We start from the raw sequence: 226,701 nt of genomic DNA, 5'->3' as shown, positions 1-226,701 counted from the left end.
ATTCGAGCTTGCCTTCCTTCAGGCCGCGCTCGCCGATCACGAGGCGATGCGGCACGCCGATCAGCTCCCAGTCGGCGAACATCACGCCCGGACGCTCGCCGCGATCGTCGAGGATCACGTCGATGCCGGCCGCGGCCAGCTCCGCGTACAGCGTGTCGGTCGCTTCGCGCACCGCGTCGCTGCGGTCGTAGCCCATCGGGCACAGCACGACCTCGAACGGTGCGATCGACTCCGGCCAGATGATGCCCTTGTCGTCAAAGTTCTGTTCGATCGCCGCGCCGAGAATGCGCGTGACGCCGACGCCGTAGCAGCCCATCAGCATCGGCTGCGGCTTGCCCGACTCGTCGATGAACGTCGCGCCCATCGCTTCCGAGTACTTGGTGCCGAGCTGGAACACGTGGCCGACCTCGATGCCGCGGCAGATGTCGATCACGCCCTTGCCGTCCGGCGACGGGTCGCCCTTCTGCACGTTGCGGATGTCGGCGACTTCCGGCTCCGGCAGATCGCGGCCCCAGTTCACGCCGGCGATGTGATAGTCGACCTCGTTCGCGCCGACGACGAAATCGCTCATGTTCGCGACCGTGCGATCGGCGATCACCTTCACCGGCTTCTTCGTGCCGACCGGGCCGAGGTAGCCCGGCGGCGTGCCGAACCACTCGACGATTTCCTGCTCGGTCGCGAAGCGGTGGTCCTTCAGGCCCGGCAGCTTCGACGCCTTGATCTCGTTCAGGTCGTGGTCGCCGCGCAGCATCAGCAGCCAGATCGTCGGTTCGGCGCCTTCGTTGTCGGTCGCGAGCACGATCGACTTGATCGTGCGCTCGAGCGGAATCCCCATCAGCTCGGCAACGGCCTCGCACTTCGCCTTGCCCGGCGTCGCGACCTTCGCCATCGGCTCGGCGGCCGCGGCGCGCTTGGGCGTCAGCGGCAACGCTTCGGCCGCCTCGATGTTCGCCGCGAAATCGGAGGTCGGGCAGTAGGCGATCGCGTCCTCGCCGGTGTCGGCGATCACGTGGAACTCGTGCGAGAAGTTGCCGCCGATCGAGCCGCTGTCGGCCGCAACCGGACGGAACTCAAGGCCGAGGCGCGTGAAGATGCGCACGTACGCGTCGTACATCTTGCGATACGATTCGGCGAGGCCGTCGGCATCCTTGTCGAACGAGTACGCGTCCTTCATGATGAACTCGCGGCCGCGCATCACGCCGAAGCGCGGACGGATCTCGTCGCGGAACTTCGTCTGGATCTGGTAGAAGTTCACCGGCATCTGCCGGTAGCTCCTGATCTGGTTGCGCGCGATGTCGGTGATCACTTCCTCGTGCGTCGGCCCGATCACGAACTCGTTGTCCTTGCGGTCCTTGAAGCGCAGCAGCTCGGGACCATACTGCTCCCAGCGGCCCGACTCCTGCCACAGCTCGGCCGGCTGCACGGCCGGCATCAGGAGCTCGATCGCGCCGGCCCGGTTCATTTCCTCGCGCACGATCGCCTCGACCTTGCGGATCGAGCGCAGGCCGATCGGCAGGTAGTTGTAGATGCCGCCGGCGACGCGGCGGATCATGCCGGCGCGCACCATCAGCTTGTGGCTGACGATCTCTGCGTCGGCGGGTGCTTCTTTCAGGGTGCCGATAAAGAAACGGGAAGCTTTCATGCGGACGGTTCCAAAAACGGCGCCCCCAGGCGGGGCGCCCGAAAAAGATTCAAGATGAAAAAGCTGCGCGCGGCGAACGACGATCGCGCAGATGACTTGGCAGACAAATCAGGGACAGCTCAACTGGCGCGCCCGGCGCGGATTCGCTCCGTTACGGTGCGCGGCGCCCGTTATCTGTTTATAATCAAAGCAATTTTAAAGGATTCGAAGGTGGTTGTATGCTGGATCGTGAAGGCTTTCGCCCGAACGTCGGCATCATCCTCTTGAACGCGCGCAACGAGGTGTTTTGGGGCAAGCGGCTCCGCGAGCATTCCTGGCAGTTTCCTCAAGGTGGGATCAAGTACGGCGAGACCCCCATGCAGGCGATGTACCGGGAGCTGCACGAGGAAACCGGCCTGCACCCGGAACATGTCAAGATAATCGGCCGCACCCGCGACTGGTTGCGTTACGAGGTGCCTGACAAGTTCATCAAGCGTGAAGTACGCGGTCATTACCGCGGCCAGAAACAGATCTGGTTCCTGCTGCGGATGGTAGGACGCGATTGCGACATTTGCTTGCGCGCGACCGACCACCCGGAGTTCGATGCGTGGCGCTGGAACGAGTATTGGGTGCCGCTCGATGCGGTGATCGAGTTCAAGCGGGATGTCTATCAGTTGGCGCTGACGGAACTGTCGCGCTTCCTGCGCCGCCCGGCGCAGCGGGCCGACAAGCCGCGAGGTCTGCGTCCGCGCTATCCGCGCGTCGTGGATTCGCAGCCCCGGCAGACGTTGACGATTGTCGACACATCGGTGGTCTGTTCCGAGATCGAAGTGGAAGCGAGCACGCTCGACGAGACGCCTCCTCGCCTGATCCTCGGCGAATGACAAGTCGGACTGCATGACCGGGCGCGACCTTGGTGTCGCGCCCTTTTTTTACGAGGAATGCATATTGAAAGCGATTGCTCTCGCGCTCACGTCGATCGCCGCAGCGGCTGCGCTGGCCGGTTGTGCGCATTCAAACGCGCCGTCCAACAAGGACGACAGCGCGTTCGTGTATCTGCTGGACCGTCAGGGGGAATGGAAGGAAAACAAGGTCGACACGCTCCCCGCGCTGCCAACGCCGAGCGACCTGCTGTCGTTCAACGTGTCGCAGAACACGCCGCTCAAGTTCTTCGTCGACGCGAAGTCGCTGGCGGTCGGCACCGACGGCATCGTGCGGTATACGGTGGTCGTCACGAGCCCGGCCGGCGCGCGCAACGTCAATTACGAGGGCATCCGCTGCGACACGTATGAATGGCGCCAGTATGCGGGCCTCAATTCAGATCACGACGGGTGGGACCGCACGGTCGAGAACGACTGGCGCCGCATCGAGAACGGCGAGCTGAACGCGTATCACGCGGCGCTCTACCAGGACTATTTCTGCGCGAACAAGATGCCGCTGGGTACGACGCAGTCGATCCTCGAGAACATCAAGTATCACCGCACCGCGCTGAACCAGCTGCGCTGATCGCGCCGGCCGGCCGAAGCCGCCATGCAAAAAGCCCGCGTTTTCGCGGGCTTTTGTGTATCGACGATCACCGGACCGGACAGGTCACACGAGCACCAGGTTGTCGCGGTGAATCAGCTCCGGCTCCATCATGTAGCCGAGCACCGCTTCGATCTCGCCGCTCGGCTTGCGCTGGATCAGTTTTGTTTCCGCGCTGCTGTAGTTGGTCAGCCCGCGCGCGACTTCGCGCCCGTCGGGCCCGACGCAGGCGATCACCTCGCCGCGCGCGAACACGCCCTGCACGTCGACGATGCCGATCGGCAGCAGGCTCTTGCCGCCCGCCGTCAGCTTCTCGACCGCGCCGGCGTCGATCACGACGTGCCCGCGCACCTGCAGGTGATCGGCCATCCACTGCTTGCGCGCCGCCATCCGCGCCGTGCGCGCGATCAGCTGCGTGCCGATCGCCTCGCCCGTCGCGAGACGCGCGAGCACGTCCGGCTCGCGCCCGCTCGCGATCACGGTGTTCGCACCGCTGTGGGCCGCGCGCTTGGCCGCGAGAATCTTCGTCAGCATGCCGCCGCGGCCGAGGCTCGACCCCGCGCCGCCCGCCATCGCCTCGAGTTCGGGCGCGCCCGCGTTCGCTTCCGCGACGAGCGTCGCGGCCGGGTCCTTGCGCGGGTCGGCGGTAAACAGGCCGGACTGATCGGTGAGGATGATCAGCGCATCGCCTTCGATCAGGTTCGCGACGAGCGCGCCGAGCGTGTCGTTGTCGCCGAACTTGATTTCGTCGGTGACGACCGTGTCGTTCTCGTTGATGATCGGCACGACGCCGAGCCGCAGCAGCGTGAGCAGCGTCGAGCGTGCGTTCAGGTAGCGTTCGCGGTCCGCGAGGTCGGCGTGCGTCAGCAGGATCTGCGCGGTGCGGATCCCGTGCTCGGAGAAGCGGCTTTCATAGACCTGCGCGAGGCCCATCTGGCCGACCGCGGCAGCGGCCTGCAGCTCGTCGATCTCGCGCGGACGCTTGCTCCAGCCGAGCCGCTGCATCCCTTCCGCGATCGCGCCCGAGCTCACGAGCACCACTTCCTTGCCCTGGTCGCGCAGCGCGGCGATCTGGGCGGCCCAGCGGCCAATTGCGGCATGATCGAGCCCCTTGCCGTCGTTGGTCACGAGGCTGGACCCCACCTTCACCACCAATCGCTTCGAATCCGCGATGATCGAACGCATCGTGCGCTGTCTCCTGTATGTGATGCCTGGCCCGGCCGGGCGCGATTGAATTCCAGCGCCGGGCGGCTCGCGCCCGGCGCTCACCCGCCGCTCAGGCGTCGGCGTCCGATGCCGCCTGCCCGTCGCGCGCAGGCGTGTCGCGGAAGCGCACGTCCGCCGCAAGGTCTTCCGCCTCGGCCGCGCGATGCGCTTCCGAATGCTCCGTGAGGTAGTCGTAGATCGCATAGCACAGCGCCTCGCAGCCCTGGCCGGTCAGCGCCGAGATCTCGAACACCGGGCCGTCCCAGCCGAAGCGCTCGAGGAAATCCGCGACGCGCGTCTCGCGCTCGTCCTCCGGCACCATGTCGAGCTTGTTGAGCACGAGCCAGCGCGGCTTCTCGTACAGCGACTCGTCGTACTTGCGCAGTTCGCCGACGATCGCCGTCGCCTCCGCGACCGGATCGACGCTTTCGTCGAACGGTGCGAGATCGACAAGATGCAGCAGCACGCCGGTGCGCTGCAGGTGGCGCAGGAACTGATGCCCGAGGCCGGCGCCTTCGGCCGCGCCCTCGATCAGCCCGGGAATGTCGGCGATCACGAAGCTCTTGCTCGGCCCGACGCGCACGACGCCGAGATTCGGGGCCAGCGTCGTGAACGGGTAGTCGGCGATCTTCGGCTTCGCGTTCGACACCGACGAGATGAACGTCGACTTGCCCGCGTTCGGCATCCCGAGCAGGCCGACGTCGGCCAGCACCTTCAGCTCGAGGCGCAGCATCCGCCGCTCGCCCGGCTTGCCGTCGGTCTTCTGGCGCGGCGCGCGGTTCGTGCTCGACTTGAAATGCAGGTTGCCGAGGCCGCCCGCGCCGCCCTGCGCGAGCATCACCTTCTGGTCGTGCTCGGTCAGGTCGGCGATCAGCTCGCCCGTGTCCATGTCGTTGATGATCGTGCCGACCGGCATGCGCAGCGTGATGTCGTCGCCGCCCTTGCCGTAGCAGTCCGAGCCGCGGCCGTTCTCGCCGTTGCGCGCCAGGTGCTTCTTCGCGTATCGGTAGTCGATCAGCGTGTTGATGTTGCGGTCGGCAATCGCATAGACACTGCCGCCCCGGCCGCCGTCGCCGCCGTCCGGCCCGCCGAACGGAACGAACTTCTCGCGGCGCATCGACGCGCTGCCATCGCCCCCGTCTCCGGCGATGACTTCGATTCGCGCTTCGTCAATGAACTTCATTCGTTACTCCGCCCAGTATTTTCGCTATTGTGCCGCGCTCAGCCGCGCTTGAACAATCGGCCGTCCGGCCAACTGCCGCGACCGACCGCCTGCGCGGCGACAAAATAAAAAAGGCCCCGCGACAACTGCGGGGCCTTTCGGCTACGAAGCCCGTGGGTGCCTGAACTTAGGCAGCCGCCGGGACGACGATGACCAAATGCTTCTTGTCCGCGCCCTTCGTCGCGAACTTCACGTGGCCGTCGACCAGCGCGAACAGGGTGTGATCCTTGCCCATGCCGACGTTATCGCCAGCGTGCATGCGGGTGCCGCGCTGACGCACGATGATGCCGCCGGCGTTGATCGCCTGGCCGCCGTACACCTTCACGCCGAGACGTTTCGACTCGGAGTCGCGGCCGTTCCGGGAAGAGCCGCCTGCCTTTTTGTGTGCCATCTGATTGCTCCTTTACCGAGGCGCTTACGCGTTGATCGCGTCGATGCGCAGCTCAGTGTAGTTCTGGCGGTGGCCGCCGTGCTTTTGGTAGTGCTTCCGGCGACGCATCTTGAAGATGGTGACCTTGGCATGACGACCGTGCGACACAACGGTGGCCTTGACGGAAGCCCCACTGACCAGCGGCGTACCGAACTTAATCGATTCGCCTTCGCCCACTGCGAGAACCTGGTCGAGCGTGATTTCAGCGTCAATGTCAGCCGGTATCTGTTCTACTTTCAGTTTTTCGCCAACAGCAACTTTGTACTGCTTGCCGCCGGTTTTTATGACCGCGTACATTGAGAACCTCACTCTGGATCCATTTTTCCGCACACCACGCGCGGAAAAGGCGTGATTATACAGAGAGTTAGCATCGCTGTCAAAGCCGATCGTCGATTGCCGCGCCGGCCCCTCGGCCGGATGGCCAAAATCGCGCTCGCGGCGCGCGCGACAGACCGGGATCCGGCGGATTCGACTTATAATCCGCCGCATCACCCAATTCCATGATCATGTCGTCGTCCACCGCCTCCCCCACCCTCAGCGCCGCCCACCTGCTCGCCCCGATCTCGAGCGATATGGAGCAGGTGAATCGCGTCATCCGGCAAAGCCTCGCGTCCGACGTGCTGCTGATCAACCAGATCGCCGAGTACATCATCGGTGCGGGCGGCAAGCGGCTGCGTCCGGCGCTGCTGCTGCTCGTCGCGGGCGCGCTCGGCGAGACGTCTCACCAGCGGCACGTGCTCGCGGCCGTCGTCGAGTTCATCCACACGGCCACGCTGCTGCATGATGACGTCGTCGACGAATCCGAGCTGCGGCGCGGCCGCCAGACGGCCAATGCGCTGTTCGGCAATGCCGCGAGCGTGCTGGTAGGCGACTACCTCTACTCGCGCTCGTTCGAGATGATGGTCGGCGTCGGCAAGATGCGCGTGATGGAGATTCTGTCGGAAGCGACGACGATCATCTCCGAAGGCGAAGTGCTGCAGTTGCTCAACATGCACGACGCGGACGTCGACGAGGCCCGCTACATGCAGGTGATCCGCTACAAGACGGCCAAGCTGTTCGAAGCGTCGGCCCGGCTGGGCGCGGTGCTCGCGGGCGCCGACGCGACGACCGAGGCGGCCGCCGCCGAATACGGGCGCCGCATCGGCACCGCGTTCCAGATCATGGACGACTGGCTCGACTACGCAGGCACCGCCGAGGCGATGGGCAAGAACGCCGGCGACGACCTGCGCGAAGGCAAGCCGACGCTGCCGCTCATCTATCTGATCGAGCGCGGCACGCCCGAACAGGCCGCGCTGGCGCGCGAGGCGATCGAACAGGGCGGCACCGACCGCTTCGAAACGATTTTCGACGCGATCACGCGTTCGGGCGCACTCGACCACACGCTCGAGTGCGCGCGGCAGGAAGCGCAGGCCGCGGCGGCCGCGATCGCCGCGTTCCCGGATTCCGTCTACAAGGAAAGCCTGATCGAGCTGTGCTCGTATTCGACGTCGCGGCAGTCCTGAGCGCACTCAGGACACACGACTCAAAAAATATTTTCATCAAAGTATTCCAATTTAGAAAAAGCGCTGTTATAGTTATGTTCTTGCTCGACGACGCAGCGGTCTTGAAGAAGACTGCGAAGTCGGAAGAGTCCAAATCGGGGTGTAGCTTAGCCTGGTAGAGCGCTACGTTCGGGACGTAGAGGCCGGAGGTTCGAATCCTCTCACCCCGACCAGATTTGTGAAAAACCGTGCACCGAGGTGCACGGTTTTTTTTTGCCCGCACGCCGCGCAACCCGTGCCGCCGGCACGACACGCCCCTGCCACCGGCCTCTGCTATAGTCCCTCCATCCCTGTCCTTCACTGCCCTTTCCGACGCGTGGACCAAATTCCCTTATGGGCGCAAATCGGCGCCGTCTTCCTGCTTCTCCTCTGCTCCAGTTTCTTTTCCATTTCCGAGACCGCGATGATGGCGCTCAACCGCCATCGGCTGAAGCACCTCGCCGGCCAGGGCGCACTCGGCGCGAAGACCACCCAGGGCCTGCTCACGCGCACCGACCAGCTGCTCAGCGTGATCCTGATCGGCAACAACCTGTTCAACACGATCATCCCGGTGCTCACGACGTCGATCGCGCTGCATACGTTCGGCCGCAACAACTTTGCGCTGTCGATCGCGACCGGCATCGTCGCGTTCCTGATCATCGTGTTCGCCGAAATCGCGCCGAAGATCGCCGGCGCGACGTTCCCGGAGCGCATCGCGCTGCCCGCGAGCCTCGTCATCGCACCGCTGATGCGCGTGCTGAAGCCGCTCGTCTGGTTCGTGAACAAACTCGCGCACGGCGTGCTGTGGGTGTTGCGCATCAACACGTCCAAGGGACGCGACCAGCGGCTGTCGGCCGACGAGCTGCGCACCATCGTGCTCGAGTCGAGCAGCTTCATGCCGACCAAGCACCGCAGCATCCTGCTGAACCTGTTCGATCTCGAGAACATCACGGTCGACGACGTGATGGTGCCGCGCCGCCAGATCGAATCGCTCAATTTCTACGCGCCGCTCGACGACATCCTGCATCAGCTCGAGACCTGCTATCACAACCGGCTCGTCGTCTACGAAGGCGACATCGACAAGGTGCTCGGCGTGCTGCACGTGCGCAAGACGCTGACCGCGCTGCACAACCAGGATTTCGACCGCGAGACGCTGCGTACGCTGCTCGCCGAGCCATACTACGTGCCGTCGGGCACGCCGGTGGTCCAGCAGCTCCAGTATTTCCAGGAAAGCCGCCAGCGCACCGCGCTTGTCGTCAACGAATACGGCGAGCTCGAAGGCCTCGTCACGCCCGAGGACATCATCGAGGAACTGATCGGCGAGTTCACGACCTCGATGCCGCGCAGCGAGCGCAAGGGCGGCTGGGACGAGAACGGCGAATGCATCGTCACGGCGAGCATGCCGCTGCGCGAGCTGAACCGCTGGCTGCACCTGAAGCTGCCGACCGACGGACCGAAGACGCTAAACGGGCTGATCCTCGAGGTCCTCGAGGACATTCCCGAGGACGACGTGTGCCTGAAGATCGGTGACGTGATGCTCGAAGTGATGCGCAGCGACGACCAGGCAGTCCGCACCGTCAAGCTCTTCAGGCCGCGCCCGGCGCGCGGCGCGCGCAGTCTCGCCAAGCGTTAGCCGGATAGCCGACTGCCGGCGCAGCCCCTGTCGCGCGACCATGCAATGGTCACGGTAACCAGGCGGCCGATGCGCCGGCATGCATGCTGCTCACCCCTTCCGGCGGGATACCCGCCGCTCCCGGCCCCGCGCCTTCATCCGACTCCCGCCCGCTCGACGCGGCCCAGCTCGACGACGCGCCAGCCGTGCGGCTGCTGACGGACACGCTGCACGCCGCGTGCGCCCGTGAAGCCTCCGACGTCCATGTCGAGCCGTTCGAAACGGGCTGGCGGATCCGCCTGCGCGTCGACGGCGTGCTGCACGAACACGCGCGGCCGCCGGTTCACCTGCGTGATGCGTTCGTCACGCGGATCAAGGTGCTCGCGCGCATGGACATCGCGGAACGCCGCATCCCGCAGGACGGCCGGCTGCGCCTCGCGCTCGCCGGCGGCCGGCGCGGCGACTACCGGGTCAGCTCGCTGCCCACGCTGTTCGGCGAAAAGCTCGTGCTGCGCCGGCTCGAAACGCTGCCGCCCGATCTCACGCTCGCGCGCCTGGGCTTCGACGCGCAGCAGGCGCGCGCGATGGAGGCGGCGATACGCGCGCCGCACGGCCTCGTGCTCGTCACCGGGCCGACGGGCAGCGGCAAGACGCTGTCCCTCTACTGCGCGCTGCAGATGCTCGATCGCGACGCACACAACGTCTGCACGGTCGAGGATCCTGCCGAGATCCAGCTCGACGGCATCAATCAGGTCGGCGTCGCGGAGAAGGCCGGGCTGACCTTCGCGACCGCGCTGCGCGCACTGCTGCGGCAGGACCCGGACGTCATCATGGTCGGCGAGATCCGCGACGCGGAGACGGCCGACGTCGCGATCAAGGCCGCGCAAACCGGGCACCTCGTGCTGTCGACGCTGCATACCAACGACGCGCCGGCCGCGATCACGCGGCTGCTCGACATAGGCGTCGCGCCATACAACCTGGCGGCTGCGCTGCGCCTCGTCACCGCGCAGCGGCTCGTGCGCCGTCTATGCGCGGCCTGCCGCTCGCCGTCCGACGCGCCGCCGCGCTTGCTGCGCGAAGCCGGCTGCGACCCGTCGGCGCTCGCGTCCGGGTGGCGGCCGTTCGTCGCGCGCGGATGTCCCGCCTGTCATGGCATCGGCTACCGCGGCCGCGTCGGCCTCCACCAGACGATGCCGGTATCGCCCGGGATTGCGGAACACATCGTCGCGCGCGCGAGCGTCGGCGCACTCGCCCGCCTTGCGGCGAGCGAAGGCGTATGCAACCTGCGCGATGCCGCGCTCGCGCGCGTGCGGGACGGCACGACGAGTCTCGCGGAAGCGCTCGCCGCCACACACGACGCATGAACGCGCAAACGCCGCCGCGAGAGACCCGCTTCGCGTGGCGCGGCCGCCGCCCCGACGGCGCACCGCGCCGCGGCACCGTGGTCGCGTTCGACCCCGCCGGCGCACGCGCGACGCTCGCGCGCGCCGGCATCGTCGTACTGTCGCTCGATCCGCGCGGCGCGGCCCGGCCGCCGACGGCACGCGCACGGGAGGTCACGCGCTTCACGCGCCAGCTCGCCAGCCTGCTGCAGGCAGGCCTGCCGCTCGCACCGGCGCTCGAGATGCTCGCGCGCACCCGCGGGCCCGACGGCATGCCGCGCGTCGCGGCCGGCCTCGCACGGGAAATCGTCGGCGGCCGGCGGTTTGCCGCCGCGCTCGGCCGCTACCCGTCGCAATTCGGCTCGCTGTATCGCCAGCTGATCGAGATCGGCGAGACGTCCGGCGCACTCGGCCCGGTGCTGGCGCGCGTCGCGGATCACCGCGAACGCGCGGACGCGCAGTGGCGCAAGCTGCGCGCCGCGCTCGCCTACCCGGTGGCGGTGATCCTGTTCGCGCTCGCGATCACGATCGCGCTGATGCTGTGGGTCGTGCCGACCTTCCGTCAGATCTTCGACGGTTTCGGCGCCGCGTTGCCGGCGCCGACACGCATGCTGCTCGCGCTCGCATCCGCGACTGCTGCATGGGGCGCGCCGCTGCTTGCCGGCTGCACGGTCGCCGGCCTGGCCGCGCGGCAAGCGATCCGGCGTTCGCCCGCGCTGCGCCTCTCGCTATCCCGGCACCTGCTGCGCGCGCCGCTCGTCGGCCCGATGCTGGGCCGCTTCGCGGCCGCACGATGGTGCCGGTCGCTGGCCACGCTGCTCGGTGCCGGCGTGCCGCTCGCGGACGCCTTCGCGACGCTCGAGCGCACCGCCGGCCATCCGGTATTCGAGCAGGCCACCGCGCGCATCGCGGCGCGCGTGCTGCACGGCGCACGGCTCGCCGACGCGATGCATGCGGCCGGCTGCTTTCCCGATGACGTCGTCCAGCCGATTGCCGTCGCCGAAGAAACCGGCGCGCTCGACACGATGCTCGCCGATATCGCCGCACTGTGCGAACGCCAGCTCGACGCGCATCTCGATACGCTCGCCGCGCTCGGCGAACCGCTGATCGTGATCGTGCTGGGCGCGCTGGTCGGCAGCCTCGTCGTCGCGATGTATCTGCCCATCCTTCAGCTCGGCAACGTGGTGTAGCATCGCTACCGAATCTGTCGCCGATTTGTCCGACCGCTCTGCCACATGACGCCTGAACCCTTGTACGCCGCCTCCGATTCGCCTGCGACCACGCTGTCCGCGCTGGCGCTGCTGCCGCCCGCCGCGCAGTACGCATTCGCCGTCGTGCTCGGCCTGTGCGTCGGCAGCTTCCTGAACGTAGTCATCCACCGGCTGCCCGTGATGATGAAACGCGCGTGGCAGACTGAGATCGCTGAGGCCACCGGCGCGACCGCGGAATCCGACGACGGCTATCCGCCGCGCTACGATCTGTGGCATCCGCGCAGCGCCTGTCCGCATTGCGGCCACGTACTGCGCGTGTGGGAGAACATCCCGCTCGTCAGCTACCTGCTGCAACGCGGGCGCTGCCGGCAGTGCAGCCACGCGATCGGCGCGCGCTACCCGCTGATCGAACTCGCGGGCGCGCTGCTCGCCGCCGGCTCGCTCGCGGCGTTCGGCCCCACGATGGCCGCGCTCGCCGCATTCGGCCTGTGCGCCGCGCTGCTCGCGATGAGCGCGATCGACATCCAGACCGGCTACCTGCCCGATTCGATGACGCTGCCGCTGCTCTGGGCCGGGCTCGCACTGAACCTCGGCGGCACGTTCGCGTCGCTGCGCGCGGCCGTCATCGGCGCGATGGCCGGCTACCTGTTCCTGTGGTCGATCTACTGGCTGTTCAGGTGGCTGCGCGGCATCGAGGGCATCGGCTTCGGCGACCTGAAGCTGCTCGCCGCGCTCGGCGCATGGATGGGCTGGGCCGCGTTGCCGCAGGTCGTGCTGTTCGCGGCGGTGACGGGCGCGATCGTCGGGCTCGTTGCGACGTGGCGCGGCCGCATGCGCTTCGAGGAGCCGATTCCGTTCGGCCCGTTTCTCGCGGCCGGCGGCGCCGCGACGCTGTTTTTTGGCACCCCTTTCTATTCGGCGCTAGGAGGCTGAAATGAAACGCCTCCCTCGATCACTTGGTTCGCTGTCCCCCAAGGAGGCGGTCAGCCTCCTCGGGGCGGCCCGGCGGAGACTGACATGTTTGCAGTAGGACTCACCGGCGGAATCGGCAGCGGCAAGACCACCGTCGCCGACCTGTTCGCGGCCCGCGGCGCGTCGATCGTCGACACCGACCTGATTGCCCATCGCATCACCGCGCCGGGCGGGCTCGCGATGCCCGCGATCGAGCAGGCGTTCGGCCCGGACTTCGTCGCGGCGGACGGCTCGCTCGACCGCGCGAAGATGCGCGCGCTGATCTTCAGCGACGACGCCGCGCGACGGCGCCTCGAGTCGATCACGCATCCGCTGATCCGGGCGGAGACCGACCGCGAAGGCCTGGACGCGCAGGGCGCGTATGTGATGTTCGCCGTGCCGCTGCTCGTCGAATCCGGCAACTGGAAGTCGCGCGTCGATCGCGTGCTTGTCGTCGATTGCAAGGTGGAGACCCAGATCGCGCGCGTGATGCGCCGCAACGGATTCACGCGCGAACAGGTCGAGGCGATCATTGCACGGCAGGCACCGCGCGACGCCCGTCTCGCGGCCGCCGACGACGTCATCGTCAACGATGCGACGACGCCCGATGCGCTCGCCGCGCAGGTCGATGCGCTGCACCAGCGCTACCTCGCCTGTGCGGCCGCCGCAAAGTAGGCACCGTGTGTGTGCGACGCGCCGCGATGGCGCACGAAATTGGCGCGTTGCTAGGGTAGAGAGTGAGCATTAGAATGTCCTGCATTGTTTTATTCCTTCCCTACGCGAGAGGCGAGCGCGCTTGATTCTTTACGAGTATCCGTTCAATGAGCGAATTCGCACGTTGTTGCGCCTCGAAGACCTGTTCGAGCGCTTCGCGTTTTTTGTGGCTCAGGAGGACGCGCGGGAACATCACGTCGCGCTGACGACGCTGTTCGAGATCGCCGAAGTCACGGGCCGCGCGGACCTGAAATCGGATCTGATGAAGGAACTCGAACGTCAGCGTCAGACGCTCGCGCCCTTTCGCGGCAATCCGGGTATCGAACAGAACGCGCTCGAAGCCGTGCTCGGCGAAATCGAGCAGACGCTCGCGAACCTTGCTCAGATGCAGGGCAAGACGGGCCAGCATCTGGTCGACAACGAGTGGCTCGCGAGCATCCGCAGCCGCGCGGTGATTCCCGGCGGAACCTGCAAATTCGATCTTCCGTCGTACTACGCGTGGCAGCAGTGGCCCGCCGAGCAGAGGCGCCAGGACATCGCCAAGTGGATCCTGCCGCTCCTGCCGCTGCGCGACGCGGTGGCGATCGTGCTGCGCCTCGCGCGCGAATCGGGCCAGGCATCGAAGGTGATGGCGATGCAGGGCAGCTATCAGCAGATGCTGTCCGGTCGCAGTTATCAACTGATGCAGGTGCGCGTGGCGCCGGAGCTGCGCGTGATTCCGGAAGCCAGCGCGAACAAGTACATGCTGTGGGTGCGGTTCACCACGCAGGACGGCGACGTGCGGCCGCGTGCCGTGGACATCGACGTGCCGTTCCACCTGACCCTGTGCAATCTGTAACGGCCGTGTGCCGGATCGACGCTTTCGTATGACTACTGTTGTGAAATGCCCGTCCTGCGGCGCCGACGTGCGCTGGACGCCTGAAAATCGCTTCCGTCCCTTCTGTTCCGCCCGCTGCAAGCAGCTCGATCTCGGCGCATGGGCCGCGGAAAAATATCGGATCGGTGGTTCGGACGATTCGCCGCTGTCCGAGGAAGAAGACGGCACGGACGAGCGCCGCCCGAGCTGAACCTTCGCACGGCGCCATGTGCCCCGCGCGCTGCGGCCCGCCTCCCGGCGAGCCGCCCGGCCTCAGCGTTGCGCTTCGTCCTTCGCGAGCAGTTCGAGCACCGGCAGCGCCGCGGGCAACAGCGGTGCGACGTCGACCGGCAGATGCTGCCAGACGAACGCCTGCCCTTCCTTGCTGTGCGGCTCGCCGGTCCAGCCCGTCACCTTGCAGAAATAGAGCCGCACGTACGCATGCGGGTAGTCGTGCTCGAGCGTATGCCAGCGGTGGCAAGCGGTGACGTCGATCCCGAGCTCCTCGTGCAGTTCGCGCGCGAGCGCGTCCTCGACGCTTTCCCCCGCCTCCAGCTTGCCGCCCGGAAACTCCCAGTAGCCTTCGTACGGCTTGCCCTGCAGGCGCTGCGCGAGCAGGTATCGACCGTCCGGCTGCACCATGATGCCGACCGCAACCTCGGTCACCTTCCGGCCATCGGGCGCGCGCACTGCGCCTTGTGCGAGATCCGCGCTCATGCCTGCTCCTTGCGACCCGACCAGTCGCGCGCGAACTGCCACGCGACGCGTCCCGAGCGCGAACCGCGCTCAAGCGCCCATACGAGCGCGTCGCCGCGCGCCTGCTCGATCTCGGCGTCGCCGCAGCCGAAGTGGCGCAGCCAGTGCGCGACGATGCCGAGGTAGTCGTCCTGCTTGAACGGATAGAAGCTGACCCACAGGCCGAAGCGCTCGGACAGCGAGATCTTCTCCTCGACGACTTCGCCGGGATGGATCTCGCCGTCGGGCAGGTGCTTGTACGTCTCGTTGTCGCTCATGTACTCGGGCAGCAGATGGCGGCGGTTCGACGTCGCGTAGATCAGCACGTTGTCCGACTGCGCGGCGATCGAGCCGTCGAGCGCAACCTTCAGCGCCTTGTAGCCCGACTCGCCGTCCTCGAACGACAGGTCGTCGCAGAACACGATGAAGCGCTCGGGACGCTGCGCGATCAGGTCGACGATGTCGCCGAGATCGTGCAGGTCGTCCTTGTCGACTTCGATCAGGCGCAGCCCGTCGTTCGCATGGGCGTTCAGGCACGCCTTGATCAGCGACGACTTGCCGGTGCCGCGCGCGCCGGTCAGCAGCACGTTGTTCGCCGGCTTCTTCTGCACGAATTGCCGCGTGTTCTGCTCGATCAGCCCTTTCTGGCGATCGATGTTGTGCAGGTCGGCGAGGGTGATCGACGACACCGCGGGCACCGGTTGCAGGTAGCCGCGCCCCTGGCGCTTGCGCCAGCGAAACGCGTGCGCGGCGTTCCAGTCGACCGCCGCCGGCGCGGGCGGCAGCATCGCCTCGAGCCGGCCGAGCAGCGTTTCCGCGCGCGCCAGGAACTGTTCGAGCTTGTCCATGATGTTGCTGCGCTCCCGATCAGGAGCGGTAGTCCGCGTTGATGCTCACGTAATCGTGCGACAGGTCGCACGTCCAGATCGTCGCCTGCGCGTCGCCACGCCCGAGCAGCACGCGGATCGTGATCTCGCTCTGCTTCATCACGCGCTGGCCGTCCTCTTCCTGGTACGCCGGATTGCGGCCGCCCGCCTTCGCCACCAGCACGTCGTCGAGATACAGGTCGATCTTGCCGACGTCGAGATCGGCGACGCCCGCATAGCCGATCGCCGCGAGAATGCGGCCGAGGTTCGGGTCCGATGCGTAGAACGCCGTCTTCACGAGCGGCGAATGGCCGATCGCATAGGCGATCTGACGGCATTCGGCGACGTTCCGGCCGCCTTCGACCTGCACCGTCATGAATTTCGTCGCGCCCTCACCGTCGCGCACGATCAGCTGCGACAGCACCTGCGCCACCTCGGTGACCGCGTCGCGCAGCGCCGCGTAGGCGGGCGAGTCGGTCGACGTGATCGCCGGCAGCGTGCTCTTGCCGGACGCGATCAGGATGAACGAGTCGTTCGTCGACGTGTCGCCGTCGATCGTGATGCAGTTGAACGAGCGGTCCGCGACCTCCTTCACGAGTGCGTCGAGCACCGGCTGCGCAACCGTCGCGTCGAACGCGAGGAAGCCGAGCATCGTCGCCATGTTCGGCTTGATCATGCCCGCGCCCTTGCTGATGCCCGACAGCGTGACCGTGTGACCGTCGATCGTCACTTGGCGCGACGTCGCCTTCGGCAGCGTGTCGGTGGTCATGATCGCTTGCGCGGCGTCGAACCAGTGCGCGGCCTGGCGGTTCGCGAGCGCGGCGGGCAGGCCGGCCTTCAGGCGGTCGATCGGCAGCGGCTCGAGGATCACGCCCGTCGAGAACGGCAGCACCTGGGCCGGCTCGATGCCTGCGAGGCGTGCGAGCTCCGCGCAGGTCTCGCGCGCGTGCGCGAGGCCCGGCTCGCCGGTGCCCGCGTTCGCGTTGCCGGTGTTGACGACGAGCGCGCGAATGCCCGCGCCGCCCGCGCGCACCTTCGCCAGATGTTCGCGGCAGACGATCACGGGTGCGGCGCAGAAGCGGTTCTCGGTGAACACGCCGGCGACCGTCGCGCCGTCGTCGACGGAAATGACCAGCACGTCCTTGCGGTTCGGCTTGCGAATGTTCGCCTCCGCCCAGCCCAGCGTGACGCCGGCGACGGGATGCAGTTGGGCGGGATCGATCGACGGGAAATTGACAGCCATGTGGAACACCTGCCGGAAGGGAAAATGCCGGCGCGCGCCGGCATCGATTGAACGAACCGGCGGCCGCACGCGCGGACCGCCGCAACTCTCACCACAAATCAACGCTGCAAACGACGCGGCGCGCTCATCGCGCGCCGCCTTCGATCACGACAGCTTGCCGTGACAATGCTTGTACTTCTTGCCGCTGCCGCACGGGCACGGATCGTTGCGGCCGACCTTCGGCAGCTCGCCGCCGGGGCCGCTATGGCTCATCGCGCTGCCGACCATCTCCTCGGCGGCCGTCGCGGCGGCCACTGCCGCACCGCCGGCCACCGGTGCGCCCGCCTCGGCGAACTCGGCATGCTGGTACTCGACGTTCTCGAGATGCCCAGTGCGCTCCTCGATCTGCTCGGCCGCTTCCTCGAGCTGTTCCGGCGACTGGATCTGCACGTTCATCACGATCCGCGTGACTTCCTGCTTGATCGCGTCGAGCATCGCGGCGAACAGCTCGAACGCCTCGCGCTTGTATTCCTGCTTCGGGTTCTTCTGCGCGTAGCCGCGCAGGTGGATACCCTGGCGCAGGTGGTCGAGCGCCGCGAGGTGCTCGCGCCACAGGCGGTCGACCGACTGCAGCATCACCGAGCGCTCGAACGCGCTGAACGATTCGCGGCCGACCAGCGCGACCTTCGACTCGTATTGCTCGTCGGCCGCGGTCGTCACCGCCTCGAGAATCTCGTCCGCCGAGATCGACGACGACTCGTTCACCATTTCCTGGATCGCGAGATCGAGCTGCCAGTCGTTGCGCAGTGCTTCCTCGAGCTCGGGGACGTCCCACTGCTCCTCGATGCTGCCGGCCGGTACGAACTGGCGGACGACGTCGCTGATCACGCCGTGACGCATCGCACCGATCGTCTCGGTGATGTCATGCGCTTCGAGCAGTTCGTTGCGCTGCTGGTAGATGACCTTGCGCTGGTCGTTCGACACGTCGTCGTATTCGAGCAGCTGCTTGCGGATGTCGAAGTTGCGCGCCTCGACCTTGCGCTGCGCGGATTCGATCGACCGCGTGACGATGCCGGCCTCGATCGCCTCGCCTTCCGGCATCTTCAGGCGGTCCATGATCGCGCGCACGCGGTCGCCGGCGAAGATGCGCAGCAGCGGATCGTCGAGCGACAGGTAGAAGCGCGACGAGCCCGGATCGCCCTGACGGCCCGCACGGCCGCGCAGCTGGTTGTCGATCCGGCGCGACTCGTGACGCTCGGTGCCGATGATGTGCAGGCCGCCCGCGGCCTTCACCTGCTCGTGCAGCGTTTCCCATTCGTCGTGCAGCTGCTGGATGCGGCGCGCCTTCTCGTCCGCCGGGATCGCCTCGTCGGCCTCGATGAACGCGGCCTGCTTCTCCGCGTTGCCGCCGAGCACGATGTCGGTGCCGCGGCCCGCCATATTGGTCGCGATCGTGATGCGCTGCGGGCGGCCCGCTTCCGCGACGATCGCCGCTTCGCGCGCGTGCTGCTTCGCGTTCAGCACCTCGTGCGGCAGCCCGGCCTGCTTCAGCAGGTGCGACAGCAGCTCGGAGTTCTCGATCGACGTCGTGCCGACCAGCACCGGCTGGCTGCGCTCGAAGCATTCGCGGATGTCGCGGATCACCGCGTCGTAGCGCTCCTTGGCCGTCTTGTAGATCTGATCCTGCTTGTCGATCCGCTTCGGCGGACGGTTGGTCGGGATCACGACCGTCTCGAGACCGTAGATCTCGTTGAATTCGTACGCTTCGGTGTCCGCGGTACCGGTCATGCCCGACAGCTTCGCGTACATGCGGAAATAGTTCTGGAACGTGATCGATGCGAGCGTCTGGTTCTCGCTCTGGATCTTCACGTGCTCCTTCGCCTCGACCGCCTGGTGCAGGCCGTCGGACCAGCGGCGGCCCGCCATCAGGCGGCCCGTGAATTCGTCGACGATGATCACTTCGCCGTTCTGCACGACGTAGTGCTGGTCCTTGTGGAACAGCGTGTGCGCGCGCAGCGCCGCATACACGTGGTGCATCAGCGTGATGTTCTGCGGCGCGTACAGGCTCTCGCCGTCGCCGATCAGGCCCCACTCTCCGAGCAGGCGCTCGGCCTTCTCGTGGCCCGATTCCGTCAGGAACACCTGGCGCCCCTTCTCGTCGAGCGTGTAGTCGCCCGGCTTCTCGACGCCGGTGCCGTCGGCCTTCTCCTCGCCGATCTGGCGCTCGAGCAGCGGCGGCAGCGCGTTCATCCGCACGTACAGCTCGGTGTGATCCTCGGCCTGGCCGGAGATGATCAGCGGCGTGCGCGCTTCGTCGATCAGGATCGAGTCGACTTCGTCGACCACCGCGAAGTTCAGCGCGCGCTGCACGCGCGCGTCGGTCTCGTAGACCATGTTGTCGCGCAGGTAGTCGAAGCCGAACTCGTTGTTCGTGCCGTACGTGATGTCGGACGCGTACGCCTGCTGCTTCTGCTCGTGCTCCATGCCGGACAGGTTGATGCCGACCGACAGCCCGAGGAAGTTGTAGAGGCGCGCCATCCACTCGGCGTCACGCTGCGCGAGGTAGTCGTTGACCGTCACGACGTGCACGCCGCGGCCCGACAGCGCGTTCAGGTACACCGGCAGCGTCGCCACGAGCGTCTTGCCCTCGCCGGTGCGCATTTCGGCGATCTTGCCGTAGTGGAGCACCATCCCGCCGATCAGCTGCACGTCGAAGTGGCGCATCTTCAGCACCCGGCGGCTCGCCTCGCGGCAGACCGCGAACGCCTCCGGCAGCAGCTTGTCGAGCGACTCGCCGGCCGCATGCCGCTGGCGGAATTCGTCCGTCTTGCCGCGCAACTGGTCGTCCGTCAGCTTCTCGATCTGCGTTTCGAGCGCATTGATCGCCGCGACGGTCTTTTGATATTGCTTGACGAGCCGCTGGTTGCGGCTGCCAAAAATTTTCTGGAGAAAACCGGTTGTCATCGGATCGGATCCTGCGTCGCAGCACCGGCGCCCGGCGCGTGTTGCGCGCCCCGACGCCCGAGCCTCGGCGGCTTAGCGTAATAGTGGATTCAAACAGGGAATTTTAGCACGCGGGGGCGCATGCGCCCGTGACTCGGCCGGACGGCAGGCTCGCCATGCAGACGGGCGACACCGCCGCAAATCCGGCCGCGCGCCGGCCGCCGCGGGTACAATCGGCGTCAACCACCGCGCGTTGCCGCCTCCCCGAAGAAAGCCTCGATGAACCGATTTTCCAAGCGTTTCCGCCCGCTCGGCCCATATCGCCCGCAACCCGTGTCCGAGGTGCTCGGCCGCACCGACGCGTTCGCGGCGCTGCGTGCCGGCGTCGAGCAGATCGCGTCGCTGCAGCGCGATCTCGCCGCGCTGCTGCCCGACTATCTCGCCAGCCACGTCGAGCCGGGATTCGTGAAGGATGGTGTCCTGACCCTGTTTGCCGCGCACAACGCGCTGGCCGCGCGGCTGCGGCAGGTCGAGCCGCGGCTGCTCGCGGATCTGCAAAAGCGCGGCTGGCCGGTGAGCACGCTGCGCGTGCGCGTGCGTCCGAAGGACGCGCCGGAGCCGCCGCACGTGAAGCAGGCGCGGATGACGTCCGTCGGCGCCGCAGCATTGCGCGAGCTGGCCGATCACCTCGAGCCGTCGCCGCTGCAGGCGGCGCTCGCCCGGATGGCGGCGCGGCATGGGGCGAAGACGCCGCGCTGACCACGCGCGCCGCTCGACCCGCATCAACGAAAAAAGCGGCCCGTGGGCCGCTTTTTCATCTGCGCACGGAGCGCGCCCGCTCAGGCGAACGCCGTCTGCGCATCGAACCCGAAGCCGCTCGGCGCGGACTGCGGATCGTCGAACGTCACGATCTCGTATGCGTCCTCGTGCGCGAGCAGCTCGCGCAGCAGCGCGTTGTTGAGCCCGTGCCCCGACTTGTACGCGGTGTAGGACGCCAGCAGCGGATGGCCGACCACGTACAGGTCGCCGATCGCGTCGAGCATCTTGTGCTTCACGAATTCGTCGTCGTAGCGCAGCCCGTCGTTGTTCAGGATGCGGTACTCGTCGAGCACGATCGCATTGTCCATGCTGCCGCCGCGCGCCAGGCCGATCTCGCGCAGCATCTCAGCCTCGTGCGCGAAACCGAACGTGCGCGCACGCGCGATGTCGCGCACGTACGACGTATTCGCGAAATCGACCTCGAGTTCCTGGCCCGTCTTGTCGACGGCCGGGTGGCGGAAATCGATCGAGAACTTCAGCTTGAAGCCGAAATACGGATCGAGACGCGCGAACTTGTCGCCGTCGCGGATTTCGACCGTCTTCTTGACCTTGATGAAACGCTTCGGCGCGTTCTGCTCCTCGATGCCGGCGGACTGGATCAGGAACACGAAGGTCGCCGCGCTGCCGTCCATGATCGGGATTTCCTCGGCCGTCACGTCGACGTACAGGTTGTCGATGCCGAGGCCCGCGCACGCGGACATCAGGTGCTCGACCGTCGACACGCGCACGCCATCCTTCTGCAGCACCGACGCGAGCCGCGTGTCGCCGATCGACATCGCCGACGCGGGAATGTCGACGGGCGTGGGCAGGTCGACGCGCGAGAAGACGATGCCCGTGCCCGGCGCAGCGGGACGGAGCGTCAGCTCGATCTTGCGGCCCGAGTGGACACCGATCCCCACGGTCTTGACGATGGATTTGATGGTGCGCTGCTTCAGCATGGTGTTCTTCGTCGTGATTGAAGATTTCAATCAGGCGTTATATTCGATAGATGACATTATAGCGTAATTCCCTATTCAGCGTCGTTTGAAACTGCGTATCAATCTGTTTCCGCTGTTTACCCCTGCCGATACGGGACGGGCCGATGCCCGGAACGGAGGCGTTCCCGGTCATCGGCCCGTGTTACAACCGCCCTGCGGCCGATACGCAATGTTGCCTGCAGGCAACGGCGCATCGCGCAATCAGGACTTCAACGTCGCCAGCACACTCGCCGCATCGCTCACTTCGAACTTGCCCGGCGCTTCGACGGCCAGCGTCTTGACCACACCGTCGTCGACCACCATCGCGTAGCGCAGGGAGCGAATCCCCATGCCGCGCGCGGACAAATCCTGCGTCAGCCCCAGCGCATGAGTGAAAGCCGCGCTGCCGTCCGCCATCATGCGCACCTTGCCCGCGGTGTGCAGATCACGTCCCCAAGCGCCCATCACGAATGCGTCGTTGACGGACACGCACCAGATCTCGTCGATGCCCGCCGCGCGCAACTGCTCGGCGTGCTCGACATAGCCCGGCACATGCTGCGCCGAGCAGGTCGGCGTGAAAGCGCCGGGCAATCCGAAGATCACCACCCGCTTGCCCGCCGTCTGCTCGCGCACGCTGCGGGCGTTCGGCCCCAGCGTACACCCGTCCCGCGCGTCGTCGATGAACTCGAACAGTTGCGCGTCGGGCAGCGCGTCGCCCACTTGAATCATGCCTGGTCCCTCATAGCGATACGGTTTTTCGCGTGACACGGACAGCACGGCCCATCCCGCCTCGCCGAAGCGAAGAGGGCACGTCTCCCGGCCCGGCGTCGCATTCGACGCGGCCTGTCGCGGTCCGTAGCATCCGTCACGCCGGCTTCACCGCGGCGGCACCGCCGCGGCTTCGCCCGTGTGCCTCAGTCAGCCTGCTTGCGCAGGAAAGCCGGGATGTCGTACGTATCGACTCCCTTCTCCTGCAGCGCCTGCACGTGCGATGCCGCGGTTTCGCGCGAATTGCGCCACACGGCCGGCGTGTCGAGCGCGCCGTAGTCGGCCGTGCTGACATGATGCGCCGGGGCGTAGCTGTTGTGCGACACCGCGTTGACCGGCTGGTTGTCCGTGCCGGTGCGCAACAGCGTCATCGGCGCCGACTGCTGCTTCTTCGCCGCGCGGCCGAGGCCCGTCGCGACGACCGTCACGCGCAGCGCATCGCCCATCGCGTCGTCGTACACCGCACCGAAGATCACCGTCGCATCTTCCGCCGCGTAGCTCTTGATCGTGTTCATCACTTCGCGCGTTTCCGACAGGCGCAGCGAACGGCTCGACGTGATGTTGACCAGCACGCCGCGCGCGCCCGACAGGTCGACGCCTTCCAGCAGCGGGCTCGCCACGGCCTGTTCCGCCGCGAGGCGCGCGCGATCGACGCCGGCGACCGTCGCCGTGCCCATCATCGCCTTGCCCTGCTCGCCCATCACCGTCTTCACGTCTTCGAAGTCGACGTTCACCAGGCCATCGACGTTGATGATTTCCGCGATGCCTGCAACCGCGTTGTTCAACACGTCGTCCGCGCACTGGAAGCACTTGTCCATCTCGGCGTCGTCGCCCATCACGTCGAACAGCTTGTCGTTCAGCACGACGATCAGTGAGTCGACGTGATCCTCCAGCTGCTGCGAGCCCGCTTCCGCGACGCGCATCCGCTTGCCGCCTTCGAACTCGAACGGCTTGCTGACGACGCCGACCGTCAGGATGCCCATCTCCTTCGCGATCTGCGCGACGACCGGCGCCGCGCCCGTGCCGGTGCCGCCGCCCATGCCGGCGGTGATGAACACCATGTGCGCGCCGCGCAGGCCGTCGGCGATGCGCTCACGCGCCTCTTCGGCTGCCGCACGGCCCATTTCCGGCTTCGCGCCGGCGCCGAGGCCGGTGTTGCCAAGCTGGATCACGGACGGCGCGCGCGAACGCGACAGCGCCTGCGCGTCGGTGTTCATCACGATGAAGTCGACGCCCTGCACACCGCGGTTGATCATGTGCTGCACGGCATTGCCGCCAGCGCCGCCAACGCCCACCACCTTGATGATGGTGCCGTTGGTTTCGGTTTCCAGCATTTCAAAATCCATTGTTGCCTCCGTCAAGAAAGTTACTGCTGCTCGGCCGTTATTCGGCAGGAGATCGGGCAACCCCCTGTCGCGCGCCGGCCGCCGGCACCGGCGCGAATTTCGATTCGGTTCGTCAGAAGTTGCTCAGGAACCATTCCTTCATCCGCGAGAAGATCTGCCCCGCGTTGCCGGACTGCACCGCGACCTTGCGGCCGCGCATGCGCTGAGCGCTGCCTTCCACGAGGAGGCCCATCGCCGTCGAATAGCGCGGATTGCGCACGACGTCGGCCAGGCCGCCCGCGTATTCCGGCGCGCCGATGCGCACCGGTTTCAGGAAAATGTCTTCGCCGAGTTCGACCATCCCCGGCATCATCGCCGCGCCGCCGGTAATGACCACGCCGGAGCTCAGCAGTTCTTCGTAACCCGACTCGCGCACGACCTGCTGCACGAGCGAGAACAGCTCCTCGACGCGCGGCTCGATCACCGCGGCGAGCGCCTGGCGCGACAGCGTGCGCGGGCCGCGTTCGCCGAGGCCCGGCACTTCGACCATCTCGTCCGGATCGGCGAGCGCCTGCTTCGCGATCCCGTAGCTGACCTTGATGTCTTCCGCGTCCGGCGTCGGCGTGCGCAGCGCCATCGCGATGTCGCTCGTGATCTGGTCGCCGGCGATCGGAATCACCGCGGTGTGGCGGATCGCGCCTTCCGCGAAGATCGCGATGTCGGTCGTGCCGCCGCCGACATCGACGAGCACCACGCCGAGATCCTTCTCGTCCTCGGTCAGCACCGCGAGCGACGACGCGAGCGGCTGCAGGATCAGGTCGTTCACTTCCAGCCCACAGCGGCGCACGCACTTGACGATGTTCTGCGCGGCGCTCACCGCGCCCGTCACGATGTGCACCTTCACCTCGAGGCGGATGCCGCTCATGCCGATCGGCTCGCGCACGTCTTCCTGCCCGTCGATGATGAATTCCTGCGTGAGGATGTGCAGCACCTGCTGGTCGGTCGGGATGTTGATCGCCTTCGCGGTCTCGATCACGCGCGCGACGTCCGTCTGCGTGACTTCCTTGTCCTTGATCGCGACCATCCCGCTCGAATTGAAGCTGCGGATGTGGCTGCCGGCGATCCCCGTGAACACGTTGGTGATCTTGCAGTCGGCCATCAGCTCCGCTTCCTCGAGCGCGCGCTGAATCGACTGCACGGTGGCCTCGATGTTCACCACCACGCCCTTCTTCAGACCTTTCGATTCGCTCTGGCCGAGACCGATCACCTCGTAGTGACCTTCGCCCTTCAGCTCCGCGACGACGGCCACCACCTTCGACGTACCGATGTCGAGGGAAACCAGCAGATCCTTGTAGTCTTTGCTCATAGAGTGCTCTTGCGTGTGATCTCTCGTTACTTCTTGCGCTTGTCGGTATCGGTCAGGAACCGCATGCCCGCCGCGCGAATCGCGAATCCGTTCGGATAGCGCAGGTCCGCGTACTCGATGTCGTTGCCCCAGCGTTGCGTGACGGCCGGCCACGCGGCGACGAGACGCTGGCTCCGGTCGTGCAGGGTGTCGCCGTTGCGCTCCTTGCCCAGCTCCACCTGCATCCCGTTCGACAGCTTCACCGTCCACGCGTAGCGCGCCGACAGCGTGACTTCTTCCGGCGTCGCGTTGAGCGGCGCGAACCACTTCGCGAAGTCGTGATACCGCACGACGACTTCCTTCGCGCTGCCTTCCGGCCCGTCGAACGCGGGCAGCGCCTCGTCGAGTTCGCCCTGGTTCGCGGTGAACAGCTCGCCGTCGACGCTCACCAGCTGGTCGCTGCCCCAGGTCCCGAGCGGTTTGTACTCCTCGAGCGTGACAGCCAGCGCATTCGGCCACACCCGGCGCACGCTCGCGTGGCGCACCCACGGCATCTGCTCGAACGCGACCCGCGCCGTATCGAGATCGACGGTGAAGAAATTGCCCTTCAGCCGCCCGACCACGCCCGCGCGCACGATGGGCGCGTTGATGTGGTCGGTGTCGCCGTCGATCTGGATCGCGCGCAGCGCGAACGCCGGACGCTGGATCAGCCAGTAGCAGCCGGCCGCCGCCAACACGAGCAGCAGCAGCGCGTACAGCGCGCTGGCGGCAAGGTTGAGTTGGCGAACGTTGTTCCACATGACGTCTTTCCGTTCCTGCTTCAGTCGTTGAGCGTAAGCGACAGCACCTTCACCACCAGCTCCGAATAGCCGATGCCGACCGCGCGCGCCGCCTTCGGCGGCAGCGAGTGGTCGGTCATGCCCGGCGCGGTGTTCACTTCCAGGAAGTACGCGTTGCCGTCGGCGTCGAGCATGAAGTCCGCGCGGCCCCAGTCGGTGCAGCCCAGCACGTCGAACGCGCGGCGCGCGACGCGCTTCAGCTCCGCTTCCTTGTCGGTGGGCAGCCCGCACGGAATCAGGTATTGCGTGTCGTCGGCGATGTACTTCGCGTGATAGTCGTAGAACTCGCCGGCCGGCACGATCTTGATCACCGGCAGGTCGAGATCGCCGGCGATGCACGCGGTGTATTCGCCGCCGCCCTCGATGCTCTTCTCGACGATCACGATCGGGTCGTGCTTCGCGGCCTCGTCGAGCGCAGCCGGCAACGCGTCGGCCGTCTTCACCTTCAGCACCGCGACGCTCGAGCCTTCGCTCGCCGGCTTCACGAACAGCGGCAGGCCGAGCTTCGCGACGATCTCCGTCGCGCGCGCCGCGAGGTCGTCGCCGCGCAGCACCGTCTCGAACGGCGGCGTCGGCACGCCCGTCTGCTGCCACACCAGCTTCGTGCGGAACTTGTCGAGGCCGAGCGCCGAGCCGAGCACGCCGCTGCCCGTGTAGCGGATCCCGTAGAAGTCGAGCGCGCCCTGGATCTGGCCGTTCTCGCCATAGCCGCCGTGCAGCGCGTTGAACGCACGCACGAACCCTTCGTCCTTCAGCGCCGCCAGCGGGCGCTCGGCCGGGTCGAACGGATGCGCGTCGATGCCCGCGTCGCGCAGGCCCTGCAGCACAAGCCGGCCCGAGTTGAGCGACACCTCGCGCTCCGCGGACACGCCGCCGAGCAACACCGCCACCTTGCCGAAACGTTTCGGATCAATCCCGCTCATGTCATGCCTTCTGTTGAGTGTGTTGCACGAGCTTCGCCGGCACGCCGCCGATCGAGCCCGCGCCCATCGTGATCACCACGTCGCCGTTCTGCGCGACCTTCGTCAATGCGCCCGGCACGTCGTCGACCGTCGCAACGAACACCGGTTCCACGTTCCCCGCCGCGCGCAGCGCGCGCGACAGTGCGTCGCCGTTGGCGGTCGTGATCGCTGCCTCGCCGGCCGCGTAGACTTCCGTCAGTACCAGCGCATCGACCGTCGACAGCACGTTGACGAAATCGTCGAAGCAGTCGCGCGTGCGCGTATAGCGGTGCGGCTGGAACGCGAGCACCAGGCGGCGGCCCGGGAACGCGCCGCGCGCGGCCGCGATCGTCGCCGCCATTTCGACCGGGTGATGGCCGTAGTCGTCGACCAGCGTGTAGCTGCCGCCGTCCGTCGTCGGCACCTCGCCGTAGCGCTGGAATCGCCGGCCGACGCCGTTGAATTCCGCGAGCGCCTGCTGGATCGCGTCGTCCGACACGCCGAGATCCGTCGCGATCGCGATCGCCGCGAGCGCGTTCTGCACGTTGTGCAGGCCCGGCAGGTTCAGCACGACCGGCAGCGGCTCGCGCCCTTCGCGGATCACCGTGAAGTGCATCCTGCCGTCGCGCGCGTCGATGTCTTCCGCGCGCACCTGCGCGTCCGGCGACAGCCCGTAGCGCACCACCGGCTTCGAGATGAACGGGATGATCTGGCGCACGTTCGGGTCGTCGACGCACACGACCGCGCTGCCGTAGAACGGCAGGCGCTGCGTGAATTCGATGAACGCCTGCTTGAGCCGCGCGAAATCGTGGCCGTAGGTGTCCATGTGGTCGGCATCGATGTTCGTGATGACTTCGATGACCGGGTACAGGTTCAGGAACGACGCGTCCGACTCGTCGGCCTCGGCGACGATGAAGTCGCCCGTGCCGAGCCGCGCGTTCGCGCCGGCGCTGATCAGGCGTCCGCCGATCACGAAGGTCGGATCGAGGCCGCCTGCCGCGAGCACGCTCGCGACGAGGCTCGTCGTCGTAGTCTTGCCGTGCGTGCCCGCGATCGCGATGCCCTGCTTCAGGCGCATCAGCTCGGCGAGCATCACCGCGCGCTGCACGATCGGCACGCGCTTGTGGCGCGCGGCCAGCACTTCCGGGTTGTCCGAGCGCACGGCGGTCGACACGACGACCGCGTTCGCGCCCTCGATGTTCGCCGCGTCGTGGCCGATCGCGATCCGCGCGCCGAGCGCCTCGAGACGGTCGGTCACCGCGTTGCGCGACAGGTCCGAGCCGCTGACCTGGTAGCCGAGATTGACGAGCACTTCCGCGATGCCGCTCATGCCGGCGCCGCCGATCCCGACGAAATGAATGTGTTTGACGATGTGTTTCATGTCAGCCTCCGCCGGGCCGCCCCAAGGAGGCTGACCGCCCCCTCGGGGGGCAGCGAACGAAGTGAGCGTGGGGGTTGTTTCATTTATGTCCTTCCAGGTTCGCGCCGGCCACCGTCGCGCAAACCCGCGCGACTTCATCGGTGGCATCCGGCTTCGCCAGCGAGCGCGAACGCTCCGCCATGTCCGCGAGCGACGCCCGCGACTGGCTGCGCAGCCAGTCGGCGAGCAGGTCGGCCGACAGGTCGCGTTGTTGCACCAGCACCGCTGCGCCCGCCTCGGCGAGGAACGCGGCATTGGTCGTCTGGTGATCGTCGACGGCATACGGGAACGGCACGAACAGCGCCGCCACCCCGACCGCCGCGATCTCCGATACCGTCATCGCGCCCGACCGGCAGATCACCAGATCCGCAGCCGCGTACGCGGCCGCCATGTCGTCGATGAACGGCACGAGCTGCACGTCGCTGCCGCACACGAGGCCGGCGGCCTCGTAGTTCGCTTTCAGCGCGTCGATGTGCTTCGCGCCCGCCTGATGCACGATGCGCGGACGCTCGCCCGGCGCCAGCATCGCCAGCGCGCGCGGCACCACTTCGTTCAGCGCGGCGGCGCCGAGGCTGCCGCCGACGACCAGCACGTTCAGCGGGCCGCTGCGCGCCGCATAGCGTGCTTTGGGCGGTTCCGTGCGCGCAAGTTCCACGCGGATCGGGTTGCCGGTCCATTCGGCGTGCGGCAGCGCGTCCGGAAACGCGACGAGCACGCGTTTCGCAAGCTTCGCGAGCACCTTGTTCGCGAGGCCGGCGATCGAATTCTGTTCGTGCAGCACGAGCGGGCGGCCGGACAGCGCGGTCATCACGCCCGCCGGGAACGTGATGTAGCCGCCCATCCCGAGCACGACGTCGGGCTTGACCCGGCGCAGCGCGCCGAGGCTCTGCCAGCACGCGCGCAGCAGGTTGAACGGCAGCGACAGCTTGGTCTTCAGACCCTTGCCGCGCACGCCGCCGAACCGCACGTATTCCATCGGGATGCCGTGCTTCGGCACGAGCGTCGCCTCCATCCCGGCCGGATTGCCGAGCCACACGACGCGCCAGCCCGCCGCTTCCATCCGGTGCGCGACCGCGAGCCCCGGGAACACGTGGCCCCCGGTGCCGCCTGCCATCACCATCAGCGTGCGATGCGTCGCGCTCATACCTTCCCTCCGCGCATCAGCAAGAATGAACGAACATTTTGGCTACGGCCGCTTCGCTTAACTTCGCACGCTTCGCGCACGAAGTTAGCCTTCGCCGAAATCGCGTACTGACGCGGGGAGGTCATACCTTCCCTCCCCGCATCAGTACGCGATTTTCATAGTCGACCCGCAGCAGCACCGCGAGCGCGACGCAGTTGAGCAGGATGCCCGAACCGCCGTAGCTCACGAGCGGCAACGTCAGACCCTTGGTCGGCAGCAGGCCGAGGTTCACGCCCATGTTGATGAACGCCTGCGCGCCGAACCAGATGCCGATGCCCTTCGCGGTCAGCCCCGCGAACGTGCGGTCGAGCGCGAGCGCCTGGCGGCCGATCTCGAACGCACGGCGCACGATCCAGTAGAACAGCAGGATCACGACCATCACGCCGACGAAGCCGAGCTCCTCGCCGATCACCGCGAGGATGAAGTCGGTATGCGCCTCGGGCAGGTAGTTCAGCTTCTCGACGCTGCCGCCGAGGCCGACGCCGAACCATTCGCCGCGGCCGAACGCAATCAGCGAGTGCGTGAGCTGGTACGCCTTGCCCTGCGCGTAGCGCTCGTCCCACGGGTCGAGATACGCGAAGATCCGCTCGCGCCGCCACGGCGACAGCCAGACGAGCATCGTGAAAGTGCCGACCGCCGTCGCGACGAGGCCGCCGAACAGCTTGCCGTTCACGCCACCGAGGAACAGCACGCCCATCGCGATCGCGGCGACCACCATGAACGCGCCCATGTCCGGCTCGAGCAGCAGCAGCGCGCCGACCAAGCCGACCGCGAACGCCATCGGCAGGAAGCCCTTCGCGAAGCTCTGCATGTATTCCTGCTTGCGCACCGTGTAGTTCGCGGCGTAGATCGTCACCGCGAGCTTCATGATTTCCGACGGCTGCATGTTCGTGATGCCGAGCGGAATCCAGCGGCGCGCGCCGTTCACACCCTTGCCGACGTGCGGGATCAGCACGATCACGAGGCCGACGAGCGCGATCAGGAAGAGATGCGGCGCGTACTTGTCCCACGTCGACACCGGCACGCGGAACGCGATCACCGCCGCGATGAACGCGACGACGAGCGACACGCAGTGGCGCAGCAGGAACGCGTAATCGTGATACGACGCGTATTTCGGCGAATCCGGCATCGCGATCGACGCCGAATACACCATCACGACGCCGAGCCCGAGCAGCGCGACCGCGACCCACAGCAGCGAGTAGTCGAAATCGAGCATCCGCGAACGGCTCGGCCGCACGCCGTTGACGACGCTCGCGAGGCCGCCCGTCGCGGCCCGCGTGGCCGACGCGACGCGGCCGCCGGCCGCATTGCCGCCGGCATCGCGCCGCTCGTTGAAACGGGAGACGAGGCGATCGGACCAGCTCATGGCGTCGCTCCTTGATCGAGGGCGAGATCTTCCACCGCGCGGCGGAACACATCCGCGCGATGGGCGTAGCTCTTGAACATGTCGAAGCTGGCGCACGCGGGTGACAGCAGCACGGCGTCGCCCGGCTCCGCGAGCGCGCTCGCCGCGCGCACCGCCTCCTCGAGCGTCGCGTGATCGACGAGCGGCACGCCGGTTTCGGCCAGCACGTCGCGGATCGCCGGCGCGTCGCGGCCGATCAGCATCACCGCGCGGCACCAGCGCGCGACAGGCGCCGCGAGCGGCGAGAAATCCTGGCCCTTGCCGTCGCCGCCGGCGATCAGCACGATCCGCTGCGCGAGCCCGTCGAGCGCGGCAACCGTCGCGCCGACGTTCGTGCCCTTGCTGTCGTCGACGTAATCGACGTCGTCGAGCGTCGTGACCAGCTCGACGCGATGCGTCTCGCCGCGGTATTCGCGCAGCCCGTGCAGCAGCGGCGCGGCCGGCAGGTCGATCGCGCGCGCAAGCGCGAACGCGGCAAGCGCGTTCGCCGCGTTGTGCAGGCCGCGGATGCGCAGCGCGTCGGCCGGCATCAGGCGCTTCTGCGCGATATCCGGCGTATGGACGGCGTCGCGCTTGCGGCGGCGGCCCGTCGCCGGCTCGTCGGTCGCGTCACGATCGATCGCCTCGACGAGCCACACGATCCCGTTGTCGCGCGACAGGCCGTAATCGCCTTCATGCACCGGCTCGTTCAGGCCGAACGTGACCGTGCGCGGCGCATCGGCCGCGCCCGCGGCCGGCGCGAACTTCATCACGGCCGCATCGTCGCGGTTCAGCACGCGCGTCGTCGTCGCGCCGAAGATCCGGCCCTTTGCGGCCGCGTACGCGTCGAAGCTGCCGTGCCAGTCGAGGTGGTCCTGCGTGATGTTGAGGATTGCAGCCGCGTCCGGCGCGAACGTGCGCGCGGTCTCAAGCTGGAAGCTCGACAGCTCCAGCACCCAGACGTCCGGCAGCGCGGTGGCGTCGATCGCGTCGGCAAGCCGGTCGAGCATCGCCGGGCTGATGTTGCCCGCAATGCCGACCTTCTTGCCCGCCCGTTCGCACAACAGGCCGGTCAGGCTGGTCGTCGTGGTCTTGCCGTTGGTGCCCGTAATCGCCAGCACCTTCGGCTGATAACCGCTCGCACCGAGCGCGCGCAGCGCCTGCGCGAAGAATTCCAGTTCGCCCCACACCGCGACGCCGCGCTCGTTCGCCGCCGCGATCAGCGCCGCGAGCGCCGGCTCGAGCGGCGACAGGCCGGGGCTCAGCCCGACGATCTCGACGCCGCCGTCGAGCAGCGCCGGCGTGAACGGCCCGCCGACGAATTCCGCGTCGATGCCTTCTGCCTGCAGCGCGGCAAGGTTCGGCGGCGCGTCGCGGGTATCGGCAATGCGCAGGCGGCACCCGTGCCTCGCGCACCACCGCGCGATCGCGAGACCCGATTCCCCGAGCCCCAGCACGAGCACCATCGGCCGCTGCCGATCTCCAAACATCTCGCCAGACATCCTTGTTACCTTTCCTTTACCGCAGCTTGAGGGTGGTCAGACCGAACAGGCACAGCATCAGCGTGATGATCCAGAAACGCACCACCACCTGCGTTTCCTTCCAGCCGGACAATTCGAAATGGTGATGCAGCGGCGCCATCTTGAGCAGACGCCGCCCTTCGCCGTAGCGCTTCTTCGTGTACTTGAACCACGAAACCTGCAGCATCACCGACAACGTTTCCGCGACGAAGATGCCGCCCATGATGAACAGCACGATTTCCTGGCGCACGATCACCGCGACCGTGCCGAGCGCGCCGCCGAGCGCCAGCGCGCCGACGTCGCCCATGAACACCTGCGCGGGGTGCGTGTTGTACCAGAGGAACGCGAGCCCCGCCCCGCCCATCGCGGAACAGAAGATCAGCAGTTCGCCCGCGCCCGGGATGTGCGGGAACAGCAGGTATTTCGAATAGACCGCGCTGCCCATCACGTACGCGAACACGCCGAGCGACGCACCAACCAGCACGACCGGCATGATCACGAGGCCGTCGAGGCCGTCGGTCAGGTTCACCGCGTTGCTCGCGCCGACGATCACGAAATAGGTCAGCACGATGAAGCCCCAGACGCCGAGCGGATAGCTGATCGATTTCAGGAACGGCAGCATCAGGTCGGCGCGTGCGGGCAGCCCCATCGACAGGCCGCTCCTCACCCACGCCATGAACAGGTCGAACACGCGCACGTTGCTCGCCTCGGACACGCTGAATGCGAGGTAGACGGCCGCGAACAGGCCGATCACCGACTGCCAGAAGTACTTCTCGCGCGACGACATCCCGCGCGGGTCCTTGTGGACGACCTTGCGGTAGTCGTCGACCCAGCCGATCACGCCGAACCCGAACGTGACGAGCATCACGATCCAGATGAAGCGGTTCGTCAGGTCGCCCCACAGCAGCGTCGCGACCGCGATGCCGATCAGGATCAGCACGCCGCCCATCGTCGGCGTGCCGGACTTGACGAGGTGCGTCTGCGGGCCGTCCTTGCGCACGGCCTGCCCCACCTTCATTTGGGTCAGCTTGCGGATCACCCACGGTCCGCACACGAGCCCGATCCCGAGCGCGGTGATGGTGGCCATCACCGCACGGAACGTCAGGTACGTGAACAAGCGCAAAAAGCTTGCGTCGCCCTGCAGCCATTGCGCCAGCGCCAGCAGCATGCTTCCTTCCTTCTACTCAATGTGCGGCGGGCGCCGTGCCCGCCGCGGGTTGGTTCGTCAGCGCGTCGACCACGCGCTCCATCTTCATGTACCGCGAGCCCTTCACGAGCACCGTCGCCTGCGCGCCGTAGCCCGCCGCCAACAGCGCGTCGACCAGCGCGCCGACGTCGCCGAAATGGCGGGCCGTGTCGCCGTAGGACGCGCAGGCGTCGCGCGACGCGTCGCCGAGCGCGAACAGCGCGTCGATGCCGCGCTCGCGCGCGTACGCGCCGATCTCGCGATGGAATGCCGGGCCTTCGTCGCCGACTTCGCCCATGTCGCCGATCACCAGCACGCGCGGCGCAGGCTGCGCGGCGAGCACGTCGATCGCCGCGCGCATCGAATCGGGGTTCGCGTTGTACGTGTCGTCGACGACCGTCGCGCCCGCGAGGCTGCCTGCGATCGCCTGCCGGACCTGCAGGCGGCCCTTGACCGGCTCGAACGCCTCGAGGCCCTGCCGGATCGCCGTGAGCGCGACGCCCGCCGCCAGCGCGGCGGCCGTTGCCGCGAGCGCGTTGCGCGCGTTGTGTTCGCCGAGCGCGCGCAGCCGCACCGAGATCGATCCGGCCGGCGTGTCGATCGCGAGCGCGCCGCCGTCGACGCGGCCCGTCACTTGCGCGTCGGTGTGCCGCTCGCCGTCGTTGAGCGCGAAGTCGACGATCCGATTGCCGGTCGCCGCGACGCGCCAGATGCCCGCGTACGCGTCGTCGGCCGGGAACACCGCGACGCCGTCCGGCGCGAGCGCGTGGATCACGGCCGCATGTTCGAGCGCGACGGCCTCGACCGTCGCCATGAATTCCTGGTGCTCGCGCTGCGCGTTGTTGACGAGCGCGACCGTCGGCGCCGTGAGGCGCGCGAGGATCTCCGTCTCGCCCGGATGGTTCATCCCAAGTTCGATCACCGCGAGCCGGTGTGCGGCGCAAAGGCGCAGCAGCGTCAGCGGCAGCCCGATGTCGTTGTTCAGGTTGCCGGCCGTCGCGAGCCGCGCCTCCGCGCCGACCGCCGCGGCAAAGATCGACGCGATCATTTCCTTGACGGTCGTCTTGCCGTTGCTGCCCGTCACCGCGACGACCGGCAACGCGAATCGTTTGCGCCAGCCGTGCGCCAGCGCGCCGAGCGCGGTGCGCGTATCGGCGGCCACGATCGACGGCAGCGTCGAGCCGGCCGGAACCTGCGAGACGAGCGCCGCAGCCGCGCCGCGCGCCGCCACGTCGCCGAGGAAATCGTGCGCGTCGAAGCGCTCCCCCTTCAGCGCGACGAACAGGTCGCCCGGGCCCGCCGTGCGGCTGTCCGTCGACACGCGCTCGAACGTGACGCTCGCGTCGCCGTGGACGGTCGCGCCCTGAATCAGGCGAGCGGCTTCACCGAGGCTGAGCATCGTCATTCGACGCCTCCCTTGCCGTGCGTCGCGCGCGCCGCGAGCGCGAGCCGCGCGTGGTCCTGGTCGGAGAACGCGCGCTTCTTGCCCATGATCTCCTGCGTCGCCTCGTGCCCCTTGCCGGCCAGCACGACGACGTCCTCGCGCGCCGCGCCGCGCACCGCCTGCAGGATCGCGCTCGCGCGGTCCTCGATCCGGCGCGCTTTGTCCGGCGCGGTCATCCCGGCGACGATCTGGTCGATGATGCGTTGCGGGTCCTCGCTGCGCGGGTTGTCGCTCGTCACGACGACCTCGTCGGCCAGCCGCTCGGCGATCGCACCCATCAGCGGCCGCTTGGTCGCGTCGCGGTCGCCGCCGCAGCCGAACATGCAGGCGAGCGCGCCGCCGCGCGCGACGGCGATCGGGCGCAGCGCGTCGAGCGTCTTCTCGAGCGCGTCAGGCGTGTGCGCATAGTCGATCACGACGAGCGGCTCGTCGTTCTGCAGCCGGCCGCCGAGGCGCTGCATCCGGCCGTTGACCGACTCGAGCCGCGCGATCTCGGCCAGCGCCGCGTCGAACGGGACGTCGGCCGCGAGCAGCGTGCCGAGCACCGCGAGCAGGTTGCTGACGTTGAACGTGCCGAGCGTGCCGACCTCGACGTCCGCGTCGCCCCACGACGAACGCAGGCGGAACGCGGTGCCGATTGCAGTCGCGCGCACGTCGTGCGCGGTCAGCTCGCGATCCGCTTGCGCCGCCGACGCATCGCCGATCCCGTATGCGATCGTGCGCACGCGGCCGGACAGGCTCGCGAGCAGACGGCGGCCGGCCGCGTCGTCTCGATTGACGATCGCGGCACGCAGGCCGCGCCACGCGAACAGCTTCGCCTTCGCCGCTTCGTACGCGTCGAACGTGCGGTGATAGTCGAGGTGATCCTGCGTGAGATTCGTAAACACGGCGACGTCGAACGCGGTGCCGTTCACGCGGCCCTGATGCAGCGCGTGCGACGACACTTCCATCGCCACGGCCTTCGCGCCCGCGTCGCGCAACTGCGCGAGGCTGCGCTGCAGTTGCGGCGCATCGGGTGTCGTGAAACCGGTCGGCACCAGATGGCCCGGCATCCCGCTGCCGAGCGTGCCGATCAACGCGCACGGCCGATGCAGTGCCGTCAGCGCGGCGGCGATCCACTGCGTGCACGACGTCTTGCCGTTCGTGCCGGTCACGCCGACGGCGAACAGGCTGTCGCTCGGATCGCCGTACCAGCCGCTGGCGATGTCGCCGGCGAGTTCGTTCAGCGCCGGCACGGCGAGCGCGACCGGCGCGGCAGGTGCGACAGCTAGGCCGTCCGGCTGATACAGCACGGCGGCGGCGCCGCGTGCGACCGCGTCGGCAATGAACGCGCGGTTGTCGGCCCCGTCGACCGCATACGCGAGAAACACGCCGCCTGCGTTGAGGCTGCGCGTATCCGCATGCAGTTGCGCCGCGGGGGCCACATGCTGACGCAGCCACGCGAGCGCGGCTGCGATCTGCTGGTGCGCCGGATGGGAACTGCGAGCGGCGCTCATCGAATGACTCCAGGGGAATTGCGTGTCGTGCTGGACACGATCATATGCTTCGCGCCCGCACCCGCGGCCAGCTTTTGCGGCCCGGTCGCGGGAGGCGTATCGTCAGACACGACGAGCTGCTTGACCGGCATGTTCGGCGGCACGTTCAGCGCGCGCAGCGCGTCGCCCGCGATCGCCGAGAACACCGGCCCGGACACCTGTCCGCCGAAGTGGCTGCCCGCCGTCGGCTCGTCGACCGACACCGCGACGACGATGCGCGGATTCGGCATCGGCGCCATCCCGACGAACGACGCCCGGTACTTGCGGGTATAGCCGTGCCCTTCGTGCTTGTACGCGGTACCGCTCTTGCCGCCGACGCGGTAGCCCGGCACGGCGGCGTCCGGCGACGTGCCGCCCGGCGCCACGACCGTTTCAAGCATCGCCCGTACGGCGCGCGCGGTCGACGGCGCGAAGATCTGCGGGCCCGTAACCGGCTGCGCGGCGTCGGTCTTGAAAATCGTCACCGGCATCAGCTCGCCGTCGTGGGCGATCGCCGTGTACGCGCGCGCGAGCTGGAACAGCGACACCGACAGGCCGTAGCCGTACGACATCGTCGCCTGCTCGATCCGGCGCCAGCTCTTCCACGGCCGCAGACGGCCCGCCGCCGCCCCCGGGAAGCCGACCTTCGGCGGCTGGCCAAGGCCGACACTCGTATACATATTCCACATTTCCTCGGGCTTCATCGTCATCGCGATCTTCGTCGCGCCGATGTTGCTCGATTTCTGGATCACGCCCCCGACCGTCAGCGTACCGAAGCCCGAGTCGTCGGTAATCGGCGCGCCGTCCAGCACGAAACGGCCGTTGCCGGTCTCGACGAGCGTGTTCGGCGTCACGCGATGCAGGTCGAGCGCGAGCGACACCGTAAACGGCTTCATGATCGAGCCCGGCTCGAACACGTCGGTCAGAATCCGGTTGCGCAACTGTTCGCCCGTCAGGTGCGAACGGTCGTTCGGGTTGTACGTCGGATAGTTGACGAGCGCGAGCACCTCGCCGGTGCGCACGTCGACCACCATCGCCGCGCCCGCCTTCGCCTTGAACTTGTCGACCGCGGACTTCAGGTTCGCGTACGCGATGTACTGGATCTTGCTGTCGATCGACAGGTCGACGTCCGTCCCGTTGTGCGGCGGCAGCTGCTCGGCGACGTCCTCGACGATGTGCCCCAGCCGATCCTTGATCACACGGCGCACGCCCGACGTGCCGGACAGCATCTTCTGGTCGCCGAGCTCGACGCCTTCCTGGCCCTCGTCCTCGACGTTGGTGAAGCCGATCAGGTGCGCGGTGATCTCGCCTTCCGGATAGAAGCGTTTGTATTCGTTGCGCTGGTACACGCCGGCGATGTCGAGCGCCGCAACCTTGTCGGCGATGTCGATCGGCACCTGGCGCTTCACGTACACGAAACCCTTGTCCTCCGACAGCTTCGCGCGCAGCTCCTTCTGCGTCATGCCGAGCAGCTTGCCGAGCTGGTCGAGCTTGTCCGCGCCGAGATCGTCCGGCACAGCGTCGGGAATCGCCCAGATCGCGCGCACGGGCAGGCTCGTCGCGAGCACGAGCCCGTTGCGGTCGAGAATCTTGCCGCGCGTCGCCGGCAGCTCGATCGTGCGCTGGTAGCGGCTTTCGCCCTGCTTCTGATAGAACGCGTTGCCCGGCCCCTGGATCCAGAACGCGCGCGCCGCGAGCGCGACGAACGCCATGAACAGCAGGAACACGACGAGCTTCGAGCGCCACATCGGCAAGTGCACCGACAACACGGGGCTCGACGCGAACTTCACGTTCTGGCGCTTCTGCGCAGGCTTCATCGTGTGCCTCCCCTCGCCTTGCCCGCCGCCGTGTCGGCCGATGCGGGGATCGGCGCGTCGATCGCCTTCGCGGCGCCCGACGGCAGTGTCAGATATTGGGTGCGGCCGGTCATGATCGGCTGCATCTTCAGCGAATCGTTCGCGAGTTGCTCGATGCGGGAGGTCTTCGACAGCGCGCTCTGCTGGTACTGAAGCTGCGCATAGTCCTGCTGGAGCTGATGCTCCTGCGATTGCGCGCGCTGCAGCTGGATGAAGATCTGGCGCTGCTGGTTCGTCGAATTGACGACCGACAGCGCGCAACCCATCACGATGATCAGCAGGAAGATGTTGAAGCGGCTCATGGCGCGACGCGCTCCGCAATGCGCATCACCGCCGAGCGCGCGCGGGGGTTCGCGGCCACTTCGGCGTCGCCCGGGAATTTACGGCCGATGATCTTCAGCGGGGGGCTCGGGAGGTCGACGGCGCGGATCGGCAGGCGACGATCGACCGCAGGCGCACTCGCGTGCGCCTGCATGAATCGCTTGACGATCCGATCCTCGAGTGAATGAAAGCTGATGACCACCAGCCGCCCCCCTTGCTCCAGCAACGACAATGCCGCGTCTAGTACGACTTGCAGGTCCGCAAGCTCTTGATTGACGTGAATCCGTATAGCCTGAAAGGTGCGGGTTGCCGGGTCCTTGCCCTTCTCACGTGTCTTGACGACGTGACCCACGATTTGGGCAAGCTCGCCCGTGCTGTCGAGGGGCCCGAGACGGTCGGACTCTGCCCGGCGAGCAACAAGCGCCTTTGCAATCTGAAAAGCAAACCGTTCTTCCCCATAATCTCGTATCACCTCCGTCAGTTCCTGCAGCGACGCCCGCGCGAGCCATTCGGCCGCCGACTCGCCGCGCGTCGGATCCATGCGCATGTCCAGCGGGCCATCCGCGCGGAAGCTGAAGCCCCGCTGCGGATCGTCCACCTGCGGCGAGGACACGCCCAGGTCCAGCAACACACCCGACACCTTCCCGACGCCGCGCGCCGCAAGCGCGCCCTGCATCGACGCAAAGCTGTCGTGCACGATCGAGAAGCGCGCATCCTCGATTCCCTGCGCCGTCTCGATCGCACGCGGATCCTTGTCGAACGCGATCAGCCGCCCGGCGGCCCCGAGCCGCGCGAGCACGGCGCGGCTGTGGCCGCCCCGCCCGAACGTGCCGTCGACATAGATGCCGTCCGGCCGCGTCACGAGCGCATCGACCGCTTCGTCCAACAACACTGTCCGATGCTGCAATTCGTTTCCCATCGCGGGCGTCTCCGTCACCGCAATCAGAACGTGAAATTCTTCAGCGCGTCGGGCATGCCCTGCGCCATCGCCGCCTGCTCCTTCGCGATGTAGGTCTGCGAATCCCACAGCTCGAAGTGACTACCCATTCCCAACAACATGACTTCCTTTTCCAGCCCGGCTGCCATGCGCAGCTCGGGCGATACGAGAATCCGGCCCGCGCTGTCGAGATCGACATCCATCGCATTGCCGAGAAAAATCCGCCGCCACCAGTGCGCATCCATCGGCAGCGCAGCGATCTTGGCGCGGAACACCTCCCATTCGGGGCGCGGAAACAGCAACAGGCAGCCGTCCGGGTGCTTGGTCACAGTCACCCGTCCTTCTGCCTGTCCTTGCAGCGCTTCGCGATAGCGAGCCGGCACCGACATCCGCCCTTTCGCATCGAGCGTCAGCGCTGACGCCCCTTGGAACACTTTCCGCTCTCCCCTTCAGGGCACCGAAGCACCCGCTCAATGCTCAGAATTTAGCCGGAATAGCCTGCCAAATCACACAAAAATACACTTTCTCACACTGTCTCCCACTTTAGAGGAAGGGTGTGGCACGGTCAAGGGAGCGGCCCGGTTTTTTGACGAATTTTGTTAGTTAGAACAAGGACTTACGCGCACAAGCTCATGCACCCCCTTACTCCAAAAACCGTTATAAATGAATGAGCTAGTGCAACTTGTGAAGGTGATACGTGAACAAGACCGGCCAGATGGGCGTGCGGACGGGGCTTTCGGGGGCGGGAAAACGCGGAAAAAGCGGGCGGTATCGGAAGGTTCGATCGGGGGCGGCGGACCGCTCCGCCCCCGCGGATTTCGTCACAGATAGTACGCAGTGCTCGTCATGACTTTCGATGCGGCGCGCATCAGCATCCGCGCCGGCAGCGGCAGTTCGACACCGCCCGCGTCGGTCGCGGCCTTGCCGTGCTTCACCTCGTCGATACGCATCTGGTCGACGATTGCGCGCGAAGCGGTGTCGCCTGCCGGCAGCGTCGACAGGTGACCTTCCAGATGGCTTTCGACCTGGCGCTCCGTCTCGGCCATGAAACCGAGGCTCACCTTGTCGCCGAGCGCGCCGGCCGCGACGCCGATCGCCAGCGCGCCTGCGTACCACAGCGGATTGAGCACGCTCGGACGCGAGTCGAGCTCCTTGAGCCGGTGGGCGGTCCACGCAAGGTGGTCCTCCTCCTCGCGGGCCGCCTCCTCGAACATCGCCTTGGCCGCCGGCGTGCGCGCGGTCAGCTTCTGCGCCTGATACAGCGCCTGCGCGCAGATCTCGCCGACATGGTTCACGCGCATCAGTCCTGCGGCATGCGTGCGCTCCGCCGGCGTGAGCTCGACGGTCGGGGGTTCAACCGGCGCAGGCACCGGGCGGCTCATGCGATTCACGCCCGCCATCGAGCGCAGACCGCGATCGAATTCGCTGATCAATTCATCCAACACCATCCTGTTCTCCTGGCTGCTTGTGCTTGCGTTTCCGCACCCGGCGAAAGCGCGTGTCCGCTGCGTAACCGACTTGATTCTTCAGCGGAAATTGCGGTTAACCCGTGATTTTAACCATTGTTGCATAAAGGAAACATGGCAACCCCGGGCTGGGGCATCTTGCTTTGTTGCAAAAAGTCCTTTTGCTACATTACGTCGGACTTCGTGCGAAGTTGAAGCGGGGATCGTCTGTAGAACATAACTATTTGCCCCGCAACAATAAATTCTATGTTTCCTGGAGATCCGTTCATGAAAAAGTCGCTTCTCGCGCTCGTCGCGCTGGGCGCGTTCGCTGGCGCCGCCCACGCGCAAAGCAGCGTGACGCTTTACGGCATCATCGACGAAGGCTTCATGTTCAACAACAACGCCAAGGGCAAGCACCTGTACGGCCTCGCGAGCGGCGTGCTGCAGGGCAGCCGCTGGGGCCTGCGCGGCACGGAAGACCTGGGCGGCGGCCTGAAGGCGGTCTTCGTGCTCGAAAACGGCTTTGACGTGAACACCGGCGGTCTCAAGCAGGGCGGCCTCGAATTCGGCCGTCAGGCATACGTCGGCCTCGCAAGCGGCTTCGGCACGGTCACGCTGGGCCGCCAATACGACTCCGTCGTCGACTTCGTCGGCCCGCTCGAGGCAGGCGACCAGTGGGGCGGCTACATCGCGGCGCACCCGGGCGACCTCGACAACTTCAACAACGCCTATCGCGTGAACAACGCGGTCAAGTACACGAGCCCGACCTACAACGGCTTCTCGTTCGGCGGCCTGTACAGCTTCGGCGGGCAAGCCGGCCAGTTCGCGAAGAACCAGGTCTGGTCGCTCGGCGCAGGCTACAACAACGGCCCGCTGGTCCTCGGCGTCGGCTACCTGAACGCGCGCACGCCGGCGAACTTCGGCGGCATGTTCAACAACGGTTCGACCGCATCGACGACGATCGCTTCGACACCGATCTATGGTCCGTACGCAGCGACCGCCAACACGTACCAGGTTATCGGTGCCGGCGGTGCCTACACGTTCGGCGCGGCGACGATCGGGGCAACGTACTCCAATACGAAGTTCAAGGGCTTCTCGGCCGGCGGGTTCACGAATCAAACCGCCACGTTCAATAACGGCGAAATCAACTTCAAGTATCAGCTGACCCCGGCGCTGATCCTGGGCGCCGCGTATGACTACACGCAAGGCAGCAAGATCGACAACGCGTCGGCGGCGAAGTACCACCAGGGCTCAGTGGGCGTCGACTACTTCCTGTCGAAACGTACCGACGTCTATGTGATCGGCGTGTATCAGCATGCATCGGGCAATACGCTTGATCCAAAGTCGAATCTGCCTGTCGCTGCAACCGCTGCGATCAACGGCCTCGACCCGTCGAGCACCAGCAACCAGGTGGCGGCTCGCGTCGGCATCCGTCACAAGTTCTAATCAGCTTGCCTGACAAGCCGCAGTCCATCGAAGGCGCCTTCGGGCGCCTTTTTCTTTGTTCTGCGTCGAACCGTGGCGATCGGAAACGCGTCGGGGCAGCCTGAAAACAAAAAGCCCGGCCGAAGCCGGGCTCTGTCGTTCGGCCGCCCCGTCAGGCGCGTCCGTCGCGCAATTCGCGCCGCAGGATCTTGCCGACGTTCGTCTTCGGCAATTCGGTGCGGAATTCGACGAGCTTCGGACGCTTGTATCCCGTGAGCCGCTCCTTGCAGTACGCGAGAATGTCCTTGTCCGTGAGCGCCGGATCCTTCTTCACGACGAAAAGCTTCACCGCTTCCCCCGAGTGCTCGTCCGGCACGCCGACCGCCGCCACCTCGAACACGCCAGGGTGCGACGCCACGACGTCCTCCACCTCGTTCGGATACACGTTGAAACCGGACACGAGGATCATGTCCTTCTTCCGGTCGACGATCTTCACATAGCCGCGCGCATCCATCACGCCGACATCGCCGGTCTTGAAGAAGCCGTCCGGGAACATGACCTTGGCGGTTTCATCCGGACGATTCCAGTAGCCGGCCATCACCTGCGGCCCGCGGATGCAGATTTCGCCGGGCTCGCCGAGCGGCACTTCGTTGCCGGCGTCATCGCGGATCGACACCTCGGTCGACGGCAGCGGCAGGCCGATCGTTCCGCTGTATTCCGTGGCGGTCACCGGGTTGCAGGTTGCGACCGGCGACGTTTCGGACAGGCCGTAACCCTCGACGATCGCCGTGTGCGTCTTCTCGTACCAGCGCTTCGCCACGCCTTCCTGGATCGCCATGCCGCCGCCGTTGGCGATCGCGAGCTTCGAGAAATCGAGCTGGTCGAAATCCGGATGGTTCAGCAATGCGTTGTAGAGCGTGTTGACGGCCGGGATCGTCGAGATCTGGTACCCCTTCAGCTCCTTGATCATGCCGCCGATATCGCGCGGATTCGGAATCAGGATCCCCATGCCGCCGGTGCGCATCGTCAGGAACCCGCAGACGGTCAGCGCGAACACGTGATAAAGCGGCAGCGCAACCACGGTCACGAACTGCTTCACCTCCGGGTACTTCTCGTGCGCGGGGTGGTGCCATGCCCCCGCCTGCAGCACGTTCGAGACGATGTTCCGGTGCAGCAGCGTCGCACCTTTCGCGACGCCCGTCGTGCCACCCGTGTACTGCAGGAACGCGACGTCGTTCGGGCCGAGCTTCTGCGGCTTGAAGGCCTGCCGCGCCCCCTCGGCCAGCGCCGCCTTGAATCGGGTATAGGCCGGGAGTTGCCACGCCGGCACCATCTTCTTGACGTTGCGCACGACGTAATTGACGAGCCATCCCTTGAGGCCCAGCAGGTCGCCCATCGAAGCGACCACCACATGCTTGACCGACGTATTGGCGATCACGGCCTGCAGCGTCGTCGCGAAATTCTCGAGGATGACGATCGCTTCGGCGCCGCTGTCCTTGAGCTGATGTTCGAGTTCGCGCGGCGTATAGAGCGGATTGACGTTGACGACGGTATAGCCTGCGCGCAGCACCGCGACGATCGCCACCGGATACTGCAGGACGTTCGGCATCATCAGCGCGACGCGGGCGCCGCGCGCCAGCCCCCGCGATTGCAGCCACGCGCCGAACTGGCGCGACAGGGCATCCAGTTCGCCGTACGTGATCGCCTTGCCCATGCAGACGAAGGCCGTCCGGTCACGGTACTGGGTGAAGCTTTCGGCGAGCAGGTCGGGGACTGACGGATACGGAGACGGATCAATTTCGGCCGGAACGCCGGACGGGTACGATTTCAGCCAAATCTTGTCCATACTGCGCGTCTCCTCACATATTTTCGAATGGTCGTGCGAAAACGCATCCTAGCGGCTCGCTCGACTTGGCACAACAGGGTTAGACACCCCCTTCGAACTTCCGGTGCACGCGCGCACATGCTCGTACCGATCTCCCGTCAAATTCTCGCTACCTCGACCAAGCAGTCGTAAAACGTCGCCGAATTGCCCAGGTCGGTGAGCGCCTGGCTCGTCACCTCGTTCGCGTTCCGGCCGTCCGGCGACAATTTCTTCCACCAGATCGACAAGCCGACCACGAGTCCGGCCCGGGCGCGGTCGGTGATCCGTGCGCGCGCCTCCATCGAGCCGCGATCGTTGAAGATGCGCACGATGTCGCCGTCCGCGATCCCCCGCGCGTCGGCGTCGACGGGGTGAATGTCGAGATGCGGCTGGCCCTCCGTATTGCGCAGGCTGTCGACGTTGACGAAGGTGCTGTTCAGGAAATTCCGGGCCGGCGGCGAGATCATCGCGAGCGGATAGCGCGCTGCAAGTTCCGGCGCCGCTTCGGCCGACTCGAACGGAGGCAGATAGTCCGGCACCGGGTCCATCCCCATCTCTGCCAACCGCGCGCTGTAGAACTCGCATTTCCCTGACGGAGTCCTGAAGCCGCCGTTCGCAAACGGCGCGTCCGGCAGCTTGAGCTTGATCCATCCCGCCTGCTTCAGCGTGTCCCAATCGCTGTCGAGTGTCGGATCGTCCCACCTGAGCGCCGCGCGCGCGACCTCCTCGTCGCTGTGGTAGAGCGCCGGCTCATCGAGCCCCATGCTGCGCGCGATGCCTCGGAAAATCTCCGTGTTCGGCCGCGCGTCCCCTACCGGCGGAATCGACGGCAGGTTCGCCATCACATAGGTATGGCCATAGGACTTGTGGACGTCGAGATGCTCGAGCTGGGTGGTCGCCGGCAGCACAATGTCCGCGAAATCGACGGTATCTGTCTTGAAATGTTCGAGAACGACGGTGAACAGGTCCTCACGCGCAAACCCTGCTGCCACCTTCGACGAATCCGGCGCGACGGCGACAGGGTTCGAGTTGTAGACGATCACCGCCTCGACCTTCGGCCCGAAAGCCTCGTCGCCCGGGTGCAGCAGTGCATCGCCGATGGCGTTCATGTTGATGATGCGCGGCAGTTTGTTCGGCCATCCCGGCATCAGGTCGGGACGCAACAGCGCGGGCTGATTGACCGGCGCCCACTCCGACGAAGACAGTAGCAATCCGCCCGCCCGGTCGCGCCATGCGCCCGTCAGCGCGGGCAAACTGGCGATCGCGCGCACTGCGTTGCCGCCGCCTCGCACGCGTTGCATGCCGTAATTGAGCCGGATCGACGCTTTCCGGGTGGCACCGTAGCGGCGCGCGAGGTCGATCAGCTCGGACGCGTCGATACCGCAGATCTGCGCAACTCGCTCCGGCGGATAGGACATCGCGCGCGCCTTGAGCGCGTCGAAGCCGGCCGTATGGCTGGCGATATAGTCGTGATCGAGCAGGTTTTCGGTGATCAACACGTGCATCATGCCGAGCGCGAACGCGCCGTCGGTGCCGGGCCGCAATGCAATGTGCTGGTGACACTTTTCCGCCGTCAGCGAGCGGTACGGGTCGATCGCAACGAGATATGCGCCGCGCCGCTTCGCTTCCTGCGCCCGCGTCCAGAAATGCAGGCTCGACGCGATCGGGTTCGCGCCCCAGATCAGAATCAGCTCGCTCTCGTCGAAATATTCGAGGTGCATCCCGAGACTGCCGCCATAGGTGTAGCGCAGCCCTGCCGCGCCCGCGGCGGCGCAGATCGCGCGCTCGAGCCGGGATGCGCCCAGCTTGTGGAAGAACCGTTGGGCGATGCCTTCGCCCTGCACGAGCCCCATCGTCCCCGCGTAGCTGTATGGCACGATCGCTTCCGGCGCGCGCTTCGCGATCTCTCCGAGGCGGCGGCCGATCTCGTCGAATGCGTCGGTCCAGCTGATCGGCACGAAACGCCCTTCTCCTTTGGCGCCGATGCGTTTGAGCGGCACGGTCAGGCGATCGGGATGATGCACACGGTCGGCGTAGCGGCTGACCTTGGTGCACAACACGCCCTGTGTCGGCGGATGATCGGGATCGCCGGATACCTTGAGCGCCTTGCCATTTTCGACGGTTACGCGCATCGCGCACGTATCCGGGCAATCGTGAGGGCATACGGCCCTGGCCATCTGTGTAGGGGCGTTCATCGTTTTTATACGCGGATTGGGGATGGGAAGATTTTACGGCGGAGGTGGGCTGCGAAGTGTCGATTTCGTGACCAGAAATCGTGTCGCGCTTTCGAGGAAGATGGGGGGGCGAACGGACAGTTCGCGAGAAGGCCGGGAAATCTACAGGCCTTCTGGCGTCAAGCCGTGGTTCGATACGCGTGTGAAGGTGATCGACGACTGGGTCGCGCGCGGGCTGCTCGCGCCGATCGACGCGCAGGCGCTAATGTATCTGATTTGGGCGACGACCCAGCATTATGCGGACTTCGATGCGCAGATCCGCGCGCTGAGCGGCAAGCGCGCGCTGACGCAGAAGGCGTTCGCGGAGAAAACCGAGCAGGTCGTGCAGCTCGTGATTCGTGCGTGCGGAGCGGTTTCGCCGAACGCGAAACGATAGGCGGCAATGCCGCGCGGTCGTCGGAGATATTTCTGGCGCTGGAAATGCAAAAACCCCCGCCGGATGGGCGGGGGTTTCTGGCTAAGGGAGCCTGACGATTACCTACTTTCACACGGGAATCCGCACTATCATCGGCGTAGAGTCGTTTCACGGTCCTGTTCGGGATGGGAAGGGGTGGGACCGACTCGCTATGGTCATCAGGCAAAGAGGGTTGTCGCGCGGCTTCGCAGCGCGACCAATCTGGGAAGAAGCAGTAATCTTGGGTTGTGCGTATCAGCACATCGCGGTCATTCAACCGCTCTGTAAAACAGACTTGTTATAGGATCAAGCCTTACGGGCAATTAGTATCAGTTAGCTGAACGCATTACTGCGCTTACACACCTGACCTATCAACGTCCTGGTCTCGAACGACCCTTCAAGGGGATCTAGTCCCCAGGGATATCTCATCTTAAGGCGAGTTTCCCGCTTAGATGCTTTCAGCGGTTATCTCTTCCGAACATAGCTACCCGGCGATGCCACTGGCGTGACAACCGGTACACCAGAGGTTCGTCCACTCCGGTCCTCTCGTACTAGGAGCAGCCCCCTTCAAATATCCAACGCCCACGGCAGATAGGGACCAAACTGTCTCACGACGTTTTAAACCCAGCTCACGTACCTCTTTAAATGGCGAACAGCCATACCCTTGGGACCGGCTACAGCCCCAGGATGAGATGAGCCGACATCGAGGTGCCAAACACCGCCGTCGATATGAACTCTTGGGCGGTATCAGCCTGTTATCCCCAGAGTACCTTTTATCCGTTGAGCGATGGCCCTTCCATACAGAACCACCGGATCACTATGACCTGCTTTCGCACCTGCTCGACTTGTCGGTCTCGCAGTTAAGCACGCTTATGCCATTGCACTATCAGCACGATTTCCGACCGTACCTAGCGTACCTTCGTACTCCTCCGTTACGCTTTGGGAGGAGACCGCCCCAGTCAAACTGCCTACCATGCACTGTCCCCGACCCGGATCACGGGCCAAGGTTAGAACCTCAAACAAACCAGGGTGGTATTTCAAGGACGGCTCCACCGAAACTAGCGTTCCGGTTTCATAGCCTCCCACCTATCCTACACAGATCGGTTCAAAGTCCAATGCAAAGCTACAGTAAAGGTTCATGGGGTCTTTCCGTCTAGCCGCGGGTAGATTGCATCATCACAAACACTTCAACTTCGCTGAGTCTCGGGAGGAGACAGTGTGGCCATCGTTACGCCATTCGTGCAGGTCGGAACTTACCCGACAAGGAATTTCGCTACCTTAGGACCGTTATAGTTACGGCCGCCGTTTACCGGGACTTCAATCAAGAGCTTGCACCCCATCATTTAATCTTCCGGCACCGGGCAGGCGTCACACCCTATACGTCCACTTTCGTGTTTGCAGAGTGCTGTGTTTTTATTAAACAGTCGCAGCCACCAGTTTATTGCAACCCCTTCACCCTCCTGGCGCAGGCCAGTCAAGCTACAAGGGCGTACCTTATCCCGAAGTTACGGTACCAATTTGCCGAGTTCCTTCTCCCGAGTTCTCTCAAGCGCCTTAGAATACTCATCTCGCCCACCTGTGTCGGTTTGCGGTACGGTCATCGTTAGACTGAAGCTTAGAGGCTTTTCTTGGAACCACTTCCAATTGCTTCGCTCCCTAAGGAGCTCGCGCCACACCCTTGAATCCTGCGCCCGGATTTGCCTAAGCGCCTTCTCCAATGCAGCGACCGGGACTTCCAACACCCGGACAACCTTCCGCGATCCGTCCCCCCATCGCATCTAACAATGGTGCAGGAATATTGACCTGCTTCCCATCAGCTACGCATTTCTGCCTCGCCTTAGGGGCCGACTCACCCTACGCCGATGAACGTTGCGTAGGAAACCTTGGGCTTACGGCGAGGGGGCCTTTCACCCCCTTTATCGCTACTCATGTCAGCATTCGCACTTCCGATACCTCCAGCACCCTTTACAAGGCACCTTCGCAGGCTTACGGAACGCTCTCCTACCATGCGAGCAAAGCTCGCATCCGCAGCTTCGGTATATAGCTTAGCCCCGTTACATCTTCCGCGCAGGACGACTCGATCAGTGAGCTATTACGCTTTCTTTAAAGGGTGGCTGCTTCTAAGCCAACCTCCTGACTGTTTTAGCCTTCCCACTTCGTTTCCCACTTAGCTATATTTGGGGACCTTAGCTGGCGGTCTGGGTTGTTTCCCTCTTGACACCGGACGTTAGCACCCGATGTCTGTCTCCCGTGATTGCACTCTTCGGTATTCGGAGTTTGCTATGGCGGGGTAATCTGCAATAGACCCCCCAACCATGACAGTGCTCTACCCCCGAAGGTGAGACACGAGGCACTACCTAAATAGTTTTCGGAGAGAACCAGCTATTTCCAAGTTTGTTTAGCCTTTCACCCCTATCCACAGCTCATCCCCTAACTTTTCAACGTTAGTGGGTTCGGACCTCCAGTACGTGTTACCGCACCTTCATCCTGGCCATGGATAGATCACTTGGTTTCGGGTCTACGCCCAGCAACTGAACGCCCTATTCGGACTCGCTTTCGCTACGCCTGCCCTATACGGTTAAGCTTGCTACTGAACGTAAGTCGCTGACCCATTATACAAAAGGTACGCCGTCACCCCTTACGAGGCTCCGACTGTTTGTATGCATGCGGTTTCAGGATCTATTTCACTCCCCTCCCGGGGTTCTTTTCGCCTTTCCCTCACGGTACTGGTTCACTATCGGTCGATCACGAGTATTTAGCCTTGGAGGATGGTCCCCCCATCTTCAGACAGGATTTCACGTGTCCCGCCCTACTTGTCGTACACTTAGTTCTTTCATACTGTTTTCGCCTACAGGGCTATCACCTGCTATGGCCGCACTTTCCAGAGCGTTCGGCTAACAATACAAATAAAGAGTACAAGGCTCATCCCATTTCGCTCGCCACTACTTTGGGAATCTCGGTTGATTTCTTTTCCTGCGGTTACTTAGATGTTTCAGTTCACCGCGTTCGCTTCACTAGACCTATGTATTCAGTCTAGGATGACCCAAAAGGGCCGGGTTTCCCCATTCGGACATCTACGGATCAAAGCTCGTTTGCCAGCTCCCCGTAGCTTTTCGCAGGCTACCGCGTCCTTCATCGCCTGTGATCGCCAAGGCATCCACCACATGCACTTGTTCGCTTGACCCTATAACGAGTCTGTCTTGCGACGACTGTTACAGGTTGAGTTCTCGCGTTGTGCCGTATTCCAATTGATGTCGGTCCAGCGTTAGCGCTTTAGCGCTTACGCTGGCCCCACTCCCGAAGGGAGTAGACCCGAATCATCTTGAGATACATCGATACAATCACAACCCGGATAGTTTCCACGTCCATCTCAAAGACGCTTCCGCTATCCAAATTACTTACTTCTTCCAGATTGTTAAAGAACGACAGCCGATATGGTGTTACTCATATCACTCTGACTGGCTCAATCGCCAATGCAAAATACTCAAAGCTGAATACTTGGCGTTGGCGATTGGTGGAGGCAGACGGGATCGAACCGACGACCCCCTGCTTGCAAAGCAGGTGCTCTCCCAGCTGAGCTATGCCCCCATGTACAGAGACTTCCCCAGGTTTCCACGTCAGACAATGGTGGGTCTGGTTGGATTCGAACCAACGACCCCCGCCTTATCAAGACGGTGCTCTAACCGACTGAGCTACAGACCCCTGAGTCTGTCTTGATTTACAGCCGATAAGCGTGAGCGCTCAACTTGTGCGAGATAGCTCTAGAAAGGAGGTGATCCAGCCGCACCTTCCGATACGGCTACCTTGTTACGACTTCACCCCAGTCATGAATCCTACCGTGGTGACCGTCCTCCTTGCGGTTAGACTAGCCACTTCTGGTAAAACCCACTCCCATGGTGTGACGGGCGGTGTGTACAAGACCCGGGAACGTATTCACCGCGGCATGCTGATCCGCGATTACTAGCGATTCCAGCTTCATGCACTCGAGTTGCAGAGTGCAATCCGGACTACGATCGGTTTTCTGGGATTAGCTCCCCCTCGCGGGTTGGCGACCCTCTGTTCCGACCATTGTATGACGTGTGAAGCCCTACCCATAAGGGCCATGAGGACTTGACGTCATCCCCACCTTCCTCCGGTTTGTCACCGGCAGTCTCCTTAGAGTGCTCTTGCGTAGCAACTAAGGACAAGGGTTGCGCTCGTTGCGGGACTTAACCCAACATCTCACGACACGAGCTGACGACAGCCATGCAGCACCTGTGCGCCGGTTCTCTTTCGAGCACTCCCGAATCTCTTCGGGATTCCGACCATGTCAAGGGTAGGTAAGGTTTTTCGCGTTGCATCGAATTAATCCACATCATCCACCGCTTGTGCGGGTCCCCGTCAATTCCTTTGAGTTTTAATCTTGCGACCGTACTCCCCAGGCGGTCAACTTCACGCGTTAGCTACGTTACTAAGGAAATGAATCCCCAACAACTAGTTGACATCGTTTAGGGCGTGGACTACCAGGGTATCTAATCCTGTTTGCTCCCCACGCTTTCGTGCATGAGCGTCAGTATTGGCCCAGGGGGCTGCCTTCGCCATCGGTATTCCTCCACATCTCTACGCATTTCACTGCTACACGTGGAATTCTACCCCCCTCTGCCATACTCTAGCCTGCCAGTCACCAATGCAGTTCCCAGGTTGAGCCCGGGGATTTCACATCGGTCTTAGCAAACCGCCTGCGCACGCTTTACGCCCAGTAATTCCGATTAACGCTCGCACCCTACGTATTACCGCGGCTGCTGGCACGTAGTTAGCCGGTGCTTATTCTTCCGGTACCGTCATCCCCCGACCATATTAGGATCAAGGATTTCTTTCCGGACAAAAGTGCTTTACAACCCGAAGGCCTTCTTCACACACGCGGCATTGCTGGATCAGGGTTTCCCCCATTGTCCAAAATTCCCCACTGCTGCCTCCCGTAGGAGTCTGGGCCGTGTCTCAGTCCCAGTGTGGCTGGTCGTCCTCTCAGACCAGCTACTGATCGTCGCCTTGGTAGGCCTTTACCCCACCAACTAGCTAATCAGCCATCGGCCAACCCTATAGCGCGAGGCCCGAAGGTCCCCCGCTTTCATCCGTAGATCGTATGCGGTATTAATCCGGCTTTCGCCGGGCTATCCCCCACTACAGGACATGTTCCGATGTATTACTCACCCGTTCGCCACTCGCCACCAGGTGCAAGCACCCGTGCTGCCGTTCGACTTGCATGTGTAAGGCATGCCGCCAGCGTTCAATCTGAGCCAGGATCAAACTCTTCAGTTCAAACCTGTTACTGTTTTCGGTTCCGTAGAACCGGTCGCTCACTCAAAGCTGACAGGAATATGAATTGCTTCATAAACCTGACTTACTTTAGTGTGAGACTCTTGATACTTTTGCTAATCCGATCCAAGGATCGGCTCGCTGTCATCAAGCGCCCACACTTATCGGCTGTTAATTTTTAAAGAGCATTTCTGCGAGAAGTACCGCTTTCTCGGCAGCGCTGCGTTGTCAGCAGCAGAGAAACGAGATTATGAACTCTGTTTCGCAGTTCGTCAACAACTTTTTTTACTACATCGTTGCGACTGCGGGGTTCATCTTCCTCGGCGACCCCGGCGCCTGAACCCAGACACCCGAACCGCTTCGCTTCCCCTCTTCCGCGCCGCGTTGCCGTTAGCGCGAAAGAGGCGTGATTCTAGGCACGTCCTACGTTCCGCGCAAGGGGTTTCGTGAAATAAATTCAAAAGCCCCCGTGCGCTGCCGCGCACGGGGGCTTGGATGGTGGTGAATCAGGGGCTACCGCTACGGCTGACGCATGATCGACTCAGCGCACGCTCCACCCCGAATCCCCTATCACCGCTCGTCAGCGGTGCTTGAACACCGGCTTCCGCTTTTCGACGAACGCCGCCATCCCTTCCTTCTGGTCTTCCGTCGCGAACATCGAGTGGAACAGCCGGCGCTCGAAATGCACGCCCTCGGCCAGCGTGGTCTCATATGCGCGGTTCACCGACTCCTTGACCATCATGACCGCCGGCAATGAATACTCGGCGATCGTCGTCGCAGCCTCGATGGCCTCGTCCAGCAGCTTGTCCGCCGGCAGCACGCGGGACACCAGCCCCGCCCGCTCGGCTTCAGCCGCATCCATGAAACGCGCAGTCAGGCACATATCCATCGCCTTGGCCTTCGACACCGCGCGCGGCAAACGCTGCGTGCCACCCGCACCCGGCATGACGCCGAGCTTGATTTCGGGCTGGCCGAACTTCGCCGTGTCCGCCGCGAAGATGATGTCGCACATCATCGCCAGCTCGCAGCCGCCGCCCAACGCAAACCCTGCAACCGCAGCAATGACCGGCTTGCGGATCTGACGGATGACTTCCCAGTTCCGCGTGATGTAGTCGCCCTTGTAAACATCCATATAGGAATAGGTCGCCATCATGCCGATGTCCGCCCCCGCCGCGAACGCCTTCTCGCTGCCCGTCACGACGATCGCGCCGATGCCGTCATCGGCATCGAACGCCTTGAGCGCCGCCCCCAGTTCATCCATCAGCGCGTCGTTCAGCGCATTCAGCGCCTTCGGCCGGTTCAGCGTAATGAGGCCGACGCGGCCTCGGGTCTCCACCAGGATGTTCTCGTAAGCCATCTATTTCTCCTCGATCAATGAAATGAGAAACGCCTCGCACATGCGAATAGATTGATGCTAACATTCTCCGACCAACCGGTCGGTTAATTAATCGATCCAATTCCCCTTAACGTTCATCAGGCTGCCGCCATGACCCACGCACTGTTCACGAAGCACGAAGACACGTTGAAGCACGCACTCGCCGCCATCGAGAGCCGCGGCTACTGGAGCCCGTTCGTCGAAATGCCCAGTCCCAAAGTGTACGGGGAAAGCGCCAACGCCGACGGCGAAGCGGCATTCAAGTCGCACCTCGACAAGACCTTCGCGCTCGATCAGCCCGCGGCCGGCGAAACGGTCGGCGCCGAGCGGTCGCCGTACGGCATCGGGCTGGGCGTGCGGTACCCGAAATCGACGCCCGATGCACTGATCGCCGCGGCGGCGGTGGCCCAGCCCGCGTGGCGCAAGGCCGGCCCGACCGCATGGATCGGCGTCTGCATGGAAATCCTCGCGCGCCTGAATCGCGCCAGCTTCGAGATCGCATACAGTGTGATGCACACCACCGGCCAGGCGTTCATGATGGCGTTCCAGGCCGGCGGCCCGCACGCACAAGACCGCGCGCTCGAGGCCGTCGCGTACGCATGGGACGAACTGCGCCGCATCCCGGCCGATGCGCACTGGGAAAAGCCGCAAGGCAAGAACCCGCCGCTCGCGATGCACAAGCGCTACACGATCGTGCCGCGTGGCACCGGGCTCGTGCTCGGCTGCTGCACGTTCCCGACCTGGAACGGCTACCCGGGCCTCTTCGCCGATCTGGCGACGGGCAATACCGTGATCGTCAAGCCTCATCCGGGCGCAATCCTGCCCCTCGCGATCACCGTCCGGATCGCACGCGACGTGCTGCGCGAAGCAGGATTCGACCCGAACGTCGTCACGCTGCTCGCGACCGAGCCGAACGACGGCGCCCTCGTGCAGGACCTCGCGCTCCGCCCGGAAATCAAGCTGATCGACTTCACCGGCAGCACGCAGAACGGCACGTGGCTCGAACGGCATGCCCATCAAGCCCAGGTCTATACGGAGAAGGCCGGCGTCAACCAGATCGTGATCGACTCGGTGGACGACCTGAAGGCCGCGGCCAAGAACATCGCCTTCTCGCTGTCGCTGTACTCCGGCCAGATGTGCACGGCGCCGCAGAACATCTACGTGCCGCGCGGCGGCATCCGGACCGCCGACGGGCACGCGAGCTTCGACGAAGTCGCGCAGGCGATCGCCGTCGCGGTGCAGAAGCTGACCGGCGACCCGGCGCGCTCGGTCGAATTGATCGGCGCGATCCAGAACGATGGCGTCACGGCGCGAATCGACGACGCACGCAAGCTCGGCCGCGTGCTCGCGGACAGCCTGGCGCTGCAGCACCCCGCCTTCCCCGACGCACGCGTTCGCACCCCGCTCGTGCTCCAGCTCGACGCCGCCGACCGCGAGAAATTCACGCGGGAATGGTTCGGGCCGATCTCGTTCGTGATCGCGACCGACTCGACGGCCCAGTCGCTCGATCTCGCCGGCGCGATCGCTGCGGAACACGGCGCGCTCACGCTCTCCGCCTACAGCACGGACGACGCCGTGATCGACGCGGCGCACGATGCGGCGGTGCGCGGCGGCGTCGCACTGTCCATCAACCTGACGGGAGGCGTGTTCGTCAACCAGTCCGCCGCGTTCTCGGACTTCCACGGCACGGGTGCGAACCCGGCCGCCAATGCGGCGCTTGCGGACTCGGCATTCGTCGCCAACCGATTCCGCGTGGTGCAGAGCCGTGTCCATGTTGCGCCGAAGGCCGCGCCTGCGGAAGCCGGCCAAACGGCATAACCCGTACGGCCGACGTGCAAACGTCGCGCCGTCCTCTACCATGAACGAATCCGCCGCCCGGCGCGGCGGGCTCGCTTTCCACCGATACGCCCATGACTGACGCCTACATCTGCGATGCGATTCGCACCCCCATCGGCCGCTACGGCGGCACCTTGAAAGATGTCCGTGCCGACGATCTCGGCGCGGTGCCGATCCGCGCGCTGATCGAGCGCAACCGCGAGGTCGACTGGTCGGCGATCGACGACGTGATCTACGGCTGCGCGAACCAGGCAGGCGAGGACAACCGCAACGTCGCCCGCATGTCCGCGCTGCTCGCGGGCCTGCCGACCGCCGTGCCGGGCACGACGATCAACCGCCTGTGCGGCTCAGGGATGGACGCGGTCGGCTCCGCCGCACGCGCGATCAAGTCCGGGGAAGCGCGGCTGATGATCGCGGGCGGCGTCGAGAGCATGACCCGCGCGCCGTTCGTGATGGGCAAGTCCGCGACCGCGTTCGCGCGCCAGGCCGACATCTTCGACACGACGATCGGCTGGCGCTTCATCAATCCGCTGATGAAACAGCAATACGGTGTCGACTCGATGCCGGAAACGGCCGAAAACGTCGCGACCGACTACGGCATCAGCCGCGCCGACCAGGACCTGTTCGCGCTGCGCAGCCAGCAAAAGGCCGCGCGCGCGCAGCAGGACGGCACGCTGGCGGAGGAGATCGTCGCGGTGACGATCCCGCAGAAAAAGGGCGACCCGCTCGTCGTGTCGCGCGACGAGCATCCGCGCGAGACGTCGCTGGAAGCGCTGGCGAAGCTCAAGGGCGTCGTGCGCCCGGACGGCACGGTCACGGCCGGCAACGCGTCGGGCGTCAACGACGGCGCAGCGGCGCTGCTGCTCGCCAACGCCGAAGCGGCCGACCAGTACGGGCTGCGCCGCCGCGCGCGCGTCGTCGGCATGGCGACCGCCGGCGTCGCGCCGCGCGTAATGGGCATCGGCCCGGCGCCGGCCGTGCAAAAACTGCTGCGTCACCTCGGCATGACGATCGACCAGTTCGACGTGATCGAGCTGAACGAGGCGTTCGCGTCGCAGGGGCTCGCGGTGCTGCGGACGCTGGGCGTCGCGGACGACGATCCGCGCGTGAACCCGAACGGCGGCGCGATCGCGCTCGGCCATCCGCTCGGCGCATCCGGCGCACGGCTCGTCACGACGGCGCTTTACCAGCTCGAGCGCACCGGCGGTCGTTTCGCGCTCTGCACGATGTGCATCGGCGTCGGGCAAGGCATCGCGCTCGCGATCGAGCGGATGTAACCGAAGCGCGACGCGCCTATAACGGAGTCATCAAGGAGACACTGCATGTCATATCAGGCGATCCAGCTGGATATCGATCAGGCCACCCGCGTGGCGACGATCACGCTCAACCGTCCGGACAAGCTGAACAGCTTTACGCGGGCGATGCATCGCGAACTGCAGTCGGCACTTGGTGACGTCGAATCCGGCGGAGCGCGCGCACTGATCCTGACGGGCGCGGGGCGCGGCTTCTGCGCCGGCCAGGACCTCGCCGATCTCGATTTCACGCCCGGTGCGTCGACCGATCTCGGCGCATTGATCGACGAGCATTTCAATCCGCTGGTCCGGCGTCTGCAGCGCCTGCCGATACCGGTGATCGCCGCCGTCAACGGCACGGCCGCCGGCGCGGGCGCCAATCTCGCGCTCGCGTGCGATCTCGTGCTGGCCGCGCGCTCGAGCAGTTTCATCCAGGCTTTCGTCAAGATCGGGCTCGTGCCGGACTCCGGCGGCACCTGGTTCCTGCCGCAGCGTGTCGGCATGGCGCGCGCGCTCGGACTCGCGCTGACCGGCGACAAGCTGAGCGCCGAACAGGCAGAGCAATGGGGCCTGATCTGGCGCACCGTCGACGACGATGCCCTCGTCGCGACCGCCCGCCAGCTCGCCGCCCAACTCGCCCAGCAACCGACGCTCGCGATCGCTTCGGTCAAGCAGGCGCTGCGCGAAAGCATCACGCATACGCTCGATCAGCAGCTCGACCTGGAACGCGACCTGCAGCGCAAGCTGGGCCAGTCGCACGACTACGCGGAAGGCGTGAAGGCATTCATCGAGAAGCGCGCGCCACGCTTCGAGGGGCGCTGACATGAACGGCTCCACCGAAACCCGCAGCCCCGACGCGCTCGCACGGGCCACTGCGCAGGCAATGTACGAGGCGGACGCGTGCAGCCGCGCACTGGGCATGGAGCTCGCCGAAGTGCGTCCCGGCTATGCGCGCATGCGCATGCCGGTGCGGGCCGACTTCCTGAACGGCCATCAGATCTGTCACGGCGGGCTCATCTTCACGCTCGCCGATTCGACGTTCGCGTTCGCCTGCAATTCGTACAACCTCAACACGGTCGCGTCCGGCTGCTCGATCGAATTCCTGCGCCCGGTGCACGGCGGCGACATACTGACCGCCGAGGCAGTCGAGCAGACGCGCAACGGCCGCTACGGCATCTACGACATCCGCGTCACGAATCAGGCTGGCGAAACGGTTGCGATGTTCCGCGGCAAGTCAGCCCAGATCAAGGGCACGGTCATTCCGGACGACCGCTGACGCAACGGCCCGCACATATAACAAGCACTGGAGACACGCATGACTACCCCGCTACCGCTCGAGCCGATCGAGACCGCGACTCGCGACGAGCTGACCGCGCTGCAGCTCGAGCGCCTCAAATGGTCGCTCCGGCATGCCTATCTGCATTCCCCGGTCTATCGGCGCAAGTTCGACGAAGCGGGCGTGCATCCGGACGACCTGAACTCGCTGGCCGACCTGGCCCGCTTCCCGTTCACCACCAAGAGCGACCTGCGTGACAGCTATCCGTTCGGCATGTTCGCCGTGCCGCAGGACCAGATCTCACGCATCCATGCGTCGTCGGGCACGACCGGCAAGCCGACAGTCGTCGGCTACACGGCGCGCGACATCGACACCTGGGCCAATCTGGTCGCCCGTTCGATCCGCGCCGCCGGCGCGCGCCGGGGCGACAAGGTGCACATCAGCTACGGCTACGGACTGTTCACGGGCGGGCTCGGCGCGCATTACGGCGCGGAGCGCGCCGGGCTGACCGTGATTCCGTTCGGCGGCGGCCAGACCGAGAAGCAGGTGCAACTGATCCAGGATTTCCGTCCGGACATCATCATGGTGACGCCGAGCTACATGCTGTCGATCGCCGACGAGTTCGAGCGGCAGGGCGTCGATCCCGCGCAAAGCTCGCTGCGCATCGGCATCTTCGGCGCAGAGCCGTGGACCAACGACATGCGCGCAGCGATCGAGCGCCGCATGGGCATCGACGCGGTCGACATCTACGGGCTGTCCGAAGTGATCGGCCCGGGAGTCGCCTCCGAATGCGTCGAGACCAAGGACGGCCCGACGATCTGGGAAGACCATTTCTACCCGGAAGTCATCGATCCGGAAACGGGCGAGGTGCTGCCCGACGGCGAACTGGGCGAGCTCGTGTTCACGTCGCTGACGAAGGAAGCACTGCCGATCATCCGCTACCGGACCCGCGACCTGACGCGCCTGCTGCCCGGCACCGCGCGCACGATGCGCCGGATGGAAAAGATCACCGGCCGCTCGGACGACATGATGATCGTGCGCGGCGTCAACGTGTTCCCGACGCAGATCGAGGAACAGCTGCTCCGGCAGCGCGCGCTCGCGCCGCACTACCAGATCGTGCTGACGAAGGAGGGCCCGCTCGACGTGCTGACGCTGAACGTCGAGCCCTGCCCCGAGACCGCGCCGGACACGGCGACGATCGACGCGGCGAAGCAGGCGCTCGCGCACGACATCAAATCGCTGATCGGCGTGACCGCGGTGATCAACGTGCTGCCGATCAACGGCATCGAGCGCTCGGTCGGCAAGGCGCGCCGGGTCGTCGACAAGCGCAAGGGTTGACGCGGGCGTCGCCCGCCAATGCAAAAAGCCCGATCGTGTGTCGAACACGATCGGGCTTTGTCAACCGGCCCGGTGCGTCAGGCGACTTCAGCAAGACGCCTGCCCGCCGCGTGCATCACGAGTTCGGGAACAAGAGCCACATCCTGCCGATCTGCTTCATCCGCCCCGCCTGGTCGCCGGCATTGTCGCCGAGCCCCCAGAAGTAGTCGGCCCGCACACCACCCTTGATCGCGCTGCCCGTATCCTGCGCGAACACGAGGCGATTCATCGGCGTGTTGGTCAACGGACGCGTCGTCTGCAGGAACACCGGCGTGCCGAGCGGAATCGCCGACGGATCGACCGCGATCGAACGCTCGGGCGTCAGCGGCACGCCGAGCGCGCCGACCGGACCGTCCGCGCCGCCATGCGGCGCGTCTTCCTTCGACGGCATCTCGCGGAAGAACACGAAACGCGGATTCGTGTCGAGCAACGCGTCGACGCGGGTCGGGTTCGCCTTCGCCCACGCCTTGATGCCCTGCATCGTCGCCTGGGCCGCCGTCAGCTCGCCGCGGTCGATCAGCCACTTGCCGATCGAGCGGTACGGCTGGTTGTTGGTGCCGCCGTAACCGACCCGCATCACCGAGCCGTCGTCGAGCAGGACACGCCCGGAGCCCTGCACCTGCAGGAAGAACGCCTCGATCGGATCGTCGACCCACACCAGCTCGTTGCCGTTCAGGATGCCTGCGCGCTCGAGCTGCGCCCGCGCCGGCAGCGCGGCGCCCGCGCGATAGCCGGCCGGCCAGCGGTAGAGCGCGGTCTGATAAGGCCCGCGCCGCACGCGCGAGCCGCGCAGCAGCGGCTCGTAATAGCCGGTGACGAGGCCGTCGAGCGTGCCGTCGCTGTTCGCGAACTGGAACGGCGTGAAATACGTTTCGAAGAACGCGCGCGCGCTGCTGACGTCGAGCTCGTCGAGCCGCTCGGCCGCCGCGCACGCGCGCTGCCACGCGGCCTGGCGCGCCAGCCGCGCGCAGTTCTGCCGCAGCGCGACCGTCGCGCCGATCAGCGAGTCATCCTGCCAGCCCGGCACCTGCTGCCAAGCGACCGGCGTCAGCCGCGTGGCGGCGACCTGCCCCGGCACGATCGCCGCGCCGGTCGGCGGCTTCAGGGAAGACGTCCGTGTCGGCGCGCCGCCGCACGCTGCAAGCAGCGCCGCCGTCGCGACCGCCGCCGCCCAGCCCGCTAACCGGGGCCCAAACCACATACAATGTTCGTTCTTGATGGAAACCGCCATGTCAGATCTTCTCGACCAATATCCGATGCTCATCTTCGCGCTGGAAGCCTTCCTCGCGCTCGCCTTGCTGATCTTCATCGTCGCGTGGACAGCCTCGGGCCGGAAGAAGCACGCCCGCAACAACGACCGCCCGTCCCGCTGAGCGCACCGCGCCGTGCGCGCTCAGTGAAGCGTGCGCGGCATGTGCAGCGCGAACTCGTCGATCGGCGCGTCGAAGCGCTCGCCGTCCTCGGCAACGCAGAAGTACGAACCGCGCATCGTGCCGACCGGCGTCGCGATCACGGCCCAGCTCGTGTATTCGAACTGCTCGCCCGGCTGCAGCAGCGGCTGGTGGCCGACGACGCCCAGCCCCTTCACTTCCTGCACGTGGCTCTCGCTGTCCGTGATGATCCAGTGACGCGCGATCAGCTGCGCCGCGACCTGCCCGCTGTTGCGGATCGTCAGCGTGTACGCGAATGCGTATTGACGGCGTTCGGGGTCGGATTGTTCCGGCAAGTAGCTGGTTTTCACCGTCACGGTGAACTGATACTGACTCATGGTGATTCCACTGGGTAGTGACCGGCCCGCGCCAGCATCGTGCGACGCGGGGCCGCGGACGCGCCGCTTTGGTTCGGCATTCTGCTTCATGCAGCAGCGGCCCGCAACCGCGCGCGCCGCCGCCCGGCGGTAGAATGGCGGTTTTGCGCCGCACCGTCCCCGCTCTCTGCCATGACCCAATTCCGCATCGCTCCCAGCATCCTGTCGGCCGACTTCGCACGGCTCGGCGAAGAAGTCCGCAACGTGGTCGCCGCCGGCGCCGACTGGATCCACTTCGACGTAATGGACAACCATTACGTCCCGAACCTGACGATCGGCCCGCTCGTCTGCGAGGCGATCCGTCCGCACGTGCAGGTGCCGATCGACGTGCACCTGATGGTGCGCCCGGTCGACCGGATCGTGCCCGATTTCGCGAAAGCGGGCGCGAACCTGATCAGCTTCCACCCGGAAGGCTCCGATCACATCGACCGCACGCTGTCGCTGATCCGCGATCACGGCTGCAAGGCCGGCCTCGTGTTCAACCCGGCGACGCCGCTGAACTATCTCGACTACGTGATGGACCGTCTCGACTTCGTGCTGCTGATGTCGGTGAACCCGGGCTTCGGCGGCCAGTCGTTCATTCCGGAAACGCTGAACAAGCTGCGCGAGACGCGCGCGCGCATCGACGCCTACACGGAGCGCACCGGCCGCGAGATTCTGCTCGAGGTCGACGGCGGCGTGAAGACCGACAACATCGCGGAAATCGCGGCGGCCGGCGCGGATACCTTCGTCGCGGGCTCGGCGATCTTCGGCAAGCCCGACTATCGCAAGGTGATCGACGAGATGCGCAGCCAGCTCGCAACGGTCGCGCGGAGCTGACGGCGTGAGCGAATCGAACCTGCCTGAAGCGAAAGCGGCTGCGCCTACGCCGGCCGCGCCTATGCCGGCCGCGCCGATCCGCTTCACCGCGCCGCGCATCGACGCGGCGCTGATCGACCTCGACGGCACGATGGTCGATACCGCCGACGATTTCACCGTCGGCCTGAACCACATGCTGGCGAAGCTCGATGCGCCGGCGACGTCGCGCGACGAGGTGATCGGCTACGTCGGCAAGGGCTCCGAGCATCTGATCCAGAGCGTGCTGAAGCCGCGCTTTTCCGCGGACGAAGCGCACGCGCGCTTTAACGACGCGCTCGCGATCTACCAGGCCGAATACGCAAAGATCAACGGCCGCCACACGTGCCTCTACCCGGACGTCGCGGCCGGTCTCGACGCGCTGCGCGCCGACGGCATCAAGCTCGCGTGCGTGACCAACAAGCCGCACCGCTTCGCGATCGAACTGCTCGAGCAATACGGGCTGATCGACCGCTTCGACATCGTACTCGGCGGCGACAGCGTGCCACGCAAGAAACCCGACCCGCTGCCGATGCTGACCGCGTGCGATGCGCTCGGCGTCGCGCCGGGTGTCGCGGTGGCGATCGGCGACTCGGAAAACGACGCGCTCGCGGGCCGCGCGGCGGGCATGGCGACGCTGACGGTGCCGTACGGCTACAACCATGGCAAGGCTATACAAACGATAAATTCGGATGGTATAGTCGGCTCGTTGCTGGTCGCAGCTCGCGCGATCGCCGCGCACAACGCCGGCCGGCCAACCGTCTGATCTAATTCTTCCATCCGCATGTTTCTGAACAAAAAACGGAGTCTGAGCAGCATCGACCGGGGAGCCTGGCCCTGGCGTCGCTGGTCGCGCTAACCTCTTCGATGAGGTGCGCTGAAGCACGTCTTCAGCGCCGTTTTTTTGTCTCGCTGCGCATCCGCACGCCGATCGCCGCACCACCTCGAGTCCTACCGCACCCGAACGCTTGCGTTCAGGGACGGTCGCAGGCTCGCGACGTTCGCGCTCCGGAATCCGCCCGCCGGCACCAGGCACACCACGATCGACCGCCGTTCCGCCGACAGCAGCCGCGCAGCATCACGTGATCCCCGGCGCATCCCGCCGCTCGTCCAGAACAGGACCGGAACATGACCGAACTCGAATTCCAATCGCTCGCGAACGAAGGCTACAACCGCATTCCGCTGATCGCGGAGGCCCTGGCCGATCTCGAAACGCCGCTGTCCCTCTACCTGAAGCTGGCGCAGCCCGAACGCACCGGCGCCAACTCGTTCCTGCTCGAATCGGTGGTCGGCGGCGAACGCTTCGGCCGCTACTCGTTCATCGGCCTGCCGGCGCGCACCCTCGTGCGTACCCGCAACGGCGTGTCCGAGGTGGTGCGCGACGGCCAGGTCGTCGAGACGCACGACGGCGATCCGTTCGAGTTCATCGCCGCGTTCCAGGCGCGCTTCAAGGTCGCGCAGCGTCCTGGCCTGCCGCGCTTCTGCGGCGGTCTCGCCGGCTACTTCGGCTACGACGCGGTGCGCTACATCGAGAAGAAGCTCGCGCACACCGCGCCGCGCGACGATCTCGGCCTGCCCGACATCCAGCTGTTGCTGACGGAGGAAGTCGCCGTCATCGACAACCTGGCCGGCAAGCTGTACCTGATCATCTACGCCGATCCGGGCCAGCCGGAGGCGTACACGAAGGCGAAGCAGCGCCTGCGCGAGCTGAAGCAACGGCTGCGCGCGACCGTGCAGCCGCCCGTCACGTCGGCGAGCGTGCGCACCGAAACGTTCCGCGAGTTCAAGAAGGAAGACTATCTGGCCGCCGTGCGCCAGGCGAAGGAATACATCGCGGCCGGCGAGCTGATGCAGATCCAGGTCGGCCAGCGCCTGACGAAGCCGTATCGCGACAACCCGCTGTCGCTGTACCGCGCGCTGCGCTCGTTGAATCCGTCGCCGTACATGTATTACTACAACTTCGGCGATTTCCACGTGGTCGGCGCGTCGCCGGAAATCCTCGTGCGCCAGGAGAAGCGCGGCGACGACCAGATCGTCACGATCCGCCCGCTCGCCGGCACGCGCCCGCGCGGCAACACGCCGGAACGCGACGCGGAGCTCGCGACCGAACTGCTCAACGATCCGAAGGAGATTGCCGAGCATGTGATGCTGATCGACCTCGCGCGCAACGACGTGGGCCGCATCGCGGAAATCGGCTCGGTCCAGGTGACCGACAAGATGGTGATCGAGAAGTACTCGCACGTGCAGCACATCGTCAGCTCGGTCGAAGGCAAGCTGAAGCCCGGCATGACGAACTACGACGTGCTGCGCGCGACGTTCCCGGCCGGCACGCTGTCGGGCGCGCCGAAGGTGCGCGCGATGGAGCTGATCGACGAGCTCGAGCCGGTCAAGCGCGGGCTGTACGGCGGCGCCGTCGGCTACCTGTCGTTCTCGGGCGAGATGGACCTCGCGATCGCGATCCGCACCGGCCTGATCCACAACGGCAACCTGTATGTGCAAGCGGCGGCCGGCGTCGTCGCGGATTCGGTGCCCGAATCCGAATGGCAAGAGACCGAGAACAAGGCGCGCGCGGTGCTGCGTGCGGCCGAACAGGTCCAAGACGGCCTCGACAGCGACTTCTGACCGGAGACTGACCATGCTGCTCATGATCGACAACTACGACTCGTTCACCTACAACCTGGTCCAGTACTTCGGCGAACTGGGCGAGGACGTGCGCACCTATCGCAACGACGAAATCACGCTCGACGAGATCGCGCGCCTGAATCCCGCCGCGATCTGCCTGTCGCCCGGACCGAGCAATCCGCAGCACGCAGGCATCACGCTCGACGTGCTGCGCGAATTCGCGGGCAAGAAGCCGATCCTCGGCGTGTGCCTCGGCCACCAGGCGATCGGCGAAGCGTTCGGCGGCCGCGTCGTGCGCGCGAAGACCATCATGCACGGCAAGGTGAGCCGGATCGAAACCGACTGCCGCGGCGTGTTCGCGGACCTGCCGAAGCACTTCGACGTCACGCGCTACCACTCGCTCGCGATCGAGCGCGAATCGCTGCCGGACTGCCTCGAGGTCTCGGCGTGGACCGACGACGGCGAGATCATGGGCGTGCGCCACAAGACGCTGCCGATCGAAGGCGTGCAGTTCCATCCGGAATCGATCCTGTCCGAGCACGGCCATGCGCTGCTCGAGAACTTCCTGAAAGACGCGCGCGCAGCGGCCGCGCACACCGCCTGACCGGAGCCTCACGATGACGATCACCCCTCAGGAGGCGCTCCAGCGCACGATCGAGCACCGCGAGATCTTCCACGACGAAATGCTGCACCTGATGCGGCTCATCATGCGCGGCGACATGTCGCCGGTGATGGCTGCCGCGATCATCACCGGCCTGCGCGTGAAGAAGGAAACGATCGGCGAAATCACCGCCGCCGCGACCGTGATGCGCGAATTCGCGAACCACGTGCAGGTGGCGGACAACTCGAATTTCGTCGACATCGTCGGCACCGGCGGCGACGGCTCGCATACGTTCAACATCTCGACCGCGACGATGTTCGTCACGGCCGCGGCCGGCGCGAAGGTGGCGAAGCACGGCAACCGCGGCGTGTCGAGCAAGTCCGGCAGCGCCGACGTGCTCGAGGCGCTCGGCGTCAACATCGACCTGCAGCCGGACCAGGTGGCCGCGTCGATCGCCGAGACCGGGATGGGCTTCATGTTCGCGCCGAACCACCATCCGGCGATGAAGAACATCGCAGCGGTGCGCCGCGAGCTCGGCGTGCGGACGATCTTCAACATCCTCGGCCCGCTGACCAATCCGGCCGGCGCGCCGAACCAGCTGATGGGCGTGTTCCACCCTGACCTCGTCGGCATCCAGGTGCGCGTGATGCAGCGTCTCGGCGCGCAGCACGTGCTCGTCGTGTACGGCAAGGACGGGATGGACGAGGTGTCGCTCGGCGCCGCGACGCTCGTCGGCGAGCTGCGCGACGGCGAGGTGCACGAGTACGAGATCCATCCGGAGGACTTCGGCCTGCAGATGGTGTCGAACCGCTCGCTGAAGGTGGAAAATGCCGACGAATCGCGCGTGATGCTGCTCGGCGCGCTCGACAACCAGCCGGGCGTCGCGCGCGAGATCGTCACGTTGAATGCGGGCACCGCGCTGTATGCGGCGAACGTCGCCGCGTCGATCGCCGACGGCATCCAGCTTGCCCGCGAGGCAATCGCGAGCGGCAAGGCGCGCGCGAAGGTCGACGAGCTGGTGCGCTTCACGCAGCAGTTCAAGCGCTGACCCGCCCTTTCGAACCCGAATCAAGCACGAGACTCCCATGAGCGACATTCTCGAACGAATCATTGCCGTCAAGCGCGAAGAGGTCGCGGCGGCCATGCGCAGCACGCCGCTCGAAGCGCTGAAGCTGGACGCGTCCGCGCGCGACCTGCGCGACTTCGTCGGCGCGCTGCGCGCGAAGCATGCGGCCGGCCAACCCGCCGTGATCGCCGAAATCAAGAAGGCCAGCCCGTCGAAGGGCGTGCTGCGCGAGCACTTCGTGCCGGCCGACATCGCGCGGTCGTACGCGACGCATGGCGCCGCTTGCCTGTCGGTGCTGACCGACGAGCAGTTCTTCCAGGGCGGCGTCCGCTATCTGGAGGAGGCGCGCGCGGCCTGCACGCTGCCGGTGCTGCGCAAGGACTTCATCGTCGATGCGTACCAGATCCTCGAAGCGCGCGCGATGGGCGCCGACGCGATCCTGCTGATCGCCGCCGCGCTCGACACGCCGCTGATGCAGGACCTGGAGGCGTACGCGCACTCGCTCGGTCTCGCGGTGCTGGTCGAAGTGCACGACCGCGACGAGATGGAGCAGGCGCTGACGCTCAAGACGCCGCTCCTCGGCATCAACAACCGCAACCTGCGCACGTTCGAGACGTCGATCCAGACCTCGCTCGACATGCTCGACATGATCCCGCCGGACCGCATCGCCGTGACCGAGTCGGGCATCCTGTCGCGCACCGACGTCGATACGATGCGCGCGGCGAACGTGAACACGTTCCTCGTCGGCGAGGCGTTCATGCGCGCCGAGCACCCGGGCGAAGCGCTCGCGCGGATGTTCTTCTGATGGCGATCGAAAAGGAAATCAAGCTCGCGCTGCCGGCCGGACAGGCCGCAGCCGCGCAGCAGTTCTTCGCGACGCTGACCGGCGAGCCCGGGCGCGAGATCGCGCTCGCGAACGTCTATTACGACACGCCGGATCTCGCGCTCGCCCGCTCGAAGAGCGCGGTGCGGGTGCGCCGCGCGCCGCACGGCTGGCTGCAGACGTTCAAGACGGTCGGCACCGCCGAAGGCGGGCTGCATCGGCGTCACGAGTGGGAGCTGCCGGTGGCCGGCGACGCGCTCGAGATCGACGCGCTCGTCGCCGCGTGCGACGTGGCTGAAGCCGCCGACGCGCTGCGCGGCGCGGCGCCCGCGCTGCACGCGCTGTTCCGCACCGATTTCACGCGCACGCTGTGGCGCGTCGCGATCGGCGGCGCGACCGTCGAAGCGGCGGTGGATCTCGGCGAGATCGTCGTTCAGGCGGAAAGCGAAACGCGCCATGAACCGATCAGCGAAATCGAACTCGAACTGATCGACGGCCCGGAGTCGGCGCTCGCGACGCTCGCCGCCGAGTTGCAGCAGGCGCTGCCCGGCCTCGCCCCCGACAACATCAGCAAGGCGCAGCGCGGCTACCGGCTGCGCGCGCAATAATCACGCATGGCAACCCGTAAGACTTCCCGCACGCCGCAGCAGGCGTCGCTGTTCGACGATCTCGTCACCGATACCCCCGCAACTCCGGTGGCGGTCGCCGCCTCGCCCGCGCCAGCCGCGACGCCGGGCGACATCCAGCATCTCGCCGCCCAATTCGACGCGCTGCCCGACGCATGGCGCGGGGTCCTCGCGCCGTTCGTCGCCAGCGACGCCTATGACCCGCTGTGCCGCTTCGTCGACAGCGAACGCGCGGCCGGCAAGACCGTCTATCCGACCGACGTATTCCGCGCGCTGCGGCTCACGAGCCCGGACGACGTGAAGGTCGTGATCCTCGGCCAGGACCCGTATCACGGCGACGACCGCGGCACGCCGCAGGCGCACGGCCTCGCGTTCTCGGTGCCGCCGGCGGTCAAGCCGCCGCCGTCGCTGCGCAACATCTTCAAGGAAATCGCCGCGAACTTCGGCCACGACACGCCGCGTCACGGCTGTCTCGACTCGTGGGCGCGCCAGGGCGTGCTGCTGCTCAACACCGTGCTGACGGTCGAGCGCGGCGCGGCGGCAAGCCACGCGAAACGCGGCTGGGAGCAATGCACGGACACGCTGATCCACGAGCTGGCGAACCGCCATCGCGGGCTGGTGTTCATGCTGTGGGGCGCGCACGCGCAGGCCAAGCGCGCGCTGTTCGACGCGGACGCGCATTGCGTGCTCGAGGCGCCGCATCCGTCGCCGCTGTCCGCGCACCGCGGCTTCCTCGGCTGCCGCCATTTCGCGCTCGCGAACGATTACCTCGCGGCGCACGATCGCGCGCCGATCGACTGGCGCCTGCCGGACGAGGCCAAGACGTTCGCGTAACGCCGCCGCGTTTCCGGTTGTTTCCGGCCCCATGCAAAAACGCCGCGCACCTTTGGGTACGCGGCGTTTTTTATCGTCCGGGCGGACGGACGCATCGCGCCCGTCGCAACCGGCCAACCCGCATTACGCGGCGGCGATCGCTTCGCGTGCGCTGGCGAGCGCCGCGCTCTGCGCATCCGGCCCCAGGTTCAGGCCTTCCGCGTGAATGAAGTTCACGTCGGTCATGCCCAGGAAGCCGAGGAACGTGCGCAGGAACGGGGTTTGGCTGTCGTTCGGCGTACCGAGGTACTTGCCGCCGCGCGCCGTCACCACGTGCACCTTCTTGCCCTTGATCAGGCCTTCCGGGCCGTTCTCGGTGTAACGGAACGTGACGCCGGCGCGCGCGATCCAGTCGAAGTAAGTCTTCAGTTGCGACGAGATGCCGAAGTTGTACATCGGCGCGCCGATCACGATGACGTCTGCCGCTTGCAGCTCGGCGATCAGCGCATCGCTCTTCGCGACGATCGCATTCTGTTCCGCGCTGCGCTGGTCGGCCGGCGTGAAGAACGCGCCGAGCACGGATTCGTCGAGATGCGGCAGCGCATCGGCCAGCAGGTCGCGGACCACGACCTTCGCGCCGGGGTTCGATTGTTGCAGCTTTGCCGTCAGTTCATTGGCCAGCAGCGTGGACTGCGCGCCTTGCGTACGGGCGGCGGAATTGATTTGCAGAATGGTCGTCATGTCGGGCTCCAGTGGGTTTGCGCTTGTGCAGCGCGAGTGACGCCATTGTGCGCGGCACCCCCATCCCGAAAAAGCCGGTTCAGGGCGACGGATTGTTGCAGCAGCAGAACAATGCTTGATCGCGCCCTGATTGCCGGAGCCCGCCCGCTCAGCCTTTCAGCCAGGCTTCCTGCGCGGTGCGCTGCGCCGCCGCAGGCTTCGTGGCGGCGGCGAGCTTGTAGCGCGCGACCTCGGGGCCGTCGAGCTTCAGCTTCGCGATGCGCAGCTCGTCGCGACGGAACGCGTGGATCTCGACCTTGTCGCCCGGCCGGTAGCGCGCGAGCAGCACATCGAGATTCGTGCCGGTCACGCGCAGCCCGTCGAGCGCGATCAGCGTGTCACCGGCCGACAGCCCCGCGCGGTGCGCGGCGCCGCCCTCGTAGACCGCTGCCAGCGTGCAATCCGCGCCGCCGCGCAGCCGCGCGCCGATCGTCGGCTTCGCCTGTGCGCCATTCACGCCGAGATCCGGTTCGAGCGTCACGCCGAACGGCGCGAGCAGGTCGGCGAGCGGCAGGTCGCGCGTGCCGTGCACCGCATCGGCGTACAGGCGGCCGAGCGCGACGCCGGTCGCTGCCTCGATCAGCGCCTCGACTTCATCCTCGCCGACGCCGGCCTGCTTGCCGTTATAGAAGTCGCGGCCGTAGCGCTGCCATAGCAGCCGCATCACGTCGTCGAGCGACTTGCGGTGGCGAGTCTGCGCGCGAATCGCGAGATCGAACGCGAGCGCGACGAGCGAGCCCTTCGTGTAGTAGCTGACGATCGCATTCGTCGCGTTCTCGTCCTGCCGGTAGTACTTGATCCACGTGTCGAACGAGCTGTCGGCGACGCTCTGCTTCAGGCGGCCGGTGCCGCGCTGCACGCCGCCGATCGTGCGGCCGAGCGTCGCGAAGTATTCGGGCTGCGACATCAGCCCGCTGCGCACCAGCATCAGGTCGTCGTAATACGACGTGAAGCCTTCGAACAGCCACAGCAGCGACGTGTAGTTTTCCTGCGCGAGGTCGTACGGCACGAACGCCGCCGGCTTGATGCGCTTCACGTTCCACGTGTGGAAGTACTCGTGACTGCACAGGCCGAGATATGTGCGATAGCCTTCCGACGCTTCCGGGCGGCCCTTCACCGGCAGATCGGTGCGATTGCAGATCAGCGCGGTCGACGCGCGATGCTCGAGACCGCCGTAGCCGTCGCTGACCGCGAGCGTCATGAACACGTAGCGGTCCATCGGCGCTTTCTTCGACTTCGGCTCGAACAGCGCGATCTGCGCTTCGCACACGCGCTTCAGGTCGGCGCGCAGCCGGTCCATGTCGAGCTGCGTCACGCGCCCCGCGACCACGATGTCGTGCGGCACGCCGTGCGCGTCGAACGTCGCGAGCGCGAATTCGCCGATCGTCACCGGATGGTCGATGAGCTCGTCATAGTTCGAGGCGCGATACGCGCCGAACGCGTAGCGCTTCGTGCCGCGCGCCTCCGGCAGCGCGGTCGCGACGCGCCACGTGCGGAACGCCGCGCCCGCGGGCTTCGCGATCTCCACTTCGCACGGTGCGTCCTCGCGGCCGACGGCGCTCAGGAACACCGCCGTGCCGTTGAAGAAGCCGCCTGTATCGTCGAGATACGCGGAGCGCACCGACAGGTCCCACGCGTAGACGTCGTAGCGCAGCGTCAGCGCGCCCTTCACCGGCGCGGCCTGCCAGCTGCGCTTGTCGGCTTTCGCGATGCGCACCTTGCGGCCCGCCTCGTTGAACGCCTGCAGCGTCACGATGTTGCGCGCGAACTCGCGCACGAGGTAGCTGCCCGGAATCCACACCGGCAGTGAGAACCGCTGCCCTTCGGGGTCGGGATCGGTGACCGTCACCGACACCTCGAACAGGTGCGCGGCGGGATCTTTCGGGGCAATCGAATAGCGGATCGGCGTTTTCATCGTCGGAATCGGTCGGGGAGGCGGCGTCAGAAACGACGAGAGGCGCCGGGCAGAAACCCCGTGCGCCCCTCGCCGGCCGGGCCTCGCGGCCCGGCGCATCAATCGGTTACTTGTTCGAAGCGAGCGCCTGATTCAGCTGCTCGGCGGACACGGCGCCCGGCAGGCGGCGGCCGTCCGGCAGGAAGATCGTCGGCGTGCCGGTGACGTTCATCCCGCGGCCGAGCGCGAGATTCTTGTCGAGCGCGCTCGTGTCGCAGCTCGCGGCGTTCGCCGGCGGGCGGTGGTCGAGCATCCAGCCCTCCCACGTCTTCGCGCGGTCGGTCGCGCACCAGATCGCCTTCGACTTCGCGGTCGAATCCGGCGACAGCACCGGATACAGGAACGTGTAGACCGTCACGTTGTCGACCGACTGCAGCGTCGTCTCGAGCTTCTTGCAGTACGGGCAGTTCGGATCGGAGAACACGGCGATCTTGCGCGCGCCGTTGCCCTTCACGACCTTGATCGCATTGGCGAACGGCAGGCTCGCGAAATCGATCTTGTTGATTTCGGCGAGGCGCGCTTCGGTCAGGTTCTTGCGCGACTTCGCGTCGACGAGATCGCCGAGCAACAAGTAGTCGCCGGACGCGTCGCTGTAGATGATCTGCGAGCCGAGGTTCACTTCATACAGGCCGGCTACCGGCGATTTCGCCACGCTCTTGATCGGCGCGTCGCTGCCGAGACGGGACTGCAGCGTCGCTTTCAGCTTGTCGGTGGTCTGGTCGGCCTGCGCGGTGCAGCCCAGCGTCGCCGCGGCGACGGCCAGCGCCAGCGAGGCGATGCGGATCGTTTTTTTCATCGAGGTCTTCCTTCAGCTCATTCGGAGTGCACGGCACAGTGTACGCCGTAACGGAACCGACTCCGACCCGGGAACGGTACGAAGGTTCGCTCAGCCGAGCGCGGCCGACACGAGCCAGCGCTTGACGAGCGGCTGCGCGCCGACGAACGCCATGCCCGCGTTGCGCACCGCCTTCGCGAACGGGCCGGGCGCCGCGAACAGCCGCTGCAGGCCGTCGGTCGCGATCATCAGCGCGCGGATGTCCTCGCGGCGCGACCGCTCGTAGCGGCGCAGCAGCACGGTATCGCCGAGGTTGCGGAAGCTCTCCTTGCTCGCGATCGCATCGGCGAGCGCGGCGACGTCGCGCAGCCCGAGGTTCATCCCCTGGCCCGCGAGCGGGTGGATCAGGTGTGCGGCGTCGCCGACCAGCGCGACGCGCGGCGCGATCAGCTTGTCGACGGTCTGCAGCGCGAGCGGGAAGCCGGCCGCCGGCGTCACGCATTCGAGCGTGCCGGCCTGCCCGTGCGAGACCCGCTCGACTTCGGCCGCGAGCTGCGCGGGATCGAGCGTCAGCAACTGGTCCGCATGCGCGGTGTGCGCCGACCAGACGAGCGACACGTGGCCGTCCGGCAGCGGCAGCAGCGCGACGATCTCGCCGTCGCGGAACCACTGGCGGGCCGTTTCACGGTGCGGCAGCGACGCCTTGAAGTTCGCGACGACGCCGGTCTGCCGGTAGTCGCGCCGCTCCACCTTGGCCCCTATTTGCGAACGCACCCACGAATGCGCGCCGTCCGCGCCGACGACCAGGTCGGCTTCGAGCACCTGCCCTGACGACAGCGTGAGCACGGCCGCGTCGTCGCGCACGTCGAAACCCTGCGCGCGCGCGTCGAACCACGTCAGGTTCGGCTGGAACCGCAGCGCGGCGTCGAGCGAGGTCTCGATCAGCGACGATTCGACGATCCACGCGAGCTGCGGCACCGACGCCTGGTACGCGGAGAAATGGAGTTCGGCGTGCGCGTCGCCGTAGACGCGCATGTCGTAGACGGGCGCAAGCCGGCTGTGATCGAGCGCCTGCCAGACGCGCAGCCGTTCGAGCAGCGCCTGCGAGCTGGACGACAGCGCGTAGATGCGCGTGTCGAAGGCAAGATCGGCGGGGCGCGGCGTCGCCGGCTGGGCGAGCAACGCGGTCTTGTAGCCGGACTGGGTCAGCGCGAGCGCGGCCGTCTTGCCGACGAGCCCGCCGCCGACCACGGCGACGTCGAAGGTGTGGTGGGCAGTCATGGCGGGCATTATAGCCGCGGGGCCAAACCCTTATGCGGCCGGACTTTGCGGGAAATCAGGGGAATCGCAGGATAGCGGCGCCATACACGGCCCAGCGGCGCCGTCCGTTCGGCCGGCGCCCGGAAACCCGCGCGGCGGCACGGTACAATAGCGCCTTTGAACGCCGGCCCGTCGCGCAGTGCGACGGCCCGCCCCCTTGTCCCGCGCCGCCGCGCCCCGCCCGGCCGCGCCGCTTCACCCGTTCGAAGGATTCCATGAGCCTCAAATGCGGCATCGTCGGCTTGCCTAACGTCGGCAAGTCCACCCTGTTCAATGCGCTGACCAAGGCCGGCATCGCCGCCGAGAACTATCCGTTCTGCACGATCGAGCCGAACGTCGGCGTCGTCGAAGTGCCTGACACGCGCCTGAAGGCGCTCGCCGAGATCATCAGCCCCGAGCGCGTCGTGCCGGCCGTCGTCGAGTTCGTCGACATCGCGGGCCTCGTCGCGGGCGCGAGCAAGGGCGAAGGCCTCGGCAACCAGTTCCTCGCGAACATCCGCGAAACCGACGCGATCACGCACGTCGTGCGCTGCTTCGAGGACGAGAACGTCATCCACGTCGCCGGCAAGGTGAGCCCGATCGACGACATCGAGGTGATCAACACCGAACTCGCGCTCGCCGACCTCGGCACCGTCGAGAAGGCGCTCACGCGCTACTCGAAGGCCGCCAAGTCGGGCAACGACAAGGAAGCGGCGAAGCTCGTCGCGGTGCTCGACAAGGTGCGCGCACAACTCGACCAGGGCAAGGCCGTGCGTGGCCTCGCGCTGTCCGACGACGAACAGGCGCTGCTCAAGCCGTTCTGCCTGATCACCGCGAAGCCGGCAATGTACGTCGCGAACGTGACGGACGACGGCTTCGAGAACAACCCGCACCTGGACGCGGTGCGCAAGTACGCGGAAAGCGAGAATGCGCCGGTCGTCGCGGTGTGCGCGGCGATCGAGGCGGAAATCGCCGATCTCGACGACGTGGACAAGGAAGCGTTCCTCGCCGACATGGGCATGGACGAGCCGGGCCTCGACCGCGTGATCCGCGCGGGTTTCAAGCTGCTCGGCCTGCAGACCTACTTCACCGCGGGCGTGAAGGAAGTGCGCGCGTGGACGATTCACATCGGCGATACGGCGCCGCAGGCGGCCGGCGTGATCCACACCGACTTCGAGCGCGGCTTCATCCGCGCGCAGACGATCGCGTTCGACGACTTCATCGCGTACAAGGGTGAACAGGGCGCGAAGGAAGCCGGGAAGATGCGGGCGGAAGGCAAGGAATACGTCGTGCACGATGGCGACGTGATGAACTTCCTGTTCAACGTCTGAGTGCAGGCCGGCAGCAGCCGGTTTGTCTGAGCAAGCCCGCGAACCGTCGAGGTCGCGGGCTTTTTTGTTGCGGCGCGGGCGTCGCACGCCCCACGCCGCGGCCCCGTGCTCGATCGCTTTCGGCGAGCACGGCGTTCACGCCCGCATCCACCACGATACCTCCCTTTGAACGACTTGCTTGTCGGGAATGGCCTCCGCGTCGGCGGGTAGCGAGGCGTCGCGCGGAACGCGAGCCGTCACGACTCCCGCGACGCTGCCCGCTGCGGATTGGTCGACGATATGGAGCTTGAGCGTATCGCCGGATGCCCGTGGTTCGCGTTGGACGTAGATGTTATAGGGCGGCGGGCGCTTGCTCGTATCCAGAAAACGGACTTCCGCGTCCGACGAGAATTCCTTCAGCTGCGCTTCGATGTCTTTCCGGGTATTGCATTCGCCCTCGTCCGTACGCGCCTTGATGTCCTTGATCGGCCCCGCCACCACGAACTTGTCGCAGCCTCCCGCGCCGATCGCCTTCGCCAGGGTTGTCACGTCGTCTTTCTTGAGACCGAAAGGCGTGGCCAGATGCGCACCGCGGAGGCTGCCTTGCCTGGACAGGCCGGTTACCGTCAGGCAAGAGCTGATGTTGGGATAGCAGAGATTCGCGTCCGCGCCGAGATCGCGGCCAACCCGCGCAATGCTGTTCTCGCTGACAACGGCACCGTGCTCGGTCGCTTGCCTTTGAATCACGCGCGCGCCGCTGAACAAATGGCCGGTCGGCTGCAGCGACTGCAGTATCTCGGGCATTGTTCGAAAGGTGGATGGATGGGCCGCCAGCGAATGAGATTGATTCGCGGTGCCCGCTTGGTTTCCCTGTCCGATCGCGGACGATGCTGTTCCTGTAACGCCGAAATTCATCAGATGTCCGCAAGCCGCTCCCGGTTCAGCGGAATGACGTGGCCCGTCGCGCCCGACACCCCCGTGACCTTTCGCCAGCCTGCCCCGTAGCACGAGTGACCCTCCACGCGACACGCCTTCGATGCCGGAGCGGCCCCATGATCGCGCGGTCCCTTCGCGGGAAAAGCGCTCGCATCGCGCCGAACAGCCCCCGCCATCCGCAGTCTTCGACATGCCGGCCCCACGCGCCCGGCGAAAGGCGAAAACGTCGCCACGCATCCGAAGACTTGCATCGCGGGCGACCACGGAACACCGCCAGCAAAGAGCGGGCGTCAAATGTTCCGGCGAGTTGCCCGAATATTTCGATCTTGTTCACCATCGCCATCACCGATGTCATTCGATTAATTTTCAAAAGTGGCGATGTCACAAGAACAATCAATTCAATCAAAAAATCAGATGTTTAAAAACAGAGCCTACCAATACAATGATTCGCCTCCCACACCTGAACATAAGAATCGGAGGCAATGAAGTCGCTTTATACGATCAATCATATAAGGGGCTGACCTATGAAAAATCATCACAACCCATTCCGAGGCGTTTCCGTCGCACTGGCCGTGTTGTGCATGCATGCGGGGCCGCTGTACGCGCAATCCCTCCCCGGGATTCCCAATCCCGCGGCGGTCGGGCTCACTCCGGGCGTCGGGCAGAACGGCGCGCCGACCGTGTCCGCGTGCTTTTATGATTACCGCACGCACATCAGCGCCGGCTTTCCCACCCAGATTGCATCGGGCTGGATCGTCACCAATCAGCTCAATAATCCACAATGCATTCCGCCCGGCGGACTCCCGGGTCCCAATTGGCAGGAAATGACGTATTTCAATAACATGCCCGTGGGATCGACCATCTCCGCCTGCTGGAGTTTTTCATGGCCGGCCAACTGGCAGCCCGTCGGCTATTCCACCGATCCGTCGAAGTGCGGCTACTATCCGGCCGGCCCCGTGCCGGGCGCGCAGCCCAATGTCGTGTTCCTGAAGCGGACGCAATAGCACCGTCCTGCTGCCCCGCACGACCTGCCCCGGCTCCTGCCGGGGCGGTCGCCCGTGCCCTTTACCGCAGGCTCGCCGACACCTTCCCCGCCGGTTCGCGCGCCACTCGCGCCCGCCGGTTGAGCCACGACGCGGCCAGCACGATCAACGCAAGCACCGCCGTCGCGCCCACTTCCATCCGGTGATCCTCGCTCACCAGCATCACCGTCAGCGTGCCGCAGATGAACACGATCACCGCCCACGTGAGCCACGGAAACATCCACATCCGCAGCGCCACGTTCGCGCCGCTGATTTCGAGGATCCGCCGCATCCGCAACTGCGAGATCGCGATCACGAGATACACGAGCAGCGCGATCGCGCCTGACGTCGCGAGCAGGAAGCCGAACACCTGCTCCGGCATCAGGTAGTTCGCGATCACGGTCACGAAGCCGAACGCGGTCGACGCGAGCACCGCCGCGCGCGGCGTGCCGGTCGAATCGGTGCGATGCAGGAACGCGGGCGCGTCCTGGCGCTTCGACAGCGAGAACAGCATCCGCGACGCGGTGTACAGCGCCGAGTTCAGGCAACTCGCGACCGATACCAGCACGATCACGTCGATGATCGCCTTCGCGTGCGGAATGCCGATCAGTTCCATCGCGCGCTGGTACGAACCGTGCGTCGGCAGCAGCGGATCGTTCCACGGCACGATCGCCGCGACGACGAGGATCGAGCCGAGGTAGAACAGCGTGATGCGCCAGATCACCGAATTGGTGGCGCGCACGATCTGGCGTTGCGGGTTGTCCGATTCGGCGGCTGCGATCGTCACGATCTCGGTGCCGAGGAACGAGAACATCGTCGTCAGCATCGCCGCGAGCACCGCGCCGGCGCCCTTCGGCATGAAGCCCTCGTGCGCGAACAGGTTCGACACGCCCGATACGCTCGGCACCGGCAGCAGCCCGACGATCGCCGCGCCGCCGATCGCGAGGAACACGACGATCGCGACGACCTTGATCAGCGCGAACCAGAATTCGAACTCGCCGTAATGCTTGACGGAGAAGAGGTTGGTGAGCGTCAGCACGGACGTGATGCCGAGCGCGAAGACCCACGTGGCGACGCCCGGGAACCACGCATTGAGAATGGTCGCGGCGGCGGTCGCCTCGATCGGGATCACGAGCACCCAGAACCACCAGTACAGCCAGCCGATCGTGAAGCCCGCCCAGTGGCCGATCGCGCGATCGGCGTAGGTCGAGAACGAGCCGCTGTCCGGATGCGCGACGGCCATTTCGCCCAGCATCCGCATCACCAGCACGACCAGCGCGCCCGCGATCGCATAGGCGATCAGCGACGCCGGGCCGGCTTCCGCGATCGCGTGGCCGGAGCCGACGAACAACCCCGCGCCGATCACGCCCGCAATCGACAGCATCGTCACGTGGCGTTGCTTCAGGCCGGTGCCGAGCCCTGTCTTGCTTCCATTCATGTGTCTCTCTCCATAAAACGGTTCCGGTATGACCGGGTATCGCTTGAAGGCGGCGCTGGGGATTGTCGTTCTCGATCCGGACTCGGCGCGGCGTGCGTCGGCCCGCTGCCGGATTCTCGGCCGCTCGGACAGGGTGCGCCACGCAGGTCTGCGAAACTGCGGGGCGATGCGTACCGACGCATCGCGGCGCCCTTCCGTCGGCATTGTGTTCAGCCGCCTTCGAAGCGAAGGAGTGTAAGCATCAAACGGTTCGCGACTAAGAACCAATTGATGAATTTCGATGGAACCACTTGTTGCATCGACGGGAACCGATGCAACAGACGTGCCGTCCGGTGACGGTCACGTGACACGCGAAGTTGCGCGGAAAGATGCGGCTCGAGGCCGGTGTGACGCTGGCGGCGAAGCGTGTGCCGGCCGTGCAGGTGCGCATGGGGCGCGCGGTCGGTTCAGTTCGACCCGCGCTCCATTTCGTCGCGCCATCTGGCCGGCACGATCGCCTGCCATTCTCGCAAAAGCAGGTTTTTCACGGCGTCGGGGCGCACGGCCGACAGGCGCACCAGGACGATCGGCCAGCCGACGTAGTGATCGGTCACGTAATACACGTCGGGCGCGGACTCGATCAGCCACGCGCGCTCGTCCGGGCCGACGCCCTTCACGACGAGCGTGTCGCCGTCCTCGCGCAGGCGGGCCAGCAGCCTGCCCTTCACCTTCAGCGCGGGCGTTCCGTACGACGTGCCGTCCTCGACGCCCCGCCACGCAAGCGCGATCTGCCGAACTTCGTCGAATGTCATGGTTCCTCCCCGAACGTGCGCTCCGGATGGGCGGTCCGCCCACCCTGCCGGAACTCGCCGTACACGCCTATGCACCCGCGCGCGCGGTCGCCGGCGCACGACCGGTCGCGGCGACGATGGCGAACGCGATCGCATTCGCGGCGGCGCTGGCGAGAATCGGCACGAGGTAGCCGCCTCCGGCATCGTAGACGAAGCCCGCGGCAGCCGGCCCGATCAGCGTGCCGAACGCGACGCTCGTGTAGAGCACGCCGATGATCCCGCTCACGTTGCGGCCGCCGAAATAGTCCATCACGACGGCGGGCAACACCGCGACCCAGCCGCCGTAGAACACGCCGAACACCAGCGCGAACGCGACGAGGGCCGCGAAATCGCCGGCGGCTGCCCATGCGACGAGCGCTGCCGCCATTCCGGCGAACATCGCGAGCAGCGACGCGCGGCGGCCGAAGCGGTCGGCGAGACCACCGAGAAAGAACCGGCCCGCCGTGCTGCCGATGCCAATCGCGCCCAGCAGCAACACAGCCGCCGCGGGTTTCACGCCGTGATCGAGCGCATACGGCACGAGGTGCACGAACGGCACGAACACGCCGAACGAGCACGCGAGGCATGCCGCGTAGAGGCTCGCGAACGGCCGCGAAGTCACGGCCTCGCGGACCGTCGCGCCGGCTGCCGAAAGGCTCGCCGCCGGTGCGCCGTCCGCCGGCCGGCAAGCCTCCGCGTGGGCGACCCTGTCCCGGGCGGCCCTTTCCCGGGCGGCCCCATCCGGCAACAGCCCGCGGCCGCGCGGATCATTCTCGATCAACAGCGACATCCCCGCGCCGAACACGACCGCGAGCGCGGCGAGCGCGAAATACGCGCCGCGCCAGCCGACTTGCGCGATCAGCGCGGACGCGAGCGGCGGCATCACGAGCGTGCCGACGCCGATGCCCGCGACCGCGAGCCCCGACGCGAAGCCGCGCCGCCGCACGAACCAGCGCTGCACCGCGCCGACGGCGGGCACGTATGCACAGCCGACGCCAAGGCCGACGCCGAGCCCGTAGGCGGCATAGACCTGCAGCAACGTGCGCGCGGCGCCCGCGGCCGCGAGCCCGGCGGCCGTCAGCAGCATGCCGGCGACGGCGAGCCGCCGCGAACCGACGCGATCCGCGAGCGGCCCGCTGACGACGCCGAAGCCGAAATACAGGAAGCCCGCGAGCGAGAACACGAGCGAGATCTGTCCGCGGGACGCGGCGAAATCCCGCTGCAGCGATTCGACGAATGCGCTGAACGTGTACGCGCTGCCGAAGCCGACGAACGTCACGGCGAATGCGGCGGCGACCACGTACCAGCCGTAAAAGAAGCGCGGCGCGCCCGGGCGGTTCATGACGATGCTCCTCTCAGGTCCGTTCCGGCGCGGCGTCGAATGCCTTCCGGATTGCCTCATGGATATAGTTGAACTATGTTGATCACATCCGCCGCCACTGCGCGGCTGTCGGGATGCAACCCGATGAAAGAACGTTACTCGCGCACGTGCGCCGTCTCAAACGATTTTTCGTCGGCTTTTCGCTTTAGAAAAACTCAATGAAACGTTCCCGCCTGCCGCCGCTCAATGCGCTGCGCGCGTTCGAAGCGGCCGCCCGCCACCTGTCGGTGAAGGCCGCGGCCGAGGAGCTGTCGGTCACGCCCGGCGCGGTGAGCCAGATGATCCGCACGCTCGAGGCGCACCTCGGCGTACAGCTGTTCGAGCGCGTCAATCGCGGCATCCTGCTGAGCGCCGCCGGCCGCGACTACCTGCCGCCGGTGCGCAACGCATTCCGGCAGATCGCCGACGCATCGCAGCGCGTGTCGGGCACGGCCGACAGCGGCGTGCTGACCGTGAGCGTCACGCCGTTCTTCGCGTCCGCGTGGCTCGTGCCGCGTCTCGCGCAGTTCCGGCACGCGTGCCCGGACGTCGACCTGCAGGTCGTCACGAGCCATGCGCTCGCCGACTTCGCGCGCGACGGCGTCGACGTCGCGATCCGCCACGGCCTCGGGCGCTATGTCGGCCGGTGCAGCGAGCGCCTGCTGACCGTCGAGATCGTCGCGCTCGCGGCGCCGGGGCTCGTCGAGCGGCTCGGCCTGCCCGCGACGCCCGCCGATCTGGTCGCGTGGCCGCATCTGCACGACGCGGAGCGCAAGGGCTGGCACATCTGGTTCGATGCGCAGCGGATCGACGATTTCGGCCCGCCGCGCGGCCCCGCGTTCGACGACTCAGGCCTGCTGCTGCAGGCGCTCCTCGCCGGCCAGGGCGCGGGCCTGCTGCCCGCCGCGATGGTGCGCGCCGAGCTCGCGAGCGGACGGCTCGTGCAGCTCGCGGCGCGCGCGTGGCTCGACGATTTCGCGTACTACCTCGTCTATCCGCCGCATCACGCGGAGCGGCCGAAGGTCGCCGCGTTCCGCCGCTGGATTCTCGATGCGGCCCATGCCGAAGGGGCCGCGGAGATGTCGGGCGCGGGATCGCACGCGCATCGTTAGCGGCATCTCCACTTGAGCGGCGTCACAGCGCCGGTCACACCGCCTCGGCTACCATGCTGGCGCGCGCGGCCCGCCGCCGTCGCGCGCCCGATACCAAGAACCGAGAGAGACCATGCCCTTGCCCGCCTTGCGCACCGCGCACACCACACGGCTCGCGCGACTGTCGATCACGCTGCTGATCGCATGCGCCGCCGTCGCCCCGCACCACGCGTACGCCTATCGCGCGCCGCAGACCTACGGCAACGAAGCCGACCTCGACCGCCACGACACGTACCGGAACCGCAACGGCGAAACCGTGCATGCGCCGGCCCGCTCGAAATCGGGCCGCGTCCCCGAAGGCGCGAGCGCGCGTTGCCGCGACGGCACGTACAGTTTCAGCCGCCACCGGCGCGGCACGTGCTCGGGGCACGGCGGCGTCGCCGCCTGGCTCTGACCTCGCGGAACGGCCGCGCCGAGCCAGCGCCGGCCGGCGGCGAAGTACAATAGCCGCTCTCGCCGTCGACATGCGGCGACACCGGGCGACACCGCCGCACGTCACGCGGCACGCTCCGTACCGAATCACCCGACGCCGCCACGCGAATTCGCCGAGCGGCGGCCCCAACTTCTGACTCTCACACCCACATGGCCCAATACGTTTTCACGATGAACCGGGTCGGCAAGATCGTGCCGCCCAAGCGCCAGATCCTGAAGGACATCTCGCTGTCGTTCTTTCCCGGCGCGAAGATCGGCGTGCTCGGCCTGAACGGCTCGGGCAAGTCGACGCTGATCCGCATCATGGCGGGCGTCGACAAGGACATCGAAGGCGAAGCGACGCCGATGCCGAACCTGAACATCGGCTACCTGCCGCAGGAACCGCAGCTCGACCCGTCGAAGACGGTGCGCGAAGCCGTCGAGGATGGCCTCGGCGACCTGTTCCAGGCCAACAAGAAGCTCGAAGAGATCTACGCGGCGTATGCGGAGCCGGACGCCGACTTCGACGCGCTCGCGGCCGAGCAGGCGAAGTACGAAGCGATCCTCGCGTCGAGCGACGGCGGCAGCCCCGAGCAGCAGCTCGAAGTGGCCGCCGACGCGCTGCGCCTGCCGCCGTGGGACGCGAAGATCGAACACCTGTCGGGCGGCGAGAAGCGCCGCGTCGCGCTGTGCAAGCTGCTGCTCGAAAAGCCCGACATGCTGCTGCTCGACGAACCGACCAACCACCTCGACGCCGAATCGGTCGACTGGCTCGAGCAGTTCCTGGTGCGCTTCCCGGGCACCGTCGTCGCGGTCACGCACGATCGCTACTTCCTCGACAACGCGGCCGAGTGGATTCTCGAGCTCGACCGCGGCCACGGCATTCCGTGGAAGGGCAACTACAGCAGCTGGCTCGACCAGAAGGAAGAGCGCCTGAAGCAGGAAGAAGCGTCGGAATCGGCGCGCCAGAAGGCGATCAAGAAGGAACTGGAGTGGGTGCGCCAGAACCCGAAGGGCCGTCAGGCGAAGTCGAAGGCGCGTATTGCGCGTTTCGAGGAGCTGAGCAGCCAGGAATACCAGAAGCGCAACGAGACGCAGGAAATCTTCATTCCGGTCGGCGACCGCCTCGGCAATGAAGTGATCGAGTTCAAGAACGTCAGCAAGGCGTACGGCGATCGCCTGCTGATCGACAACCTGAACTTCAAGATCCCGGCCGGCGCGATCGTCGGCATCATCGGCCCGAACGGCGCCGGCAAGTCGACGCTGTTCCGGATGCTGACGGGCAAGGAGCAGCCGGATTCGGGCGAAATCGTGACCGGCCCGACCGTGAAGCTCGCCTATGTCGACCAGAGCCGCGACGCGCTCGACGGCTCGAAGTCGGTGTTCGAGGAAATCTCGGGCGGCGCCGACGTGCTGACGGTCGGCAAGTACGAAACGCCGTCGCGCGCGTACATCGGCCGCTTCAACTTCAAGGGCGGCGACCAGCAGAAGATCGTCGGCAACCTGTCCGGCGGCGAACGCGGCCGCCTGCACCTCGCGAAGACGCTGATCGCCGGCGGCAACGTGCTGCTGCTCGACGAACCGTCGAACGACCTCGACGTCGAAACGCTGCGCGCGCTCGAAGACGCGCTGCTCGAATTCGCGGGCTCGGTGATGGTGATCTCGCACGACCGCTGGTTCCTCGACCGGATCGCGACGCACATCCTGTCGTTCGAAGGCGATTCGCAGGTGACGTTCTTCGACGGCAACTACCAGGAGTTCGAAGCCGACAAGCGCGCGCGCCTCGGCGAGGAAGCCGCGAAGCCGCATCGCCTGCGCTACAAGCCGATCAGCCGCTGATCGGGCGTCCGGGGGTTGCAGCTCCCGGATCGGCAAAACGAAAAAACGGGCCCCTGGGCCCGTTTTTTTGTCTGACGTGTGCTCGCCCGCCGCCTACGCGAGCGCGCCCAGTTCGCGCAGCCGCGCCTCGGTGGCCGCGCCGCTCGTGTGGTGTATCCCGTGCCAGCCGAGCGCCGTCGCGGCGGCGGCGTTCTTCGCGTTGTCGTCGATGAACACCAGCTCGTGCGGCGCGACGCCCGGCAGATGCGGCTCGATCCGCGCCTGCATCTCGCGATAGATCGCCGGATCGGGCTTCACGAGCTTCACGCGGCCCGACACGACGATGTCCTTGAAGCGCCGCAATACCGGGAAGCGCTCCCACGCATACGGGAACGTCTGCGCCGACCAGTTCGTGAGCCCGAAGATCGGCATCCCCTGTGCGTCGAGCCGGTCGACGAGCGCCTCGCCGTCCGCGAGCACGCCGCCGATCATCTCGTGCCAGCGCGCATAGAACGCGCGGATCAGCGGCTCGTGTTCCGGAAACTTCGCGACGCGTTCGGCCGTGCCGTCCTCGATCGTCTGCCCGCCGTCCTGCTTGATCACCCAGTCCGATCCGACCACCTGCGTGACGAACCGGCGGCGCTCGGCCTCGTCCGGAATCAGCTTGCTGTACAGGTAGTCGGGGCTCCAGTCGATCAGCACCCCGCCGAAATCGAACACGACTGCCTTGATCGTCATGCGAACTCCGTGGCGAGCACGTCGGCGAGCGGACGCGGCGTCACCGCGTTGCCCGACAACGTGTTGTTATTCCAGATGAAATGGTGATGCGCGACGATCTGCGCGGCCGACAGGTGCGCGCGCTCGTTCGTCGTGTGCAGGTCGGACACGACCGTCGTCCGGTAGCCGAGCAGCGCCGCGCGGCGGGCCGCCGAATCGACGCAGAACTCGGTCGCATAGCCGCAGATCAGCACCGAACGAATGCCGTGGCGGTCGAGCTGCGCCGCGAGCGGCGTCTCGTGGAACGCATCGCCGAAACACTTGCGAATGCGCCAGTCGCCGTCCGCGGTCGCGAGCTCGGCATACAGTTCCCAGCCGGGCGTGCCGGGCACGATGTCGTCGTCCGCGTCGCCGTCGTGCTGCACGAAGCAGACGGGCGCACCCGCGGCCCGCGCCGCCGCCGTCAACCGGTTGATGCCTGCCACCACGTCGTCGAGCCGGTATGCGGGCCTCGCCCGCTCCACCAGCCCGCGCTGCATGTCGATTACCAAGACTGCCGTGTCCGCCATCTTTCGCCCTCGGTGTGATTGTCGTTCGAACGGAAACCGCGCACGCCCTGCATCAGATCGGCTGCGTGCGCGCCTCCAGCCAGGCCTTTGCGTCGCCGCTCACGTGCCGGCCGACGCGCTCGCGCACCGTCGCATGGTACGCGTTGAGCCACGCGCGCTCTTCCTCGTGCAGCATTTCGACGAGCACGCAACGCGTGTCGATCGGGCACAGCGTCAGCGTCTCGAACGCGAGGAAGTCGCCGAACTCGGTCTGCCCCGCTGCACGGTTGACGACCAGGTTCTCGATCCGGATGCCCCACTTGCCGGGCCGGTACAGGCCCGGCTCGATCGACGTGATCATCCCCTCTTCCATCGCCGTGTACGGCTCGGCCGGCGCGTAATGCGAGATCACCTGCGGGCCTTCGTGCACGTTCAGGAAATAGCCGACGCCGTGACCGGTGCCGTGGCCGTAGTCGAGCCCGGCCGCCCACATCGGCGCGCGCGCGATCGCGTCGAGCATCGGCGAGCGGATGCCGCGCGGGAACCGCGCGCGCGACAGCGCCATCATCGACTTCAGCACGATCGTGAAGTCGCGCCGCTGCAGGTCGCCGACCATGCCGACCGGCACGACGCGCGTGATGTCGGTCGTGCCGCTCACGTACTGGCCGCCCGAATCGATCAGCAGCAGGCCGTCGCCGGCGATCGTCGCGTGCGATTGCGGCGTCGCGCGGTAATGCGGCATCGCGCCGTTCGCGTTGAAGCCGGCGATCGTCGCGAAGCTTCGCGACACGTAGCCCGGACGGCGCGCGCGCGCGGCCGTGAGCTTCTCGTCGATCGTCAGTTCGGTGATCGTCTCTCGGTTCACCGCCTGCTCGAACCACGCGAAGAATTCCGCGAGCGCCGCGCCGTCGTGCTCCATCGTCACGCGCACGTGCTCGATCTCGGCGGACGTCTTGCGCGATTTCGCGAACGTCGACGGATTCACCGCCTCGACGAGCGTCACGCCGGCCGGCACCGCATCGAGGGTGCCGTAGGTCACGCGGCGCGGGTCGATCAGCAGCGTCGCGCCGTCGGGCAGCGCCGCGAGCGCCGCGCGCGCGGCGTCGTACGCCCGCACGTCGACGCCGTCCTGCGCGAGCGATGCGGCAAGCGCCGGCGGCACCTTGCCGCCGGCGATGAACAGCGTCGCGCGGTCGGCGCCGATCAGTGCGTGCGCAACGAATACCGGATTGAAGCTGACGTCCGCGCCGCGCAGGTTGAAGAGCCAGGCGAGATCGTCGAGCGTCGACACGAAATGCCACTGCGCGCCCTGCGCGCGCATCGCGCGGCGCACGTCGGCGAGCTTGCTCGCGCGCGTCGTGTCGGCCTGCGGCGCGACGTGCTCGAACACCGCATCGTCGGGCAACCCCGGCCGCTCGGGCCAAATCGCGTCGAGCAGGTCGAGATCGGTGCGCAGCGCGATGCCGCGCGCGCTCAGCGCGGCGGACAGCGCACGCGCCGCCGCCATGCCGAGCACCGCGCCGTCGACGCCGACGCTCGCGCCGGACGGCACGTTCTGCGCGAGCCAGTCGACGTGCGGCGCGCTCTGCTGGCCGCCCGTCATCTTCATCAACTGCACGCCGCTGCCGGCCAGTTCCGCGTCGGCCTGCACCCAATAGCGGCTGTCGACCCACAGCCCCGCGAAATCGGCGGTGACGACGAGCGTGCCGACCGAGCCCGTGAAGCCCGACAGCCAGCGGCGCGCCTGCCAGCGCTCGGGCAGGTATTCGGACAGGTGGGGATCGGCGGACGGCACAAGATACGCGGCCAGGTTCTCGCGGGCCATCGCGTCGCGCAACAGCGCGAGACGCGCCGGCGCCGACGAGTCTTCGGGAAAACGGGCATTCATGATTTCACCTGCGGGCAATCAGCGACGAGCCGCCAGCGCGACCGTCAAGGCCACGGCGACGAACGCAACGCCGGTGCAGACCGGCCATTCGAGCGTCTCGCCGTCATAAAAGAGTCCTGAGAGATTGCCGGCCATCTTGGCGGCAGCCGCGCCGGCGATGCCGACGAGCACCACGACCCACCATGCCGGCCGGCCGGCGCGCCGCAACGGGTGCAGCCCCCGGCCGAACCATCCGACGGCCGTTCCCAGAACGATGATTCCAAACCAGTTCATTCAACGCCCCTAGCAATTTCAGATTCGTCCCATAGGCGTGAACGACTCCTGCGGCTAGCATCGACCCATCCATCGAACCCGAGATCAGCAGGGTACTTGCCGCGCAACATTTGAGTTTAGGGGCCGACCCGACGCCATGGCAAGCGCGCACCGGCTGTCGTAATGAAGAAATTCCCATGCGAATCGCTCTGATCGATCCGGATGCGCGTCATGCAGCGCTGATGAATCGCCTCCTCTTCGCGGGCGGCCACCTCTGCCACCCGTTCCCGTCCAGCGCACGGTGCCTCGAGTGGCTCGCCACCGAAACCTGCGACCTGCTGATTACCGGCGACTGGGCCGGCGACCAGCCCGCCGAGGAAGTCATCCCCCTCGCCCGCGCGCTCCTGCCCGGGCTGCCCGCGATCGCCGTGATGCGCATGCCGCGCGAAAGCGAGATCGTGTCGTGCCTGCACGCGGGCGCCGACGACTGCATCGCCAAGCCGGTGAGCGGCCCCGAACTGCTCGCGCGCGTCAACGCGCTGATGCGGCGCGCGGGCGTGCGGCGCCCGCCGAACCGCTCGCGCGATACGTATGGAGAATACGCATTCGACGCCACGCACTGCCTCGTGCGCTTCGGCGACGAGGTCGTATCGCTCACGCCGAAGGAATTCCGCTTCGCGCTGCTGCTGTTCGCGAACCTGTCCCGCCCGGTGTCGCGCGCCCATATCCTCGAAACGGTCTGGGCGCGCCGGCGTGACACAAAGTCGCGCACGCTCGACACCCACGCGTCCCGGCTGCGCAGCAAGCTGCGGCTGCTCCCGGAGCGCGGCTACCGGCTGCTGCCCCTCTACGGCTACGGCTATCAGCTCGACCAGGTACCGATCGAGCCCCCGGATCGCCGCCCCCGTCTCGCGGACGCTCGATACGCGTCGAGTGAGGAAATCGCTGAAACGCTATAATATGAGGCTAAACGATAGCCCTTGATATGCAACTCCTCACGATCGGAATCAATCACCACACTGCGCCTGTCGCCCTGCGCGAACGCGTGGCGTTTCCGCTCGAGCAGATCAAGCCGGCTCTCGCGACGTTCAAGAGCGTGTTCCTCGGCCCCCAGGCGCCCAACGCGCCCGAGGCGGCGATCCTCTCCACCTGCAACCGCACCGAACTCTACTGCGCGACCGACGACCGTGCGGCGCGCGAAGGCGCGGTGCGCTGGCTGTCGGAGTATCACGGGATTTCCGTCGACGAACTCGCGCCGCACCTGTACGCGCTACCGCAGTCGGAAGCGGTCCGGCACGCATTTCGCGTCGCGTCGGGCCTCGACTCGATGGTGCTCGGCGAAACCCAGATCCTCGGCCAGCTGAAGGACGCGGTGCGCACGGCGTCGGAAGCCGGTGCGCTCGGCACCTACCTGAACCAGCTGTTCCAGCGCACCTTCGCGGTCGCGAAGGAAGTGCGCGGCACGACCGAGATCGGCGCGCAGTCGGTATCGATGGCCGCCGCCGCGGTGCGCCTCGCGCAGCGCATCTTCGAAAACGTGTCCGACCAGCGCGTGCTGTTCATCGGCGCCGGCGAAATGATCGAGCTGTGCGCGACTCACTTCGCCGCGCAAGGCCCGCGCGAACTGGTGGTCGCGAACCGCACCGCCGAGCGCGGCCAGAAGCTCGCCGAACGCTTCAACGGCCGCGCGATGCCGCTGTCGGACCTGCCGGCGCGGATGCAGGAATTCGACATCATCGTGTCGTGCACCGCGTCGACGCTGCCGATCATCGGCCTCGGCGCGGTCGAACGCGCGGTCAAGGCGCGCCGCCACCGGCCGATCTTCATGGTCGACCTGGCCGTGCCGCGCGACATCGAGCCCGAAGTCGGCAAGCTGAAGGACGTGTTCCTCTACACGGTCGACGATCTCGGCGCGATCGTGCGCGAAGGCAACGCGTCGCGCCAGGCCGCGGTCGCGCAGGCCGAGGCGATCATCGAGACGCGCGTGCAGAATTTCATGCAGTGGCTCGACACGCGCAGCGTCGTGCCGGTGATCCGCCACATGCATACGCAGGCCGACGCGCTGCGCCGCGCCGAAGTCGAGAAGGCCCAGAAGCTGCTCGCACGCGGCGACGATCCGGCCGCGGTGCTCGAAGCGCTGTCGCAGGCGCTGACCAACAAGCTGATCCACGGCCCGACGAGCGCGCTCAACCGCGTGAACGGCGCCGACCGCGATTCGCTGATCGACCTGATGCGCGGCTTCTACCAGCACGCGCCGCGCTCGAACGACCAGTCAGGCCACTAGCGCCGACAGATCGCCGTGCCGCCGGCTCGCCAGCCGGCCTATCCTTTCCGAATACCTTGCCCGGGAGCGACGCTCCACATCATGAAGACGAGCATGCAACGCAAGCTCGACCAGCTTTCCACACGGCTGGCCGAACTGAACGACCTGCTGAGCCGCGAGAACGTCACGGCCGACCTCGACCAGTACCGCAAGCTGACCCGCGAGCACGCGGAGCTCGACCCGGTCGTCGGGCAATACGCGCTGTGGCGCCAGTCGCTCAGCGACGAAGCGGCGGCGCAGGAGCTGCTCGGCGATGCGTCGATGCGCGACTTCGCCGAGGACGAGATCCGCAGCGCGCGCGACCGGATGGTCCAGCTCGAGGTCGAGCTGCAGAAGATGCTGCTGCCGAAGGACCCGAACGACGACCGCAACATCTTCCTCGAAATCCGCGCGGGCACCGGCGGCGACGAATCGGCACTGTTCGCGGGCGACCTGCTGCGCATGTACCTGCGCTTCGCGGAGCGCCAGCGCTGGCAGGTCGAGATGATGTCGGAGAGCGCATCGGATCTCGGCGGCTACAAGGAAGTAATCGTGCGGATCGCGGGCCAGGGCGCGTACTCGCGCCTGAAGTTCGAGTCGGGCGGCCATCGCGTGCAGCGCGTGCCGGCGACCGAGACGCAGGGGCGCATCCACACGTCCGCGTGCACGGTCGCGGTGATGCCGGAAGCCGACGAGATCGGCGAGGTCGAGATCAATCCGGCCGACCTGCGGATCGACACGTTCCGCGCGTCCGGCGCGGGCGGCCAGCACATCAACAAGACCGATTCGGCGGTGCGCGTCACGCACCTGCCGACCGGCATCGTCGTCGAGTGCCAGGACGACCGTTCGCAGCACAAGAACAAGGATCGCGCGCTGAAGGTGCTCGCCGCGCGGATCAAGGACAAGCAGTATCACGAGCAGCACGCGAAGGAAGCCGCGACGCGCAAGAGCCTGATCGGCTCGGGCGACCGCTCCGAACGGATCCGCACGTACAACTTCCCGCAGGGCCGGATGACCGATCACCGGATCAACCTGACGCTCTACCGGCTCGAAGCAATCATGGACGGCGACCTCGACGAGCTGATCGCGGTGCTCGTCAGCGAGCACCAGGCCGAGCAGCTCGCGTCGCTCGGCGACGCCGACTGAGGCCCGTAATGAGCGCCACGACCGCCCTCGGCCTGCTGCGCGCGTCGCCGCTCGACCCGGTCGACGCGCGCGTGCTGCTCGGGCATGCGCTCGGCTGGACGCGCACGCAGCTGATCACGCGCGGCGACGAGCCGCTCGACGCGGCCGCCGTCGAGCGCTATCTCGCGCTCGAGGCGCGCCGCGCGGCCGGCGAGCCGGTCGCGCAGCTGGTCGGCATGCGCGAGTTCTTCGGGCGGCCGTTCGACGTGACGCCCGACGTGCTGATTCCGCGCCCGGAAACCGAATTGCTCGTCGAAGCGGCGCTCGATGCGATCGACGGGATCCTGCATCCGGCCGTGCTCGACCTCGGCACCGGCAGCGGCGCGATCGCGGTGTCGATCGCGGCCGAGCGGCCCGACGCATGCGTGTGGGCACTCGACCGTTCGGCCGAAGCGCTCGCCGTCGCGCGGCGCAACGCGGACAAGCTGCTCGACGCGCACCGCCCCGGCGGGCCGCTGCACTGGTTGCAAAGCGACTGGTACGCGGCGCTCGATCCGGCGCTCGCGTTCGACGCGATCGTCAGCAACCCGCCGTACATCGCGCAGCACGACCCGCACCTGTCGCAGGGCGACCTGCGCTTCGAGCCACGCGGCGCGCTCACCGACGACGCGGACGGCCTCACCGCGATCCGCGCGATCGTCGCCGGTGCCGGCGCGCACCTGAAGCCCGGCGGCACGCTGTGGATCGAGCACGGCTACGACCAGGCCGAAGCGGTGCGCGCGCTGCTTGCCGCGCACGGCTTCGTCGCGGTCGAATCGCTCGCCGATCTCGCCGCGATCGAGCGCACGACAGGCGGCCGGCGGCCCGGCTAACGGCCGGCCCGCCCGGTTGAAATCCGCTATCATTTCGTTCTAACGCCCCGCAAACGCAAGGTCAGTCATGGACACCCAACAACGTATCAAGCAAATCGTCGACGAAAACCAGGTCGTGCTCTTCATGAAGGGCACCGCGCAATTCCCGATGTGCGGCTTCTCGGGCCGCGCAGTCCAGGTACTGAAGGCCTGCGGCGTCGACCAGTTCAAGACGGTCAACGTCCTCGAAGATGAAGAAATCCGCCAGGGCATCAAGGAATTCTCGAACTGGCCGACCATCCCGCAGCTGTACGTGAAGGGCGAATTCGTCGGCGGCTCGGACATCATGATGGAGATGTACCAGTCGGGCGAACTGCAGCAGCTGTTCGCCGCCGCGTAATCCCCCTCCCCCGATGGAACTCCGCAGCGCGCCGCCGCGCCGCCTGATCGTCGCGATCACCGGCGCCACCGGCGCGATCTACGGCGTGCGGCTGCTCGACATGCTGCGCGCCGCCGGCGGCATCGAAACGCATCTGCTGATTTCGAGCGCCGGCTGGCTGAACATCCAGCACGAACTGAAGCTGTCGAAGGCCGACGTCGAGCGCCGCGCGGACGTCGTCCATGCAGTGCGCGACGTCGGCGCGACGATCGCGTCCGGCTCGTTCGCGACCGACGGGATGGTGATCGCGCCGTGCTCGATGAAAACGCTCGCGAGCGTCGCGCACGGGCTGTCGGACAACCTGATCGCCCGCGCCGCCGACGTCACGCTGAAAGAACGCCGCCGCCTCGTGCTGATGGTGCGCGAGACGCCGTTCAACCTCGCGCATCTGCGCAACATGACCGCCGTCACCGAGATGGGTGGCATCGTCTTCCCGCCGCTGCCGGTCTTCTATGCGATGCCGAAAACGATCGAGGAGCTCGTCGACCAGACGGTCGCGCGCGTGCTCGACCTGTTCGCGCTCAGCGCGCCGCTGACGACGCCCTGGGAAGGCATCCGGCACGCCCAGTAACGGCGCGCCCGACGCGCCCCTTCGCCGTTCTTCGCTCATTCCACTCGCTTCACCTGGCATCCCCAGTCAAGTTCGCTGATTCTCGCCGGCACACGTTTGATCACGCCGCAACGCACGCCAATTATCAACAAACAAGATCGAATCAAATTCGCATACGCGGATTTATCAACAATGGGTGCGAGCCTATAGTCACAGGCAACCTCATCGCAGGACCACCACCATGAACCGCTTGCCTTCGCTCTACCTGTCCCACGGCGCGCCGACGCTGCCGATCGATCCGACGCTGCCGTCCGGCGCGTTCACGCACCTCGGCGCCGAGCTGCCGCGCCCGCGCGCGGTGCTGATGCTGTCCGCGCACTGGGGCACGCAGCAGCCGGTCGCGAGCATCGCGCGGCAGCCGGAAACGATCCACGACTTCTACGGCTTTCCGCGCGCGCTGTACGAGATCCAGTATCCGGCGCCGGGCGCGCCGGACGTCGCCGAGCGCGCGGCCGGCCTGCTGAACGCGGCCGGCCTCGCGACCGAAACGGCCGAGCATGGGCTCGATCACGGCGCGTGGGTGCCGATGCTGCTGATGTTCCCGAATGCCGACGTGCCGGTCGCGCAACTGTCGATCCAGCCGCGCGCGGATGCCGCGCATCATTTCGCGCTCGGCCGCGCGTTGCGGCCGCTGCGCGACGAAGGCGTGATGGTGATCGGCTCCGGCCAGATCACGCACAACCTGCGTGCGGCGGATTTCGGCGCGGCGCCCGAGGATGCCGACCCGCGCGTCGCCGAATTCACCGACTGGTTCGAGGCGAAGCTTGCCGCGCGCGATCTCGACGCGCTGCTCGACTATCGCCGCCAGGCGCCGCACGCGGTGCTGATGCATCCGACCGACGAGCACCTGCTGCCGGTGTTCGCCGCGCTCGGCGCCGCGGACGACGATTACCGGCTCGGCATCCAGTCGCTCGGCACCTACCAGCGCGTGCTGGCGATGACGAACTACGTGTTCGCCGGCGCGGACGACTGACCGGCGCCCGCCCAAACAAAAAGCCCGTTCGAGCCAAGCTCGAACGGGCTTTTTTCCATGCGTGCTCCGATTCCCGCCGCCGCCGATTCCGGCGGCAGGTCGGCATGCGTCAGGCGCCGATCCCTTCGAGGATCTCGTCGCGCGTTTCGCGCTCGTCGAGATACTCGGTGCGGTAGCCCGTGTTCACGCCCCAGAAGTAGAACACCAGCGAGATCGCCGCGACGATGAGCATGTCCCAGCCGTACGGCAGGACACCATGACCGCCGAACTCCTTGCTGCCGATCAGCGACAGCACGGCCATCGTCGGCAGGTAGGCGACGAGCCACCATGCGGCCTTCAGGTCGCGGCCCCAGCCGCTCCAGCCCGCCTTGGCCTGGAAGTAGAAGTACACCGGCAGCGCGACGATCATCAGCAGGATGATTTCGCCGGTCAGCGGCCACTTCGCCCAGTACAGGATCAGCGACGCGCAGACGAACGCGAACGGCGCGATCAGCTTCATCAGCGGGATCGTCAGCGGACGCTCGATGTCGGTCGCCGCGCGGCGCAGCGCCATCAGGCTGATCGGGCCGGTCAGGTACGAAATCACCGTCGCGACCGAGATCACCGCCGCGAGCGAGCTCCAGCCGCGGAAGAAGAACAGGAAGATGAACGAGACCAGCAGGTTGAACCACATCGCCTGGCGCGGCACACCGTAGAGCGGGTGCACGTTGCCGAACATCTTCGGCATCGTGTTGTTGCGCTCCATCGCGTAGATCATGCGGGTCGTGGTCGCCATGTAGGTCGTGCCGGTGCCGCTCGGGCTGATGAACGCGTCGACGTACAGCAGGATCGCGAGCCAGTTCAGGTTCAGCGCGATCGCCAGTTCGGCGAACGGCGACGAGAAGTTGAAGTGCGCCCAGCCCTTCGCGACGTCGGCCGGATTCACCGAGCCGATGTAGGCGACCTGCAGCAGCACGTAGATCACGAGCGCGATCAGGATCGACGAGATCACCGCGAACGGCACGCTGCGCGACGGATTGCGCGCTTCGCCCGCGAGGTTCACCGGGCTCTGGAAGCCGTTGAACGCGAACACGATGCCGCTCGTCGCAACCGCGGTCAGCACCGCCGACCAGCCGTACGGCGCGAAGCTCTCGTTCGTCGCCATGCCGAGGTTCTCCGAATGGAAGCTCGACAGCATCAGGCCGCCGATCGTCAGGCCGGGGATCAGGAACTTGAAGATCGTGATCGCCGTGTTCGCACGCGCAAACGCCTTCACGCCCCAGTAGTTCAGCAGGAAGTAGATGACAACGAGCACGGCCGACAGCAGCAGGCCCGGTGTCGTCAGCTCGCCGTTCACGAACAGGCTGTGCGCCCATTCATACGGCCACGTGCTCATGTACTGGATCGACGCTTCGGCCTCGATCGGAATCACCGATACGATCGCGATCCAGTTCGCCCATGCGCTGATGAAGCCCACCAGCGACCCGTGCGAGTAGCGCGCGTAGCGCACCATGCCGCCAGACTCGGGGAACATCGCGCCCAGTTCGGCGTACGTCAGCGCAATCGCGAGAATCACGACCGCGCCGATGATCCACGCGCAGATCGCCGCCGGACCGGCGATCTTCGCCGCTTTCCAGGCGCCGAACAGCCAGCCCGAGCCGATAATCGAACCCAGCCCCGTCAGCATCAGTGCAAACGGGCCGATGTTCCGTTGAATAGAACTCTTCACATCCTCTCCTGTGTCTCAAAAAGCATGGTCGGTCCGCAGCCCGGGATCGGCTCGAACTGCACCGCGCACGCATTCTTGGGGGGACGGATCACTCGGTCGGAGCAACCCGGTCCACGCGGCGCGTAGTTTAACGGTTGCACCTGTACATTTGCGCCAAAATCGATTGGCCCCTACAAAAAATCCGCGAAATCTGCAATGTTTGTAAGCTCGAAACTCGTAATAACCCTGAGTGTATGGAAATCCGGTTGACCGCGCGACGAATTAGCCGTATAAAGGTCCACGCAGGATTTCAAGCGGCGAGTGAATTGGTTCTTTCGTAGTTCGCCCATCAACGGTACTCCGGTTGGTCCCATTACCCCTTCCTTGAATTTCCGCGCCCAATGGGCTTCGGCCCCGTTTTATCTTTTTAGGAACAAGTAACATGGCAACCGGTACCGTCAAGTGGTTCAATGACGCTAAGGGCTTCGGCTTCATCACCCCGGAAGGCGGCGGCGACGATCTGTTCGCGCACTTCTCGGAAATCCGCACCGAAGGCTTCAAGACGCTGCAAGAAAACCAGAAGGTCGAATTCGATGTGAAGACGGGCCCGAAGGGTCTGCAAGCATCGAACATCAAGCCGCTGTAAGTTCTGCGCGAGATTTGATGTAAAAAAGCCCCGCTTCGGCGGGGCTTTTTGTTGTTCCGAGGGTGCCAGACGATACGCAGCGGGCGCTGCGGCCGCACCTCGCCGGCCGCGCTCAGCCAAACAGCCGCTGCGCGTGGATGCCGAGACCAGTCGCCACGCTCGCCAGCCGGTCGCCGAACACCGGCTGCGCATCCGCGAACGCCGCCGCGAGCGCACCCGACAGGAACGCCAGCCCGGTCGAGCCGCCCGTGAAGTACAGCGCGCCGACGTCGCGCGGCGCCACGCCGGCGAGCCGCACCGTCTCGCGCGCGGCGTCGACGATCCGCGCGGTGTCGTCGCGGCTCGCGTCGACCAGCCGGTCCGCGTCGAACGCGATCTGCAGGTCCTCCTCGACGTCGTTCAGGTCGATCACCGTCTCCCCGCCCGCCGCGACGCCGATCTTCGCTTCTTCCGCACGCGCCATCAGCGCATGGCCGAGCCGCAGCTCGACCACCCGCGCGAGCCGCTCGAATTGCCGCGCGTCGACATACAGGTGCTTCATCAGCTTCAGCTCGCCGAGCCGCTTCGGCGTGTAGACCGTGTTGATCAGGTGCCAGGTCGCGAGATCGAAATAGGTCCGGTTCGGCAGCTCGCGCCCTTCCGGGTCAAGCGAACGGTAGCCGAACGCCGGCAGGATCGCGGCCAGCTCGACGCGGCGGTCGTAGTCGGTGCCGGCGACGTGCACGCCATGGTGCGCGAGCACGTCGTCCTTGCGCTCGAGGCGCGCCATCCGCTGCGGGCCGACCCGCACCAGCGAGAAGTCGGACGTGCCGCCGCCGATGTCGGCGACGAGCACGAGGCGCTCGTCGCGCTGGCGCGACTCGTAGTCGAACGCGGCGGCAATCGGCTCGTACTGGAAATGCACGTCGGCAAAGCCGACCGCACGCGCGGCCGCTTCGAGCTGGTCCTGCGCGAGGCGGTCGGCGCGCGGATCGTCGTCGACGAAGAACACCGGCCGGCCGAGCACCGCGCGGCCGATCGGCGCGCCCGAGCGGGCTTCCGCCTTGCGCTTCAGGTGCGTGAGGAAGCGCGCGATGATTTCCGTGTACGCGATCGCGGAGCCGTCGCCGAGATCGGTCGTCGTCTCCGCCAGCGGCGAACCGAGGATGCTCTTCATCGAACGCATCAGGCGGCCGTCGAAGCCGTCGATGTAGGACGCGAGCGCCGCGCGGCCGTATTCGACCGTCTCCTCGTCGTTGTTGAAGAAAATGGCGGTCGGCAGCGTCAGGTGGTCGCCCTCGACGGGCGCGAGCCGCATGCCGTCGCCGTCGGGCAGCGCCACAGCGGAATTGGACGTGCCGAAGTCGATCGCGCAGTAAGTCATGGGAAGGTGCCGTCGCATGGCCGGCGCGAAAACGGAAAGGACGGGCTTTTTAACATGAAGCCCGCGGGATCACAACCGCCAGCGGCGGATGGCGCCGGGACGGGCCGGCCTGATGGATTCGGGGCCACAACGCCCGGCGGGGGCGCGTCGCAAGAAGCCCTTGCCGGGCTTGCCCGGGCCGACGATCGAGCTCGAGCGTCGGCCATGCATTCGTACGCGCGCCGGCGGACCTTTGCGTCAGGCCGCCGTCTCGAAGCCCTTCTTCCACGCGCCTGCGTACACCACGTCGCCGATCGGATGGCGCGTGCGCGGCGCCTTCTCGCGATCGCGCAGCACCGGATCGAGCTTGTCGGCGTCGCCATAGTGGCCGATCGAGATCAGCGCCGGGATCGCGACATCCGCAGGAATCGAGAATGCGTCGCGGAACGCATGCGCATCGAAGCCGCTCATCTGGTGCGCCGCGAGCCCCAGCGCATGCGCCTGCAGCACCAGCGACAGCGCGGCCGCGCCCGCATCGTACAGCGCGGTCGGCGCCGGCTCGCCCTTCGACGTGAGCGTGTGCGCGGTCACCGCGATCAGCACCGGCGCCGGCGCATTCCAGCCCTGGTTGAACGGCACCAGCGTCGCGAACGCTCGCTTGAACGCGACCTCGTCGCGCGTGCGATCGAACACGATGAAGCGCCACGGCTGCGCGTTGTAGGCGGACGGCGCCCAGCGCGCCGCCTCCAGCACCGCGTGCAGGTGCTCGGCGCTGACCGGCGCGTTCGAATAGGCGCGCGGGCTCCAGCGGCCCGCAATCAGTTCGTGAATCGAAACAGTAGTAGGAGCAGGTTTGACCGACATGCGGATCCTCGCTGATATCGATGAAAGGGCGCGAACGCCCGGCGAACCGCAAGCATAACCGGTTGCGCGCCGGCGCGCCCGCCCCTGCCGATCAATGCAAATCGTCAGACCTGCGTTGGCCCGGCCGCGGCCGGCGTCAGACCGGTTGCGCCGCCGCGCGCGACGCGCCGCGGTTGATGCGCAGCACGATCAGCGCGCCGACGATGCACAGCCCGCCCGAGATCATCGACGCGATCGTGTAGGTGCCGAGGCTCGCGCGCAGCATCCCCGCGCCGAGCGCCGCGAACGCCGCGCCGAGCTGGTGGCCGGCGACGATCCAGCCGAACACGACCGGCGCGGCCGCCTTGCCGAACACGTCGGTCGCGAGCCGCACCGCCGGCGGTACCGTGGCGATCCAGTCCAGCCCGTAGAACATCGCGAACAGCGGCAGCCCGAAGAAGTCGATGCCGAACGCATGCGGCAGGTAGATCAGCGACAGCCCGCGCAGCCCGTAGTACCAGAACAGCAGCACGCGGTTGTCGTAGCGGTCCGACAGCCAGCCCGACAGCGTCGTGCCGAACAGGTCGAACACGCCCATCGCGGCGAGCAGCGACGCGCCCTGCACTTCCGTCATCCCGTAGTCGCTGCACATCGCGATCAGGTGGGTGCCGACATAGCCGTTGGTGCTCGCGCCACAGATGAAGAAGCTGAAGAACAGCAGCCAGAAGTCGCGCGAGCGGCTCGCGGTCAGCAGCGTGCGGAGCGCGACGGTGAGCGGGTTCTCCTTGGTCGCTTCGGCGGCCGGCGGCGCATCGGCCGGCTCGCCGTACGGACGCAGCCGCACGTCGGCCGGGCGCTCGGGCAGCAGGAACGCGACCAGCGGAATCACGATCGTCGCCGCCACCGCGACGACCAGCACGACCGGCCGCCAGCCGTACCGCTGCGCGATCGCCGCGAGCATCGGCAGGAACACGAGCTGGCCGGTCGCCGTGCTCGCGGTCAGCACCCCCATCACGAGGCCGCGCCGCGCATGGAACCAGCGCGTGACGAAGGTCGCCGACAGCGTCAGCGCGACGACGCCCGTCGAGCTGCCGACCATCAGGCCCCAGATCAACACCATCTGCCAGCTCTGCGTCATCATCGACGACAGCGCGACGCCCGCGCTCATCGTCGCGAGCGCGGCCAGGATCGTCGGCCGCAGCCCGAAGCGCTGCATCGCCGCCGCCGCGAACGGGCCGGTCAGCCCGTACAGCGCGATGTTCACCGAGATCGCCAGCGAGATCGCGGCGCGGCTCCAGCCGAGTTCGCGCTCGAGCGGGACCATCAGCACGCTCGGCGTCGCGCGCGTGCCGGCCGCCGCCAGCAGGATCAGGAATACCACCGCCGCCGCGAGCCATCCGTAGTGAAAACGCCCGCCGATTCGTCTTGCCGCCCAGTTCATGTCCGATTTCTCCTGATAACCGGAGCTGGCGCTTCAGCGCCCGGTCCGGTCCCACGCAAAACGGGCCACCTCCGCCGCACGCCACGTCGGCCGGCCCGGGCCGACGTCTGGCAGTTGTCATCGATCCGATCGCATTGTTACCGATCAGTCACAATTGTGTTGCGATCGTAGTTACCAGTCGGTAACATGTCAAGCATTCAATATCGACATCGAGGGCAACATGTCCGACATCGAGGCCGCCAAGCCCGCGTCGCGACGCGCGCGACAGGCGATCCCGGGCGCCGCCGCGCAGGAGCATCTGCTGCGCGCCGCCGAGGAGCTGTTTTACAAGGAAGGGGTGCGCGCGGTCGGCGTCGAGGCCGTCGTGGAACTCGCGGGCGTCAACAAGATGAGCCTGTACCGCCAGTTCTCGTCGAAGGACGAGCTGGTGCTCGCGTACCTGGAGCGGATGGATGCGTGCTTCTTCGAGCGCTTCGACGCGAGCATCGCGAAGCATCCGGGCCAGCCGAAGGCGCAACTGGTCCAGTATTTCGTCGATCTCGCCGAGCGCGCGTCGCAGAAGGACTACCGCGGCTGCCCGTTCGTGAACGTCGCGGCGGAATTCCCGGACGCGTCGCATCCGGCGCGCGAACGCGTCGCGCAGAACAAGGAACGGCTGATGGCGCGGCTCGTGGCGCTGTGCGAAAGCGCCGGCGCGCGCGCGCCGGCGAAGCTCGCCGATTCGCTCGCGCTCGTGATCGAGGGGATCTATGCGGCAAGCCAGACGTATCGGCACGGCGAAACGCCGATCGGCACCGCGCCCGAGCTCGTCACGCAGCTGATCGAGGCCGCTTGCGCGTGATCAACGGCGAACGGGCCGCGCGACGCGCGAGGCCGCGCGGCCTCCCGCTACAATGCGACTCCCGCTGCCCCCACCCCGCACCGCCATGACCGACGCCCGCTCCCATTCGCACGACGAGCACAACGCGCACGACGACATCCTCGCCGCCACCCGGCACTGGCTCGCGCGCGCGGTGATCGGGCTCAATCTGTGCCCGTTCGCGAAGAGCGTGTACGTGAAGGATCAGGTGCGCTACGCGATCAGCGAAGCCACGACGCTCGAGGACGCGCTCGCCGATCTCGAGACCGAACTGCGCCGGCTCGACGCCGCCGACCCGCGGCTGGTCGACACGACGCTCCTGATCTACCCGCATGCGTTCGCGGATTTCCTCGACTACAACGACGCGCTGTTCTTCGCCGACCGGCTCGTCCGGCAGCTGAAGCTCGACGGCGTGCTGCAGATCGCGAGCTTCCATCCGCACTATCAGTTCGACGGCACGGCGCCGGACGACATCGAGAACTATACGAACCGCGCGCCGTATCCGATCCTGCACCTGCTGCGCGAGGACAGCATCGCGCGCGCGGTCGACGCGTTCCCGGACGCGTCCGCGATCTACGAAAAGAACCAGGAAACCCTGCGCCGCCTCGGCCACGACGGCTGGCGCGACTGGATGAACCGCCCCGGCGACGACGTCTGAGCGGGCATCGCGTCGTCGCCGCACCGCGGCGGAACGTGACTCAGCGACTCAGTGAGCGGCCGGCGTCGTTTCCTCGCCGCCCTGCGGCGCGAAGAACCGCTCGCGCAGCTCCGCCAGCCCGAACATGTCGAGGATCTCGCCCAGCCGCTCGCTCGGCCGCCGGCGCGGCAGGTTCTTGTACTGCGCGATGATCAGCTCGTTCTTCATCGAATGCTCCCAGCCGACCAGCTCGGTCACGCTGACCTGGTAGCCGTGCGCTTCGAGCTGCAGGCAGCGCAGCACGTTGGTGATCTGGCTGCCGAATTCGCGCGTGTGCAGCGGATGCCGCCACACCTCGGTCAGCGCGCTCGCGAGCGACTTGCCCTTGTTCCGGCGCAGCACGCCCGCGATTTCCGCCTGGCAGCACGGCACCAGCACGATGTGCCGCGCACGCTTCGCGAGCGCGAAGCGGATTGCGTCGTCGGTCGCCGTGTCGCACGCGTGCAGCGCGGTGACGACGTCGACCGTTTCGGGCAGCTTGGGCGACGTGATCGAATCGGCGACCGACAGGTTCAGGAACGACATCCCGCCGAACCCCAGCCGCGCGGCGAGCTCGGTCGAGCGCGCGACCAGCTCCTCGCGCGTCTCGATCCCGTAGATGTGCGACGCGAACGCCGGCGTGCCGTGCCCCGGCTGCTGCTTGAAGAACAGGTCGTACAGGATGAAGCCGAGATACGACTTGCCCGCGCCGTGGTCGACGAGCGTCACGGCGCCCTGGTCGGCCTGCACGCCGGCGAGCAGCGGCTCGATGAACTGGAACAGGTGGTAGACCTGCTTCAGCTTGCGGCGGCTGTCCTGGTTCAGCTTGCCGTCGCGGGTCAGGATATGCAGTTCCTTCAGCAGCTCGACGGACTGTTCCGGACGGATTTCGTGGGTTTTGTTCGACATCTGGATGCGGCGCCGGGCCGCGTGCGAACGATGCGCGCGGCCCGACGGCGAAAAAAACGTGAGGAATGGCGATAGTTTACCGAAAACGCGCGCTCAGCTCCGCGCGCCGAGCCGCCACAGCGACGTCACCTCGGCGCGGCGCGCCGCGTAGAGCGGATCGTCGGCGTCGGCCGCCTTCGGATGCGCGGGACGGATGTCGTCGCGGCCGAGCACGACGAGGCCCGCTTCATCGATCCACTGCAGCAGCGTGTCGCGCGGCCGCAGGCCGAGATGCTCGGCGAAATCGGACAGGATCAGCCAGCCCTCGCCGCCCGGCGCCAGATGCGCGGCGAGCCCGGCGAGGAAACCGCGCAGCATGCGGCTGTCCGGATCGTAGACCGCGTATTCGATCGGCGCGCTCGGCCGGGCCGGCACCCACGGCGGGTTGCAGACCACGAGCGGCGCGCGGCCGTCCGGAAACAGGTCGGCCTCGACGACGTCCACCTGCGCCGCGCAGCCGAGCCGTTCGACGTTCTCGCGCGCACAGGCAAGCGCCCGCGGGTCCTGGTCGGTCGCGACGACGCGCTTGACGCCGCGCGCGGCCAGCACCGCGGCCAGCACGCCGGTGCCGGTGCCGACGTCGAACGCCAGCGTGTCGGCCGGCAGCGGCGCGCGCGCGACGAGCTCGACGTACTCGCCGCGCACCGGCGAAAACACGCCGTAATGCGGGTGGATCGCCGCGCCGCCGAGCGCCGGAATCGGCACGCCCTTCTTGCGCCATTCATGCGCGCCGACGAGGCCCAGCAGCTCGCGCAGCGACACGACCGACGGCGCGCCGCCGGGGCCGTACGCTTCCTCGCATGCGGCGCGCACGTCGGGCGCGCGGCGCAGCGGGATCGTATAGTCGGCGTCGAGCAGAATCAGCAGCATCCCGAGCGTGCGGGCGCGCTGCGACTGCGCGAGGCGATGCAGGTTGAACGCGTCGACGCCGGCCGCGGCCTTCGCCTTCTTCGGCTTGCGCTCGACGCGGCGCGCCATCGCCTGCACGAGCTGGCGCGCATTCTGGAAGTCGCCCTGCCAGACGAGCGCGGTGCCCTCGCACGCCAGGCGATAGGCGGCATCGGCAGTCATGCGGTCGTCGGCCGGCACCGCGCGCTTGGGCGGCGCCACACCGGCTTCGGAGCGCCAGCGCACGGCATGATCGACGCCGGCGGCGTCGGTCCAGTGGAAAACGGGAAAATCGGTCACGCGAATTCGGAACGGTTGGCTGCAACGGGCGGCGCAAATGCGCCGTGCGGACGACACCTTACCCTGCTTTGGGTGACGCGGCAAAGCGCGGGCCCGTGCTGCAGCGCGTCGCGGCGACCATCATCCGCCCGACGCAGGCAGCGCAGGCAGCGCCGGCAGCGCCGGCAGCCGCAGCGTGCCCGCATCGGAAAAGTGCACGGCGCCGAGCGCGCCGCCCGCGAGCCGGCCGCGCAGCGCATACGGCATTTCGCCCGCCGACGCGGCGCCGGCCAGGTTCCACGCCTGCCGCGCCGCAGCGAACGCGGACACGGAGACCGGCACGTCGAGCACCGCCTCGCCGAAGCGCGGCACGACGCCCGCGCGATCGCTGACGCCGCTCGCGAACGGCTGGCCGTTCAGCTCCAGCGCCACCGCGATGCCGTTGTACTCGATCGGCGCATCGTTCGGGTTCTGCACGCGCAGCTTCAGCATGAAGCGCATCTCGAGCCCCTGCCCGACGAGCGGGTCGAGCCCCGCAACCGACACTCGCACCTGATCGTGCATCAGGCTCGCGCACCCGCCGAGCAGCAGCACGGCGACGATGAACGACAGCACGGCGCGCAGCGGCGCGGCGCGGAATGAAACCTGTGGCATGAGCAGCCTCCTCGCGGCGAACGATCCTCGCCGCATTGTACCGGGCACGCGCGGCGCACCGGATTTCGTAGTCCACGTGCATGCCGAATATGGTTAATACATTAAAACTACGAACTCGCGGACCAAACGGAAATGCAAATCCTTCGCTGTCATCGTGCAATGCAGCGCAAAAATTTCAATCGATGCAGATTCTAAATTTTTCGTTTCCTTTACTCAAAACCATCAAGTATATTGACCCATCCTTCGAGCAAGCCGACAAACCTTGTAGCTGCATGACGGCGATTTTACGGAACGGCACACGTGCGTTCCGGTCGCGCGGCGCATGGCCCGGCCCGCTCCATGGGTCGTCGATTCGACGGGGTTGCGCGCCCGCGCGGGCGCGCCGCCACGTGCCGCGCGCGCGAATTCCATTCAGTACAACGCGCGCCCGGGAAAATCGAACCGGCAAGTCAACCGACAAACGAGAATCAATAGGGGGCAACAAACCATGATTACCTTCACGTAGTCAGCCGGCCGTCTTTTCGAATAATCCGTCATTGGCGTTTCGCATCGCTGTTGATTAACGGCGGGGGAATGCTTTTGCCGGGCGTTTTCGCAGCACTGAACGATTCTTTCAATAATGAGGTTTCAGTATGTGGATGGACATTCGCAAGATGCGTTATCTGCCGATGGTCGCCGCGCTCGCGCTCGCCGGATGCGGCGGCGATGACGGCGGCGTCGGCTCGGCCTCCGCGCTCAGCGCGGCCGGCAACCCGAACGCGGCGTCGGCGCCTCAGCCGGCCGCTTCCAACGTCGACAAGAGCGTGCACCCGGTCGAGCTGCCCGACACCGTCGTGCCGGTCAACTACCGGCTGTGGTTCCGCCCGAACGACGCGCTGAACGCGTTCGACGGCCGCGCCGACGTCGAGATCAAGGTGCTCAAGCCGGTCAACGCGATCGTCGTCGCCGGCCACCGGATCAAGTTCACGAACGGCCGCGTCACGCTGCAGCCCGGCAACATCCAGCTGATCGCGACGCCGCAGGACAAGGGCGACTTCTACCAGCTGCGCCCGGTGAGCGGCACGATCTCGCCCGGCAGCTACTCGCTGCACATGGAGTGGTCGGGCATCATCAACTTCAAGACCTACGACGATCCGGTCAACCACACCGGCGGAAGCTGCGGCGACGATCCGTATCCGGGCTGCTCGGCCGCCGAAGGGGTGTTCCGCGTCGACCTGAAGAGCACCGACGGCACGACGAGCGGCGCGATCCTCACGCAGGGCGAAACCAACCTGTCGCGCCAGTGGTTCCCCGGCTGGGACGAGCCGGCGTTCCGCCCGACCTATGAAGTGACCGCCGAAGTGCCGCAGAACTGGCGCGTCGTGTCGAACGGGGCCGAAAAGCCGTCGACCAGCATCGGCGGCGGCTACAAGCTCGTGTCGTTCGAGAAGACCCCGCCGATGCCGTCGTACCTGGTGTTCTTCGGCGGCGGCCTGTTCGACACCTACGAGGACGACTTCACGAGCCCGCTGCCGGACGGCAAGGGCCTGCACCTGCGCGTGTTCACGCCGCCGGGCATGCGCACCTGGGCGCAGCCGGCGATGCAGCGGACCAAGCAGGCGCTCGACTTCTACTATCGCTATACGGGCATTCCGCTGCCGCTGAAGAAGTTCGACACGGTCGCCGCGAACGACGCGTTCAAGGCCGAGAAGAACCTGAACTTCGGCGGGATGGAGAACTGGGGCTCGATCCTCGAGTTCGCGGACGACATCCTGCCCGAACCGGGCAAGCCGATGTCGCACTACGGCAACCAGGTGCTGACGCATGAAGTCGCGCACCAGTGGTTCGGCGATCTCGTCACCGCCGACTGGTGGGACAACGTGTGGCTGAACGAGTCGTTCGCGCGGTTCTTCGAGGTGAAGACGACGATCCAGTTCTTCCCGGAAGAGTTCAGCTGGCTCGACCAGGTGACGAACAAGTATCGCGTGATCAACCGCGACATCGGCCCGAACGCGTTCCCGGTCGCGCCGAACTTCAACGGGTGGGCATCGAACGACTTCGTGGTGAGCGCGAGCGCGTTCGTCTACAACAAGGGCGCCCACGTGCTGAAGACGATCGAGAACTTCGTCGGCGAGCAGCCGCTGCGCCAGGGCCTGCAGCAGTACCTGACCGACTACTCGTTCGGCAACGGCACGCCGAAGCGCCTGTGGGACGCGGTGTCGAAGTCGACCGGCCAGGCCGTCGGCCCGATCGGCGACAGCTACACGCGCCAGACCGGCGTGCCGCTGGTCACGCTCGACACGCAGTGCGACCTGACGAAGAACCAGACCATCGTCACGCTGAAGCAGCAGCCGTTCCCGAACAAGAACCCGTATCCGGGCACGCAGTGGACGGTGCCGATCACGCTTGCGTACGGCCAGGGTCTCGCCAATCGCACGACGTACGCGCTGAAGGATCCGCAGGCGCAGATCCGGATCGACGGCTGCACGGGCGTGGTGGCGGACCCGAGCGGGCTCGACTACTACGTCGTGAACTATAGCGACGCGGCATGGAGCGGGCTGCTCACGCAGGTCAACCGTTCGACCGATCCGGTGCTGCTCGCGAACCTGAAGAGCGAAGCCGCGCTGCTGGTCGCGAACAACCTCGCGCCGGCCTCGCGCTCGACGTCGATCGGCTCGGTCGCCTCGCCGGCCGCGACGCTCCTGCGCATGACGCCGCGGACCAACGACCTCACGGCGCCGCAGGAACGTCCGGCACTGCGCTATCAGGGTACGTTCGCGCCGCGCAAGGTGCTCACGCAGTAACGCCTGTCCGTCCGGCGCCGCGCAGCCTGCGGCGCTGGCGGGCGGTCACGCTTCCCGCTGCTTCGACGGGCCTCGCACGCGAGGCCCGTTTTCATTGGCGTTCGCCCGTCACGTCCAGGCGGCATCCCACGCCGGCTGCGCGAACTAGGTGCCGAGGAACGCGACGAGCCGCGACGCGCGTGCGCTGCCGCGCGCCTGCTGGCGCAGCACGTGGATCGTCGCCCGCTCGGGCGTGGCCGCGTAGTGCGGCAGCACCGCCCGCAGCCGCCCCGCGCGCAGCGCGTCGGCCGCGAGCCAGGTCGGCAGGTGCGCGAGACCGAGCCCTTCGATCGCGGCCTCGAGCAACGCTTCCGAATGATTGCTGCGAAACCGCGGCTGCGCGGGCGCGTAACGGCGCCCGTCGAATTGCCATGCGCCCGGCGGCGGCGCCCCGTGCCACGCGAGGCAGTCGTGCGCGGCCAGCACGTCGGGCGACCCGGGCTCGCCGCGCCGCGCGAGGTAGTCCGGGCTCGCGCACAGCACCCGCCGCTGCGGCGCGAGCACGGTCGCGACGAACCGGGTGTCCTCGAGCGGGCCGATGCGCACCGCGAGATCCACTTCGGAGCCGAGCCGCGCGCCCTGCAGGTCGACCATGCTGTCCGTCAGCACCAACTCGACCTGCAGCGCGGGATGACGCCGCATGAACGCGACGAGCGCGGCCATCAGGTGCAGGCGGCCGAACGGCGCCGGGCAATCGACGCGCAGCAGGCCGCTCGGCTCGCTGTGCTGGCTGTGCAGGTCCTCCTGCAAGCCGCGCATCTCGGCGAGCATCCGCGTCGCGCGCGCATACAGCAGCTGCCCGGCCTCGGTCGGCTTGAGCGCATGGGTGGTGCGGTGCAGGAGGCGGATCCCGAGCTGCACCTCGAGCTGGTCGATGCGCCGCGTGACCGACGACGCGGCGACGCCCAGCCGGCGCGCGGCCGCCGAGAAGCTCTGCTGCTCGACCACGTCGACGAACAGCGACAGATGAGGTGAAAGAAAGTCGTCCATAAGTGATCCGTGTTGGCGCTTGCCTGTGCGTACAGCGCAAAGCAATCCTGCGCCTTTGCATGTTTCCGCGTCAAATCCGGACCACTAGACTGCGTGCATCCGATCCACTTCACGCGCCGGCCCGCCGGGCGGGCGCGGCATCCGTCAAGGAGCCCACCATGCGCAGTCTCCGTTTCGAAGCCCCCGCCGCCGACATCGAGTCGCTCGATGCGCGCGTCAGGGAGATTCCGCAACCCGTGCCGGCGACCGGCCAGATGCTGATCGAGGTCCGCGCGGCCGGCGTCAACCCGAGCGACGTCAAGGCCGCGCTCGGCTACATGCCGCACGCGGTCTGGCCGCGCACGCCGGGGCGCGACTGGGCCGGCATCGTGCGCAGCGGCCCTGCCGACTGGATCGACGCCGAAGTGTGGGGATCGGGCGGCGACCTCGGCGTGCGGCGCGACGGCTCGCACGCGCAATGGCTGCTGCTCGACGCGGCGCACGTGCGCCGCAAGCCGCGTGCGCTGACCCTCGACGAGGCGGCGGGCGTCGGCGTGCCGTTCGTCACCGCGCATGAAGGGCTGCGCCGCGCCGGGATGCCGGAAGCCGGCGACGTCGTGCTGGTGTTCGGCGCGAACGGCAAGGTCGGCCAGGCGGCGATCCAGCTTGCGACCGCGCGCGGCGCGACCGTGATCGGTGTCGAGCGCGGCCCGGGGCGCTATCGCGGCCATGCGTCGGGCGACGTGCGCTTGATCGACGCATCGAGCCGGCCCGTCGCCGACGCGGTGCGTGCCGCGACGGGCGGCCGCGGCGCGGACATCGTCTACAACACGGTCGGCAGCCCGTATTTCGACGCGGCCAACGCGTCGATGGCGGTCGGCGCACGGCAGATCTTCATCTCGACGATCGAGCGCAGCATGCCGTTCGACATCTTCGCGTTCTATCGCGGCCAGCACACGTACGTGGGCGTCGATTCGCTGCAGCTCGACGGCGCCACCGTCGCGCGGACCCTCGACACGCTCGCGCCCGGTTTCGAGGATGGCACGTTGCGCGCGTTCCCGATCGGCGACGACCACGTGTACCCGCTCGAACGCGCGCACGACGCATACCGGGCCGTGCTCGCCGGCGCGCGCGAACGCGTCGTCATCCAGCCCTGATGCCGCGCGAACCGGAATCGAAGGAGACAGCCATGACGGACTATCTGATCTCGCTCGCGGTGGGCCTCGGCGTCGGCGTGCTGTACGCGCTGCTCCACGTGCGCTCGCCGGCCCCGCCGCTCGTCGCGCTCGTCGGCCTGCTCGGGATGGTGATCGGCGAACGCGCGATCGCGCTGCTGCGCTGAGCGCGCCGGAGGCGCAGCGGCCGCTAGCGGTCGTTGCGCCGCCAGAACGCCCACCACGCGGCGAGCCCCGTGAAGCCGGCGACGAGCAGCACCATCAGCCAGAAGCCGTGCTTGTTCTCCGAGAACGGAATCCCGCCGACGTTCATCCCGAAGAAGCCCGCGACGATGTTGATCGGCAGCGCGATCACGGTCACGAGCGTCAGCGTGAACAGCGTGCGGTTGTTCTGCTCGTCGAGGCGCGAGCCGATCTCTTCCTGCAGCAGCTTGATCCGTTCGACGAGCCCGGCGAGATCGGCGAGCACCAGCGAGAATTCCTCGGTCGACTCGCGCAGCTCCTGCACGTCCTCCGCATGCAGCCACGCGGGGGGCTTCGCGAGCAGCCGGAAGATCGAGCCCGGCTCCGGCGCGAGCATGCGCTGCAGCCGCGTCAGCGTGCGGCGCATCGCGCCGAGCTCGACGCGGCTCGCGGTCAGGCGCTGCGACAGGAAGCGATCCTCGATGCGGTCGACGTCGACGCTCGTGCGCCGCACGATCCGGATCAGCAGGTCGGCCTGGTCGCGCAGCAGATGCACGAGCAGCTCCGCAGGCGAACGGAAGCGCTCGCCGTCGCGCACGCTCGCGCGCAAGGTGTCGACCGAGCGCAGCGGCTTGAGCCGCGCGGTGACCATGATGCGTCGCTCGACGTGGACGAACAGCGTCGCGATCTCCGACGGCGTCAGTTCGAGATTGAACATCACGTCGTTGACGATCGCGCGCAGCGCGCCGTCTTCCTGTTCAATGCGGGTCGAGCGCGACCCTTCGTGCAGGAATTCGAAGAAGCTGCCGGGCAGCCCGAGGTGCGTGCGCATCCAGCGCTCGCTCGCGCCGTGCGCGAGGTTGAAGTGCAGCCAGACGAACGCGTCGTCGGGCGCGGCGGCGCGATGCCCGCGCAGCCAATCGGCGGCGGCCTCGGCGTCGAGCATCGCCCCCGGCTCGCCGGGCATGAACCGGAACCCGCACACCATGCCGGAGGTATCCGCGCCGTAAGTCTGTACGATCATGTCGAAGGTCGAGCGGCGCGCGGCGGCCGGGCATCGTCGGCGGGCGCGCCGCCCGCGCCCGGACGCCGCGCAGGGAAAGGAACCACGACGTATGCCCGACCGATGTGGCGTTTTCGTGACGCTGTCACGTACGGCGTCGCGGCGTCGAAAGCACAGCGCCGCCCGGTGGGCGGCGCGATGCGTCGGAAACGAGAGCGGCTTACTGGCGGTTCTGCGACTGCGCGGCGGACGGGCACGCGGGATCCTTGCCCCAGTGGCCGTCGCACACGCGCCACCGGCACAGCTGATCCTCGAAGAAACCGCGTTCCGAACACTCCTTCACGCGCGCGGCGAGCGTCGCGCCCCCCGCCGTCGCGGCGGTCTTGGCCGGCGCGGCCTGCGCGTCGGTCGCGGCGGGCTTCTTGTCGGCCGGCTTCGTGCGCGCGACGAGCGCCGCGAGCAGGTCGGCATCCGGATCGTCCTTCGCGCCCTGCTTCGCAGCCGCCGTGCGCGCCGATGCGTCACGACGTTTCTTCGCCAGCGCGGCTTCGGCCTGCTGCTCCTTGCGACGCTTCCTGGCCTCGGCTTTCGCTTCAGCCTTTGCTTCGGCCTTCGCGCGCGCGGCGTCGCTCTTGCTGCGGGCGGCGACCGTGGCGGCCGTGGCCGTCGATTTCGCGCCCTTCGCGGCGTCGGCTTTGGGACCTGCGGCTGCGGCCGGCGCGGCGCCCGACGCAGCGGCGCCCGACGCGTCGTCGGCGCCGCCCGCGAGCGCGCGCGACAGTCGGCTGTTGTCCGCGGCGGGCGCGGACGATGCGGATGCAACGGTTCGGGAAGCAGCGTCGTCATTGACGATCGTGGCGGGCTGCGGCGCGCTCGCGGCACGCTGCGCGACCTGCGGCGCAACGGCGCTGGCGGGCGCGGCCTTCGCCGGCACCGGCACCGGCACGGCGGGCGCGGCAGCCACTGCCGTGGGGGCGTCGTCCGCCTGCTGCATGCGCCACGCGCCCCAGCCGCCGACCGCGACCACGAGCGCGACGACGGCTGCGATCGGCGCCTTCAGCGAACGGCGCGGCGGTTCGGGCTGCTGCGCGACGCGTCCCTCCAGGTTCGCGAGAATCCGCGAATGCTGGGACCCGTCGGCCTGGTTCGTGTCGGACAGCAGGCTGGGCGGAGTCTTTGAATTCGAATTGTCCGGCGCACTCATTCAGTGTCTCATTGAATCCTGGTTTAATTCGCCGCGATAATATAGCCCGGCCTCTCAGAGCAGGCCTGATTCTAAGAGCAAGCATTCCAAAACACAATCAATTCCAATTTCCGGGGATTTCGTTGATTGCCGTCGCACTCGTCGCCTATTTCGCCCTTGCAGTCGCCATCGCGGCGCTGCTGCTTTTACCCGGCATCCGGGCGACCGTTTTCGAATCCGTGGCTCAGTTTCACGGCCGTCTCACGCGCCGCGCGAGCGATCGCGCCAATCGCACCCGCAGTCAGATTGTTAAATCGGCAAGCGTTACCCGGGGTGCTTTAAACGATGTGCAAAATTTACTTGTCCGGCGGCGCTTGCTGATTATGGTGTCGACAGGTATTCTTGCGACGCCGCCATTGGTCGCCATTGCGTTGCGCGGCCGGCAATTATTCCAGTTCGACGACACGGCGCGCGCGCCTGACGAGAAAATCGCCGCCCTGCTGGAGGGCGAGCAGCTCGTGCCACCCCCGCCGTTGCCGCCGGAAGTCTTTGCCACCAAGGAAGTCGAGCAGGTGCGGCCGGCGCTGAAGGACGCCAGCCGCGACTGGAACCTGCTGGACCCGGATTTCCGCACGCGCTTGCTGCTGGTCTACAAGATCATGCGCGAGCAGCACGGTTATGAAATGGCATTGCTGGAAGGTTACCGGAGCCCGGAACGGCAAAACCGGCTGGCGCAAATGGGCAGCAACGTGACCAATGCGGCGGCGTTCCAGAGTTATCACCAATTCGGGCTGGCGTCCGACAACGCGTTCCTGCGCGACGGCAAGCTGGTCATTTCCGAGAAAGATCCGTGGGCGATGCGCGGCTACCAGTTATACGGACAGACCGCCGAACAGGTCGGCCTGACCTGGGGCGGACGCTGGAAAATGATGGATCTGGGGCACGTCGAATACCATAAACCCGGTTTTAAACTGGGACGCGGCAGCTAGCCAGGGCTGGCCGGACAGGAAATAATGAGGGCGGCATGGGGCTTTTTAATATCCCGGCAGGAAACGATATGGGCGGTGCAATCGGTCGTGCATTCCGGTGCGCGATTTTCTCGGGCCGCCGGCCCCGTTTTAAATCTCACAGCGTCCTTTCACTAATGCGCGCGCCTTCCCCGATGCCGCGAGCGCATTGATGCCGGCCTCTTTCACCCCGTTTGACAGCATGGCGACACATCGCGGCGCCACCCTTGCCGCTCGGCGCGCCTGCGTCGCCTCATCGAATCGCACCGGAACCTGAACGTCCTATGCAACGCATCCTCAACGTGCTGACTCACCCGCGTACGCTCTCGATCGTCGGGATCGTCGCGCTCGCGGCGATCCTCTTCATCGTCGCCGATACGCTGCAGCTGCCGCTCCTGTGGGCGGCGCTCGCGTTCGCGGCGATCCTCGTGCTGTGGCTCGGCGTCGCGTTGTGGCGCCGCTGGCGCGTGAAGCGCGCGAACCGCCAGCTCGGCGAGATGCTCGAGGAACAGGCGGAAACCGGCAAGATCACCGCGCCTGCCGCCGCCGCAGCCGCGACGGACGCGAAGACGGCCGACCTCGACGTGCTGCGCACGCGCCTGTCCGATGCGGTGAAGACGATCAAGACGTCGAAGATCGGCCAGGTGTCGGGCGGCTCCGCGCTGTACGAACTGCCGTGGTACATCGTGATCGGCAACCCGGCCGCGGGCAAGAGCAGCGCGGTGATCAACTCCGGCCTGCAGTTCCCGTTCGCGGACAAGAACAGCGCGGTGATCCACGGCATCGGCGGCACCCGCAACTGCGACTGGTTCTTCACGACCGAAGGCATCCTGCTCGACACCGCGGGCCGCTACTCGGTGCACGAGGAAGACCGCAGCGAGTGGCTCGGCTTCCTCGGCCTGCTCAAGCGCTACCGCCCGAAGGCACCGATCAACGGCATCATCGTCACCGCGAGCATCGCCGAACTCACCGGCAACCGCCCCGAATTCGCGATCAACCTCGCGAAAAACCTGCGCCAGCGCGTGCAGGAGCTGACCGAGAAGCTCGAAGTGTTCGCGCCGGTCTACGTGATGTTCACGAAGGCCGACCTGATCACCGGCTTCACCGAGTTCTTCAGCAGCAGCGACAAGCACGAATACGACCGCGTGTGGGGCGCCACCCTCCCCTACGAGCCGGACGAGAAGCGCGACGTCGTCGCGCAGTTCGACGAGCGCTTCGAGGAGCTGTACGACGGGCTGAAGGAGATCAGCGTCGCGCAGCTGTCGCTGTCGCGCGGCAACCTGGCGTCGCCGGGCCAGCTGAGCTTCCCGCTCGAGTTCTCGACGATCAAGCCGGCGCTGCGCGCGTTCCTCGCGACGCTGTTCGAGAACAACCCGTTCCAGTACAAGCCGATCTTCCGCGGCTTCTACTTCACCAGCGCGCTGCAGGAAGGCGAGACCAGCAGCGCCGCCGCGCAGCGCATCGCGCACCGCTTCGGCCTCGACGCAAACGCGCTGCCGAAGCCGCACAGCGCGTTCTCGAAGAACGGCTTCTTCCTGCGCGACCTGTTCTCGAAGGTGATCTTCGCCGACCGCCAGACGGTGCGCCAGTTCGCGAGCCCGACCAAGACGCGCCTGCGCTACGCGACCTTCTTCGGCTTCGTCGCGGCGCTTGCGCTCGCGCTCGGCGGCTGGACCTGGTCGACGATCGGCAACCAGCAGCTGGTCGCGAACGTGCAGGCCGACCTCGACAACGTCACGCGCATGCAGCAGGGCCGCAACGACCTGCAGTCGCGCCTGCAGGCGATGGACATCCTCGAGGACCGCATCGAACAGCTCGAGCAGTTCCGCCGCGACAAGCCGGTGTCGGTGTCGCTCGGCCTCTACCAGGGCGACCGCCTCGAGCAGCACCTGCTGACCGAGTACTACAACGGCGTGCGCCAGGTCCTGCTGAACCCGGTGTCGCAGAACCTCGCGTCGTTCCTGAAGGACGTGAACGCGCACCCGGACCAGCTCGTGCCGATGACGCGCCCGCCGGAGTCCGGCGCCGTGCAAGGCGGCGCCATCCCGGTCTCGACGAACGCGGCAGGGGCCTCGGCGCAGCCGGGCGCCGCCGCGCAGCCTGGCGCCGCCGCGCAGCCGGCCGCCGCGCCGCAGGGCGGCCTGTACAGCGACGCGTCGCCGACCAACGTGCAGGACGCGTACAACGCGCTGAAGACCTACCTGATGCTGTCCGACAAGCGCCACGTCGAGCAGGCGCACCTGACCGACCAGGTCGCGCGCTTCTGGCGCGGCTGGCTGGAGACGAATCGCGGCAACATGCCGCGCGACGAGATGATCCGCAGCGCCGAGCGCATGATCTCGTTCTACCTCGCGCGCGTGAACGACAACGACTGGCCGATGATCGAAGCGAACCTCTCGCTCGTCGACCAGACCCGCGAGAACCTGCGCCGCGTCGTGCGCGGCATGCCGGCCCGCCAGCGCGTGTATGAGGAAATCAAGGCCCGCGCGTCGACCCGCTTCGCGCCGATGACCATCGCGCGCATCGTCGGCGACGGCAACGGCGGCCTGATCGCCGGCAGCTACGCGATCCCCGGCACGTTCACGCGCGACGCGTGGTTCGACTACGTGCAGCCGGCGATCCGCGATGCGGCGACCAAGGAACTGCAGGCGAAGGACTGGGTGCTGAACACGTCGACGCAGGACGACCTGACGCTCGAGGGCAGCCCCGAGCAGATCCAGAAGACGCTCGTCGGCATGTACAAGACCGAGTACGCGCAGCACTGGCAGAAGTTCATGCAGGGCATCGCCGTGCAGGGCTTCAGCAGCTTCGGGCAGGCCGTCGACGGGATGAACCGCCTGGGCGACCCGCAGGATTCGCCGATCCGCAAGGTGCTCGAGACCGCGTACGACCAGACCTCGTGGGACAACCCGTCGCTCGCGAACGCGACGATCAAGAAGGCGCAGACGGGCGTCGTGAACTGGTTCAAGCAGCTGTTCACGCGCACGAAGGCGGGCCAGGTGGCGGCCGCCAACATCGACATCAACGGCAATCCGGCCGAGGTGCCGATGGGCCCGGTCGGCCAGGAGTTCGTCGGCCTCGCGCGGATCGTCGCGGCGCATGACGGCACGTCGCTGCTGAAGGGCTACATGGACACGCTGTCGAAGGTCCGCACGCGCTTCAACGTGATCAAGAACCAGGGCGATCCGGGCCCCGGCGCGCGCCAGCTGATGCAGCAGACGCTCGACGGCAACGGCTCGGAACTGGCGGATTCGCTGAAGTTCGTCGACGAGCAGATGCTGACCGGCCTGACCGACACGCAACGCAAGTCGCTGCGTCCGCTGCTGGTGCGGCCGCTGATGCAGGCGTTCTCGGTCGTGATCCAGCCGGCCAGCGCGGAAGTCAACAAGGTGTGGAACGCGCAGGTCTACCAGCCGTTCCAGGGCTCGCTCGCGACCAAGTACCCGTTCGCGGCGAGCGCGAAGGTCGAGGCCGGCGCCAGCGAGATCGCGCAGGTGTTCGGTCCGGACGGCTCGATCGCGAAGTTCGTCGGCACGACGCTCGGGCCGCTCGCGGTGCGCCGCGGCGACACGCTCGCGGCCCGCACCTGGGGCGACATGGGCCTTGCGCTCGCGCCGGACTTCACGAACGGCTTCGCGCGCTGGGTCGCGCCGCTCGCGGGCGGCGCGGCGGGCGCGGGCGGCGGCGGCGCGTCGTCGGAACCGCAGACCGTGTTCCAGATCCTGCCGCAGCCGAGCAGCGGCACGACCGAGTACACCGTCGCGATCGACGGCCAGCAGCTGCGCTACCGCAACACGCCGCCGCAGTGGACCAACTTCGTGTGGCCGAACCCGCAGGGCTCGCCGGGCGCGACGCTGTCGGCGACCACCTTCGACGGCCGCACGATCCAGCTCGTCAACGAGCCGGGCCGCTACGGTCTCGAGAAGCTGATCAACTCCGCGCAGCGCAAGCGCCGTCCGGACGGCACCTTCGACCTCACGTGGACGCAAGGCAACGTGAACGTGTCGGTCACGATGCGCATCATCAGCACGTCGCAGCCGACGGGCGGCGGCGGCGACCAGCCGCAGCAGCAGAGCCTGCGCGGCCTGCGCCTGCCGTCGTCGGTCGCCGATGTCGGCGCCGGCTCGGCCCTCAACGCCACCGCCCAGCCGGGCGCGGGCGCGTCGGGCGCGTCGGGCGCCGCCCCGGCCGTTGCAGCCGCCACCGCATCGAACGCACCGGGGGCGCAATGACGCAAACCGTTCAGGCGCAGATCGCCTACTTCGGCAAGATTCCGTCGCGCGGCGACTTCGTCAAAAGCCCGCACAACCCGCAGCTGCTGCAGACGCTCGACCACTGGATCGCGCAGGCGCTCGAGCTGCTCGCCGAGGACCCGCGCTGGAAGATCGTCTACGAAGGCGCGCAGCCGATGCATTTCGCGTTCCTCGGCTCGCGCAGCCGGCTCGCGATCGCCGGGCACATGGTCGCGAGCCACGACGTGTCGATGCGACGCTTCCCGTTCCTCGGCGCGGCCGCGCTCGAAGTCGACCGGCCGGTCGCATTCCTCGCGCGCAGCCCGCTCGCGTTCGCACGGCTGTGGTCGCGCGTCGCGCAGCAGATGCCGGCGCTGCTCGGCAAGGAAGAGCCGCCCGGCGCGCTGCAGGCGCTCGGCGACACGCAGGTGCCGATCGAGATCGGCGGCCCCGGCAACGCGCACGACGGCACGTTCAACGATTTCATCGAGCACCAGTCGCTGTACGGCCTCGAGCAGATGCTGCTCGCGAGCGGCCACCCGGTGCGGCTGCGCGGCGCGATGCTCGCGCTCGGCTCGCTGCTGCGCCCGGTGATGCAGAGCGGCTCGTCGCACATCGAGCGCGGCCTCACGCTGCCGCTGCCGGTCGACCCGTTCTACCGCAGTCTCGTCGCGGCGTTCTGGCTCGAACTGATCGCGCCCTTCATCGCGCAGGCCGATTTCGAACTCGCGATCTTCATGGGCTCGATCGCCGAACGCGAACGGCTCATCATCGGCTTCAACGGCGCGTCGGCGAAAACGCTGCTGAGCGTCGTCGACCCGCAGACCTACGCCGCCCACAACATCGACATCGACGATCCGGAGTGGATCGACGCCCATGCGCAAAACGATCAACAGATCAGCAAGCTCGTCAGCTACCTCGACCAACCGCAACTGTCCCTGCGTTTCGCGATCGACGCGTTCCGCGAAGCATTCATCGGAGGCTGACGGCATGCGCAACACGAATCACGCCCGCCGCGCGCGCTTCTCGCCCGTCCTCGCCGCCCTCCTCGCCGCCGGCCTGCTCGCCGGTGGCGCCAGCAGCTTCGCGCAGAACAGCGGCGCGACCGTCACGCCGGTCGGCAACGGCAACGTCACGGCGACCGCGCTGCCCGCCGCTCCCGCGTCGCTGACCTCCGGCACGGCCGCGCACCCGGCCGCCGCGACGACGACATTGGCGCCGCCGCCGGCGAACGCGACGCCCGGCCAGGTCGTCGTCGGCGGCAAGGTGCCCGACGAGGCGACCAAGGCCGGCGTTCTGCAGAAGCTGCGCGACACCTATGGCGCCGCCAACGTCGTCGACCAGATCGAGATCGGCGATGTCGCGACGCCGCCGAACTGGAGCGCGAACGTGCAGAAGCTGATCGGCCCGCAGCTCAAGCAGATCAGCAAGGGGCAGCTGAAGATCGACGGCACGCAGATCGACATGAAGGGCGAGGTGCACAACGAGGCGCAGCGCCAGCAGCTCGCGAGCGACATGGCGAACACGCTGAACCCGACCTACACGATCAAGAACGGGCTGCGCGTGTCGGCGTCCGAGCAGGGGCTGCTCGACCAGACGCTCGCGAACCGCACGATCGAGTTCGAGACCGGCAGCGCGACGCTCACGCCGCAGGGCAAGGTGGTGCTCGACCAGATGGCCGCGGCGCTGTCGAAGATGCCGAACCGCACGGTCGATCTCATCGGTCATACCGACAACTCGGGGAATCGCACGTCGAACATCGCGCTGAGCCAGGCGCGCGCCGATGCGGTGAAGGGCTACCTGATCACGAAGGGGATCGCGTCGCAGCAGATGACGACGACGGGCGTGGGCCCGGATCAGCCGATCGCGCCGAATGATACGGCCGAAGGGCGGGCGCGGAATCGACGGATTGATTTCCGGGTGGGGCAGTAAGCAGGCCGCCGGCTCCATGGCGGGCCGGCGCGACGCGAACCGGGCGGCGGCAGTCATGCGCCGCCCGGTTTGCGTTTACGACTGATCGTCCGGCTTCACCCCCAGCAGCTCGTGAATATGCGACAGCGACCCGCTGTCCTTCACCACACTTTCGAGCCACTTGTGCAGCGGCATGTCGGCCCACTCGGCCGCCTTGTCCGCGAGATACGCGACCGGGCTGTGCGGCTCGGTCTGCCGGAAATAGCGCGCAACCGCGCGCAGCTGGTCGACCGCTTGCGCGCGGTTCTGGATGCCGGCGATCACCTGCGGTACCGGACGCAAAACGGGCTGCTGCTGCACGTGGGTCTCCTCCGTATATTGCGGGGCGCCGAAGCTCGGCTCGATGCGGTCCGGCTGTGCGGGCGGCGCCGGTTGCGACTGCGCCTGCTGCTGCGCGCCCGTATAGCCCTGCTCGCGCGCGAAGCGCTCGGTGAGCCGGTACACGGTCTCGAACGCGTCGCGCGCCTGCCGGAAGCTCGGCGCCGCATCGCCTGCGCGCGCGTCGAGCGTCTCCTCGAACGCATCGAGCGCAAATTCGAACGCCTTCAGGTTCCCGAGCAGCGCCGAGTAGAACGCGAGCGACGTCATGCGCCGCGACGCGTCGATCTGCTCGACCGACGGCTTGCCGCGCGCGATGTCGTTCGCGTGATCCGGGTCGCGTTTCACCGCCTGCGCGACATGCTGCGCGACTTCCCAGTCGAGCGTGCTGAACGCGTTCGACGCGCCCTCCGTCAGCGGCACCGCGCGCAGCAGCGCGGCGGTGCGCCCGGCGAGCCACGCGACGTTGCCGAGCCGGTATTCCGTGTCGTCGCCTTCCGGCAGCGGATGCACGGTGTCCCAGTACTGGCGGCACAGCCCCTCGAGCAACGAGTAGCCGTCGGTGAGACCCGTGATGCCGTCCTCGAGCGCGAGCGCCTCGGTCAGCCACACGGCCAGCCGCAGGTCCTTCGTCTGCGTGCGCAGCAGCTCGCTCGAGCGCGCGACGACGAAGCCCCAGTCGGCTTCCTTGATCTCGGTCACCCATTCGCCCTGGTCGAGCGACGGGTCGTCGAAGCGCCGCGCCTCCTGGATCGCGTCGAAATCGTTCGAGAACAGCAGGTCGTCGCCGCATGGCGACGCGTCGCTGATCGGCGTCAGCAATTCGGGAAGATTGATCGGCATGGTTCAGTGAATCCGTTGATGCATGAGGTTTCGCGCGTCGCGCTCATTCGACCGTATAGACGAACTCGCCCGCTTCGTCCGCGCGCACCGCGATGCGCGCGATGGCCGCGCCGTCGGCGATCCGGCCCAGCACGTGGCCCGCGATCTCCGGCAGCAGCGTGCCGTTCAGGATGTGGTCGACGTTGCGGGCGCCCGAGTCGACCTCGGTGCAGCGCGCGAGCACCGCGTCGACCAGCGACTCGTCCCACTCGAACACGGCCTTGTGGTTCGCGTCGATCCGGCGGCGGATGCGGTCGAGCTTCAGGTCGATGATCTCGGCGAGCACGTCGTCGGAGATCGGGTAGTACGGCACGACTTTCATGCGGCCGAGGAACGCGGGCTTGAACGTCTTGTACAGCTGCGGGCGCAGCGTTTCGGCGAGCGCGTCCGGATCGGGCAGCTCCTCGGCCGGCTTGTTCAGGCAGGCCTGCATCACGGCCGACGAGCCGACGTTCGACGTCAGGATGATCAGCGTGTTGCGGAAGTCGATCTCGCGCCCTTCCGCGTCGTCCATCGCGCCCTTGTCGAACACCTGGAAGAACATCTCGAGCACGTCCGGGTGGGCCTTCTCGACCTCGTCGAGCAGCACGACCGAGTACGGATTGCGCCGCACCGCCTCGGTCAGCACGCCGCCCTCGCCGTAGCCGACGTAGCCCGGCGGCGAGCCCTTCAGGCCCGACACGCTGTGCGCCTCCTGGTACTCGCTCATGTTGATCGTGACCATCTTGCGTTCGCCGCCGTACAGGATGTCGGCCAGCGCAAGCGCCGTTTCGGTCTTGCCGACGCCCGACGGCCCGACGAACATGAACACGCCGCGCGGCTTGTTCGGGTCCTCGAGGCTCGCCGACGCGGTGCGCACGCGCTGCGCGATCGCCTCCAGCGCGTGGTCCTGGCCGATCACGCGCGCGGCGAGCAGCGGCTGCAGGTTCAGCACCGTGCCGATCTCGTCCTTCACCATCCGGCCGAGCGGGATGCCCGTCCACGACGCGACGATCTCGGCGACCACATGGCCGTCGACCTGCAGCGGCACCATCGGCTCGCCGCCCTGCAGCGCATGCAGCGCCGCGACGCGCTCGGCGAGCTTGTCGCGCGTGGCCTGCACGTCGACCGGCTCGCCGTCCTCCGACGGGCCGCGGGCCTTGTCGAGCGCCGCGCGCAGTTCGGTGATCTCGGCGACGATCGCGCGCTCGCCTTCGTAGCGGGCTTCGTCGGCCGCAAGCTGTTCAAGCGCGGCGTCGCGCGCGCCGCGCAGCTCGCCGAGCCGCTCGTCGTGCGCGGCGCCGCTCGCCGCCTCGCGCTCGAGCGACGCGATTTCCGCGTCGATCCGCTCGATGCGCTTCTTGGTGTCGTCGATCGCGGCCGGCGTCGCGCTCTGCGCGAGCGCGACCTTCGCGCACGCGGTGTCGAGCACGCTGATCGCCTTGTCCGGCAGCTGGCGGCCGCTGATGTAGCGGTGCGACAGGCGCACGGCCTCGGTGATCGCGTCGTCGAGGATCCGCACGTTGAAGTGCGTCTCCATCAGGCCGGACATCCCGCGCAGCATCGCGGCCGCGAGCGGCTCGCTCGGCTCCTCGACCTTCACGACCTGGAAGCGCCGCGCGAGCGCCGCGTCCTTCTCGAAGTACTTCTTGTATTCGCTCCACGTGGTCGCCGCGATCGTGCGCAGCTCGCCGCGCGCGAGCGCCGGCTTCAGCAGGTTCGCCGCGTCGTTCTGGCCGGCCTGGCCGCCCGCGCCGATGATCGTGTGCGCCTCGTCGATGAACAGGATGATCGGATGCGCGCTCTTCTTCACCTCGTCGATCACGCTCTTCAGCCGGTTCTCGAACTCGCCCTTCACGCTCGCGCCGGCCTGCAGCAGGCCCATGTCGAGCACGTGCAGCGCGACGCCGCGCAGCGGCGGCGGGACGTCGTCGGCCGCGATGCGCAGCGCGAGCCCCTCGACGACCGCCGTTTTGCCGACGCCCGCCTCGCCCGTCATGATCGGGTTGTTCTGGCGGCGGCGCATCAGGATGTCGATCGCCTGGCGGATCTCCGCCTCGCGGCCGATCACCGGATCGATCTTGCCGTCGCGCGCGCGCTGCGTGAGGTTGGTCGTGTAGGTGTCGAGCGCGGGCGTCTTCGACGGGCCGGACGCGGGCGCCGCGTCGAGCGCCGACGCATCGCCACCGTCACCGCCCGCGTCCGCCTGGCGCGGCTCGGCTTCGCTCGACCCGGCGGTGATCTCGTCGAACTTGTGCTTCAGGTCCGTCACGCGGAACTCGGCGAACTGCGCGGACATCCGCTGCGCGAATTGCGCGAGGTCCGGCGCGGTCAGCAGCGCGAGCAGCAGATGCCCCGAGCGGATGCGGCCGAGCTGCGAATCGAGCGACGCGATCAGCCACGCCTGCTCGAACAGCGCGATCAGGTGTACGGAAAACACCGGCGTGCGCGTATTGCCGGTCTTCAGGCGCGTCAGCTCGCGCTCGAGATCCGCGCGCAGCGCGTGCGGATCGATGCGGCTCGCGCGCAGCGCCAGCGGCAGGTCGCCCGCCGGCTCGTCGAGCAGCGCGAGGAACAGGTGCTCCAGATCGACCTCGTAGTGGCCGCGCGCGAGGCACGCGCTCGCCGCGTGCTGCGTCGCCTGGCGGCACAGCGGATTCAGTTTCGTGATCAGGGTCTTCAGGGGCGTGCTCATGGCGTCGATCTCAGGTTCGTTTGCGTCGCGTATTGTTGTGTTCGGGTATTTCAGTGGATCACGTGCAGCTCGTAGCGCGCATCCGTGCGGTCGTGCGTCGCGTCGCGGGTGCAGAGGAACGCGTCCCAGCCGAGCCGCGCGCCCGCGCCGAGCTGGCTCGGGCCGACCTCGCTGCGCTTGAGCACGAGCGACACCTCGTATTCGAGCGTGACGCCGGCGAGCAGCGTGAGCATCCGCTCGAGGCCGATCGCCCGCGGGCCACCGGGCAGGAACGCCTCGTAGTCGCGCTTCGCCAGCGGGCCGACCACGATCCGCGCGCGCATGTCGCGCTGCCACACGCGCTCGCCGACCAGCGCGGTGCCGCCGAGCACAGCGTTGACCTCGCCGAGCACGCTCAGCTGGTCGGGCGGCACGTCGTACCACTTGCCGACGAACTGGTCGATCTTCACCGGCACGCGGAAGTAGTCCGACAGCGTGCGCTGCAGGTACGCGGCCGACATCGGCCGGTGCCGCGCGGCCAGCGCATAGCCGGCCACCGCCTCGTCGAGCACGCCGCCCGCGCCCGCCTGCAGGCTGTCGCGCACCTCGTCGCTCGTCACGCCCGCGATCGAGAGCAGCAGCGGCAGGTAGCGCTCGTCGCGGTCGAGCTCGTAATGGAACGGCAGCCGGTATTTCTTCCACGCGGCGTAGAACAGCGCGGTCGCGCGGTTCGAGAACACGTCGAAGAACGCGCGCGCCGCGTGGTCGCGCTTCAGGTACTCGCGCGCGACGATCTGCTCGGTGTAGTGCAGCGGCAGCGCGCCCTGCGCGCCGAGCAGGCCGAAGAACGCGGGCGTCAGCTCGACGCGGCCGAGCTCGCCGGCCGCGAGCGCCGCGTCGCGCGCGTCGGCGGCGTCGAGCGGCGCGCCGTTGTCGTCGAACGAGCGCAGGCGCTCGATCTCGCTCGCCGGAAAGCCGAGCGACAGCGTGTTGCGGAACGCGATGCGCTGCGCGACGGCGTCGCCATGCCGCCACGCGCCGGGCGCATCGGTCGCCTGCCGCGCGAACAGCCCCTCGAGCACGCGCACCGCCTGGAAGAACTCGAAGCGGTGCGGCTCGTCGAGCAGCGCGCCGACTACGCCAGGATCGATTCGCCGGTCCGGGGCTTGCATCGGATGATCTCCTCGCCGGTGCGCTTCGACACGACGACCAGCTGGACAAAACTGTTGAGGTGGACGTAAAGCCCGAAGAAGCTGTCGAGCACGCGCACGAACGACGCGAGGCTCGACCCGACGAAGTGCTCCTCGTCGATCGTCACGCGGATCTCGATGCCGCGCACGAAGGTCGCGAACGGCTTGCCGGGCAGCCACTGCACGGCGCCGCGCTGCTCGATGCCCGCGAGCCCGTCGATCTGCCGCATCGACACCGCGGTGCGCCGCAGGTCGTACAGCGTCAGCATTTCCTTCAGCGGCGCGAGGCCGTGATCGACGAGCGATACGTGATTGAGCGCCAGATGCGACACGAGCCGCCAGTGCGCGGAGCGGCCGCGCTCGAAGCGCACGCTCGGCGTCGGCCGGCGCAGCAGCGCGATGCTGCTCGTCTGCGCGCCGCCTTCCTGGAACAGGTCGCCGCCCTCGAGCCCGAACGCGAGCATCGCCGGCAGGTCGCGGTTCGTGCAGGTCAGGTCGAGGCTCAGCGTATCGGTCTGCGGCGACGTCGGCTCGAAATCGATGTCGACGATCGAGATCTCGGTCTCGTAGCCGGGGCTCTTCTGCGCGACCCAGTCGTTGCGGCGCGCGAACCAGTAATGGCCGACCCGCGCCGACTCGCCGTGGTGCAGCGAATAGAACGGCCGGAACTCGATCACCGATTCCTCGTGCGCCTGCTGGCGCACGAGCTTCACCGAGTCGATCGAATACACGTCGTACGCGAACGCGCGGCGCGCCTCGGCGATCACCGGGTACGACACCGCGCGGTGCGTGATGCGGATCGGCTCGCCGTGCTGGCGGAACAGGTTGACGATCGGCGTGCAGAACAGCCGGAAATGGTTCGCGCTCAGCAGCTCGAGCAGGCGCGCGACGTGCGAGTCGCCGCGCACGTCCTGCAGCACGAGGTGCAGCGTCGAGCGCTGGCAGCGGCCGGACGCGCGCGCGATCGCGGCGAGGTCGAAATCGACGAAGTCGAACTTGTCGGGGAACGCGAAATACTCGGTCAGCAGCCGGTACGCCGGATGCGATTTCGCCGGGTAGTCGATCAGCGCGTCGCCCTCGTCGAAGCCCGCCTGCGTGATCGGCAGCTTGCGCAGCGCGGTCCAGCGGCCGTTGCGCTCCGGCTCGACGTACGCGCCGAGCACGTTGACGAACAGGCAATCGGTGAGCGCGGCGACGAACGACTGCTCGCCGTGCAGGTGCGCGCGCAGCGTCGACAGCTTCAGCGCGCCGAGATCGAGCTGCGCCGCGAGCGATTCGAACGTGATCGAGATCACGCCGGTCGCGTTGGGCGGCAGCACCGTCGCGCTCGGCGCGAGCGCGACCGGCGTGTAGCGCGCCTCGGAAATGCGGATCGGCGCGAGCGTCACGTCATAGGCGGTGCGGAACCGGCACTGCACGCCGCGGATCGGGCGGCTCTTCAGCTCGGTGCCGCGCTCGACGACGACCGGCTCGGTCTGCTGGCCCGGCGCGCCGAGCGCGAACTGCGCGATCGAGCACGACGGGAACGGCCGCAGGTAGTGCGGATACAGCACTTCCAGCAGCGCTTCGGTGAATTCGGGGTAGTCGTCGTCGAGCTTCTTGTTGATCCGCGCGCCGAGCAGCGCGAACGACTCGATCATCCGCTCGACGTGCGGATCCTCGCAATGCTCGCCGGAGAGCGCGAGACGCGCCGCGATCTTCGGGTAGCGTTCGGCGAAATCGCGCGAATAGCGCCGCAAAAACGATAATTCGCGCTCGTAATACGGCAGCAATTCTTCCATCGACGACCCCGAACCTCTTTCATTGCTTGCCGCGCCGGACGGTCCGGCCCGCGCGGCGGCGTAAGTTACTGCGCTTTCGCGGCGCGCGCGCGTGTGACCGAATACTGCAGCGTCGACGGCTGCAGCATCGCGTCGAAATTGACCGGCTCTTCGGCCGGGTGCACGACGAGCAGCGCCTGGATCGCGAAATAGAGCGCGTTGGTCGACTGCTCGTTGAGCTCGAACATCACTTGCACCTGCTGCAGGCGCGGCTCATGGCGCGCGATCGCCTGCTGGATCGACTTGCAGATGTAGGTGCGGTCGTAGTGGCTCGCGAGGCTCAGGCCCGCGAAATCGTTCAGCCCGTAGGTCAGCACCGACTTCTGGCATTCCGGCAGCGTCGCCAGCTCGTGGTCGGTATGCGCGATACGGGTATTGAGGATCGCCTCGACATCGCGGGCGACCGTGTTCTTCAGCTCTTCCAGCGACAATTGCCGCATCGCCGCGGAAGCCGGCAAGTGCGGTTCATCGTCGAACAGCTTGTCGAGAAAGCTCGGTTCGAATCGTTTCATCAGGCCGGGACGCGACGTGAAAACGGCAACGGGACGCGACGCCCCGTTGCCGCAACCGACCTTAGACCGCGTAGGTCTTGTCGTTCTTCGTCAGGCTCCAGGCGCCCTGCGTGTTGCCGCCCTGGTTGCCGCCGATCTTCTGCTGCGTCTGCTTCCACTGCACGGCAGCGTACTTCAGCGAGAAGGTCTCGTGCGGCAGGCCTTCCTTCTGCACGCTCGGCGTGACGCTCGAGATGATCACGTACTTCAGCTTGACCTCGAGGTACTTGACGCGCTGGCCTTCACCGTCCGAACGCATGAAGTCGATCGTGACTTCATCGAACGTCGTGCCGCCCGACGCGTGCTGGTACAGCAGCGGGCTCGACGAATCGATTTCCTTCGTGAACACCATGTCGCCGTGCTCGCAACGCTCCGACGTATGGCCGCCGGCCGTCGACGCGGTCGCCGAGCGCGGCTGGATGATGGAATGGTCCCAGGATTTCAGTTCGATCCAGGCATCATGGTCTTTGTCCGCAGACTCGCCCTTGATGGCCGGATTACCGAACTTCAGATACATGTCTAACATGGCCTTCGACTCCCCAAAGAGGTGGTTTTAACGTCCTACCCAGGCGGCCCGCCCGGGCGATTCTTCGCTTATGAATTTGCCGGTTTGGGCAGATCAGCGACAAGCCGCAGAGAAATCGAGAGTTCGTCGAGCTGGAAGTGCGGGCGCAGGAACGCGACCGAACGATACGAGCCCGGCTTGCCCGGAATCTCTGACACTTGTACGGATGCCTCGCGCAGCGGGAATTGCGCCTTCTGTTCCTGCGTCGCGTTGTCGTCGAGCAGGACGTATTGCGAAATCCACCGGTTGAGGAACGTCTCGACGTTCTGCGCGGATGCGAAGCTGCCGATCTTGTCCCGCATCATCGCCTTCAGGTAGTGCGCGACGCGCGATACCGAGAAGATGTACTGAAGCTGGGCGGACAGGACGGCGTTCGCGTTGGCGCTGTCGGTGCTGTATTTCTTGGGCTTCTGCACCGATTGCGCGGCGAAGAACGCGGCGTAGTCGGAATTCTTGCAATGGACGAGCGGGATGAAGCCGAGGTCGCTCAGCTCCTTCTCGCGGCGGTCGGTGATCGCGATCTCGGTCGGGCACTTCAGCGCGACCTCGCCGTCGTCGGTTTTGAACGTGTGGGTCGGCAGGTCCTGGACGAGGCCGCCGCCTTCGACGCCGCGGATCGCCGCGCACCAGCCGAAGTCGTCGAATGCCGCCGTCAGGCGCGCGGCGAATGCCCATGCCGCGTTGCACCACAGGTACTTGTCGTGGTCCGTGCCGTCGACGTCCTCGACGAAGTTGAAGCTCTCGGCGATCTGGCCGTCCTTCGGATTGAACGGCAGGCGGCCGAGGAAGCGCGGCAGCGTCAGGCCGACGTAGCGCGAATCCTCGGAATCGCGGAACGACTTCCACTTCGTGTATTCGACCGTGTCGAACACCTTGCCGAGATCGCGCGGCTTGCCGAGGTCGGAGAACGTTTCGAGGCCGAGCAGCTCCGGCGCCGCCGACGCGATGAACGGCGCGTGCGCGGCCGCCGCGACGTGCGACATCTGCTCGATGAAGTACATGTCTTCCGGCTGGCGGGAGATCTCGTAGTCGCCGATCAGCGTGCCGAACGGCGAGCCGCCGAACGTGCCGAACTCCTCTTCGTAGACCTTCTTGAACAGCGCGCTCTGGTCGAACTCGGACGCGCTCTTGAAGTCGCGCACGAGCTCGCGCTTCGGCGCGTGCAGCGCCTTGATCTTGATCGTCTGGCCCGTATTGCTTTCCTTGACCAGGTAGTCGAGGCCGCGCCACGTGCCTTCGAGGCGCTGGAATTCCGGTGCGTGCATCACCGCCGAAAGCTGCGCGGAAATCAGGCTGTCGAGCTCCGCGACGCGCGCGTCGATCGTCGCCGACAGGTTGTCCGACACGATCACCGTGCCGTCGAGCACCTGGTGCACGAGTTCGCCGATCAGGTCCTTCGCGCGGGCATGCTCGGAATCGGATTTCGCGACCTTGCTCTTCTCGACGATCTCGTCGAGCAGCGAAGTCCCGGCGGCGTATTCCGCGCCGCTCGTCTGGGCCGCAGCCGTTTGCTGGTTCATCTCAACACCCCGTCGTCATTCGCCGTCTTTGTCGCCGTCTTTGCCACCCTCGGTGCCCTTGGCGAGCTCCTGGAGCTGCTGCGTGTTCTGCAGCACCTCGGAGAGCAGGTCCTCGAGCTTGTCGTTGCCGGCGAGCTTGTTGCGCAGGTCGGCGAGCTTCGAGCGCGCCTCGAGCAGGCGGCGCAGCGGCTCGACCTGCTGGACCACGTCGTCCGGATTGAAATCCGACAGCGCGCGGAACTTCAGGTCGACCGCGAACTTGCCGCCGCCTTCGCTCAGGCGGTTTTCCACCTGGAACACGGCGCGCGGCTCGATCGCCTTCATCACGTCGTCGAAGTTGTCGCGATCGATGTTGACGAACTTGCGGTCGCGCAGCTTCGGCTGCTCGACTTCCGACTGGCCCGCCAGATCGCCGACCACCCCGACGACGAACGGCAGTTCCTTCACCTCGATCGCGTCGCCCTTCTCGACCTCGTAGGTCAGCTGGACGCGCGGCGGCCGTATTTTCTGCAGGCGCTTCTGAATGCTCTCGTTCTTGGCCATCGACGGCTCCCAGGTTCAGATTGTCATGTGGTTGTCGTGCCGATCAGCGCAGCGCGCTGAACGGGTCCGCCCCGCCCTTCTGCGGCGCGGTGGCGGGTGCTGCCGCGTTCGCGGCCGGCGCGGTCGGCGCCGCGGCTTCGGCGGCCGGCGCGGCCGCCCCCTTCGCCCGATGAACCGTGCGGCGCGTCTGCCGCACCTTCCCGGTGCGCTGCTCCGGCGGGAACAGCGAGGATTCGCCGAGCGTGTCGCGCAGTTGCTTGGCGAGTTGCTGCGCGTCCGACTTCGCGTCGCCCGCGAGCGACGAATCCTGGCGCAGCTCGCCGAGCGATTGCGTCGCGATCCGCAGGCCGGCGACGGCCAGCACGCTCTTCGCCTGGCGGTCGGTCTTGTCGCGCTCCAGCGCTTCCTGCGCGGCGACGATCGCCTGGCCGTAATGGTTCTGCGCGAACTGGATCTGCGCGATGCGCGACCACGGCTCCTCGCGCGTCGGGTCCGCCTTCGCCAGCGCCTGGTACAGGCCCAGCGCGCGGTCCTGGTCGCCTGCCTTCGCAACGGCGTCCGCGTCGGCCAGCGACTTGTTGAACACCTCGGCGCTCGGCGGCGTGGGCGTGCTTGCACAGCCGGCGATCACGCCGCAAGCCACCACGACCCCAGAAAGTTTTGCGAAGAGACGGTCTTTCATCGTTATATCCACCGGCGCGTGAGTTTTAAATCGTTGAGAATCTGGTTCTTTTGCTTTGCGAGAAGCGCGCGGGTATAGTACCGATCAATTTTTCATAATTCAATCGCCGCGTGCAAGGTAATTCCTTATAAATCCGCGCGCTGCCCCTCACATGACGTCGCGCGTCAGAGTGGATGGAGGCGCTCGGGATCGGATGCGCAAGTTTTACTCGCGATGCAACGCGCGATCCGGAATACGGAAAAATTTGCCGACCACCACCGCGACGGATGCGTGCCTTGCTTAATAGCTGAACGATGAAAATCCGGCCATTCCGACGGATGCGGCAATGACTGGTAGTTTTGACAGGGAGTAAAAGGCGGCAAGCCGGAAACAACGATGAAATCGCTCATGATTCGCTATGCGCTGCCGCTGGCCGCCTGCGCACTTCTGGCCGGATGCGTGGCCGCCCCGCTGATCGGCTCGGCCGCGAGCGCGGTGATGCAGGCCGCCGGCGTCGGCAAGCCCGAACTGCCCGATTCGCAGAAGCCGCCGCGCAACCTCGGCCTCACGCTCGCCGCTGCGCCGAACCTGAACGCCGCGAACGACAACAAGCCGCTCGCGCTCGTCGTGCGCCTCTATGCGCTGAAGGACCCGACCTCGTTCCAGCAGGCGCCGTTCGACAGTTTTACCGATCCGAACAAGGAAAAGGCCGCATTGGGCGCGGACTTGCTGAACGTGCGCGAAATCACGCTGATTCCGGGCCAGCGCTATACGGCGACCGAAAAGGTGTCGCGCGAAGCGCAGGCGTTCGGTATCGTCGCGCTGTTCCGCGACCCGGCGCTGCAGCGCTGGAAACTGACATTCGATCCGGCGAAGTCGGAGAAATCCGGCATAATCATCGGCCTGCATAATTGCGCGATGACCGTCACCGGCGGCACCGTCATCGCGCCGCAACAAGGTGCGCCCTCGCAACCGCTCAATATGCTTTCGTCGGTCAGCTGCGGTTAAGCATGACGCATGAATGTCAATTAACAAGAGTTAACAATTGGCGATTTAATTCGGGCGCGAGCAAATCGATTACTTCGCATCACGACATTAACCGGGTTTGACATGAGTTATTCGGCCAAGGTGCTATGGGGAGAGGGGCTGTTCCTTCGGCCTCAACACTTCCAGCGACAGGATGCGTACCATGAGGCGCGCCTGTTCGAATCCATCCAGGCGATCCAGCCGTACAACTGGGGCGTGCGCACGGTGCGCGTCGACCGCGACGCGCTCGGCAGCAACGTGCTGCGCCTGGCCGAGCTGTCGCTCGTGTTTCCGGACGGCGCGCTGTACGCGGCGCCGCAGGCGGACGACCTGGCGCCGCCGGTCGCGCTCGACACGCTGCCGGAGGGCATCAACGAGTTCGTGTTCTACCTCGCGCTGCACCCGCTGCGCGAGAACGGCGCGAACTACAACGACGATCCGGCGACCGGCTTCACGACGCGCTTCGTCAGCGAGCAGACGAGCGTCGCCGACAACTTCACCGACGCGGCCGAGGCCGACGTCACGTTCCTGAAGACGCAGGTCAAGCTGATCGCGCACAGCGAGCCGCGCGACCAGCTGCTGTCGGTTCCGCTCGTGCGCGTGCGCCGCACCGCGACGTCCGGCTTCGAGATCGACGACAGCTTCGTGCCGCCGTGCCTCGCGATCGAGGCGTCGCCGATCCTGCACCAGCGGCTGCGCCAGCTGATCGACGCGCTGCAGGCGAAGGTGAATGCGCTGTATGGCTTTCACCGCGAGCCGTCGAAGAACATCATCGAATTCCGCTCGGGCGACATCGCGTCGTTCTGGCTGCTGCACACCGCGAACGCCGCGTTCGCGACGCTCGCGCACCTGCACCAGCATGCCGCGCTGCATCCGGAGCGGCTGTTCCAGGAACTGCTGCGCCTCGCCGGCCAGCTGATGACGTTCTCGAAGGGCTACACGCTCGCCGACCTGCCCGCGTACCGCCACGACGATCCGGGCCCGGGCTTCGCGCGTCTCGACCTGATCCTGCGCGAGCTGCTCGACACCGTGATCTCGACGCGCTACTTCGCGATCACGCTCGACGAGGTGCGCCCGTCGTTCCATCTCGGCCGGCTCGATTCCGGCAAGATCGACGAGAAGACCGCGTTCTACCTCGCGGTATCCGCGGACCTGCCGAGCGTCGAGCTCGTCGAGGCCGTGCCGGCCCGCTTCAAGGTCGGCGCGCCCGACGACGTCGACAAGCTCGTGCTGTCGGCCATGCCCGGCGTGCGCCTCGCGTACACGCCGCAGGTGCCGCCCGCGATTCCGGTCCGCCCGGGCGCATGCTACTTCGCGCTCGATGCGCGCGGCCCGCTGTACGAGCGCATGCTGCAGGCCCAGTCCGCGATGATCTACGCGCCGACTGGCATCAATGACCTGAAGTTCGAACTGATCGCGGTCACATCATGAGCTACGCGCCTTCCCTGTTCGGCGACAACGCGCCGACTCCCCTTGCCCCCGCGTCGACGGATGCCTCGTTCCAGGCGCGCTCGCTGCTCGACCTGCTGTACGACGGCTTCTACATGCTGTTCCTGCTCAAGAACGGCCGCGAGCCGGAGAGCGCGAGCGAGTTCAGCACGCGCATCCAGGAATTCCTCGCCGACTACGAGCGCGGCGCGAAGAAGCTGAACATCTCGGCCGAGGACGTGTACAGCGCGAAGTTCGCGTTCTGCGCGGCGGTCGACGAGACGGTGCTGTCGTCGCAGTACAAGATCCGCCCGGACTGGGAGCGCCGGCCGCTGCAGCTCGCGCTGTTCGGCGAGCAGCTCGCGGGCGAGAAGTTCTTCCAGTATCTCGAGGATTGCCGCGCAAAGGGCGCGGCGCGGCTGCAGTCGCTCGAGGTGTTCCACATGTGCCTGCTGCTCGGGTTCCAGGGCAAGTACCTGATCGAAGGGCCGGAGAAGCTCGCATACCTGACCGCGCGCATCGGCGACGAGATCGCGCACATGAAGGGCAAGCGCGCGCCGTTCGCGCCGCACTGGCCGCTGCCGGACCAGATCGCGCACCGGCTAAAGCGCGAGGTGCCGGTATGGGCGATCGGCGCGGTGTTCGGGCTCGTCGCGCTGCTCGCGTATCTCGGGCTCAACACGTATCTCAAGGACAAGACGCTGCAGGCGCTCGCGCCGTATTCGCAGGTCATCAAGGTCGGGCCGGAATCGGCGAATCTGACGATCTCGCTGCCGTAAGCGGCGCACGAGGCGGCGTGGACGGGGTTGCTCGCGGGGGCGCTTCGTTCGCCGCTCATTCGTATTGCCGCGCTTCCCGCGCGATCCGCTCCAGCAGGTCCGGCGGCTGCATCGGCGGCCCGGCTTGCCCGGGGACGGGAAACACCGCGCAGAGGCGGCCGTCGCGCGCCATGCCCGGCAGCCAGCGCGACAGGAAATCCGCCAGCGCAATCGCGCTCGGCCGGAAACCGGACCACGCGCCTTCCGCACACCGGCCGGCGAACGCCGCCTCCGGCCAGAACGGCATCACCGTTGCGCCACCATGCCGCGCGCACGCCCACCCTTCATCGAACAGGCCCCACACCACCTCGAAGTCCGCGACCTTGCGGACGAAGTAGTCGACTCGCGCATGCGTGTCGAGCTTCAGGATGTTGTCGAGCTTGCTCGGGTGCACGGTCGGTCAGGATGCCTGCCTCAGAACAGAATGAACGCGTCGTTCTCGACGTAGTACACGAATGCTTCGAGCAATTGCAGGATGCCCGGATCGTCCACCTGCTCGTGCGCGTTGATCACGATGTCCTCGATCGTCGCGCTGTCGAGCGTGATGCGCCAGCCCGGTTGCCTTGCGATGTCGGGCACCGTGTCCTCGTCCGGGTCCGTCGAGTCGGGCGCGAACGCGCCGACGGTGTCCAGCGTCCACGGCGTCGGGGGCAGGTAAAGTCGGCCGGAGAAGTCGCCGGGCTGTTCCAGAATACGTTTCAGCGAGACTTCGGTCGCCGGTGATGTCGAGGTAAGCATCGTTGCCGCAGAAATAGGCCAAAGGATCGATCAGGCCGCGGAGCGTCGCGGCGGGCCGTGATTATGCCAATGAATCGCGGCATGCGGCGACGGACGGTATGAATGCGCGAGACGATCGAATCCGGCAATTTGCGGCGCCCGACGTCACGCCCGTCACCCAGGCTGCTGCGTCGACATGCGACCTTCCGCCAGCTTGAACGCGCCGACCGTCTCCGCAAGCTTGCCTGCTTGCTCGCGCAAGAGCGTCGCGGCGGCCGCCGACTGCTCGACGAGCGCCGCGTTCTGCTGCGTCGCGTTGTCGAGCTGCGAAACCGCCTGATTCACCTGCGCGAGCCCCGTGCTCTGCTCCGTTGCCGCGACCGTGATTTCGGCAATCACGCTCGTGATGTTGCGCACGCCCTCGACGATTTCGTCCATCGTCGCGCCGGCCGTCTGCACGAGGCCGGAGCCGCCCTCGATCTTCTCGACCGACGAGTGGATCAGCTGCTTGATTTCCTTGGCCGCTTGCGCGCTGCGCTGCGCGAGCGCGCGCACCTCGCCCGCCACGACGGCGAAGCCGCGGCCGTGCTCGTTCGCGCGCGCGGCTTCGACCGCCGCATTGAGTGCGAGGATGTTGGTCTGGAACGCAATACCGTCGATCACGCCGATGATGTTGGCGATCTCCGTCGACGCTTGCGTGATGTCGTGCATCGTCGAGACGACCTCGCCGACGACCGCACCGCCGCGCATCGCGACGTCCGACGCCGATTCCGCCAGCCTGCTCACCTGGGTCACCGCATCGGCCGAGTTGCGGGCCGTGCCGGCGATTTCCTCGAGGGCGGCGGCCGTCTCCTGAAGGCTCGAGGCGGCATGCTCGGTACGGCTCGAGAGATCCTGGTTGCCTTGCGCGATCTCGGCGCTCGCCACGTTGACGGATTCGCTGAACCCGCGAATCTGCAGCAGGATCGTGCTGATTTTTTCGGCGAACAGGTTGAACGCATGCGCGATCTGCGCGGCTTCGTCTTCGCCGCCGGCGGGCAGGCGTTTCGTCAGATCGCCGCTGCCGCTCGCGACATCGGTGAGTGCGTCGCGCACCAGCAGGATGCGCTTGAAGGCCGCGTTCGTCAGCGCGCCGACGAGCGCCGCCGCGATGATGGCGACGATCAGGATTGCGGCGAGCGTCGTCGTCGCCACGGCGCGCATGCCGGTCGTCACGTCCGATTTGTCGAGCGCGAGCACGAGGGACCAGTCCGTGCCGGCGATCGGCTGGGCGCGCAGCAGCTTGGTCGCACCGTCGATGTCCAGAGCCACGGGCGCGGACGCCGCCTTCAGCGCGTCGAGGTGCTCGGCATCCAGCGCCGGCGACAGTTCGGTCGCCGGCTTCATGATCAGATCGGTTTTCGGCGCGGCGATCACGCGTCCGCTCTTGTCCACCAGGAACGCAAAGCTCGACGGTGTCGGGTGCACGGCGGTCACGATGGCGCTCACGCTCTGCATGAAGAGGCTTGCGGCCATGACGCCCTTGACGGCGCCGTCGCGCACGATGGGCACCGCGAAGGCGAAGGCCGGCTTGCCGGTCGTGGCGTCGCGGTAAAGCGCCGTCGCGACCAGATGGCCGGCGTCGACCGCCTGCTTGTACCAGGGGCGCGCGGTCGGATCGTAGCCGGGTGCGAGCGGGACGTTCGAGAAGGCCGTCTTGTCCGGCAGGCCGAGCGTCAGCACCTCGAAGCCGCCCGACTTGCCGAGCAGCTTCAGCGCCGGCAGCGGATCGCCTTCGCCGATCGCGATCGTGTCCGCCAGCGCCTGGGTTTCCCTGCCCCGGCTCGCGACCCACTCGTCGATCGCGAGCGCGTGCCCGGTGAGGATCGACTTGTGGTTCTGGTCGATTGTCTCGTCGTTGTGATGCTTCACGACGTAATAGATCAGGCCGCCCGTGGCGGCCAGCGCCGTGACCACGATGGCGACGCAAGTCGCGAGTATCCGTGTGCGAATCGATGACAGCATGATGACGTCGATCTCCCCTATGCCGCTTGATGTGGAATGGGTCGCCGAACCGGCGGGCAACGTCATGTTTAACGACCGCTGCCGGGGGATCTTAAGGCCTGACTGGTCAGACCAGATTCATGGCGGGTCGGCGGGCTGCCGCAGATGCGGCAGTATCGAACGGCGTCTCCGCTCACCTCGTCAAATCGTCGACGCCGGCGAACCCTTCACGCACGACGAACTCGACCGCTCGGCTCAATTCCGAAAAATCGGCCCGCAAGTAGACGAAATACAGATCGACGGCGTCCTCGTACTTGTCGAGATAGTCGTCAAACCCGACCTTGAAATGGTTATCGACCTTCTTGATAAAACACTCCCTGGTCGCAGGCTCGCCGCCAGTCTCGTAGCGTTGATTGACCCAGACGCCGCGCTTCCTACCCAGTTTTCCGGATATTTTTCCAAGGTCGATGTGCGGCCCAGTCATTTCATCCCCGTCAGGCATCCGCGGCCGTTTCGTCGAAATACCACGCCAGGAATGCCGTGAACGTCGCCCAGCGCGCATCGGTCTCGCCGGCGATGAAGCGCGCGTGGTCGCGCAATTCGTAATCGTAGACTGCGCCGTCTCGCGTGTCGTACAGAAACATTCCCTCGCTTTCGTCCGAGGTCAGCGGAATCATGTGCGCCGGAAATCCGTAGCGGTCCCGCACATAGTCGAGCGCGCCGGCAATGCCGGAATAGTCGGTCAGGTCGAACAGTTCCGCGACGGGACGCGGGCCAACGAACGGCCCTTGATACGTGAGGTAGAACTGCGCGAAGCCGGTGTCGTGTGCGATGCCCAGGCTTTCGAGTGCGTCGAGTGCGGCATGCAGGTCTTCACGCCGTACGTCGCCAGTTGCTTTCGACAGGTATGCGTGAACGTTCGCGGGAATCTTCATCGGTATATCCATGAACGGCGCGCGGTGACACGCGGCCGATGGCTCGTTGCCGCAGGCGGCCCGGAATCTAGTTTTCGATGTTCTTGAAATGCATCGCCAACCCGTTCGCGCCGTCGGTTAACTCGGCATGCAGGATCGGCTCTGCGCGCTTCCCGCCGTGCCAGAGCCGGCATTCCAGCCCCCAGACAAAGCAGCTCTCTTTGAAGTCAAACTATCTATTAACCACTAAGCACACCGACACCGCATCGCAACATCCCTATCGCAGCAAATCACCTCATATAAATTGTTTTCAGCAGCTTCTTCTCGGAAACCGAGTATGCATAAACGACACCGCGGCCGTTCTTATACATACCTCGGCTTGCAATTTCAAACGGCACACCATTCACACTATAAGCAACATCGGGCACAAACGAGACAACCACAACCTCGCCACCACACCCAACATCAACTGACACCTCGTAATTCTTCAGAGGCCACTCTCCTCTCGAAAATGCACCAAACTCCTTCAGAGCAATTTCAAATATCTCGAAGCAATCCCCCCTGAAATTCATTTCAGCAGGATGCTTCCTCATCAGATCGAGAACATCATCATCGTTATAGCTCACGAGAACCTCCCATTACTGTATAAACCTTAATCTTACGACTCGGCGTTCCAAGATATGAACGGTGACATTTATATCCCAGCGCCGCCAAGTCAGAAATGCGCTTGTCAGCACGCGAAAAATTATCGCTATCAAATGAATCTCGACTGGGATCGGATGTTCTTATAATTTCCCCATTCATCCCCTCCAAAGAATAATCTCCATGCGTATGGTAATCACCAACAATCTTTGCGCCGCGCGGCACTTGAGGAAGTGCCAAAGCCGGAACAAAGGTTCTCCCCGTTCCTGGAACAGGGATTGTCGCAAAATATTTTCCACCTTTCTCGTAGATCAGCCCACCAAACTCCTTGTTCATCCGTATAGACTTGTCCATAACAGAATTAAGAGCACTACGAGCGGCAGCGTCGGGGCACGCACCGGCGTGAGGAGTCCTCGCCAAACCAAGCGCATCGACCCAGTGAATCGGATTATCGGCATATTGGTAGGTGTTAATCCCGCCTGCCAGACCGATAGGATCTCTGGACACATACCGTCCCGAATGCGAGTCGTAGTATCGGTGACGATTGTAGGCAAGTCCCGTTTCCTCATCGACTTGCTGCCCCTGAAATCTCAGGGAATTTCTCGGCACGATCCCTGCGGCCTTCGAAGCCCGCGCAATCACCTCTCGCGCTTCGCCCCACGCCTTGTATGACGCCTCCCACACCACGTCACCATCGTCATCCGTGAGCAGCTGCGGCGTGCCGATCCGGTCGCAGTGGTAATAGAACAGCTTTGCGTCCGCCCGCCGTTCCGGCACCTTCTGGAGCGGATCGTCCTCTGGCACGTAACGGTCAGTACTCTTCCATTCCGGCGTCGCGATTCCCGCTACCGGCTCCGTCACGTACTGGGCAAGCGGCACAAACTGACGCGGCTCATAGATATAGTGCGTGCCACGCTGCCCATCGCTTTCGTATGCCAGCGCATCGCCGTCCCACCCGAACACCGTCCTTTCGCCGTTCACTTCCTTCGCAATCCGGCGACCAAAGGCGTCATAGAAATACCGCGACTGACTCTGTCTGGACGTCTCCGCAACCCGTACCGACTGCAGCCGATTGAACCCGTCCCACTCGTATTCCTGCTCGCCTGTCGGCATGCGTTTCCGCACCAGATTCCCGCGCGCGTCGTACTCAAAATGCATCCCTGCGTACGCCTTCAACAGATTGCCGAGCACCTTCGGCACTTCAGCCGGCAATGTGCTCTCCGGCCGCACGGGGCTCGGTCGTGACACAGGCGCCGCCTGCTGCTGCACCGGATCGATGATGTTGCTCGCCGGATCGAATGCAAACCGTTCCTTCGCGATCGGATCGGTAGATTCGATCAGACGTCCGATGGGGTCGTATCGATAGTCAGTCCCGCCTTTGCGGCTATCCTCTATCCGCGCCAGTTGGCCCACCGCATCGTAACGATACCGCCGCTCGGACAACGGCGCAGGCGATGTCATCCGTTGAACCGTCTGCTGAAGCACGCGTCCGGCCGGGTCATACATCGTGCGCTGCCCGACCTTGCTCGACAATATCCGAACCGTCTCCCGATGCAGATCGTCGCGCTCGAACTGCACCCGTTCCTCGCCGTCCAGCAGCATGCCATGCACGTGTCCGGAGCCGTACATCAGCCAGTCGATCGCATGACCGTCCGGACGCACGGTCCGCCGTCGGTTACCCAATTCGTCGTATTCGTGATGCCAGACGTAGCTGCGCCGCTCCCCGAACAGATCGTAAGCGTGATGCTCGCGAACAAGATTGCCGACCGGATCGAAAAAGAACTGTACACGGCTGCACCGATTTGCCGCCTCGATCAGTCGCCCGCTCGGATCGTATGCGAATCGCTCCTCGCTTTCCCCGGAGGCGTGCTTCACCACACGGCCATTTGCGTCGAGGTCCATCGACGTCACGCACCCCGCTTCATTCACCGCAACGAGGCGGCCGCTTTCCGAATCATAGTCATAGCGGGTCGACTTTCCGTCGAAGCCGATTTCCTCGATCAGCCGCCCCGCAGGATCGTAGTGGAAGTGATATGTCGCAAAGTTCGGATCGGTCAACGCGGCCAACCGTCCAAGACGGTCGTAGCGATATGCAAGCGCCTGCCCAAGCGCATCGGCGCGGCTCGCGATCCGGCCGGCCGAGTCGTAGCTGTACCTTGTCGATCGATTGAGCTGATCGGTATGTCGCAGCAACCGGCCTTCGGCGTCATGATGCACCTGCTCGACACCGGCGGGCGAACGTACCTCGGCCAATTGACCGTTCGCTCCATAGCTATATGCGACCACACCGCCGGATGCGTCCTTTGCCTCGATCACTCGGCCAATATCGTCGTACCGCCATTCCGTCTTCTTTCCGGAGCAATCGGTGTAGCTCGTCGGCTGCCCCGCGTCGCTGTATTCGATCGCCTTCGATCCGCCCTTGGCATCGGTGATTTTCGTCAGCAATCCATTGTCGTTGTAGCTGTACTTCGTCGTCTGCTCGAGCGGGTCGAGTTCCTCAACGAGATTGCCGGCATCGTCGTACTTGCGCTTCCACACATGCCCATTCGGATCGACGAGGCGAATCATCTGCCCCTTGTCGTCGTGCGCCATCTCGATGATGCTGCCGTCCGCGCGCTCATGCAGAACCATATTGCCGCGTACGTCATACTGCATCCGCTCGATGCCGCCGTCCTGCAGAATGTGCAGCACCAGGTTGTGATGTTCGTCGCGCCGGAACCATTCCTCATTGCCGTCCGGATACACGATCCGGTACACATAACCGTGAATGTTATGGTAGTAACGCGTCATTTGACCTAGTGCGTCGGTCACATATGTCAGGCGAATGTTCGGGTTCCAGGCAAGGCGGATATCGAGGCTTCCATCGTCAGCATATTCGCGAACACACTTCGCGTTCGCGTTGTCTTCGGCGTCTGCCCCCTCCCATTCGAGCGTCATACCGCGCCCCGTGCGATCGGTATAGCGCGTGACGAGGTGTCGGCGGTATTGATAGGTCCGCGCATTGCCATGACGGTCGACTGCCCGTACGAGATCGCCGTCGGCATCGTATTCGTAGCGTGCGAGCGTCCGACGCTCGCCGCCTTCGAGCACCTGTTCGATCTGAACGATCCGGCCGTACTTGTCGTGCTCGAATGCGAGCACATTGCCGCTCGCATCGATCAGCCGCGCAAGGCGATCGAGCGTATCGTAGTCGAGCGTGATCGTGTTGCCGGCACGATCCTTCTGCATCGCGAGTCGGAAAGCATCACCTCGACGTTCGTACACAAACAACGCTACGTGGCCGTATGCGATCGTCACCCACGTATCGTCGAGACGCGACAGCGTCAGATTCTCGGACAGGTCATCGCGCACCTCGCCAGCCGCGAGCGCACGATATTCGACACTGCGACCTTCCGCATCACGAAGGACCCACTGATCCCCCTTGATATCGATACGGGTTGTATACGGCGTAATCCAGCGTGCGCCCAGCTCGCCGCCGTCATATGCGGAGAGCCTTGAACGGTACGTGCGTTCCCAAACAACCGGCAATGCGCCCGGCAGGTCAAAATCCATATGCGAGAACGTTTCATCCCCGAATGCAAAATCGATCGACCCGATCGACGACCCGGTGGCGCAAGCCTTGCACCCACTCTTCCCCGCCCCCTCCACCGGCGCCTGCCCTTCGGTCTTACCCAGCCCTTCCTGCCCTCGCGTCTTCTGCGCCTTGCCCTTTCCTCCCGGCTGGACCTCCGCATTCTGCTCATGCAGCTTCCCACGCGCCCGCGCCCGCCCCACAGCCTCGATCAGCTGCACGATGAGCCACATCATCTTGCCTTCCTCGCTGCCGGCAAGCGAGCGAATCGACGACGCAACCTTCGGCGCTTCCGTCCGCAGGAACGCGACGGTGCTGCGAAACGGCTCCAGCCACGCATCCGGCGCGAGTTTCGCGGCGGAGCCTGTCACCTTGTTGCCGACGGTCTTGCCAAGCGCCTTGTAGCCTTCCCACGCGAAGGCGATCCCGTCGCCGACCCGGCTCGTGCTGTACCACGGCCGCTTGTCGCCCATCTTCTTCGCGAGCTGCTCCGCGCGCTTCAGGTTGCCGCTGTTGTCGAACAGCTGGCCGTGCAGGGCCTTGTCCATCCCCTGCGCGATCGCGACCATCAGCTCTTCCGCCTTCGACGCGCAGCCGTTGAGCAGCTCGACAAGACCGGCCTTCAGCTTGTTGAGAAAATCCTCGATCTCGGTCGCGCAGGTCGCGTTGATATGCGTGACGAGCACCGAAATGATCGCCGCGCCGAGATTGCTGCGCGTAATCAGCAACTGGTTGCGCACGAGCGCGAGCAGCGGGCGCGCCGACATCCGGAACGGCGCGAGCGTCGGCGGCAGCGGAATGACGCCGATCAGGTTGATCGCCAGGCTCATGTAGTCGAGCACCTGGCCGCCGCGCTTCTGGATGATCGCGGCGATATCGCCGAGCGCGTCGATCGCCGCCATGAGGTTGCCGACGATCGGCACCGCGCCGGCGACCGTCTTCACGTCCTCGAACGTGACGTGGTTGCCGCTGATCTTGCGCAACCACGCGTCGAAGCGGTTGCCGCCCTGCGCGACGTCCTTCGGTGAAATGTCGCTGAGCCAGGTAACGGCCTGTTCCTTGTCAGCGCCCGGTGGAAGTTGTTGAGCCATGTTGTTGTTCGTTCAATTCGCGATTTGTCGTTCTTGGCGGCTGATGCGCCGCCCTCTCAGGATTTCAGCGGTCCGCCGAACCCGCTGGTCGGCAGCTTCATGCCGCCCGCCGCAGTGCCTGCCGCGGACGCCACCGTCGCGCCACCCTTCCCGGCGACGCCCGCGACACCGGGCAACGCCCCCTTCAGCGCGGCATTCGCGGCCGGCGCGGCCAGCGCCGCGAGCCCACCCTGCCGCGCCGCCTGCACCATCCCGGCCACCTGCTGCGCGGCGCCGCTCAGACGCGTGGCCGTCTGCAACGCGGACGCCACGCCCGCACCGCCCAGCGCACTCGCCGCAGCCGGCAAGGCTGCACTCGCCAGCCCGCCCAATGCGGCACCGGCTCCGCCGCCGCTCACGAGCCCCATGGCCGCGCTCGCCGCGGCAGGCGCCATGCCCTGCAACTGACTGGCGAGCTGCCCGGTCGCGGCCGCCTGCGCGGCTTCGGGCGACGGTTCGACGGGTTCGGCCGGCCACTTCGGCTCCTTGAAGTAGTTCGCCGGCTGATCCGACTCGCGCGGGTCCTTCCCGAACTCGACGCGCACCGCACCGGGCGGCAGGCCGCTCACGACCGTATAGCCGTTGCCGTCGAGCGCGCCCTTCTTCAGCACGGCGCCGTTCACGTCCCTCACCGTGAACAGCCCGCCCTTGACCGCTTCGCCGTTCACGTACTTGTGCAGCAATTCCAGCTGCCCCGGCTGATCCGGCCGCGGGCTCGGCAGCGGATACCCCATGCTCGCCGGCCCGCTGAACGCATGCGACGCGCCTTTCACGTCGACTTTCCCCGGCGCATGGATCTCGATATTGCCGCCGGCGATGCGGATATACCCGCCGCCGCTCGTCAGCAGGATGCCCTGGTCGGCTGCGATCTCGATCTTGTCGGTCGACGACAGCAGCTTCACCGTCTTCTGCGCAGTCACTTCGATGCTGTCCGACTGCGCCTGGATCTCGACCTTGCCCTTGCCAGCGAACAGCTTGATCCCCGCGTTCTGCACGAACAGGCTCAGCTTCTGGCCGATGCTCGCGAGCAGCGACTTGCCCGCCGCAACGTGCACGCTCCGCCCGCTGGCGAAGTTCACGTGATCGTTGGCGACGACATGCAGCGACTGCTGCGTCGACATCCCGATCCCGGACGGGCTGCCGAACAGCATCACCGGCTCCTTGAACGCGTTCGCGTTGCCGGTGCCGCCGCCCGCCGTGCGTCCGCCCGACGCGTTGCCCGCCACGCTGTCCTGCGTCGCGTCGGTGAACGCGCGCAGCGCTTCGTACGCGTCCTTCAGGCTTTCCGCCTGATGCTGCTCGCTGACGCCCGACATCGACTCGACGAGGCTCTCGGCGCTCACCAGTTGCTGCTGCGCCTCGTTCGCGTCGAGCGGCTGGCTGTTGGGCGCCTTCGGATGCGTCGTCACGTACAGGCCCCGGCTCGCGCGCACCGCGCCATGCGCATCCGAGCGCAGGTCGAAGCCGCTGCCGAGATACGATCCGCGTGCATTGCCGTTGTGGTCGATGAGGTAGCCGAGATGCAGCAGGCTGTTCGCGCTGCTGCTCATCAGCTGCACGCGGTTCTGCCCCGTGGCGTCGTCCATCACGAGCTGGTTGTAGCCGCTGCCCGAATACTCTTTCGACCGGTACCCGGACAGGATCCCGTCGCTATGCCACTGCGGCCTGGCTGCGCCGTTGTAGACGCGGCCCACGGCCAACGGCCGATCGCAATCGCCGCCGACGTAGTCGATCAGCACCTCCTCGCCGATCCGCGGGATGTGCACGCCGCCATATCCGCCGCCCGTGTCCGACTGCACGACGCGCACCCAGCACGACGCCTTCTCGTCGCCCGGATTCACGCGATCCCAGACGAACTGCACGCGAATGCGGTTCAGCTCGTCGGTATAAACCTCCTCGCCCTGCGGCCCGACGACGATCGCCGTCTCCAGATGCATCTGCGGCTTGCGATGCTCGAACGGGCTGCGGTACGGCACGCTCGCACGCTGCGCCTCGACCTCGACGAGATAGAAGCCGACCGAGCCGTCGCCGTGCGGCACGCGAAACGCCGGATCGCCGGTGCAGCCGGCCTGCGCTTGCGCGAGCGCATCGCGCAGGCTGTGCGGGAACACCGCACCTCCGCTCGACACCGGCAGGTTGTTCTCGATCCACCAGGCCACTTCGATCGTCGCGAACTCGCGCTGGTCGGCCGGGTCGCGGTCGTGCTCCGGATGATCCGACAGCGTGAAGCGCCGTCCCGCGTCGATGCCGCGCACGCCGCCCGCGGCGCGAAAGCGTTTCGCCCCGGATTCCCACGCCTCCATCCGGACCTTCGTCAGATGGTCGCCGCGCGCCTGGTCCAGGTACGTGTACGCGCCGGTGTACTCGTAGACCTCGAGCTGGTCAGGCAGCTCGCCCTGCGTCCCCATCGTCGGCAGCGTCGTGCCTTTCGGGTTCGACGGCACGGACGGGCTCTTGTAGTCGAACGTGCGCGTCGTGCGCGTGACGCTCTGCAGCGTGCGCGTGCCGGTCCATTGCGTGAACGCGTCCGTCTCGCTCGCGGTGCCGGCGCGATAGAAGCGCACCGTCTCCGGCGACAGCGGTGCGAACGCCTGCAGGTTGTCGGTGATCACGAGCGTGTGCGACTTGCCGTCGTCGGCCTGCTGCCAGGCGCAGTAGAGGCCTTCGTCCTCCATCAGGCGGTGTACGAAATGCCAGTCGGTCTCGTGCTGCCGCGTGTACGAGCGGCTCGGCAGCGGCTTCGACAGCGCAAAGCGGAACCGCCCCCGCGCCTGCGGATGGCGGTTCAGCACGTCGGTGACGATCTGGTCGACAGGCGCATCGCTCCAGATCCGCTGATCGCGGCGGAACTTCAGGAAATGGGTGAAATCGGCGAACACGAGCTGGTAGGTCGTGAGCTCGCCGTCGGCGCCCAGCCGGCGCGCGGTGTGCACGTAGCCGTGCATCGGCCGGTAGTCGCGATCGGCCTGCTGGATCCACAACGTCACCGGCTGCGCGATCAGCTTCTTGAGTTCCACGTCGCCGTCCGCCGCCAGCACGTCCAGCGTGAATTCATAGGCGCGCCCGATGCGCGAGCGGCCGACGGCGCGCTGCACCGACAGCGTGTTCGCGCCGAGCGGCGTGTCGAGCTTCAGCAGCCGATCCTGCTGAAGCAAGCCCCCGCGCATCGCGGCAATCACGTTCTGCATGTTCTTATGGCCTCGGTTTTTTCTTTTAAAGCACCCTCGGATGGCGCATCTTCAAATTTCAGCTCGCGCGCATTTTACCGGCAAAATGCGTGTTAATTCAGATAAATGACGTGATTTAAAGGAGTCGGCTCACCCGAAGGGCTGCAATCAGGGCCAATTCCGCTACCGGTCGCGTCGGGTTGCGAGTAGTGTCTAGCTACCCCGTGTTCCGGCCGCCGGACGACGCTTCCGCCGTCCGGGTTGCGCCTCGCGCCCGTCGTCGGCAAGCGGGCGCTGCCGGGCTTTTAAAACATCATTCTGGAGATGCGCCATGAAACCTTCGAAGTTCCTGCTCTCGGGCCTACTGCTCGCGTCCGCCCTGGGCTTCACCGCCGTTGCCGCCCACGCGGACGACCTGCTCGATTCGGTGAAACAGGCGGGCGTGCTCAGGGTCGGCCTGGAGGGCACGTATCCCCCGTTCAACTCGCGCGGCACGTCGGGGCAGCTCGAAGGATTCGACGTCGACGTCGCGAAGGCGGTCGCGACCAAGCTCGGCGTGAAGACGGAATTCATCCCGACCGAGTGGAGCGGCATCATCGCGGGCCTGCAGGCCGGCAAGTTCGACGTGATCGTCAACCAGGTCACCATCACGCCCCAGCGCAAGGAAGTCCTCGACTTCAGCCAGCCGTACACGTATTCCGCCGCGCAGCTGATCCAGCGCAAGGACGACAAGCGCGACTTCAAGTCGCTCGACGAGTTCAAGGGCAAGAAGCTCGGCGTGACGCTCGGCACCAACTATGACCAGATGGCGCGGGCGGTGCCCGGCATCGAGGTGCAGACCTATCCGGGCGCGCCGGAGAAGCTGCGCGATCTCGCGGCCGGCCGGATCGAGGCGACCCTCGACGACCGCCTGATGCTGCCTTACATGATCAAGACGTCGAACCTGCCGCTGCGCCCGGGCGCCGTGCTGAACGGCGGCAAGCAGGAAATGGCGATCCCGTTCCGCAAGGGCAATCCGAAGTTCGAGAAGGCGATCAACGGCGCGCTGACGTCGTTGAAGCAGGACGGGACGCTGAAGAAGATTTCGATGCACTGGTTCGGCAGCGATGTGACGGTGCCGGTCGCGCAGTAATCGATTACATCGTTCGGCGCGTGATGCCGGCCGCCCGGTCGGCGTCACGCGCGGCGCGGGCATCGATCCGGCGGTCGATGGCCCTGCGTTCCGCTCAGGCGGCCTCGTCGAAACGGGCGAGCAATGCCTGTCCGGTCGACGTCAGCGCAGGGCGCGCGGCGACCGGATTCGCACGCACCTGCGTGTCGTCCACCAGACGCTTTTCGACGAGCACGGTGAAGGCCGGATTGGCCAGATCGACGCTGTCCGGCGCGCGCGCAATGCGCAGCAGCAACGAAAATTCATGCGGACTCAGCATGGTCCTTGTCTCCCTGTGTCTCCGGCGGCTCGGCACGAACCGCGTTCGATCATCTTCTGGAATGAAATGGTGCAGGCGCGCAGTCGATGCGCGCGATCCCGCCTCGACACGTGCGGCACGCGCGCGTCGTCACCGGCGGCGCGGGCATGGAACCGTCGCGGTTCCACCGCGCAGCGCAATGCGCTCCGTCCCCTGGAAACGTTCCCGGCTGGCACATGGGACCGGGGCGGCGCGTTGGCAGGGACGGCGAAGTCGCCGTCGCGAGAACGTCAAACCTTATTGGGTCAGCGTGACGCGTACGTGACACCAAAAAGGGGCGCGCAAGCGCCCTCCCCACGCCATGCACGGCGCGTCCTGCGGCGCGATTCGATGCTCAGCGCGTTCGGTCGTCGCCGTCGGATTCTTCCTGCTCGAGGATTTCAAGCACGCGTGCGGCCTTGCCGTGCAGTTCGCGTTCGAGCTTGATTTGCTGACGGTCGTCGGCCCGGAGCCACGTGTACGCATCCAGCACTTCGGTGCTGGTCGGACCGATGTCGAGGATCTGCGCGATGATTTCGTCTTCCATCGGACCGACGATCGCGCGAATCTCGCTTGCCGTGGCCGTGGAGCTTGCGGAATGGTGCGTGACTGACATGATGACGCCCCCCATTAAAGACGTGCGCGACAGGCCGGATATCGGTGCCCGGGGAGGCGGGCGATGCGGGAGAACGGCCGGCCGCGCTCATGCGGCGGCCGGAATCGGTGCGCCGCCGCCGTTGCACGACACCGTGTCAGGATACGCTTTTGCGGCGGGAAGAACGGGGCACACCGATGTCGGGAGACGCGTGACGCACCGCTCAGTTGCAAGCCTCCATCCCGAGCATGCCGGTCTGCAGCGTGACACGCCCGTGATCCTTGATGAACGACAGAGAGAATGCACGGGTGCGCTGACCGTACACGCATTGAGCGCTTTTCTCGTTTCCGGCGAAGTTGAATTCGGACACGCATCGATTCGCGGGAAACGTGGCCGACGTGCGCACCGCATCCGGGTGGTGATCGCGCCCCGGGTAGTACAGGTACGTCGAATCGAGCGCCGTCTTGAACGATCCGTACAGGTCCGGATGCTGGCCAAGGAAGGTCGCAACGGCACGCGCACGCGCCGGGCCGCCAGACGCATGCGCGAGCGACTGCGACAGATCCACGACGTTGGTATCGAACGAAAAATCAGGGGCTGCATACGCCGCGAAGCCACCGGGCGACGGGAATGTCGCCCAGAAATCGCGGTCGAGCTGCTTGACCTCGGCCTGCGTCAGACAGTTCTCCGCAGGCGGACGCGCGAAGGCGGACGCGCTGCCCAACGCTGCCATCGAAAACACGACGGACACGCACCACGTCTTAACGGTCTGCATTTTTCTTCTTCTTGGAAAAAGTAATGTGGAATTCATCGTTGAGATCCTTCGGCGTGCTCGTTTCGAGTTTCACGCCCTTGGCCAGTTGCTCCTGAGCGAATTTCAGATAGGCCGCCGGGACATAGAACCCCTTCAGTTCGGACGGCAACTGCATGCCGAAATTGATCGCATCGCTCTGATTCCCGCCCAGCAGGATCGGCGCACCCGTGCTCGTCTGCGCGTAGACGAAAGCCGCATGCCCTCCTTTGCGGTGCTTGTACACCGCAACGGCGCCGAATACCGGCTTGTCGATCTTCACGAAATTGCCGCTGTGACGGAACGACTGCGAATCGGGCGGCGCGGCCGTCATCTTGTACTTCGCCTTTTTCAGGCACCAGTTCACGAACGACGCACACCACGGATTGCCATCGCCGACCAGCGACTTGAGCGCACTGCCGACTTCGTGATGGTAGTTGATCGTCTTCGTGATGACGTCTTCCTTCTGTCCATGCCAAAGCTTGGCCTGCTCGATCGCGAACGCCATCCAGGGTGCTTCCTGGGAATCCCCGTTCACCACCGCCACCGGGTGCCCCTGCCCCTGCTTGCTGCGATCGAGCGTGGCGTCTGCATTGCCGGACTTCGCCGCATCCGCAGGGAGCGACGATGCCGCGGGCGCCGATGCGGCCGCCGCGTCCGATTCGGTGTGCGGCGCTTCCGCGCGGGCCACTTCGCCATGCGAAGCCCCCGCGCTCGGGTGTGCTTCGCCGGCTCGGCCAGCCGGCTTCGGCTGGCTCGCGGCGCCGGGCGCGCCACTCGCGCTGGCCGGCTTCTCCGTGCCGAGCACTGACGCCACGATATCGCTGAGATCGCCCTCTTTCTCGTTCGACACCGAACCGCTGCCGTGCGCGCCGCCCCGGCCGCTGCTTGCCGGCTTCGGGGCGGCTTCAGGCTTCGGAGCGGCTTCAGGCTTCGGCTTCGTCCGAGAATGGGACGCGTGACCGTCCTCGGGCTTCGGCATGTTGATGTACAGATAATCGCCGGCAAAAATCCGCGTCGAATGCAGGTGATTGTCCTTTTGCAACTGCTCGACGCTCACCTTGAATTTCGCGGCGATCTTGCCGAGCGTATCGCCGGAAACGATTCGGTAGCGAAATCCCGCCGGCTTGTCGTGACGGACCGGATCCTTCGCGAAATGACTGCCCGTCGGCGCCGACACCGTGATCAGGTCGTGAAAGAACACATACGCGGCCGATTTCGCCTGCGTCACGATCTCGCCGATCTGCTTGAGCCCCTCGGAATGCTCGATGAACAGCTGGATCTGCTCGCCGGCCGCCGCGAACGGCATCAGCGGAAGCTGGCCGGTCTTGTCGGTCTTCGCCACGACGTCCTTGCCCTTGCTTCGCACGACGACCTTCTGGTCGGGAATCGGCTTCGCGCCGTCGGAGAGCGTCACCGATGCCGTGCGAATCCATTGTTCGTGTCGCGTGTTCACGAGATTGTTGTAGCCCTCGTGCTGCTTCATCACGGTCATCATCGCCTCGAGTTCGGCGTCGCTCATCGAGTCGAGCCTGCGCTTGCGGTCGTATCCCGTTCCCTTGCAGATCGCCGCGATGTACCGCTCCGTGTCGTTCTCCTCCGGCGGCGCGTAGACATACATCGCATCGGAGATCGACATCGCATTGTATTTCCGGCGCAGCAACGCAAATTTTTCCTTCCAGCCTGTGTCGTAGTCCGGAAAGATGTAGAACTCGCCGCTCTTGGAATCGCCGATGCCGATATGGGTCCTGACGACGCCCGGGGGCCGTTTGCCCTTGCGGATCGGCGGCGGCCGCATGTCGCCGGGATTGTTGAATCGCCACGGGATCGTGCCGCCGCTGCGCAGCAGGATGTCGCCATTGTCGGCGACGTACTGCACCGTCAGCGTCGCCTTGTCGTGAGTTGCGGAAATGAACTTTGGCATGTCGTGATACTCGCGATGACGAACTCAGTGCAGACCTTTCGCGGTCTCGGACAGTGCGCGTTCGACCGTATAGTCCTGCTGCTCGGCGTACTTGCCCTCCGCTACCGGGGCAAAGTAATAGGTCCATTCCGCTTCGCCGCCGGTGAACAGGCGGTACGTCTTCGTCGTCACGACGCCAGGCTGGTTATAGCCGCGCACGGCATCCTTGTGCGCGGTGACGAGGTAGACGTTCGGGCCTTTCACGGCGACGAGCGCGTCGGTGATGGTCTCTTCGCCGCCGTTGAAGGTGCTGAACGACAACTTGTAGTCGTTGAGCTTCTTCTTGTCGTTGACGATCGGGATCAGGTACAGCGTGTGATCGTCGGCCTGCAGATAGAGCGTGTAGTTCCGGTAACGCAGGCGGGCATTGTCCGACAACACACCGGAGACCAGCATCAGCGTGCCGTCCGTGACGTTCCAGCGAACGGCGCCGCGCTCGTATTGTTCGGCATGCGCGCTGCTCAGAGGCAGGGCGGCAGCGGCAAGGACGGTCGCGGCGGCCGCGACGCTACGCAAAAAACGGGATGTCTTCATGGATTACGCTTCGCCTTCGAGAATGCGGGCCAATACGGTGGGCGTGATCAGGGTCGCGAGATGATCGGCGTCGACGAACTGCGCGTCCCGATCCTCGTGTGCAAGATGGAATGGGTCATCGTCGGGAGACAGCTCGGACTCGGCTTCATGCTCTTCGCCGGCCACGCGCTGCTCGGTCGTGACCGGGTGCGGTTGCCAGGTGTCCGAACCGATCCGCAGCGTCAGCGTATCGGGTTGATCGACGATCGCGCGCGGCAGCCGTCCGTCCGCCGCGATCTGTCCGGCGTGAAGGACCGTGTTCGCGCTGTCGACGATCTGGAACGGCTTGCCGACCCAGCCGATATCGTTCGCGACGTGATCCGCGCCGAATGCCGCGAAGCGCAGGCTGTGCTTGCCGAGCAGTTCGCCCGTGGGCATCGGCGGCAACGGGTACGACATGTTCGCCGGGCCGTTGAACAGGTGTTGGGCGCCCTTGATGTCGACCTTGCCGGGCGCGTGAATCTCGATGTTGCCCCCCTCGATGCGAATGTACGCGCCCCCCGAGGTCAGCACGATGCCCTTGTCGGCCGCGATCTCGACCGTGGCGGTCGACGACAGCACCTTGACGGTCTTCTGGGCGGTCATCTCGACGTTATCGCTCTGCGCCTGGATCTCGACCTTGCCCTTGCCGGCGAACAGCTTCATGCCCGCGTTCTGCACGAACAGGCTCAGCTTGTCGGCGACGCTCGCGACCAGCGACTTGCCGCTCGCGATGTGCGTGCTCATGCCGCTCACGAGATTGAGATGCTGGTCCGCCGCCACGTGCACGTTCTGCTGCGTCGACAACGCGATGCCCGCCGGGCTCCCGAGCACCATCACCGGCTCCTTGAACGCGTTCGCGTTGCCGGTCCCGCCCCCTGCCGTGCGGCCGCCCGACGCGCTGCCGGCCATGCTGTCCTGCGTCGCATCGACGAACTTCTTCAACGCGTCGTAGCCGGGCTTGAGCGGCTCGGCATGGTGCTGCTCGCTGACTTCCGACAGCGTGTCGACCAGGCTTTCCGCATTGACGAGCTGCTGCTGCGTTTCCTTCACGTCGAGCGGCTGGCTGTTCGCCTGCTTCGGATGCGTCGTGACGTACAGGCCCCGCCCGGCGCGCACCGCGCCGTACGAATCGGTCTTCAGGTCGAAACCGGAGCCGAGATACGCGCCGCGCGCGTTACCGCTCTGGTCGATCAGGTAGCCGAGGTGAAGCCCGGAGTTCGCGCTGCTGCTGAACAGCCGCGCGCGGTTCTGCCCCGTCGCGTCGTCGAGCACCATCTCGTTGAAGCCCGCGCCCGCATACTCTTTCGACCGGTAGCCCGACAGGATCCCGTTGCTGTGCCATTGCGGCTTCACCGCGCCGTTGTAGATGCGATGCAGGACGATCGGCCGGTCGCAGTCCCCGCCGACGTAGCCGACGAGCACTTCCTCGCCGATGCGCGGAACGTGCACGCTCCCGTAGCCGCCGCCGGTATCCGACTGCGCGACGCGCACCCAGCACGATGCGCGTTCGTTGCCCGGATTCTGGCGATCCCAGATGAACATCACCTTGATCCGGTTCAGTTCGTCCGTGTAGACCTCTTCCCCTTTCGGGCCGACCACGATCGCCGTCTCGAGCTGCATCTCCGGCTTCTCGTGCTCGAACGGGCTGCGATACGGCACGCTCACGCGCTGCGATTCGACCTCGACCAGATAGAAGCCCGCCGAGCCGTCCGCGTGCGCAACCTTGAACGCGCCTTCGCTCGCGCGGCCCGCCTTCGCCTGCGTCAGGTCGCCTTGCAGGCTGTGCGGGAAGTCGGCGTCCTGCGCCGAGATCGGCAGGTTGTTCTCGATGTACCGCCAGACCTTGATCGCCGCGAATTCGCGTTCGTTTTCCGGGTCGCGGTCGTGTTCCGGATGATCGGCCAGCACAAAACGTTGCCCGGCATCGATCCCGCGCAACCCGCCCGCGCCGAAAAACCGCTTCGCGCGCGACTCCCACTCCTCCAGGCGGACTTTCGACAGCTGTTCGCCGCGATCCTGATCGGCGTACGTATAGGCGCCGGTGTATTCGTACACTTCGGCCTGCTCCGGCAGGTTCCCCTGACCGGCCCGCGTCGGCAGCGCCGTCCCGTTGGGATTGAACGCCGCGGACGGCGACTTGTAGTCGAACGTGCGTGTCGTATGCAGGGTGCTCTGCAAGGTCCGGGAACCGGCCCATTGCGTGAACGCGTCGGTTTCGCTGCCGGTTCCCGATCGGTAGAACCTGACGCGCCGTGACGGCGCTTCATCGAGCGAATGAAGGGTGTCGGTGATGACGAACGTGTGCGCCTTGCCGTCCTGGCTCTGCTGCCAGAAGCCGAACAGCCCTTCGTCCTCCATCAAGCGATGCACGAAGTTCCAGTCGGTCTCGCTTTGACGGCAGTACGAGCGCTGCGGCAGCGGCTTCGACAGCGCGAACTGGAAATGGCCCCGGGCCTGCGGATGCTGGTTGAAGACGTCCGCGATGATCTCGTCGGCGGACTGATCCTGCCAGTACCGCATGTCGCTGCGGAACTTCAGGAAATGCATCCACGACCCATACGTCAATTGATAGGTCGACAGGCTGCCGTCCGCGCCGAGCCGCCGAGCGGTATGGATGTAGCCGTTGATGGCCAGGTAGGACTTGTCCGCCTGCTGGATCCACAGCGTGATCGGCTGGGCGATCAGCGTCTTGAGTTCGATGTTGCCCGCGGAGGACACCATGTCGAGCGTCACGCGGAAGTCGCGGCCCAACTCGGAACAGGTCACCGCGCGGCGCGGCACGATCGTGTTCGGTGGCAACGACGGAATGTCCGTCTTGAGCAATCGGTCTTGCTGGATCAGGCCGCCACGAATGGCCTGGACCAAGTCGGTCATGTTCATGCGTAATCCGTTGTTGTTTTGTCGGCCGGCGACAAACCGTTCTCTCGTGGGGACGGCCGCCCCCAAACTGCATGTCGCCGGCGATTCTACCGGTTTTCGTCTGCCGAATCGTGTCGTGAGCGGGCTCAAGCGCACGCCAGCGGCGGGTTCTCACAATTTCTTACAAATGAAAGGCAAATGTATGGATCGTGTGCGTTGGCAGCCTCATCCCGTGCATGACCGACGCGCACCGAACACCTGCAAATCGATACCTCATTGTGTGAAGCGAGATTGCGCAGAAATAAATTACACAACCCACACAATCAACCAACAAAAAATATATTTAATAAAGCAATTCGCAATCTTGTGCGAAAGAATTCCAGACGACCGATTCCAGAATCAGCAAATTCGTTAATTGTTGAAACATAGGCACTTAAGTAATACGCTCCCGAGCCGATATAGCCCCAAGTGAGTATGTGGCATGCCATCGATGATGAGCAGGCATCTGTCGATGCAGACACGACAAATCACGGATAACCGGATGCCAAAATCGGCGCGACAGGCGCTCATTCGGGTTTCGCTCGAAACCCGTCACTTCAACAGGAACAATAAGAGATGAAGAAGAAAAGCACCTCGGGGATCGCACGGCTCACGCTGTGCGTTGCCGCGACCGCGATGCTCGCAGCATGCGGTGGCGGCGGATCAGGCTCGGGTTCATCCAGCTCATCCGGCGCGACGTCCGCAAGCTCGATGAGCGGCACGGTCGCAATCGGCAACGCGCTCGTGGGCGCACCGATCACGGTCATCGACGCCACCGGCAAGACGGCTGCGGCGACCTCCGGCAGCAACGGTGCATATAACGTGTCGATCAGCGGCCTCACGGCGCCGTTCGTGATTACCGCCACCGATCCGTCGGGCGCGTCCGGAACCCTGTATTCGGTCGTTGCCAGCACGGCAACGAGCAACGGCGCGCCGGTGACGGCCAACGTCACCCCGCTGACAACCGCGGTCGCGGCCCTGCTCACGTCGAGCGGCAATCCGCTCACGCTGACGCAATCGGGCGGCCTGACGGCCGTCACGTCATCCTCCGTGTCGACGGCCGTCGCCACGCTCGACACGGCGCTCGCGCCGATCCTGGCCGCGAACGGCCTGTCCGCCGCGTCGTTCGATCCCGTCGGGGGGAGCTTCTCGCCGAACCAGAGCGGCGCGGACGCCGTGATCGATTCGGTCGCAGTCGTGCCGGCAAGCAAAGGCACGGGGCTGCAGATCACGAGCCTGGCCGACCCGGACACGGCGATCGCGCTGAACCAGGGCACGGCCGTCGCCACGCCGCTGCGTGTCCCGTCGCAGCCCGCGAACTACCTGGCGACGCTCGTCTCGCAGCTTGGTCAGTGCATGAGCGCCATGCAGGCTTCGCCCGGCGCCGCCAATTCGGCGTGTTCGTCGGCCATCGACGCGCGCTACCTGAACGACGGCTTCACGAGCTTCGGCACGCGCCACACGCTGTTCACAAAAGGGACGACGCTCCAGGGCGTGAAGACCGTGGCGTTCCTGCCAGCGGGCACGCTGCCGGCGATCAGCAATCCGGCCGCGCTGGTGTACTTCCTCGAGACGGATCCTGACGGCACGCCGAACTTCGCAAGCGACATCGTGCAGCAACTGCCGAACGGAAGCTGGGACATCATCGGCAACCAGGCGCAATTCGACATCTACATTGCGTCGTTCGTCGGCCGCGTGCAGTTCACCAACGCGGCGGACGCCGGCAACGGCCGCTTCGAATCCGGCCTGAACATCCAGATTCCGATTAACGTGCCTGTCAACGGTACGCTCCAGGCCGTCGGGGCGGCGCTGGTGAGCGGCCCCGGGCTTCCGGCGAGCGGCGTCTACATGCTCAGCCCCAATGCCGGCATCGGGCCGAATCTGACGTTCCCGCTCAAAGCCGTCACTGCGGCGCCCGCGCGGGCTTCGACCAGCGTGCCGTCCTGGCCGGACGTCGGCATGAGCACGCAGTACAAGTGGTCGTGGGCGTCGCTGTCCGGTAACGCCAGCACGTTTGCGCCGACCACGCCGGACTACGCGTCGGCGCCGGTCGACGTATCGACCATCCGGCAGCACGGGGTGTACACGATCACGCTGTACGACGCCGCAGGTCAGCAGATCGGTACGCCGCAGAAGGTCGTCAACATCGCGCCGAACATGAATGCCGCGGCCGGGGCAACCGTTCCGTGGCAGACGCTCGGCAGCGATGTGATCGCGAACCTGCTGACGGCTGGCGGCCCGGGGACGTCGACCGCGTCGTCCGGGACGATGCCGACGGCCAACATCGACTGGACGGTGCCGGCTGCCGGCCTGGCCTATCCGAATGCGTGGATCGCGATCAATTCGCAGGGCGCCGCGCAGTTCGCGAACGGCGTCGAGGCGTATCAGGCGCAGCCTTATGACGTGATGCGGTGGATCACGCCGACGGTCAACGGGACGACGTATTCGAGCACGCTGAGCGGCTATGTCGATCAGCTGACAACCGCCAACGGCGCCAATGCGGAATCGGCAATTCAGGTCCAGTTGGGCTGGCAGGCGGCGGGCGATTACTACATCAACACCTGGCAGTACAACAACTGAGTTCGAGGTTGGGCTGAGGATGCGCAAGGAGTTTGCGCTCCTTGGTGAACGACGGACTGATACGGATGCGTTGGCTGCTTTCCCAAGCGACGCATTGTAGGTGTCGACAGCAACCGCCTTGAGCGTCAGGCGGTTGCTGCGAAGCGTTACAGTTTCACAGCTGGGGCTTCACGGCATGAAAGGAGGTGCTGCGAATACGCCATCTCCCACCGGGAACCGCATGACTTGCTGGGCGACCAGCTTGAGCTGGAACATGAGGCCCATGGCCGAATTCAACTTCTCCGGGCGGCCGTTGAACGTCTCATCCAATGCACGCAGCAGGCCGCAATAGGTTTCGTAGAATTCCGATCCCGCGATATAGGCCCCGCTGCCCACCTGATAATCGGAGAGCGCGGCGTTTTCCTTTACCGTGCAGATATTTTCCGAATCCAGTGAAACCGGCTCACCTGAATACGACCAACCGGAACGATCGTTGGGATCGCGCTCGAGGGTTCGACCGTAATAGATCTCGCCGAATTTGAAGTAGTGCGCGTAGTTGCCACCGTCGCCATCCTTCGGATTGATCCGATCTTGTTTGATCTGAAGCCCTTCACCTTGCTCGATTATCTTCATGAGTACCGCTTTGGCTGTGTCGAACGAATCGACTTTACCGTTGAACGATTCGGCCGGGCCGAGAAGTGCATCAGCCGGACCGTCCGGACATGTGTAGATTTTGTACGGGAACCATTTCGAAATATCGATCTGCCTTTCCTTGCGTGGGTTGGCGAAGATACCGGCCCCTAGCTCCTTGAGTGCATGGATGACCGCCTCATAGAAGTCTCCAAGGGAAACTGCGTGCGATGAATGGCCGATGGGCGGGAGCGGCTCAGGTTCACCGGGGAGCGCCGCCATTGTGTCGGGGCGCTCAATTGCCATGAATATGTCGTGAGTCTGTTTTTTGGTCAGCGAGGCCAGGCCGACCACCAGGCCGCCGTCCAGATCCAATGGGAATGTTGACGGGTAGCGGATGCTTGTCCCGAGTTTGAAGATCGGCACGTCGCCGCCGATGGCAATCAGCGTATTGGCGGCAAGTGTCATATGGAACATTTCCTCGAAGACGACTGAATGCACGAGCGCCCCGGCCTTGCCATTGTTTTCCTCGATGGAAAACAACGCAGTCAGATAGGGGGGAATGGTCATCAGCTCGGTCTTCACGGCATCCTGCAGGCACTTTATTACCACGTCGACGCCAGGCTCAACGTACAGTTTGTCGACGATTTCTTTTCTGACTTTCAACATGATCGAGTCATCCTGTTCAATGGGTCATATCCGATAGACGCGTCGGGTTTCAACGCTTCTTGCCGTGCGTCAGCGCGACATCCGTGAGACTTTGCATTTCCTCGGGGTCGGCGAAGCGGTGTAACGGGCAGCGTTTTCCGAACATGACCTGGCTATCCAGCGTTTTCCCGCTGTTCTTGATGACATTGCTGAAATAGTTGATCAGCATGCGTCGCTTGGTAGAAGACAGATCACGCGTCACCGGCATCTGGTCCGGATCGTCATCCGGTTTCTCGAAGACGAATTTCATGATGAATGCGGCAGAATCGGCGACTTCCTTCTTCGAGAAATCGAACAGCCCCTTGCTCATCACCGGATAAAGGTTCGCGTATTGCTGGAGGATCGGCTGAACGTCCTCCCATCTGGGGTGATCGATGTCGACGTACTGCTGGGATACGACGCCAGGAAAAGAGCTGTAAACCACCACGGGGATCTTGTCGAATTGCTGCTGAACATTGTCAGTTGGTTTCTGAGCTGACTTGAAGTTATACGAGATGACGTAAAGCTGACCGTCTATATAACCACGTGGCGCGCCCATGTATTCAGGGCCGGATATGGTTATACGCGCCTGGCCGTCCGTGTCTGTCCATGCACTCTCAGGGATATTTATGCCATCCCGAGGCGTATTGATGGTGGGATCCGGCGCACGAGGCGTCGTATCAGGAGGATTGTCAGCGGTTTGGTTGCTATTATCCTGCTCTTCCGGATCGACCCAAATTTTCAACTCTTGGCCGGGATAAGGACTACCGTAACGCGCAGCATATAGCACCACTTCCTGGGAATTTCCCGCGCTGTCGTTCGGATCGAGCTTGAAGGCGAAGGTTTCCGGGCGAACTTCCAAACCAGATAGTGCCTCGCGCAAGCTCACTATTACATTTGATTGAGAAATGGTCCTTCGGATGATGGCAAGCGGCTTATCCTTGATTAGATCAAGCACGTGGCGCGTTAACTTCACCGATTGAATTCCACCCTCATTGGTTTGCAGCGCTTGCAACTGACTGGCGACATCGCCAATCTTGCTGTAATCGCCACTCTCTATCGATTGATCCTGCAGTATTGATTCGCTATGCAAGACGGCATATTCAAGCCCATCGTGATCGGGAATATAGTATTTATCATTGGTTGGAAAGGCATTGCTCAAATCAACATGGAGGTAACCAGCTTGTTCGTCAACGAATGACGAGAAGCACCCGATTCCGTCGTTGTTGACCAAGTCGCCAATTTTATTTCTTGTCGTCGGCATGAAGCGGCGACCAAGAATAAAGGAATGGGGCTGCTTTTGCTTCCGAGGGTTCGCCGGCCCGATATTTCCAATCAGTATGCCGTAGCCAAAATTTGGATTGAGACTACCATCGCCATTCACGGAATTCCCGTTGAAACCATATGTAGTCAAGCGGATCGACAAACTATCACGCTCCGATGCATTACGTAGATCGTCAAGAAACCGGCTCGTAAAATCATCAGTATGCCATTTGATGTTAACCAGAACCGATTGAAACATCGCCGACGCCGCGCCGTCTCCGGATTTACCGCCAGCACGAGCAAACCAAAGATCGCGAAACGGATTGCTTTCATAGTCCGCCGTCATGATCGGCGTGCCATCGGTGGCCACCAGTGAAACGGCGAGGCCATAGATATTCGACGCATTTTGCCAATCCGGATCCAGATCAACCATCTTCCCCGCAGGGCGGTCCGGAGAATTTCCAACCTGACATCCAATCAATGGGTCGGACCTGCGATCCGCAATGAGATTGCCGGACCGGTCACGCAGGGTTTTCACGGCACACTCCCTGAAGCGCATGATTGCGGTGCCGTTCGGATTCCACCATCCGTTCCACTGATCGGGATTACCACCCGGCGGCGGATTATCAGGCTTCATAAATTCCTGATACGAAGACTCGAATGTCCCGACATCGAAATGCCGCGGGTCATTATTCACCGTCGAAACGTCGGCTTGAAAGAACCCGGAAAACGCAAGCCTGGGGAACTGTAAGTAGCTCATTTCTACTCCTTGGATGGACTTCCCTATTCCAAATCGTCACCCCGCCGGGCGACGTTTCCCGTTGACGCCCCACCACATCACACTCATTCGAACGGCTGGATCAATCCGATCGCATTGCCTTCGGGGTCCTTGACCATCGCGAAGGTGTACCCGTCGACGGGAGTCGGACCGACGAAACAGCTGCCTCCGTACGCAACAACGCGGTCGATGGCGGCTTTGAGATCGTTGACACGCAGATAGAAATTCGTGCCCGGTTCGAAGCCGGCTTGGGTGGATGCTTGGCCGATTCCGCCGAGCAATGCCGTGCGCTGTATCGGGAATGGGACATATGAGAAGCCGCTCTCCCCGTCCTCGTACCACCAGCCGAACACGTCGCCGAAGAACCGCTTGAGCTTCTCCTGATCGCGGGCGATGACTTCGAACATCACACTCGGATGTCGATTGGACTTGTCGGCCGGCGACCTTGCATCGTCGGCGGCGTCTGCACCCGAGTCGCCCACGCGCGAGAAACCCGCGCGTTTTTCCAGGAAGTCGACGAAGACAAACGGCGCGCCATTCGACGCGACGAACAGCTCGCCATGCCGCTCGACGAATGCGGTGAACACCGGCCCGTCGACATGCCGCAGAAACGCGTCGACGTTGCGATATGTCTCGAAGAACAGCACCGTGTGCGGTTCGGCGGGCGGCAGCGATTGCAGGCGGCTGTCGCCGTGGTGCGGCGTATGCACCAGGTAGGTCAGCGTGTCGGGTTCATCGCGCTCGACGTCGCGCGCCAGCTGACCGAGCGCGGCGTGGGCGGCCTCCCCGCAGCCGGGCCGGATGAACCAGCGGGAGGTGAGGCTGATGGGTCGGGTGGATAAAGAAGCCATGACATTCCTCGCGTTGTCGTGATGGCCACCGCCAACCGGCACGTCTGCGTCGGCTGACGCGGGCCATCGCGCCGTCAGCCGCGTTGATTCGATCCCCGTCGTTCATTCGGAAACGCCGCATCGTCAGTCACCCCGAACCCGGCGTTGTCCGGCGCGCGTCAGCACGGTGCCCGCCGCGCCCGCAAGCAGCCAGGCCGGACTGGCCAGCACGGCCAGCACGACGCCATCGAGCATCGGCATCGCCGCCAGCATCCACGGGATCACCGGCCATGCGTAACGTCCTGCAGCGGTGCGGTGCTCGAGCCGCGCAACGACGGTCAGCACCAGCACGTAAGCCGCTTGCGCGATCGCGGCCAGCGCGGCCCCCTTCGATACGCTGCCCGTCAGCGCGAGCGCGGTGACGGCATAGACCAGCAGCCGCGCGCCCGCCATCGCGAACACCATCGACGGATGGCGCTTGTGGAAGCGGTCGTAGACCCAGATGACGCCCAGCAGCGCGACGCCGGCCGCCGCCCCCGCGCGATGCGGCGCGAGCAGCAGACAGAACAGCGCGACGGCGAAGAGCGCCAGCGTCAACGCGCGCGCCGGCCCAAGCCCGATCGCGCCGGCAGGAATGGGACGGAACGGCTGATGCACGCGGTCATGGTCGACGTCGCAGAGATCGTTGAGCGCCATGCCGCCGCAGTAGAAACACGACAGTGCGAAAGCGAGCAACAGCACGAGCGCGGCGGGCGGCGCATGGTCCGGCGGATTGCACAACACCGCCGCCGTCAGCACGTTCATCCAGACCGTCGGCAGGTTGCTGACGCGGCAGAGTGCCAGCGCCGCATTCACGTGGCCATTGAAGGAAAGCGTGCTCATGGATTGAAGATATGGTCGAGCAGCACCGAGCAGACATCGGTCGCCGCGAGGTTGTCGCGCCTGATGCGGTTGCGCTCGGAGCTCATCAGGATCGGTGCGTCCGCGCGGTCGCGCGTGCGCAGGCCATGCGAGCCGCGCACGAGCGACGCATCGAGCGGGATCACGTCCATCGTGTAGCGCATGCCGAGCGATTTGCGGGCGAGCGTCGTCCCGATCTTCAGCTTCGGAAAGCGGATGCCGGGATCGATGAACAATTCGACCGGATCGTAGCCGGGCTTGTTGTGGATATCGACCGTACGCGCATAGTCGGGCGCGTCCTTGTCGTCGAGCCAGAAGTAGTACGTGAACCAGCTGTCGGGTTCCGCCAGCAACACCAGCTCGCCGGCGCGCGGATGCGCGAGGCCGTGATGGGATCTGCCGGTCTCGCCGAGCACCTCGCCGATACCCGGCAGCACTTCGCAGAGCCGGCTGACGGCCGCGAGATCGCGCGCGTCGCGCACGTAGACGTGCGCGATCTGATGATCGGCGACGGCGAACGCGCGCGACGCGCCGGTGTCGAGATAGTCGCGGCCGAGGTCCCGCTTGATCGCGACGAAACCCGCTTCGCGCAATGCGCGGTTGATGTGTACGGGGCGAGCGACAGGCGTGATGCCGTATTCCGAGAGCACCACGACGCGCACGCCGCGATGCCGCAACACGACGATCAACTCGCCGCACACCGCGTCGATCGCCCGCAGCTCGGAAGCGATGTCCGCGTGCGGGCCGACGCGTTGCAGGCAATAGTCGAGGTGCGGCAGATAGATGAGGTTCAGCGTCGGCTCGAACTGCGTCTCGACCTCGAGCGCCGCAGCGGCGATCCACTGGCTCGAGCGGATCGAGGTGCCCGGCCCCCAGAACTCGAAGAGCGGAAACTGACCGAGCCGGTCACGCAGCGATTGGCGCAACCCCGCCGGCTGCGCGTAGAAGTCGGGCAGCTTCATTCCGTCGACGCAATAGAGTGGCCTTGGCGTGATCGTGATGTCCGCGTCGGTCGCCATCGCATACCACCAGAACGTATTGGCGCACGTGAAGGACGGGTCGCGCTCGCGCGCGAGATGCCAGATGCATGGCGCCTGCACGAGCCGGTTGCTTTGCCGCCACAGCCAGACCTGATCCAGCTCGCGGAAATACCAGCCGTTGCCGACGATCCCGTGCTCGGTCGGCAGCTTGCCGGTCAGATACGTCGTCTGGGCGGAGCACGTGAGGGCCGGCATCGTTGCGTCGATGACGGCCACTTCGTCGCTGAATGCGGACAGATTCGGCGTGTGCGGGCCAAGCAGGTTTTTCGTGAGCCCGACGACATTAATGACGGCCGTTCGCTGCATCGAGTCTCTCCTTGACCCAGTTCAGTTCACGCGCAATCGCGCTGCCGACCGAATCGACGCGCAGCGACTGCGGCAGGACGCCGAAGCTGTAGGTTTCGACCTCGAGCGGCGTCCCGGGGGCGATCCGTGGCAGGCAGTCTTCAAGGAAGAAGCGTGTCGTGTCGACGTCGCCGAGCGTCTCGAGAAAGATCGGCACATGAAAATGAACGCGGCACTCGTCGATCGGCTCGCCGCGTTCGAGCCAGCGTGCGAGATCGGGCAGATCCGCGAAGCGCAGCAGGCGTCCGTCGACGCGACGCGCGACGGCCTGATGGAGATAGGTCGGCTCGTCGAACGACAGCAGGTCGACGAGCCGCGCGCCGCGCGCGCGCAGCGCCGAGGACACCTGCACCTTGACCACGCGAATGCCGGCGCGGGCGAGCCGCGCGAGACAATCGGCCGGCTCCTCGAATTCGACGGCCTGGTGGCAGCAATCGAAACAGAGGCCGACATGCTCCGATAGCGATGCCGGGAAAGCCATGCGCTCGAAGAAATCGATCGCCTCGTCGGTCGTTTCGAGCACGCAATGCGGTTCCGGTTCGAGCGCGAGGCGAATCAGCGGTCCGCCGCGCTCGCGCACGCGCGCAAGATGCGCGAGCACCTCGAGCAGGTGCGCCCTGACCGGCGCCCAATCCTCGGCAGCGAAGCCGTCGCGGCAGGCGACCGGCACCGTTGAAATCGACGTGGCGCGATCGCCAGGCGTCCACTGCGCGAGGATGTCGGCGAGCCGCATCGTATAGGCCGCTCGCCGTGAATCGCGCCAGTCGGGGCGATAGACCGCTTCCTTGACCCGCGTGCCGTGAAACGCGCCATACGGAAAGCCGTTGAGCGTCAGGACATGGCAGTCGTGCGTGTCGCACCAGCCGGCGAAGTCGCGGATTCGCGCATCGTCGAGCTCGAACGCGGCTTGCGCGGAGAGGCGCAAGCCGAGCGGAAAGCTGCGTTCGGATGAACATGCGCGCTTGACCTGCAACGCATGGTCTTCAAGATTGCGCAGCACATCGGCCCATGCGTCGCCTGGATGGATGTTGGTGCAGTACGTGAGCGGATAGCCGTCGGTCACGTCGACACCTCTGGCGCCAGCGATGTCGCGTGCACGGGCTGACGACATGCGCGCAACTCGGCGACGCAGGCGCGCATGACCGCAGCGTCGATGTAATTCACCTCGACGCCCTCCCCGATGCGCTTGAGCAGCGTGATGCACAGGCTGCCGCCCAGATGCTCGCGAAACTCGTCGAGCGCCCGGTCGACATCGAACGTGTCGAGCGCGGCGTCGTCGAGCGTGAAGCCGATATCGCGCAGCGTGTCGAGAACGAGGTCCGCCGCGGCGCCGTCGATGAGCCCGAGCCGTCGCGAATACAGCGTGTCGATCGCCATGCCGATCGCGACCGCCTCGCCATGCAGCAAACGGTGGTGCGAGATCTCTTCGAGCTTGTGCGCCGACCAGTGGCCGAAGTCGAGCGGTCGCGCGCTGCCGCGTTCGAACGGATCGCCGCCGTCGCGAATCTGGGCGAGATGGAGCTCCGCGCACCGGACGATCATGGGCTCGATCGCGTGCGGCGCGAGCATCGCAAGCTCGAAGCGCTGCTCATGAAGCCGCGCGAAATACCGCGCGTCGCGAATCAGTGCGACCTTGATCGCTTCGGCAATGCCGGCGCGCCGGACGACCGCCGGCGCGCTGGCGAGCAAGTCGAAATCGTTGACGACGGCGAACGGCGGCGCGAACGTCCCGACGAAATTCTTGCGGCCGTGCCAGTTGACCGCGTTCTTCACGCCGATGCCGGCATCGTTCTGGCCGAGCACCGTGGACGGCATGCGGATCAGCCGAATGCCGCGGTGTGCCGTCGCGGCGGCGTAGCCGACCGCATCGAGGAGCGCGCCGCCGCCGACTGCCACCACGTAGCTGTGACGACACAGCCGGAGTTCGCGCACGAGGTCGTAGATCACGTCGACTTCCTGCAACCCGTGTTTCGACGCTTCGCCGCCGCGCACGACGATCGGCGATCCGGCGAGCTCGAATGCAGCCGTGTGCTCGCGGGCATACCGCGCGATCGACGCGATGCGGTCCGCACGGCTGTCCGTCACGCCCGAGTCGATCACGAACAGCGCCCGCGCGCACAGGCCTTGCGCCGGGTTTCGCATCAGGTCGGCCAGCAGCGCATTGGCCGGCGAGAACGCCCGACGCGTGAAGCACACCGGGTAGCTGTAGCGAACCTCGAATGTCTGGTCGATGCGATGCTCAAGCATGAAGCCCCCGACTGGGCATGTTGCGGCCGATGGAAGACAGGCTGGCCTTGTCCGGCCAGTCGTCAGGCTCGTGTGGCGTATCAGTTCGGCACGGGCTCGTCGACGCGCGGCGTTTGCCCGCGCAATACCGAGTTGTCGGCGAACAGTTGCCGCTGATCCAGGGCGGGCGCCCGGGAAAGCGCAGCGAGGTCGATCTGTTGCGATTGCCCATAGGCTGCGAGTGCGTTGCCCCACGTGACCGCTTCGACGTTCGTCGACGCAATGCCCCGCTCCAGCATCAATCGCGCGGTTTTCGGCACCGCGAGCGGATCGCTGACGCCCCAGTCCGCAGAGCTGTCGACGATGACGCGCTCGGGACCGTATTGGCGCACGATCTCCACCATGCGCGCCGAACTCATCTTCGTGTTCGGATAGATCGTGAACGCAGCCCAGGCGCCGGCATCGAGCACGTCGCGGACGGTCTCTTCGTTGTTGTGATCGACGATCAGTTTGCGCACGTCCACGCCATGCTCTATTGCAACCGCGATGGAGCGCTGCGTGCCGCGCTTCTTGTCGCGATGCGGTGTGTGAACCATCACGACCATGTCGTGCTCGCGCGCGAAATCGAGCTGTGCGCGATAGGCGAAGTCCTCGGCGGCCGTGATCTCGTCATAGCCGATTTCCCCGATCGCGACGACTCCCTCCTTCAGCGCGAACTCCGGGATCAACTCAAGGACATCCCTTGCGAGCGCTTCGTTGTTCGCTTCCTTCGAGTTCAGGCCGATCGCGCAGTAATGCGCGACCCCGAACTGCGCGCAGCGAAAGCGCTCCCAACCGACGAGACTCGAGAAGTAATCGATGAAGCTTCCGACGTTCGTGCGCGGCTGGCCCAACCAGAATGCCGGCTCGATTACCGCGCGAATGCCCGCGGCAGCCATCGCCTGCAAGTCGTCGGTCGTGCGCGAGGTCATGTGGATGTGCGGATCGAAGAATTTCACGGCAAGTCCCTCGTCTGAATGGGCTGGAGAAGGTGGAACGCGCGCGCCGAAAAGCCGTGTTTGCGCGCCTGCTCGATGAATGCGGCGTGCTCGCGCCATGCCGAGTCGATCGATGGATCCTCGCGTGTCAGCGCCCCTGCCCGGGCGAAGGCTAGCAGCGCGCCGCGCTTGCCCTGCTCGCTCCCGCTTCGCAGCTCCGTTCTCAGGGCGTCGAGTCCGCGCCCGCCGGCGTAAGGGCCGAGGCAAAGCCACAATTGCGGCGGCACGTCGCGTCCCGCACTGCGACGTTCGTCAGCCAGATCGAGGGCCATACGCGCAAGCTCGGGCGATAGCCGAGCGTCGAACGATTCGATGCGAGCAAGCGGTGCATCGATGAACACCGCCTTGAGGACGAGCTGGCACCACGACAGATCGTCGAAGTAGTCGGCCGGGTAACTCGAGTCGCAGGCAACGGCTTCGAACACCGTCCGCATGTTGGTGCGGCATCCTTCTCTCGCACGTGAGACGAAACGCTCGCCGCGCGGCAGCAGCGGTAACGCGCGGTAGAGTGCGCACGATTCGCCGTGGTCGGCAAAGCGGAAACACTGCTCGAATACCGCGGGGAAGCCATCCTCGTCGAGTTGCGGAAATGAGAGCAGCAGCACGATGCGCAGCGTTTCGAGCAGGCTCCAATGCTCGGGATTGCAACGGGGAAGGTCCGCTTTCAGTGCGCGAAGCTCATCGCGATCAGGATCGAGCGCGATGTCGGCGCGGACATGGCGGCTGGCAAGCGACAGCAAGCGGGTCATGCTCCGTGCTGATGCGCTGCCGCGAATCTCGACTGACGCACTCGATAAAAAATCACGTCCCTCCCGGGTCAAGCGAGAATCAAGAAGCCGTGTCAGTGCAATGACGGCATCCGTGCGCGGAGGAGGATTCATGCTCGACTGTGGGAAGTGAGAAGTTAATTTCTCTCAGGCTTATCGATCGAGTCTAGGTCATATTTTTCGGAGTATTGACTAGTAGATTTATCAGTCATTGTTTCAATACAATAAACACCACTAGTCAATTTAAAGACAAACGATTCGCACCTGAAAATATTGTGCAGATCCACATTCCATTGCCATCGGACTCGCCACCCCACGGTTACAGAGCATCAGTATTCCGAAATTGAAACAACGACCTCCATCGTTTCCATGTTTCGAAATTACAAGGTGCGTCGCTTACCGCTCCCTCGTGCCGGCATCGAGGGTTTGATGCACGTGGTCCAGATGCTTTACGGCAGGCAATGCCATCGAGGACAGGCAGCAACTCGCTGCCCGGCACGGCGGCCATGCAATACGTCAGCGATACCTGGCAGTACAACAATTGATCTCGGGACTGGGCAGCAGATTCCGAATGCGGCGGGGTCGAGGCTCGGTCTGAGGATGTCCAAGGAGGGGCGTTGCGAGGGATGGCGGCGCCCCTCGTTTTTGTTTGCGTCGGTCGTTGTTGCTGCGTGACGCACCGTTCAGTTGAACTCATCTCACCCGAGCATGCCGCTCCGCAACATCACACGCCTGCGGTCCTCGGTGACCCTATTCCGTTCGGCCAATCAAGCCCTTAAGCCTCGCCCATTTATTCGCTCGATAAGATCGACTGCCACAAAGTCCTCCACACATGAGGGGAAGTTTCACCCCCCTTTTTTCTCAACCTGCCTGAAAGGACGGGGCCAAAGATTGGCGCTTGTGGCATATGGCCAAGCGGCACTCCTTCGAGCATCGTCGTCCGAAGCAGTCTCGCTCGGCGCCCCCGTTCCTGCACGCGACCGCAGCGCACCAGCAAAGGGAAAACGAATGCTAAATGTTATGTTTTAGAAAGCTATTTAGTAATTTAAATGTTGGGAACGTTGACTTTCAATCCGCTCGATCGACACCCAAGCACATTTCCGAAGATATTATGTGTTTCAATTCTTGTCAGACGTATTGCCCGCATTCTGCTTGAGGTACATTCTCACACTTTGCAGTCGCCGACAGAATAACCGGGACGTAACCGGGGGCCGCCCCTACGAGAGTGCAAGCCATCGCGGGCTTACAACTAACAAGAAGATGGAAAACGCATGAACATGACTGAACTGGCTCAAGCGATTCGCGGCGGCCTGATCCAGCAGGATCGCTTGCTCAAGACGGATATCCCGTCGCTGCCAGGCAATGCGCTCGTGCCACGCCGGGCCGTGACCTGTTCGGAGCTGGGCCGCGACTTCAGCGTCACTCTCGACATGGTCTCCACGGCCGGCGACATCCAGCTCAAGACGCTGATCGCGCAGCCGATGACGCTCTGGATTCAACAGGCGAACAAGTCATATCTCCCGATCAACGGCTACATCCATACCGCTCGCCGGCTTGGCGCGGACGGTAGCTTTTCGAGCTATCAACTGACCTTCGCGTCATGGATGCACTTCCTCAAATTCCGCAGCGACATGCGGTATTGGCAGGACAAAAGCGTCGACGCGATCATCGCGGACGTCTTCAATGCGCATCCGCAGGCCCATGGGCAATACGAGTTTGCGTTGTCGAAGCCGTTGCCCTCGCGCTCGTACTGCCGCCAAAGCGAAACCGACTGGAACTTCGTGCACCGCCTGATGGAAGACGAAGGACTGTTCGGCTTCTGGCGACATAGCGAAGACGGCAAGGCGCACACGCTCGTCATTACCGACGACCTGTACGCACTCGATGCAATGTCACCCAGTCCCGTCAGGTTCTACCGTTCGGGAACGGGCAGCGAAGCCGACGCATTCACGCAGTGGGCGGGTTCACGGACATTGCAGAGCACGCTGCACACGACGCGCACGTTCGACTACAAGGCGCCCCCCGCACCGTTCAATCCCAAGGGCACCACATTGCCGACGAAGGTCGACCAAGGGAATCTGCCGGAACAGGCCGAAGTCTACGAATACACCGGCGCTTACACGTATCTGAATCAGGATCGCGGCGAGCACCTTTCGAAGACTCGCCTGGAGGAATGGGAGTCGCGTGCGAAGCGATTCTTCGGCGTGGGCGGCGTTCGGGGTATCGATGCCGGAAGGCGCTTCGCGCTGGCCAACCATCCGGAGCACGACCGCGATTCGGACCGCGAACGGGAATTTGCCGCCATCAAGGTCTTGCGGTACATCGAGAACAACCTGCCGCTATCGAACCAGGAAGCGAACTTCCCGCACAGTCTGCAGAACCAGTTGGCGCAAGCCAAAGCCGGCGGCTCGGCAGAAGCCGCGTTCAAGGTCACGCATGAAGATGGCTCGGCGGGTTTCTACCTGGTCGAAGTCGAGGCGCAGCGCGTGACCGTGCCGTATCGGAGTCCTTTCGAACACGAGAAGCCCGTGATGCAGCTCGAGACGGCCATCGTGGTCGGTCCGAGCGGCGAAGAGGTCTATACGGACGAGCTGAACCGGATCAAGGTGATGTTCATCTGGGATCGGCAGAGCCAGGGCGACGAGCGCGCGTCGTGCTGGGTGCGCGTCGCGCAATCGGATACCGGTGGCGGCTACGGCAGCGTACACGTTCCGAGAATCGGTGAAGAGGTGCTCGTCGGTTACATCGGCGGGGACTGTGACAGGCCGGTCGTCCTGCATCGCATTTACAACGGCGCGGTCAAGCCGCAGTGGCACAGCAACGGCATCCTGTCGGGCTACCGGTCGAAAGAGTACTCGGGCGCCGGCTATAACGAAATGGTCCTCGACGATGCGACGGGGCAAAATCGCACCAAATTGTTCAGCAGTACAGGAAACAGCCTGCTTCACCTGGGGTACCTGATCGACCAGAGCGGCAACACGCGCGGCGCATATCTTGGCTCCGGTTTCGACCTGAAGACGGATTCGTACGGTGCCGTGCGTGCTTCGCGGGGGCTGTACGTGACGACGCATCCGCAGCGGCCGAACAGCCAGCAGCTCGACGTGGGCGAGGTGCAGCAGCAGCTCGCCGCCTCCGAGAGCATGGTCAAGGCGATGTCGCAGGCGAGCCAGGCGCATCAGGCTGAGAGCCTCGGCGAGGGTCACGATGCGCTGAAGACATTCGCCGATGCGACGCAGAGCAGCGTGCAAGGCTCGCAGTCCGGTGGCAGAACGGCGGGAGGCGGCACGGGTAGCGCGAACGCATTCAAGAATCCGGTCATGGTGCTGGCAAGTCCATCCGGCATGGCACTGTCGACCCAGCAATCGGTGCACGTGTCGAGCGATCAGCAGACCAATCTCGTCAGCGGACAGAGCACGTTCATCGCCAGCGGCAAGTCGCTTGTGGCGAGCGTCGCGGAGAAGATCAGCCTGTTCGCGCAGCAGGCCGGGATGAAGCTGTTTGCGGCCAAAGGGAAGGTCGAGATTCAGGCGCAGGGCGACCAGATGGCCCTCGCAGCCCTGAAGGACGTCACGGTTAGCAGCACCGACGGGAAGGTCGTCATCACGGCCGCGAAGGAGGTCTGGATCGGTGCGGGCGGGTCGTACATCCAGATCAACGGCAACGGGATCGTCAATGGATCGCCGGGGTCGATCCTGGAGCGGGCTGCGAGCTGGGATGTGCCCGGGCCCGATTCGGCGCGAATGCCGTTGCCGCCGATGCCGATACCGCAGAATTCCGGACCGTACAGCTTGCGATTCGATTTGTCGGGTGCGCTCGCAGATGGAGAAATACTTGAAAACGCGTCGTACCTGGTCAAGGTCGGCGACGACTCTCACTATTACGGAACGCTCGACGCAGATGGCATGACCGGGCGAATTTTCACGGAGAAGGAAGAGTCCGTCCGGGTCAGCGTGAGAAATGGCGATTGGACTCACCATATGGACACGATCAACGATGACCTGTTTTCCGATGGAGATGGAGCATAGGGATGATGCGAGATCACAATAAAGAAATGCATTTCAATGGCTTTGCGGGAATTCGTTCGCTTCACGCCCGAACAAAATATTTGTGGATGATTCTGTTTTGCTCAGTGGCACTAGGCTGCAAGGCTCAAAGCCAAGTGCCCGCTCCGAAAGAGGTCACTCCGGCAAGCTCCGAATATAAAACAGAAATCTTCAACCTGGTTGATCCGGTTGGAAATCAATACGGGACGGCGACCGGCCGGGCGGTGTCGGCCGCGTTCGATCATTTTCTGAATCTGTCCGGCCTGGATGTGAAAATGCTTCGAAAGCGTTTGCTGAGCGGCCCTGCAACGGAAGGATCGCTTTGGAAAGTCGGCGAGTCGCGTGAGTGGCTCTATCAGGTTTGCCAGGCAAATCAGTGCAACGTCACGAATGTGGCCTTGCTGTACGACGAACAGTCCCATCGCACGGCCGGGCGACTGCTGTATCGCTGCAAGCCGCAATGGCTCGGCAACCCGAGCGACGCGGAGAAAGCCCTGATCGAGAATGAATACCCGATCAAGATCGACGCGGACGACGCTAGAATTTTTTGCAAGAAGGAATGAGCGATGAGCAAAGGCGGAATTCGGGAATTCCTGGGCGCGCTTTTTCAGAGTGAAGGCGGCGGCAAATACAAGGTTATCAACAAGTACGGGTATGTCGGCAAATATCAGTTCGGCGAATCCGCGCTGAGCGATCTCGGCTATTACGTGTCGGACGGCTCATCCCCCTATATCAAGGATGCGGATGGCAAAGACGTATTCAAGTATCAATGGAAAGGAACGTGGACCGGAAAGGACGGAATCAAGAGCCTGGAGGATTTCAGGAATTCGCCAGACGAGCAGGACGTTGCCGCCGCGGCCTGGGTCAGGCTGCTGTGTTCGCGCGCCCAGCATTATGGCGCGGATCAATATGAAGGCAAGGTCATTTCCGGAATAACCATTACGCATTCCGGCATTATCGGAGCGGCTCACCTCAAGGGATTCGGAACGGTCAAGCATCCCGGCGTGATGAAATTTCTGGAATCGAACGGCGCCAAGGATCCGACGGACGCGAACGGCACATCGGTTTCGCACTATATCGACAAGTTCAACGATTACGATCTCGGCTGCTGCTCGGGCGGCTTGGGCGTTCAGTTCGTCAACAAGAAAAAGGAACCGATTTCCGGCGTCCACTATCAGGTGAAGTCCGGCGGGAAGGTCCTGCAGGAAGGCCACAGCAACGCGTCCGGGAAAATCAGCCAGCCCGTCAAGAACGTTCCATTCGCTCAGACGTTGGAGATTTGGGTGAAGGAAGTGGAAACGAATCTCGAGATGGCCTGGAAGGGAGCGCTTTCCAGCTCATTTTCGTCGTTGACGCTGACCAGCCCGCATAGCAAGGTCGAAGCCAAGACTAATGCGCACCCTGGGGCTCCGGGGGATCATCGCCGGAACAGCAAACTAGGCGCGTATACCGTCAAGCATGGCGACTCGCTATGGAAAATCGCCCATCAGCACGGGACGAGCGTGGCGGAGCTCCGGCGCGTCAATCCCGGGCTGGATGGCAATTTGATTACGCCGGGGCAGACAATCAAACTTCCGTCGGGCGGGGCTTCGGCGGCAGCTGCTTCGTCTTCGACCGGTGCGTCTTCGACCGGTGCGTCTTCGACCGGTGCGTCTTCGACCGCTGCGCCTTCGACCGGTGCGTCTTCGACCGCTGCGCCTTCGACCGCTGCGCCTTCGACCGCTGCGCCTTCGACCGCTGCGCCTTCGACCGGTGCGTCTTCGACCGCTGCACCTTCGAGCGGTGCGTCTTCGGCCGGTGCGTCTTCGACAACTGCGTCTTCGACCGATGCGCCTTCGACGGCCGCACCTTCGACGGCCGCACCTTCGACGGCTGCACCTTCGACGGCTGCACCTTCGACGGCTGCACCTTCGACGGCCGCATCTTCTTCGACGGCAGCCCCTTCGCCCGCCGCCTCTTCGCCTGCTGCGTCCTCCGGAGATCAATCTGATTCCCAGCAGGCACATCAAGCGCCGCAGCAAGCGAAAGTGACCCGCAACGACAATGGCCATCCTGTTGCCGTGGCACAGGCGTCCGACGTTGCTCCTCCCGAAGGGGATCCCAAGCAGAAGATGTTCGAGATTCTGCGCAGAAACGCAAAGTACGGAAAGGATTCCGCGAATTTCAGTGGGCCTGTCGCAGCGCAAAAGGCGAAATTGGGAAAGCCGATCTATAGCGTCTCCAAAGCGCCCAACGTGTCGACCAAGGAATGTTGGAAGTATGTGAAGATCGCGCTCCTGGCATCGGGCATGGTCGATTCGTATCCGACCCGCGTCGAAGCGAAGGACGCCGGAAGCGATCTTGAGAAGGCGGGATTTAAAAATATCCTTTCCGATCCCGCCTATCACATCGCCAGCCCCTACGACGTACCGGAAGGTGCCGTGATTGTCTACGGCACAACCGACGGTTCGAAGCACGGTCATGCGGAAGTGGTACTGCCCGGACATCTGTTCGCGAGCGATTACATCAGCCCGAACAGCAGGGTGATGCGAAAGAACGAGGCGGCTACGTTGATAGGGAAAGGAAGAAAGGTCATAGGAGTCTGGGTCAAATGAAGTCGAAGAATCTGCTTTTTGTCTGTGGCGCAGCGCTCCTCTGCTTCGGCAAGCTTGCCTTGGCGGGTCAAGGCAGCTACGACCCGTTCGTCGAATTTCAGAACCGGTTCGGCGGCAATCAGGCGTTCGTTTGCGTCGGGAAAGGCGGGAAGAAACTTTCCGTCAACGTGAGCGTGCCTCAAGCGGATACCGATCAGATGAAGTCGGTACCTCGTCCGGAATGGGGCGAAGTCCTGTCGATCTACCTGTCCAAAGGAAAAGGCGCACCTATTGATGCGTCATGGGGGCCGCCGAAATTCGATCAGTCGATGAAGTTCATGTCGATTCGGCTGCAGGGCGGCAAGACGCTCGTTTTCGAGAGATTTCGAGATATCCCTGATCCCGATGCAGATGAAAGGCATTTCGACCATAAGCCGTACTTCAATCTGACGATCGACGGCGGAGACAAGATGCCTTGCAGCCAGGTTCCCAACCTGCCTTGACGCTTGAATGCCCCGGGCGTTCTGTGGCGGGTCGATCTGCACTGAATGGCACGGACTCGGACAATCTCGTTGATCGATTTCTGTCAGTTATTGAGCACTGAGCGTAGGCACTTCATGATCGATCTCATTCGACTCGGCGACACCACTGACCACGGCGGCGAAGTGATCACCGCCTCCGAAACCATGCGCTACGGCGGGCGGCGTGTGGCTCGCAAGGGGGACCTCGTGAAGTGTCCCCAGCATCCCGAAGTGAATCCGAATGTGATTCTTGAAGGCGATGGCAAGATAACCGACCACGGTGTACCGGTAGCACGGCAGGGCCACCACGCGACATGCGGGTGCAGTCTGATTTCGAGCACCGCGTAAACGACTGCCGTGCAATCTATCGAGGACATGCAAGAGCTCGCTGCCCGGCACGGCACGGCAGCCATGCAATACGTCAGGTGATGGCCGCGCCGAGCGGCGATACCTGGCAGTACAACAATTGATCTCGGGACTGGGCAGCAGATCCCGAATGTGGCGGGGTCGAGGCTCGGTCTGAGGGTGTCCAAGGAGGGGCGTTGCGAGGGATCGCGGCGCCCCTCCTTTTTGTTTGCGTCGGTCGTTGTTGCTGCGTGACGCACCGTTCAGTTGAACTCATCTCACTCGAGCATGCCGCTCCGCGACATCGCATGCCTGCGGTCCTCGGTGACCCTATGCCGTTCGGCCAATCAAGCATCTCAATAATCAAAGCAATCTATATTGGTTACGGAGCGAGCCTCTCTCGCGCGCAAGAAAGATTGTCACCATTCGTGTCGAAAACGAAGACACTCCACCCTGGATCTGGCATATGGAATTTTCACAGCGTTTGAGACGGCTCCGTACAGCACGCGGACTTACCCAACTGGATCTGGCCGATGCCGCCAGCGTTTCCGTCTTGCAAATCCGGCACTATGAAGCCGGAAGCGCCTACCCGTCGCTGAGTGTGTTTCGTCGAATGGCGATCGCGCTCAGGGTCAGCACTGATGCGATTCTCTTCGGCGCCGATGAACGCGGGCCTGACGACGCCTTGCGGTACCAGTTCGAGGCGATCTCAAGGATGCCGGAGCGTGTTCGCGAACTCGCGCGGGAGTTGCTTGACGCGCTGATCGTCAGGAATCAGATCGCGGAGAAGAGGAAAGACAAGCAGTAAACGAAGCGCGGGCCGTGAGTGTTGCAGCACTCACGGCCCGCTGACCACCACCAACTCAACCAAGGAGTTGATCATGGCTGACGCCAATCATAAGTCACGTGCAAAGCAACGGGAACCGGAGACCACCCTTTGGTTGCCGCTTCGAGGCACACCCGACCCGGTCATGTGGTCCGATCGGCCCTGCATGCCGTGGATGGAAGTTATCGACGCGCACTTCAAGCTGTTCGGGTTTGAACCGGGTGGGCACGTGTACCTCTCCATCAATCACGCCAGCAGGAAGATTTCCATCACGCCGGATTACGCGGACCCGCTTGTCAGGGGGCATGTGATGGAAAGCGTCCCGAGCAGAGGATTCCAGTTCGATCTTCCAGGGATGTCGCTGGCGGGATGATCGACTGCATTGCGAGTTAGCTTCTTGATGTCACCCGGGGTGAATGGGTTGCGTGATCGATACGGAAACATTGCCCTGGGTGTTCATGAGATTGCGTTTGCTTGCCTCATGTGCGCCTGCTAGAGGGAAGCGTTACGAGGGCGCTAGATACTGCGTCAAGCCATCGAAACGGCCTGCGCCTGGATAAAGGAGGACTGAACGATGATCGAACTTACAACCTTGAAGAAGAGAGGTGGCCTCGCTCGTTCGGACAGTCTTCTGAGATTTTTAAGTGGACCGTCCGAGGCAATCTGCTTCCGGCGGCCCACAGAAATGCACCGGATTGGTGCATTTCGTCGCAACTGTGCTCTTGGGCACCTATCATTTATTGCACATGTTGCACTTGTTGCATTTAAACGCACCATCGGCTAAGCTGGCTTACACGTAAGCCAGCTTAGCCGATGGCACAGTTTGTTTTTTTTAGGGAAGAAATGACATGCGAACCGTAGATCGATTCCGCGAGGTAACACCTCCACCGATGACGGAGCGTGAAGTAGAAATGGCGCGCGTCGCACAGCGATGCATCATGGAGGCGCTCGATCATTCTCGTGCAGCCGCAATCACGCTCACAACCGACAAGGGTGATCACCCGTCTGTTGACGTCCCGCCCGCAGCCTTGAAGTTGATTGGTCAGTTGCTAGGGGCAATGAGCGAAGGCCGTTCGATTCTCTTGAGCCCGGCAAACCGGGAGTTCACGACTGTTGAGGCAGCGCACTTCCTTAACGTGTCACGTCCGTTTGTCATTAAGGAAATTGAAGCAGGAAGGTTAGGCCATCGGATGGTAGGAACACACCGTCGAATCGCATTCGATGACCTCATTGCTTATCGGAACGATATGCGAGGTAGGCAAACGGCTGCGCTGGAGCGCATGGCCGACAACGCTCGCGATTTGGGTCTCGATTACTGAGATGGCGGGCTATGCGCGCTATACGGCGCTATTGGACGCGTGCGTCCTGTTTCCCCTCGCGACTACCGACGCTCTCTTGAGCCTCGCAACCGCTGGTTTTTTCGCAGCAAAGTGGACTCAGTTGATCGAGACTGAGTGGATTCGGTCGTTGGAGGAACAACGGCCCGATCTTCAGGGTCGGCTACTCATCCGGCGGGATAGCATGCGCGAGGCGATTCCTGATTGGGAGGTACCCGAGGCGGCTTGGACGCCCCTTATCGGGAGTTTTACCCTGCCCGATCCAGACGATCGACACGTTCTCGCTGCCGCCATTGCAGGTCATGCAGATTGCATCGTGACATCAAATCGCCGCGATTTCCCCCATGCGATTGCCTCCGAATACGGCATAGAAATTGTCGACCCCGATAGGTTCATCATTAACCAGTGGGACCTAGATTCACTCGGGGCCATGACCGCATTTAAGCAGATGCGGTCCCGTCGGCGGAAACCTGAATCGACTGTTGAAGACTTCGCCCAAGCCTTGGAGCGTAGCGGTCTCCCCTCGACAGCTCAGCGCATACGCGATGCGGCGGACTTACTTTAACTGGCGTCCTAGCCTAGCCGTGGTCAGAAAAGGATCTTGCCGGCGAGTTTTGTAGAACATCCACCTTGTTGTAGAACAAAAAAAAGCAGGTCCCATCTCTGGGACCCGCTTCGGTATTGGTGCCGGCTGCAGGACTCGAACCCGCCACCTGATGATTACAAATTTCCTTGTGAATCAATAAGTTACTGATAAACCAGAGAATCCACCCGAAACCTACCGAAATGAAAAGTTATTTATATTCAAGCATTTAGCGAAACTAAGCGCAACCAACCGAAACTGCGATTTGTACCGCTCGTGTACCGCATACGATACAGGTGGGTCCAGGCAAATGGCAGCGTGGGCTGTCCGGATCGCGACACGTCAGCGTCCGCCAGCACGTCATCCGGATGTAGAAACCGCCGCCCCGCCCCCGATTGTTCGAGACATCGGATATGATCGAGAGCGAAAAAAATCAACGCCTGCGCCAACGAGGTCAAAGCTAGAAAATGACAATCAGCCGGCGCCAGGCACGACCTCCCGGGGGAAAGTACATGCTGGCCTTAAGTAATCGCGGCGCGACGCCTGAGCAACTGCCGATCATAAGCGGTACGCGCATGGGGATCGAAATGATCCGAGGCGCTGCAGGCAGCGGAAAGACGTCGACAGCGCTGTTGCGACTCGAATCGTTAGCCCATACCTTTGTTGCACGCCGAAAACGCCTAGGATTGGCGGAACCCGTAAAGGTCCTCGTACTTTCCTTTAACCGCACTTTGGCTGGGTATGTGGAACATCTCGCCGCCAGCCAGCTCGCGGCGTTTACCGACGTCACTTGCGAGATCGATACGTTCGCCGCTTGGGCCCATCGATGTTTGGGCGCACCATCAATCATTGACGACGACGAACGTGAACCCATGCTGCGACGTCTGGGAGCCGGTGTGGCCCTAGCCCCTGACGCCCTGCTCAACGAGATCGAGTACGTCTGCGGACGGTTTCGGCCGGCAGAACGGGCGAATTATATCCCCCTCGAGCGTACGGGGCGCGGAAATGCGCAGGCCGTCCCGCGGACACTACGTCCGGCTATCCTGCAGGTGATCGACCGTTTTTATACGGAACTCGCTGCATATCAAGGCGGTGGTTGGTTGGATTGGCATCTCTTGGCAGAACAGATGCTGACGATCCCTTCGCGCCAATATGACATTGTCATCATTGATGAAGCACAAGACTTTTCGGCGAACCAAATTCGAGCTGTGCGGCATCATCTCTCGGATCCGTATTGCCTTACGCTAGTCCTGGACACCGCACAAAGACTGTACCCAAGGGGATACACGTGGGCAGAGACTGGCTTAGATTTACAGCTCGCTCGATACCATCGGCTGCGGGAAAATCACCGCAACACGGTTGAAATTGCTCAGTTTGCCGCAGGCATTGTCGATGGCCTGGCAGTTGACGACGATGGCACTCTTCCAGATTTCTCTGCTGCTACTCGCCACGGAGAGAAACCCCTCGTCTGTGCTGGACGTTATAAAAATCAATTAACGTTCGCCATCGACTGGATTAAGGCGAATGTATATCTGACAACTGAGACGGTAGCATTTCTCAAGCCGCGCGGTGGAAACTGGTTCAAAGACATACGATCAGCGCTCAATAGCAATGGGCTTGGCTTCGTCACGATTACACGCGATCGAAAATGGCCAACTGGCCCAGAAAACATCGCGCTGTCCACGATGCACTCGGCTAAGGGCTTGGAGTTTGACCACGTCATTATTTTGGGCCTGAACGCGGAGAACACGCCGCACGGAGATGGCGCGGACGATGAAGAACTACTCTTGCTTCGCCGCCTACTAGCCATGGCTTTGGGACGGGCGCGCAAGTCAGTAATCGTAGGCTATAAACCGACCGAGGCATCTGACCTTGTGACGTTCTTCAAGCCCGACACGTTCAATCTTCTTGCTGTGTGATAGCGATGACCGACGCAATCCAACAAATCATCGCACAGCGCGGCATTACTGAGGTCGTGCACTTTACGTCGAACCACGGCCTCGTCGGCTCGCTTGAATTGGGTGCCACTGTATCCCGCCGCCAACTGCCTGCGGAAAAGCACCTGGCGCATATCCTGGCTCCTACATCAGCGACGCGTCGTGAAGCGGAAGCGTATTTCGATAAGAAAGAAGACTGGTTAGATTTCGTGAATCTTTCGATATCGGAGATTAACGAAAATTACTTCCGCTTTGCGTCTAAACGGTGGCACGTCGGTGGCGATCGGTGGTGGGCGATTCTGTCGTTTTCGCCCGCGATCTTGACGCACGACGGCGTCTACTTCGCGACCACCAATAACATCTACGACCTCGTGGTACGTCAAGCTGGCGCGGATGGGCTTCAAAATCTGTTTGCACCATCGGTGAGGCGCAAGCCTGGGTGGACGGTCACACGCAAGAGTCGGACCGACCGCTTGCCGACATGCGAGCAAGCGGAGGTGCTATACCCCAACAGACTCTCACTCGACTATCTGGAGAAGATCTACGTCGGCACGGGCGACGATCATGACTGCGTTTCGGGATGGTTGAACTATTACAAACGGCCGAATGTGCAAGTGGTAATCGATGAGGCAAAATTTGCCGGTCAACCAAACTAGTGGGGTCCCTGTGAGTTCTGTTTTGGAAAATGCGATAGTCAATTCGGCGTTATGGGCTGCCGCAGGGGACGCCCTTGGCTGGATAACGGAGCTCGCAGATAGCCGAGCCGTCCGTCGTCGCGCCGGAGCCGAGATGGTCCACGAACCGATTGAATGGAAGCGGAAGATCGGAGGGGTGAGTGGGGCGCAAGTGACCCTCCCTGCTGGCACCTACTCAGACGATACGCAGTTGCGGTTGGCGGTGTCGCGCGCAATTCGCGGGGACGGCACGTTTGACGTAGAACTGTTTGCGAAAGTCGAACTCACCGTATGGCCGGCCTACGCACTCGGCGCAGGCAGAGGAAGCAAGGCCGCTGCCGCGAATTTGGCAAAGCGCGACGTCAATTGGTTCTCCAACTTTTTCTCTAGCGGAGACCGGCGGACCTACATTGAGGGAGGCGGGAATGGCGCAGCGATGCGCATCCAACCTCATGTATGGAAATGGGGCGCCGGCACTGCACGCGAATATTTAACCGACGTAATTCGAGATTCCCTGACGACCCACGGACACATGCTAGGGGTTTGTGGTGCCGTATTTCATGCAGACTGCCTCTCCTTCGCTCTTCGCAATCGAGAGGTACCCGGACCCGAGGAATGGATGCGCTTTGTCGACGGATGGGCCGACATTGAGGACATCGTCAACGAAGACTACCAACTCGGGCGATTCTGGCTATCCGCTTGGGAACAGGCGAGCAACGTCAAGCTTCGCGCAGCAATCGAGTCTGTGTCGAAAGAAACCCAACAGTACATCCTGAAACTTCGAGAGCTGTCTCCGAACTGGGGAAGAACCTACTCGGAATGCCTCAAAATAGTAGACGGATTTGGTAGCCGACAGGGCGCCGGTACAAACACCGCGTTGGCTGCGGCCTTCTTGGGATGGACTGGTCAAGATGCACCTGCCGCAGACGTATTGCGCTGCGCGGCGAATACGCTCGGGTCGGACACGGACACCATTGGGACGATGGTTGGTGCAATGCTGGGCGCTGTTTCTCAAGAAGAGCCCTCGTGGCATATTCAGGATCGCGACTATATTGCCTCTCAGGCCCGTCGAATGGCCGCTCTGGCCCGTGGGGAGGGCGATTCAAGTTTCGCTTATCCCGACCTGATAGATTGGCAGCCACCCGCAACCCAAAGCGACGCTGTAGCAGAGGTCAATGGTCGCCCCGCACTTGCTGGTCTGGGATACTTGGACTCTCGTGGAAGCAGCTGGAAGAGCGGAGATTTCGCTTATGAGTGGTTCGCCCTCGAATTCGGGCAGACGGTGCTTTGCAAGCGGCGCGCGAAAGCTCTGAAACCTATGGATGAGAAGCTGATGCCACCAGTAACTATGGAAAGCGCTGTGCCGACGACGCTTATCGCGAAAGACACATCATCTTTCGAGCGGGGTGCCAAATTCGCCAGAGATGAGCGAGTTCTCCCTGAGCGCCAACCCCACATCGAAAACAAGTCCCCGTCGCAAAGGACAAACACGCACGCTCGTCCGACGCGTGACCTGTTCGATGAAGTTGCCCCCCCGTCTGCACAGCAGCCGCAGCCTCAGTTGGTAGAGAAGGACCTCGCTAACGCATCGCCTGAAAAAACACTACCGTACGACTTAGATGCGCTTACGGACGTGGCGATACGTAGCGGCTTTGATCCAACTGTAATCGGCGAATGCCTCTTGAAGTGCGTCGATGCTCAAGGTGGCGTGGAACGCGGAATCGCTTTCTCGAGCATCGTTGCAAAAGCATTTCTTGCTAGAAAGCGCCGACGCTCATAGAAATTTTTGAGATCTGCTAGAGACAGCTACAGTTGGCATGAAGGCCGGGGCATCCACGCGCCGGCCACTGCCCCGGCCCGGAGGCCGCATGGACGCTGTACGAGCGGCTCACCGCACTGAACATCAGCTCCGCGCTCGTCGACCCAGGCTGGCTCGCTCGCAACCCTCGTGGACGGCGAGACGACGGCGAACCCCATCAATGACGTGAACGACTACCGTCCTACACAGTCAGAGCGCATCCGCCGCCGTTCGGCCCTCATCTGGGCCGTTACAACTTGCCGCTGCCACTAGTAGCCTCGTCGAAGCTGCTCAAAAGATGGGCAATGTATCAGGCGGTGATACGCTCTCGTTCGGTATCAGTGCATGATACGTGCTAGTTCTGTATCACCGGCTGACACAGAACGATGTTAACGAATGAGAACAATACTGCCGAGGTTGTTGATATCTTTGCGAACAAGCCCAACCCGTCCGCAATGTGCCGAAACTGGCGAGCAATCGCAGGAGCTGAGAGGGATCAGCAATGAACTCACGGGGTACTGCGCGCGATCCCAATAGGGCTCACAGCCGATCAGCGCAAAGACAAAAATCGGGCCTTTTCTGTCTTTTGACCGGCAACGGTTGTCTTTCGAGGTTCAATTCTTTTGACCCACAAGCGTTCCGAAAACGAAGGGGCTACGCACCACGCGCTATGACGGCCCTAGCCCGCCAGTTTGCCCAAGCCTGCGGAGCCTTGGTCTAAGCCATTGACGGGGCAAGCCCCGCCAACGGCTAAGACCGGGATAAATCGCGGTCGGGCCGTCCTGCGGCCGTCCCGATCGCTCAACCCGGCCCCTGTGAGGGCCACCGGCTAACCAGTTCGGGGACCGCCAGCGCCGGAAATGGCTACAAAAAGGGGGGCAGGCCTACGGGGGGCAAATGCTCTAGCGACTCGAAATCCGGCCCGTGGCGCCGATTTCGGCGACGCGGCAAAGGGGTAATGTACCTTCGCACAATCAGCGGCTCAGAGCGTCTGATTTTCGCGAAATTTGACAACAGCGCTCGATTGAGAGTTTTTTATCTTATCGAGGCAAGCCGCGCAGCGGCGCGTCAGGCCCGAAGGGCTCCATCGCGGGGAGCCGGTGGGCGGGTGCGGTATCCCGGCCGCGAAGGCCGGGACTGTCCACACCCTCGCGGTGTGGGCAGCGCAGCCATCCACGGGCGGGCGCGGGTGGACCTCGCACCAAAGGGGGCATCAGCGATCTAGCAGATGGCCGATGCTAGTGACCGCTACGTCCCGGCTGCCGGGAGTTTGGGCGTCTTGTGCAGTTCGACCCAATATTCGTTGATACGGTCTGGCTCGACATCAAGCCGACGAAGCCAAGCCTCGGTCGCAACCTGTGTGTTCAGCAGGGGAGCGGTGCTAGTCGCCGTCCCGGTTTGTAACGTGCCGAGCGCATCAGCAATGATCGGACGCAGAGCGCTGTTCAACAGCACATACGCAGGCGGGGGCTCAGGAGGATGGCCTGGTTCGCCTGCAATACCCGTCTGCGGCGCAACGCCAGCCTGAATGATCAGGCCGTCGTCGTCGTAGCGCTGCTTGCGGAACCAGTCCGGTGGCAGGCCCAGTTTGTCTACTCCCCCCAGTTCCCGCACGAGATCGGCATTGATTGCCGTCAACCAGTCCACCGTCTTGATGTGATCGGTGAGCCGGCGGAGGTTCCGTCGCATCGGGTCGCCGACGTCCAGACCAGGGCCGAATTTCCGCGCCCAAAAATATTCCGACGCCTCATTCGGGCCCCGCTGCAACAGCGACAGGTTCGCGGCATATCCCGCGTGCCCGTGCACCACGTCAAGCTCGTCGACAGCTTGCGCGAAGAGCGCTTGGAACACGTCCGGACAGAGCGTCAGGAAAGCTTGCGGCACAGAAAACGTCGCGACGTCGATGCCTCGGTTCATCGACGCCTGCCAGTCCTCGAGACAGAAAGTCGAAAATTCCATCGTGCCGGCCTCTTGTTTGTCCTCCGCGTTAGAGAGGGCCAGTACGAACGGAGCATCAGCCGGGATGCTCGTCGCCAAGGAGGCGAACGAAGGCCCCTTTTCGAACTCAACCGGCTGCTTGCCATCTTGGTACAGCCATCGCAGCGGAGAGCCTTTGGACGGGTCACGGCCGGCGGCCTTTTCGGCCGCGCGCTGATAAGTCAGCAGCGCATCGGTGTACCGCTGGAAGCAGGCGCTAAGCGCCTTGCGTTTGGCCGGCGCGTGGCCGCCCTTGAAGTAGATAACGGCACGCACGGCGAGGGCCGCGCCTACGATCGCCCGCTGGTGCTTCGGCTCGAATGCGCCGAACGGAAGCGTGCCCGCTCGGTTCGGGTCGTTGGCCCACGCGATCAGTTCGTCCTTCGTCATTGGCATGATGCTTAAAAGGGAAACGGAGTCGGCGGCAGCGCCGGGGGGATGAGCGGCGGGAACAGACTGCCCGAGCGTGCATTGGAGCCGCCGCCAAGGATGCTCTCAAGGTCCGTTTGAGTCTGCTTTGCAGTCGATCGCTGAGATTGCTCATCGGCGTCACCGCAACCGCAATCATCCGGCGTGATGCCGGAGTATTTCGATTCGTCGCCGGCGATGTCCATGTACGCGGCTTCCTGCGTCTTCGAAAACTCGTCGGGCGGGAACTTCATTTCCACCACCTTCCTAATGTTCGACTGTACAGGAGGCTTGGACGGATCGTTCACGATCACGACGTCGGGCCGTCGAAACCAGGTTTTGTCCTCTTGCTTGTATGCATCCATGCCGCCCGGCCAGTATTTCTGAATCCACGCCGGAAGCCACGGATGCGGGGTCGACGGGTCCGATGCGCGCATGATCGGCGTCGGGGGCTCATTCCGCATGTCGTAGGAAACTTCCGGCAGGTACGGCGTCGTTTCGCCGGTCAATACCTTCGAGGCGAGGTTCTTTGCTCGCAGTCGCTGTGCGACGCACGATTGGCGGAGGATCTTCGCATCGCGGCTGTAGACGCCTATCGATTTGCAGCGACATAGAGCGTCGCAGAGCACCGCGCGGTCTTCCGGGGACAAGTTGCCCTTGGTCATCCCGACCTGCGTGGTTTTCCCCTGGCCGGCCCCCATGTTGCCCGATGCCGAATTCGTCATTGATCGCTCGCCGGGACATGTTCGAAGGTCAGCGACGACGCCTGGTGGCTGCTCAGCCAGTCGGTATGGCCGCTCGCGTCCGTTGTGCCTCTGATCGCTTGGCCGTCGGCAGACGTAACGGTGTATGGGTGATTCGCGAGGGGTTCGCGCGACTGGTCGTCGACGAGTTGGAAGCGCCCGCGATATGCGCCGTCGTCTTGCGCGATGGTCTGTGAGACAACGCTTTTGCCCGCGCCGACCGACGCGCCTGCGCCAGACGTCGGCTCCACCGTCGCCATGCCTTGTGACGCGATCAGCGTCGCGCCGCAGGCTGTCTTGTCGCCTTCTGTCGCTACGGCTCGGCCACCGAATGTCATGCTGCGCACTCGGACGCCAACAATAGGATAGACGCCGCCACACTTCGGACACGACACCATGTCGCCCTCGAGCGCGAGCGGCTTACCGAAAACGATATTGGTCGACGTGCAGGCGAGCACTCGACCACCATGGCTGGTCGTGTCGCCTTCGCGAATGAATGCAGAACTCATGCAGAATCCTCACAGGAAATCTGCGGCGAATGTAGCACATCCGCATTTTCTTGTTCCTACCGTGCTTCTATTGGTGACGTGTCATTTCTAGCGCATTGCCTCGCGCGGAATCTCTTATAATTAGCAATCAATCGGTAACGCAGAAAATTCCCGCAAAGCCTTATCCAGCAAGGCTTTGACTTGCTGCTGAATCAATTGCCGGAGAGGACATGAGCATGGTCGTAATCAAAGACCGTGCGGCGCTCATGCAGCGCCTCATGGATGCGGTCATTCAGGGCTATCACAGCTATACATTCGGCACCGTCAAAACAGAGCGTGTACACGCTCTCTGCGAAAAATTCTCTGAACGTTATCTGGTTGCGTTGAATCGCAACCAGCTTGCCTATCGACGTGCGAAAGGCTTTGGGAATGCGCGGCTGATACTCGCAGATCTCGGCGATCCAAATAGCCTGCATTGGTGGCTACTAGTCACGGATGGAGCGCACCCAGCTCGAGAAAGGGAGAAAGGCTCACGAAAAACGCGCGAGGACCTGAAAGATGCGCTGAAACCTGGGGAGCGCATCCATGTCTCCGGTTACGAATTGCTGAAGATGGCGCACTCGAAGGCTGTCGGCGGCGGCGTTCGCTTGACGTGGCGCATGACGGATGAAACCAAACGGCAGTGGCGTTATCAGATCCGCGTTGCGGTTCGCGCCCGACACGCGGATGATGCAGTAGCTCGAGTTACGCGGCTGATATACAAGGCTCCGCGCTTCGATTCCATCAAGGCACAGGTCGATAAACTTACGGATTTTCTACGTGCAGAGTGGGGCAGAACTGGGCACGATGTGCAGCTTCTGAGCATTCCTGCAGCGCTAAAACCCATTCCCCGTGTCGCAAGCGACGGGATACCGGTAGCCGAATGGATCGCCGCGCAGATGCCAGAACAAGCGGCTTGACGAAGGTGAAAAATGAACGCCGGAACGGTTTCCAACCTGATTTCCTGTGGCATCCTGATCGCGGGTCTCGCGTTCGCTTTCTGGTTCACGGTGGTGCTGCCAGATCGTGAAAGACGAGCTAAAAGGCGGTCGGGGCCAACCGAGAAATCGACCGAGAATGGAGGGAGTGACACGTGAAGCTGGCGAGGCTTCGCACACCTCGGACAGGATTTTTTCGTCGCCAGAGACGTCCTTTCGGTATGTGAACGAACGACAGCGCGAAGAGTATTGGACGTCAAAGACAGCTTGCGCTACCGCGCGATCAGAGACTAATCGCCGCCCGGAAGCGGCGTTGTGCAGTCAACGCATGAGCGATCGGACGACGTTTATCGGCCACAGCCAGACATAGAAGAGGCGCAGCTGGAGCCGGCTATTCCAGTTCAGGCAGTGGAATTTCTCGTCCGGAATCACCTTCGCCCACCAGCAAAAGCCCATTCCAACGGCGACGTACAGGACGAAGTACACGACAAGATGGCTGGTTGGGAAGCGCGACAGCAGCCACATCACCGTGAGAGCGATCGCAATATTCACCACCCTTATCGATAATGCTTCTCGCGGCGACGTGTTCAAATTGGACTGGAACAACCGCTTCTCCCGTTGCTCGCCTTCGACCCGAGTGACGTGGTCGGCGATGGTTTCTCCGCGCAATCTGCTCCCGATGAAGGGGACTACGAATCTAAAGATTACCGTCGCGGCCACAACAGCCATGCCTGCAATCACAACCGTTCGAAGTGCGTCATTCGATACCTCGATCATCGTTACGTCCCCCTGCTTTGTGAGCCTTGCGATCCTTGAGCGTAGCTGTATCCGCTTCCACTAGACGAGTTGCCACCGGCACTACCGGTCCCAGAATTCGAGCCGCTATCCGTGCCTGCACTGCCTTGCGATCCTCGAGCGTAGCTGTATCCGCTGCCACTCGACGAGTTGCCACCGGCGCTCCCGGCTCCGGAATGCGAGCCGCTGCCCGCCCCTGCACTGCCGCCGTTGTTACCCCCGGACGGGCTCCCCCCGCCTCCGCCGGGGGCTGCGGAAGACGAGCTTGGCTGCGGCAGGAAACGATCGAAATTTGTCTTGACACCACTCGTCCATCGCGCCGCGAGGTCGGGCAAGACCTTCAACAAACCAAGTGCCATAACGGTGACAAGGCCGGCCGTGATTATCGGGCCAATGATGGCCGCGTCCGGGTTCGGCTTGGCCGCGGCCGAGATGGCGCTGTCGTAGAAGTGCATGAAAACACCGAAGCTCATCGCCATTATCGCTATGAGGATGACGTAGTTCAAGACCGAACCGAGCCAGTTCCCGAAGAGATTGGCGAGCGGCGGGGCCAGCAACATGAAGATGAAGAATGGGCCGAAGCAAACTGAAAGCGCGAGCAGGAACTTCGCAATCAGAATCGAGACAGCGCCCACGCCGCAGATCAGTAGAGTGGAAAGCACAAGCACAATGCCGAGAATGAAAGCCCCAACCCCGGTGCTCGTCAGTAGGCTCGAATTCGCGAAAACCGTCCGCATGACGGTCAGACTGTGGTCGATCGCGCCATCGATCAGGCTTGCTATGGCGCTGTTACTCGCACCCAGGCTCCCGTGTATCAGCAGCTTGGACGCCAGTTCATCGGGCAAGTGGATGGCTGTACTGGCCAGCGTTGTTTCATACAGGCCTCCGGCGCCGGCGATCCCCACAATCGCGTAATACTTGAGGAACTTCTCCACGAGGTGCGTGAGCGGTACGCCGCTCGGCCGCAGCATTGTTGCCACGCCATCTATGACGAGCATAATGGTCAGGCCAAGCGCCGCGAGCGGCGTGACCCATGCAATCATCCGGCTAACGTTTTCGGCGACGATCTGGAGCGTCACAGCATCCATGTAGTCGAATATCTGTGTTACCGCATCGAAGGCCATGGTTCGCTCCTTATTTCTCGCGGGCCGCTTTAAGCGCCGCTTCCTTGCCGTAGAAAGCAACCATCGCGTTTGCTTCTTTCGCGTTCAGGCAGTCTGAACCTTGCCGCAGGTATTGGGCGGGATCGTTCTCGCATACCTTGAATCTGCTGGCTCGCTCCGCGTCATGCTCGATATACCAAGCCTTGGTGTGATATTCCTGCCCACAGGCGGCCAAAACGCAGGCAACCAGGACGTAGAGGCATTTCTTCATATTCACATCCTCCGTGTAACGTTTTAACGTCGTGATGTTGTAGCGTTGTGACGTCGTAACTTTATAACTTCACGACGTTGTAACGTTAGTATTTCTACTTAAATTTTCTCTGGCTCGAGATTTTTTCGCTGACCTGCTTCTAGCGCAGATTAACCATGCAGGTCTTCACGCCGTCTTTCAGCGAATGGGACAGCAGATCAAGCATCGTGAAATACGCCTCTTGATCGCTCGGATCGACGAAACTGCTCAAGTTGATGAGAAGCTGGAATGCTTCCTGTGTCCTGGAGATGTTGTGCAGCAAGCCTCTCAGACGAGCGACGTTAGCCGCTTCGTGTTGCTGTGAGTTGCAGGTACACTCAGTTCTAGCCATGATTCACCTCGTGGAAGGTGGGTTGTGGTCAGGCCCGTCTTGGTGTTGGTGCACCTTGGCGGGCCGCTTGCTGCGTTGTCCGGGCCTCGCATTGCATTCGCCCCTATCTCCGCAACGCGTGCGGCTAGCAGCGAAAGCGGCTTGTCAGATGGTGGCCCGGCTGCCTGAGGAGTAACGCCAACAGGGATGGCCGCACGTAACTCTCCGGTCTTCGAGTCCCACGTAAGTCCCGCGCCGGGAACGACTTCGACACGAGCGAATGCGTCCGGATCGTGCTCGCCGGTTTCCAATGCGGCCTTGATCCGTGCGATCCATTTCGACAGGCTCCTGGGTACGTAGTCGATGACGATCGAACAGCACTTTCCCTGTTCCGACGTCACATCCAAGCGCTCACGCGCTAGGTAGCATTGCGCCCGTCCCTTCTTTCCTACTTTCTTCAGCAAATGAGCCGCTTCGAGCCGCATCAAGGCTTTTTGAACAGTGGCAGATGCCAGCTTCGTTAGATCCATAAGGCGACGAATACTCGGATACCCCACTCCGGTATTGAAATCGGCATGCCATTTGATTGCGAGCCACACGTTTATCGCATCCGACCCAAGCTCCCGAGCGAGACCTGACGTGTATAACTCTCGCTGGACGGTGATGAAGGTAGTATCAACGCGCCCGTGCATACTTATTCCGCGAACAAGTGCGCAACTGCAGCCGTTTTGAACAAGACACGCCGACCGATTTTGATCCGTGCTGGTAGCAACTTGCGAGACACATCGTTATCTCGCGTGAGCGTCACCCGAAGTCCCTCAGGGCTGCGATGCAATAACTCCGCCACCTGAGGAAGAGTCAGCAATGCTCCGTAACGCTCGATGATGTTTTCTTCCGTTGAAGTCACCTGAATAACTCCTTGCTTTTATGCGCAACGGAAGATTACGGTTAATCAAAACAAACAACAAGCTCCAACCAACATCAACACCAAACACACCATAACTTTATAAAGTTATAACTTCAAATCAGCGCAAAATAAATACATAATAATCAATGATTTATAAAAATCTCGAGAACGAGATTTATCGACAATTAATTTGCATCTTTTTGTAAATAAAAACGCAAAGTTATAACTTTATAAATCAACAAAGTTATAGCGCCTTGACACTACAGCACCACAACATCGCTCGCCGAATAAGAACAAAGGAACGTGCACATATAATCGGAATTTAGAAAGAGAGCGTGTACACGCTCTCGATAACATCGATCGCGGCTCTCCGCGCGATGGCCGTCCAAACCACGCCGGCGGCTGAATCAGGCGCGTCGAAGAGTGTCGAGCTTCTGCACCAGATCTTCAGCTCGTAGGTGCGTGTAACGCTTGAGCATTTGCATCGACTTATGGCCGCTGATCGAGGCCACCTCCTGATCACTCAACCCCGCCTCAACAAGCCGACTGACTGCCTCATGTCGCAGATCGTGGAAATGCAGATCGACCATCGCGAGGTCGCGAACGATGCCGGTCCAGAGCTTCTGGAACACATACGGCTTACGCTTTCCGTCTCGCCCTGGCTCGCCGAAGAACACGAGATCGGTGTCAATGGGCCGTATCGGATTGTCCAGGGCTGCGCGGAGGACTTCGGCTGCCTCACGCGTCAGCGGCACCACACGACTGGAACCGTTCTTTGTATCCCTGAGGGTCACGACTCGCCTATCCAAATCTACTTGCGAGCGACACAAGCCCGTGATCTCGGACGATCGCATGCCGGTTTCGACGGCAAGTCGCACGATCCAGCCGAGCATCGGGTTGCTATGGGCGTCGGTGGCCGCGAAGAGACGTTGGTGTTCATCACGACTCAATCGCCGGTCCCGGCCGGCACCGGGACTCGGCTTGCGAACGTTGGCGACGGGATTGAAAGTCAGGCCAATTCCCCACTCCTGAATCGCCATCCGGAAGAGATGCCCGAGCATCGCAAGCTCGAGGCGAGCCGTGTTGTTTGATTTGCCGGCCGCGAGGCGTTCGTCGCGATACTTGGCAACGAGCTCGGCACTAACTGCCGCCATCGAATACTTCCCGAAGAACGCCTCCAGGTGCTTCGCAGAAAAGCTCTCGCTGCGCTGCGTGGTCGCCTTCTTGGTAACCGACACCTCTTCCATATACCGCTTCAGCGCGGCTGACACCGTGAGTTTTTCGGAGGGAGCACGCGACAGATAGACACCCCGAACCATCTCATCTTCGGTCCGGCGCCCCCAATCCTCGGCGTCACGTTTGGTGCGGAAGGTCTTGGCCGTGGTCGGCCAGCCGATCTTGCGGATGACGGCCTTCCACGTGCCGGAAGGCGTCTTGACGATGGTTGCCATGTACCTGTTCTGAGAGCTGACTGTACCGAAAATGTACTTTTCAGCACCCAGAAAGCACAAGGGGTTACGTGAAATTCACGTAACCCCTTGATTCATATGGTGCCGGCTGCAGGACTCGAACCCGCCACCTGATGATTACAAATCAACTGCTCTACCAGATGAGCTAAGCCGGCGTAAGCAGGAGATTCTACCTCATTTCACGATCTTGAGGCGAGGTCTGCCGCTCTTCGAGCCGTCGCCGTCGGACGTCGGCGGTTGATCCGCGCCTTCCGACGGTTCTTCGTTCGCGCCGGTGTCGGCCACGGGCGTCAGCCCCGTCGCTGCGCCGCGCGCTTCGCCGTGCTGCTCATCCGTATGCGCGTCGCCCTCGAAGTCGCCCGAATCCGGACCATCCTCCGCGACCGCCTCGACCTGGAACGCCATCCCTTGCCCGTTCTCCCGCGCATAAATCGCGAGCACGTTGGCCACCGGAATCTCGAGCTTGTGCGCCTTGCCGGAGAACCGCGCGGTGAACTCGATCCACTCGTTGCCCATCTGCAGCTGGCTTGTCGCCTCGAAGCTGATGTTGAGCACGATCTCGCCGTCGCGAACGAACTGGCGCGGCACGCGCGTCGAATTGTCGACCCTCACCGCGATGTGCGGCGTGTAACCGTTATCGGTGCACCACTCGTACAGCGCGCGCAGCAAATAAGGCTTCGTTGAAATCTCTTGCATCACAATCCTCTAACCGGAGCGGATCACGCGGCCCTCTGCGCGCCCCGCTCCGTCATGCCCTTCGTCATGCCTTAACGACGCATGACCTTTTCGGACGGCGTCAGTGCTTCGATATACGCCGGACGGCTGAAGATCCGTTCCGCATACTTCATCAGCGGCGCCGCATTCTTCGACAGCTCGATGCCGTAGTGATCCAGACGCCACAGCAGCGGCGCGATCGCGACGTCGAGCATCGAGAACTCCTCGCCGAGCATGTACTTGTTCTTCACGAAGATCGGCGCGAGCTGCGTCAGGCGATCGCGAATCGCGAGGCGTGCCTTCTCGTGGTTCTTCTCGGCCGCCTTGCCCTTCTCGTTCTCGAGCGTGCTGACGTGCACGAACAGTTCCTTCTCGAAGTTGAGCAGGAACAGGCGCGCGCGGGCGCGCTGGACCGGGTCGGCCGGCATCAGCTGCGGGTGCGGGAAGCGCTCGTCGATGTACTCGTTGATGATGTTCGATTCGTACAGGATCAGATCGCGTTCGACGAGGATCGGCACCTGGCCGTACGGGTTCATCACCGAAATGTCTTCCGGCTTGTTGAACAGGTCGACGTCGCGGATCTCGAAGTCCATGCCCTTCTCGAACAGCACCAGCCGGCAACGCTGGGAGAACGGGCAAGTTGTGCCGGAATACAGAACCATCATATTTGCGTTTCCTCAAAAAAGCCGAGGGCCAGCGCGCGGAAGAACCCTCCTCCGGGTTCCGCCTTGCGCCGGCCCCACGCCGGTCAGGCGTGGTTACTTGATATCTTTCCAGTACGCGGCATTGAGCCGCCAGGCCAGGAAAGTCAGGACGCCGAGAAACACCAGCACCCAGACGCCGAGGCGCTTGCGGGTCTGCTGGGCCGGTTCGGCCATCCATGTCATGTACGCCACCAGGTCGGCCACGGCAGAATCATAATCCACCGGCGACAGCGTCCCGGGGCTCACCTGCTGGAAGCCGACGAGCGTGTGCACCTTCTCGCCCGTCTCCTCGTCCGTCTTGTCTTCGAATTTCGCGATGCGTTGCCCCTGCAACTGCCAGAGCACATGGGGCATGCCGACGTTCTCGAACACCGCGTTGTTCCAGCCGGTCGGCCGCGCATCGTCGCGATAGAAGCTCCGCAGATACGTATACAGCCAGTCCCGGCCGCGCGCCCGCGCCTCGACCGACAGGTCGGGCGGCGTCACGCCGAGCCAGTTGTTCGCGTCTTCGGGCCGCATCGCGACGGACATCGTGTTGCCGACCTTGTCGGTCGAGAACAGGAGATTCTTTTCGATCTCCTTCTGGGATATGCCCAGATCCGTCAGACGGTTGTAGCGCATCAGGTTCGCGCTGTGGCAGTTCAAGCAATAGTTTACAAACAATTGCGCGCCGTGCTGAAGCGAAACGAGATTTTCCGTGTTATCGGGCGCGCGGTCGAGCGGAAAATTACCTTCCGCGGCGGCCAGCGGCGCCGTCAGCAACGCACAGGCGGTCGCCCCGATCAGCGCGAGCGTCGAAAGCAATTTCTTCATGTCGTTCTCTCCTCGCTCACGTTAATGGGGCTTGAAGCGCACCCGCTCCGGCGGCTGCTTGAACGTGCCAAGCGGCGTCCAGACCGGCATGCCGAGGAAGAACGCGAAGTAGATCAGCGCGCACACCTGCGCGATCACCGTCCCGGCCGGCGATGGCGGCCGCGTGCCGAGGAACGCGAGGGTCAGGAACGCGACCACGAAGATCCCAAGGAACACCTTGTGGAACAGCGGCCGATAACGGATCGACTTCACCGGGCTGCGGTCGAGCCACGGCAGGAAGAACAGCGAGACGACGGCCGAGCCCATCACGACGACGCCCCAGAACTTCGATTCCGTCAGGTACATGAACACGACGATCGCGGCCGACAGCACCGGCAGCCCGAGCCGCCACTTGCCGCGCGCGCGCACCAGCGCGAGCACGCCGAGCAGCGCGATCACGATCATCAGCACGATCTTGAACGGGTCGGTGGTCGCGCGCAGCATCGCGTAGAACGCGGTGAAGTACCAGACCGGCGCGATCTCCGGCGGCGTCTGCAGCGGGTTCGCGGGGATGAAGTTGTTCGCCTCGAGGAAGTAGCCGCCCATTTCCGGCGCGTAGAACACGATCAGCGCGAACACGATCAGGAACCCGCACACGCCGAAGAAATCGTGCACCGAGTAGTACGGGTGGAACGGGATGCCGTCGAGCGGAATGCCGTTCGCATCCTTCTTTTTCTTGATCTCGATGCCGTCCGGGTTGTTCGACCCCACTTCATGGAGCGCGACGAGGTGCGCGACCACGAGGCCGATCAGCACGAGCGGGATCGCGATCACATGGAATGCGAAGAAACGGTTCAGCGTGACGTCGGACACGACATAGTCGCCGCGAATCCACAGCGACAGGTCCGGGCCGATGAACGGGATCGCCGAGAACAGGTTCACGATCACCTGCGCGCCCCAGAACGACATCTGGCCCCACGGCAGCAGGTAGCCGAAGAACGCCTCGGCCATCAGGCACAGGAAGATCGCGCAGCCGAAGATCCACACGAGCTCGCGCGGCTTGCGGTACGAGCCGTACATCAGCCCGCGGAACATGTGCAGGTAGACGACGACGAAGAACATCGACGCGCCCGTCGAGTGCATGTAGCGGATCAGCCAGCCCCACGGCACTTCGCGCATGATGTACTCGACCGACGCGAACGCGAGCGTCGAGTCGGGCTTGTAGTTCATCGTCAGGAAGATGCCGGTGACGATCTGGTTGACGAGCACGAGCAGCGCGAGCGAGCCGAAGAAGTACCAGAAGTTGAAGTTCTTCGGCGCGTAGTACTCGGTCACATGCTTCTTGAGCATGACCGTCCACGGAAAGCGCGCATCGATCCAGCCGGTGAAACCCGTCGTCGTCGTCGTGACTTCGTTGTGTTCGGTCGTCGCCATTACGCTTCTCCTTTCTCGTCCCTGCCGATCACGAGCGTCGTCGCGGACGTGAACATATAGGGCGGAACGTCGAGATTCTGCGGCGCCGGCTTGTTCTTGAAGACGCGGCCGGCGAGGTCGTAGGTCGAACCGTGGCACGGGCACAGGAAGCCGCCCGGCCAGTCGTCGGGCAGGTTCGGCTGCGGCCCGGTCTGGAAGCGTTGGGATGGCGTACAGCCGAGGTGCGTGCACACGGCCATCACGACGAGGATGTTCTTGTGCTCGGCCCGCGCGCGGTACTCGTTCGCGCAGTAGGCCGGCAGCGGCATCGAATAGGGGTTCTTGCTGGTCGGATCGGCGACTTCCTTGTCGGCCTTGGTCACGTCGGTGAGCATCGCGTCGGTGCGGTTCAACACCCAGACGGGCTTGCCGCGCCATGGCACGGTGAGCATCTCGCCGGGCTTCAGCGCGCCGATATCGACTTCGACCGGCGCGCCGGCCGCTTTCGCTTTCGCCGACGGCGCCAGCGACGCCGCGAACGGGATAACGGTGGCGACGCCTCCCACGCCACTTGCTACGGATGTCGCAATCAGCCAGGTACGGCGGCCGCTGTCGACGCGTTTCTCTTCCTTGTCTCGCATCACACGCCCCACTTCTGAGTTGGATTTTCCGTCACGACTTTCCATTCCGCCGCTAGTTTGCTCGAATGGAGTCGTCATTTACAAGGCCCGGAAATGAAAATCCCTTCGAAGTGGTTGATAGTTAAGGGTTTCCCCCCACCACTCGAGTGAATAATCCAATTCACTTTTAAGCGTTTGCTACATTGCGTGTTTTCGATGCGCCGCCGCAATCCGGCCGTTCAGACCGGGTTATGAATATCGATAAACAGGTGTTCGAGATCGAATCGCTCGGACAAATGGACCCCAAGTGCCTGGATTCCGTAGCGTTCGGTCGCATGGTGCCCCGCCGCAACGAACGCGACGCCGCTCTCCGCGGCCGCGTGCGTGACCGGCTCCGACACCTCGCCGGTGAGGAACACGTCGGCGCCGGCGTCGATCGCCGCGTCGAAATAGCTCTGCGCGGCGCCGGTGCACCACGCAATGCGGCGCAGCTGCTGGTCCGGATCGCCGAGCACGAGCGGCGTGCGGCCGAGCACCCGCTCGACCTTCGCGACGAAGTGCTCGAGCGTCACCGGCATCGGCAGCGTGGCCATCCAGCCGAGGTCGCCTTCGCCGAAATGCGACTCGCCGATCAGCCCGAGCTTGTCGCCGAGCTGCGCGTTGTTGCCGAGTTCGGGGTGCGCATCGAGCGGCAGGTGGAACGCGAACAGGTTCAGGTCGTTCGCGAGCAGCAGCTTCAGGCGCTGGTATTTGCGGCCGGTGATCTGCGGCGCCTCGTTGCGCCAGAAATAGCCGTGATGGACCAGCACGGCATCCGCCCCCCATTCGATCGCCGCTTCGAGGAATGCCGCCGACGCGGTCACGCCGGTCGCGATCTTCTCGATCTTGCGGCGGCCCTCGACCTGCAGCCCGTTCGGGCAATAGTCCTTGAACCGCGCCGTTTCGAGGGTATTGTTCAAGTACAATTCGAGTTCGATCCGATCCATATATTCCTCTAGCCCATTCAGATGCTTAGACGCTTCTGGCTGTTCTTCGCGCAGGCAGTCACGGTGCTGCTCGCGCTGATGTTCATCGTCGTGACGCTCAAGCCGCAATGGCTGCAACGGCAAGGACAGCTCGGCAAGCAGCTCGCCACGCCGATCGTCGCCCTGCGCGAAGTCGCGCCCGGCATCGGCGGCGCGCCCGCGACCACCTCTTACGCCGACGCCGCACAAAAGGCGATGCCGGCGGTCGTCAACGTGTTCTCCAGCAAGGACGGCTCGCTGCCGCCCGATCCGCGCGCGAAGGATCCGCTGTTCCGCTATTTCTTCGGTGACCGCAACGCCCGCAAGCAGCAGGACGAGCCGGCGGCCAACCTCGGTTCGGGCGTTATCGTGAGCCCGGAAGGTTACATTCTAACGAACCAGCACGTCGTTGACGGCGCCGATCAGATCGAAGTCGCGCTCGCCGACGGCCGCACGGCCACCGCGAAGGTGATCGGCAGCGATCCGGAGACCGACCTCGCGGTGCTCAAGATCAACATGACCGACCTGCCGACGATCACGCTCGGCCGCTCCGACCAGGCGCGCGTCGGCGACGTCGTGCTCGCGATCGGCAACCCGTTCGGCGTCGGCCAGACGGTGACGATGGGGATCATCAGCGCGCTCGGCCGCAATCACCTCGGCATCAACACGTTCGAGAACTTCATCCAGACCGACGCGCCGATCAACCCGGGCAACTCCGGCGGCGCGCTCGTCGACGTGAACGGCAACCTGCTCGGCATCAACACGGCGATCTATTCGCGCTCGGGCGGCTCGCTCGGCATCGGCTTTGCGATTCCGGTGTCGACCGCGCGCACGGTGCTCGAGAGCATCATCACGTCGGGCTCGGTCACGCGCGGCTGGATCGGCGTCGAGCCGCAGGACGTCACGCCGGAGATCGCCGAATCGTTCGGCCTGCAGCAGAAATCGGGCGCGATCGTCGCGGGCGTGCTGCAGGGCGGCCCGGCCGACAAGGCGGGCATCAAGCCGGGCGACATCCTCGTCACGGTCAACGGCGAGGAGATCACCGACACGACGAAGCTGCTCAACGTCGTCGCGCAGATCAAGCCGGGCGCAACGACCAAGGTGCATGTCGTGCGCAAGGGCAAGGAGTTCGACGTGAACGTCGTGATCGGCAAGCGCCCGCCGCCGCCGAAGCAGGTGCTCGACGAGCAGGACAGCGACACCGAGTGACGTCGCCGGCGGCGCGCCGCCGCGTCGGGGCAAGAAAAAAGGGCAGCCAACCGGCTGCCCTTTGTGCTTATGTGGATCGCGACTTGAATCCGCTTCGGCTTCGCCGTCACGCCATCAGCTTGCGGCCTCGCCGTTCTCCGCTTCGGCTTCCCGCGGCTTCGGCACGAAGAACCGCGCCGCGATGATCCCGGCCTCGTACAGCACGACGAGCGGCAGCGCGAGCATCAGCTGCGAAAACACGTCCGGCGGCGTGACGACCGCCGCGACGACGAATGCGCCGACGATCACGTAGGGCCGGATCTCCTTCAGCTTCTTCACGGTCAGCACGCCCATCCGGACGAGCAGCACGACCACGATCGGCACCTCGAACGTCACCCCGAATGCGATGAACATCCCGAGCACGAAGCTCAGGTAATTGTCGATATCGGTCGACATCTCCGCGCCGAGCGGTGCGTTGTAGTGCGCCATCACGCGGAAGATCGTCGGAAACACGAGGAAGTATGCGAACGCCATCCCGCACAGGAACAGCACGTAGCTGCTGCCGACGAGCGGCACAACGAGCTTCTTCTCGTGCTGGTACAGCCCCGGCGCGACGAATGCCCAGATCTGGTACAGCACGACCGGCAGCGCGATCACGAGCGCGACGAGCATCGTCACCTTCATCGGCACGAAGAACGAGCCGGTGACGTCCGTGACGATCATCTTGCCGCCCTTCGGCAGGTTCTCCATCAGCGGGCGCGCGAGCAGCCGGAAGATGTCCGGCGCCCAGTAGACGAGCCCGAGGAACACGACGATCACGGACAGCCCCGCGCGAATGATGCGGTCGCGGAGCTCGACGAGATGGGAGATGAAGGTTTCTTCCGGGCCTTCGTCCGGATTCTGCTGGGGGTCGCTCACACCGGCCCTCGGTTGGATTGACGAGCGAGCATGCGCTCGGCTCAGAAGAAGCGTGCCGGCCGGCGCAGGCTCGCCGGCTGGTGGCGCGCGACGCGCGCCGCGCCGGACTGCACGTGCGTGCGGCGCGTGGTGGTGCGCTTGTACCAGACGGGCGTCGCCGCCTGCTTGATCCGCCAGTTACGGCGCTTCGGCACCAGCGCGGCGGGGCTGCTGCGCCACGACGGCGCAGCCGGCGAGTCGGAGCCTGGCATGCCCGCCTGATCGACCGAGTCGGTCGGGCCGCCGACCGCCGAATGCCACGCGGCGTTCAGGTCCTGCTCGTGCTCGCGCAGGTTGTCGTGAATCGTGGTCTCGACGTTGCGCGCGGCGGTCTCGAAATCGCTTTTCATCGTCCGCAGCGCGTCGAGCTCGATCTCGCGCGAGACCTCGGCCTTCACCTCGTTGATGTAGCGCTGCGCGCGGCCGAACAGCGCGCCCGCCGTGCGTGCGACACGCGGCAGGCGCTCGGGGCCGAGCACCACGAGCGCGACGACGCCGATCAGCGCCATCTTCGAAAGACCGAGATCCAGCATGGAGAATGCCCGTCAGCGTGCCGGCGTCACGCCTTGTTCGAATCGGAACGCGTCGTTTCCTTCGCGTTGACGTCCACCGAGCCCGAACGCGGCAGTTGCTGCGCGTCGGCGGAAGGCGCGTCGGCGTCCTTCATGCCGTCCTTGAAACCCTTCACGGCGCTGCCCAGGTCGTTGCCGATGTTGCGCAGCTTCTTCGTGCCGAAAACCAGCGCGACGATCAGCAGCACGATCAGCCAGTGCCAAATGCTCAATCCACCCATGATGAAACTCTCCTCAACCACGCCGCTTGCGGCGCAAATCGCCGGCGCTGCGCCGGCGTCGACCATCGACGCGGGAAACGCCCCGCGCCGTCAACCCATCCGGTGCCAGGGGCGCGGACCCGCCAGGATATGCGCGTGCAGGTGGTACACCTCCTGCCCGCCGCCGGGGCCCGTATTGATCACCGTGCGAAAACCGGTTTCGCCGCCGTGATAGGCCACGCCGAGCTGCTCGGCCAGGCGCGCGACGAGCACCAGCATTCTACCAAGCAGCGGCGCGTCCTCTTCCCCGGCCGACGACAGCGTCGGCAGGTGCTTGCGCGGAATCACGAGCACGTGTGTCTCGGCCGCCGGGCGGATGTCGCGGAACGCGACGAACTCTTCATCCTCGTGCACCTTCGTGCTCGGAATCTCGCCTGCCGCGATCTTGCAGAACAGGCAATTCGGATCGTGACTCATGTTGCTCCTGGAGGCGCGCGCCGCAGTGTCAGAACCACGCCTGCGGATCGAGCGCCTTGTTGTCGTTCAAGTACAGCCAGCCCTTGATGATACGGTACAGCGTCCAGATCCAGACCGCTCCCAGCACCAGAAAACCGATGCCGACGAACAGCAGCGCGAAGCCGATCACGTAAGCGATCAGCGCGCGCCAGAACGTGCGGATCTGCCATTCGAAATGGTCCGCGTACGGCGTCCCGGCCGTGTCGTCGCGCTTCACGTAGTTGATGATGATCGCGATGAGACCCGTGATGCCGCCCGTCAGCCAGTGCACCGCATAGAGCCCGTACAGCACGTGGGTCAGCGTGCGCAGCCCGTTCAGGCGCTCGCTTTCCGCGCTGCCCGGAACCGGCGGCGGGAACTGGCTTGGCGTATCGGTCATGATGCTACCCCCGTTCGATGACAATTCTTACAGTTTGCCACGAAGTAGCGGCCGCGCGACGATGCGCGTCAGCCGCCGTTTTCCTCGCGCTCGCGACGCTTGCGCAGCGCCTTTTCCTCGATGCCGGACATCCCTTCGCGACGCTCGAGCTCGGCGATCACGTCGGCCGGGCTCAGGTCGTAATGGGACAGCATCACGAGGCAATGGAACCACAGGTCCGCCACCTCGCCGACGAGCGCCGTCGGCGCGCCGCCCTGGCGCACGTCCTTCGCGGCGAGCACGACTTCGGTCGCCTCTTCGCCGATCTTCTTCAGCACCGCGTCGTCACCCTTGTGGAACAGGCGCGACACGTACGATTGATCGGGATCGCCGCCCTTGCGGCTGTCGATCACGGCCGCGAGGCGCAGCAGCGTGTCTTCGGTCGTTTGCGTCATTTGTAGATGTGTTCGGGATCTTTCAGCACCGGCTCGACCGCGACCCAGTCGCCACCGTCGACGGTGCCTTCGAATTTCTGGAAAAAGCACGAATGCCGGCCGGTGTGGCAGGCGATGCCCGACACCTGCTCGACCTTCAGCAGCACGACGTCCTCGTCGCAATCGAGTCGCACCTCGTGCACATGCTGCACGTGGCCCGACTCCTCGCCCTTGAACCACAGGCGCTTGCGCGAGCGCGAATAATAGACGGCGCGCTGCGTCTCGATCGTTTTCGCCAACGCCTCGCGGTTCATCCACGCGAACATCAGCACGTCGTTCGTCGACGCTTCCTGCGCGATCACCGGCACGAGGCCGTTGTCGTCCCAGCGGACCTTGTCGAGCCACGCCGGCATTGCGTTATCCGTGCTCATCACAACCTCACCGGAATGCCCTGGTCGGCCATGAAGCGCTTCGCTTCGCCGACCGTGTGTTCGCCGTAGTGGAAGATGCTCGCCGCGAGCACCGCATCCGCGCGGCCGTCCTTGATGCCGTCCGCCAGATGCTGCAGCGAGCCGACGCCGCCCGACGCGATCACCGGCACCGGCACCGCGTCCGACACGGCGCGCGTGAGCGCGAGGTCGAAGCCCGATTTCGTGCCGTCGCGATCCATGCTCGTCAGCAGGATCTCGCCCGCGCCGAGCTCGGCCATCTTGCGCGCCCACTCGATCGCGTCGAGCCCGGTGGCTTTGCGGCCGCCGTGCGTGAACACTTCCCAGCGCGGAGTCTCGCCGTCGGCGGACACGCGCTTCGCGTCGATCGCGACGACGATGCACTGCGAGCCGTACTTGTCGGCCGCGTCGCGCACGAGCTGCGGGTTCGCGACCGCGGACGAGTTCATGCTGACCTTGTCCGCACCCGCGTTCAAGAGGCGCCGGACGTCCTCGACGGCGCGCACGCCGCCGCCGACCGTCAGCGGGATGAAGACCTGCGACGCGACCGCCTCGATGATCGGCAGGATCAGGTCGCGCTGGTCGGACGTCGCGGTGATGTCGAGGAACGTCAGTTCGTCGGCGCCCTGCTCGTCATAGCGGCGGGCGATCTCGACGGGGTCGCCCGCGTCGCGCAGTTCGACGAAGTTGACGCCCTTGACGACGCGCCCGGCGGTCACGTCCAGGCAGGGAATGATGCGTTTAGCTAGAGCCATGATGTTGCGCCAAGTGCCGCAAGTAGGGACGGCCGCGAGCGGCAGTCCGGTCAGGGCTGCCCGGCGGGCAGCCCCGGCAAGGGTGACGACGGCCGGGTCAGGCGTTGTCGAGCTCGCCGTTCAGTTCGTCCGCGCGCTTCTGCGCGGCCGCGAAGTCGAGATCGCCGGAGTAGATCGCACGGCCGCAGATCACGCCTTCGACGCCGTGCGCTTCCACCTCGCACAGCTTCTCGATGTCGTTGAGGTTCGACAGGCCGCCGCTCGCGATCACCGGAATACCGACCGCTTGCGCGAGCTTCACGGTCGCCTCGATGTTGATGCCCTGCAGCATGCCGTCGCGGCCGATGTCCGTGTAGACGATCGATTCGACGCCGTAGTCCTCGAACTTCTGCGCGAGATCGATCACCTCGTGCCCCGTCAGCTTGCTCCAGCCGTCGGTCGCGACCTTGCCGTCCTTCGCGTCGAGGCCGACGATGATGCTGCCCGCGAACGCGCTGCACGCGTCCTGCAGGAAGCCCGGGTCCTTCACGGCCGCGGTGCCGATGATCACGTACGACAGGCCCGCGTCGAGATACTTCTCGATCGTCTCGAGGCTGCGGATGCCGCCGCCGAGCTGCACGGGGATTTCATCGCCGACTTCTTCGAGGATCGCCTCGATCGCCTCGAGATTCTTCGGCTTGCCGGCGAACGCGCCGTTCAGGTCGACGAGATGGAGCCGCCGGGCGCCGAGGTCGACCCATTTGCGGGCCATCGCCGCGGGGTCCTCGGAGAAAATCGTAGCCTGGTCCATATCGCCCTGTTTGAGGCGCACACACTGACCGTCTTTGAGATCGATGGCCGGAATCAGCAACATAGCAATCGGTTGTCGTCTGGGAAAAGGAAAAGAGTCGCACGCGCACCGGCCCATCCGGTGTCGCGTCGTCTCGCTAGTTTAGTACAACTCGTTCGGCGCTTAGGGCCTGTTCCCGCCAATAACGGGCTTGCGAACGTGCCTTTCCGGTCGCAGTGCAAGGAGTGAGGAGCGCCGTTTGGCCGAGCCAAACAAGCGACGATCGACGCTGCAATGCGGCCGGAAAGGCACGTTCCCCTGATTTGAAAAAATCACTCGCGGGGCTGGCCACCAGAAGGGCCGATCGCCGCGTCATGCTCCTTGCGAATACGTCCAGTATTCGCTGCGTCCCATTCCTTGCGCTCGGCCCTTCTGGCGGCCAGCGCAAGCCCGTTATTGGCGGGAACAGGCCCCAGGGCGAGCCCCGTGCGGCGGGCGTTTCACGCTCCCCGACTGTGGTTCGCGCGCCACGTTTACGGTTTCCAGTGTACGAAGTTGCGATACAGACGCAACCCGACTTCCGCGCTTTTCTCCGGGTGGAATTGGGTCGCGAAGAGATTGTCCCGCGCGACCGCGGACGTAAACGGCGCACCGTAGACCGTTTCGCCGACCGTATGCGCCGGGTTGTCCGGCGTGACGTAATAGCTGTGCACGAAGTAGAAATAGGCGTCGTCCGGCACGCCGTCCCACAACGGGTGCGGCTGCGCCTGACGCACGCGGTTCCAGCCCATCTGCGGCACCTTGAAGCGCGAGCCGTCGTCCTGCAGCTGGCCGTCGAGCGCGAAGCGCACGACCTTGCCGGGCAGCAGGCCGAGGCCCTTCGTGTCGCCTTCGGCGCTCCAGTCGAACAGCATCTGCTCGCCGACACACACGCCGAGCAGCGGCTTCGTGCGCGACGCTTCGAGGACCGCTTCCTGCAGGCCCGATTCGCCGAGGCAGCGCATGCAGTCCGGCATCGCGCCCTGGCCGGGCAGCACGACGCGGTCGGCCGCGCGAATCGCGGCCGGCGTGTCGACGATCGCCACGTCGGCGGCCGGTTCGGCCTGCTTGAGCGCCTGCGCGACCGAGCGCAGGTTGCCCATCCCATAATCCACAATCGCAATCGAAGTTTTCATCTCAGTGCAGGCAGTAGCGCCCTCAGTCCGTTGACGATGAATTCCACCGCCAGCGCCGACAGCATCAGTCCCATCAGCCGCGTGGCGATGTTGATACCGGTGCGGCCGATCCAGTTCGCGATCGGCTCGGCGAGCCGCATCGCGACGAAACACAGGCAGGCGAGGATCGCGCCGATCGCGACGAGCCCGGCCCGCTCATACCAGTGACGCGAGTTCGCCGCATAGATGATCACCGTGCTGATCGAGCCGGGGCCCGTCAGCAGCGGGATCGCGAGCGGCACCACCGCGATGTTGTCCTTCTGCTCGGCTTCGTGGCGCTCCTCCGGCGTCGAGCGGGTATTGCCGGCCTGCGCGTTCAGCATGCTGATCGCCATCAGCAGCATGATGATCCCGCCGCCGACCTCCAGCGAGCCGACCGAAATGCCGAAGAAGTCGATGATCTGCTGGCCGAGCAGCGTCGTCACCGTGATCACGCAGAACACCGACACCGACGCGATCCGGATCGTGCGGCGCCGCTCGTCGTCCGTCTGCTGCGCGGTCAGGCTCAGGAAAAACGGCACCGCGCCGACCGGGTTGATCAGCGCGAGCAGCGAAATGAACGATTTGAGCAGATCCATCGCAAGCCGGCGCGATGCGCCGAAGCCGTGAGGTTGTCCTGAGCGAGCGTCCGGTCAGAAGGAGGAGTTCAGAGGCTGCCCTTCGTCGACGGGACCTGCCCCGCCGCGCGTTCGTCGAGCTCCGCCGCCATCCGCAGCGCGCGGCCGAAAGCCTTGAACACCGTCTCGAGCTGGTGGTGCGCGTTGATCCCGCGCAGGTTGTCGACGTGCAGCGTCACGCCCGCATGGTTCACGAAGCCGCGGAAGAATTCGATCGATAGGTCGACGTCGAAGGTGCCGATCCGCGCACGCGTGAACGGCACGTGGAATTCGAGGCCCGGACGGCCCGAGAAGTCGACCACGACGCGCGACAGCGCCTCGTCGAGCGGCACGTACGAATGGCCGTAGCGGCGGATGCCCTTCTTGTCGCCGATCGCCTTCGCGACCGCCTGGCCGAGCGTGATGCCGACGTCCTCGACCGTGTGATGGTCGTCGATATGCGTGTCGCCATGCGCCTCGACCTCGAGATCGACCAGACCGTGTCGTGCGATCTGGTCGAGCATATGGTCGAGGAACGGCACGCCGGTGGCCAGCTTCTGCTGGCCCGTGCCGTCGAGATTGAGCTTCACACGGATCTGCGTTTCGCTGGTATTGCGAACGACTTCCGCCACACGCATGGCAATTCCTTGACTGAGTCGATGTAAATGGGGATTGATCGTTTCGCGCCGCGGCGCCGTCAGGCTCGACCGGGCAGCGCGAGTTTCAATGCGGCCAGCAGGCGGGCGTTTTCATCGGGAGAACCGACGGTCAGCCGCACGCATTCGGCCAGCAACGGATGCATTTTACTCACGTTTTTGACCAGCACCCGCTCGGTCAGCAGCGCGTCGAACACCGCCGCCGCATCCGGCACGCGCACCAGCAGGAAATTGCCGGCGCTCGGGAACACCGTCGCGCCCGGCAGCGCGGCCACCGCCTGCGCGAGGCGCGCGCGCTCGGCGCGCAGCTCGGCCGCCTGCGCGTCGAGCACGTCGAGGTGGTCGAGCAGGAAATCGGCGGTCGCCTGCGTCAGCACGTTGATGTTGTACGGCGGACGCACCTTGTCGAACTCCGCGAGCCACGCCGGCAGCCCGGCGAGGTAGCCGAGGCGGATGCCCGCGAGGCCGAGCTTCGACACCGTGCGCATCACGACGACGTTGTCGAACTCCGCCGCGCGCGGCAGCCACGAGCGCTCGGCGAACGGCTGGTACGCCTCGTCGATCACGACCAGGCTGTGCCGTGCGGCCGCGATGATCCGCTCGATGCCGGCGGCGTCGTACAACGTGCCGGTCGGGTTGTTCGGGTACGCGAGATAGACGAGCGCCGGGCGGTGCTCGGCGATCGCCGCGAGCATCGCATCGACGTCGAGCGTCAGGTCGGCCGTGAGCGGCACGCCGACGAACTCGAGCTGCGCGAATTTCGCCGAAATCTCGTACATCACGAAGCCCGGCACCGGCGCGAGCACCTTCGCGCCCGGCTTCGCGCACGCGACCGACATCATGCTGATGATCTCGTCGGAGCCGTTGCCGAGCAGCACGTCGCACGCGGCCGGCACGCCCATCGTGCGGCGCAGCTTGTCGATGAGCGCGGCCGGGCGCGGCGCCGGATAGCGGTTCAGCGCAACCTGCGCGAGGCGCGCGCCGAGCGCCGCCGCAAGCGGTTCGGGCAGCGGGTACGGGTTCTCCATCGCGTCGAGCTTCACGAATCCGCTCGCGTCCGGCACCGGGTAGCTCGTCATCGCGAGCACGTCGCGGCGAATGATGTCTTGTGGCGTCGTCATGGTCTGCAAGCCGGCGTGCGTTGCGCCGGCGTCAATGGGTCGGCGCGGCGGCAGCCGCCGCGCCCGTCTGCGGCCCGGGGGTCAGCCCTGGCCGCCGCCTTTCATCCGGTATTCGGCGCTCTTCGCGTGCGCCTGCAGCCCCTCGCCGTACGCGAGCTCGGACGCGATCTCGCCGAGCGTATGCGCGCCTTCGGCGCTGACTTCGATCACGCTCGAGCGCTTGATGAAGTCGTACACGCCGAGCGGCGACGAGAAGCGCGCGGTGCGCGACGTCGGCAGCACGTGGTTCGGGCCCGCGCAGTAGTCGCCGAGGCTCTCGCTCGTGTAGCGGCCGAGGAAGATCGCGCCGGCGTGGCGGATCAGCTTGCCCCACTGCTGCGGCTCCAGCGCGGAAATCTCGAGGTGCTCGGGTGCGATGTCGTTCGCGATCCTGCACGCTTCGGCCATGTCGCGCACCTTGATCAGCGCGCCGCGGCCTTCGAGCGACGCGCGGATCACGGCCTCGCGCGGCATCGTCGGCAGCAGCTCGTCGATCGCCTTCTCGACGCGCTCGAGGAACGCAGCGTCCGGGCACAGCAGGATCGACTGCGCGAGCTCGTCGTGCTCGGCCTGCGAGAACAGGTCCATCGCGACCCAGTTCGGGTCCGTGGTGCCGTCGCACAGCACGAGGATTTCCGACGGCCCGGCGATCATGTCGATGCCGACCGTGCCGAACACGCGGCGCTTCGCCGACGCGACGTACGCGTTGCCGGGCCCGCAGATCTTGTCGACGGCCGGCACGGTCTCGGTGCCGTACGCGAGCGCGGCCACCGCCTGCGCGCCGCCGATCGTGAACACGCGGTCGACGCCGCCGAGCAGCGCCGCGGCGAGCACGAGGTCGTTCTTCACGCCGTCCGGGGTCGGCACGACCATCACGATCTCGCCGACGCCCGCGACGCGCGCCGGAATCGCGTTCATCAGCACCGACGACGGGTAGGCCGCCTTGCCGCCCGGCACGTACAGGCCGACGCGGTCGAGCGGCGTGACCTTCTGGCCGAGCACCGTGCCGTCGCTTTCCGTGTACTGCCAGCTATGGCTGCCGCACTCGATCTTCTGCTTCTCGTGATACCCGCGCACGCGCGCCGCGGCCGCTTCCAGCGCCGCGCGCGCCTTCGGCGCGAGGCCGTCGAGCGCTTCCTGCAGCGCGTCCTGCGGCAGCTCCAGCGCGGCGACGCTGTCCGCGCCCAGCCGGTCGAAGCGGTTCGTGTAGTCGAGCACCGCGGCGTCGCCGCGCGCCTTCACGTCGGCGAGGATCTGCGCGACCGAGCGCTCGATCGCGTCGTCTTCGCTCGCCTCGAACGCGAGCAGCGCGCGCAGTGCGGCATCGAAGCCTTCGCTCGTCGAGTCGAGCTTGCGGATGGTGATGGACATGGAAGTTCCGTTACGGTGTGCGCTCACACGCCATTCTGCGACGCGCGTTCGAACGCGTCGAGGATCGGCTTGAGCGCCGCGCGCTTGAGCTTCAGCGCAGCCTGGTTCACGACGAGGCGCGACGAGATCTGCATGATCTCCTCGACCTCGACCAGATTGTTCGCCCGGAGCGTGCCGCCCGAGCTGACGAGGTCGACGATCGCGTCGGCGAGGCCGACGAGCGGCGCGAGCTCCATCGACCCGTACAGCTTGATCAGGTCGACGTGCACGCCCTTCGCGGCGAAGTGCTCGCGCGCCGCTTCGACGTACTTCGTCGCGACGCGCAGGCGCGCGCCCTGGCGCACCGCCTTCGCGTAGTCGAAGCCGGCGGGAACCGCGACCGACAGCCGGCAGCGCGCGATGTTCAGGTCGATCGGCTGGTACAGGCCCGAGCCGCCGTGCTCGATCAGCACGTCCTTGCCGGCCACGCCGAAGTCGGCCGCGCCGTATTCGACGTAGGTCGGCACGTCGCTCGCGCGCACGATGATCACGCGCAGGTCCGGGTTGGTCGTCGGCAGGATCAGCTTGCGCGACGTTTCCGGATCCTCGGTCACCTGCACCCCGGCGGCGGCGAGCAGCGGCAGGGTTTCCTCGAAAATCCGGCCCTTCGACAGGGCCAGGGTCAGCGGCGCGCTCATGCTTGGCTCCCGGAAACGCGGCGCACGTTCGCGCCGACGGCGGTCAGTTTGGCTTCCATCCGGTCGTATCCCCGGTCGAGGTGATAGATGCGGTCGACGAGCGTCTCGCCGTCGGCGCGCAGGCCGGCGATCACGAGGCTCGCGGACGCGCGCAGGTCGGTTGCCATCACCTTCGCGCCGGACAGCTTGTCGACGCCCGTCACGAGCGCGGTGTTGCCGTCGATGGTGATGTTCGCGCCGAGCCGGTTCAGCTCCTGCACGTGCATGAAGCGGTTCTCGAAGATCGTCTCGACGACCTGTGCGGTGCCCGCCGCAACCGCGTTCAGCGCCATGAACTGCGCCTGCATGTCGGTCGGGAACGCCGGGTATTCGGACGTGCGGATCGTCACCGCGGACGGCCGGCGGTCCATCTTCACGCGCAGCCAGGTGTCGCCTTCCTCGACCGTCACGCCGGCCTCGCGCAGCTTGTCGATCACCGCGTCGAGGATGTGCGGGCGCACGCCCGTCAGCGTGACGTCGCCGCCCGCCGCCGCGACCGCGCACAGGAACGTGCCGGCCTCGATGCGGTCCGGAATCACCGCGTGGCGCGCGCCGTGCAGCCGCTCGACGCCCTGGATCACGAGCCGGTCGGTGCCGATCCCGTCGATCTTCGCGCCCATCTCGACCAGCAGGTGCGCGAGATCGCTCACTTCCGGCTCGCGCGCGGCGTTCTCGATCACCGTCTCGCCGTCGGCGAGCGTCGCCGCCATCAGCAGGTTCTCGGTGCCGGTCACCGTGATCATGTCGGTGACGATGCGCGCGCCCTTCAGGCGCTTCGCGCGCGCCTCGATGAAGCCGTGCTCGATGCTGATCTCGGCGCCCATCGCCTGCAGGCCCTTGATGTGCTGGTCGACCGGCCGCGCGCCGATCGCGCAGCCGCCCGGCAGCGACACCTTCGCCTCGCCGAAGCGCGCAAGCAGCGGCCCGAGCACGAGGATCGACGCGCGCATCGTCTTCACGAGCTCGTACGGCGCGACGAGGTTGTCGACGCCCGACGCATCGAGCCGCACCTGGCAGCCGTCCGTCTCGCTCTTCACGCCCATCTGGTTCAGGACCTTCAGCGTGGTGCGGACGTCCTTCAGATTCGGCACGTTGTCGAGGTGGACCGGATCGGCCGTCAGCAGGCCCGCGCACAGAATCGGCAGCGCCGCGTTCTTCGCGCCCGATACGACGATCTCGCCGGACAGCCGGCGGCCGCCTTCGATCACGAGCTTGTCCATCCCATGTCCCTGCGTATCCCGATTGCCGGCCGGGTGTGCCGCGGCGACGCTCTCGACGGCGTCGCGCTCGTTGACGGTGACTTGCACTCAGTGGTTCCGGTTATGCGTTCTGCCATTCGGCGGGCGTCAGCGTCTTCATGCTGAGCGCGTGGATTTCCTGCTTCATACGATCGCCGAGCGCCGCGTAGACGAGCTGATGCCGCTGGATCGGCCGCTTGCCCTCGAACGCCGGCGACACGATCGTCGCGAAGAAGTGCTGGCCGTCGCCTTCGACTTCCAGATGCGTGCAGGCGAGCCCGCCCGCGATGTATTGCTTGACCTGTTCGGGAGTCGGCAACATGGTGATGCTCCTGTCGGTGCGCGCCGGAACGCGCGCGGCGCCGCGCTCCCCTGCGGGAGCGGCGAGCGCCGCGCGCGGCGGCCGATTCATATCAATGACGCAGTTTGTAGCCGGTCGCGAGCAGCCGCATCGCGAACAGCGCGAGCAGCACGAAGAAACCGGCGACGATCGCGAGGCTCGCGAGCGGGTCGATGTCGGACGCGCCGAAGAACCCGTAGCGAAAGCCGTCGATCATGTAGAAAAACGGGTTGAGACGCGAGATCTCGCGCCACACGGGCGGCAGAGAATGCGTCGAGTAGAACACGCCGGACAGGAACGTCAGCGGCATGATCAGGAAGTTCTGGAACGCGGCGAGCTGGTCGAACTTCTCCGCCCAGATCCCGGCGATGAGGCCGAGCGTGCCGAGGATCGCCGCGCCGAACAGCGCGAACGCGAGGATGAACGCGGGCGCCGCGAACTGCATCGGGATGAACCAGACCGTCACGACGAACACGCCCGTGCCGACCGCAAGCCCGCGCACGACGGACGCGAGCACGTATGCGCCGTAGATGTCCTTGTACGACAGCGGCGGCAGCAGCATGAACACGAGGTTGCCGGTGATCTTCGACTGGATCAGCGACGACGAGCTGTTCGCGAACGCATTCTGCAGCACGCTCATCATCACGAGGCCCGGCACGAGGAAGCTCACGTACTCGACGCCCGGATACACCTCGACGCGGCCCGTCAGCGCATGGCCGAAGATCGTCAGGTACAGCAGCGCTGTGACGACGGGCGCAAGCACCGTCTGGAACGACACCTTCCAGAACCGCAGGATTTCCTTGTAGAACAGCGTTTGAAAACCGCTCATGCCAGCCCCTCGATCGCCTCGGCCCCGTTCATCACCTGGACGAACACATCCTCGAGGTCGGCCTTCCTGACCTCGATCTCGTCGAACGTGCAGCCGGCGGCGCGGCATTGCGCGAGGATGCGTTCGACCTCGTCGTAGCTCGCGAGCCGCAGCAGGTGCTCGCCGGGTGCGCGGGCGGCCGGGTCGGTTTCCAGCGCGCGCAGCTCGCCGGGCAGCGCGCCGTGCGCGAGGCGCAGGTACAGCTGCAGGCCGGCGAAGCGCTGCAGCAGCGCGTCGGTGCGGTCGAGCGCGACCACTTCGCCCCGGCGCAGCATCGCGATGCGATCGCACAGCGACTCGGCTTCCTCAAGGTAGTGGGTGGTCAGCACGATCGTGTGGCCTTCGCGGTTCAGCCGCGAGATGAACTTCCACAGCGTCTGGCGCAGCTCGACGTCGACGCCGGCGGTCGGCTCGTCGAGCACGATCACGGGCGGCCGGTGCACAAGCGCCTGCGCGACCAGCACACGGCGTTTCATCCCGCCCGACAGCGCGCGCATGTTCGCGTCGGCCTTCTCGGTCAGGTCGAGATTGGCCATCACCTCGTCGATCCAGTCGTCGTTGTGGCGCAGCCCGAAGTAGCCGGACTGGATCCGCAGCGTCTCGCGCACCGTGAAGAAGGGATCGAACACCAGCTCCTGCGGCACGACGCCGAGCGCGCGGCGCGCGGCCCGGAAGTCCTTGACGACGTCATGGCCGCGCACCGAGATGCTGCCTTCGTCGGCCCGGGCGAGCCCGGCGAGGATGCTGATGAGCGTGGTCTTGCCTGCGCCGTTCGGGCCGAGCAGACCGAAAAACTCGCCTTCCTCGACCGACAGGCTGACGCCCTTGAGCGCCTGAAGCGACTTGTAGCGCTTCTTGACGTGACGGATTTCTATGGCTGACATGGACTGTGCGCGGCGCAACGGCCACGACGCCTATTCTGTGCTTGCTGCGAAAGAAAACGGGGCCCGACGCCGGATCGGCAGCCCCGCAAAACGCTTGATTATAGGGCAAACCGGCGGGACGGGACGGCCATTGGGGACGGCCATCAGGCAGCCGGCGCCCCGCGGGGGCCGGCGTTCAGTCGGACAGGGTCAATGTCGCCCGTTGATGAGCGCGTCGACGCCGTATGCCTGCGCGAGGCTGGCGAGCTTCGGAGGGAAATTGAGGATGTCGAGGCGGGCGCCGCGCGCCTGCGCGGCGCGCTGCCATGCGAGCAGCACGGCGAGCGCGGACGAGTCGAATTCCGCGAGCGCCGCGCAATCGACGGTGGTGGCGCCCGCGCCGATCTGCGCGAGCCCCGCCGCGAGCGCGGCCTTCGCGCTCGCGTGGGTCAGCGTGGAACCGGCTGCGAAGCCGCTCACGACGCCTGCTTGCCGGCGGCAAGCTCCTGGTTGCGCTGCGACAGGAACTGGATCAGGCCGTCCACACCGCTTTGCTGGATCTTCTCGTTGAACTGCTGCTGGTACGTCTGGATCAGCCACGCGCCGAGCACGTTCAGGTCATACACCCGCCAGCCCTGCTGCGTCTTGTACAGGCGGTAGTCGATCTGGACCGGCTGGCCGTTGTTCATCGCGACCGTCTTGACCACGACGTCGGTGTCTTCCGGGCTCGCGCGGAACGGCGGGTACTGGATCTGCTGGTCCGGCTTCAGCTGCGCGATCGCGCCCGAGTACGTGCGGATCAGCAGCAGCTTGAACTGCTCCTGCACCTGCTGCTGCTGCGCCTGCGACGCCTCGCGCCAGTGGCGGCCCATCGCGAGCTGCGTGGTGCGGCGGAAATCGGTGTACGGCAGGATGTCCTTGTTGACGATCGTGATGATGCGGTTCGTGTCGCCCTGCTTGATCGTCTGCTGCTTCACTTCGTCGAGCACCTGCTGCGTCGCCGTCTTGATCAGCGCCTGCGGATTCGACTGGTCGACTTCCGCGTGGGCTGCGGCGCCAAACGAGAACAGCACAGCGAAAACCGGAATCAGGAACAGTTTCTTCATAATATTGACCTGCATGAATGAGTCGATGCGGAGGTTGGAGCCGGTAGCTTACGCGCAAGTTCGCGTGCGCCACCGGCATAATCGTTTCCGGCTGTAACGAGTGTAAGTCCGATCAATGCAGCCGGATGCTCGGGATGCGCAGCCCGCCGGGCGCCGGCGGCGTCACCTGCATCGCCGGCACGTTCGTTGCGCTGGCCGGATTCGGCGAACCGGCCGCTTCCGACCCCGGCGCCGGTGCGACCGCACCGGATGCCCCCGTCGGCGCGGACGCAGCGGCCGGCGCCGCCGCACCGTCGTCCGGCAGGTCGTACTTCGGCAGCGCTTCGCTGTCCGACGATGCACCCGCTTCGCCGCGCGCGTTGCTGATCAGCATCTGGCGCCGCTGCAGGTACGCGTTGCGCACGAACGAATACTTGTCGATCGCCGCCGCTGACAGCACGTCGCCCGCGCCGAGCAGGTTCGCGCGCGTGTTCACGAGGTTCACGCCGAAGAGGCCGTAGCTCAGGCCGTCCGGCTTCACGTAGGTGAGCGGATTGCCGAGATAGTCGACGCCGAGGCCCGCCGCGTCGCGCACCGTGCTCGGGCCGAGCAGCGGCAGCACCAGGTACGGGCCCGCCGGCATGCCGTAGCGGCCCATCGTCACGCCGAAATCGGCCGTGTGCTTCGGCAGCTTCGCGATCGTCGCGACGTCGAACAGGCCGCCGACACCGAACACCGTGTTGATCACGACGCGCATGATGTCGCCGACACCGTCGGCGATCCGCAACTGCACGAGGTTGTTCGCGGCGATGTAGACGTCACCGATGTTCGAGAAGAAGTTCGTCACGCTGTCGCGCACCGGCTGCGGCACCACGTACTGATAGCCCTGCGCGACCGGCTTCAGCGCATAGGTGTCGACGGTGTCGTTGAACTTGTACATCGTCCGGTTGAAACCCTCGAGCGGGTCGCCCTTGGTCGGCGTCTGCACGGTGGCGCAGCCGCTCAGCGCGGCTACCGCAGCCACCGCAAGCGCGGCGTGCCTGATCCGAATCGTCTGCATGTTCGTTTCCCCTCTTCTTGATCTCTCGTGTGGTTATTGGGCGCCGGATGCGGCGGGCGCCGTCGCGGCAGGCGCGCCGGAGGCCGGTTTCGCACCGCCGGCGTCCGCCGCCTTGCTGTACAGGAACTGGCCGATCAGGTTCTCGAGCACGATCGCCGACTGCGTCATCGAGATCGTGTCGCCCGCCTTCAGCATCTCGGAATCGCCGCCCGGCTCGAGGCCGACGTACTGCTCGCCGAGCAGGCCCGACGTCAGGATCTTCGCGGACGAGTCCTTCGGGAACTGGTATTGCTTGTCGAGATCGATCGTCACGAGCGCCTGGTACGTGTTCGTGTCGAAGCCGATCGCCTTCACGCGGCCGACCACGACGCCCGCGCTCTTCACGGCGGCGCGCGGCTTCAGCCCGCCGATGTTGTCGAATTTCATCTTCACCGAGTAGGTCGGCTGAAACGACAGCGAGCTCATGTTGCCGACCTTCAGCGCAAGGAACAGCACCGCAAGGAAGCCCACCACCACGAACAGGCCGACCCAGAAGTCGAGAGCAGTCTTTTTCATCGTCATCCCAAAATATGGCTTGGCTGAGGCTTAGCTGAACATCAGCGCGGTCAGCAGGAAATCGAGGCCGAGTACGGCGAGCGACGCGAACACGACCGTCTTGGTGGTCGCGCGGGACACGCCCTCGGGCGTCGGCTTCGCCTCGTACCCTTGAAACAGTGCAATGAAGGTCACGGCGAACCCGAACACGATGCTCTTCAGCACGCCGTTGCCGACGTCGGCCCAGACCTGCACGCCGCCCTGCATCTGCGACCAGAACGCGCCCGAATCGACGCCGATCAGGATCACGCCGACGACGTAGCCGCCGAGCACGCCGACCGCATTGAAGATCGCCGCGAGGAGCGGCATCGCGATGATCCCGCCCCACATGCGCGGCGCGATCACCGTCTTGATCGGATCGACCGCCATCATCTCGAGCGCGGTGAGCTGCTCGCCGGCCTTCATCAGGCCGATCTCGGCGGTCAGCGACGTGCCCGCGCGGCCCGCGAACAGCAGCGCCGTGACGACCGGGCCGAGCTCGCGCACGAGCGACAGCGCGACGAGCAGGCCGAGCGCCTGCTCGGACCCGTAGCGATTCAGCGTGTAGTAGCCCTGCAGGCCGAGCACGAAGCCGACGAACAGGCCCGACACCGCGATGATCACGAACGAGTAGTTGCCGAGGAAGTGAATCTGCTTCGTGACGAGCCGCGGCCGGCGCAGCAGCGGGAAGAATTCCAGCACGAGCCGCACGAACATGCGGGCGCCATAGCCGGCGCGCACGAGGCTGCCGTTGACGAAACTTCCGATCGCGCTGATCATGCGCGCCCTCCGCCGAGCCCGAAGTCCGCGCCGAGCGGCGGGCTCGTGTAATGAAATTTGAACGGGCCGTCCGGCGCGCCGTCGATGAACTGGCGCACGCTCGGATCGGTCGACGCGCGCAGCTCGTCGGGGGTGCCCTGCGCGAGCACGCCGCCGTTGGCCAGGAAGTACACGTAGTCGGCGATCGCGAACGACTCCGGCACATCGTGCGTGACGAGGATCGAGGTCGCGCCGAGCGCGTGGTTCAGTGTGCGGATCAGGTTCGCGGTGATGCCGAGCGAGATCGGGTCGAGGCCCGCGAACGGCTCGTCGTACATGATCAGCTGCGGATCGAGCGCGATCGCCCGCGCGAGCGCGATGCGCCGCGCCATGCCGCCCGACACCTCGGACGGCATCAGGTCGCGCGCGCCGCGCAGCCCCACCGCGTTGAGCTTCATCAGCACCAGATCGCGGATCAGCTCCTCGGGCAGGTCGGTATGTTCGCGCAGCGCGAACGCGACGTTCTCGAACACCGACATGTCGGTGAACAGCGCACCGAACTGGAACAGCATGCCCATCTTGCGGCGCAGCGCGTACAGGCCGTCGCGCGTCTGCGCGCCGACGTCGGCGCCGTCGAACAGCACCTGGCCGCGGCGCGCACGCACGAGCCCGCCGATCAGGCGCAGCACGGTGGTCTTGCCGCAGCCCGAGCCGCCCATGACCGCAACCACCTGCCCGCGCGCGAAGCGCAGATTCAGGTTCGACAGGACAAGGCGGTCGCCGTAGCCGAAGTCGACGTCGCGGAGTTCCAGCAGGGTCTCGGAGGTGGTGGGGGCGCTCACGGAGCTGACATTCCTTATACGCAGAACGCCGAATTATAGGGCCTGCATCGGAATGATGTCGTGACGTCGCCCTCGGCCTTCCGGTCAATGAATGTCAAATTATCCGGGAAACATTTGCTGCAACGCAATAATCCTTGCTCGATAGTCCGCGGCCCCCGTCACCGCGCTGACCACCGCGACACTGCCGACGCCCGTCGCCAGCACGGCCGGTAGCGTGTCCGGCCCGATCCCGCCGATCGCGACGAGCGGCGCCCGCGCGCCCGCGAAGCGCGCGTAGCGGGCGATCCGGGCGAGCCCCTGCGGCGGCGCGGCAACCGCCTTGGTCGTGGTCGCGAACACCGGCCCGAGCGCGAGATAGCTCGGGCGCACATGCAGCGCGCGCAGCATTTCGTAATACCCGTGACTCGATAGTCCGAGCCGCAGGCCCACGCGCGCGATCGCCGCGAGGTCGGCCGTCTCGAGATCCTCCTGGCCCAGATGCACGCCGTATGCCCCGGCGTCCGCGGCAATCTGCCAGTAGTCGTTGATGAACACGCGCGCGTCCGGATAGCGGCGCCCCGCCGCGACCGCGCGCTCGATTTCCGCGCGCAGCAGGTCCGGCGCGGCACCCTTCACGCGCAGCTGCACGGTCAGCACGCCGCAGCCCAGCACCCGCTCGACCCATTCCGCGCTCGGCACGACCGGATACAGGCCGAGCCGCGCGGGACACGGCGCAAAGGCCGGCTCGGGCGCGGGCGGCAGCCCGGCGACGCGCGGAAACCGCGCGGGGTCCACCGGCCATGCGTCTGCAGCGGCCTCGTCGCCGTCGCGCCACGCGAGCGCGAGCACCAGCGCGTCGGGCGGCGCGAAGCCGCAATCGAGGAACGCGGCGAACGCGGGCATCCAGTCGTCCGCGAGCGGGTGCGCGGCGTCGAGCGCGACGCGCTCGCCCGCGCGGTGCAGCACCGCGCGGCGCTCGCCGTACTCGACGACCGTCACGCCGGACGATCCCGGCCGCGACGCAGCCGACGCCAGCGCGCGCGCCGCATGGTCGCCTTCCGACACGATCAGCAGATCGCCGTCGCCCGGCAGGTCGGGCGGCGCGACGCACAGCCGCCACGACGCCGCACCGCGCGGCCACTCGCCGAGCCGCGCGCGAATCCGCTCGGCGGCCTCCGTCAGCTCGTCCGCGGGCGGCCAGAATGCGGCGGCCAGCCCCGCGCTCACGCGCCGCCTCCGTCCTGGTGCCAGAACGGCATGCCAACGACCGGCGTGCTCGCGTGCGCGGTTTCGCGCGCATCCATCGGCCCCGCGAGATACGCGGCGCGGCCGGCGGCGACGCCCTGCGCGAACGCGCGCGCCATGATTTCCGGATGGGTCGCCTGCGACACCGCGGTGTTGAGCAGCACGCCGTCGAAGCCCCACTCCATCACCTGGCACGCGTGCGACGGCACGCCGAGCCCCGCGTCGACGATCAGCGGCACGTCCGGCAGCCGCTCGCGCAGCACGCGCAGCCCGTACGGGTTCACGACGCCCTTGCCGGTGCCGATCGGCGCGCCCCACGGCATCAGCGCCTCGCAGCCCACGTCGAGCAGGCGCCGGCCGATCACCAGGTCCTCGGTGCAGTACGGCAGCACCTTGAAGCCGTCCTTGACCAGCTGCGCGGCGGCCTCGATCAGGCCGACCGGGTCGGGCTGCAGCGTGTAGTCGTCGCCGATCAGTTCGAGCTTGATCCAGTCGGTCTCGAACACTTCGCGCGCCATGTGCGCGGTCGTCACCGCCTCGGCGACGGTCTGGCAGCCGGCCGTGTTCGGCAACAGCGGCACCGCGTGGCGCTTGAGCAGGTCGAAGAAGCCGGCTTCGGCGGTGCCGCCGCTCATCTGGCGGCGCAGCGCGACCGTCACGAGGCCGGGCTGCGCGGCCGCGATCGAATCGGACAGCGACTGCAGCGACGGATAGCGCGACGTGCCGAGCAGCACGCGGCTTGCGAAGGTTACGCCGTACAGCGTCAGCGCATCGGCGGAAGGGAGGGACGTCATCTCGTGTTCCTGGAAAGGTCGGGGACGCACCGGCGGCGTTCAGCCGCCCGCGACGGGGTGCACGACGTCGAGCTTGTCGCCCGCCGCGAGTGCGCGCGCCGCATGCTGCGTGCGCGCGACGAACGTGCCGTTCAGCGCGACCGCGAACGGCGGCCGCGCGCCGTACGCGGCGAGCGCGTCGGCGACCGTCGCGCCGTCGGGCAGCGTGAGGGTCTGCTGATTGATCTGGATATTCATGTGGCTTGCTTCGTCGAATACGGGAGTGACGCGCGTCAGGCCGGCTGGCGCGCGGCGTCGCGGTGATGAAGGAGATCCGGCCAGCGCGCCGCGCCGCGCCACGCGGCGAACGCATCCGCGCCGCTCACCGCGCCGGACAGCGCCGCCTCGGCGAACGCGACCGCCGCGTGCGCGACCTCCGGCGCGATCATGAAGCCGTGCCGGTACAGGCCGTTGACGGCGAGCGTCGCCGCGCCGTCCCAGATCAGCGCCGGGCGATGGTCGGGCAGCGTCGGCCGGCACTGCGAATTCAGTTCGAGAATGCGCGCCTCGCCGAACGCCGGGTGCACGGAGAACGCGGCGCTCAGCAGCTCCAGCGCGGAGCGCACGCTGACGGGCGACATGTCCTCGCCCTCCACTTCGGTCGCGCCGATCACGTAAAGGTCGTCCTGTTTCGGCGCGATGTACAGCGGATAGCGCGGATGCAGCAGCCGCACCGGCCGCGTCAGGCCGATGCCGGGCGCATGCACGCGCGCGACCTCGCCGCGAATGCCGCGCAGCCCGGGCAGCACCGGCTTCGCGCCGAGCCCGCGGCAGTCGATCGTGAAATGGGCGTCCGGCAGGTTGTGCGCATCGATCGCGACGTGCCAGTGCGTGGCGACGCCGCGCTGCGCGAGGCCCGCGGCAATGGCGCGCAGCGCCTGGCGGTTGTCGAGCTGGCCTTCGCGCGGCAGCAGCAGGCCGCGCGCGAAGCGGCCCGCGAGCGCCGGCTCGGCCGCATCGACCTGCGCGCCGGCGAGCGTGACGAGACCGCCGTCGAGCAGCGCGGCCGGCGCGTTCGCGCGCACGCGCCGCTCGAACAGCGGCGCCTCGGCGCGATCCGCGTGATGCCAGACGACGAGCGTGCCGTGGTGCTGGAAGAACACCGGCTCGGGAAGCTCGGCGAGCCACTGCGGCCAGCGCGCGAGCGACGCCGCGCCCAGCTCGGTGATCAGCAGTTCCGCGCTGGCCGCCTCGGCGAGCGGCGCGAGCATCGCGGCCGCGATCCACGCGGCCGACTGCTCGCCGTCAGGGCCGCCGCGCTCGTAGAGCGCGACGCGATGCCCGTCGCCCGCGAGCTGCCACGCGATCAGGCGGCCGACGAGGCCGCCGCCCAGCACGGCGAAATCCGGTCGGGAGGTCAGCGTGCTCATCGGACGCTCTCCCCGCGAAAAGCGCGTCCATATGGCGCGGACACGCGTGCGCAATCCCGCGCAAACGCGCGCGGGGCGGGACAAAAAACTGAAGATTGATCGGCCATCGAATCCTTCCGTAACACGCGTCGCGCGTACCCAAAAGGACGAAACCGGCAGCAAAGGCCGGCCGGGCGGAACAGGGCGCTGGCAATGGGGACGCAGCCAGCGCAGCCCGGCGGGATCGGAAACTTCCCGCGCCGGTATTACCCGGATCGGGTGCGAAGGGTCTCTCTCAGCCTCGCTGCGGCGCCGGAATCTCTGCCGGCCGTGCACGAAGCACCCCTGTTTCGTCGACGGCCATTAGACCATAAAAGCGGAAAGCGCCGCAAACTGTCCCCGGTCGGCAATTTCACCGATGCCGCGCGCCGCTCTGGCACAATGCCCGCAGGCCGGTGCGCTTGGGCGCGCCGGTTGCCGCCTCACCGCTGGCCGTTAAGGACCGTTTAAGACGGGCGGACCACAATCCGCGACGCCCGCCATCATGCGGCGCCTTGTCCCGGCCCGCCGTTTCACGGCGCGCACCCGGCACCGCCCGGCATGCGCGCCGGCTACACATCAGGAAGCACATGACCCAATCGACCCATACCGCCCCCGACGCGCCGCAGGACGAGCGCCCGGTTTCCGCGTGGAGCCTCATCAAGCCCTACTGGGTCTCGTCCGAATGGAAGATCGCGTGGGGGCTGCTCGTCACGATCATCGTGATGAACCTGACGAGCGTATGGCTGAGCGTGCGCTTCAACACCTGGTATGGACAGTTCACGAACGCCCTGCAGGCGAAGGACGCTGGCCACTTCCCTCACCTGATGCTCGTGTTTTGCGCCATCGCTTTCGGCGCGATCATCCTCTTCGTCTTCAGTCGCTATCTGCGCCAGATGCTGGGATTCCGCTGGCGGCAGTGGCTCACGAACCAGTTCCTCGACGAATGGCTGAACGACCGCGCGTTCTACCGGATCGAACGCGATCGTCTGACCGACAACCCGGACCAGCGAATTACCGACGACCTTCAGGCGTTCGCCACGACAACGCTGGTGCTGTCACTCGAGTTGCTGTCGACCGCCGTCTCGCTCGTCTCGTTCATCGTGATCCTCTGGACGCTCGCGGGCCCGCTGACGATACCCGTCGCCGGAACGTCCATCGTGATTCCCGGCTACATGGTATGGGTTGCGGCCCTCTACGCGCTGCTCGGCTCGTACCTGATGCATCGGGCAGGCCACCCGCTCGTGTCGATCAACTACCAGCAACAAAAAGTCGAGGCGGATTTCCGCTTCGGCATGATCCGCGTGCGCGAGAACGCCGAGCAGATCGCGTTCTACGACGGAGCGGCATTCGAGAATTCGAATGGGCGGAACCTCTTCGAACGCGTTCGCGAAAACTGGTGGCGATTGATGAAGTACACCATGCGGCTGAACTTCGTCCTGAACTTCTACAGCCAAATCGCGAACATCTTCCCGCTGATCGCCGCGGCACCGGCCTATTTTGCGGGCGCGTTCTCGTTCGGCACGCTCATGCAGATCTCGCAGGCTTTCGGTAACGTCAGCGACTCGTTCTCGTGGTTCATCAACAGTTACAGCACCCTCGTCGAATGGCGCGCGACCGTCAACCGTCTACGCGAATTCAAGCGCGTGATGCGCGCGTCGCACCTGAAGGAAAGCGTGTCTCCCGCGACCGAGCACGGCGGCATCAACCTGCATTACGTCGATAGCGAGTATCTGTCGACCTCGTCGCTCAAGCTCGCGCTGCCGAACGGCCGGGCGCTCGCCGACATCGGCAGCGTCACGATCGAGCCCGGCTCGCGCTGGCTCGTGATCGGCAAGTCGGGCTCCGGCAAGAGCACGTTCATGCGCGCGCTCGCGGGGCTCTGGCCGTTCGGCGACGGCGCGATCGATGCGCCGGTCAGCGCGCGGATGATGTTCGTGCCGCAGACGAGCTACCTGCCGATCGGCACGCTGAAGGCCGCGCTTACCTACCCGGCCACCGCCGACGCGTACAGCGACGACGCCTGCCGCGACGCGCTGCGCGCGTGCCGGCTCGACGAGTTCGTCAACCGGCTCGGCGAGACCGGGCACTGGACGCGCGTGCTGTCGCCGGGCGAGCAGCAGCGTCTCGCCGGTGCGCGCGTGCTGCTGCACAAGCCGGACTTCCTGTTCCTCGACGAAGCGACCAGCGCGCTCGACGCGGACAACGAAGCGCGCCTCTATCACCTGTTCAACGAGCGGCTGCCGCAGGCCGCGATCGTCAGCATCGCGCACCGCGAATCGCTCGCGGCGTACCACGGCGGCACGATCAACGTCGAACGCGTGAGCGACAGCGACAAGGTCGCCGCGTAACACGCCCGTACGGGCGGCCGGTGCGCATCGGGCGTCCCGGCCGCCGCCTGTCATGGCCCGCCTACACCGCCAGCGGCCCCTCTTTTCTTCCCTCCCCATTCGCCAGCGCAAGCGGCGCCGACACCAGCGGGTGATGCGACGCCCCCGTGTGCGACAGCACGCTTTCGAACAACGTCAACGCTTCGAAATGCAATTCGACCGCCTGGCGCAGCTCGCCGCCGTGCGCCGGCTGCCCGACCGCGTAGTGCGGCAGCCGCGCGAGCGTCACGTGCGGCCGAAACGGCCGGCGATCGGTCGGCATGCCGATGTCCCGCAACGCGGCCACCAGCGCGTCGTTCAGCGCGACCAGCGCCGGCTCGACGCTGAGCTCCGCGACGATCAGGCGCGCCTTCGGCAGGCTCGGCCACCATGCAAGCCGCTCGACCGGCTGCAGCGGCAATGCGTGCGCCGTTGCCAGCGCCGGCAGCCGCGCGGCGAGCGCGTCGCACCGGTCGCGCTCGATCGCGCCGAGAAACGCGAGCGTCACGTGCAGTTGCTCCGGCTGCGTGCGCCGTGCACCGCGCGCGACCGGCAACGCGTGCAAGGCGTCGCGCGACGCCGCGTCGGGCATCAGCGCGACGAATGCACGGAGCCGGTCGCCGTTCATCGTCAGTTCGCCGCGACGCCCGTCGCGACGCCGGTTGCAGGAGCTGCCGCCGGACGCTGCGGCAGCGGGCCGTGCTCGCCCCAGACGTCCTTCGGCAGCACGTGCGCCAGCTCCGGAATCGTGTTGCGCGTAAACACCGGATCGGCGACGCCTGCGACGCGCTGGCGACGGTAATCGCGCCATGCGGCGTGCGCGTACTTGCCGAGCGCGAGGATCGCGATCAGGTTGATGATCGCCATCAGGCCCATGCTGGTATCGGCCATCGCCCACACGAGCGGCAGTTGGCCAACGCTGCCGAACATCACCATCCCGAGCACCGCGATGCGGAACACCGGCAGCACGCCGCGCCGCTTCGTGATGAAATCGACGTTGCCCTCCGCATACGCGTAGTTGCCGATCACCGACGAGAACGCGAGGAAGAAGATCGCGACCGCCATGTAGATGCCTCCCCAGTCGCCGACATGGCTCGAGATCGCGCGCTGCGTGAGCGCCGCGCCTTCCATGCCGGCGCCGAGTTCGTATTGGCCGGACAGCAGGATCACGAACGCGGTCGCGCTGCAGATCACGATCGTGTCGACAAACACGCCGAGCATCTGGATCAGCCCCTGCGTGACCGGATGCCGGGTGCTGGCGGTTGCCGCCGCGTTCGGCGCGCTGCCCATGCCGGCTTCGTTCGAGAACAGCCCGCGCTTCACGCCGATCGCGATCGCCTGGCTGACCGCATAGCCGGTCAGGCCGCCCGCCGCCTGCTCGAGGCCGAACGCGCTCTTCACGATCAGCACGATCACGCCCGGCACCATCGCGATGTGCGTCGCGACCGCATAGACCGCGAGCGCGAGGTAGCCGATCGCCATCAGCGGCACGATCACCTGCGCGACGGTCGCGATCCGGCGGATCCCTCCGAAGATGATCGGCGCGGTCAGCAGCACGAGGGCGAGACCGACGCTCTCGCGGCTCCAGCCGAACGACGTTTGGAACGCGTCCGCGATCGCGTTCGCCTGCACCGCGTTGAACACGAAGCCGAACGCGAGGATCAGCGACAGCGAGAACAGCACGCCGAAGCCGCGCGAACGCAGGCCCTGCTGGATGTAGTACGCGGGGCCGCCGCGATAGCTGCCGTCCGGGTGCGAGACCTTGAAGATCTGCGCGAGCGTCGCCTCGACGAACGCGGACGACATGCCGACGAGCGCCGTCATCCACATCCAGAAGATCGCGCCCGGCCCGCCGACCGTCAGCGCGACCGCGACGCCGGCGATGTTGCCGGTGCCGACGCGGCTCGCGAGCCCAGTCGCGAACGCCTGGAACGACGAAATGCTGCCCGGCTCGCCCTTGCTGCCGACCAGCTTCATGCTGAGGAACAGCGCCTTCAGCTGGATCATCCGGAACCGCAGCGTGAACCACGCGCCCGCGCCGAGCAGCAACGCGATCAGCACGTAGTTCCACAACACGCCGTTGACGACGTCGATCAACCCACGCACGAGTGTTTCCATCCAGTCTCCATTTGAATCAGGTCAGTCATGGCCGGCTGCATAAAGTGGCCGGAAGGGCGACATGATATGACAATTCGCAACGAATATTACAAAACGAAAGGAAAAAGGATGACGAAAAATCGGCGTCGGATGTCTTCAGATTAGACGACGTCCGCAGCAAAAGCGGCGAGATCGGCCATGCAGCCAGGCCGACGAACCGGCACCCCCGCTTCTCGTTTCCGGCGTCACTGAACATGCATTTTCACGTTTTCACTAACTTGAAAATCAGCATTCACTCGACCACACTTCGCACATCCCTTCCGTTACCTCCCCTGCTCGTGAGCAACACCGAACTGCCTGGCGTGATCGAGCGCATTCACCATGCGTCGGCTACCGCGTCCGACGCGCTGAAGCCCGTCGCGCGCTGGCTGGCGTCCCATTCGCTCGACGCGGCCATGCTCACGATCGAGGACGTCGCCGCAGCGTGCGGCGGCTCCGTCGCCAGCGTCAACCGGTTCGCGAAGCACGCCGGCTATCGCGGGTTTGCTGAGCTGAAGGCGGACCTAGCCGCGATCGTGCGGCAAGCGCTGCAACCGGTGGAGAAACTGGCGGCATCGTCGGCGCAGGAAGGCATGGGCGCCTGGCTCGCGGATCACCAGCGCAACCTGGCAGCGATGGATTCGTCGCTGCAGACTGAGCGGCTGGCCCAGGCGGTGGCGCGCATCGTCGCGAGCAACGCCGTGTATTGCCTCGGGCTCGGCCTGAGCACCTATCTGACCGGCCTGCTTGCCGACACGCTGATGCCGTATCACCGGCGGATCGTCTGGGCCGCCGCGGGGGGCGGCAGCGAGCAGGCCGCCCGGCACATCGCGCACATCGGCGCCGGCGACACGCTGATCGCGATCTCGCTGCCCCGCTATTCGCGCGACACGGTCGAGCTTGCGCGCTTTGCCCGCGAACGCGGCGCGCTCGTCGTCGCGCTGACCGACAACCCGACCGCGCCGCTCGCCGCGACGGCCGACATCGTCCTGTTGGCCCCCGCCGAGCATCGCGTGCTGTCATCGAGTGCGGTGGCCACGGTGGCGCTCATCGAAACGTTGGCATCGGAAGTGCTGAAAGCGACGCCACACACCAAAGCGATGGCGGCCACCTTGTCGCAAACCGTCCTGCCGTACCTCGTGTTCGACACCGCACCGTCGCCGCCGGCGAAAACCGAAGCTGACACGACACGCGACAACGAGACCCAGGACGTCGATCACACGCATGGCGGCGCCGGTCCCGGCGCGCCTCGCAAGACGCACAACCCGTCGTGAGCTTGCAAGCGCCGCCGTCATTCATTTCAACATTTCGAGAAACCGAGGAGACTCACATGACCGCTACCTCCGATAGCGCCACAATCCAGCCGCTCAAGGACACGGCGGGACTCGCCGGACATCCGCGCGGGCTCACCACGCTGTTCTTCACCGAGATGTGGGAGCGGTTCAGCTTCTACGGCATGCGAGCCATTCTCGTGCTGTACATGGTCGCGGCCCCGAACCTCGGCGGGCTGGGCTACGACACGCCCCATGCGACGGCGATCTACGGCACGTATTCGATGGCCGCCTTCCTGCTGTCGCTGCCGGGCGGCATCATCGCCGACCAGTGGCTCGGCACGCGCCGCTCGGTATTGATCGGCGGCATCGTCATCGCGGCCGGTCACTTCACGATGGCCATTCCCGCGGTCCCGACGTTCTTCGCCGGGCTCGTGCTCGTCGCCTGCGGAACGGGCCTGCTCAAGCCGAACGTGAGCGCGCTCGTGGGCGGCCTCTACGCGCAGGACGACAACCGCCGCGACAGCGGGTTCTCGATCTTCTACATGGGCATCAACATCGGCGCCTTCCTCGCGCCGCTCGTCTGCGGCTTTCTCGCGGAAGCCGAGCCGTTCAAGAACGTGCTGCGCTCGTTCGGCATCGATCCGGTCAACAGCTGGCACTTCGGTTTTGCCGCGGCTGGCGTCGGCATGCTGCTCGGTCTCGTCGTCTTCTGGTCGCAACGCGGCCGCCTCGAGCACGTCGGCGACCGGCGCGCGCCGAAGCCCGCTCCGTCGACGCAGAAACGGCAAGGCGTTGCGCTGCAGCGGTCGATCTATGGCGCGCTCGCCGCATTCACCGTCGTCGGCACGCTGTTCGCCGGAAACAACTGGCAGAACGTGCTGCCGTTCCTGCTCGCATTCGATGCGCTCGTGCTCGTCATCATGATGGGTCTCCAGGAGCAACTGACCCGCGCCGAGTGGAAGCGCCTCGCCGTGATGGGCATCTATTTCGTCGTGACGATCGCGTTCTGGTCCGCCTATGAGCAGAAAGGCTCGAGCCTGAGCCTCTTCGCGAAGGAAATGGTGCAGCGGAACATCGGCAGCTTCGTCGTGCCCGCGGCCTGGTTCCAGTCGCTGACCGCGCTGTACGTGATCCTGCTCGCGCCGGTGTTCGCGGCGCTCTGGGTGCGGCTCGGCCGTCGTCAACCGTCGAGCCTCGCGAAGCTCGCGCTGGCGCCCGTGCTGATCGGCGTCGGCTATGCCGCGTTCGCGGTCCTGTGCTCGTCGCTTCAGGCCGGCGTGAAGATCAGTCCGCTCTGGCTTGCCGGCCTGTTCCTGTTCGAAGTGTTCGGCGAGCTGTGCCTGAGCCCGATCGGCCTGAACCTCGTCACGAAGCTCGCGCCCGTCAAGCTGGTCGGCTTGATGATGGGGCTGTGGTTCTTCGGCAGCTCGTTCGGCTACAAGCTGGCCGGCTACTTCGCGGGCTTCTATGTGGCCGACCCGGCACGGCTGACGCTGCTCTATGGCGGCATCGCCGCGGGGCTCTTCGCCGTTGCGGCCCTGCTGTTCCTGATGATGCCGATGATGAGAAAGCTCGTCGGGGACGAATCGGCCAAGGCCGCGACGCACACGCATTGACGATCGAACCGCATACCGCAGGGAACATGAAATGGCACAGTACATCCTCGCAATCCACGGCGGCGCCGGAACGCTGCAGCGCGGCGCCATGACGCCGGAGCAGGAAGCCGCTCATCGCGCCGCGCTCGAGGAAGCGCTCGCGGCAGGCCAGCAGGTTCTGCAAGCCGGCGGATCGAGCGTCGACGCCGCCGTCGCCGCCGTCGTCTCGCTGGAGAATTGCCCGCTGTTCAACGCGGGGCGCGGCTCCGTGTTCACGCACGCGGGCACCCACGAAATGGATGCGGCCGTCATGGAAGGCCATACCGGGCGCGCCGGCGCGGTGGCCGGCGTGTCGCGCATCCGGAATCCCGTCGAAGCGGCACGGCGCGTGATGGAGCGGTCCACGCACGTGCTGCTGTCGGGCCCCGGGGCCGAGCAATTCGCCACCGGCGAAGGCCTGGCGCTCGAGCCTCCCGAGTACTTCCATACCGATTTCCGCTGGCAGCAGCTGCTCGCGGTGCGCGATACCGGACGCGCATTGCTCGATCATGACGGCACGACGCTGCTTCACGAAAAGCCGCATTCCGACGCGAGCCGGCTCATCAACGGCGAGCACAAGTTCGGCACGGTCGGCGCCGTCGCGCTCGATGCGAACGGACATCTGGCCGCCGCGACGTCCACCGGCGGTTTGACGAACAAGCGTCATGGACGCATCGGCGACTCGCCGCTCATCGGCTGCGGCACCTTTGCCGACGCGCGCGTGGCCGTGTCCGCGACGGGAACGGGCGAGGCTTTCATCCGCGCCGTCGCGGCCCATGACGTCGCCGCGCGGATGAAGTACGGTCATGCGACGGTCGACGAGGCTGCGCGCGCGGTCGTCGACGAGATGATTCCGCAGCAGCGCGGCAGCGGGGGACTCATTGCCGTCGACGCCAACGGGCGCGTTTCGATGCCGTTCAATACCGAAGGGATGTATCGCGGCGTCATTCAAGCGGATGGCCAGCGGTACGTCGACATCTATCGGTAAATGGCAGGCCGGGTCGCGGTCTTCAGGAATTCCGGAAGATCGCCCCCGGCCCGCCGACCGCCAGCGCGACCGCAACGCCGGCGATGTCGCCAGTGCCGACGCGGCTCGCGAGCCCAATCGCGAACGCCTGGAACGACGAGACGCTGCCAGGCTCGTCCTTGCTGCCGACGAGACGCAT

The 226,701-nt window shown here is 65.3% G+C and carries 206 protein-coding genes, 4 tRNA genes, 3 rRNA genes, 3 pseudogenes and 1 riboswitch (2 of these 217 running past the window's edge); of the genes and pseudogenes, 75 read left to right on the top strand and 141 right to left on the bottom strand.

Features of this window, described 5'->3' with window-relative positions:
• Positions 1–1,642: the 5' portion of a proline--tRNA ligase gene (locus tag B7P44_RS02970; protein WP_084900490.1), read on the bottom strand. It extends 95 nt beyond the left edge of the window; 1,642 of the gene's 1,737 nt are visible here — the first part of the coding sequence; its start codon is at positions 1,640–1,642; its stop codon lies off the left edge, out of view.
• Between the two features lie 54 nt (positions 1,643–1,696).
• Between B7P44_RS02970 and B7P44_RS02965 the strand changes: the two genes are divergently transcribed.
• The 3 genes from B7P44_RS02965 to B7P44_RS02955 are packed head-to-tail and all read left to right on the top strand — an operon-like array spanning position 1,697 to position 3,127.
• Positions 1,697–1,909, top strand: coding sequence for a hypothetical protein (locus B7P44_RS02965; RefSeq protein WP_071733213.1), 213 nt, complete (start codon positions 1,697–1,699; stop codon positions 1,907–1,909).
• Positions 1,861–2,505, top strand: a complete 645-nt coding sequence (locus B7P44_RS02960) for an RNA pyrophosphohydrolase (protein ID WP_084900488.1) — start codon at positions 1,861–1,863, stop codon at positions 2,503–2,505. Before B7P44_RS02965 ends, B7P44_RS02960 begins: the two co-directional genes overlap by 49 nt.
• Before the next feature lie 13 nt (positions 2,506–2,518).
• Positions 2,519–3,127 (top strand): CNP1-like family protein, encoded by a 609-nt coding sequence (locus B7P44_RS02955; RefSeq protein ID WP_084900485.1) that lies wholly within the window; start codon positions 2,519–2,521, stop codon positions 3,125–3,127.
• A gap of 84 nt (positions 3,128–3,211) precedes the next feature.
• On the opposite strand, the gene proB is transcribed toward B7P44_RS02955, so the two are convergent.
• From proB to rplU, 4 genes are all read right to left on the bottom strand, one after another.
• The gene (gene proB / locus B7P44_RS02950) at positions 3,212–4,330 is read right to left on the bottom strand and encodes a glutamate 5-kinase (RefSeq protein WP_084900484.1); all 1,119 of its coding nucleotides are present in this window, start codon (positions 4,328–4,330) and stop codon (positions 3,212–3,214) included.
• A 91-nt stretch (positions 4,331–4,421) separates the two neighbouring features.
• Positions 4,422–5,534 carry an Obg family GTPase CgtA gene (cgtA, locus tag B7P44_RS02945; protein ID WP_084900481.1) on the bottom strand — a complete coding sequence of 371 codons (1,113 nt, stop codon included), beginning with the start codon at positions 5,532–5,534 and terminating at the stop codon, positions 4,422–4,424.
• Positions 5,535–5,700: 166 nt separating this feature from the next.
• The gene (gene rpmA, locus B7P44_RS02940) at positions 5,701–5,964 is read right to left on the bottom strand and encodes a 50S ribosomal protein L27 (RefSeq protein WP_034206341.1); all 264 of its coding nucleotides are present in this window, start codon (positions 5,962–5,964) and stop codon (positions 5,701–5,703) included.
• 24 nt (positions 5,965–5,988) lie between these two features.
• Entirely contained in the window at positions 5,989–6,300 is a 312-nt protein-coding gene (gene rplU, locus B7P44_RS02935; RefSeq protein ID WP_006025184.1) for a 50S ribosomal protein L21, read from the bottom strand.
• A gap of 209 nt (positions 6,301–6,509) precedes the next feature.
• Here rplU and B7P44_RS02930 point away from each other — a divergent pair, with 209 nt between their 5' ends.
• From B7P44_RS02930 to B7P44_RS02890, 9 genes are all read left to right on the top strand, one after another.
• Complete coding sequence (locus B7P44_RS02930; RefSeq protein WP_084900479.1) at positions 6,510–7,505, top strand: polyprenyl synthetase family protein; 996 nt, start codon at positions 6,510–6,512, stop codon at positions 7,503–7,505.
• Between the two features lie 135 nt (positions 7,506–7,640).
• Positions 7,641–7,717, top strand: a tRNA-Pro gene (locus B7P44_RS02925).
• Positions 7,718–7,860: 143 nt separating this feature from the next.
• Positions 7,861–9,156 (top strand): HlyC/CorC family transporter, encoded by a 1,296-nt coding sequence (locus B7P44_RS02920; protein ID WP_084900476.1) that lies wholly within the window; start codon positions 7,861–7,863, stop codon positions 9,154–9,156.
• Positions 9,157–9,239: 83 nt separating this feature from the next.
• Entirely contained in the window at positions 9,240–10,499 is a 1,260-nt protein-coding gene (locus B7P44_RS02915) for a GspE/PulE family protein (protein WP_084900473.1), read from the top strand.
• Positions 10,496–11,707 carry a type II secretion system F family protein gene (locus tag B7P44_RS02910; protein WP_084900472.1) on the top strand — a complete coding sequence of 404 codons (1,212 nt, stop codon included), beginning with the start codon at positions 10,496–10,498 and terminating at the stop codon, positions 11,705–11,707. The genes B7P44_RS02915 and B7P44_RS02910 overlap by 4 nt, the downstream gene beginning before the upstream one ends.
• Before the next feature lie 45 nt (positions 11,708–11,752).
• A complete protein-coding gene (locus B7P44_RS02905) occupies positions 11,753–12,661 on the top strand; it encodes a prepilin peptidase (protein WP_084900471.1) in 909 nt (302 codons plus the stop codon).
• Between the two features lie 84 nt (positions 12,662–12,745).
• Positions 12,746–13,354 carry a dephospho-CoA kinase gene (coaE, locus tag B7P44_RS02900; protein ID WP_084900470.1) on the top strand — a complete coding sequence of 203 codons (609 nt, stop codon included), beginning with the start codon at positions 12,746–12,748 and terminating at the stop codon, positions 13,352–13,354.
• Positions 13,355–13,475: 121 nt separating this feature from the next.
• The gene (gene zapD / locus B7P44_RS02895) at positions 13,476–14,231 is read left to right on the top strand and encodes a cell division protein ZapD (protein ID WP_084900467.1); all 756 of its coding nucleotides are present in this window, start codon (positions 13,476–13,478) and stop codon (positions 14,229–14,231) included.
• Between the two features lie 28 nt (positions 14,232–14,259).
• A complete protein-coding gene (locus B7P44_RS02890; RefSeq protein ID WP_084900465.1) occupies positions 14,260–14,460 on the top strand; it encodes a DNA gyrase inhibitor YacG in 201 nt (66 codons plus the stop codon).
• A gap of 62 nt (positions 14,461–14,522) precedes the next feature.
• Here B7P44_RS02890 and B7P44_RS02885 read toward each other — a convergent pair whose 3' ends face one another.
• The 4 genes from B7P44_RS02885 to secA all read right to left on the bottom strand — a co-directional run bounded on the left by B7P44_RS02885 (position 14,523) and on the right by secA (position 20,036).
• Positions 14,523–14,966 (bottom strand): NUDIX domain-containing protein, encoded by a 444-nt coding sequence (locus tag B7P44_RS02885; RefSeq protein WP_084900462.1) that lies wholly within the window; start codon positions 14,964–14,966, stop codon positions 14,523–14,525.
• Positions 14,963–15,832, bottom strand: coding sequence for an ATP-binding protein (locus B7P44_RS02880; RefSeq protein WP_084900459.1), 870 nt, complete (start codon positions 15,830–15,832; stop codon positions 14,963–14,965). Before B7P44_RS02880 ends, B7P44_RS02885 begins: the two co-directional genes overlap by 4 nt.
• Before the next feature lie 19 nt (positions 15,833–15,851).
• Positions 15,852–17,093: a bifunctional glutamate N-acetyltransferase/amino-acid acetyltransferase ArgJ gene (gene argJ, locus B7P44_RS02875; RefSeq protein WP_084900456.1), complete on the bottom strand. Its 1,242-nt coding sequence runs from the start codon at positions 17,091–17,093 to the stop codon at positions 15,852–15,854.
• A 144-nt stretch (positions 17,094–17,237) separates the two neighbouring features.
• Complete coding sequence (secA, locus tag B7P44_RS02870) at positions 17,238–20,036, bottom strand: preprotein translocase subunit SecA (protein WP_084900454.1); 2,799 nt, start codon at positions 20,034–20,036, stop codon at positions 17,238–17,240.
• 258 nt (positions 20,037–20,294) lie between these two features.
• Here secA and B7P44_RS02865 point away from each other — a divergent pair, with 258 nt between their 5' ends.
• Positions 20,295–20,774, top strand: a complete 480-nt coding sequence (locus B7P44_RS02865) for a DciA family protein (RefSeq protein WP_084900451.1) — start codon at positions 20,295–20,297, stop codon at positions 20,772–20,774.
• An 80-nt stretch (positions 20,775–20,854) separates the two neighbouring features.
• Here B7P44_RS02865 and lpxC read toward each other — a convergent pair whose 3' ends face one another.
• The 18 genes from lpxC to coq7 all read right to left on the bottom strand — a co-directional run bounded on the left by lpxC (position 20,855) and on the right by coq7 (position 41,221).
• Entirely contained in the window at positions 20,855–21,772 is a 918-nt protein-coding gene (lpxC, locus tag B7P44_RS02860) for a UDP-3-O-acyl-N-acetylglucosamine deacetylase (RefSeq protein WP_084900448.1), read from the bottom strand.
• A 240-nt stretch (positions 21,773–22,012) separates the two neighbouring features.
• Positions 22,013–22,519, bottom strand: a complete 507-nt coding sequence (locus B7P44_RS02855; RefSeq protein WP_084900445.1) for a peroxiredoxin — start codon at positions 22,517–22,519, stop codon at positions 22,013–22,015.
• 185 nt (positions 22,520–22,704) lie between these two features.
• Entirely contained in the window at positions 22,705–23,904 is a 1,200-nt protein-coding gene (gene ftsZ / locus B7P44_RS02850) for a cell division protein FtsZ (protein WP_084900441.1), read from the bottom strand.
• A 112-nt stretch (positions 23,905–24,016) separates the two neighbouring features.
• Entirely contained in the window at positions 24,017–25,249 is a 1,233-nt protein-coding gene (gene ftsA / locus B7P44_RS02840; protein WP_010091242.1) for a cell division protein FtsA, read from the bottom strand.
• A 26-nt stretch (positions 25,250–25,275) separates the two neighbouring features.
• The gene (locus B7P44_RS02835) at positions 25,276–26,028 is read right to left on the bottom strand and encodes a cell division protein FtsQ/DivIB (RefSeq protein ID WP_084900438.1); all 753 of its coding nucleotides are present in this window, start codon (positions 26,026–26,028) and stop codon (positions 25,276–25,278) included.
• Positions 26,029–26,048: 20 nt separating this feature from the next.
• Positions 26,049–26,990 (bottom strand): D-alanine--D-alanine ligase, encoded by a 942-nt coding sequence (locus B7P44_RS02830; RefSeq protein ID WP_084900435.1) that lies wholly within the window; start codon positions 26,988–26,990, stop codon positions 26,049–26,051.
• 1 nt (position 26,991) lies between these two features.
• The gene (gene murC, locus B7P44_RS02825) at positions 26,992–28,389 is read right to left on the bottom strand and encodes a UDP-N-acetylmuramate--L-alanine ligase (protein ID WP_084900433.1); all 1,398 of its coding nucleotides are present in this window, start codon (positions 28,387–28,389) and stop codon (positions 26,992–26,994) included.
• Positions 28,390–28,468: 79 nt separating this feature from the next.
• A complete protein-coding gene (gene murG, locus B7P44_RS02820; RefSeq protein ID WP_084900429.1) occupies positions 28,469–29,572 on the bottom strand; it encodes an undecaprenyldiphospho-muramoylpentapeptide beta-N-acetylglucosaminyltransferase in 1,104 nt (367 codons plus the stop codon).
• 121 nt (positions 29,573–29,693) lie between these two features.
• Positions 29,694–30,977, bottom strand: a complete 1,284-nt coding sequence (gene ftsW, locus B7P44_RS02815; RefSeq protein WP_084900426.1) for a putative lipid II flippase FtsW — start codon at positions 30,975–30,977, stop codon at positions 29,694–29,696.
• Positions 30,974–32,485 (bottom strand): UDP-N-acetylmuramoyl-L-alanine--D-glutamate ligase, encoded by a 1,512-nt coding sequence (gene murD, locus B7P44_RS02810; RefSeq protein ID WP_084900423.1) that lies wholly within the window; start codon positions 32,483–32,485, stop codon positions 30,974–30,976. The genes ftsW and murD overlap by 4 nt, the downstream gene beginning before the upstream one ends.
• A 28-nt stretch (positions 32,486–32,513) precedes the next feature.
• Positions 32,514–33,683 carry a phospho-N-acetylmuramoyl-pentapeptide-transferase gene (gene mraY, locus B7P44_RS02805; protein ID WP_084900420.1) on the bottom strand — a complete coding sequence of 390 codons (1,170 nt, stop codon included), beginning with the start codon at positions 33,681–33,683 and terminating at the stop codon, positions 32,514–32,516.
• Between the two features lie 16 nt (positions 33,684–33,699).
• The gene (locus tag B7P44_RS02800; RefSeq protein WP_084900417.1) at positions 33,700–35,106 is read right to left on the bottom strand and encodes a UDP-N-acetylmuramoyl-tripeptide--D-alanyl-D-alanine ligase; all 1,407 of its coding nucleotides are present in this window, start codon (positions 35,104–35,106) and stop codon (positions 33,700–33,702) included.
• Positions 35,103–36,641, bottom strand: a complete 1,539-nt coding sequence (locus B7P44_RS02795; RefSeq protein WP_084900415.1) for a UDP-N-acetylmuramoyl-L-alanyl-D-glutamate--2,6-diaminopimelate ligase — start codon at positions 36,639–36,641, stop codon at positions 35,103–35,105. The genes B7P44_RS02800 and B7P44_RS02795 overlap by 4 nt, the downstream gene beginning before the upstream one ends.
• On the bottom strand, positions 36,638–38,476 hold the full coding sequence (locus B7P44_RS02790; RefSeq protein WP_084900412.1) for a peptidoglycan D,D-transpeptidase FtsI family protein: 1,839 nt from the start codon (positions 38,474–38,476) through the stop codon (positions 36,638–36,640). The genes B7P44_RS02795 and B7P44_RS02790 overlap by 4 nt, the downstream gene beginning before the upstream one ends.
• Positions 38,473–38,817: a cell division protein FtsL gene (gene ftsL / locus B7P44_RS02785; protein WP_084900409.1), complete on the bottom strand. Its 345-nt coding sequence runs from the start codon at positions 38,815–38,817 to the stop codon at positions 38,473–38,475. Before ftsL ends, B7P44_RS02790 begins: the two co-directional genes overlap by 4 nt.
• On the bottom strand, positions 38,814–39,755 hold the full coding sequence (gene rsmH / locus B7P44_RS02780; RefSeq protein WP_084906350.1) for a 16S rRNA (cytosine(1402)-N(4))-methyltransferase RsmH: 942 nt from the start codon (positions 39,753–39,755) through the stop codon (positions 38,814–38,816). The genes ftsL and rsmH overlap by 4 nt, the downstream gene beginning before the upstream one ends.
• Positions 39,756–39,778: 23 nt before the next feature.
• The gene (gene mraZ, locus B7P44_RS02775; RefSeq protein ID WP_006400450.1) at positions 39,779–40,207 is read right to left on the bottom strand and encodes a division/cell wall cluster transcriptional repressor MraZ; all 429 of its coding nucleotides are present in this window, start codon (positions 40,205–40,207) and stop codon (positions 39,779–39,781) included.
• 387 nt (positions 40,208–40,594) lie between these two features.
• Positions 40,595–41,221, bottom strand: coding sequence for a 2-polyprenyl-3-methyl-6-methoxy-1,4-benzoquinone monooxygenase (coq7, locus tag B7P44_RS02770; RefSeq protein WP_084900406.1), 627 nt, complete (start codon positions 41,219–41,221; stop codon positions 40,595–40,597).
• A 285-nt stretch (positions 41,222–41,506) separates the two neighbouring features.
• On the opposite strand from coq7, the gene B7P44_RS02765 reads away from it, so the two are divergent.
• On the top strand, positions 41,507–42,667 hold the full coding sequence (locus tag B7P44_RS02765) for a porin (protein WP_084900404.1): 1,161 nt from the start codon (positions 41,507–41,509) through the stop codon (positions 42,665–42,667).
• 151 nt (positions 42,668–42,818) lie between these two features.
• On the opposite strand, the gene B7P44_RS02760 is transcribed toward B7P44_RS02765, so the two are convergent.
• Both B7P44_RS02760 and B7P44_RS02755 read right to left on the bottom strand, forming a co-directional pair.
• Positions 42,819–44,492 (bottom strand): long-chain fatty acid--CoA ligase, encoded by a 1,674-nt coding sequence (locus B7P44_RS02760; RefSeq protein ID WP_084900402.1) that lies wholly within the window; start codon positions 44,490–44,492, stop codon positions 42,819–42,821.
• A gap of 137 nt (positions 44,493–44,629) precedes the next feature.
• Positions 44,630–46,705, bottom strand: a complete 2,076-nt coding sequence (locus tag B7P44_RS02755) for a molybdopterin-containing oxidoreductase family protein (RefSeq protein ID WP_084900399.1) — start codon at positions 46,703–46,705, stop codon at positions 44,630–44,632.
• Between the two features lie 154 nt (positions 46,706–46,859).
• On the opposite strand from B7P44_RS02755, the pseudogene B7P44_RS35855 reads away from it, so the two are divergent.
• Positions 46,860–47,120, top strand: a pseudogene (locus B7P44_RS35855) (TetR family transcriptional regulator C-terminal domain-containing protein); the annotation flags it as partial.
• Between the two features lie 89 nt (positions 47,121–47,209).
• On the opposite strand, the gene rrf reads toward B7P44_RS35855, so the two are convergent.
• The 6 genes from rrf to B7P44_RS02715 all read right to left on the bottom strand — a co-directional run bounded on the left by rrf (position 47,210) and on the right by B7P44_RS02715 (position 53,790).
• Positions 47,210–47,322 (bottom strand): 5S ribosomal RNA (gene rrf, locus B7P44_RS02745).
• Between the two features lie 118 nt (positions 47,323–47,440).
• Positions 47,441–50,322 (bottom strand): 23S ribosomal RNA (locus tag B7P44_RS02740).
• A gap of 328 nt (positions 50,323–50,650) precedes the next feature.
• Positions 50,651–50,726, bottom strand: a tRNA-Ala gene (locus tag B7P44_RS02735).
• 37 nt (positions 50,727–50,763) lie between these two features.
• Positions 50,764–50,840 (bottom strand) — tRNA-Ile (locus B7P44_RS02730).
• Between the two features lie 63 nt (positions 50,841–50,903).
• Positions 50,904–52,436, bottom strand: a 16S ribosomal RNA gene (locus B7P44_RS02725).
• The 16S, 23S and 5S rRNA genes sit together here with 2 tRNA genes alongside, the layout of an rRNA operon.
• 577 nt (positions 52,437–53,013) lie before the next feature.
• Positions 53,014–53,790, bottom strand: coding sequence for an enoyl-CoA hydratase (locus B7P44_RS02715; RefSeq protein ID WP_084900394.1), 777 nt, complete (start codon positions 53,788–53,790; stop codon positions 53,014–53,016).
• A gap of 129 nt (positions 53,791–53,919) precedes the next feature.
• On the opposite strand from B7P44_RS02715, the gene paaN reads away from it, so the two are divergent.
• The 5 genes from paaN to paaK all read left to right on the top strand — a co-directional run bounded on the left by paaN (position 53,920) and on the right by paaK (position 59,550).
• Positions 53,920–55,626 carry a phenylacetic acid degradation protein PaaN gene (paaN, locus tag B7P44_RS02710; protein ID WP_084900391.1) on the top strand — a complete coding sequence of 569 codons (1,707 nt, stop codon included), beginning with the start codon at positions 53,920–53,922 and terminating at the stop codon, positions 55,624–55,626.
• Between the two features lie 92 nt (positions 55,627–55,718).
• Complete coding sequence (gene pcaF, locus B7P44_RS02705; protein ID WP_084900388.1) at positions 55,719–56,921, top strand: 3-oxoadipyl-CoA thiolase; 1,203 nt, start codon at positions 55,719–55,721, stop codon at positions 56,919–56,921.
• Between the two features lie 45 nt (positions 56,922–56,966).
• On the top strand, positions 56,967–57,758 hold the full coding sequence (paaG, locus tag B7P44_RS02700) for a 2-(1,2-epoxy-1,2-dihydrophenyl)acetyl-CoA isomerase PaaG (protein ID WP_084900386.1): 792 nt from the start codon (positions 56,967–56,969) through the stop codon (positions 57,756–57,758).
• Position 57,759: 1 nt separating this feature from the next.
• Positions 57,760–58,212 carry a hydroxyphenylacetyl-CoA thioesterase PaaI gene (paaI, locus tag B7P44_RS02695; RefSeq protein WP_084900383.1) on the top strand — a complete coding sequence of 151 codons (453 nt, stop codon included), beginning with the start codon at positions 57,760–57,762 and terminating at the stop codon, positions 58,210–58,212.
• A 39-nt stretch (positions 58,213–58,251) separates the two neighbouring features.
• Entirely contained in the window at positions 58,252–59,550 is a 1,299-nt protein-coding gene (paaK, locus tag B7P44_RS02690; protein ID WP_084900380.1) for a phenylacetate--CoA ligase PaaK, read from the top strand.
• A gap of 115 nt (positions 59,551–59,665) precedes the next feature.
• Here paaK and mltA read toward each other — a convergent pair whose 3' ends face one another.
• Complete coding sequence (gene mltA, locus B7P44_RS02685) at positions 59,666–60,790, bottom strand: murein transglycosylase A (RefSeq protein WP_231716646.1); 1,125 nt, start codon at positions 60,788–60,790, stop codon at positions 59,666–59,668.
• 28 nt (positions 60,791–60,818) lie between these two features.
• Here mltA and B7P44_RS37430 point away from each other — a divergent pair, with 28 nt between their 5' ends.
• Positions 60,819–60,962: a hypothetical protein gene (locus B7P44_RS37430; protein WP_010092802.1), complete on the top strand. Its 144-nt coding sequence runs from the start codon at positions 60,819–60,821 to the stop codon at positions 60,960–60,962.
• A 20-nt stretch (positions 60,963–60,982) separates the two neighbouring features.
• Here B7P44_RS37430 and apaG read toward each other — a convergent pair whose 3' ends face one another.
• Positions 60,983–61,357, bottom strand: coding sequence for a Co2+/Mg2+ efflux facilitator ApaG/CorD (apaG, locus tag B7P44_RS02680; RefSeq protein WP_017333705.1), 375 nt, complete (start codon positions 61,355–61,357; stop codon positions 60,983–60,985).
• 171 nt (positions 61,358–61,528) lie between these two features.
• On the opposite strand from apaG, the gene rpe reads away from it, so the two are divergent.
• The 8 genes from rpe (at position 61,529) to B7P44_RS02635 (ending at position 68,802) form a co-directional block, all read left to right on the top strand.
• Entirely contained in the window at positions 61,529–62,215 is a 687-nt protein-coding gene (gene rpe, locus B7P44_RS02670) for a ribulose-phosphate 3-epimerase (RefSeq protein ID WP_084900374.1), read from the top strand.
• Positions 62,216–62,276: 61 nt separating this feature from the next.
• Positions 62,277–62,996, top strand: a complete 720-nt coding sequence (locus B7P44_RS02665) for a phosphoglycolate phosphatase (RefSeq protein WP_084900371.1) — start codon at positions 62,277–62,279, stop codon at positions 62,994–62,996.
• Positions 62,997–63,358: 362 nt separating this feature from the next.
• Positions 63,359–64,852, top strand: a complete 1,494-nt coding sequence (gene trpE, locus B7P44_RS02660; protein ID WP_084900368.1) for an anthranilate synthase component I — start codon at positions 63,359–63,361, stop codon at positions 64,850–64,852.
• A gap of 13 nt (positions 64,853–64,865) precedes the next feature.
• Positions 64,866–65,456: an aminodeoxychorismate/anthranilate synthase component II gene (locus B7P44_RS02655; RefSeq protein WP_084900366.1), complete on the top strand. Its 591-nt coding sequence runs from the start codon at positions 64,866–64,868 to the stop codon at positions 65,454–65,456.
• Positions 65,457–65,469: 13 nt separating this feature from the next.
• On the top strand, positions 65,470–66,501 hold the full coding sequence (gene trpD, locus B7P44_RS02650; protein ID WP_059612173.1) for an anthranilate phosphoribosyltransferase: 1,032 nt from the start codon (positions 65,470–65,472) through the stop codon (positions 66,499–66,501).
• 37 nt (positions 66,502–66,538) lie between these two features.
• Positions 66,539–67,324 carry an indole-3-glycerol phosphate synthase TrpC gene (gene trpC / locus B7P44_RS02645; RefSeq protein ID WP_084900363.1) on the top strand — a complete coding sequence of 262 codons (786 nt, stop codon included), beginning with the start codon at positions 66,539–66,541 and terminating at the stop codon, positions 67,322–67,324.
• Positions 67,324–67,950, top strand: a complete 627-nt coding sequence (locus tag B7P44_RS02640; RefSeq protein ID WP_084900360.1) for a CYTH domain-containing protein — start codon at positions 67,324–67,326, stop codon at positions 67,948–67,950. Before trpC ends, B7P44_RS02640 begins: the two co-directional genes overlap by 1 nt.
• Positions 67,951–67,956: 6 nt before the next feature.
• On the top strand, positions 67,957–68,802 hold the full coding sequence (locus B7P44_RS02635; protein WP_084900357.1) for a uracil-DNA glycosylase: 846 nt from the start codon (positions 67,957–67,959) through the stop codon (positions 68,800–68,802).
• 123 nt (positions 68,803–68,925) lie between these two features.
• Here the strand turns inward: B7P44_RS02635 and B7P44_RS02630 are convergent, their stop codons facing one another.
• The 4 genes from B7P44_RS02630 to B7P44_RS02615 all read right to left on the bottom strand — a co-directional run bounded on the left by B7P44_RS02630 (position 68,926) and on the right by B7P44_RS02615 (position 73,580).
• Positions 68,926–69,522 (bottom strand): FMN-dependent NADH-azoreductase, encoded by a 597-nt coding sequence (locus B7P44_RS02630; RefSeq protein ID WP_084900354.1) that lies wholly within the window; start codon positions 69,520–69,522, stop codon positions 68,926–68,928.
• A gap of 148 nt (positions 69,523–69,670) precedes the next feature.
• Positions 69,671–71,476, bottom strand: a complete 1,806-nt coding sequence (locus tag B7P44_RS02625) for a M61 family metallopeptidase (RefSeq protein ID WP_084900351.1) — start codon at positions 71,474–71,476, stop codon at positions 69,671–69,673.
• A 106-nt stretch (positions 71,477–71,582) separates the two neighbouring features.
• On the bottom strand, positions 71,583–72,311 hold the full coding sequence (locus tag B7P44_RS02620; protein WP_084900348.1) for a DsbC family protein: 729 nt from the start codon (positions 72,309–72,311) through the stop codon (positions 71,583–71,585).
• Positions 72,312–72,401: 90 nt separating this feature from the next.
• Positions 72,402–73,580 carry a UbiH/UbiF family hydroxylase gene (locus B7P44_RS02615; protein ID WP_084900345.1) on the bottom strand — a complete coding sequence of 393 codons (1,179 nt, stop codon included), beginning with the start codon at positions 73,578–73,580 and terminating at the stop codon, positions 72,402–72,404.
• Positions 73,581–73,825: 245 nt separating this feature from the next.
• Here B7P44_RS02615 and ychF point away from each other — a divergent pair, with 245 nt between their 5' ends.
• Positions 73,826–74,920, top strand: a complete 1,095-nt coding sequence (gene ychF, locus B7P44_RS02610) for a redox-regulated ATPase YchF (RefSeq protein WP_084900342.1) — start codon at positions 73,826–73,828, stop codon at positions 74,918–74,920.
• 135 nt (positions 74,921–75,055) lie between these two features.
• Here the strand turns inward: ychF and B7P44_RS02605 are convergent, their stop codons facing one another.
• The gene (locus tag B7P44_RS02605) at positions 75,056–75,814 is read right to left on the bottom strand and encodes a hypothetical protein (protein ID WP_231716645.1); all 759 of its coding nucleotides are present in this window, start codon (positions 75,812–75,814) and stop codon (positions 75,056–75,058) included.
• A 602-nt stretch (positions 75,815–76,416) separates the two neighbouring features.
• On the opposite strand from B7P44_RS02605, the gene B7P44_RS02600 reads away from it, so the two are divergent.
• On the top strand, positions 76,417–76,839 hold the full coding sequence (locus B7P44_RS02600; protein ID WP_231716679.1) for a hypothetical protein: 423 nt from the start codon (positions 76,417–76,419) through the stop codon (positions 76,837–76,839).
• 61 nt (positions 76,840–76,900) lie between these two features.
• Here the strand turns inward: B7P44_RS02600 and gabP are convergent, their stop codons facing one another.
• The 3 genes from gabP to B7P44_RS02580 all read right to left on the bottom strand — a co-directional run bounded on the left by gabP (position 76,901) and on the right by B7P44_RS02580 (position 80,446).
• The gene (gabP, locus tag B7P44_RS02595) at positions 76,901–78,295 is read right to left on the bottom strand and encodes a GABA permease (RefSeq protein WP_084900336.1); all 1,395 of its coding nucleotides are present in this window, start codon (positions 78,293–78,295) and stop codon (positions 76,901–76,903) included.
• 446 nt (positions 78,296–78,741) lie between these two features.
• Complete coding sequence (locus B7P44_RS02585) at positions 78,742–79,086, bottom strand: MmcQ/YjbR family DNA-binding protein (protein WP_084900333.1); 345 nt, start codon at positions 79,084–79,086, stop codon at positions 78,742–78,744.
• Positions 79,087–79,153: 67 nt separating this feature from the next.
• Complete coding sequence (locus B7P44_RS02580) at positions 79,154–80,446, bottom strand: MFS transporter (RefSeq protein ID WP_084900331.1); 1,293 nt, start codon at positions 80,444–80,446, stop codon at positions 79,154–79,156.
• 197 nt (positions 80,447–80,643) lie between these two features.
• Here B7P44_RS02580 and gcvA point away from each other — a divergent pair, with 197 nt between their 5' ends.
• The 3 genes from gcvA to ettA all read left to right on the top strand — a co-directional run bounded on the left by gcvA (position 80,644) and on the right by ettA (position 83,865).
• Entirely contained in the window at positions 80,644–81,576 is a 933-nt protein-coding gene (gcvA, locus tag B7P44_RS02575) for a transcriptional regulator GcvA (protein WP_084900328.1), read from the top strand.
• A gap of 112 nt (positions 81,577–81,688) precedes the next feature.
• Positions 81,689–82,009 (top strand): DUF3761 domain-containing protein, encoded by a 321-nt coding sequence (locus B7P44_RS02570; protein ID WP_088511401.1) that lies wholly within the window; start codon positions 81,689–81,691, stop codon positions 82,007–82,009.
• A gap of 188 nt (positions 82,010–82,197) precedes the next feature.
• Positions 82,198–83,865, top strand: a complete 1,668-nt coding sequence (gene ettA, locus B7P44_RS02565; protein ID WP_084900322.1) for an energy-dependent translational throttle protein EttA — start codon at positions 82,198–82,200, stop codon at positions 83,863–83,865.
• A 93-nt stretch (positions 83,866–83,958) separates the two neighbouring features.
• Here the strand turns inward: ettA and B7P44_RS02560 are convergent, their stop codons facing one another.
• From B7P44_RS02560 to B7P44_RS02545, 4 genes are read right to left on the bottom strand one after another with little or no spacing between them, the layout of a single operon-like run.
• Positions 83,959–84,582, bottom strand: coding sequence for an HAD family hydrolase (locus tag B7P44_RS02560; protein WP_084900319.1), 624 nt, complete (start codon positions 84,580–84,582; stop codon positions 83,959–83,961).
• On the bottom strand, positions 84,579–85,130 hold the full coding sequence (locus tag B7P44_RS02555; RefSeq protein WP_084900316.1) for a cysteine hydrolase family protein: 552 nt from the start codon (positions 85,128–85,130) through the stop codon (positions 84,579–84,581). Before B7P44_RS02555 ends, B7P44_RS02560 begins: the two co-directional genes overlap by 4 nt.
• Positions 85,131–85,182: 52 nt before the next feature.
• Positions 85,183–86,997, bottom strand: a complete 1,815-nt coding sequence (locus B7P44_RS02550) for an aminopeptidase P family protein (RefSeq protein ID WP_084900313.1) — start codon at positions 86,995–86,997, stop codon at positions 85,183–85,185.
• Positions 86,998–87,015: 18 nt separating this feature from the next.
• Positions 87,016–87,270, bottom strand: coding sequence for a hypothetical protein (locus tag B7P44_RS02545; RefSeq protein ID WP_084900310.1), 255 nt, complete (start codon positions 87,268–87,270; stop codon positions 87,016–87,018).
• 176 nt (positions 87,271–87,446) lie between these two features.
• Between B7P44_RS02545 and B7P44_RS02540 the strand changes: the two genes are divergently transcribed.
• The 7 genes from B7P44_RS02540 (at position 87,447) to B7P44_RS02510 (ending at position 93,549) form a co-directional block, all read left to right on the top strand.
• Positions 87,447–88,208, top strand: coding sequence for a response regulator transcription factor (locus B7P44_RS02540; RefSeq protein ID WP_084900307.1), 762 nt, complete (start codon positions 87,447–87,449; stop codon positions 88,206–88,208).
• A 26-nt stretch (positions 88,209–88,234) separates the two neighbouring features.
• On the top strand, positions 88,235–89,533 hold the full coding sequence (gene hemA / locus B7P44_RS02535) for a glutamyl-tRNA reductase (RefSeq protein ID WP_084900305.1): 1,299 nt from the start codon (positions 88,235–88,237) through the stop codon (positions 89,531–89,533).
• Positions 89,534–89,614: 81 nt separating this feature from the next.
• Positions 89,615–90,697 (top strand): peptide chain release factor 1, encoded by a 1,083-nt coding sequence (gene prfA / locus B7P44_RS02530; RefSeq protein ID WP_084900302.1) that lies wholly within the window; start codon positions 89,615–89,617, stop codon positions 90,695–90,697.
• A gap of 8 nt (positions 90,698–90,705) precedes the next feature.
• A complete protein-coding gene (gene prmC / locus B7P44_RS02525) occupies positions 90,706–91,548 on the top strand; it encodes a peptide chain release factor N(5)-glutamine methyltransferase (RefSeq protein WP_084900299.1) in 843 nt (280 codons plus the stop codon).
• 67 nt (positions 91,549–91,615) lie between these two features.
• Complete coding sequence (gene grxD, locus B7P44_RS02520; RefSeq protein WP_010092833.1) at positions 91,616–91,927, top strand: Grx4 family monothiol glutaredoxin; 312 nt, start codon at positions 91,616–91,618, stop codon at positions 91,925–91,927.
• A 13-nt stretch (positions 91,928–91,940) separates the two neighbouring features.
• A complete protein-coding gene (locus tag B7P44_RS02515) occupies positions 91,941–92,537 on the top strand; it encodes a UbiX family flavin prenyltransferase (protein WP_084900296.1) in 597 nt (198 codons plus the stop codon).
• 220 nt (positions 92,538–92,757) lie between these two features.
• Positions 92,758–93,549, top strand: coding sequence for a DODA-type extradiol aromatic ring-opening family dioxygenase (locus tag B7P44_RS02510; protein WP_084900292.1), 792 nt, complete (start codon positions 92,758–92,760; stop codon positions 93,547–93,549).
• A 109-nt stretch (positions 93,550–93,658) separates the two neighbouring features.
• Here the strand turns inward: B7P44_RS02510 and B7P44_RS02505 are convergent, their stop codons facing one another.
• Positions 93,659–95,257: an APC family permease gene (locus tag B7P44_RS02505; RefSeq protein ID WP_084900289.1), complete on the bottom strand. Its 1,599-nt coding sequence runs from the start codon at positions 95,255–95,257 to the stop codon at positions 93,659–93,661.
• Positions 95,258–95,678: 421 nt separating this feature from the next.
• On the opposite strand from B7P44_RS02505, the gene B7P44_RS02500 reads away from it, so the two are divergent.
• On the top strand, positions 95,679–95,882 hold the full coding sequence (locus B7P44_RS02500) for a cold-shock protein (protein WP_084900286.1): 204 nt from the start codon (positions 95,679–95,681) through the stop codon (positions 95,880–95,882).
• Positions 95,883–95,994: 112 nt separating this feature from the next.
• On the opposite strand, the gene B7P44_RS02495 is transcribed toward B7P44_RS02500, so the two are convergent.
• From B7P44_RS02495 to B7P44_RS02485, 3 genes are all read right to left on the bottom strand, one after another.
• Positions 95,995–97,245, bottom strand: coding sequence for an Hsp70 family protein (locus B7P44_RS02495; protein WP_084900284.1), 1,251 nt, complete (start codon positions 97,243–97,245; stop codon positions 95,995–95,997).
• A 237-nt stretch (positions 97,246–97,482) separates the two neighbouring features.
• Positions 97,483–98,088, bottom strand: coding sequence for a nitroreductase family protein (locus tag B7P44_RS02490; protein WP_084900281.1), 606 nt, complete (start codon positions 98,086–98,088; stop codon positions 97,483–97,485).
• Positions 98,089–98,224: 136 nt separating this feature from the next.
• Positions 98,225–99,508, bottom strand: coding sequence for an MFS transporter (locus B7P44_RS02485; protein WP_084900279.1), 1,284 nt, complete (start codon positions 99,506–99,508; stop codon positions 98,225–98,227).
• Positions 99,509–99,728: 220 nt separating this feature from the next.
• Between B7P44_RS02485 and B7P44_RS02480 the strand changes: the two genes are divergently transcribed.
• Positions 99,729–100,349: a TetR/AcrR family transcriptional regulator gene (locus B7P44_RS02480; protein ID WP_084900276.1), complete on the top strand. Its 621-nt coding sequence runs from the start codon at positions 99,729–99,731 to the stop codon at positions 100,347–100,349.
• An 85-nt stretch (positions 100,350–100,434) separates the two neighbouring features.
• Positions 100,435–101,025, top strand: coding sequence for a DUF1415 domain-containing protein (locus B7P44_RS02475; protein ID WP_084900273.1), 591 nt, complete (start codon positions 100,435–100,437; stop codon positions 101,023–101,025).
• Positions 101,026–101,073: 48 nt separating this feature from the next.
• On the opposite strand, the gene B7P44_RS02470 is transcribed toward B7P44_RS02475, so the two are convergent.
• The 3 genes from B7P44_RS02470 to B7P44_RS02460 all read right to left on the bottom strand — a co-directional run bounded on the left by B7P44_RS02470 (position 101,074) and on the right by B7P44_RS02460 (position 103,812).
• Positions 101,074–101,952: a class I SAM-dependent methyltransferase gene (locus tag B7P44_RS02470; protein ID WP_084900269.1), complete on the bottom strand. Its 879-nt coding sequence runs from the start codon at positions 101,950–101,952 to the stop codon at positions 101,074–101,076.
• 93 nt (positions 101,953–102,045) lie between these two features.
• On the bottom strand, positions 102,046–103,179 hold the full coding sequence (locus B7P44_RS02465; RefSeq protein ID WP_084900266.1) for a methyltransferase: 1,134 nt from the start codon (positions 103,177–103,179) through the stop codon (positions 102,046–102,048).
• A 120-nt stretch (positions 103,180–103,299) separates the two neighbouring features.
• Entirely contained in the window at positions 103,300–103,812 is a 513-nt protein-coding gene (locus tag B7P44_RS02460) for an LEA/WHy family protein (RefSeq protein WP_084900263.1), read from the bottom strand.
• A gap of 632 nt (positions 103,813–104,444) precedes the next feature.
• On the opposite strand from B7P44_RS02460, the gene B7P44_RS02450 reads away from it, so the two are divergent.
• A complete protein-coding gene (locus B7P44_RS02450; protein WP_084900257.1) occupies positions 104,445–106,595 on the top strand; it encodes a M1 family metallopeptidase in 2,151 nt (716 codons plus the stop codon).
• Between the two features lie 144 nt (positions 106,596–106,739).
• On the opposite strand, the gene B7P44_RS02445 is transcribed toward B7P44_RS02450, so the two are convergent.
• Positions 106,740–107,624: a LysR family transcriptional regulator gene (locus tag B7P44_RS02445; protein WP_084900254.1), complete on the bottom strand. Its 885-nt coding sequence runs from the start codon at positions 107,622–107,624 to the stop codon at positions 106,740–106,742.
• A gap of 158 nt (positions 107,625–107,782) precedes the next feature.
• Here B7P44_RS02445 and B7P44_RS02440 point away from each other — a divergent pair, with 158 nt between their 5' ends.
• Positions 107,783–108,760 (top strand): quinone oxidoreductase family protein, encoded by a 978-nt coding sequence (locus tag B7P44_RS02440; protein WP_084900251.1) that lies wholly within the window; start codon positions 107,783–107,785, stop codon positions 108,758–108,760.
• Between the two features lie 32 nt (positions 108,761–108,792).
• A pseudogene (locus B7P44_RS02435) lies at positions 108,793–108,942 on the top strand (DUF1427 family protein); the annotation flags it as partial.
• 26 nt (positions 108,943–108,968) lie between these two features.
• Here B7P44_RS02435 and B7P44_RS02430 read toward each other — a convergent pair.
• Entirely contained in the window at positions 108,969–109,985 is a 1,017-nt protein-coding gene (locus tag B7P44_RS02430) for a transporter (RefSeq protein ID WP_084900245.1), read from the bottom strand.
• Positions 109,986–110,184: 199 nt separating this feature from the next.
• Positions 110,185–111,168, bottom strand: a complete 984-nt coding sequence (locus tag B7P44_RS02425; RefSeq protein WP_084900244.1) for a phage tail protein — start codon at positions 111,166–111,168, stop codon at positions 110,185–110,187.
• Between the two features lie 122 nt (positions 111,169–111,290).
• Here B7P44_RS02425 and B7P44_RS02420 point away from each other — a divergent pair, with 122 nt between their 5' ends.
• The 4 genes from B7P44_RS02420 to B7P44_RS02405 all read left to right on the top strand — a co-directional run bounded on the left by B7P44_RS02420 (position 111,291) and on the right by B7P44_RS02405 (position 118,318).
• Positions 111,291–112,136, top strand: coding sequence for a M15 family metallopeptidase (locus B7P44_RS02420; RefSeq protein WP_084900241.1), 846 nt, complete (start codon positions 111,291–111,293; stop codon positions 112,134–112,136).
• A 302-nt stretch (positions 112,137–112,438) separates the two neighbouring features.
• Positions 112,439–116,386, top strand: a complete 3,948-nt coding sequence (gene tssM / locus B7P44_RS02415; RefSeq protein WP_084900238.1) for a type VI secretion system membrane subunit TssM — start codon at positions 112,439–112,441, stop codon at positions 116,384–116,386.
• Positions 116,383–117,372, top strand: a complete 990-nt coding sequence (gene tagF, locus B7P44_RS02410; RefSeq protein ID WP_084900235.1) for a type VI secretion system-associated protein TagF — start codon at positions 116,383–116,385, stop codon at positions 117,370–117,372. Before tssM ends, tagF begins: the two co-directional genes overlap by 4 nt.
• 4 nt (positions 117,373–117,376) lie before the next feature.
• Entirely contained in the window at positions 117,377–118,318 is a 942-nt protein-coding gene (locus B7P44_RS02405) for an OmpA family protein (protein ID WP_084900232.1), read from the top strand.
• A gap of 75 nt (positions 118,319–118,393) precedes the next feature.
• On the opposite strand, the gene tssA is transcribed toward B7P44_RS02405, so the two are convergent.
• From tssA to B7P44_RS37060, 10 genes are all read right to left on the bottom strand, one after another.
• Positions 118,394–119,518, bottom strand: a complete 1,125-nt coding sequence (tssA, locus tag B7P44_RS02400; RefSeq protein ID WP_084900229.1) for a type VI secretion system protein TssA — start codon at positions 119,516–119,518, stop codon at positions 118,394–118,396.
• 43 nt (positions 119,519–119,561) lie between these two features.
• Complete coding sequence (tssH, locus tag B7P44_RS02395; protein ID WP_084900226.1) at positions 119,562–122,231, bottom strand: type VI secretion system ATPase TssH; 2,670 nt, start codon at positions 122,229–122,231, stop codon at positions 119,562–119,564.
• 50 nt (positions 122,232–122,281) lie between these two features.
• Positions 122,282–123,382, bottom strand: coding sequence for a type VI secretion system baseplate subunit TssG (gene tssG / locus B7P44_RS02390; RefSeq protein WP_084900224.1), 1,101 nt, complete (start codon positions 123,380–123,382; stop codon positions 122,282–122,284).
• Positions 123,346–125,181 carry a type VI secretion system baseplate subunit TssF gene (gene tssF / locus B7P44_RS02385; RefSeq protein ID WP_084900221.1) on the bottom strand — a complete coding sequence of 612 codons (1,836 nt, stop codon included), beginning with the start codon at positions 125,179–125,181 and terminating at the stop codon, positions 123,346–123,348. Before tssF ends, tssG begins: the two co-directional genes overlap by 37 nt.
• 65 nt (positions 125,182–125,246) lie before the next feature.
• Positions 125,247–125,732, bottom strand: coding sequence for a type VI secretion system baseplate subunit TssE (gene tssE / locus B7P44_RS02380; protein ID WP_084900218.1), 486 nt, complete (start codon positions 125,730–125,732; stop codon positions 125,247–125,249).
• A 61-nt stretch (positions 125,733–125,793) separates the two neighbouring features.
• Entirely contained in the window at positions 125,794–126,297 is a 504-nt protein-coding gene (locus B7P44_RS02375; protein ID WP_010096526.1) for an Hcp family type VI secretion system effector, read from the bottom strand.
• A gap of 68 nt (positions 126,298–126,365) precedes the next feature.
• Positions 126,366–127,856 (bottom strand): type VI secretion system contractile sheath large subunit, encoded by a 1,491-nt coding sequence (gene tssC / locus B7P44_RS02370; protein WP_084900214.1) that lies wholly within the window; start codon positions 127,854–127,856, stop codon positions 126,366–126,368.
• Positions 127,857–127,871: 15 nt separating this feature from the next.
• Positions 127,872–128,399: a type VI secretion system contractile sheath small subunit gene (tssB, locus tag B7P44_RS02365; protein WP_084900211.1), complete on the bottom strand. Its 528-nt coding sequence runs from the start codon at positions 128,397–128,399 to the stop codon at positions 127,872–127,874.
• Positions 128,400–128,442: 43 nt separating this feature from the next.
• Complete coding sequence (locus B7P44_RS02360; RefSeq protein WP_084900208.1) at positions 128,443–129,081, bottom strand: tetratricopeptide repeat protein; 639 nt, start codon at positions 129,079–129,081, stop codon at positions 128,443–128,445.
• A gap of 164 nt (positions 129,082–129,245) precedes the next feature.
• On the bottom strand, positions 129,246–129,470 hold the full coding sequence (locus tag B7P44_RS37060; RefSeq protein ID WP_167389792.1) for a hypothetical protein: 225 nt from the start codon (positions 129,468–129,470) through the stop codon (positions 129,246–129,248).
• Here B7P44_RS37060 and tssJ point away from each other — a divergent pair.
• The 3 genes from tssJ to B7P44_RS02345 all read left to right on the top strand — a co-directional run bounded on the left by tssJ (position 129,469) and on the right by B7P44_RS02345 (position 132,293).
• Positions 129,469–130,068 (top strand): type VI secretion system lipoprotein TssJ, encoded by a 600-nt coding sequence (gene tssJ / locus B7P44_RS02355; RefSeq protein WP_193834349.1) that lies wholly within the window; start codon positions 129,469–129,471, stop codon positions 130,066–130,068. The genes B7P44_RS37060 and tssJ overlap by 2 nt on opposite strands.
• Positions 130,069–130,170: 102 nt before the next feature.
• On the top strand, positions 130,171–131,517 hold the full coding sequence (gene tssK, locus B7P44_RS02350) for a type VI secretion system baseplate subunit TssK (RefSeq protein WP_084900204.1): 1,347 nt from the start codon (positions 130,171–130,173) through the stop codon (positions 131,515–131,517).
• The gene (locus B7P44_RS02345) at positions 131,514–132,293 is read left to right on the top strand and encodes a DotU family type IV/VI secretion system protein (RefSeq protein ID WP_084900201.1); all 780 of its coding nucleotides are present in this window, start codon (positions 131,514–131,516) and stop codon (positions 132,291–132,293) included. Before tssK ends, B7P44_RS02345 begins: the two co-directional genes overlap by 4 nt.
• A gap of 55 nt (positions 132,294–132,348) precedes the next feature.
• Here the strand turns inward: B7P44_RS02345 and B7P44_RS02340 are convergent, their stop codons facing one another.
• From B7P44_RS02340 to B7P44_RS02310, 8 genes are all read right to left on the bottom strand, one after another.
• On the bottom strand, positions 132,349–132,726 hold the full coding sequence (locus B7P44_RS02340) for a DUF2750 domain-containing protein (protein ID WP_084900198.1): 378 nt from the start codon (positions 132,724–132,726) through the stop codon (positions 132,349–132,351).
• A 20-nt stretch (positions 132,727–132,746) separates the two neighbouring features.
• Positions 132,747–133,070: a DUF7716 domain-containing protein gene (locus B7P44_RS02335; RefSeq protein WP_084900194.1), complete on the bottom strand. Its 324-nt coding sequence runs from the start codon at positions 133,068–133,070 to the stop codon at positions 132,747–132,749.
• 153 nt (positions 133,071–133,223) lie between these two features.
• Entirely contained in the window at positions 133,224–135,053 is a 1,830-nt protein-coding gene (locus tag B7P44_RS02330; protein WP_084900192.1) for a methyl-accepting chemotaxis protein, read from the bottom strand.
• A gap of 172 nt (positions 135,054–135,225) precedes the next feature.
• Positions 135,226–135,534 carry a hypothetical protein gene (locus B7P44_RS02325; protein ID WP_084900189.1) on the bottom strand — a complete coding sequence of 103 codons (309 nt, stop codon included), beginning with the start codon at positions 135,532–135,534 and terminating at the stop codon, positions 135,226–135,228.
• A complete protein-coding gene (locus B7P44_RS37425) occupies positions 135,527–135,967 on the bottom strand; it encodes an SMI1/KNR4 family protein (RefSeq protein ID WP_231716644.1) in 441 nt (146 codons plus the stop codon). The genes B7P44_RS02325 and B7P44_RS37425 overlap by 8 nt, the downstream gene beginning before the upstream one ends.
• Positions 135,968–136,236: 269 nt before the next feature.
• Positions 136,237–136,572, bottom strand: coding sequence for a hypothetical protein (locus tag B7P44_RS36135; RefSeq protein WP_133118082.1), 336 nt, complete (start codon positions 136,570–136,572; stop codon positions 136,237–136,239).
• Positions 136,562–141,250, bottom strand: coding sequence for an RHS repeat-associated core domain-containing protein (locus B7P44_RS02315; RefSeq protein WP_084900186.1), 4,689 nt, complete (start codon positions 141,248–141,250; stop codon positions 136,562–136,564). Before B7P44_RS02315 ends, B7P44_RS36135 begins: the two co-directional genes overlap by 11 nt.
• Before the next feature lie 56 nt (positions 141,251–141,306).
• The gene (locus tag B7P44_RS02310; protein ID WP_084900184.1) at positions 141,307–144,477 is read right to left on the bottom strand and encodes a type VI secretion system Vgr family protein; all 3,171 of its coding nucleotides are present in this window, start codon (positions 144,475–144,477) and stop codon (positions 141,307–141,309) included.
• Positions 144,478–144,787: 310 nt separating this feature from the next.
• On the opposite strand from B7P44_RS02310, the gene B7P44_RS02305 reads away from it, so the two are divergent.
• Entirely contained in the window at positions 144,788–145,588 is an 801-nt protein-coding gene (locus B7P44_RS02305) for a transporter substrate-binding domain-containing protein (protein WP_084900181.1), read from the top strand.
• A gap of 94 nt (positions 145,589–145,682) precedes the next feature.
• On the opposite strand, the gene B7P44_RS02300 is transcribed toward B7P44_RS02305, so the two are convergent.
• From B7P44_RS02300 to tssI, 6 genes are all read right to left on the bottom strand, one after another.
• Positions 145,683–145,886, bottom strand: a complete 204-nt coding sequence (locus tag B7P44_RS02300; RefSeq protein WP_084900178.1) for a hypothetical protein — start codon at positions 145,884–145,886, stop codon at positions 145,683–145,685.
• Positions 145,887–146,259: 373 nt separating this feature from the next.
• Positions 146,260–146,520: a hypothetical protein gene (locus B7P44_RS02295; protein WP_084900176.1), complete on the bottom strand. Its 261-nt coding sequence runs from the start codon at positions 146,518–146,520 to the stop codon at positions 146,260–146,262.
• 202 nt (positions 146,521–146,722) lie between these two features.
• On the bottom strand, positions 146,723–147,274 hold the full coding sequence (locus B7P44_RS02290) for a hypothetical protein (RefSeq protein ID WP_084900174.1): 552 nt from the start codon (positions 147,272–147,274) through the stop codon (positions 146,723–146,725).
• Positions 147,261–149,213 carry a TIGR02594 family protein gene (locus B7P44_RS02285; protein WP_084900171.1) on the bottom strand — a complete coding sequence of 651 codons (1,953 nt, stop codon included), beginning with the start codon at positions 149,211–149,213 and terminating at the stop codon, positions 147,261–147,263. The genes B7P44_RS02290 and B7P44_RS02285 overlap by 14 nt, the downstream gene beginning before the upstream one ends.
• Positions 149,214–149,237: 24 nt before the next feature.
• Positions 149,238–149,786 (bottom strand): hypothetical protein, encoded by a 549-nt coding sequence (locus B7P44_RS02280; protein ID WP_084900168.1) that lies wholly within the window; start codon positions 149,784–149,786, stop codon positions 149,238–149,240.
• A 3-nt stretch (positions 149,787–149,789) separates the two neighbouring features.
• A complete protein-coding gene (gene tssI / locus B7P44_RS02275; RefSeq protein WP_084900164.1) occupies positions 149,790–152,687 on the bottom strand; it encodes a type VI secretion system Vgr family protein in 2,898 nt (965 codons plus the stop codon).
• Positions 152,688–153,281: 594 nt separating this feature from the next.
• Here tssI and B7P44_RS02270 point away from each other — a divergent pair.
• Positions 153,282–155,285 (top strand): cell wall anchor protein, encoded by a 2,004-nt coding sequence (locus B7P44_RS02270; protein WP_231716643.1) that lies wholly within the window; start codon positions 153,282–153,284, stop codon positions 155,283–155,285.
• Positions 155,286–155,453: 168 nt separating this feature from the next.
• Here B7P44_RS02270 and B7P44_RS02265 read toward each other — a convergent pair whose 3' ends face one another.
• The 9 genes from B7P44_RS02265 to B7P44_RS02225 all read right to left on the bottom strand — a co-directional run bounded on the left by B7P44_RS02265 (position 155,454) and on the right by B7P44_RS02225 (position 165,749).
• Positions 155,454–156,563, bottom strand: a complete 1,110-nt coding sequence (locus tag B7P44_RS02265; RefSeq protein WP_084900159.1) for a ferritin-like domain-containing protein — start codon at positions 156,561–156,563, stop codon at positions 155,454–155,456.
• 49 nt (positions 156,564–156,612) lie between these two features.
• Positions 156,613–158,604 (bottom strand): hypothetical protein, encoded by a 1,992-nt coding sequence (locus B7P44_RS36130; protein ID WP_133118081.1) that lies wholly within the window; start codon positions 158,602–158,604, stop codon positions 156,613–156,615.
• Positions 158,605–158,687: 83 nt separating this feature from the next.
• Entirely contained in the window at positions 158,688–159,473 is a 786-nt protein-coding gene (locus B7P44_RS02255) for a VOC family protein (RefSeq protein WP_084900154.1), read from the bottom strand.
• A 123-nt stretch (positions 159,474–159,596) separates the two neighbouring features.
• Complete coding sequence (locus B7P44_RS02250) at positions 159,597–160,334, bottom strand: UbiA family prenyltransferase (RefSeq protein WP_084900152.1); 738 nt, start codon at positions 160,332–160,334, stop codon at positions 159,597–159,599.
• A complete protein-coding gene (locus B7P44_RS02245; protein ID WP_084900150.1) occupies positions 160,331–161,698 on the bottom strand; it encodes an alkaline phosphatase family protein in 1,368 nt (455 codons plus the stop codon). The genes B7P44_RS02250 and B7P44_RS02245 overlap by 4 nt, the downstream gene beginning before the upstream one ends.
• On the bottom strand, positions 161,676–162,848 hold the full coding sequence (gene eboE / locus B7P44_RS02240; protein ID WP_084900147.1) for a metabolite traffic protein EboE: 1,173 nt from the start codon (positions 162,846–162,848) through the stop codon (positions 161,676–161,678). Before eboE ends, B7P44_RS02245 begins: the two co-directional genes overlap by 23 nt.
• Positions 162,797–163,984, bottom strand: a complete 1,188-nt coding sequence (locus B7P44_RS02235) for a 3-dehydroquinate synthase (protein ID WP_084900144.1) — start codon at positions 163,982–163,984, stop codon at positions 162,797–162,799. The genes eboE and B7P44_RS02235 overlap by 52 nt, the downstream gene beginning before the upstream one ends.
• 80 nt (positions 163,985–164,064) lie before the next feature.
• The gene (locus tag B7P44_RS02230; protein ID WP_084900140.1) at positions 164,065–165,060 is read right to left on the bottom strand and encodes a TatD family hydrolase; all 996 of its coding nucleotides are present in this window, start codon (positions 165,058–165,060) and stop codon (positions 164,065–164,067) included.
• Positions 164,958–165,749: an EboA domain-containing protein gene (locus B7P44_RS02225; protein ID WP_084900138.1), complete on the bottom strand. Its 792-nt coding sequence runs from the start codon at positions 165,747–165,749 to the stop codon at positions 164,958–164,960. The genes B7P44_RS02230 and B7P44_RS02225 overlap by 103 nt, the downstream gene beginning before the upstream one ends.
• A 1,289-nt stretch (positions 165,750–167,038) precedes the next feature.
• On the opposite strand from B7P44_RS02225, the gene B7P44_RS02220 reads away from it, so the two are divergent.
• Together B7P44_RS02220 and B7P44_RS36125 are read left to right on the top strand one after the other, a co-directional pair.
• Complete coding sequence (locus tag B7P44_RS02220) at positions 167,039–169,792, top strand: type VI secretion system Vgr family protein (RefSeq protein WP_084900135.1); 2,754 nt, start codon at positions 167,039–167,041, stop codon at positions 169,790–169,792.
• Positions 169,793–169,794: 2 nt separating this feature from the next.
• On the top strand, positions 169,795–170,373 hold the full coding sequence (locus B7P44_RS36125; protein ID WP_133118080.1) for a hypothetical protein: 579 nt from the start codon (positions 169,795–169,797) through the stop codon (positions 170,371–170,373).
• Positions 170,374–170,529: 156 nt separating this feature from the next.
• Here the strand turns inward: B7P44_RS36125 and B7P44_RS37895 are convergent, their stop codons facing one another.
• Positions 170,530–171,024, bottom strand: coding sequence for a hypothetical protein (locus B7P44_RS37895; RefSeq protein ID WP_407923998.1), 495 nt, complete (start codon positions 171,022–171,024; stop codon positions 170,530–170,532).
• A 257-nt stretch (positions 171,025–171,281) separates the two neighbouring features.
• Between B7P44_RS37895 and B7P44_RS37890 the strand changes: the two genes are divergently transcribed.
• The 11 genes from B7P44_RS37890 (at position 171,282) to B7P44_RS02160 (ending at position 180,386) form a co-directional block, all read left to right on the top strand.
• On the top strand, positions 171,282–171,800 hold the full coding sequence (locus B7P44_RS37890; protein ID WP_084900129.1) for a pentapeptide repeat-containing protein: 519 nt from the start codon (positions 171,282–171,284) through the stop codon (positions 171,798–171,800).
• A gap of 37 nt (positions 171,801–171,837) precedes the next feature.
• Positions 171,838–172,404 (top strand): hypothetical protein, encoded by a 567-nt coding sequence (locus B7P44_RS37885; protein ID WP_407923997.1) that lies wholly within the window; start codon positions 171,838–171,840, stop codon positions 172,402–172,404.
• Positions 172,401–172,886 carry a hypothetical protein gene (locus tag B7P44_RS02200; protein ID WP_133118078.1) on the top strand — a complete coding sequence of 162 codons (486 nt, stop codon included), beginning with the start codon at positions 172,401–172,403 and terminating at the stop codon, positions 172,884–172,886. Before B7P44_RS37885 ends, B7P44_RS02200 begins: the two co-directional genes overlap by 4 nt.
• A gap of 114 nt (positions 172,887–173,000) precedes the next feature.
• Positions 173,001–173,252, top strand: a complete 252-nt coding sequence (locus B7P44_RS02195; RefSeq protein WP_084900123.1) for a PAAR domain-containing protein — start codon at positions 173,001–173,003, stop codon at positions 173,250–173,252.
• Positions 173,253–173,715: 463 nt separating this feature from the next.
• Positions 173,716–174,057, top strand: a complete 342-nt coding sequence (locus tag B7P44_RS02190; RefSeq protein ID WP_084900118.1) for a helix-turn-helix domain-containing protein — start codon at positions 173,716–173,718, stop codon at positions 174,055–174,057.
• A gap of 73 nt (positions 174,058–174,130) precedes the next feature.
• The gene (locus B7P44_RS02185) at positions 174,131–174,448 is read left to right on the top strand and encodes a hypothetical protein (protein WP_084900116.1); all 318 of its coding nucleotides are present in this window, start codon (positions 174,131–174,133) and stop codon (positions 174,446–174,448) included.
• Positions 174,449–174,923: 475 nt separating this feature from the next.
• Entirely contained in the window at positions 174,924–175,394 is a 471-nt protein-coding gene (locus B7P44_RS02180; protein ID WP_084900112.1) for an excisionase family DNA-binding protein, read from the top strand.
• A gap of 76 nt (positions 175,395–175,470) precedes the next feature.
• Complete coding sequence (locus B7P44_RS02175) at positions 175,471–175,977, top strand: PIN domain-containing protein (protein WP_231716642.1); 507 nt, start codon at positions 175,471–175,473, stop codon at positions 175,975–175,977.
• A gap of 530 nt (positions 175,978–176,507) precedes the next feature.
• Positions 176,508–177,914 (top strand): 3'-5' exonuclease, encoded by a 1,407-nt coding sequence (locus tag B7P44_RS02170; protein ID WP_084906344.1) that lies wholly within the window; start codon positions 176,508–176,510, stop codon positions 177,912–177,914.
• 5 nt (positions 177,915–177,919) lie between these two features.
• Positions 177,920–178,588: a DarT ssDNA thymidine ADP-ribosyltransferase family protein gene (locus B7P44_RS02165; RefSeq protein WP_084900107.1), complete on the top strand. Its 669-nt coding sequence runs from the start codon at positions 177,920–177,922 to the stop codon at positions 178,586–178,588.
• On the top strand, positions 178,557–180,386 hold the full coding sequence (locus B7P44_RS02160; protein WP_084900104.1) for an ADP-ribosylglycohydrolase family protein: 1,830 nt from the start codon (positions 178,557–178,559) through the stop codon (positions 180,384–180,386). The genes B7P44_RS02165 and B7P44_RS02160 overlap by 32 nt, the downstream gene beginning before the upstream one ends.
• 1,266 nt (positions 180,387–181,652) lie before the next feature.
• On the opposite strand, the gene B7P44_RS02155 is transcribed toward B7P44_RS02160, so the two are convergent.
• The 3 genes from B7P44_RS02155 to B7P44_RS02145 are packed head-to-tail and all read right to left on the bottom strand — an operon-like array spanning position 181,653 to position 184,041.
• The gene (locus B7P44_RS02155; protein WP_084900101.1) at positions 181,653–182,771 is read right to left on the bottom strand and encodes a DUF3396 domain-containing protein; all 1,119 of its coding nucleotides are present in this window, start codon (positions 182,769–182,771) and stop codon (positions 181,653–181,655) included.
• Positions 182,772–182,782: 11 nt separating this feature from the next.
• Positions 182,783–183,514, bottom strand: a complete 732-nt coding sequence (locus B7P44_RS02150) for a VRR-NUC domain-containing protein (RefSeq protein WP_084900098.1) — start codon at positions 183,512–183,514, stop codon at positions 182,783–182,785.
• Positions 183,511–184,041, bottom strand: a complete 531-nt coding sequence (locus tag B7P44_RS02145; protein WP_084900095.1) for a PAAR domain-containing protein — start codon at positions 184,039–184,041, stop codon at positions 183,511–183,513. Before B7P44_RS02145 ends, B7P44_RS02150 begins: the two co-directional genes overlap by 4 nt.
• Positions 184,042–184,250: 209 nt before the next feature.
• On the opposite strand from B7P44_RS02145, the gene B7P44_RS02140 reads away from it, so the two are divergent.
• Entirely contained in the window at positions 184,251–184,979 is a 729-nt protein-coding gene (locus B7P44_RS02140) for a hypothetical protein (protein WP_084900093.1), read from the top strand.
• A 339-nt stretch (positions 184,980–185,318) separates the two neighbouring features.
• On the opposite strand, the gene B7P44_RS02135 is transcribed toward B7P44_RS02140, so the two are convergent.
• The 13 genes from B7P44_RS02135 to B7P44_RS02075 form a co-directional block, all read right to left on the bottom strand.
• Positions 185,319–185,774 (bottom strand): hypothetical protein, encoded by a 456-nt coding sequence (locus B7P44_RS02135; RefSeq protein ID WP_084900090.1) that lies wholly within the window; start codon positions 185,772–185,774, stop codon positions 185,319–185,321.
• Between the two features lie 2 nt (positions 185,775–185,776).
• A complete protein-coding gene (locus tag B7P44_RS02130) occupies positions 185,777–186,916 on the bottom strand; it encodes a TrbL/VirB6 family protein (RefSeq protein ID WP_084900086.1) in 1,140 nt (379 codons plus the stop codon).
• Between the two features lie 10 nt (positions 186,917–186,926).
• The gene (locus B7P44_RS02125; protein WP_059636886.1) at positions 186,927–187,166 is read right to left on the bottom strand and encodes an EexN family lipoprotein; all 240 of its coding nucleotides are present in this window, start codon (positions 187,164–187,166) and stop codon (positions 186,927–186,929) included.
• A 139-nt stretch (positions 187,167–187,305) separates the two neighbouring features.
• Complete coding sequence (locus tag B7P44_RS36115) at positions 187,306–187,467, bottom strand: hypothetical protein (RefSeq protein ID WP_154302346.1); 162 nt, start codon at positions 187,465–187,467, stop codon at positions 187,306–187,308.
• A gap of 5 nt (positions 187,468–187,472) precedes the next feature.
• Positions 187,473–188,114, bottom strand: coding sequence for a helix-turn-helix domain-containing protein (locus B7P44_RS02120; protein WP_231716641.1), 642 nt, complete (start codon positions 188,112–188,114; stop codon positions 187,473–187,475).
• Positions 188,115–188,829: 715 nt separating this feature from the next.
• Positions 188,830–189,873: a tyrosine-type recombinase/integrase gene (locus B7P44_RS02110; protein WP_084906342.1), complete on the bottom strand. Its 1,044-nt coding sequence runs from the start codon at positions 189,871–189,873 to the stop codon at positions 188,830–188,832.
• A 97-nt stretch (positions 189,874–189,970) separates the two neighbouring features.
• A tRNA-Thr gene (locus tag B7P44_RS02105) sits at positions 189,971–190,046 on the bottom strand.
• A 19-nt stretch (positions 190,047–190,065) separates the two neighbouring features.
• The gene (locus tag B7P44_RS02100) at positions 190,066–190,587 is read right to left on the bottom strand and encodes a ClpXP protease specificity-enhancing factor (protein ID WP_084900080.1); all 522 of its coding nucleotides are present in this window, start codon (positions 190,585–190,587) and stop codon (positions 190,066–190,068) included.
• A 71-nt stretch (positions 190,588–190,658) separates the two neighbouring features.
• Positions 190,659–191,270, bottom strand: a complete 612-nt coding sequence (locus tag B7P44_RS02095; RefSeq protein ID WP_006400565.1) for a glutathione S-transferase N-terminal domain-containing protein — start codon at positions 191,268–191,270, stop codon at positions 190,659–190,661.
• 93 nt (positions 191,271–191,363) lie between these two features.
• Entirely contained in the window at positions 191,364–192,122 is a 759-nt protein-coding gene (locus B7P44_RS02090; protein ID WP_084900078.1) for a cytochrome c1, read from the bottom strand.
• 21 nt (positions 192,123–192,143) lie between these two features.
• Positions 192,144–193,535 carry a cytochrome b gene (locus tag B7P44_RS02085; protein ID WP_084900075.1) on the bottom strand — a complete coding sequence of 464 codons (1,392 nt, stop codon included), beginning with the start codon at positions 193,533–193,535 and terminating at the stop codon, positions 192,144–192,146.
• Positions 193,535–194,155 carry a ubiquinol-cytochrome c reductase iron-sulfur subunit gene (gene petA, locus B7P44_RS02080; RefSeq protein ID WP_084900071.1) on the bottom strand — a complete coding sequence of 207 codons (621 nt, stop codon included), beginning with the start codon at positions 194,153–194,155 and terminating at the stop codon, positions 193,535–193,537. Before petA ends, B7P44_RS02085 begins: the two co-directional genes overlap by 1 nt.
• A gap of 218 nt (positions 194,156–194,373) precedes the next feature.
• Positions 194,374–195,120: a Nif3-like dinuclear metal center hexameric protein gene (locus B7P44_RS02075; RefSeq protein WP_084900068.1), complete on the bottom strand. Its 747-nt coding sequence runs from the start codon at positions 195,118–195,120 to the stop codon at positions 194,374–194,376.
• A 21-nt stretch (positions 195,121–195,141) separates the two neighbouring features.
• Here B7P44_RS02075 and B7P44_RS02070 point away from each other — a divergent pair, with 21 nt between their 5' ends.
• Entirely contained in the window at positions 195,142–196,347 is a 1,206-nt protein-coding gene (locus tag B7P44_RS02070) for a S1C family serine protease (RefSeq protein ID WP_084900066.1), read from the top strand.
• Positions 196,348–196,461: 114 nt separating this feature from the next.
• On the opposite strand, the gene tatC is transcribed toward B7P44_RS02070, so the two are convergent.
• From tatC to B7P44_RS01925, 29 genes are all read right to left on the bottom strand, one after another.
• Positions 196,462–197,244 (bottom strand): twin-arginine translocase subunit TatC, encoded by a 783-nt coding sequence (gene tatC, locus B7P44_RS02065; protein WP_084900063.1) that lies wholly within the window; start codon positions 197,242–197,244, stop codon positions 196,462–196,464.
• 41 nt (positions 197,245–197,285) lie between these two features.
• Entirely contained in the window at positions 197,286–197,816 is a 531-nt protein-coding gene (gene tatB / locus B7P44_RS02060; RefSeq protein ID WP_084900060.1) for a Sec-independent protein translocase protein TatB, read from the bottom strand.
• Between the two features lie 26 nt (positions 197,817–197,842).
• Positions 197,843–198,076, bottom strand: coding sequence for a Sec-independent protein translocase subunit TatA (gene tatA / locus B7P44_RS02055; RefSeq protein WP_042584484.1), 234 nt, complete (start codon positions 198,074–198,076; stop codon positions 197,843–197,845).
• Positions 198,077–198,166: 90 nt separating this feature from the next.
• Positions 198,167–198,532 carry a histidine triad nucleotide-binding protein gene (locus B7P44_RS02050; protein ID WP_010092879.1) on the bottom strand — a complete coding sequence of 122 codons (366 nt, stop codon included), beginning with the start codon at positions 198,530–198,532 and terminating at the stop codon, positions 198,167–198,169.
• A 28-nt stretch (positions 198,533–198,560) separates the two neighbouring features.
• Positions 198,561–198,950 (bottom strand): DUF4870 family protein, encoded by a 390-nt coding sequence (locus B7P44_RS02045; protein ID WP_084900057.1) that lies wholly within the window; start codon positions 198,948–198,950, stop codon positions 198,561–198,563.
• A 68-nt stretch (positions 198,951–199,018) separates the two neighbouring features.
• Entirely contained in the window at positions 199,019–199,384 is a 366-nt protein-coding gene (locus B7P44_RS02040) for a phosphoribosyl-ATP diphosphatase (RefSeq protein ID WP_084900054.1), read from the bottom strand.
• A complete protein-coding gene (gene hisI / locus B7P44_RS02035; protein ID WP_059631764.1) occupies positions 199,381–199,794 on the bottom strand; it encodes a phosphoribosyl-AMP cyclohydrolase in 414 nt (137 codons plus the stop codon). Before hisI ends, B7P44_RS02040 begins: the two co-directional genes overlap by 4 nt.
• The gene (gene hisF, locus B7P44_RS02030; RefSeq protein ID WP_084900052.1) at positions 199,794–200,567 is read right to left on the bottom strand and encodes an imidazole glycerol phosphate synthase subunit HisF; all 774 of its coding nucleotides are present in this window, start codon (positions 200,565–200,567) and stop codon (positions 199,794–199,796) included. The genes hisI and hisF overlap by 1 nt, the downstream gene beginning before the upstream one ends.
• A 97-nt stretch (positions 200,568–200,664) precedes the next feature.
• Positions 200,665–201,420 (bottom strand): 1-(5-phosphoribosyl)-5-[(5-phosphoribosylamino)methylideneamino]imidazole-4-carboxamide isomerase, encoded by a 756-nt coding sequence (hisA, locus tag B7P44_RS02025; RefSeq protein ID WP_084900050.1) that lies wholly within the window; start codon positions 201,418–201,420, stop codon positions 200,665–200,667.
• A 449-nt stretch (positions 201,421–201,869) separates the two neighbouring features.
• The gene (gene hisH, locus B7P44_RS02020) at positions 201,870–202,511 is read right to left on the bottom strand and encodes an imidazole glycerol phosphate synthase subunit HisH (protein WP_084900047.1); all 642 of its coding nucleotides are present in this window, start codon (positions 202,509–202,511) and stop codon (positions 201,870–201,872) included.
• The gene (locus B7P44_RS02015; protein WP_017333601.1) at positions 202,508–203,128 is read right to left on the bottom strand and encodes a YchE family NAAT transporter; all 621 of its coding nucleotides are present in this window, start codon (positions 203,126–203,128) and stop codon (positions 202,508–202,510) included. The genes hisH and B7P44_RS02015 overlap by 4 nt, the downstream gene beginning before the upstream one ends.
• A gap of 68 nt (positions 203,129–203,196) precedes the next feature.
• The gene (gene hisB, locus B7P44_RS02010; protein ID WP_059614065.1) at positions 203,197–203,784 is read right to left on the bottom strand and encodes an imidazoleglycerol-phosphate dehydratase HisB; all 588 of its coding nucleotides are present in this window, start codon (positions 203,782–203,784) and stop codon (positions 203,197–203,199) included.
• Between the two features lie 59 nt (positions 203,785–203,843).
• Positions 203,844–204,923, bottom strand: coding sequence for a histidinol-phosphate transaminase (gene hisC, locus B7P44_RS02005; protein ID WP_084900044.1), 1,080 nt, complete (start codon positions 204,921–204,923; stop codon positions 203,844–203,846).
• Positions 204,924–205,004: 81 nt separating this feature from the next.
• Complete coding sequence (hisD, locus tag B7P44_RS02000; protein ID WP_084900042.1) at positions 205,005–206,333, bottom strand: histidinol dehydrogenase; 1,329 nt, start codon at positions 206,331–206,333, stop codon at positions 205,005–205,007.
• A gap of 23 nt (positions 206,334–206,356) precedes the next feature.
• The gene (hisG, locus tag B7P44_RS01995) at positions 206,357–207,010 is read right to left on the bottom strand and encodes an ATP phosphoribosyltransferase (protein ID WP_084900040.1); all 654 of its coding nucleotides are present in this window, start codon (positions 207,008–207,010) and stop codon (positions 206,357–206,359) included.
• Positions 207,007–208,356 (bottom strand): UDP-N-acetylglucosamine 1-carboxyvinyltransferase, encoded by a 1,350-nt coding sequence (murA, locus tag B7P44_RS01990; protein WP_084900037.1) that lies wholly within the window; start codon positions 208,354–208,356, stop codon positions 207,007–207,009. Before murA ends, hisG begins: the two co-directional genes overlap by 4 nt.
• A 13-nt stretch (positions 208,357–208,369) precedes the next feature.
• Positions 208,370–208,609, bottom strand: coding sequence for a BolA family protein (locus B7P44_RS01985; RefSeq protein WP_006406983.1), 240 nt, complete (start codon positions 208,607–208,609; stop codon positions 208,370–208,372).
• A gap of 91 nt (positions 208,610–208,700) precedes the next feature.
• The gene (locus B7P44_RS01980; protein WP_084900034.1) at positions 208,701–209,456 is read right to left on the bottom strand and encodes an ABC transporter permease; all 756 of its coding nucleotides are present in this window, start codon (positions 209,454–209,456) and stop codon (positions 208,701–208,703) included.
• Positions 209,453–210,379 carry an ABC transporter ATP-binding protein gene (locus B7P44_RS01975; RefSeq protein WP_084906340.1) on the bottom strand — a complete coding sequence of 309 codons (927 nt, stop codon included), beginning with the start codon at positions 210,377–210,379 and terminating at the stop codon, positions 209,453–209,455. The genes B7P44_RS01980 and B7P44_RS01975 overlap by 4 nt, the downstream gene beginning before the upstream one ends.
• A gap of 189 nt (positions 210,380–210,568) precedes the next feature.
• On the bottom strand, positions 210,569–210,838 hold the full coding sequence (locus B7P44_RS01970; protein ID WP_084900031.1) for an STAS domain-containing protein: 270 nt from the start codon (positions 210,836–210,838) through the stop codon (positions 210,569–210,571).
• On the bottom strand, positions 210,835–211,464 hold the full coding sequence (locus B7P44_RS01965) for an MlaC/ttg2D family ABC transporter substrate-binding protein (protein ID WP_084900028.1): 630 nt from the start codon (positions 211,462–211,464) through the stop codon (positions 210,835–210,837). Before B7P44_RS01965 ends, B7P44_RS01970 begins: the two co-directional genes overlap by 4 nt.
• Before the next feature lie 112 nt (positions 211,465–211,576).
• Positions 211,577–212,503: an MlaA family lipoprotein gene (locus tag B7P44_RS01960; protein WP_084900026.1), complete on the bottom strand. Its 927-nt coding sequence runs from the start codon at positions 212,501–212,503 to the stop codon at positions 211,577–211,579.
• Positions 212,504–212,536: 33 nt separating this feature from the next.
• Positions 212,537–213,064, bottom strand: a complete 528-nt coding sequence (gene mlaD / locus B7P44_RS01955; protein ID WP_084900023.1) for an outer membrane lipid asymmetry maintenance protein MlaD — start codon at positions 213,062–213,064, stop codon at positions 212,537–212,539.
• 24 nt (positions 213,065–213,088) lie between these two features.
• A complete protein-coding gene (mlaE, locus tag B7P44_RS01950) occupies positions 213,089–213,856 on the bottom strand; it encodes a lipid asymmetry maintenance ABC transporter permease subunit MlaE (protein WP_084900021.1) in 768 nt (255 codons plus the stop codon).
• On the bottom strand, positions 213,853–214,677 hold the full coding sequence (locus B7P44_RS01945) for an ABC transporter ATP-binding protein (protein WP_084900018.1): 825 nt from the start codon (positions 214,675–214,677) through the stop codon (positions 213,853–213,855). The genes mlaE and B7P44_RS01945 overlap by 4 nt, the downstream gene beginning before the upstream one ends.
• Positions 214,678–214,776: 99 nt before the next feature.
• Positions 214,777–215,883 carry a thiamine phosphate synthase gene (thiE, locus tag B7P44_RS01940; RefSeq protein ID WP_084900015.1) on the bottom strand — a complete coding sequence of 369 codons (1,107 nt, stop codon included), beginning with the start codon at positions 215,881–215,883 and terminating at the stop codon, positions 214,777–214,779.
• Positions 215,880–216,695, bottom strand: a complete 816-nt coding sequence (locus tag B7P44_RS01935; protein ID WP_084900013.1) for a thiazole synthase — start codon at positions 216,693–216,695, stop codon at positions 215,880–215,882. Before B7P44_RS01935 ends, thiE begins: the two co-directional genes overlap by 4 nt.
• A 39-nt stretch (positions 216,696–216,734) precedes the next feature.
• Positions 216,735–216,932 (bottom strand): sulfur carrier protein ThiS, encoded by a 198-nt coding sequence (thiS, locus tag B7P44_RS01930; protein ID WP_059753729.1) that lies wholly within the window; start codon positions 216,930–216,932, stop codon positions 216,735–216,737.
• Positions 216,933–216,967: 35 nt separating this feature from the next.
• On the bottom strand, positions 216,968–218,104 hold the full coding sequence (locus tag B7P44_RS01925) for an FAD-dependent oxidoreductase (RefSeq protein ID WP_084900010.1): 1,137 nt from the start codon (positions 218,102–218,104) through the stop codon (positions 216,968–216,970).
• Between the two features lie 214 nt (positions 218,105–218,318).
• A riboswitch (TPP riboswitch) is annotated at positions 218,319–218,440 on the bottom strand.
• A 272-nt stretch (positions 218,441–218,712) separates the two neighbouring features.
• On the opposite strand from B7P44_RS01925, the gene B7P44_RS01920 reads away from it, so the two are divergent.
• A complete protein-coding gene (locus tag B7P44_RS01920) occupies positions 218,713–220,473 on the top strand; it encodes an ABC transporter ATP-binding protein/permease (protein WP_084900008.1) in 1,761 nt (586 codons plus the stop codon).
• A 61-nt stretch (positions 220,474–220,534) separates the two neighbouring features.
• Here B7P44_RS01920 and thpR read toward each other — a convergent pair whose 3' ends face one another.
• The gene (gene thpR, locus B7P44_RS01915) at positions 220,535–221,119 is read right to left on the bottom strand and encodes an RNA 2',3'-cyclic phosphodiesterase (protein ID WP_084900006.1); all 585 of its coding nucleotides are present in this window, start codon (positions 221,117–221,119) and stop codon (positions 220,535–220,537) included.
• Positions 221,120–221,121: 2 nt separating this feature from the next.
• Complete coding sequence (locus B7P44_RS01910; protein ID WP_084900002.1) at positions 221,122–222,609, bottom strand: alanine/glycine:cation symporter family protein; 1,488 nt, start codon at positions 222,607–222,609, stop codon at positions 221,122–221,124.
• A gap of 317 nt (positions 222,610–222,926) precedes the next feature.
• Between B7P44_RS01910 and B7P44_RS01905 the strand changes: the two genes are divergently transcribed.
• Genes B7P44_RS01905 through B7P44_RS01895 form a run of 3 tightly spaced genes read left to right on the top strand, consistent with a single transcriptional unit; the run spans position 222,927 to position 226,523 of the window.
• Positions 222,927–223,901 (top strand): MurR/RpiR family transcriptional regulator, encoded by a 975-nt coding sequence (locus B7P44_RS01905; RefSeq protein ID WP_167389791.1) that lies wholly within the window; start codon positions 222,927–222,929, stop codon positions 223,899–223,901.
• Between the two features lie 56 nt (positions 223,902–223,957).
• Positions 223,958–225,517: a peptide MFS transporter gene (locus tag B7P44_RS01900; protein ID WP_084899997.1), complete on the top strand. Its 1,560-nt coding sequence runs from the start codon at positions 223,958–223,960 to the stop codon at positions 225,515–225,517.
• A 31-nt stretch (positions 225,518–225,548) separates the two neighbouring features.
• Entirely contained in the window at positions 225,549–226,523 is a 975-nt protein-coding gene (locus tag B7P44_RS01895; protein ID WP_084899995.1) for an isoaspartyl peptidase/L-asparaginase family protein, read from the top strand.
• 34 nt (positions 226,524–226,557) lie between these two features.
• Here B7P44_RS01895 and B7P44_RS01890 read toward each other — a convergent pair.
• Positions 226,558–226,701, bottom strand: a pseudogene (locus B7P44_RS01890) (alanine:cation symporter family protein); its annotated part runs 181 nt beyond the window's last position; the annotation flags it as partial.

Source organism: Burkholderia ubonensis subsp. mesacidophila (assembly GCF_002097715.1).
Taxonomy (GTDB): Bacteria; Pseudomonadota; Gammaproteobacteria; order Burkholderiales; family Burkholderiaceae; genus Burkholderia; species Burkholderia mesacidophila.
The sequence above is the reverse complement of the archived record's forward strand: the minus strand, read 5'-3'. Positions and strand labels throughout refer to the sequence as shown.

Excerpts from the sequence above, each read along its gene's own strand:
- B7P44_RS02965 (WP_071733213.1), top strand. The coding sequence starts at position 1,697 with ATGAAAAAGCTGCGCGCGGCGAACGACGATCGCGCAGATGACTTGGCA.
- B7P44_RS02960 (WP_084900488.1), top strand. The coding sequence starts at position 1,861 with ATGCTGGATCGTGAAGGCTTTCGCCCGAACGTCGGCATCATCCTCTTG.
- B7P44_RS02955 (WP_084900485.1), top strand. The coding sequence starts at position 2,519 with ATGACCGGGCGCGACCTTGGTGTCGCGCCCTTTTTTTACGAGGAATGC.
- proB (WP_084900484.1), bottom strand. The coding sequence starts at position 4,330 with ATGCGTTCGATCATCGCGGATTCGAAGCGATTGGTGGTGAAGGTGGGG.
- cgtA (WP_084900481.1), bottom strand. The coding sequence starts at position 5,534 with ATGAAGTTCATTGACGAAGCGCGAATCGAAGTCATCGCCGGAGACGGG.
- rpmA (WP_034206341.1), bottom strand. The coding sequence starts at position 5,964 with ATGGCACACAAAAAGGCAGGCGGCTCTTCCCGGAACGGCCGCGACTCC.
- rplU (WP_006025184.1), bottom strand. The coding sequence starts at position 6,300 with ATGTACGCGGTCATAAAAACCGGCGGCAAGCAGTACAAAGTTGCTGTT.
- B7P44_RS02930 (WP_084900479.1), top strand. The coding sequence starts at position 6,510 with ATGTCGTCGTCCACCGCCTCCCCCACCCTCAGCGCCGCCCACCTGCTC.
- B7P44_RS02915 (WP_084900473.1), top strand. The coding sequence starts at position 9,240 with ATGCTGCTCACCCCTTCCGGCGGGATACCCGCCGCTCCCGGCCCCGCG.
- B7P44_RS02910 (WP_084900472.1), top strand. The coding sequence starts at position 10,496 with ATGAACGCGCAAACGCCGCCGCGAGAGACCCGCTTCGCGTGGCGCGGC.
- B7P44_RS02905 (WP_084900471.1), top strand. The coding sequence starts at position 11,753 with ATGACGCCTGAACCCTTGTACGCCGCCTCCGATTCGCCTGCGACCACG.
- coaE (WP_084900470.1), top strand. The coding sequence starts at position 12,746 with ATGTTTGCAGTAGGACTCACCGGCGGAATCGGCAGCGGCAAGACCACC.
- B7P44_RS02890 (WP_084900465.1), top strand. The coding sequence starts at position 14,260 with ATGACTACTGTTGTGAAATGCCCGTCCTGCGGCGCCGACGTGCGCTGG.
- B7P44_RS02885 (WP_084900462.1), bottom strand. The coding sequence starts at position 14,966 with ATGAGCGCGGATCTCGCACAAGGCGCAGTGCGCGCGCCCGATGGCCGG.
- B7P44_RS02880 (WP_084900459.1), bottom strand. The coding sequence starts at position 15,832 with ATGGACAAGCTCGAACAGTTCCTGGCGCGCGCGGAAACGCTGCTCGGC.
- argJ (WP_084900456.1), bottom strand. The coding sequence starts at position 17,093 with ATGGCTGTCAATTTCCCGTCGATCGATCCCGCCCAACTGCATCCCGTC.
- secA (WP_084900454.1), bottom strand. The coding sequence starts at position 20,036 with ATGACAACCGGTTTTCTCCAGAAAATTTTTGGCAGCCGCAACCAGCGG.
- B7P44_RS02865 (WP_084900451.1), top strand. The coding sequence starts at position 20,295 with ATGAACCGATTTTCCAAGCGTTTCCGCCCGCTCGGCCCATATCGCCCG.
- lpxC (WP_084900448.1), bottom strand. The coding sequence starts at position 21,772 with ATGCTGAAGCAGCGCACCATCAAATCCATCGTCAAGACCGTGGGGATC.
- B7P44_RS02855 (WP_084900445.1), bottom strand. The coding sequence starts at position 22,519 with ATGATTCAAGTGGGCGACGCGCTGCCCGACGCGCAACTGTTCGAGTTC.
- ftsZ (WP_084900441.1), bottom strand. The coding sequence starts at position 23,904 with ATGGATTTTGAAATGCTGGAAACCGAAACCAACGGCACCATCATCAAG.
- ftsA (WP_010091242.1), bottom strand. The coding sequence starts at position 25,249 with ATGAGCAAAGACTACAAGGATCTGCTGGTTTCCCTCGACATCGGTACG.
- B7P44_RS02835 (WP_084900438.1), bottom strand. The coding sequence starts at position 26,028 with ATGTGGAACAACGTTCGCCAACTCAACCTTGCCGCCAGCGCGCTGTAC.
- B7P44_RS02830 (WP_084900435.1), bottom strand. The coding sequence starts at position 26,990 with ATGAGCGGGATTGATCCGAAACGTTTCGGCAAGGTGGCGGTGTTGCTC.
- murC (WP_084900433.1), bottom strand. The coding sequence starts at position 28,389 with ATGAAACACATCGTCAAACACATTCATTTCGTCGGGATCGGCGGCGCC.
- murG (WP_084900429.1), bottom strand. The coding sequence starts at position 29,572 with ATGAGCGCGACGCATCGCACGCTGATGGTGATGGCAGGCGGCACCGGG.
- ftsW (WP_084900426.1), bottom strand. The coding sequence starts at position 30,977 with ATGAGCTGGTCCGATCGCCTCGTCTCCCGTTTCAACGAGCGGCGCGAT.
- murD (WP_084900423.1), bottom strand. The coding sequence starts at position 32,485 with ATGTTTGGAGATCGGCAGCGGCCGATGGTGCTCGTGCTGGGGCTCGGG.
- mraY (WP_084900420.1), bottom strand. The coding sequence starts at position 33,683 with ATGCTGCTGGCGCTGGCGCAATGGCTGCAGGGCGACGCAAGCTTTTTG.
- B7P44_RS02800 (WP_084900417.1), bottom strand. The coding sequence starts at position 35,106 with ATGACGATGCTCAGCCTCGGTGAAGCCGCTCGCCTGATTCAGGGCGCG.
- B7P44_RS02795 (WP_084900415.1), bottom strand. The coding sequence starts at position 36,641 with ATGAGCGCCGCTCGCAGTTCCCATCCGGCGCACCAGCAGATCGCAGCC.
- B7P44_RS02790 (WP_084900412.1), bottom strand. The coding sequence starts at position 38,476 with ATGAAGCCTGCGCAGAAGCGCCAGAACGTGAAGTTCGCGTCGAGCCCC.
- ftsL (WP_084900409.1), bottom strand. The coding sequence starts at position 38,817 with ATGAGCCGCTTCAACATCTTCCTGCTGATCATCGTGATGGGTTGCGCG.
- rsmH (WP_084906350.1), bottom strand. The coding sequence starts at position 39,755 with ATGGGAAACGAATTGCAGCATCGGACAGTGTTGTTGGACGAAGCGGTC.
- coq7 (WP_084900406.1), bottom strand. The coding sequence starts at position 41,221 with ATGGTGTTGGATGAATTGATCAGCGAATTCGATCGCGGTCTGCGCTCG.
- B7P44_RS02765 (WP_084900404.1), top strand. The coding sequence starts at position 41,507 with ATGAAAAAGTCGCTTCTCGCGCTCGTCGCGCTGGGCGCGTTCGCTGGC.
- B7P44_RS02760 (WP_084900402.1), bottom strand. The coding sequence starts at position 44,492 with ATGGACAAGATTTGGCTGAAATCGTACCCGTCCGGCGTTCCGGCCGAA.
- B7P44_RS02755 (WP_084900399.1), bottom strand. The coding sequence starts at position 46,705 with ATGAACGCCCCTACACAGATGGCCAGGGCCGTATGCCCTCACGATTGC.
- B7P44_RS02715 (WP_084900394.1), bottom strand. The coding sequence starts at position 53,790 with ATGGCTTACGAGAACATCCTGGTGGAGACCCGAGGCCGCGTCGGCCTC.
- paaN (WP_084900391.1), top strand. The coding sequence starts at position 53,920 with ATGACCCACGCACTGTTCACGAAGCACGAAGACACGTTGAAGCACGCA.
- pcaF (WP_084900388.1), top strand. The coding sequence starts at position 55,719 with ATGACTGACGCCTACATCTGCGATGCGATTCGCACCCCCATCGGCCGC.
- paaG (WP_084900386.1), top strand. The coding sequence starts at position 56,967 with ATGTCATATCAGGCGATCCAGCTGGATATCGATCAGGCCACCCGCGTG.
- paaI (WP_084900383.1), top strand. The coding sequence starts at position 57,760 with ATGAACGGCTCCACCGAAACCCGCAGCCCCGACGCGCTCGCACGGGCC.
- paaK (WP_084900380.1), top strand. The coding sequence starts at position 58,252 with ATGACTACCCCGCTACCGCTCGAGCCGATCGAGACCGCGACTCGCGAC.
- mltA (WP_231716646.1), bottom strand. The coding sequence starts at position 60,790 with ATGTGGTTTGGGCCCCGGTTAGCGGGCTGGGCGGCGGCGGTCGCGACG.
- B7P44_RS37430 (WP_010092802.1), top strand. The coding sequence starts at position 60,819 with ATGTCAGATCTTCTCGACCAATATCCGATGCTCATCTTCGCGCTGGAA.
- apaG (WP_017333705.1), bottom strand. The coding sequence starts at position 61,357 with ATGAGTCAGTATCAGTTCACCGTGACGGTGAAAACCAGCTACTTGCCG.
- rpe (WP_084900374.1), top strand. The coding sequence starts at position 61,529 with ATGACCCAATTCCGCATCGCTCCCAGCATCCTGTCGGCCGACTTCGCA.
- B7P44_RS02665 (WP_084900371.1), top strand. The coding sequence starts at position 62,277 with ATGCCGGCCGCGCCGATCCGCTTCACCGCGCCGCGCATCGACGCGGCG.
- trpE (WP_084900368.1), top strand. The coding sequence starts at position 63,359 with ATGACCGAACTCGAATTCCAATCGCTCGCGAACGAAGGCTACAACCGC.
- B7P44_RS02655 (WP_084900366.1), top strand. The coding sequence starts at position 64,866 with ATGCTGCTCATGATCGACAACTACGACTCGTTCACCTACAACCTGGTC.
- trpD (WP_059612173.1), top strand. The coding sequence starts at position 65,470 with ATGACGATCACCCCTCAGGAGGCGCTCCAGCGCACGATCGAGCACCGC.
- trpC (WP_084900363.1), top strand. The coding sequence starts at position 66,539 with ATGAGCGACATTCTCGAACGAATCATTGCCGTCAAGCGCGAAGAGGTC.
- B7P44_RS02640 (WP_084900360.1), top strand. The coding sequence starts at position 67,324 with ATGGCGATCGAAAAGGAAATCAAGCTCGCGCTGCCGGCCGGACAGGCC.
- B7P44_RS02635 (WP_084900357.1), top strand. The coding sequence starts at position 67,957 with ATGGCAACCCGTAAGACTTCCCGCACGCCGCAGCAGGCGTCGCTGTTC.
- B7P44_RS02630 (WP_084900354.1), bottom strand. The coding sequence starts at position 69,522 with ATGACGACCATTCTGCAAATCAATTCCGCCGCCCGTACGCAAGGCGCG.
- B7P44_RS02625 (WP_084900351.1), bottom strand. The coding sequence starts at position 71,476 with ATGAAAACGCCGATCCGCTATTCGATTGCCCCGAAAGATCCCGCCGCG.
- B7P44_RS02620 (WP_084900348.1), bottom strand. The coding sequence starts at position 72,311 with ATGAAAAAAACGATCCGCATCGCCTCGCTGGCGCTGGCCGTCGCCGCG.
- B7P44_RS02615 (WP_084900345.1), bottom strand. The coding sequence starts at position 73,580 with ATGCCCGCCATGACTGCCCACCACACCTTCGACGTCGCCGTGGTCGGC.
- ychF (WP_084900342.1), top strand. The coding sequence starts at position 73,826 with ATGAGCCTCAAATGCGGCATCGTCGGCTTGCCTAACGTCGGCAAGTCC.
- B7P44_RS02605 (WP_231716645.1), bottom strand. The coding sequence starts at position 75,814 with ATGAATTTCGGCGTTACAGGAACAGCATCGTCCGCGATCGGACAGGGA.
- B7P44_RS02600 (WP_231716679.1), top strand. The coding sequence starts at position 76,417 with ATGCATGCGGGGCCGCTGTACGCGCAATCCCTCCCCGGGATTCCCAAT.
- gabP (WP_084900336.1), bottom strand. The coding sequence starts at position 78,295 with ATGAATGGAAGCAAGACAGGGCTCGGCACCGGCCTGAAGCAACGCCAC.
- B7P44_RS02585 (WP_084900333.1), bottom strand. The coding sequence starts at position 79,086 with ATGACATTCGACGAAGTTCGGCAGATCGCGCTTGCGTGGCGGGGCGTC.
- B7P44_RS02580 (WP_084900331.1), bottom strand. The coding sequence starts at position 80,446 with ATGAACCGCCCGGGCGCGCCGCGCTTCTTTTACGGCTGGTACGTGGTC.
- gcvA (WP_084900328.1), top strand. The coding sequence starts at position 80,644 with ATGAAACGTTCCCGCCTGCCGCCGCTCAATGCGCTGCGCGCGTTCGAA.
- B7P44_RS02570 (WP_088511401.1), top strand. The coding sequence starts at position 81,689 with ATGCCCTTGCCCGCCTTGCGCACCGCGCACACCACACGGCTCGCGCGA.
- ettA (WP_084900322.1), top strand. The coding sequence starts at position 82,198 with ATGGCCCAATACGTTTTCACGATGAACCGGGTCGGCAAGATCGTGCCG.
- B7P44_RS02560 (WP_084900319.1), bottom strand. The coding sequence starts at position 84,582 with ATGACGATCAAGGCAGTCGTGTTCGATTTCGGCGGGGTGCTGATCGAC.
- B7P44_RS02555 (WP_084900316.1), bottom strand. The coding sequence starts at position 85,130 with ATGGCGGACACGGCAGTCTTGGTAATCGACATGCAGCGCGGGCTGGTG.
- B7P44_RS02550 (WP_084900313.1), bottom strand. The coding sequence starts at position 86,997 with ATGAATGCCCGTTTTCCCGAAGACTCGTCGGCGCCGGCGCGTCTCGCG.
- B7P44_RS02545 (WP_084900310.1), bottom strand. The coding sequence starts at position 87,270 with ATGAACTGGTTTGGAATCATCGTTCTGGGAACGGCCGTCGGATGGTTC.
- B7P44_RS02540 (WP_084900307.1), top strand. The coding sequence starts at position 87,447 with ATGCGAATCGCTCTGATCGATCCGGATGCGCGTCATGCAGCGCTGATG.
- hemA (WP_084900305.1), top strand. The coding sequence starts at position 88,235 with ATGCAACTCCTCACGATCGGAATCAATCACCACACTGCGCCTGTCGCC.
- prfA (WP_084900302.1), top strand. The coding sequence starts at position 89,615 with ATGAAGACGAGCATGCAACGCAAGCTCGACCAGCTTTCCACACGGCTG.
- prmC (WP_084900299.1), top strand. The coding sequence starts at position 90,706 with ATGAGCGCCACGACCGCCCTCGGCCTGCTGCGCGCGTCGCCGCTCGAC.
- grxD (WP_010092833.1), top strand. The coding sequence starts at position 91,616 with ATGGACACCCAACAACGTATCAAGCAAATCGTCGACGAAAACCAGGTC.
- B7P44_RS02515 (WP_084900296.1), top strand. The coding sequence starts at position 91,941 with ATGGAACTCCGCAGCGCGCCGCCGCGCCGCCTGATCGTCGCGATCACC.
- B7P44_RS02510 (WP_084900292.1), top strand. The coding sequence starts at position 92,758 with ATGAACCGCTTGCCTTCGCTCTACCTGTCCCACGGCGCGCCGACGCTG.
- B7P44_RS02500 (WP_084900286.1), top strand. The coding sequence starts at position 95,679 with ATGGCAACCGGTACCGTCAAGTGGTTCAATGACGCTAAGGGCTTCGGC.
- B7P44_RS02495 (WP_084900284.1), bottom strand. The coding sequence starts at position 97,245 with ATGACTTACTGCGCGATCGACTTCGGCACGTCCAATTCCGCTGTGGCG.
- B7P44_RS02490 (WP_084900281.1), bottom strand. The coding sequence starts at position 98,088 with ATGTCGGTCAAACCTGCTCCTACTACTGTTTCGATTCACGAACTGATT.
- B7P44_RS02485 (WP_084900279.1), bottom strand. The coding sequence starts at position 99,508 with ATGAACTGGGCGGCAAGACGAATCGGCGGGCGTTTTCACTACGGATGG.
- B7P44_RS02480 (WP_084900276.1), top strand. The coding sequence starts at position 99,729 with ATGTCCGACATCGAGGCCGCCAAGCCCGCGTCGCGACGCGCGCGACAG.
- B7P44_RS02475 (WP_084900273.1), top strand. The coding sequence starts at position 100,435 with ATGACCGACGCCCGCTCCCATTCGCACGACGAGCACAACGCGCACGAC.
- B7P44_RS02470 (WP_084900269.1), bottom strand. The coding sequence starts at position 101,952 with ATGTCGAACAAAACCCACGAAATCCGTCCGGAACAGTCCGTCGAGCTG.
- B7P44_RS02460 (WP_084900263.1), bottom strand. The coding sequence starts at position 103,812 with ATGCCACAGGTTTCATTCCGCGCCGCGCCGCTGCGCGCCGTGCTGTCG.
- B7P44_RS02450 (WP_084900257.1), top strand. The coding sequence starts at position 104,445 with ATGTGGATGGACATTCGCAAGATGCGTTATCTGCCGATGGTCGCCGCG.
- B7P44_RS02445 (WP_084900254.1), bottom strand. The coding sequence starts at position 107,624 with ATGGACGACTTTCTTTCACCTCATCTGTCGCTGTTCGTCGACGTGGTC.
- B7P44_RS02440 (WP_084900251.1), top strand. The coding sequence starts at position 107,783 with ATGCGCAGTCTCCGTTTCGAAGCCCCCGCCGCCGACATCGAGTCGCTC.
- B7P44_RS02430 (WP_084900245.1), bottom strand. The coding sequence starts at position 109,985 with ATGATCGTACAGACTTACGGCGCGGATACCTCCGGCATGGTGTGCGGG.
- B7P44_RS02425 (WP_084900244.1), bottom strand. The coding sequence starts at position 111,168 with ATGAGTGCGCCGGACAATTCGAATTCAAAGACTCCGCCCAGCCTGCTG.
- tssM (WP_084900238.1), top strand. The coding sequence starts at position 112,439 with ATGCAACGCATCCTCAACGTGCTGACTCACCCGCGTACGCTCTCGATC.
- tagF (WP_084900235.1), top strand. The coding sequence starts at position 116,383 with ATGACGCAAACCGTTCAGGCGCAGATCGCCTACTTCGGCAAGATTCCG.
- B7P44_RS02405 (WP_084900232.1), top strand. The coding sequence starts at position 117,377 with ATGCGCAACACGAATCACGCCCGCCGCGCGCGCTTCTCGCCCGTCCTC.
- tssA (WP_084900229.1), bottom strand. The coding sequence starts at position 119,518 with ATGCCGATCAATCTTCCCGAATTGCTGACGCCGATCAGCGACGCGTCG.
- tssH (WP_084900226.1), bottom strand. The coding sequence starts at position 122,231 with ATGAGCACGCCCCTGAAGACCCTGATCACGAAACTGAATCCGCTGTGC.
- tssG (WP_084900224.1), bottom strand. The coding sequence starts at position 123,382 with ATGCAAGCCCCGGACCGGCGAATCGATCCTGGCGTAGTCGGCGCGCTG.
- tssF (WP_084900221.1), bottom strand. The coding sequence starts at position 125,181 with ATGGAAGAATTGCTGCCGTATTACGAGCGCGAATTATCGTTTTTGCGG.
- tssE (WP_084900218.1), bottom strand. The coding sequence starts at position 125,732 with ATGAAACGATTCGAACCGAGCTTTCTCGACAAGCTGTTCGACGATGAA.
- B7P44_RS02375 (WP_010096526.1), bottom strand. The coding sequence starts at position 126,297 with ATGTTAGACATGTATCTGAAGTTCGGTAATCCGGCCATCAAGGGCGAG.
- tssC (WP_084900214.1), bottom strand. The coding sequence starts at position 127,856 with ATGAACCAGCAAACGGCTGCGGCCCAGACGAGCGGCGCGGAATACGCC.
- tssB (WP_084900211.1), bottom strand. The coding sequence starts at position 128,399 with ATGGCCAAGAACGAGAGCATTCAGAAGCGCCTGCAGAAAATACGGCCG.
- B7P44_RS02360 (WP_084900208.1), bottom strand. The coding sequence starts at position 129,081 with ATGAAAGACCGTCTCTTCGCAAAACTTTCTGGGGTCGTGGTGGCTTGC.
- tssJ (WP_193834349.1), top strand. The coding sequence starts at position 129,469 with ATGATTCGCTATGCGCTGCCGCTGGCCGCCTGCGCACTTCTGGCCGGA.
- B7P44_RS37060 (WP_167389792.1), bottom strand. The coding sequence starts at position 129,470 with ATGAGCGATTTCATCGTTGTTTCCGGCTTGCCGCCTTTTACTCCCTGT.
- tssK (WP_084900204.1), top strand. The coding sequence starts at position 130,171 with ATGAGTTATTCGGCCAAGGTGCTATGGGGAGAGGGGCTGTTCCTTCGG.
- B7P44_RS02345 (WP_084900201.1), top strand. The coding sequence starts at position 131,514 with ATGAGCTACGCGCCTTCCCTGTTCGGCGACAACGCGCCGACTCCCCTT.
- B7P44_RS02335 (WP_084900194.1), bottom strand. The coding sequence starts at position 133,070 with ATGCTTACCTCGACATCACCGGCGACCGAAGTCTCGCTGAAACGTATT.
- B7P44_RS02330 (WP_084900192.1), bottom strand. The coding sequence starts at position 135,053 with ATGCTGTCATCGATTCGCACACGGATACTCGCGACTTGCGTCGCCATC.
- B7P44_RS02325 (WP_084900189.1), bottom strand. The coding sequence starts at position 135,534 with ATGCCTGACGGGGATGAAATGACTGGGCCGCACATCGACCTTGGAAAA.
- B7P44_RS37425 (WP_231716644.1), bottom strand. The coding sequence starts at position 135,967 with ATGAAGATTCCCGCGAACGTTCACGCATACCTGTCGAAAGCAACTGGC.
- B7P44_RS02315 (WP_084900186.1), bottom strand. The coding sequence starts at position 141,250 with ATGGCTCAACAACTTCCACCGGGCGCTGACAAGGAACAGGCCGTTACC.
- B7P44_RS02310 (WP_084900184.1), bottom strand. The coding sequence starts at position 144,477 with ATGCAGAACGTGATTGCCGCGATGCGCGGGGGCTTGCTTCAGCAGGAT.
- B7P44_RS02305 (WP_084900181.1), top strand. The coding sequence starts at position 144,788 with ATGAAACCTTCGAAGTTCCTGCTCTCGGGCCTACTGCTCGCGTCCGCC.
- B7P44_RS02300 (WP_084900178.1), bottom strand. The coding sequence starts at position 145,886 with ATGCTGAGTCCGCATGAATTTTCGTTGCTGCTGCGCATTGCGCGCGCG.
- B7P44_RS02295 (WP_084900176.1), bottom strand. The coding sequence starts at position 146,520 with ATGTCAGTCACGCACCATTCCGCAAGCTCCACGGCCACGGCAAGCGAG.
- B7P44_RS02290 (WP_084900174.1), bottom strand. The coding sequence starts at position 147,274 with ATGCAGACCGTTAAGACGTGGTGCGTGTCCGTCGTGTTTTCGATGGCA.
- B7P44_RS02285 (WP_084900171.1), bottom strand. The coding sequence starts at position 149,213 with ATGCCAAAGTTCATTTCCGCAACTCACGACAAGGCGACGCTGACGGTG.
- B7P44_RS02280 (WP_084900168.1), bottom strand. The coding sequence starts at position 149,786 with ATGAAGACATCCCGTTTTTTGCGTAGCGTCGCGGCCGCCGCGACCGTC.
- tssI (WP_084900164.1), bottom strand. The coding sequence starts at position 152,687 with ATGAACATGACCGACTTGGTCCAGGCCATTCGTGGCGGCCTGATCCAG.
- B7P44_RS02270 (WP_231716643.1), top strand. The coding sequence starts at position 153,282 with ATGAAGAAGAAAAGCACCTCGGGGATCGCACGGCTCACGCTGTGCGTT.
- B7P44_RS02265 (WP_084900159.1), bottom strand. The coding sequence starts at position 156,563 with ATGTTGAAAGTCAGAAAAGAAATCGTCGACAAACTGTACGTTGAGCCT.
- B7P44_RS36130 (WP_133118081.1), bottom strand. The coding sequence starts at position 158,604 with ATGAGCTACTTACAGTTCCCCAGGCTTGCGTTTTCCGGGTTCTTTCAA.
- B7P44_RS02255 (WP_084900154.1), bottom strand. The coding sequence starts at position 159,473 with ATGGCTTCTTTATCCACCCGACCCATCAGCCTCACCTCCCGCTGGTTC.
- B7P44_RS02250 (WP_084900152.1), bottom strand. The coding sequence starts at position 160,334 with ATGAGCACGCTTTCCTTCAATGGCCACGTGAATGCGGCGCTGGCACTC.
- B7P44_RS02245 (WP_084900150.1), bottom strand. The coding sequence starts at position 161,698 with ATGCAGCGAACGGCCGTCATTAATGTCGTCGGGCTCACGAAAAACCTG.
- eboE (WP_084900147.1), bottom strand. The coding sequence starts at position 162,848 with ATGTCGTCAGCCCGTGCACGCGACATCGCTGGCGCCAGAGGTGTCGAC.
- B7P44_RS02235 (WP_084900144.1), bottom strand. The coding sequence starts at position 163,984 with ATGCTTGAGCATCGCATCGACCAGACATTCGAGGTTCGCTACAGCTAC.
- B7P44_RS02230 (WP_084900140.1), bottom strand. The coding sequence starts at position 165,060 with ATGGCGCGAGCACGCCGCATTCATCGAGCAGGCGCGCAAACACGGCTT.
- B7P44_RS02225 (WP_084900138.1), bottom strand. The coding sequence starts at position 165,749 with ATGACCCGCTTGCTGTCGCTTGCCAGCCGCCATGTCCGCGCCGACATC.
- B7P44_RS02220 (WP_084900135.1), top strand. The coding sequence starts at position 167,039 with ATGAACATGACTGAACTGGCTCAAGCGATTCGCGGCGGCCTGATCCAG.
- B7P44_RS36125 (WP_133118080.1), top strand. The coding sequence starts at position 169,795 with ATGATGCGAGATCACAATAAAGAAATGCATTTCAATGGCTTTGCGGGA.
- B7P44_RS37890 (WP_084900129.1), top strand. The coding sequence starts at position 171,282 with ATGGAAAATCGCCCATCAGCACGGGACGAGCGTGGCGGAGCTCCGGCG.
- B7P44_RS02200 (WP_133118078.1), top strand. The coding sequence starts at position 172,401 with ATGAAGTCGAAGAATCTGCTTTTTGTCTGTGGCGCAGCGCTCCTCTGC.
- B7P44_RS02195 (WP_084900123.1), top strand. The coding sequence starts at position 173,001 with ATGATCGATCTCATTCGACTCGGCGACACCACTGACCACGGCGGCGAA.
- B7P44_RS02190 (WP_084900118.1), top strand. The coding sequence starts at position 173,716 with ATGGAATTTTCACAGCGTTTGAGACGGCTCCGTACAGCACGCGGACTT.
- B7P44_RS02185 (WP_084900116.1), top strand. The coding sequence starts at position 174,131 with ATGGCTGACGCCAATCATAAGTCACGTGCAAAGCAACGGGAACCGGAG.
- B7P44_RS02180 (WP_084900112.1), top strand. The coding sequence starts at position 174,924 with ATGCGAACCGTAGATCGATTCCGCGAGGTAACACCTCCACCGATGACG.
- B7P44_RS02170 (WP_084906344.1), top strand. The coding sequence starts at position 176,508 with ATGCTGGCCTTAAGTAATCGCGGCGCGACGCCTGAGCAACTGCCGATC.
- B7P44_RS02165 (WP_084900107.1), top strand. The coding sequence starts at position 177,920 with ATGACCGACGCAATCCAACAAATCATCGCACAGCGCGGCATTACTGAG.
- B7P44_RS02160 (WP_084900104.1), top strand. The coding sequence starts at position 178,557 with ATGAGGCAAAATTTGCCGGTCAACCAAACTAGTGGGGTCCCTGTGAGT.
- B7P44_RS02155 (WP_084900101.1), bottom strand. The coding sequence starts at position 182,771 with ATGACGAAGGACGAACTGATCGCGTGGGCCAACGACCCGAACCGAGCG.
- B7P44_RS02150 (WP_084900098.1), bottom strand. The coding sequence starts at position 183,514 with ATGACGAATTCGGCATCGGGCAACATGGGGGCCGGCCAGGGGAAAACC.
- B7P44_RS02145 (WP_084900095.1), bottom strand. The coding sequence starts at position 184,041 with ATGAGTTCTGCATTCATTCGCGAAGGCGACACGACCAGCCATGGTGGT.
- B7P44_RS02140 (WP_084900093.1), top strand. The coding sequence starts at position 184,251 with ATGAGCATGGTCGTAATCAAAGACCGTGCGGCGCTCATGCAGCGCCTC.
- B7P44_RS02135 (WP_084900090.1), bottom strand. The coding sequence starts at position 185,774 with ATGATCGAGGTATCGAATGACGCACTTCGAACGGTTGTGATTGCAGGC.
- B7P44_RS02130 (WP_084900086.1), bottom strand. The coding sequence starts at position 186,916 with ATGGCCTTCGATGCGGTAACACAGATATTCGACTACATGGATGCTGTG.
- B7P44_RS02125 (WP_059636886.1), bottom strand. The coding sequence starts at position 187,166 with ATGAAGAAATGCCTCTACGTCCTGGTTGCCTGCGTTTTGGCCGCCTGT.
- B7P44_RS02110 (WP_084906342.1), bottom strand. The coding sequence starts at position 189,873 with ATGGCAACCATCGTCAAGACGCCTTCCGGCACGTGGAAGGCCGTCATC.
- B7P44_RS02100 (WP_084900080.1), bottom strand. The coding sequence starts at position 190,587 with ATGCAAGAGATTTCAACGAAGCCTTATTTGCTGCGCGCGCTGTACGAG.
- B7P44_RS02095 (WP_006400565.1), bottom strand. The coding sequence starts at position 191,270 with ATGATGGTTCTGTATTCCGGCACAACTTGCCCGTTCTCCCAGCGTTGC.
- B7P44_RS02090 (WP_084900078.1), bottom strand. The coding sequence starts at position 192,122 with ATGAAGAAATTGCTTTCGACGCTCGCGCTGATCGGGGCGACCGCCTGT.
- B7P44_RS02085 (WP_084900075.1), bottom strand. The coding sequence starts at position 193,535 with ATGGCGACGACCGAACACAACGAAGTCACGACGACGACGACGGGTTTC.
- petA (WP_084900071.1), bottom strand. The coding sequence starts at position 194,155 with ATGCGAGACAAGGAAGAGAAACGCGTCGACAGCGGCCGCCGTACCTGG.
- B7P44_RS02075 (WP_084900068.1), bottom strand. The coding sequence starts at position 195,120 with ATGGATCGGATCGAACTCGAATTGTACTTGAACAATACCCTCGAAACG.
- B7P44_RS02070 (WP_084900066.1), top strand. The coding sequence starts at position 195,142 with ATGCTTAGACGCTTCTGGCTGTTCTTCGCGCAGGCAGTCACGGTGCTG.
- tatB (WP_084900060.1), bottom strand. The coding sequence starts at position 197,816 with ATGCTGGATCTCGGTCTTTCGAAGATGGCGCTGATCGGCGTCGTCGCG.
- tatA (WP_042584484.1), bottom strand. The coding sequence starts at position 198,076 with ATGGGTGGATTGAGCATTTGGCACTGGCTGATCGTGCTGCTGATCGTC.
- B7P44_RS02050 (WP_010092879.1), bottom strand. The coding sequence starts at position 198,532 with ATGAGTCACGATCCGAATTGCCTGTTCTGCAAGATCGCGGCAGGCGAG.
- B7P44_RS02045 (WP_084900057.1), bottom strand. The coding sequence starts at position 198,950 with ATGACCGATACGCCAAGCCAGTTCCCGCCGCCGGTTCCGGGCAGCGCG.
- B7P44_RS02040 (WP_084900054.1), bottom strand. The coding sequence starts at position 199,384 with ATGACGCAAACGACCGAAGACACGCTGCTGCGCCTCGCGGCCGTGATC.
- hisI (WP_059631764.1), bottom strand. The coding sequence starts at position 199,794 with ATGAGCACGGATAACGCAATGCCGGCGTGGCTCGACAAGGTCCGCTGG.
- hisF (WP_084900052.1), bottom strand. The coding sequence starts at position 200,567 with ATGGCTCTAGCTAAACGCATCATTCCCTGCCTGGACGTGACCGCCGGG.
- hisA (WP_084900050.1), bottom strand. The coding sequence starts at position 201,420 with ATGTTGCTGATTCCGGCCATCGATCTCAAAGACGGTCAGTGTGTGCGC.
- hisH (WP_084900047.1), bottom strand. The coding sequence starts at position 202,511 with ATGAAAACTTCGATTGCGATTGTGGATTATGGGATGGGCAACCTGCGC.
- B7P44_RS02015 (WP_017333601.1), bottom strand. The coding sequence starts at position 203,128 with ATGGATCTGCTCAAATCGTTCATTTCGCTGCTCGCGCTGATCAACCCG.
- hisB (WP_059614065.1), bottom strand. The coding sequence starts at position 203,784 with ATGCGTGTGGCGGAAGTCGTTCGCAATACCAGCGAAACGCAGATCCGT.
- hisC (WP_084900044.1), bottom strand. The coding sequence starts at position 204,923 with ATGACGACGCCACAAGACATCATTCGCCGCGACGTGCTCGCGATGACG.
- hisD (WP_084900042.1), bottom strand. The coding sequence starts at position 206,333 with ATGTCCATCACCATCCGCAAGCTCGACTCGACGAGCGAAGGCTTCGAT.
- hisG (WP_084900040.1), bottom strand. The coding sequence starts at position 207,010 with ATGAGCGCGCCGCTGACCCTGGCCCTGTCGAAGGGCCGGATTTTCGAG.
- B7P44_RS01985 (WP_006406983.1), bottom strand. The coding sequence starts at position 208,609 with ATGTTGCCGACTCCCGAACAGGTCAAGCAATACATCGCGGGCGGGCTC.
- B7P44_RS01980 (WP_084900034.1), bottom strand. The coding sequence starts at position 209,456 with ATGAGCGGTTTTCAAACGCTGTTCTACAAGGAAATCCTGCGGTTCTGG.
- B7P44_RS01975 (WP_084906340.1), bottom strand. The coding sequence starts at position 210,379 with ATGTCAGCCATAGAAATCCGTCACGTCAAGAAGCGCTACAAGTCGCTT.
- B7P44_RS01965 (WP_084900028.1), bottom strand. The coding sequence starts at position 211,464 with ATGAAGAAACTGTTCCTGATTCCGGTTTTCGCTGTGCTGTTCTCGTTT.
- B7P44_RS01960 (WP_084900026.1), bottom strand. The coding sequence starts at position 212,503 with ATGCAGACGATTCGGATCAGGCACGCCGCGCTTGCGGTGGCTGCGGTA.
- mlaD (WP_084900023.1), bottom strand. The coding sequence starts at position 213,064 with ATGACGATGAAAAAGACTGCTCTCGACTTCTGGGTCGGCCTGTTCGTG.
- mlaE (WP_084900021.1), bottom strand. The coding sequence starts at position 213,856 with ATGATCAGCGCGATCGGAAGTTTCGTCAACGGCAGCCTCGTGCGCGCC.
- B7P44_RS01935 (WP_084900013.1), bottom strand. The coding sequence starts at position 216,695 with ATGACGTCCCTCCCTTCCGCCGATGCGCTGACGCTGTACGGCGTAACC.
- thiS (WP_059753729.1), bottom strand. The coding sequence starts at position 216,932 with ATGAATATCCAGATCAATCAGCAGACCCTCACGCTGCCCGACGGCGCG.
- B7P44_RS01925 (WP_084900010.1), bottom strand. The coding sequence starts at position 218,104 with ATGAGCACGCTGACCTCCCGACCGGATTTCGCCGTGCTGGGCGGCGGC.
- B7P44_RS01920 (WP_084900008.1), top strand. The coding sequence starts at position 218,713 with ATGACCCAATCGACCCATACCGCCCCCGACGCGCCGCAGGACGAGCGC.
- thpR (WP_084900006.1), bottom strand. The coding sequence starts at position 221,119 with ATGAACGGCGACCGGCTCCGTGCATTCGTCGCGCTGATGCCCGACGCG.
- B7P44_RS01910 (WP_084900002.1), bottom strand. The coding sequence starts at position 222,609 with ATGGAAACACTCGTGCGTGGGTTGATCGACGTCGTCAACGGCGTGTTG.
- B7P44_RS01900 (WP_084899997.1), top strand. The coding sequence starts at position 223,958 with ATGACCGCTACCTCCGATAGCGCCACAATCCAGCCGCTCAAGGACACG.
- B7P44_RS01895 (WP_084899995.1), top strand. The coding sequence starts at position 225,549 with ATGGCACAGTACATCCTCGCAATCCACGGCGGCGCCGGAACGCTGCAG.